This window comes from Cupriavidus sp. 22TCCZM04-2 (assembly GCF_057798895.1).
Map to the genome: position 1 here is coordinate 1 of NZ_JBYOJS010000008.1, position 224,382 is coordinate 224,382.

Genomic DNA, 224,382 nt, shown 5'->3' on the forward strand with positions numbered 1-224,382 from the left:
GCAGCCTGTTCCTGAACAATGGCGTCAACGCGATCCTCGGCGGCGCCGGCGTGTCCTTCGCCAGCCCCAACATCATCGTGGCCCCGGTCACGCAGGTCGATGCCTCGCCCCGCACCAACGTCGACCTCACGAGCATCAGCAACCTGCTCAACAACGTCGGCGGCATCGTGCAGGCCGCGCAGCACTAAATCCAGTCCCTCTCATCTCGTCGATTCCAGCCTTCTCCAGGAGACCATCATGTCCTTGACCATCCAGAACCTCTCGCTCGAACAAGACCTTGACCACGCCAAGATGGGCGCCGTGCGCGGCGGCAGCATCTTCGTGAATTCCGGCGTCAATGCCATCACCGGTGGCAGCGGCGTGTCGTTCGCCAGCCCCAATACGATCTTCGCACCTGTCACGCAGGTCGATGCATCGAGCCGCACCAGCGTCGATATGAAGAGCGTGACGAACACCATCAACAACCTGGGCGGCATGGTCGCGGCCCTGCAGCACTAATCCACACCCAATCAGCGCAATCTCAGCCTACCCAGGAGACCATCATGTCCTTGACCATCCAGAACCTCTCGCTCGAACAAGACCTCGACCACGCCAAGATGGGCGCCGTGCGCGGCGGCAGCATCTTCGTGAACTCCGGCGTGAACGCCATCACTGGTGGCAGCGGCGTGTCGTTCGCCAGCCCGAATACGATCTACGCGCCGGTTACGCAGGTCGATGCATCGACACGCACCAATGTCGATCTGAAGACGATGACGAACACCCTCAACAATGTGGGTGGCATCGTGCAGGCCCTGCAGTACTGAAGCTTCGGCCTGTTTGCTCCCCTCTCCTGCTTGCGGGAGAGGGGCTGGGGGTTAGGGCCGGCGCTGGGCAAGCACTGTAGCGCCACATTTCGTGGCCACCCTACTGCACCTTCTTATCCTCGCGTTTCGCCTCCGCCATGGCCTCCGGCTCCAGCTCCTCCGCGGACCGGTTCAGGTGAACGAACAGTCCCCAGGACGCAAGCAGCAAGGCGGTCGATGCAATCAGCCCAGCCGCATAGCGAAGCTGCGATGGATCGTGGTGCAGCGCCTTGAAGGTCGCCACCAGCCCTTCGATGGCAAGCGCGACGACGACAACCACCAGGAATCGCGACATGAAACGCCGTACCCGTGTCGGCGCGCTCACGTCGGCCTCCCGGATGACCTCTTCCTCAACGATGGTCTCGGCGATCTGCAATGCGACAACGGCGCCTGCCAGCAATCCCAGAGCTTCAATGACGGATAGCGCGCTTGCCTGGTCCCATTGACCGGCAAACACGGTCAATCCAATGCGAGCAGCAATCGCAATCAACATCAGCGCCGCGCAGGTGAAGAGCACTGCCATCAGCCCATGGACGACCGTAAAGAAGCGCATAAGAGTCTTCATTTTTCTTGTTCCGGTGGCTTGCGGGCAACTGATCGATATCTGCAACGGCGCCTATCCCCGCTCATCACGATTCTCACCGTCGCTCCAGGCTTGATTCTGGCAGGAAATACGCCCCCGACGCCTACACCAATCGCAGATCCCGCAACATATCCAATACGTGCTGCGTAGCGCGCTCGACATACCCCGCGCGATGGGCAACACCGAGCCGCCGCCACAACGCCGGGCGCAGCGGACGCATGACAATGCGCGGGTCGGGTAATGGGGCCGTCGCCTCATGCGGCAACAGCGAGGCGCCGTAACCGGCCGCGACCAGACTCTTGATCGCGTCGTTGTAGTTGAGCTGGATACGCGGCGCTGGATGATACCCTCCGGTCGCGAACCACTCCGCAGTCAGACGGGAAAGACGCGTGGTCGCATCATTGAGAATGAGCGGTTGAGCAGCGAGCCATTCAGGCGTGACGCGGGCCGGGCATCGCCAATGCGCCGGCACAAAGGCCATCACGGGGTCTCGCCGCCAAGGCTTGATCACGAGTCCTGCCACCGGCGGCTGAGGCAGTGCGACCAGCCCCACGTCCAGCGTCCCATCCGCCAGTCGGGACAACGTTTCCTGGGAGGTCAACACAGCAATCTGAATGTCGATAGCGGGATGGTGCTGGCGCAGCACCTCGAGCGCTTGCGGCAACAGGTGCGCAATCGCGCCAGTCGACGCACCGATCCGCACGCGCCCTTCGAGTCCCTGCACCTGGCGTTGAATATCGTCCAACGCCTGCTCCGCATCGGCCAGCAGTCGACGCGCGCGCTCCACCAGCACCTCTCCTATTGCCGACGGCCTGACCTGCCCGCGCTTGCGCGACAGGAGCGGAGCACCAATGCGGTCTTCAAGATCGGCGATATGGAGGCTCACCGTTGGCGGGGCCAGATGCAAGGCACGCGCCGCTTCGGCAAATGAGCCCCGGTCCGCAATCGCGACCAGGGTACGCAAGCGGTCCAGGCTGATCTCTCGCATAGGGGCGTCCTGATTCAGAAAAGCTGAATGTAGAGGTCATGAAATTCAACTTTATCTATTGTAGCCTGCCATCCAATATAGGACTCGTTCTTCGCTCTGCTTCCTGCAACCCAACATCATCGGAGTCTTTCACGCATGAACTCTCCCGTTGTTTTCATCGACGGCGACCAAGGCACCACCGGGCTGCTGATCCACGAACGCCTGCGTAAGCGGACCGACATCAGGCTGGTGACGCTGGCTGCCGCGGAGCGCAAAGATCTGCGGCGTCGCACGGAAGCCCTCAACGCCTGCGACATCGCCATCCTCTGCCTGCCGGATGCGGCCGCGCGGGAGGCTGTGGCCGCTATTGTCAATCCTGCGGTGCGCGTCATCGACGCAAGCTCCGCCCACCGTACGCATCCGGACTGGACTTACGGATTTCCGGAGATGACGCCGGAGCAGGCCGAGCGCATTGCGAACGCACGTCGGGTCACCAACCCCGGCTGCTATCCGACCGGTGCGATTGGCCTGCTGCGCCCGCTGGTGCAGGCTGGGCTCATACCGGGCGATTACCCCATCAGCATTCATGCGGTATCCGGCTACTCGGGACGCGGACGAGCCGGCGTGGAGGAATATGAGGGGCCCGGGGCCGCTGACGCGCCTTCATACCAGGTCTATGGCCTGGAACTCGCGCACAAGCACACGCCGGAAATCCGGCAGCACGCCGGGCTTGGGCAGCCTCCCATTTTCGTCCCGGCATACGGCGCGTTCCGCCAGGGCATCGTGCTGACGGTCCCGCTGGCGTTGCGGCTGCTGGCACCTGGCGTGAATGGCGCCACGTTGCACGCCTGCCTCGCGCAGCACTATGCCGGAGCGGACCACGTGCACGTCTCGTCGCTGCCGGAATCATGCGCCATGAAGCATCTGGATCCGCAACTGCTGAACGGGACGGACGAGATGCGCCTGAGCGTTTTTTCTGGCAGCGAGCACGGCCACATCCTTCTGTCCGCGGTGTTCGACAATCTTGGAAAGGGCGCGTCGGGCGCCGCGATTCAGAACCTGAACCTGATGCTCGCGTAGCAATCAGTCCGGCCGAACCAGGGAATCAGGTCCTCTACCTCCCCCTCGAACGTTGGCGACGACAAAGAAAAAGCCCGAGCAGAGCACGGGCATAAGGGCTTGATGCCTTGAGTGGAGTCTCTCAGTGCCGGATGCCCACGAGTCGCCGTGCGCAAAGACACCCCCCGGACGGGTGATACCTGGATACCAGATCGCAGCGCTCCGGGAAAAAAACAAGCATAAAAGTGCGCCATACGCAGCGCTTCCCGGGGCTGATGCCGGGTACGCATCCCATTGGGGCGTTGGGCCGGCCGGACCTCGGCTGCGTCGGGGCAATCTCGGGCGGGGGCAGCGTTTCCGCGCAACACCTCCGTGGCCATGCCCTAAAAATTCCTTGAAAGAATCTGAAATATGGAAAGCCGATAATCGGCCGGAACGTTTCCGCAAGTCGGGATAGACTTCTCGGCTACGCAGGGCCGCGGCGGGGCCTGCTGTATCCGGATGGCCTTCCCGGCCGGTTCCGGAAACGGTCCCGCGCATGACGCTCGCCCCCCTGCCCGGCTCCGGCACGCCGACACCATGACTCGCAGGATTTTTTCGCAGGAAATCGCAATGCAACGATCACGCGGCTGCCAGGCCTGGGTTCCGGTTACGCTGGCCATCGCCCTTTCGACGCTCGCCGGATGCGGGGGCAAGAAGGAGGCCGCTGCCCCACCCCCGCCGCAAGTCAGCGTGGTCACCCTCAAGACCGAACCAGTCACGCTGGACACGCAGTTGCCGGGCCGTACCTCGGCCTTCCGCATTGCCGAAGTCCGGCCACAGGTGGATGGCATCATCCTGCGCCGGCTGTTCAAGGAAGGCAGTGACGTGACTCAGGGCCAGCAGCTCTACCAGATCGACCCTTCCACCTACGACGCGACCTACAAGAGCGCCAAGGCCTCGCTGGAATCGGCGAAGCTGCTGGCCGAGCGCTACGGGCGCCTGGTGGGCGACGAGGCCGTCAGCAAGCAGCAGTATGACGAGGCCAGGGCCGCCTGGCTGCAGGCGCAGGCGACCGTGGACCGCGCCCAGATCAACCTGCGCTATACCAGGGTGCTGGCGCCGATTTCGGGGCGCATCGGACGCTCCAACGTGACCGAAGGCGCGCTGGTGACCAATGGCCAGGCGGGGGCCCTGTCGGTGGTGCAGCAGATCGACCCGATCTACGTCGACGTGACCCAGCCCTCGGCATCGCTCCTGCGCCTGCGGCGCGAGCTCGCCAACGGCACTCTGCAAAGCGCCGGCGCCAACGCGGCGCAGGTCAACCTGGTGCTGGAGGACGGCACCAAATATCCGGAAGTCGGCCGGCTGGAGTTCTCGGAGGTCGCGGTTGACCAGGGCACGGGCTCGGTCACGCTGCGCGCCGTGTTCCCGAATCCGCGCCATGAACTGCTGCCTGGCATGTTCGTCCACGCGCGCCTGCGCGACGGCGTGAAGGCCGATGGCCTGCTCGTGCCGCAACAAGGCGTGACGCGCGACATGAAGGGCCAGGCCACGGCGCTGGTGGTCAACGCCAAGGACGAGGTGGAGCTGCGCCAGATCCGCACCGACCGTGTGATCGGCGACAAATGGCTGGTCGCGGATGGTCTCAAGGCCGGCGACCGCGTCATCGTCGAGGGCCTGCAGTTCGTCAAGCCCGGCGCGAAGGTCCGCGTGGTCCAGGCCGGCGGCGGGCCAGGCAACCCGCCCGCCGCTGCGTCGGCTGCGTCGCCTGGCTCCGGCTCATCCGCTGCGGTCGCGGCCAAGCCCTGAGGGCACCACCAGGGCGAGGGAGCATTCATGTCCAATTTCTTTATCGATCGGCCCATCTTCGCGTGGGTGATCGCGCTGGTCATCATGCTGGCCGGCGTGCTGTCGATCCGCTCGCTGCCGATCAGCCAGTATCCGGCAATTGCGCCGCCGACCATCGCCATCTCGGTCAACTACCCGGGCGCCTCGGCCGAAACCGTGCAGGACACGGTGGTGCAGGTGATCGAGCAGCAGCTCAACGGCCTGGACCGCCTGCGCTACATCTCGTCGGAAAGCAACGCCGACGGCAGCATGACCATCACGGTCACGTTCGAGCAAGGCACCAACCCCGATATCGCCCAGGTGCAGGTGCAGAACAAGCTTGCGCTCGCGCAGCCGCTGCTGCCGCAGGAAGTGCAGCAGCAAGGCATCCGCGTGACGAAGTCGGTGCGCAACTTCCTGCTGATCGTCGGCCTGATCTCCACCGATCCCAAGATCACGCGGGAAGACTTGTCGAACTACATCGTCTCGAATATCCAGGACCCGCTGTCGCGCACCTATGGCGTCGGCGACTTCCAGGTGTTCGGCTCGCAGTACGCCATGCGGGTCTGGATCGACCCGGCCCGGCTCAACAGCTACCAGCTCACGCCACTGGACGTGAGCAACGCCATCAAGGCGCAGAATGTCCAGGTCGCCTCGGGCCAGCTTGGCGGCCTGCCCGCGGTCAAGGGCCAGCAGCTCAACGCCAGCGTGATCGGCAAGACGCGCCTGCAGACCAGCGAGCAGTTCGGCAACATCCTGCTCAAGGTCAATCCGGACGGCTCGCAGGTGCGCCTGAAGGATGTGGCCGATGTCGGCCTGGGCGGCCAGGACTACAACATCAACGCGCAGTACAACGGCCAGCCGGCCTCGGGCATTGCCGTGCGGCTGGCCGCCGGCGCCAACGCGCTTGAGACGGTACGCGCCATCCGCAAGACGCTCGACGGCCTGGAGCCATTCTTCCCCGCCGGCATGAAGGTGGTCTACCCCTACGACACCTCGCCGGTGATTTCCGGCTCGATCAAGGAGGTGGTGAAGACGCTGATGGAAGCGATCGCGCTGGTGTTCCTGGTGATGTACCTGTTCCTGCAGAACGTCCGTGCCACGCTGATCCCGACCATCGCCGTGCCGGTGGTGCTGCTGGGCACGTTCGGCGTACTGGCCGCGTTCGGGTACACCATCAACACCTTGACGATGTTCGGCATGGTGCTGGCGATCGGCCTGCTGGTGGACGACGCGATCGTGGTCGTGGAAAACGTCGAGCGGGTGATGGCCGAGGACGGCCTGCCACCCAGGGAGGCGGCGCGGCGGTCCATGGGACAGATCCAGGGCGCGCTGGTCGGCATTGCCATGGTGCTGTCGGCGGTGTTCCTGCCGATGGCGTTCTTCGGCGGCTCGACCGGCGTGATCTACCGGCAGTTCTCCATCACCATCGTCTCGTCCATGGTGCTGTCGGTGCTGGTCGCGCTGGTGCTGACGCCGGCGCTGTGCGCCACCATGCTGCAGCCGATCGAGAAAGGCGACCATGGCGAGAACAAGGGCGGTTTCTATGGCTGGTTCAACCGCAAGTTCATCGCGACCACGCAAGGGTATGAGCGCGGGGTATCGGCCATCCTGAAGCGCCGCCTGCCGTTCGTGCTGATCTACCTGGCGATCCTCGCGGCAATGGCCTTCCTCTTCACGCGCATTCCCACGTCGTTCCTGCCCGATGAAGACCAGGGCGTGCTTTACGCGCAGGTGCAGACGCCGCCGGGGGCCACTGCCGAACGCACGCAGAAGGTACTCAACGAAATGCGCGACTACCTGCTCAAGGACGAAGGCGGCGTGGTGGACTCGCTCTTCACCGTGAGCGGCTTCAACTTCGCGGGCCGCGGCCAGAACTCCGGCCTTGCCTTCATCCTGCTCAAGCCGTGGGAGGAGCGCAGTGGCGACCACACCAGCGTCTTCGACCTGGCGGCGCGGGCGCAGCGCAAGTTCGCAACTTTCCGCGACTCCATGTCGTTCGCGTTCGCCCCGCCGGCCGTGCAGGAGCTGGGCAATGCCACCGGCTTCGACCTGTACCTGCAGGACCAGGCCGGCCTGGGCCACCAGGCCCTGATGAACGCGCGCGACAAGTTCCTCGGGCTGGCCGCGAAAGACCCGATGCTGCAGCGCGTGCGTCCCAACGGCCTCAATGACCAGCCGCAGTACCAGCTCGTCATCGACGATGAAAAGGCGCGCGCGCTGGGGCTCTCGCTGGCCGACATCAACAGCACGGTGACGATCGCCTGGGGCTCCAGCTATGTGAACGACTTTATCGACCGCGGCCGGGTCAAGCGCGTCTACGTGCAGGGTCGTCCGGATTCGCGCATGAACCCCGACGATGTCGACAAATGGTTCGTGCGCAACGACAAGGGCGAGATGGTGCCGTTCTCCGCGTTTGCCGAAGGCAAGTGGGATTACGGGTCGCCGAAGCTGCAGCGCTATAACGGCGTGCCGGCGGTGGAAGTGCTGGGCGAGCCGGCCGCTGGCCGAAGCTCGGGCGAGGCGATGAAGGCGATCGAGGAAATCATGAAGCAGATGCCACCGGGCGTGGGCTACGCCTGGACCGGGCTGTCCTATGAAGAACGGCTGTCGGGCTCGCAGGCACCGGCGCTCTATGGGTTGTCGCTGCTGGTGGTGTTCCTGTGTCTCGCGGCCTTGTATGAAAGCTGGACGATCCCGTTCTCGGTGATGCTGGTGGTGCCGCTCGGCGTGATCGGCGCGCTGCTCGCCACCATGGGCCGCGGCTTGTCCAACGACGTGTTCTTCCAGGTCGGCCTGCTGACCACCATCGGCCTGTCGGCCAAGAACGCCATCCTGATCGTGGAGTTCGCCAAGAGCCTGCACGAGCACGGCAAGAGCCTGGTGGATGCCGCGATCGAAGCCTGCCGCATGCGTTTGCGCCCGATCGTGATGACCTCGCTGGCCTTCATGCTCGGCGTGTTCCCGCTGGCGGTCTCGACCGGGGCCGGCGCGGGCAGCCAGCACGCCATCGGCACCGGCGTGATCGGCGGCATGATTACCGCCACGGTGCTCGCGATCTTCTGGGTGCCGTTGTTCTTTGTGCTGGTCAATGCGCTGGTCGAACGCAAGCGCAAGCCGACCCGGCCCGATGGCCCGGCGGAGAAAGGCGCGCTGCCATGAACAAGACCCTGACCTGCGCTGCTGCAGCCGCCCTGCTGGCCGGCTGCAGCCTGATCCCCGCCTACCATCAACCGGACCTGCCGGTCGCGCAAACGTATCCGCAAGGCATGGCCTATCCGGCGGCTGACGCCACGGCGCAGGCGCAGCAGGTGCGCGCCGTGGATCTCGGCTGGCACGACTTCTTTGCCGATGCGCGGCTGCGCCGCCTGATCGAGGTCGCGCTGGAGAACAACCGCGACCTGCGCGTGGCCGCGCTGAACGTGGAAGCGTACCGCGCGCAATACCGGATCGAACGCGCCGACCTGTTCCCCGCCATCGGCGTCGCCGCGCAGGAAACGCGCCAGCGCATTCCCGCCGACCTGTCCACCACCGGCCGGCGCGTGATCACGAGCCAGTACGGGATATCGCTGGGCACGACCGCATGGGAACTCGACCTGTTCGGCCGCATCCGCAGCCTCAGCGAAGCGGCGCTGGAACAGTACTTCGCCAGCGACGAGACGCGCCGCAGCGCGCAGATCGCGCTGGTGGCCAGCGTGGCCAATGCCTACCTGGCGCAGCGCGCCGACGAGGCGCTGCTGGCGCTGACGCGCGATACCCTGGCCAACTATGAGCGCAGCTATGGCCTGACGCGGCGCAGCTACGAGGAAGGCATTGCCTCGCGCCTGGACCTGCGGCAGTCCCAGACCGCCGTAGAGAATGCGCGTGCGAGCCTGGCGCGCTACACCCGGCTGGTGGCGCAGGACGAGAATGCCATCGTGCTGCTGCTGGGCACCGGCATGCCGGCGGACCTGCCGCCGCCGCTTGGTCTGCAGGAGAAGCTCACGGCCGATGTCCCCCCCGGGTTGCCGTCCGACCTGCTCCAGAACCGGCCCGACGTGCTCGCTGCCGAGCACCGCCTGCGCTCGGCCAACGCCAATATCGGCGCGGCGCGCGCGGCGTTCTTCCCGCGCATTGCGCTGACGGCTTCGGCCGGCACCGCCAGCAACCAGCTGTCGGGCCTGTTCGCGGGCGGCTCGGGCACCTGGCTGTTCCAGCCACAGATCAGCCTGCCGCTGTTCACGGCGGGCAGCCTCAAGGCCAGCCTGGACTACGCCAGCATCCAGAAGGACATCAACATCGCACAGTACGAACGCACCGTGCAGACGGCCTTCCGCGAGGTTGCAGACGGCCTGGCCGCGCGCGGCACGTACATGAGCCAGCTGGAAGCGCAGGTGCGCTTTGTCGAAGCGGCGCAGGACGCCTACAACCTCGCCGACCGCCGCTATCGCACCGGCGTGGACAGCTACCTGGCGGTGCTTGACGCCCAGCGCTCGCTCTACAACGCGCAGCAGTTGCTGATCGTCGCGCGGCAGGAGCAGCTGACCGGCGAGGTCAACCTGTACAAGGCTCTCGGGGGTGGCTGGCATGACGAGACCCGCAGCGCAGCCGACGCGGCGCCACCTGCCGCGCCGGGGCCGTCGTCCTGAACGCCGCTGGCCGGCCCACGCAATGTTGGCGGGCCGGCGTTGCCCAAAGCTGGCGGCGCGATGCGGGCTCCTACAATGACCTGAGGCCTTTCACAAACGCCACACCGCCACGAGGAGCCCCGCCATGTCCCTGCCCCACCTGTCTTCCGGTGAAGTCGCCAGCGTGCTGCCGCTGGGCAAGCAGCTCGCGCAGACGCCAAGCGCCGCGCTGTTCAAGGAACCGCAGCTGGAAGTGATGCGCATGGTGCTGCCGGCGGGCAAGCATGTCGGCACGCATGCGGTCGCCGGACCGTCGACCATCCAGTGCCTGGAAGGCGAAGCGGAAATCGGCATCGACGGCAGCCAGCGCCGGCTGCATCCGGGCGACTTGCTGTACCTTGGCGCTTCGGCCGCCCACGATGTCACGGCGATCACCAATACGTCCTTGCTCGTCACCGTTGTGCTGGTTGGCCGCGGCGCTTCCTGAGCCGCTTTCTCGCGCCGCAGCAGTGGGCCGGGCGGGCATCGGTGCGGCCTTCATACGCGCTACGCGTCGCAATTTTGTGCATTTTTGCGCATAATTGAGCGCGAATCGGCTGCAATGAGCGTCGTGCGCGCCATGTCGGCGCACGCTTCATTGTGCGCCGCACCGTTTGGCACATAGAATCGAATCCACCACCAAGCGTTGAACCCGGCAGCCAGCCGATCCGGACCAAGGCGCGACCCGGCCATTGCGCCGGTACAGCTGCATGACAGCGCTGTCCGGCCGCCAGCGGCCATGGCAGGTTGGGTCCCGCCATGCTCGCCACCAACAGGGAGGAAGCCATGCGCCAGATCGAATTGAACGATGCCTGCGCCCATGCCGATGCCATGGCGCGAGCCGTGGCGTGCGAGCTGGAGCGCACGCTGGCCAGCCAGGAACAGGCTTGCCTGGCCATCGCGGGCGACCGCCTGCCGCTGCCGCTGTTCAAGGCGCTGCAGCAACGGGCGCTGCCGTGGGATCGCATCAGCGTGATGCTCGTCGACGAGCGCATGGTGCCCCTTGACCACGACGACAGCAATGCGCGCCTGGTCTGCGACGCGCTGTTGCGGGAAGACGCGTCGCGCGCCTCCTTCCATCCGCCGGTGCCGTCGTTCTGCATGGAAATCGACGACATCGATCCGTCGGCCGTGGTTTCCGAGCTGAACCGCAATTACCGCCAGCCCGATGTGGTCGTCCTTGCCATGGGCGACGACGGGCACACGGCTTCGCTGTTCGCGGATGCCCCGGAACTGCCTGTTGGCCTGTCACTGACCGAGCCGGCGGGATATCTGGCGCTGAACCCGCGCGCCGCGCCGCACCGCCGCGTCAGCCTGAACCTGAGCGCCCTGCTGGGCGCACGCCGCGTCTTGCTGAGCTTCAGTGGCCCGTGGAAGAAGCAGGTATTCGATGCCGCCACCATGGAGCCCACGCCGATGCTGCCGGTCAGCTACCTGCTCCACCAGGACAGCACGCCGGTGGATGTCTACTGGACGCAATAGCCCGGCCGCTGTGCCGGCGAAGGCTGTTGCGGCGTAGGACAGAGCCTGACAACAATTGGCTACGGCGCGCGCTACAGTGGCATCGCCCGTTCCGGGATGCTTCCGAATGCATTGCGCCCCATGCCCTTCCCTGGTCACCCAGTCGTCAAGCCGCTGGCCATCAGCCTGCTGGCCCTCTTTATCGGCGCAGCATCTTCACCTGGCATGGCCGCCCCGCCGCTGTCCGGATTGGCCAGCCTGCTGCTGGGCACCGTACGCGGCAAGCCAAGCGGCATGTCGGGCGTGACCCGGCTGACCGCCCGCGACGCCGAGCGGCAACTCGGCATGGCCTGCGCGGAACTGGCACGGATGGCACCGATGGTGCTCGACGATTCCACGCGCCTGGCCGGCTGCACCGTGCGGGCCGGCAAGGTCGTCGAGTTTCACCTGCAAGTGACGGGGGTGGATCCGCGGCGCGAGGACACCCGGAACTTCATGGTCTCGGCCAGGCCCATCCTTGAACGCGGCATCTGCCGGAACCCGGATGTGCCGGTGCTCGGCAAGCTTGGCGTGACGCTGGACTACCGCTACATGGCGGGCCAGGAGCCGCTGGTGACCTTGCACGTCCCGCCTGGCCGGTGTACGGAAGGCGTCGGCCCCTGAAGGCCTCCAGGCGCTTTTTCAGGATCCGCCGAACCAGTTGTAGCCCTGGTCCTCCCAGTAGCCGCCGGGGTAGGTGTTGGTGACGAACAGTTCCATGATGTGCTTGGGATTCTTGTAGCCGAGCTTGGTCGGCATCCGAAGCTTCATCGGATAGCCATATTTGGGCGGCAGGCGTTCGCCGTCATACGTAAACGTCAGCAAGGTCTGCGGATGCAGCGCCGTCGCCATGTCGATGCTCTCGTAATAGTCGTCCGCACACCGGAACGCCACATACTTCGCGCTGGTATCGGCGCCGATCCGCTTCAGGAAACCGGCAAAAGGCGTGCCGCCCCACCGTCCGATGGCACTCCAGCCTTCCACGCAGATGTGCCGCGTGATCTGCTCGGCCAGGGGAAGCGCGTAGAGTTCCGTCAGGGTCCAGCTCTTCTTTTCCCGCACCAGCCCGCCGACCTTGAGCCGGAAGTCGTCGCCGTTGACCACGGTGACCTCATCGATGCCGTAGAACGCGTTGAACGGAAACGGGCGTGTGATCTGCGCTTCGGTATAGGTCGGCGCGAGGCGGTTCGGGTCGAACAGCCAGGCCTGCACCTTGTCGTTGATGCGCGACACACGGGAGAGGAAGGTCTCCACGGAGGCATCGTCGCTCAGGCTGCAGCCGGTGAGCATGGCCAGGCCGCCCAGCGTGAGCACGCGCTTGCCGAACAGCCGGCGCGACGGCGCGTCGAGCTCCCGACGCACATCGATGATCAGCGACGCGCGGTCGACGGCCGTTCGTCGGGAAGGTCTCGGATTCACGATTCAGGCTCCGGTTATGTCAGCGTCCGCGAATCATTGTCAGCAGGCTGCGCGGCACGAGCGCCACCATCACGATATGCACGACGATAAAGGCGGCAAGCAACGACATGGCGCAGAAATGGACCACGCGCGCGAAGTCGTAGCCGCCCATCAGTTCGCGCAGCAGCGGGAATTGCACGGGCTTCCAGATAGCGATGCCGGATAGCACCAGTACCAGCAGCACGATCATCACCAGCAGGTAGGCGAGTTTCTGCACGGCGTTGTAGTGGCTCAGGTCCGCGTGAGAAAGACGTCCCCGCAGCGCGGCAACCAGATCGTCGCGCACGGCGCGCGGGCTCAGCGGAAAGAACTTGCGGGCAAACCGACCCGTGGCGACGTTCATCGCCAGGTAGAACAGCCCATTGAAAAACAGCAGCCACATGGCCGCGAAATGCCAGAGCAGCGCGCCACCCAGCCATCCGCCCAGCGTGATGTCGGCCGGGAAGCGAAACCCGGCGAACACGGGTGAAGCGTTGTAGATGCGCCAGCCCGAAAGCATCATCACCACGGCGGCCAGCGCGTTGAGCCAGTGCGAGAGTCGCAGCCACCCGGGCTGGATCCTGCGCGGGGCCGCGCGGGCATCGACAACGTCATGCGAGAGTTCCATGTCGGCCTCCTCAGGAATCCTGCCACCGTGCACGACAAGTTGCCGCGCACGGCGCCTGGCCAAGCTTGCCCGGTCCAGTGCTATTTGTTCATGCCGCCGGACATGGCATCGCCTTCCTTGCCCATCTTGTCGTGCGACTTCGATTTGCCCGCCTTGTCCTTGTGCATGCCGTCCTTGTGCATGCCGTCCTTGGACATGCTGTCCTTGGACATCGTGTCCTTCGACATGCTGTCCTTCGACATGCTGTCCTTCGACATGCTGTCCTTCGACATGCTGTCCTTCGACATCGAATCCTTGGCCATCGACCCGCCGGTCTGGGCGTACGCGGTGGTGCCGCCAATCAGGAACGCTGCGGAAACCACGGCGATAGCGATCTTGTTCATCTTGACTCCTCGTTGCCTAGCGTTTGGACCGGGGCGTCCCGGTGGATGGAACATCGCGCCACGCCGTGTCGGCGGGTGCCAGATTCACACGGTATGTGTGCGTCTGATGGGAAATTCGCGGCAGGAGCGGGTCCGGTTACAGCGGTTGGAGATTTTTTGGTTCTTGGGCGTGCGGCCAGTGCCGCCACTGCGCGGAACCACCCCATCGTCCGTGCGCCTTGCAACACGCATAACCGCCACCGCGGCGTAGAATTCGCGCCATCCATGTGGCCAGGTGTAACCAAAGCGATCGATGGAGCGAACTGTCGAACAGGATGCGCTGAAAAGGCGGGAGACTCGCCTGCTCGATCTGTTTACGGGCGGCTTGGCCGGCGACCAGATGGCGTACGCGCAATGTCTTACCGAACTGGCCACCATGTTGCGGGGCTACTTCCGCAACCGGCTCCCGCAGCAAGCGGGCGACGTCGAGGACCTGACGCAGGAAGTCCTGCTGGCCGTGCATAACGCGCGCCATACCTACCTGCCGGGACAACCGCTCACGGCGTGGGTGCATGCCATCGCCCGGTACAAGCTCGCGGACCATTTTCGCGCGTATGCGCGACACGATGCACTGAGCGATCCGCTGGATTCGGCGCAGGACGTGCTGGCAGCGCCTGACCTGGAGCCCGCACAGGCGAAGCGGGACCTGAGCCTGCTGCTCGAGCAGCTACCGGATCGTCAGCGCCTGCCGATCGTGCACGTCAAGCTGGAGGGACTGTCCGTCAGCGAGACCGCGAAGATGACCGGGATGTCGGAATCGGCGGTGAAGGTAGGCGTGCATCGCGGGCTGAAGGCGCTCGCGGCGAAGATTCGAGGAACGCGATGAAGACAGACGACTTGATTGCCATGCTGGCCACGGGCGTCGCCCCCGTGGACCGCCACGCGGTCGGACGACGCTTTGGCCTGGCCGTGGCGGCGGGCGCGGCATTGGCGACCGTGCTGGTGGCCACCACGTTGCATTTTCGCGCCGACCTGGCAGAGGTTGCCGCCACCCCGCTGTTCTGGGCCAAGGTGACGCTGCCGCTCTCGCTGGCATTGGGCGCCTTGTGGATGGCGACGCGGCTGGCGCGTCCCGGCATGGCAACCGGCGCCTGCTGGCCGGGCGTTACCGTGCCCTTCGCGGCCGTCTGGCTGGCAGCACTCTATGTGCTGGCCCGGACACCGGCCGGCGAACGCGCCGCGGCGGTGCTTGGAGAAACCTGGCGCGTCTGCCCGTTCAATATCGCCATGCTGTCCGTGCCGGTATTCATTGCCGTGTTCTGGGCCTTGCGCGGACTGGCGCCGACGCGGTTGCGGCTGGCAGGTGCCGCGGGCGGCCTGCTGTCCGGGGCGATAGCGACGCTGGCTTACTGCCTGCACTGCCCGGAGATGGGCGTGGCGTTCTGGGGCGTTTGGTACGTCCTCGGCATGCTGGTGCCTGCCGCAACCGGTGCACTGCTGGCGCCGCGCCTGCTTCGGTGGTGAGCCTCCGTCCTGCATGACTCGCGAGACAGATCGCGGCACTGGCCCCGTCCGGACACGCCGGCGGAGATGCTCAGTACGACACCCCGTTTCCGCCGAGCACCTCCTTGCACACCGCCAGCCAGGCCCTGGCGGCATGCGACAGATACCGCCCCGGCAGCCACGCATGCGCCAGCGCCCAGTCCATATCCGGCTCGGTCAGCCGCGCCACGGCCAGGTTGTCGCGGTCCTGCAGCCGGGCCAGGAACGGCTCCGGCAGGAACGTAGTCCCCAGCCCCGCCGCCGCCATCGAAGCCAGGAAATCCCAGTGGCCGCTCTGCGCCACCACGCGCGGCTCGATGCGTGCCTCCAGGAACGCCTGCCGCAACTTGTGCGTCAGCGAAAATTCCTCGGTCAGCAACACCAGCGGCTCGTCACTCAGCGCCGCCAGGCTCACCGTCTTCCCGCGCGCCCACGGTGCCTTGCGCGGCCCCACCGCCCAGATCGGGTACTTGGCGAACGTCTGCGTGGCCAGTTCCAGCCCGCTGTCCACCGGTAGCACCGTGGCGCCCACTTCCAGCGCCCCGCTGGCCACCATCTGTTCCACCAGATGGCCGCCATGCTCGGCCAGGCTCAGCTCCAGGTTCGGATAGCGCTTGCGGAAGGCGCTCACCGCCGGCGAGAAGAACAGGTTGACCATCGGTGGGATGCCCACGGTCAACTGGCCACGACCCAGCGAAGACAGATCCGCTACCTCCAGTGTCAACCGGTGCACGACACCAAGCGCCTCCTGGCCACGGTCGTATACCACGCGGCCCACGTCGGTCAGCCGCACCGTCTTCCCTTCCCGGATCAGCAAGGGCTGCCCGACTTCGTCTTCGAGCTGCCGCACCATCTTGCTGATGGTCGACTGCGTCACGAACAGCGAGGTCGCCGCTTGCGTGAAGCTCCTCAGGCGCGCGGTTTCCACAAAGTAGCGCAGGGCACGGATATCGATGGGCATGGCGAATTCGGCACTTCCATGAAAATATCGAATGAAGTCCGGAATTTTAAATCATGATTGGAATGCGCGCCATTTGACTACACTTCGCTTCCACGCTTCGCTTGCGCCTGCAGCCGGCAACCAGACCGGCCAGGCGGCACGCGATGCGCCCCCAAACTCGAACTGTGCGATTCCCACCCATGGCTATGCGGCCAATTGCCCGACAGTGGCTGTTTTCGCTGAAGGCATTCCTGGCCGCCATGCTCGCGCTCTATATCGCGCTGGCCCTCGGCCTGCCGCGGCCCTACTGGGCCATGGCGACGGTGTATTTCGTCTCGCATCCGCTGACCGGCGCGACGCGCTCCAAGGCCGCCTATCGCGTGGCCGGGACGGTGCTGGGCGCGGCGGCGGCCGTGGCCACCGTGCCGTTGCTGGTCAATATGCCGATTGTGCTGATGGCCGCCATTTCGCTGTGGATCGTCGCTCTGGTCTACCTGTCCACGCTGCAGCGCTCGCCGCGCGCCTATGTGTTCCTGCTGGCGGCCTATACGCTGCCGATCGTGGCGCTGCCGGCGGTGGACCAGCCCGCGCAGATCTTCGATGTCGCCGTGGCGCGCATCGAAGAGATCGTGATCGGCATTGTCTGCGCGGGGCTGGTCGGGTCGATCCTCCTGCCCGCCAAGGTGGCGCCGGCCTTGCGCGCCCGTGCGGCGAGCTGGCTGGCCGACGCCGCCGCGTGGGCGGACGACATCCTGTGCGCGAACCCGCGCGCCGATGCCGGCCGCCACCGGCTCGCGGCCGACATCCTGGCGCTGGACCAGTTGATCGCGCAGCTTTCCTACGACACCGAGAGCGCCACGTCGCTGCGCCATGCCCGTGCGCTGCGCACGCGCATGACCGCGCTGATGCCGCTGCTGTCCGCGCTGTCGGCGGTGCTGCAAACGCTGCGCAGGCATCCGGCCGGCGTACCGGACTCGCTCTCGCGCGTACTGGCCGGGCTGTCGCAGTGGCTGCGCTCGGGGATGACGGGGCCTGCACCGCAGGTCGACCGAATCGAACTGGCTGATGCCGCCACGGATGGCTGGCATGGACGCCTGCTGACGGCGGCAAGCAGCCAGCTCGCCCGGCTGGCCGCGCTATGCAGCGACTGCGCAGCGTTGCAGCACGGTATCGGCGACCGGCCCGACCGGCCGTTCCCGACGCTCAGCGCGATGGCGGCCGCCGACGCCGTGCCAGCCAGGAACACCCACCATCATGACCACGGCATGCTGTTGTTCGGTGCCGTCTCCACGGGCCTGGCCGTGTTCTGTGCCGGGTTGCTCTGGATCCTTTCCGGATGGACCGACGGCGCTGGCGCGGTCGCGGTGGCGTCCATTGCCTGCTGCTTTTTCGCCACCATCGACGAGCCGCGGCCGGTGGCGCGCTCCTTCCTGCGCTGGAGCGCCGTCTGCCTGGTGGTGGCCTCGTTCTACCTGTTCCTGGTGGTGCCGCACGCGCAGAGCTTCGAGACGCTGGCGGGGATGCTGGCCGTGCCTTACCTCGGCATCGGCATGTTGATCGCCCGTCCGGGCTTCAACCTGATCGCGATGCTGCTGTCGGTGAACACCGCTTCGTTCGCCAATATCCAGAGCGTCTACGACGCCAATTTCCTCGGCACCTTCAACGGCAGCCTGGCCAATGCCGCGGCCATGCTGTTCGCGCCGCTGTGGGCCCTGGCGACGCGTCCGTTCGGCGCCAGCGTGGCCGCGCACCGGCTGATCCGCGCCAGCTGGCAGGACCTGGCCGGCGCCGCCGCCTGGCCCGGCGCGGACCATGACGCCAAGCTTGGCGCGCGCATGCTGGACCGCCTCGGCCAACTGGTTCGGCGGCTCGGCGCCAGCCGCGCGGGCCCCGATGGCTTCAGCGAACTGCACGTGGGCTTTTGCGCGCTGGCGCTGCGGCGCGCGCTGCCGTCCATGCCGTCGGCCGCGCGACGTCCGGTGCGGCGCGTGCTGGCGCTGGTGGCGCGCCACTACCGCGCGCGCCTTCGCCACGCGGACGCCGTAGCGACGTCCGCCGCGCTGCCGGGCAGCATCGATGCGGCCATGGCGCAGGTCGGCGCGCTGCCCGGCAATCATGACGACGCCATTGCCGCGCTGGTGGTCCTGCGCGTCACGCTGCATGAGCCCGCCATCCCCGCCATCCCCGCCATCCCCGCCACGACCGCTTCAGGAGCCGGCGTTGAACACTGAGATCGACCTGTACGGCGTATTCGTGCCGGCCCTGCTGGTGGTGATGCTCGCCGCCTTCGCGCTCACGACCTGCGTGCGCCTGCTGCTGGCGCGCGTGGGCTTCTACCGGCACGTGTGGCATCGCTCCCTCTTCAATCTCTGCCTCTATGTGATCGTCCTGGGCGGCGTGGTCGCCCTCGGTCTCAAGCTGCCGACATGACACCAAGAACTCGCTCCCTCCTCAAGCTGCTGCCCACGCTGGTGGCCGTCGTAGCCGCCGTCCTGGTGCTGCGGCACCTGTGGGACTACTACACGGCCGCACCCTGGACGCGCGATGGCCACGTGCGCGCCGATATCGTCCAGATCGCCCCCGATGTCTCGGGACTGGTGACGCGCGTGCTGGTACGCGACAACCAGCCGGTGCGGCGCGGCGACGTGCTGTTCGAGATCGACCGCGACCGCTACGCGCTGGCGCTGCAGCAGGCCACGGCCAATGCCGCCGCCCTGCGCGCGACGCTGGCGCAGGCGTGGCGCGAATCCGCGCGCAACCGGTCGCTCGATGGCCTGGTCGCCGGCGAAGTCGCCGAGCAGGGCCGCGCCCGCGTCGAGCAGGCCGAAGCCGCGCTCGCCCAGGCCGACGCCAGCGTGCGCCTGGCCCGCCTGAACCTGGAGCGCACCCGCGTGCTGAGCCCCGCCGACGGCTACCTCAATGACCGACTGCCGCGTCTGGGCGACTATGTCTCGACCGGACGGCCGGTCTTGTCCATGGTCGATGCGGCGTCGTTCCATGTTGAAGGCTATTTCGAGGAAACCAAGCTGCACCGCATCCGCATCGGCAGCCCGGTGGATGTGCACATCATGGGCGAGCCGCGCCACTTGCGCGGGCATGTGCAGAGCATTGCTGCCGGTATCGAGGACCGCGACCGCAGTGCCGGTTCGAACCTGCTGCCCAACGTGAACCCGACGTTCAACTGGGTCAGGCTGGCGCAGCGCGTGCCGGTGCGCATCACGCTGGAGGCGGTCCCCGCCGACGTGCGCCTGGTGTCGGGACGCACGGCCACGGTGTCCGTGCAGCAACCGTCCGTGGAGCGCCGGCCGTGAAGACCTGGCATTGCGCCTGGCTGGCGCCGCTGGTCCCGCTGCTGTTCGCCTGCACCACGGTCGGACCCGACTACCACGTCCCCGACCATGCTGTGGTCCGCACGGCCGACGCCAACGGTCCCCTGACGGGCGGATCCAGCCCGTCAGTATCGGTCGGCCCCGTTCCCGACGCGTGGTGGCAGCTCTACGACGACCCGCGCCTCGACCGCCTGGTGCGCGAAGCGCTGGCGGCCAATACCGACCTCCGCGTGGCGTCGGCCAACCTGCGCCGGGCCACGGCCGCGTTCCATGAGGTCGAGGCCGAGAACCTGCCGCAGGGCGGCATCGGCGCGAGCATGGCGCGCGCCCAGCTCTCGGGGGAGAGTTATCTGCAGACCACCAAGCCGCCGGTCTTCAATCTGGGCGATATCGGCCCGGGCGTGTCCTACCTGATCGATTTCTTCGGCAAGCTCGCGCGGGCCGACGAAGCCGCGCATGCGAACGTGCAGGCCAGCGAGGCGGCCCTGGACCTGGCCCGCGTCGGCGTGGTCGCGCAGACGGTCCGGGCGTACGTGCAGGGTTGCGCGGCCAGCCACGAACTGGACGTTGCACGCGAGCAGATCGCGCTGCAGGCGCGCGCGGCCGACGCCACGCAAAGGCTGGCGGCCGCCGGCCGGGCCGAGCCCACCGACGCCATCCGCGCCCGGGCGCGCGCCGATGCGTTGCGCGCCGCCCTGCCCCCGCTGGAGGCCGCTCGCGAAGCGGCCAGGTTCAAGCTGGCGCTGGTGCTCGGCAAGGCGCCGGCGGCGCTGGCGCCACAGGACATCGCATGCCAGGAGGAACCGGTACTGAAGCAGCCGCTGCCAGTAGGCGATGGCGCCGCGCTGCTCAAGCGCCGGCCCGACATCCGCCAGGCCGAACGCGAACTGGCCGCCGCCACGGCAAGGATCGGCGTAGCCACGGCCGACCTGTATCCGAGCATCCGGATCGGTGCGTCGGCTGGCCTGACCGGGCTCCTGAGCGACCTCGGCAGCGGGCCTACGGCACGCTGGAGCCTGGGTCCGATGCTGAGCTGGAATTTCCCGACCAATGGCGTGCGGCCGCGCATTGCGCGCATGGAAGCCGGCGCGGATGCGGCGCTGGCGCACTTTGATGGCGTGGTGCTGCGGGCCCTGCAGGAGACGGAAACCGCGCTCAGCGCCTACACGCGCGCGCTGGAGCGCCAGCAGGCGCTGCGCCTTGCGCGCGACCAGGCTGCGGATGCGGCGCGGCAGGAACGGCGGCGCCATGAGGCCGGCCGTACCCCTTATCTGGCACGGCTGGATGCGGAACGGACGCTGGCCGATGCCGAGGCCGCCGTGGCGGAATCGGACAGCGTGGTGGCCATGCGGCAAATCGATCTGTTCCTGGCGCTTGGCGGGGGGTGGCAGCACGCAAGTCTTCCCGATCCGCATGCCGTCAGCGGGGCAGCGCCGGGCTGACGCCGCGCACCCGTTGCCAAAAACGGATAGTCCGCCAGACGCCGCCATGCCTGCGCACGGTGCAGCAATGCCCTCAGTCACCCCTCCAGCCCTGCCTGAAGGCGAATCCTGCGCCTTTCCGGCGCATGGAACCCCTTTCCGCGGCGCCACTCCCACGGCCCGCCTCAGTAATTCCCCCGGTATGCCGATTGCCGATCCCGGCTAACGCCTGACCGGCCGCCGTTCATAGACTGGCTCCATTCCAGCCCAGACAGGAGCCAGTCGTGATTGACGCCAGCAGCACGCCAGCGCGTGCGCCGCGGGAAGCCGGGCGCAAGGCCCGGTGCCTGATTCCCCTCTTGCTTGCCGCGACCCTTGGCGCCGGCGCCGCGGTGGCCGAAGACCTCCCGCCCGAGACCCTGACGGTGGCGCCGCTGCCGCCCGCCGACGAGAACCGCCTGTATATCTCCGACGTGGCCTTCCGCCATATGGTGGACGGCCGGCTGCACGTGGTCGATGGCAGCAAGATGAAGTATCTCGGCCTGCTGCCCACTGGCTTCGGCGGCCAGTCCGTGCTGTCGCCCGACAAGCGTTCCCTCTACGTCGTCTCGACCTACTACCCGCGCCTGACGCGCGGCGAGCGCACCGATGTCGTCAGCATCTATGACGCCGACACGCTCGCCTACCGCAGCGAGATCGTCATTCCGCCGCGCCATGCGCAGTCGCTGAATTACCGCGGCATTATCGCGGTGTCGGCCGACGGGCACTTCCTGTACGTGCAGAATGCCACGCCGGCCACTTCGGTCAGCATCGTCGACCTGCAGGCGGGCAAGTTCGTCGCGGAAACGCAGACGCCGGGCTGCTGGGGCATCTTCGCCACGGCGGCATCGAGCCAGCGCTTCCGCACGCTGTGCAGCGACGGCGGCATGCTGACCGTCTCGCACGACGCGCAAGGCCAGCCCACCGGCCAGAAGCGCAGCGCGCGCATGTTCGATCCCGATGCCGACCCGGTCTTCCTGCATGCAGAACGCATCGGCGACACGCTGTACTTCGTCTCCTTCAACGGCAACGTCTACACGGCCGACCTGTCGGGCGAGGCACCCGCCTTCGGCAAGCCGTGGCCAATCGTGTCCGACGCCGATGCCAAGGGTGGCTGGAAGCCGGGCGGCTACCAGCTCTTCACGCTGCACGCGGCCTCGCAGCGGCTCTATGTCGGCATGCACCCACGCAGCCGCGAAGGCTCGCACAAGAGTCCGGCAACCGAGATCTGGACCGTCGACCTGGCCCGGCAGAAACGCGTGGCGCGCGCGCCGGGGCAGAACGCGCTGGCAATGACCATCACGCAAGGCAGCCAGCCGGTCGTCTACGCGCTCGATGCCGCCAAGGCCGGCGTGGTCGCGCTGGATCCCGCGCGCAACCTGAAGCCCGTGGCGCGCATGGACAACGTGAGCGAGAACTCGGTGCAACTGGAGGCGCACCAATGACCGCCCAGGACCTGATCGGCGACCCGGTCGTCATCGCGGCCTGCAGCGCGGCCGCCGCGCTCGTGCTGCTGCTTTCGGTGGTGCCCAAGCTGCGCGAGCCGGACCGCTTCCATGCCGCGGTCGATGCATACCGCCTTGTGCCGGCCGCATGGTCGCGCGCGGTGGCATTCGCCTATCTCGGCCTCGAAGCCATAGCCGTGCTGCTGCTGGCGCTGATGCCGCTGCAGGCAGCTTCGGCACTGGTCGCCATGGCAGTGTCCGGCGTGGCAACCGGCGCCGTGGTCATCAACCTGCTGCGCGGCCGGCGCGATATCCGCTGTGGCTGCGGCGGCGCGGACGACAACATGCCGCTGTCCGGCGGCTTGCTGTGGCGCAACGCCGCGCTGCTGGCGGTACTGGTCATCGCCGCTGCGTCGGCAAGCGCCGGCAACGGCCGCTCCATGGCTGCGCTCGACTTCGCCGCCGCGGGCTTTGTCGCGCTGGCGCTGCTGCTCATGTGGCTGGGCGCCACGCAACTCCTGGTCAACGCCGGCCGCGCCCGTGGTGCGGTGCGCGCCTGATTCTTTTCCCCTTCATTCTTCGTGAGACTGTCATGACTGCACTTGTCATTGCCAATATCGTGCTGTGGATCGCCGTGCTGGCGCTGCTGTTCGGGCTCTACGCGCTCGCGCGCCAGGTCGGCATCCTGTATGAACGCGTGGCCCCGATGGGCGCGCTGATGATCGACGCCGGTCCCCGCGTGGGCCAGCCGCTGTCGCCGTTTGCCTTGCAGGACGTGCGCGGCACGGCCGTCACCGTGGGCGGCACGCAGCCGGCCAGCACGCTGCTGTTCTTCCTGTCGCCGACCTGCCCCGTCTGCAAGAAGCTGGTTCCCGTCCTGAAGTCGATCCGCGCCAGCGAAGGCAGGTGGCTGCGCGTGGTGCTGGCATCCGACGGCGAGCAGCCCGAGCACCTGGCCTTCCTGCGCCAGGCCGGACTGGGCGAATTCGACTACGTGCTGTCGCGCGAGCTGGGCATGCACCTGCAGATCGGCAAGCTGCCCTATGCGGTGCTGCTGGACCAGCAGGGAACGCTGCGCGCCAAGGGGCTGGTCAATTCCCGCGAACAGCTCGAAAGCCTGTTCACGGCCATGGACATGAACGTGGCGTCCGTCCAGCAGTTCCTGGAAACGCATGCCTGAGCGGCAAGGAGACACGACGATGTGGTTTGACAAGCTTTTCGAACGCCAGACCCGCCGGGCCGCGCAGCGCACCGGGCGCCGCAGCGTGCTGGCCACGCTCGGCAAGGCCATGGTGGGCACGGTGGCACTGCCGGTACTGCCGTTCGACCGCAGCGCCCATGCCGCCGCGGCGCATGGCGCCAGCACTGGCAAGGCCGCGGACGAGACCTCCTGTGATTACTGGAAGTACTGCGCCGTGGATGGCTTCCTGTGCTCGTGCTGCGGCGGCAGTTCGACCACATGTCCGCCGGGCACCGAGCCGTCACGCGTGTCATGGGTCGGCACCTGCCGCAACCCGGCCGACGGCAAGGACTACATGGTCAGCTACAACGACTGCTGCGGCAAAACCACGTGTGGCCGCTGCGAGTGCAACACCAACGAACGCGAACGCCCTGGCTACAAGCTCGGCGTGCACAACGACGTCAACTGGTGCATGAGCAACGCCAGCACCATGTTCCATTGCACCACCTCGATCATCCTTGGAGTTCAGGAATGAAGTCCCCATTGCATCGCCTGTGCGTGGCCTTCGCGCTTGCCGGCGCGGCGGCCACCGCAAGCGCCGCGGATCTGGCGGCGCAGGGCAAGGACGTGTTTGCCGCCAACTGCGCCGCCTGCCACAACAACGATGCCAGCGGCATCCCGGGCGTGGCGCCGCCGCTGGCCAACGCGCTGCGCGAGCGCCTTGGCTCGCCTGCGGGCCAGGCTTACCTGGCGAACGTGCTGGTGCATGGCATGGCCGGCCCGATCGAATCGCAGGGCCAGTCGTTCAACGGCGTCATGCCGTCGTTCGGCACGTTGCCCGATGATTCGCTTGCCGCCGTGCTCGCCTGGCTCGGCACGCAGAACGGCCTGGACGCGGCCACCGTGGGCGCCGACGCGTTCACCCAGGCGCGCACGGCCCGCAAGACACCGGGCGCCGTGCGCAAGCTGCGCGACGCGGCGCACTGACATGCGGCACGCCGTCCTTCGCCTGGTCCTTGCCTGCGTGGCCACCGCGCTGATGGCTGGGGCCGCGCGCGCCGAAGGCCGGTTGCAGCGCGGCCACGCCGACTATGTGCTGCATTGCTCCGGCTGCCACCTGCCGGACGGCTCCGGCAAGCCCGCGGCCGGCATTCCGGACCTGCGCGCCACCGTGCCGCAACTGATAGCCACGGCCGCGGGGCGCGCGTTCCTGATCCAGGTGCCCGGCACCTCCGGCTCGTCGCTGACGGATGCCGAAATTGCCGGACTGATGAACTGGATGCTGCCCGCACTGACCGGCCGCCAGGACATCGCCCCGTTCACCACGGATGAAGTGACCCGCGACCGCAACCAGCGGCTTGACGACGTGGCCGCACACCGTGCCGCCATCTTGGGCACCAGCCGCTGAAACCCGACACCAACGAAGACACCAGAGGAGACCCATGGACACCCGCACCGAACTGCTTTGCGCCGCCGCGCGCGATTTCCTGCAACGCCCGAAGCGCATGCTGATTGACGGCCAGTGGTGCGCCGCTGCCGACGGCGCGGTCTTTACGACAGAGGACCCCGCTACCGAGACCGCGCTTGCCGAAGTGCCCGCCGCAGGTGCCGCCGATGTCGACGCCGCCGTGCAGGCCGCGCGCAAGGCCTTCGAGCAAGGTCCGTGGCACGCCATGCGCCCGTCGGACCGCGAACGCCTGCTGCTGCGCCTGGCTGACCTGGTCGAGTCCAACGCCGAGGAACTGTCGCAGATCGAGGCGCTGGACAACGGCAAGCCCGCGACCATGGCGCGCGCCATCGACGTGGCCGGTGCGGCCGGCTTCCTGCGCTATATGGCCGGCTGGGCCACCAAGCTGCATGGCGAAAGCCTGGACGTGTCCGTGCCGCTGGTGCGCGAGCGCGAGTTCGTCGCGTTCACGCGGCAGGAAGCCGTGGGCGTGGTCGCCGCCATCATTCCGTGGAATTTCCCTTTGCTGATGGCCGCATGGAAGCTCGGGCCAGCGCTGGCCTGCGGCTGCACCGTGGTGCTCAAGCCGGCCGAGGAAACGCCGCTGTCGGCGCTGCGCCTGGGCGAACTGGTGATCGAAGCCGGCTATCCGGCGGGCGTGGTCAATATCGTCACCGGCGACGGCGCGCACTGCGGTGCGGCGCTGGCCGGTCATCCGGATGTCGACAAGATTGCCTTCACCGGCTCGACGGAAGTCGGCAAGCTGGTCGGCGGCGCAGCCATGCAGCGCCTGGCGCGGGTGACGCTGGAGCTTGGCGGCAAGTCGCCCGTCATCATGCTCGACGATATGTCGCCCGAATCCGCCGCCGCCGGCGCCGCACAGGCCATCTTCTTCAACCAGGGCCAGGTCTGCACCGCCGGGTCGCGCCTGTACCTGCCGCGCGCGAAGTTCGATGCGACGGTGCAGGCACTGGCCGACATTGCCAACAGCCTGCGTCTGGGGCCGGGCCTGGAGCCCGACACCGGCATGGGTCCGCTGGTGTCACGCCGCCAGCGCAAACGCGTGGCGGGCTATGTGCAGGCCGGCGTCGATGCCGGCGCCCAACTGGTTTGCGGCGGCAATGCAGAACTGCCGCGCGGGCACTTCTTCAAGCCTACGGTGCTGGCGCATGCCCCCGAGACTTCGTCCGTGGTGCAGGAGGAAATCTTCGGTCCCGTGGTCGTTGCACTGCCCTACGACGACATCGACGAAGTCGTGGGTCGCGCCAACGGCACGCCGTTCGGGCTGGCCGCGTCGGTCTGGTCCAACGACCTGTCGCGCGTGCACCGGCTGGTGCCGCGCATCAAGGCCGGCACGGTCTGGGTCAATTGCCACAACCTGCTCGACAACGCCATGCCGTTCGGCGGCTTCAAGCAATCGGGGCTGGGCCGCGAGATGGGCCGCGCCGTATTCGACCACTACACCGAAACCAAATCGGTCATGATCGCGGTGTAAGCGCCGCGCGCCTGCCAACCGGTTCTGATCCATGCCAGCACACACCATGAACGATACTGCCCCCGCCACGTCTTCCCCGCTGACCGGCCGGCGCCAGTGGCTGAGCCACCTTGCCGGCGCCGCGGTTTCCACGGTTGCCGTGGCCGCCATGGCCAGCCGAACGGCCAGTGCAGCGCCCGACGGGGCGTCACCTGCCACGGCCGGCCCGACCACAGGAGGCGGCACGCCCGACCCCATCGTGCTGATGCCGGCGTGGCAGCTTTCGCGCGAGATCCGCGGCGGCCGCCTGTCCTGCCGGCAGGTCATGACGGCCTACCTGGCCCATATCGACCACGTCAACCCGGTGACCAACGCCATCGTGGCGCTGCGCGGGCGCGACGTGCTGATGCAGGAAGCCGCCGCCGCCGATGAAGCGCTCGCGGCCGGCAAGGTGGCCGGCTGGATGCACGGCATGCCGCAGGCGCCCAAGGACCTCGCGCTCACACGGGGCATCCGCACCACGTTCGGCTCGCCGATCTTCAAGGACAACGTGCCGGCGACGGACGCCATCATCGTCGAACGTGCGCGCAAGGCCGGCGCGATCCTGCTTGGCAAGACCAATACGCCGGAGTTCGGCCTGGGCTCGCAGACCTTCAACCCGGTCTATGGCGCCACGCGCAATCCGTATGACAGCACGCGCACGGCCGGCGGCAGCAGCGGCGGCGCGGCGGCCGCGCTGGCCATGCGGCTGCTGCCGGTGGCCGACGGCAGCGATTTCGGCGGCTCGCTGCGCAATCCGGCCGGGTTCTGCAATGTCTATGGCTTCCGCCCGTCCGTGGGCCGCGTTCCTTATGGCCCCACGCCCGAGGTCTTCCTCCAGCAACTCGGCTACGAAGGTCCGATGGGCCGCACCGTGGCCGACGTGGCGCTGCTGCTGGCCACGCAGGCCGGCCCCGATCCGCGCACGCCACAGGCGCTTGCGGCGGACCCGGTGCTTGCGACGCTGACGCCGGAGAACGTCATGGCGGCGCTGTCGACCGACCTCAAGGGCAAGCGCGTGGCCTGGCTTGGCGACTGGGACGGCTATCTGCCGATGGAAGGCGGCATTCTGCCGCTGTGCGAGCAGGCACTGCAGGCGTTTGCGGCGTTCGGCGTCAGTGTCGAAAAGATCAAGCCGCCGTTTTCGCCGGAGCGCCTGTGGAAGACGTGGCTGGTGCACCGCCACTTCCTGGTCGGCAACGGCATGCTGCCGTTCTACAAGGACCCGGCCAGGCGCGCCATGCTCAAGCCGGAAGCCATCTGGGAAATCGAAGGCGCACTGAGGCTCAGCGCCGAGGACATCTACGCCGCGAGCGCCGATCGCAGCGCGTGGTACCAGGCACTGGAGCATGTCTTTGCAAGCTTCGACTACATCGCCGTACCCACCGCGCAGGTGTTCCCGTTCCACGTGCGCCAGCCGTGGCCGAAAGAGATCGCGGGCCGCCAGATGGACACTTACCACCGCTGGATGGAAGTCGTGTTTCCCTGGACGCTGTCAGGCTGCCCGGCGATCAGCGTGCCGGTCGGCTTCGGCCAGAACGGCCTGCCGATGGGCATGCAGCTGATTGGCCGCCCGCGAGACGACCTCGGCGTGCTGCGTGTGGCACGGGCTTACGAGCAGGAACGGGACTGGGTGGGCCGCCATCTGCCACGGGCGGTCGTCGCCTGAACGGCAGGACGCTCGTGCGAGACGCCGTTCAGCGACGCGCCAGCGTGGCTGACGGCAATTCGCCGAAGAACGCGCGGTACTGCGCGGCAAATCGCGGCAGATGCTGGAAGCCGAAGCTTGCCGCGGCCGCGCCGACCGAGTCCGCCACGCCGGCGCGAAGCACCTGGCGCACGCCATTCATCCGCACCGCGCGCACGAAATCGAGTGGCGACAGGCCGGTGACCTCGTTGAAGCTGTATTGCAGCGTCCGCCGCGACACGCCCAGCCGTTCGCACAGCGACAGGATGCTCCACGGCTGCTCCGGCGCGCTGCGGATCATCTGGTAGGCGTCGGCCACCAGCCGGCGCCGCGCAGGAGCGGTTGGCAAGCGGTCGATCCCGGCATTCCCTTCCCCGACCAGGACCACCGCTGCGGCGAGCAGCAAGGCATCGCGCATCGCGCTTTCGACAAAGCGGTTGCTGAACACCTCGGCATCCATCGCTGCGGTGGCCAGGACGGACAGCAGCACGGCCCGGAACTCCCGGCCCGCGCGCTTCGAGACCGGCCGCACGGGCGGCATGCGAGCGAGCCGCTCCGGCTCGCCCCCGGCCTGTGCCACGGCGCGCTGGAGTGCCGGCAAGGGTACGGTCAGGCCGGCCAGGTCCAGTTGCTGCGGCGTGCGCATGGCCATCGACGGCCCCCACAGCAAGGTCTGCCCATCCATGGCGTAGCCGGAAAACCAGCCGCCCTGGCATTGCATATCGGGCAAGGCGAGTGCGACATAGCCCTTTGCGGCTTCGCCTTCTTCCAGCAGGCTCTGTGAAGTCTGCTCGCGGAAGACATGGACGTCGCCATAGGTCACCTGCGACATTTCGGCGCGAAAGGCGCCCGGCGTGAGCTGCTGGTAGCGCTGCTGCCAGCCGTCCAGCTCGACGGCGGCCGCGTGCGCGTCGTCAGCCACGACGTGGCGCAAGGCACGCACGGCAGCGGCTTCGGGCAAGGACTGGGATGTGAGCGTCGGAGGATTCATGGGGGCGGCCTGGAACGCTGTACCGGCACGCGGTGGCTCGGGCCACGTGGTTCCGCGCGGGTGCAACACTGCACTGTAGCGAACGGCACGCCCGGCAACGAAGCGGGGTAACCCTGATGGCGCGGAGCGGGCCAGACATCGACGATGAAAAAAACGACTTGTATATCGCCATTTAAATCATCATCGGAATAGCTGTGCGTGGCTACACTTGCTTCCGTGCCGCACAAAAAACACTACGGCACCGCTCACAAGGCGACCCGGACGGCATGCAGGGCGGCAGATCCGCCGCCCCGCGCCCCCACCAGCCCCACGGGGAATGCCGCCTGAAATCAGTCAGAAGAAGCAGCAACCATGCACAACAAGACTCTCAACGCCCTCCTCCTTACGGCCATCACCCTTGGTGCCAGCGCGATCGCCGGCCAGGCCGCCGCCCAAGGCCTGCAGGACCGTGGCATCTCCGGTGACCGCTACGGCTACGTCATGCGCCAGGGCAAGCCCGACCCGTTCACGGACGGCGCCAACGCCATCGGCAAGCGCGACCCGTTCACCGACGGCGGCCACGTCACCGACAAGCGCGACGCCTTCACCGACGGCGGCCACAGCGCCGGTGCCAGCCTGAACATCGCTGGCATGGACCACTCCGGCGTGTCGGCGCCGCCCGCACATGGCGCAGCGCTCGCGGACGCCAACGCCAACGCGTAAGCAGAACGCATCATTGGCGCAGGCCTCGTCTGCCACGACGCCTGCGCGCACAATTCCTTCCAGAGATCGCAATGAAGACCATCCTGCTGGCGCTGCTTGGCGCCGCGGCTGTCACGGCGGCGTGGCCCGCCATGGCCGGCCCCGACTGGGCCGTCATCGAGCGCGGCCGCGCGGCGGCGCGCGCGGCGCACCCGTGCACCGACACCCACCAGCGTTCGACCGGTGCCACGGCGGCGAGCATGCCTGGCGCCCCGCACCACGGTTGATCAGCGCGGTGGCTGCACGGCCCTACTGATGCCGCTGCGGTCACCCCGCCGGACTGCGCCATTGCGGCTCGTTGGCCCCGGATCCACCAAGGCGCGTCCCTAGTCTTCTCCGTCAGCCAGAATCTCCACCGCCCCGTCGAAGTCATAGTTCTCCACCGCCTCGCACAGCGGCGCAAGCGATCGGCATCCAACGCCTCCGCCAGCCGCTGGCGGTGGGCCGCAAGTGTCAGGCTTGCCTCGCTGGCGCCATCGGCCAGCTGGCGGCGCAGACGGTCAAGTACGTCCGCGATGCCGACGGATGGGCTGGAAACCGGGGCGGCCGGTTCCGGTGTATCTGGCGGCAGGTGCTCGCGCAGGGCTTCGCACAGGCTGGCATGCGCCTGTTCCAGCGCTTGTAGCAAGGTGGACGGATCTTCCGACGACATTCCCATCAGCGCGCACTCCAGCGATGCCGAGGCCCCGGCCACGTGCCTGGCGCCAAGGTTGCCGGCCAGTCCGGCCAGCGTGTGCGCCAGGCGCGCGGCCTCGGTACGCTCGCCGGCCCGCAGCAGCACGGCGATCCGCTCCGGTGTGCGGGCATAGCCCGAAAGCAGGCGTTCCAGCAACTGGCGGAACGTGTCGACGCGCCCGCCTGCCCGGGCAACGGCACCATCGACATCGACCAGGCCCGTGGCAGCCAATGCTAGGGTCCAGTCCGGCGCGGCATTCCGCGCGTCAGGTTCGGGGCCTGCCACCACGGCGTCCTGCATGCCCAGCGGATCGTCACGCCAGCCTGCGGCTCCCTGCGTGCCGGCGCCAGTCCTTGACGGCGTGCCGGTCAGCCAGCGGTGCAGGGTCGTGAAAAAGGTGGCGGGACTGATGGGCTTGGGAATATGGTCGTCCATGCCCGCGGCCAGGCAGCGGCTGCGGTCTTCGGGCAATGCGTTGGCCGTCATCGCCACCACCGGCATCGACGCCAGCCGCGGATTGGCGCGGATGTGGCGCGTGGCTTCGAAGCCGTCCATGATCGGCATCTGCATGTCCATCAGCACCAGGTCGTAGTCCTGGCCGGCCAGCAGTTCGAGTGCGATCGCACCATTCGCCGCCGTATCGGGGGTGATGCCGGCCTGCTGTAGCAGGTGGGTGGCGACTTCGCGGTTGATCTCGTTGTCTTCGACCAGCAGCACGCGCGCATGCGGCAGCGTCCAGCTTGGCCCCGTCACGGACCTCGGCGCACCCCGGTCTGGCAGGCGCCCCGGCTCCGACGCCAGCACGCGCATGGTCGCGTCGAACAGGACCGACGGGCTGACCGGCTTGTGCAGCGTGGTCTCGAAGCCATTGCGCTGGCCTTCGCGCACGACCTCTTCGCGGCCGTTGGCGGTAATCATCAGCGGGCGCGGACGCTGGCCCTGCAAGGACATCGCGGCCAGCCGGCGCACGGTTTCGATGCCGTCCAGCCCGGGCATGCGCCAGTCGATGTAGACCGCATGGTAGGGATCGGACACGGCATCCGCATGCTGGATGGCGGCCAGCGCCTTTTCGCCTGATTCGACTTCGTCCGCGCGGAAGCCAAAGCCGCGCAGCATGGACGCGATCACCTGGCGCGCGTAGCCATGGTCATCGACCACCAGCAGGCGGCGCCCCGCGAGTTCAGGTTGCACCAGCAGTGCCGGCGCCCGCCGGGTGCCCGGCAGCAGCGACAGCTCGAACCAGAACGTGCTGCCCTTGCCTGCCTCGCTCTGCACGCCGATCGCGCCGCCCATGAGCGTGACCAGGCGCTGGCTGATGGCCAGCCCCAGGCCGCTGCCGCCATATTGCCGCGTGGTGGAGCTGTCGGCCTGTTCGAAGCTGCGGAACAGCCGCGGCATGGCATCGGCATCGATACCGATGCCCGTATCGCGCACCTCGAAATGCAGCCGGACCCGCGTCTCGGCGTGTTCGCCGGCGCAGCGCGCGACGCGGATGGCAATCTCGCCGCGCTCGGTGAACTTGACCGCATTGGTGGTGAAGTTGATCAGCACCTGGCGGATGCGCAGCGGATCGCCGCGCAGTGAATCGGGCACGTCCGGCTGTACATCGACCACCAGTTCCAGTTGCTTGGCGGCGGCGCGTTCGCTGACCAGGTCGCCCACCGTGCGCAGCAGGCGCTCCAGCGAGAAATCGACCTGCTCGATCTCCAGCTTGCCGGCCTCGATCTTCGACAGGTCCAGGATGTCGTTCAGGATGCCGAGCAAGTGCTGGCCCGCACGCTGGATCTTCTCGATGTAGTCGCGCTGCTGTGGGTCCAGATGGGTGCTGAGCGCCAGGTGCGCCATGCCGATCACCGCGTTCATCGGCGTCCGGATCTCGTGGCTCATATTGGCCAGGAAGCTGGCCTTGGCCTGGGCGGCGGACTCGGCTTCGTTCTTGGCCTTGGCCAGCTCCGCGTTGGCCACGGCCAGCTCGCGGGTGCGCTCCCACACCTTGTGCTCGAGCGTCTGCGACAACTCCTTCAGTTCGCGGTTGGCACGCTCCTGCTCGGTAATATCGATGCCTACCGCGCCCACGCCCACCACGGCCTTGCTGGTCGGGTCCTGCACCGGGAAACGCATCATCCGCAGCTGTCGGGTGCCTTCCGGCGAGGCCAGCGCGTAGATCTGCTCTTCGGCCTGGCCGGTGGCCATCACCCGTTCTTCGATCTCCCAGCGCTCTTGCGTGCCGCCGGGCATGACCGCGAGCTCGCGGTCGGTCTTGCCCAGAAGCGCATCCCGCTCCTGTCCGAGCAATGCCTCCAGGGACGGATTGAGCTGCAGGAAGGCATGGTTACGGTCCTTCAGGTGCATGATGGCCGGCGAATGGTCCAGCAAGGCGCGCAGCCGCTCTTCGCTCTGCGCCAGCTTGTGCTGGCTCTTGCGCAGGGCCCAGGCCGCCACGGCGATCAGCAGCATGATCACGCCCGCCATGCTGGCCACCACGGTGCGCGTGGACAGGTAGGAGCTGAGCGTCTCCTCCATGTCCTGCTCCAGGATCAGCCCGCATCCCAGTGCTGGTATCCATAGCCCCGCCCCGGCCGCGCGCTGGCCGCGGTAGCCGCGGTAGCCAAAGGCCAGCTGCAGGGCTTCCGACTGCAGCACCTGCTGCGCCAGGTTCGTGAGCGGCGCATCGTCCGCGGTGCGCCAGCGGCCGTTGCCCAGGTCGGTCGGCACGCGCACGCGCAGGTTGAACATGGAAGCATCGCCGGGCTGGAGCAGCCCCTGTCCGGCCAGCGTCTCGTCGAAGCGGCTCGGCGAACTGAGGCGGCCGTCGCGGTCGATCACATACAGCTCGCCCGAGTTGCCGAAGCGCGCGGCCTTGAGGATCTGCAGCATCACGGCATACGGATCGATGCGCAGGCATAGCGCGCCGACCACGCGATCATGGTCCCACAGGCGCGAACACACGATCTGGAACGGACTGTGGCCCGCCGGCCCGCCCAGTCCGTCCTGGAGCAGCGGCCCGCGGTACGGCGCCGACACCGACGCGCCGTTCTCTCGCGCACGCGTCGCGGTGGCGGCGGCTTCGGGCTGCAGCGTCTTGCCGTTGCGCTCGACCAGGTCGGACACCAGTATGCGGTTATCCATCGTGATCAGGCCGTAGCCGATATAACCGTTGGAGCGGTACAGCGGCGTGATCCAGTTGACGAAGTCGCGCAATTGTTCGGGACCGGGCTGCGCGCCCTTGGCCAGCAGCGGCCGCGCCAGCCGGACTGTCTCGTCCAGCGTGCTCATGGAGACGGCGCGGCGACGCTGGTCGGCGGCCCAGGTCTCAAGCTGTCGCGCGGTGGTGTTCACGGTGGCACCCAGGCGCGCACCGACGCTGGCCTGCTCGTTCTGGCGCACCATGGACATGGCGGCGAACGCCACCAGCCAGACCGCCAGGATCAGCAGCGCACCGTAGGCCGGCAGCGAGCCGCGCAGCCAGAAGCCTGCGTGGGAATCGGGCCTGGACATCGTTCAGGTGGCAGGCGCGGCCTGGCGCTGCGGCGCGTGCGCGGGATCGGCAAAGCGCAGTGCAATCGCGTGGAATTCGCCGGCGATGCCCTCGAATGCGTCGACCATGCCGGGGTCGAAATGCCGGCCGCGGCCTTCCAGGATGATGCGCACGGCTTCCTGGTGCGAGAAGGCCGGCTTATAGACGCGCCGTGAAATCAGCGCGTCATAGACATCGGCCAGCGCCATCAGGCGGGCCGACACGGGAATGGCATCGCCGGCAAGTCCCTCCGGATAACCCGTGCCATCCCATTTCTCGTGGTGGTACTGGGCGATTTCGCGCGCATAGCGCAGGAAGGAATCGCCCGTGCCGCACTGGGCCTCGGCATCGGCAATAGCATCGCGTCCCAGCAGCGTGTGGGACTTCATGGTCTCGAATTCTTCCGCGGTCAGCTTGCCCGGCTTGAGCAGGATCCGATCCGGAATGCCGACCTTGCCGATATCGTGCAGCGGCGCGGACTTGAACAGCAGGTCGATGGTGCGGTCGTCCAGTTGCGCGCTGAAGCGCGGGTCGTGGCGCAGCGCGCGGGCCAGGGCCCTGACGTAGTGCTGGGTCCTGCGGATATGGTTGCCGGTCTCGTTGTCGCGGGTTTCGGCCAGCGCGGCCAGCGCAATGATGGTGGCGTCTTCGATCTGCGTGATTTCACGCGTGCGCCGCTGAACCTCGGCCTCCAGGTACGCCGATCGGTCGCGCAGGAAATCGTGCGCCTGCTTGAGCGTGAGCTGGCTGGCAATGCGGGCGCGGGCCACGGGCGGGCTCACCGGCTTCATGATGTAGTCGACCGCGCCGACCTCGAACCCGCGCGCTTCATCGCGTTCGTCCGTGCGGGCGGTCAGGAAGATCACCGGGACATGCGCGGTGGCCGGGTTGGACTTGAGATGGCGGCAGGTTTCATAGCCATCCATCTCCGGCATCGATACGTCCATCAGGATCAGGTCCGGCGCCGACGACGCGGCCAGTTGCAGCGCCTTGGCGCCACGGTTGGCCACGCGCACGCGGTACTGGTCCTGCAGCATTGCCACCATGGCGGCAATGTTCTCCGGAATGTCGTCGACGATTAGGACGGCGGGTCGCTGCTCGGGGCTGTCGGCGCTCATGTTCAAGGCTTAGGATTGGCCGGCCGCGTCGCTGATCTGCGAAGCAGCCACGTGCCGGATTCGGGGACCAGGCGCCCACGGGGAGTGCTGCCCCCCGCAGGGTTCGCCAATTGAAGAATCGGCCGGAACGAGCGAAACCTGTTCCCTCCTGAAGCGGGGATTGCAAGCAGGCTTATCTTTCCTGCGGGGGTTGCCCGGCAAGCCGGGCGGGCTCAGGCAATGGCCGCCATGGCCTCCAGAATGGGCGCGGCATCGGCGGGCCTGACCAGGCGCGATACCTCCCGGCCATCGCGCAGGAACACCAGCGTGGGCCACAGCTTGACCCGGAACGAGCGCCCGAGCGGGCGGCCGCTGCCGTCTTCCACCTTGATGTGCCGCAGGCCGGGGTAGCTGGCAAAGGCCTGGGCCAGCGCCGGCTGGGCACGCTGGCAATAGCCGCACCAGTCGGTGCCGAATTCAATCACCGTGGCACCTGGCAGGGCATCGATCTCCGCACGCGCGGGCGCGTCGGAAAGGTATTGGTCGGTCATTGGCATCGCAGCGTCTCCTCCGGAAGCGGGGCTATGTCCTTCTATGCAGGCGGCTGGTTGCCTGCTGCGAAGCAACTACCGTACCGGCGGCGGAGTTTGCCATGCCACCGCCCTTCAGGCCAGCTTCCTCGCCCAGCGCATGGCGGGATCGGCGCCCCCGATGCGCAATTTCAGCAACGCCAGTCGCCAGCGTGCCGCTTCATGCATAAGGAAAGAGGAAATCGTTATTTCACATCCCGGTAATCCCCGCCTTATAGTTCGCGATTACGCGAACGAGACGGGCGTACGGGCACGCTCGCCCGAGCCCCTGGAGCACAAATTTGACTGACGGCCTGACGCTTGGCGACACCCTTTCCTGGCCCGCGCGCTACCTGCCGCGCAAGACCGCGCTGGTCGCCGGCACCGGTGCGGCGCGGCGCGCGTGGACCTATGCCGGGCTGGATGCCGAAGTCAATCGCCACGCCAATGCCCTGATCTCGATCGGCCTTGGCAAGGGCGACGTCGTAGCGGCCTTCCTCTACAACACGCCGGCGTTCGTCTTCACGCTGCTGGCCTGCGCCCGCATCGGCGCGGTGTTCAACCCCGTCAACTATCGCCTGGCCGCACAGGAACTGGCCTACATCCTCAACGACGGCAAGGCCCGGGCGCTGGTGTTCGAGCACGAAGTCGCGACGGTCGCGGAAAAGGCCGCGGCGCAGGCCACCGGCACGCCGCTGCGGATCTTTGCGGACGACGGCGAGGCGCCGTCGTTTGCCACGCACCACCTGTCCACGCTGGCCGCCGGCCAGCCCGCCACGGCACCGGAGGTCATCGTGCACGAGGAGGATCCATGCATCCTCATGTACACCAGCGGCACCACGGGCCGGCCCAAGGGCGTGGTCCATACCCATCGCAGCAAGCTGTTCCACAACGCGATGATGCATCAGGCCATGGGCCTGACGCGCGAAGACGTGGGCCTGTCGGTGGCCCCGCTCAACCACACCGCCGAGCTGCACACGAGCTTCCTGCCTCGCCTGCAACTCGGCGCCACGCAGGTGCTGCAGCGGCGTTTTGATGCGGGCGAGGCCTGGGCGCTGGTCGAGGCCGAGCGCGTCACGCACTTCTTCGCGGCGCCGACCATGGTTGGCATGCTGCTGAACCATCCCGACGCGGAGCGGCGCGACCTGTCTTCGCTGCGGCTCGTGGAGTATGGCGGCGCCTCGATGGCCCCGCACCTGATCCGCGAATGGGATCGGAAGATCGGCGCCGGCCTGGTGCAGGTCTACGGCACGACCGAGATGGGCCCCTGCATGTCCGTGCTTTATCCGCACGAGCAACTGAGCCACGCGGGCTCGGCAGGCCTGCCGTCGCTGGGCCACGACCTGGTGGTGGCCCGCCTGCGCGACGATGGCGAGCCGACCGATCCATCCCTGCGATGCGAAGCCGGCGAGGTGGGCGAAGTCCTGGTGCGCGGTCCGTGCATGATGCGCGGCTACCTGAACCGGCCCGATGCCAACGCACGGGCGCTGGCCCATGGCTGGTACCACACCGGCGACCTGGCCAGCCTGGACCGCGACGGCTACCTCTGGATCCGCGATCGTATCGACTACATGATCAATTCGGGCGCCGAGAACGTTTACCCGCGCGAAGTGGAAGACGCGCTGATCGAGCATCCCGCCGTGCTGGAGGTTGCGGTCCTCGGCGAATCGGATGCGACCTGGGGCCAGGTGGTCGGCGCCTATGTCGTCAAGCGCCCGGACGCGCAGGTCAGCGCCGAACAGCTTGATGCGTACCTGCTGCAAGGGGACCGGCTGGCCGCCTACAAGCGGCCGCGCCGCTACCATTTCCTGGACGCGCTGCCCAAGACGACGAGCGGCAAGATCCAGAAGCATATGCTCCGCGCCGGCTGACGCGGCCCGCGGTGTCACGGGCCTAAGGACTTCAAGGGCTGCCCGCGCAATTGGGCAGCCCTCTTCACAACCGGTCTGAGAAAAAAGCGTGCCGATGCGCCGTGAATGACAGAAGTCCGTGGGCCATGGGAAAAATCTGCTGAACAAACCCGCACCGCTCATGGGGTCATGCAGACCGCCCACTTATATCGTATAGTTTCGATATACAGTTTGTCGTTTCCCGATATATGGTTCGCGAATCACCGAAACAACCCTCGCCGGACAACGCCCCTGGCAAGCCCGGGATCGACGTGGATGCCATCCACAAGGCCCTGGCCAATCCCGTACGGCGGAACATCCTGGCCTGCCTGCGCACGCCGGAAGCTTACTTCCCCGCGCAGGAGCATCCGCTCGACATGGGCGTCTGCGCGGGGCTGATCGACGCGCACTGCGGGCTGTCGCAATCGACGGTCTCGGCGCACCTCGCGACGCTGCAGCGTGCCGGGCTGATCCGTGGCCGGCGCATCGGCCAGTGGGTCTTCTTCAAGCGTGACGAAGAGACGATCCAGGCCTTTCTCGACCATATCCATCAGGACCTCTGACTCTCTGACGCTCTGATTCGTACCGGCCCGACGCTACCCGCGTCTTGCCATCGCACAGACCCGTGCGCTCCTCCCTCCCGACGAAAACCAGGACCTTATGCCTACCCTCTTCGATCCTATCCGCATCGGCGACCTCGACCTTCCCAACCGCGTCATCATGGCGCCGCTGACGCGCTCGCGTGCCGTTGGCGGCGAGCGCGTGCCGAACGCATTGATGACCGAGTACTACGTGCAGCGCGCTTCGGCCGGCCTGATCATTTCCGAAGCCACCGCGGTGACCCCGCAGGGCGTGGGCTATGCCGACACGCCGGGCATCTGGACCGATGCGCAGGTCGCGGGCTGGAAGCAGGTGACCGACGCCGTCCACGCCGCCGGCGGCCGCATCTTCCTGCAGCTCTGGCACGTCGGCCGGATCTCCGACCCGATCTTCCTGGACGGCGAACTGCCGGTGGCGCCAAGCGCCATCGCGGCGGGCGGCCATGTGAGCCTGGTGCGCCCGCAGCGCGCCTACGTCACGCCGCGCGCGCTGGAAACCGAAGAAATCGCGGGCGTGGTCGCCGCCTACCGCCACGGTGCGGAAAACGCCAAGAAAGCAGGCTTCGACGGCGTTGAAGTCCACGGCGCCAACGGCTACCTGCTCGACCAGTTCCTGCAGGATTCCACCAACAAGCGGACCGACGCCTACGGCGGCCCGATCGAAAACCGCGCGCGGCTGCTGCTGGAAGTGACCGACGCCTGCATCGAGGTGTGGGGCGCCAAGCGGGTCGGCGTGCACCTGTCGCCGCGCGGCGACGTGCACACCATGGGCGATTCCGACCTGGCCGCTACGTTCGGCTACGTCGCGCGCGAACTCGGCAAGCGTGGCATCGCGTTTATCTGCTCGCGCGAGGCACTGGGCGACAATCGCCACGGTCCGGCGCTGAAGGCAGCGTTCGGCGGCGTCTACATCGCCAACGAAAAGATGACCAAGCAGACCGCCGAGCGCGTGCTGGCCGCCGGCGAAGCCGATGCCGTCGCATTCGGTCAGTTGTTCATCGCCAACCCGGACCTGCCGCGCCGCCTCAAGCTCGACGCATCGCTCAATGCGCCGCGCCCCGAGACGTTCTATCACCCGGGTGCAGAAGGCTATACGGATTACCCTGCGCTCGCCTGACCACGAACCGGCAAGCCCGGTCGCGGCTGCCCTTCGGGCGGCCGCCAGTCAGAACAGCCAAGGGATCCCCTCCCCTTGGCGAGCGCCCCTGCGCTACTCGACGCCCCGCCTAAAATTCGCTTTCGCCGATTGCCTGGGTTCGCGCATTGCCGCTGCGCGCGGTGTTCAGGGTGAGCGACATCCGGCTGTATCGCGTGCCATTGCCTTCGGCGATTTCTTCCAGCTCGAAGGGCTCCGACCTGGAGAGCTTTCCGGTATCCAGGTCCATGAAGCGAACATCAAAGTTCCCCGAAGCCATATTGGAAAACTCGAAGGACGCGCCCGCCTTGATCAGCGCGAAGCGCACCGGGACCGGGCTGCCCCCTTCCAGTGAAAACACCTTCAGAAAGACGTCGGACGGGTTGCGCGAGTTGTCGACCGTCAGCGACGACAATCCACCCGTCTTGCGGATGGGATAGCCTGGAACGTAGCTGGACCATGCCGGCCACGACTGGCCGTTCGGCGCCGCGGGCTGGCGTGCATAGCGAGGCAGCGCTTCTAGCGGCTTTCCCGGCGTGGCGGAAAGCGTGCGCGACTCGGCAGGCGTTAACGGCACCGTCGCGGCCAATGGCGTCCACGTCGCGGACTGCCCGGAATTCTCCACCGGCGTGCGCGAGGTCGGAATGATCAGGTAGATCGCGACCCCCGCCACCACCAGTACGAACAGCGACTTTGAAAACGTGCGGTTCCCTGCCGGCCTGGTCGTGCCCTTGGAATTTCCGGAGGCCCGGTCGGCTGTCGAAGCCCGGGTCGCGGCAGAGGCCTGGCGCGCCGCCGAAACCGGCCTGGACGCCGGCCCATTGGATGCCCCGGGGGCTGAGGAAGCCGGCCGTGCGCGCTGCGCGGCACGAACGGACGCCGACGCGGCGGCCTTTTCCTGCGCCAGAATCCAGGCATCGTGCTGGGCGCGCCTGGCGGGGTCCATCAGGACCTCGTAAGCCGAGTTGATAATCGTCATGACCCGATGGGATTCGGATGAATCCCGGTTCCGGTCCGGATGGTGCTTTTGACTTAATGCCTTGTATGCCGCGCGAATAACCTCGGGCGGGGCGTCACGAGAAATCTTCAGATTATCGTAATGGGTATGCATTCTCGCAGCCGGCGCATAAAGGTCGCGTCGATTTTACCGCCGGCGACGTGACAAGGGAATCTCGCTCTCATGCGCCAAGTTAATAAAAAATCACGCGCTGCTTGCCGCGGACACCCTTAGCGTCGCCTCGCCTTGCCGCACTGCCACAAGGCGCGCATTCCGGACACCCTGAATGTCCATAACCCTCGCTAAGATCAACCTCCTTGATCTCACCGGAAATTTTTACAAGAGAGCACTCAGCGGTACCGTCAGGGCCGTTATTTGGCCGCCTCGCGGGCCACGTAGAGGCCAGCACACTCGCCGCGCAGGGGTATCACCGTTGTCGGTCCATTCACGTCGGCCTGCGAGCTTCGCGGGCCCGGGGTCTTTTAGCTCTCAGAGGAGAAATCAGCATGACGAAGAAAATCGCAGTCGTTACAGGCGGCATGGGTGGCCTGGGAGAGGCAATTTCCATTCGCTTGCATGACGCGGGCCATAAGGTTGTGGTGACGCATTCGCCGGGCAATACCAAGGTCCGGGAATGGCTCGCCACCATGGCAGCGAACGGTCGCGAAATGAGTGCATACGAAGTCGATGTGGCCGACTTCGAAAGCTGCCAGGCGTGCATGGCGAAAATCCTCGGTGACATGGGCCACGTCGACATCCTCGTGAACAATGCCGGCATCACGCGCGACATGGCCTTCAAGAAAATGGGCAAGCCCGACTGGGACGCGGTGATGAGGACCAACCTCGATTCCGTGTTCAATGTCACCAAGCCACTTTGCGAGGGCATGGTCGAGCGCGGCTGGGGTCGCATTATCAACATCTCGTCGGTCAACGGCTCCAAAGGCGCCTTCGGCCAGACCAACTATTCCGCCGCAAAGGCCGGTATGCACGGATTCACCAAGGCACTGGCCCTCGAAGTCGCCAGGAAGGGCGTGACGGTCAATACGGTGTCTCCGGGTTATCTGGCCACCAAGATGGTGATGGCCGTGCCGAAAGACGTCATGGACAGCAAGATCCTGCCGCAGATTCCAATTGGGCGCCTTGGCAAGCCCGAAGAGGTGGCAGGACTTGTGGCTTTCCTGTGCTCGGACGATGCGGCCTATCTCACCGGGGCCAATCTCGCCATGAACGGCGGACAGCATATGGACTGAAGCATCCTGGTCGTCCCGTCCCGTACGGGTCGGCCTGCCCATGCTGCGCGCCGCATAGGATCGCCGTCAATCGCCATGTACCTGCAATACAGGTAAATCTTGAATACGCGCAATTCAGGTAACTTGCTTTTACCTGAAACGCAGCTAAGATAGATTTATCTGTATTGCAGGTATTACCCTATGACGCAAGTGCTTTCAACGACTCCCCAACTGGGCCAGATTTTGCGCTCGGCGCGTCGGGCCAGGAAACTCACGCAAGGCCAGGCCGCAACCAGGCTGGGGCTGAGCCAAAGCCGGCTGTCCGCCCTGGAACTGGTACCTAAAGCGATTTCAGCTGAACAACTGCTGGCTTTGGTGAACCTTTATGGGCTGGAACTGATCATCCAGTCCAAGGACGCCGCCCCCGCATCCGAAAAGACGGACTGGTAAGCGCAGTGGGAAGAAAGTCACACACGCGGGCGCTGTCAGTCTGGGCCAACGGTCTTCGGGTCGGCACCTGGCGCATCCCGGCGCACAGTCCGATGGAGCTCCAGTACGACAAAGACTGGATGGAATCGGCCGCGGGCCGTCCCTTGTCCCTGTCGCTACCGTTTGGCGTTGATGACTCGCCTTTGAAGGGGGAGCGGGTCCGAAACTACTTTGACAACCTCCTGCCAGATAACGACAACATCCGCAGGCGGCTGGCCACCCGGTTTCAGACCGGCTCCACCGATGCCTTCGACTTGTTGGAAGCGATCGGGCGCGATTGCGTGGGCGCCGTTCAGCTGCTCAAGGAAGATGAGGCGCCGCAGCATGTCGACCGGATCGAAGGCACCCCGCTTTCCGATGACGACATCGAAAGACTGCTACAGAACACGGTCACGACGACGGGGCCCGGCACGCTGAAGGAGGACGAGGATTTCCGCATCTCCATTGCCGGCGCCCAGGAAAAAACCGCCCTGCTCCGCCATGAGGGCCGGTGGCTGCTTCCGCATGGCGCCACGCCGACCACGCATATTGTCAAGCTGCCGCTCGGCCTGGTCGGCAACCGCAAGGCGGACTTGACGACTTCGGTAGAGAACGAATGGCTCTGCATGCAGCTGGTCAGGGCGTTCGGGCTTCCGGTGCCCGATTGCGAGATAGTGTCTTTCGGCAAGCAAAAGGTGCTGGTCGTAGAGCGGTTCGACCGGCAGCTACATCGCAGCGGCGACTGGATCATGCGATTGCCACAGGAGGACTTCTGCCAGGCGCTCGGCGTGCCTGCGCATCTGAAATACGAAGCAGAAGGCGGCCCCGGGATGGTAGACATCACGGGAATCCTGCGGCAATCGCAGACGCCTGACCAGGATCTCGAAACGTTCCTGTCCGCGCAAATCCTGTTCTGGTTGCTGGCCGCAACCGACGGACACGCCAAGAACTTCAGCATCCATATGCTGCCAGGCGGGCGCTACACCCTCACGCCACTCTACGATGTCTTGTCTGCCTGGCCGATTATCGGCGACGGGCCGAATCACATCTCCTACCACAAGGCCAAGCTGGCCATGGCAGTGGATGGCAAGAACCGCCACTACCACCTGAAAGATATCCGGCGCCGCCATTTCAATGCCATGGCCGCCAGGTGTTATGCCGGCGAAACCGCGGAGCCGATCCTTCGGGATATGCTTGCCAAAGTTCCTTCGGTGATTTCGAGCGTGGCAGAAAGCCTCCCTGCCGGATTCCCGGCCCGCGTTTCCGACCGGATTTTCGAGGGCCTTCAGGCATCGGCGAAGCGTCTGGAAGAGACGGAATCCGCTTAGGCCCCCCGGGCGCCCGCATCGACACTATCGCGAAGCCGCCCGGCGCGCCGCACGTTGCGGGATCAGCAGGATGCAGCCCGCGATGAAGGCGATCAACACGCCAGACGCGTAGAACCGGCTGAACTGCAGTCCGCCTTGCGCAACGGGCTTGTCGAGCAGGTCGCCCAGTGTTGCGCCGAGCGGGCGCGTGAGCACGAACGCGACCCAGAACAACGCGGTACGCGAAACACGGGGCCAGAGCCAAAGCGCGGCCACGATGACGAGCCCGCCCCCGAAGATTGCCGCGCCGACCTCATAGCCGAGCCCAAGGCCGCCCCTATCCTCGCCGGCCACCCAGTCGCCGAGCGCGGTGCCGAGCGTCTGCGAGAACAGGATGGTGATCCAGTAGAACCATTCGGCACGCGCGCTCACGACGCTATCCATCGAAACCGTGCCCTCCACGCGGTACCAGCTGGCAAGGCTGGCCAGCAGGCACGCAGCGACGATCGCCACGCCGCCTGCATAACCCACGCCCAGCGAACGATCGCAGAAATCCGCGAGCGTCGTCCCAAGCGTCGTCGTGGCGACGATCGTGGTCCAGAACAACCACGGATAAAACCGGCGCGCACGGATCTGCGCCGAGACCAACACCACGAAGGCGGCAAGAAAGATCAGGGAACCGATGAGATAGCCGAGTTTGAGCGACATCGTCAGCCAGTCGCCCCCGGTTTCGCCGAGCGTCGTTGCGGCGATCTTGATGACCCAGAAGCCGAGCGTTACTGCCGGAATCTTGCTGATGGCGTCGTCGATCGGATGCCGGGAGATTGAATGCATGGTAAGACTCCGTAAGCCGCGCAACATGGCGCGAGCGCAGCGGAGGTTGGCTGCTCGTCTCCTTGTTGGATTCCACGACGATCGAAGGTTCAGCAAGCCTTGTGAAGGTTTGTAACGGGCCTGGCCCTGCTCGTGTGTCTACTTTGATCCGGCAGAAAGCCGTCCCGCGATCGCGGCTTAAAGCAATAGCCGGTACATCAGCTGGCTCGCGGCCTGCATGAGCCGGCTGCCGATGTCGGAAATCGTGGATTCAAAGCCCAACACGGTGATCAGGCCATAGAAGATCGCCCCCAGCAGGGCGAAGGACAGCACGCTGGTCTTGACGTTTTCGCTCACGACGCCCCTCGCAAATTGCCGTATCGGGTCAGAATTCCCCGGCATAGCCGCAGCGAGCAGCAGCGTTTCTTATTATCTGGACCCGTCAGGTTCTTTATATAACGGCTGGCCGGCGAGCATGGGGCCATTGCGTGTGGCATCGCGCACACAATGCGATGGGACGTGTGCGGGGCCGCGCAGAGATCTGCCGGGGTAGCGAAGCGTGGGCCGTCAGAGCACCGCCTGGATCGACTTCCTGGATCGCGAAAGGTCTCAGGCCACCCGGCCGAAGCCATCCGCTGCCCAGCGGGCGGCGCGCTCGCGTGTCAGCCTGAAGTCAGGCGCAACCTTGACGGTGGCGACCATCTCGCCAAAGGCGTCGACGGCCGTGAGCGTGCCGTAAGGCTCGAACTCGTCAGGCGTGACAACCAGCCTGACCGTCAGCGGCCCCGATTCAGTTTCGATATGGCACTGCTTGTTGAGCTGCGCGTGCAGCTGCTGCTCGTGCCGGCGGATGACTTCCGCCGCGGTCTTCACCAGTGTCTGGTGGGCGGTGGCATCGAGCGGCTTCGGATCGACCTTGTTGCGTCCCATGGTCCACGGACCGACCAGGGCTGGTTCGACGCTGCCATCACGGATCATCTCGACCGCCCAGCCATCGCCATCCTCGTTCTTGATCACCCGGGCCGTCCAACCCTTGTCTCGCCAGAGTCGAGGCTCGTGAATGGCGGAGGATTCGCCCTCGGGAAGCGTGTCGTCGGTATCTTGCATCCGTCTTGTCGCGCGGGACGCGGAAAGATTTTTTCAGTCTTGCATCGCCCGGCTGCGTGGGAAACGCGTTTGGGCGATACAGCGTAAAGCAGATTGAGCCAGAGGGTTCAATGCACGGTCCCGCGGCACAGGGACCTGGACGGTGACCGTGCGCCCTTCTGGCGTCAATGGGCCGGCAGGTGAATGACTAGCCGGCCCAGGCAAGCATCAGGCCGAAGCCTGGGGCGTCGCGGCGGCGGCCTTCGGCGCTGCCTTCTTCACCGCGGCACGCTTCGGTGCAGCAGGCTTTGCAGCGGCCTTCTTCGGCGCGGCTTTCACGGCAGCCTTGGCGGGCGCGGCCTTCTTCGGCGCAGCCTTGGTGGCGGCGGTCTTGCGCGTTGCCTTGGCGGCGCCGGCGGTCTTTGCCTTCTTCGCCGCGAGCTTGTCCTTGGCGGCCTGCTTCTCGAAACGCAGCGCCGACTTGGCGGCTTCGGCAGCCTGGGCGACTTCGCGCTTGGCCGCTTCAATCGCCTTCTTCGTGTCGGCGCGCAGCTTCAGCAGGCGCTTCTTTGCCGCCACGGCTTCGCGTGCCAGCACGCTGGCCTTTTGCTTCGGTGCGGCGATTTTCTTCGCGGCAGGCTTGCTCTTGGCGACTGCGGCCTTCGGAGCGGCGGCTTTGGTTGCTACGACCATATTTAATACCCGTTGGTTGTGGAGCGCGGAGTATAACCGCTCGAACGCTCTACCCTGAATCGGCTTTAACGGATAACGGATTTCCGAATGGCTCGCACACGCTCCGCAACCGGATTTCCATCACCCGCCCCCGGTGCAAATTTTTTCGACGGCGGACAACGCGACACGCTGGCGCAATGGCGGCCGCGTCCCCAAGGAGCCGGGCGAAAAACAGGGAACGTGTTACGTTACACGTAACACCCTGGCAGCGTGCCGCCATTCGCACCAGTTGCCGTTTTCGCGGAAGTTCGGCGAAGATCCCCCTGCCTCGGAGCACAAACGGCTCCTTCGACAGGCTGGCACGTCCGTTGCTGTTTCTCTTGTGCGCCAGCAGTGCTTTAAGAACGAAACAGGAAAAGACCATGGACAAGACGAAGGCATGTGCCGCCACGCCCGCGCTACTCGCCGAGCAGACGGAACCGCAAGCATGGCCGTGTCGCGATATCGGCCTGGCGGTGGTCATCGACGACACTGCATTGTTCCGGCAGGGCATGCTCCAGATGCTGCGAAACGTCAAAACGCTCGACGTGGTGGAGTCGCTCGATCCGGAGGACCTGCTCATGTTGGGCGCCTCCATGAGGGGATAAGCGCCTGGCGCCCGGGGCCCGTGGCAAGAGACAATACTCGCGCTACCGACTATTACCCGAGAATAGGCTACGTAATACCGTGGCCGGGATCTGATACGTCGAGGCCTTCAACCCCACAAGCATCCAGGACAAGCCATGCCCCTTGCACGTTGGAAGCACAACGCCTCCCGCATCCTGAAGTCGTCCGGCTTCATCGCTGTTGCCGCGTCGATACTCCCCCATGCCGCACTGGCCGCCGACAACGTTCACCATGACGCCTTCTACTGGCTTGGCGAGATCAACAAGGCGTCCGCCGTCATCAACGCCGACGAAGGCCTGCTGGACAAGTCGCTGGCGCCGAAAGTCGCCGGCGGGGTTGCAACCGTGCTGGCCAACGGCGACAAGCCCGGCGGCAAGCGCCCGTCCACCGTGATCACGTTCGAGCCGCTGATGATCCAGGCGGCCGGCCAGGAAGTCACGCTGTTGCACGCCGGACGCTCCAGCCAGGACATGCTTGCCACGGTGCGCGCGGCGATGCTCCGCGAGAAAATGCTGGCGCTGGCGGACCAGCTGAACAAGACTTCCGCCACCATCGTCGGACTGGCCAGGAAGCATGCCGGCACCATCGTGCCCAACTACACCAATGGCGTGGCGGCGCAGCCGAACAGCTACGGGCATTACCTGCTGGGTATGACGGCGGGGCTGGACCGCGATGCCGAGCGCATCCGCGAGGCCTATCGCCGCATCGACCGCTCGCCGATGGGCACCACGGTGCTGAACGGCACCGGCTGGCCGCTGAATCGAACCAGGATGGCGAGCTACCTCGGATTTTCCGCGCTGGTCGACAATGCCTATGACGCATCGCAGATCAGCGCCGTGGACCTGCCGGTCGAGGCGGCATCGATAGTGACCAGCATCGCGCTGCACGCCGGCAGCTTCGTCGAGGACGTCATGACGCAGTATGCCCAGCCGCGCCCCTGGATTCTCCTGCGCGAAGGTGGCGGCAATACCTATGTGTCGAGCGCGATGCCGCAGAAGCAGAATCCCGGGCTGCTGAATTCCACGCGGGAGCGCGCCTCGACCGCGCTGACACTGGCGATGGGGCCGGTCATGCGCGCGCACAACCTGCCGCCGGGCATGTCGGATGCCAAGGACGCCGTGGTCAACGGCGAAATGGTCGACAGCGCGATCCGCGTATTGCAGGGCTGGGACAGGATCATGCAGGCCCTCGTCATCGACCCGAAGCGCGCGCTGGAGGAACTCGACAGCGACTGGACCGCATCGCAGGAACTGGCCGACGAACTCATGCGCAAGTACAAGCTGCCATTTCGTATCGGCCACCATTTCGCCTCGGAACTCGTCGAGTACGCAAAGGCGCATGACATCCGGCCGAGCGCGTTCCCCTACGCCGAGGCACGGCGCATCTACGCCGAGTCCGTGCGCGACTACAGCAGCAATACCGACTTCCCGATGAGCGAGACGGAATTTCGCGCGGCGCTGGATCCGGTCGCGATCGTCAACCACCGCGTCACGCGCGGCGGACCGCAACCTGCGGAGATGGCACGCATGCTGAAGGAGGCAGACCAGCGGCTTGCACAGCAGGATGCCTGGATCCAGGCCAAGCGCGGCGCCATCGACGCATCGCTGGCCCGGCTGGACCTGGACTTCAGCAAGCTGTTGAAGTAGGCCCGGCCCCATTACCCGAGATACCGCTCGCCATGCTGGCGCGAGCGGGCCACCTTGGCCGGCACGCCATACGCGGCCGCCCGGCCTTAGAATTGCTATCGGTCTCCGAAGGTTGACGCCCTGACGGGATGTGCTTCCGACTGCAGGAAGCCGTCCGCGTCGAACCGGTATCGCTGCTGCGCCCACCCCGAGGCAAACAGCAGGAGATTCCTGTCGTAATAGCCAAGCGACGGCCACTGGCTCTCGATATCGCTTTCCATTTTCAGCCGCACCCGGTCGGCGAGTGGCGCCTGTCCCGCGGCAACCAGGAACGGATAGACGGCGGCAGAGAATCCGGCGGGGCCCTCGCCGAACACCTCGCCCGTCTGCACGTTCACGTAGTGCGGCACCCGGCCGCTCGCGGCAAACGTCTTCGCCATGCCGCCCAGCGCGTTCAGCAGTTGCGCGGCGGACGGATCCGCCGGATTCAGCATGCCTGCCCAAAGGTACGTCCTGATGGCGTCATAGCCGCCGGTCGGACCTTTGGATGGCTCGATCGAAAAGCCGGCGCCCTCACTGAAACGGCACCAGTCCGGCGCGTAGCCGGCAGGAGCGCTTTGGGCCAGCAGCTTGACCTGATTCGCTGCGACCGACTGCCAGGGCCCCTCCGGCTGGTGCGAGGCAAGACGGCGCAACAGCTGCACCGGAGCGTAGCTCGGATTCATCAGGTAGGTCCGCTCGGCCAGGCGAAATCCGCTTTTGCCGGGGATCAGGATAAAGCTGCCGTCAGCCAGGCGCGCCATGTCGCTGGACCGGATGGCGGCAAGCATTTCCGTGCCCAGTTGCCGGCATGCCGGGCGCTCCCAAACGCGTGCCGCCTCCAGCAAGGTGTAAGCCATCCAGAGTTCGGCATCGGTCGCGGTATTGCTGTCGAGGGTGCCCCAGCTGCCGTCCTTGCGCTGCCCCCACAGCCATGCCGGCGGTTGTGCGCGGTCAGTCCAGAGGTGGCTCAGCGTCCAGTCCAGCAGCAGGTCGAAGCGAGCCTTGTCATTGGCGACCAGGGCAAAGAACAAGGCATAGGCCTGGCCCTCGGATGTCGTGCGGGCCTCGCGGGCGTGCTCGATGACGCGCCCGTCCGAACTGATGGCATCGCTGGCATAGCGATCCCACAGCGTCCACGAGGGCTGGGAGATGGCCCGCGCGAATCGTATGCGGCACCCGATGCCCGCGGAAAATGCCAGGGTGCTCGCGATCCAGTGCCGCCGGCTGCGGTTCATGCACGGCCCTCCCCGGTGAGGTTGCCAGAATGTGGTGATACGATTCTGGCGGGGCGCGCGGCCGCTGGCAACACAACTTGCCTGGCAAGCCGGCGCAAGCACCACACCAGCCCCCCTGGAACGGTCCTATTGTTGCCGTGGTTGCTGTGGTTCCCGCGCCAGCGTGGCGGGCGCGGCGTTGTAGAGATGGATCGCGCCGGTCGGGGTCTCCAGCATTCCCGCCGGACTCAGGCTGATGTGCTGCTCGGACTGCCGCCCGGCGATGCGCTGGCGCAGCACTGTATCGGCGCGCACGTCGAAGGCCATGCTGCTCGCGATCATCGACAGCGCATGCCCGGCCTCGCCCTTCGCGTAGGCCACGGCAATCGGCGAGGCGGCATTGCTGCCTTGCTGCGACAGCAGGCCGGGCTCCCAGATCTCGTCGTTGGCCGGCAGGCTGGCATCGCGCCGCAGCGCGCTCGCCAGCCGCGCCAGTGGCGGCGCCTGCCGTTCGCGCAGCCGGCCCATTTCGAACTGGAGGCCGCTGCCGAACAGGAACGTGTCAAGCATCCGTCGCGCCTCGGGGGACGCCCACTGCAGGTGCAGCTCGATCAGGCAATCCTCCTGACCCGAGACGCCTTGCCGGGACGTGAAGGTGGCCGCCGCATCACAGCGGACCACGGCATTGGGGAGGTGCACCTCCACATCGACCTTGGCCTCGCGCGGCAGTGCCGGCACGACTTCGCCACGGTAGAGCGCGCTGCTTGCCGACAGGTCCACGGTCAGGCCGAAGAACGACTGGTTCTGCATGGTCAGCGTCAGCGGAATGCGCAGCGGAAAGCGGTAATCCCCGCCGGCCCGCCGGCCGACCCGCAGACTGAAGCGCGCCAGCAGGATCGCTGTCCAGACCGTCACGCTCGCCCAGAAAATCGAGATGATCCCCGCGCCCAGCGGAATCTCGTCCTGCACCATGCGGGCAATGCCAGCCGGAATGCAGGCGGCGTTCAGCACGCCGACGCCGAGCGACGGGGCCAGCCACAGCCAGGTCCTGCCGCGCTTGTTGAAGTCCTTGCAGGTCACGGCGAACGACACCCGCCTGCGGAACAGGCCCGTGATCGTCAGCATGAACGCGAAAAAGCGCGCCATGCCGTATTGCTCGTTGAGCAGGAAGGAGACATAGCCCCTGCCCAGCTCCAGGAAGACCAGCAGGGAAGCCAGGTAGTAGACCGAGAAGATCGCGAAGAAGGTCCACGTCGAGCCGATGATCGGCAGCATGCCGAAGCCCAGCACCGCCGGCGGCGTCAGGAAGAAGACCAGCTTCTGCCAGCCCTCGAAATAGATCAGCATGGACGCCAGGTAATTCAGCCGCTGCCCAAGGCTCAGGCCGCGGCTGAAGACCACGCCCTCGCGCCGCAGCACCTGCATGGCGCCCGTGCCCCAGCGTATGCGCTGGCTCAGGTAGGTATCGATGTTGTGGGGCGCCAGGCCATAGGCGAGCGATTCGGCGTGGTAGACCGAGCGGAACCCCTTCTTGTGGAGCCGGATCGACGTATGGATATCCTCGGTCACCGTGTCGACCGCAAAGCCGCCGACGGCTTCGAGCGCGGACCTGCGCAGCAGCACGCAGCTGCCGCAGAGGAAGCTGGCGTTCCAGGTGTCCTTGCCGCGCTGGATCACCTTGTAGAACACCGACTGCTCGCTCCAGACCGCCTCGCCGGCAACACGATGGCTGAAGGCGTCGACGTTGTAGAAGTCCTGCGGCGTCTGCACGAACGCCACCTCCGGATCGGAGAAGTATCCGAGCGTCTTGGACAGGAAGTCCTTGCGCGGGGCGTGGTCGGTATCGAAGATAGCGACAAATTCGCCGCCGCTGTACAGCAATGCGTGATTGAGGTTGCCGGCCTTGCCGTTTGCATTCATGCCGCGCGAGAGATACTTGCAGTCGAGTTGCGCCGCCAGCTTGCGCATTTCGTCCCGATTGCCGTCATCGAGCAGCCACGTCACATGGGGGTACTGGATGTTCTTGGCGGCCAGCAGCGTCCTGCGCACGAGCTCGGCGGACTCGTCGTAGGTCGGCACGAAGACATCGACGCTGACGCCGCTCAGCGCCGGCGGCGCCTCCCGGTCGCTCATCCGGAAGGTCATCATCACGTAGCACAGGCCGTTCACGAAGCCGAACAGCTCGGCGGCGTACAGGGCCAGCGACAACCCCATCGCTTCCGGGTTGAAGGTCCCGCTACGCCAGATGAAGTAGATGATGCCGCTGAGTATATAGGCGACCACCAGGATCCGGACCGATAGTGCTGGCCTTTCCAGTGCAAAGCGGGGACCGAGTCCCAGAGCATTTGTCGACGCCTGCCCATCCGTCTGTGCGGCCATCACCTTTCCTCTCCAGCCTTGCGCGGCACGGGACCCTGGTCTCGCGTCGACGCGGGTTGTTCGAGCATTGAGTCTTGTTATGGCGTGGACGGGGATCGGTCTGCGTGACGGCACGTGTCAGGCAAGCCAGTGCACAGATACCGGCATTGCCGGGAAATATGGCGACATCGATCAGCCCATCTTCCCGATGGCGTGGCCCGATGGCCTGCGCTCACCCTCGACGACACGGTGGACAGGGGCCGGACTCATCAGCAATGAGGATAGGGAAGGACGGAACCGCGCGGGGACCCGCGATGTGGCCTACCGAACATTGCGCGGACCCGGCACGGCGCTGCCTTGGCGCTTTGGCAAGCTGCTCAAGCAGGGACCTGCACTGCGCGGCCGTGCGGTATATTCCGCTCTTCGACAATACGCGTTAGCAACCGGCATGGCCAAGAAATCGATTCGGGTATCGCATATCGGGATACCCGGTGACCTGAGTGTCCTGAAACTGAAAAGCTACCTGAGATCCGCACTCGCTGAGGCGGCGCAAGGAACTGGTGACAACGAGATCCTGCTGGTCAAGGTGCTGGTGCCGCAGCCACTGGGCCTGCGTGCCGGAGAAAAGCTGTTCGACAAGGTCTTGCAAGGGATCGTCGACAAGGACCCGCGCGTGAAACGGGTGTCGGTCGAATTTATCGAAGGCGAAGTGACGCCCGGGAAGATCGCGGAAAGCCAGGCGCGAACGCAAAAGGAAATCGATGCATATGGGCACTTGCTCGAGGCATCGATCGATGACGAGCAGCCTGGCCAGACCACTTAGTGCTGCCTGCTATGCCGGTGGGGCGAGGTCGGCGTTCAGAATGAATACGTTCTGAACGAACGCCCCGCTAATCCAGGCGAATATTATTCAGGCATGCCCGAGTGCTAGACGCAGGCCATCCGCCCTGTTGATGTGCCCGCTTCCTCCCCGGACCGACGCAGGCTCTTTCGGCCCTGGCACCGGAAGCCTCCCTCAATACAAGACGCGCCGATAAAGCGGGCCATTTTCGCTTGACCCCGGCGATCGCCAGCGCCGCCGCCGACATGCAGGCCCCGCTGAGGCTGAGGTGTACTCGCCCGCCTTATCCGACTTGCTCCCGGATCTGCTGATTCGCCGGCGGCGCAATGATGAGGAGCCGCCATGCTCTGTTCGATGACGAACGTTTTGTGTCCATCAAAGCATGGCTTGCCGGGCACGGGGCATTACATTTAGCGAAAGCCGAATAAGGCCAAACAATCGCTTGAATCTGGGTTACGGCAATTGTGCGGACTTTTGCTTGTCGACCCAGCCCGGACCGGCGTTTCCCCGGCGTCGGTCCGCCTTTTTTGTTCAAAGTTGATGTCAGAAACGGAAGCACCAGCATCTGCGCCGTTGATGTCCTCGCGCCTGCCGACTTGTGAGCCGCGCAGCAGCCGAAGGCGATGATGCGATAGCGGTGGCGGTCGCCGGCTACGCCGGCGAAACAGCGGCATCTGCCAAGACCGACACCCTGCAATTCGCCGAAGAACGAACCCTCTTTTATCCACCCCCAATCACTCCACCGTCACCGATTTCGCCAGGTTACGCGGCTTGTCGACATCGGTGCCGCGGATGCAGGCGGTGTGGTAGGCGAGCAGCTGCATCGGCACCGCGTGCAGGATCGGTGACAGCTCGCCACCGTGCTCGGGCAGCCGGATGACGTGGATACCGTCGCCCGAGCCGATCCCCGAGTCGCTGTCCGCAAACACATAGAGGCGGCCGCCGCGCGCGCGCACTTCCTGCATGTTCGACTTGAGCTTTTCAAGCAGCGCGTCGTTCGGCGCTACGGTGACCACCGGCATCGCCTCGGTGACCAGCGCCAGCGGGCCATGCTTCAGTTCTCCCGCCGGATAGGCCTCGGCATGGATATACGAAATTTCCTTGAGCTTGAGCGCGCCTTCCAGGGCGATCGGATAGTGCAGGCCCCGGCCCAGGAACAGCGCGTTCTCTCGCCTTGCAAAGTCCTCGGCCCAGGCGATGATCTGAGGCTCCAGCGCCAGCACGCCGCCCAGCGCGGCCGGCAGGCGGCGCAGGTTGGCCAGTGCGGACGCTTCCGCTGCTTCGTCGAGCAGCCCGCGCGCCTTCGCCAGTGCCAGCGTCAGGATGTACAGTGCGGCGAGCTGCGTCGTGAACGCCTTGGTCGAAGCCACGCCTATCTCGACGCCGGCCCGCGTCAGGAAGCGCATCGCGGTCTCGCGCACCATCGCGCTGGTCGCCACGTTGCAGACCGCAAGCGTGTGCGCGTGCCCCAGCTCCCGGGCGTGGCGCAATGCGGCCAGCGTATCGGCGGTCTCGCCGGATTGGGAGATCACCACTACCAGGGCGTTCGGATTGGGCACGGTCTGGCGATAGCGATACTCGCTGGCCACTTCCACCTGGGTCGGGATCCGGGCGATCGATTCCAGCCAGTACTTGGCGGTGCAGCCCGAGTAGTAGCTCGTGCCGCAGGCCAGCACCAGCACGCTGTCGATCCGCGCGAACGCCTGCGCCGCACAGTCACCGAACAGCTCCGGGTGGATGGCCTCGACGCCATGGATCGTATCGCCGAGCGCGCGTGGCTGCTCGAAGATCTCTTTCTGCATGAAATGGCGGTATGCCCCAAGCTCCACCGCCGTGGCGCTCGCCCTCACCTCGCGCACTTCGCGCTCGACGGCGTGGTCGGCCGCATCATGAACCTTCACGCCGTCGAGCGTGAGTTCCATGACATCGCCCTCTTCCAGGTAGATCACGCGGTTGGCGGTACCGGCAACTGCCATGGCATCTGACGCGAGGAAGGCCTCGTTCTCGCCGAGCGCCACCACCAGTGGCGAGCCCGACCGCGCGCCGACCAGGCGGTCAGGCTGGTCCTTCGAGACCACCGCAATGGCGTAGGCGCCGTGCAGGCGCCGGGTGATCGCGCGCACCGATGCAAACAGGTCGCCGCGCGTGGGGTTGTCCGGACACGTGTAGGCCTGGTGGACCAGGTGCGCCACCACTTCCGTGTCGGTCTGCGATTCAAATCCGTAGCCCGCTGCGCGCAACTCTTCGCGCAAGGACTCGTAGTTCTCGATGATGCCGTTGTGCACCAGCGCAATGGTCCCGCACGATATGTGCGGGTGGGCGTTGACGGTGTCAGGCTTGCCGTGCGTGGCCCAGCGGGTATGCGCCACGCCGACTTGCCCGACCAGCCCCGAGGCCTGACTCTGCGCATCCAGCTCCGCCACGCGCAATACGGTGCGGGCGCGCTGGAGCGCGCCTTCGAGCACTACGGCCAGGCCGCAAGAATCGTAGCCGCGGTACTCCAGCCGGCGCAGGCCTTCCACCAGGACCGGGACGATATTGCGCGACGAGATCGCGCCGACGATGCCACACATGACGGGTGCTCCCTGCGACGCGAGACACGCACTTCGATGCCGCGGGTGCCCGCCGCCATGCACCCTGCCCCGCTTCCACTGCCTGTCCCTATCGTCCCCTTAGTCGCTGCCAGCTCATCCCCCACCCGTACAACGCGATACAGGAAAAGATGACAAGTGTCGGACCAAACAGGAACGACAACACGGGCAGCCACAACATCGAGAACTTCTGCACGATGTAGACATGCAGCATCAGCTGCAATGGGACCGCGACAGCCACAAAGACCAGCGTGATAACGGTCAGGGCAATCTTCTTCGCCCATGAATAATCGAAGATGTAGTAGACCAGCGCATGCGCCCAGGGCAGGACTACCAGGAAGCCGACCGCGGCCTTCATCCCGTTGTCGATAAAGCTGCCCACGGTGTAGGGAAACTTCTCTGGCATGAAGGCAAAGAAGGCGAGCGCCGTGAACTGGATCAGGATGCCGAACAGCAGGAAATAGCGCAGCGGCAGCATCCGGTCAGGCATGCGCAAGGCAAGCAGGCCGCCAAGGACCGTCAGCGCCGCCGACATGCGCCACGTCACCGCGTCAGGCAGCCCGGCCACCACGTCGAGGTGTGGCAGCGACAAGTCGAGCCCTGCCACGCTGGTCAGGCGCTCCGTGACGGCACCCTGGATCTCGAGCTTATCGAGCCAGAAGGCGAAGACGCCGGCCCAGATGGCACTGAGATCGTTGTGCAGGCTCCATTCGATCGCGTTGAACAGCAATGGAACCAGCACGATACCCGCTATAGTCGGCGCCGAAAGACTCAGGCGATCCAGCGATCGGTGCCGTGCGACACTGATCACCGTACGGCCCAGGGACTCCCCCTTGTCGGGCGCGGCGGAAAGTGGCGTGGATGCATGCATCATGGCTAGAACTCCACGAAGATCCCCGCCTCCGCTTGCTTGCGCTTGTAAGACGGGTTTTCATAGTAGATCGCGCGCAAATTGAACCCCCACGTCTTGGTGATCCATTTGCGCCACGTTAACGTGAACTCCTGGCTGTTGAAATCATTCAGCAAGGTTTGCTGGCCAGTCAATTGATACGCTTCATTGCCACCTTCGTACTTGAAGGTGAGGAACTGATCCTTGTCGCGGCCATAAGTCAGCGCAATGACACCGCGATTGGACCGGACATTGCCAGGGTCACTGCGGTTGAACCGCCCGAGGACCTGGACGATGAAGGGCTGGTCGAAGTAGTAGGTCAGGCCCACCAGCAAGGTCTTGTCGTCATAGATTTCCTTGGCCTTGTAGTAAGTAAAGCCCAGGCCCGCCACCAGGTTCTTCTTGGGCAGAAGCTTGCGAAACAGCATCCCGTCAAACCGGTAATCCGGCAGGAAGAAGCCACCCGCACTGGTGCCGCCGCTGAGGAAGGCGTACCAGTCCTCATTGAACGTCCGCGTGTAGCCCAGGCCAAAGAACGTACCCTGATCGCCGAAGTGACTCTGATGGCTGATCTCGCCGGTCACGTAATCGTTGGGCGTCAGGTTTACACCGCCCCGGAGGTACTGGTCGTTCCAGTTCGGGTTATCGCCGGTCAGATTGGCGTGCCCGAGGCCCCCCTCGATAAAACCGGTCAGCAGCGGCGCGAAGGTGCGCGGCCCGGTGCCTTCCACCTGGGCAAAGGCATTGGTCGAAGTCACTGCCATCAGCATGCCCAGCAGGGGAAGCCAGTTTCGGCTTCCGTGGGCGGCATGGATTCCCCGCAGCTTTCCGTGGCGCATATTGTCATCACCCTCCAGTGGTCATGGCCCCAATGCCTACGGCGCAACTCTGGGGAGCCCTGCTTGATCGTTACGAATCCGCCCGTCTTAAGGGAGGGCTACCGACATCGCAAGCCGGCCGGTACCGGCGCGATGGCCTGCTCCGGGGTCAATCGCGCTACGAAAGCCTGGAATAGCGCCTCCTCCAGGACGTTCCAGTGCGTCCCGTGCCGGAACTGGGTCGCGCGTACGCGCCAGCAGGTGATGGCATCCTGGTCCCCCATCTTGTCGGCCACCTGGGCCACCAGGCCCCAGGGATAATCGGTCTCCGGCAACTGCAGCCAGGCAAAGCGGTGTTGCGCCATCCAGGCCGCGTAGCGCACCTTGGCCGGCTGGTCAGCGGGCGCTACCCCAGCAAGGATAGGAAATATCTGGGCAACTGTGTCTGGATAGAATTCGACCTTGTCGCGCTCCTGGGTGCTGACCTGATAGCCAAAGCCCGGCCGCCAGAACACCTTCAGGATGTTCTGCTCGAGCTGGTCGGCCCTCACCGTCCACTTCTGCGCAGCTTCGGTGTCCTCGGCGTCTTCCCAGTATTTGCCCACGGCCCTGAATGCGCTGTAGATCTCGACGTTGTCCATCATGAGGGAAACAGGCAGGTCCGCGGCGATATGGAAAACGCCGAGTTGCGGATCTCGCAAACTGTCGAGATGGCGGCTCGCCTTGTCAAAGCTCCGTTTCCACGCCGGAGGCATGCCCTCGGGCGGTGAAAACCGGACCAGCAGCTCCATCCAGGTGGCAAGCAGGGCATCGTCCGCGTCCGCCCGGCGGCACGACGCAAAGCGGCCGCGGGTCAGGCAGTAGCGCTCGAACTGTCCGCTCTTCAGCTGTCGCGGCATCAGCCAGTTGATCCACCGGCGCGCGGCGGCGTTGGCGTCCAGGCCGATGTCCGACGCGACCAGCAGCGCTTTCATGGCAAAGTACGGATCGACCGAGTCGCCACCGTAGTAGGTCGTGATCGCGCCGTCGGGCCGCTGGTATCCGGTCAGGCGCAGTTCCGCAGCGGAGCCATCCAGGCAGAGCATGGAAGCGCAGAGGAGAAGGAGCCCGCAGAATCTATTCATGCTCGTCGCTCGGCGAAGCCGTGGTGGCCGGCATTACCCTTCCTCCGACAATCGCGCTCACCGCGCCATGCACCGTCGTCCCACTCCAGACATAGACCTCGGGGGCGGCCAGCGAGGTGGGCCTGGACAAGAGACCTATCAGGCAGTTCTCGGCAATGCTGGCCGACTCTTCCGCGGCAACGGGGCCCATGATGGCACAGCAAGGCGCGACATAAAGCGCGGTACCGCACACCAGCGTGCCGTCGATGCGGACACGCGTCCCAACCCGGATGGAACCGGTTGCCTTGACACTCCCCGCAATCCGCGTCCCGCTTCCGATCTTCAGGTTGCCGTGGACGATCAGGTCTCCGTCGTAGCGGATGCCGGGCGGAAGATAATAGTCATGCTCCATGATGCGGCGGCCGAGATGCGGGGATGGTCCCGCGCCCGTTCGCTCCCGGGGCTCCAGCACAGGCCGGCGCTGGCCATTGACGGTGGCATCCTTGCGATGATCCGGATTGCCGAAACGGATCGTGCTTCCCGCCAGCGAGGTGAACTTGCACCCCTCTTCCACGACAACGCCCTGCAAGGCCGCCAACGGACCAATCAAGCTGCAGTTCGCCGCGACGTGCGCCGAGCGCGCATGCGCCCAATGGTCCAGCACGCTGCCCTCGCGAAGGACCAGGCCGCCTTCGGCCACGACCACGCGCAGGCGGTTCCATTCCCCGCTGTGGACATTGCGCTTCGCATAGAGGTCGCGCGTAAAGGTGAAGTTGTCCGGCAACTCCAGGTCGCCCTGGGCCAGCAGCACGCGATCGCAGCGCTTGCGCGCCATCTCCGAGGATGTCGGTACCCAGTCGACGCCGACTTCCAGCACGTCGTCGCGCAACGCCCCTGCCCTGGCCATATCGCCCGGATTGGCATCCAGCATGGCGCGGAACTCGGTCGCTACGGCGCGCACGTCCAGCGTCAGCTCACCATCGATCGCCAGCGGCGAGATGTCGCGGCGCCGCCGCCATTCCACGTAGGCCGGCGCCAGGGGCAGACCGAAAGCCAGGAAGGTCAGGACGACCAGCAGGATTGGCCACATTTTTTCAGCTCCGTTTCAGCCGCCCTGGCGGTAGCGTTTCGTCTTGTCCCAATACAGCTTGCGTTGAAACAGGACATCGACGATCACCTGGTCGAACATGGCTCTCGCGATCGTGAAGGCACTCACGATGAATCCGAAATAGTTGAATGGCAGCAAGCGGATGCGTTCGCGGCCGCCGTCGAGGTGAACGGCCGCTGCAATCTCGAAGAATGCCGCGAAGTTGCCCAGCGTGCCGTAAGACATCAGCGCGAGCAGGATGAGCGTGCTATGCAGCGCGAACCCGCTCGTGTAGAACAGGAAGATCGTCAGCGCCCAGCCCAGCAGCATGACCGGTGCCATGGTGTAGATGGCGAGCAGCGCCACGCCATCCAGGCGTTCCAGCAGTCCGTGCCCCGGACATGCAGCCACCCGGCGGACGTGACGGTAGAACGACTGGTTATGGCCCTTGGTCCAGCGCATGATCTGCCGGATGCGGACCGGCCACGCCTCGGGGACTTCTTCGTAGCACTCGGCCCAGTTCTGGTAGATCGTCTTCCAGTTTCCCAGCAGCAGCCGGTACGTCAGGTCGGTGTCTTCGGCCAGCACGTCATCGTGCCAGCCACCCACGCTGCGCAGCGCGCGCACGCGGACACCGCCGACCGTACCGCCGTACTGGGGCACGAGCCAGAGGTTCATGCGCGCCTGCTGGTCCACCTGGTAACCACCGGAGCGCTCCATGTCGAGCAACCTCGTCAGCAGGTTGCTGCCGAGATTCAGTGGCACGACCCGGCCCATGGTAGCGCCGACCTCGGGATCGAAGAACGGGGCCACCAGTTGCTTGAGCAAGCCGACCGGGGGCAGGTAGTCGGCATCGAAGACGACGATGATGTCGGTCTTGACGGTCTCGCTCGCATCCTTGAGCGCGGCAGCCTTGCCGGGTTTCCCGGCGATCCGGTGAAACGGGTGGATGCGGCCGGGATGCCGCGCCGCGAATTCTTCGATGATCTCGCGCGTGCGGTCGTTCGAGCGGTCATTGACGGGCATGATCGTCAGCCGGTCCGCCGGATAGTCCGTCCGCAGCAGGCACTGCAAGGAGCCGGCGATCACCGCTTCCTCGTTGTGCGCGGCGATCATGACGGTCAACGACGGCCATTCCGCGACATCGATATCGAGATAGGGATGCCGCTGCCTGCCGAACAGCCGGTTCAGCGTGAAGATGTAGTGCCTGACTGCGTAAAGCACGATGAGGGTCATGATCAGGGTCAGCAGCCCCGTCATGGTCGAGACAGCGATGTGACCCGCTTTCGTACCGGTCGCCGGCGCTTCAAAGACCGGGGCAGGCGGCCGCTCGAGGGTATCGTCGGGCTCGTCCTTGTAGCTGCCCGCAGGCTGTCGCACAGCGACCATCGCTGCTGTGTCCTTCACCTGGCCTGCCTCGGCCCTGTCGCTTTGCGAGAGGTCGGCTGGTGCCACCCTTCTCGCGACGACCGCGTGCGCAACGCGCGGCTCGGCGGCGCTCGGCGAAGCATGGGCCATCGCGGAGAACACCGCGCCCAGCAGCAGGATAGTGCCAAGTGATCGAAGCATGAGTGATCCACTGTGTGCGGGGTCATCGCCGGACGGCGTTACATTGCCGTCCGGCAAACGGATGGTGCGACGTGGCCAGCTGTCATTGCTTGCCGCTGGTGAACGCCACGGCATTGCCGGCACCTGCCGTAACCAGCCAGTTGGTCGAGTCCCACGTCACGGTCGCGGCACCCTGGGTCACGACCGGCTGCGTGTAGGCAATCTTCGGCAGCACCCAGGTGATGTCGGTCAACCCGGCCGGGTTGCTTGCCTGGAAGTTCCAGCTATTGCCCATATCGGTCGATTGCCAGGTGGTTTGCTGGCGCCGCTGCCCGAAGACGGCGAGTTCGTTGATGGTGTACCACTTGAACACGCCCTGCCCCTTGAGGGTGCTGGCATAGGAGAAGATGCCATTGAGCACGCTCCGGTAGTCCACCGCGCCGAGTGGATGCATGTAGATCAGCCGGCTGGTGCGGTTCTTCACCACGAAGTCTGTCAACTGGCTGTACCAGGCGCTGATGCTGGAGGCCGGAACGTTGAAGTCCTCGAACTCCTCGAACGTCGCGTTCGATCCGAACGGCACGACCGGGAACGCGCGAATGGTCTGGTTCAGCAAGGCGCCATTGCGGTAGCTGCGCGTGGGCGCCATACCGGTATGGCCGACGAAGTAGTAGCCGGTGTCACCGTTCTGTTCCAGCCAGTTGAGCGACCACTGCGGCGTGTTGCCTTGTGGCGCCGCATACTCGACGGTATTCATCCCTGTCACGGCAGAAACGCTCTGCTTGTTTAGCACCAGGTACTGCTGGAACGTCGACTGGTTGGTCTCGCTGGCGTTGTCTCCGTAATAGTCGTGGATCCAGCCGCCATGGTCGCCAATATGGTGCCCCTTGCTCATCAGGTAAGCGACCAGTTGTTTCGCCGAGGTGTTGTTGGAAAGGTTCACCCCCTTGCCGTCGCCGAAGTTGATCTGGTCCGGTCCGGCGGTGATCACGATGGAGAACGGGCCATTGTTGAAGATGCCCCAGTTCTTGAGCTGGTAGGCTGGCGCGATCTGGTCGCCCGCGCAGAAGTGCCAGTTCAGCACCAGACCGGCCAGGCCTTTTGGCTGTGCCGAGAGCCGTGGCATGTCCATCATGGTTTCGCCGAAGTAGCGCACGAACCCGTGCATCAGCATGCCGTCGGTCTGTCCCTTCAGGTACGTGAGCGGCAGATTGACGAAAAGCACCTGGCCGGAACCGAACGAACGCAGCCCGGCAACCAGTCCGAAGTTTGGCGAAGTCAGGAAAGCCTTGCCCGTGTAAGCCCCCTGCGTGACGTAGCTTGGATAGGTCAGGAAGCCATAGACATAGCCCGAGACACCTTCCACCGGGTCACTGGACGATGTGGTCGTCCAGGCCATGGACTTGCCGGGGGGAACCTGGATGGCGCGCAAGGTGCTGCTCAGCCCGGTAATCGGGCCGAGACCGATCATGTTGCCGCCGTACTGGTCGTAGAGAACGTAGTTCACGCCAGCCAGGTTGCTGAAGCGGCTGCGTTGCGACGCATAGAAGCCGGTCGTGGTCAGCGCGCCGAAATCGTAGACGAGCATCACATTGCCGCCTTGATTCGCATACGTCTCGATCGCCGTCACCATGGCATCGCTGGCATTGGGATGCACCTGGTCCGGCAGGATCATGCCCGGGTACTGGGCGGGCGTGACGCCCTGAAGCACCTGCGTGTCGGTGATCAGCTTGATCTGCAGTCCCTCCTCCAGTGCGGCGTCGAGCCACGCGGTGATGCGCGGATCGGTCGGCGAATAGTTATCGGGTACCACCATGGCAATCAGGTTGGTGGCGGCTCGGGCGGGTCCCGTGGCGGCCACCAGCAGCACCATGAACACCACGGTGCTGAGTCGCAGCAACATCAAACGCAGTTTATGGAACACGATTCGTCTCCAAAGCGCGAAGGGGAAACCGAGGCCGGACATGCCAGGGCGGAATCCAGCCACGGCGGACGTCCTCGAACATCTGTGCCAAGCCGGGCGCCACAGGCCCATTACCGTTTGGACTGCCCCGGGGCAATCGACAGCGCGTAATTGCCGGCGTTGACTTTCGGGCCCGCCACCGCCTTCTGCGGCTTCTTGATCAGGCTGGCGCGCTTTGCCCGGTTCGTGCCATGGTCGTCTGCTTCGACACCGACGAACTGCCGGTCGTGGTCGTAGCCATTCACCCCGCCCGGATCGGACGGGCTTGCGGGAAGATAGAGAATCGGCCCGGACATCACCGCGGCCGCCTCCGGCGACAATTGGGCGTGCGCCGGCCCCGCGGCCCACACGCCAGCAACAAGGATGGCCGCCAAGGTCGCTGCAGATTTCATGATGTTTTCCTCCAGGTTGCGGTGTTGCCGTCCAGCTGGATGACGCGCGGGTCCGTTACCGGCTCCGCGTGCATCGAGCGAGAGAAGGCGGCGGTACACATCGCCTTAACGGGTTGTTGCAGGGCACTGATAATTCGCTCGCTGGCACGCCCGTCTCCAAATGGATTGTGGGCACGCGACATGCGGGAATACACCTCGTGATCGCGCAGCAGCAATTCGACAGCCAGGACGATCCGGTCGGTATCCGTTCCCACCAGGCGCGCCGTACCGGCCACCACCGCTTCGGGGCGCTCCGTGGTCTCACGCGTCACGACAACCGGCTTGCCCAGCGCCGGCGCCTCTTCCTGGATCCCGCCCGAGTCCGTCACGATCAGGTAAGCGGCCGACATCAGGAACACGAACGGCTGATAGTCCTGCGGATCGATCAGGTGAATCCGCGGATGCTGGCTCAGGATGGCATTGACCGGCTCGCGTACCCGGGGATTCAGATGGACCGGATAGACGACCTGGATGTCCTTGTTCCGATCGGCGAGCATGCGCAGCGCGGTACAGAAGCGCTCGAACGGCGCGCCAAAGTTTTCGCGCCGATGCCCTGTCACCAGCACCAGCCGTAGCGATTCATCCAGGAACGGAAAGCTGTCGGCCAGGCGCGCGCGCGTTTGCGAATCGGCGTCGATCTGCTGCTTGACCTCGAGCAGGGCGTCAATGCCTGTATTGCCCGTCAACCGGACGCGGATCGGGTTGACCCCCTCGCGCAACAGCGTGTCATGCGCCTGCTGCGTCGGCGCGAAATGCCACGATGCGATGATGTCCGTCACGCGCCGGTTCATTTCCTCGGGCCAGGGCGCGGTCAGGTCGCCGGTTCGCAATCCGGCCTCGACATGGCCGACCGGGACGCTCCGATAGAACGCCGCCAGCGTCGCCGCCAATGTCGTGGTGGTATCTCCGTGAACCAGCATCGTGTCAGGCGTGAATTCCTCAAGAACCGTTTGGACGCCAGCCAGCACGCGTGTGGTGATGTCGGAAAGGCTTTGGCTTTTGCAGATCACGTTGAGGTCAAAGTCCGGCACGATCTTGAAGAGCTGAAGCACCTGGTCCAGCAGCTGCCGATGCTGGCCAGTCACGCATACCCGCAAGTCGAAGTCAGGCGAACGCTGCAGCCGGTGAATGAGCGGTGCCATCTTGATGGCTTCGGGACGCGTCCCAAACACTGCGAGAACCTTCTGCATGACAAGATTCCTCCTCCATCGACTACGCCGAGGTATGTTGATCTTCGGTTCGTGAGCATGGGATGCATTTAATGCCCTTCGATGCACCGCACTCGCGCCGCCTACATAACCGCGGATATCCAGAATGGAGGGCAGCATGCCGAGGCAGTTAGCGAAGCTTGTGCCATGCACAGAAATCTGGGTGCCACCGGGCGATTCCAGTTCTCGAATGCCTGGCTCATAGGCGACTTCCGGTTCGTTCCGTATCACGCGTGGAACATCAAAATGTTCCTGGCCAATACCACCACATTGACCATGAAACGACGGGACTGGCGAAGGCGTTCCCCGATCGACACGAAAAGAGGACAACTTGCTCTTGATTCTGATGTAAGAGCAAGAGCTTGTTCCATGAACCGTCTCCAGCCGGAGTGCAAACATCGGGGTCCCAATCATTTTCGTCAAGAATGGCTTGACGGTCGATTCCGTATCACAGTTGATACGGCCTTTCATGTGCGCGCATATTCGACCCGACTATCCTGCATGTAAATACTTCACCAACCTCTTATCCACATATACAAACACGTAAAAAATATTAGTGTTTTTTTCAAAACTAAAACTTCAATGTTCTCGCAGAACCACTAATGAATGACTGGAAAAGAATGTAAAGGTATTCAGAAATAGTCCCTTATTAAATTACGCATGAGTGGATTGCGATCAGGGATTTCCGTGGACCGCGGGGTCGTGGATGCGTCTCTTGGAATGCCCAAACGAGTGCCCTTGCGGTGTTTCAGGCGCCTGTAGTGGAGTCTGCATAAGGCGAGCAGCGATTCTGCCGTGACGACGTCCTCTTTATGTCGAGAAGCGGTATTCGCCTTAAAAAAAGCTATGTTCCGTCACCCGCGTCGGCTGACTCTGCCCGCGAAAGAGGAAAAAAGAGCCCCTGCAGCAGGTTCTTATGTGCGCCCGAACTGCTTTCCGCGACCTCCCAACGATGGTCGTAATAAGCATAGATCCGGCATATCGAGGGATCACGGCCAGAACAGCTCCATTCCGGACAGCCCGGTTAATGGGGAAGGCCATGCCCCGCCTCCTGTGCCGAATCCTGATCAGGCACCTGCGACCGCGGGTCACTGTGCTTTAAAGAGCCGAATCGGCGCGCGAAGTGCCATGTAAATTCCGCCCCAAGAAGAAATATCTGCGCAGCGTAATACACCCACACCAGCAGGACCACCAGTGACCCCGCCGCGCCATAACCGCTGGCTACGGCGGTTTTCCCGATATACAAGCCGATCAGAAACTTTCCCAGCGTAAACAACACGGCGGTCACCGCCGCACCGAGCCACACGTCGAACCATCGTATCTTCGTGCGCGGCATGATCTTGTAGATCATCGCGAACACCACGGTGAGCAGAACCAGGCTGACGATGCTGTCCAGGACATGTCCGACCGCTTCGTTGATGCCGAGCAGCGGCCCCCATTCCCTCCCCAGGGCAGAAAGGGCAGCGCTGAACAGCAACGACACCACCAGCAGGAACCCGATGCCCAGGATCATGCCGAAGGAAAGCAGTCGCGTGCGGATCAGCGAGAACAGTCCCGATGTCTTCTGTCGCTGCGGGACCCGCCAGATGCGGTCGAGCGCTGACTGCAGCTCGGCAAAGACGGTCGTCGCGCCAACCAACAGGGCCAGTACGCCGAGGACGGCCGTCAGCGTACTGGCGGCTGGCTTGCTGACCGCCACCAGCATCTCTTGTATCGCCTCTGCCCCTTGATCGCCGATCAGGCCGGTCAATTCACCGACCACCTGATTACGTGCCGCATCCGCGCCAAATATGACGCCGGCGACGGTGATGACAATCACCAGCAAGGGCGCAATCGAAAACACCGTGTAGTAAGCGAGGGCTGCGCCCATGCTCGGCGCGTAGTCATCGATCCATGAATTGACGCTGTCACGGATCAGTTCCGCGGCAGCTCGAAGTGAAAGGTGTCCAGGGAAAATCACGCGGGCATTCGCCAAACGGACGAAACTGACAATGGGCAATGGCCATGCTCAAGCAACAACCGTTCCCTGAGCAGGCGCGCCGGGCACCGGACATTTACCTGCGCCTTTCCCTCAGGCGCCCTTCGTTCCGGCCCGCCAGTTGCGTTTGCCGGGCGTCACTTGCCTCGGCGTGGTCTTCGACACCGATAGCGGCCGGAGCATTTATCGCCATTTATTTGGCAGCGATAATTTATCGGGATTGGGTAAATGCCGATTGACCGCCCCCTTTCGCAGCCCGGCGCCTGGCCGCCCGTTCACCGCCGGAACCACAGCAGCGACAAACCGCACGCTACCACCAGCAGCAAGGCGGAAGCTGCCGCCAGCAAGGCACTGATCTCGATTTCCTTGCGCTCCAGCACAAAGCGCGCGCTCAACTGGCGATACACCTGCTTCAGGTCCGCGGCAGACCCCGCCGCGAAGTATTCGCCCTCCGTGAGCATCGCGACGGAGCGCAAGGTGGTTTCGTCCGGCTGCATGGTGAAGTCCATGCCCGATGCCGCCTCACGGCTATCCGGCGGCGCACCGAAGCCCACGGTAAAGACGCGCACGCCGCGCTGGGCGGCCATGCGCGCGGCGTCCAGCGGGTCGGGGCCGGTAGTACGGCGGCCATCGCTGAGCAGGATCACCGCACCGTGCCGGTAAGCGCCCGGCCGGGTGGTCCGCCCTTCCTGTTCGCGCTTGCGGACGGCATCCGCGGCGGCGGCCTCCGTCAGCGATCTTCCCGCGGCGCCGGGCGCGAGCGACTCGCCACTGAACAGAATCGCTTCCAGATCGATGCCATCGTCGGGTAACAACACGGCCAGCGCCTGGATCAGTCCGCTGCCTGTGGCCGTGCCCTGCTGCAGTTGAAAGCGATCGACCGCGTCGACCATGTCCTGCCGGTTCTCGGTGGGCGGCAGGATGACGATCGCCGTCGCGGCAAACGAGACAATACCCAGGCGCACGCTGGCCGGCAGCCCGACGATCAACTCCCGGGCAGCTTGCTGGGCGGCGCCGATCCGCGTGGGCGGGACATCCGTCGCCGCCATGCTGCGCGAGACGTCCATGGCCAGTACCAGCGTGATGGTGTCGGACGGCAGCGTGAGGGCCGCCATGGGCCGGGCGCAAGCCAGCAGGGCTGCGCCCAGCGAGACCAGCAGGAGCAGCGGCGGGATGTGGCGCCGCAGCCGTTGCCTGCGGCCCAGCGCGGCACGCGGCAGCGCAAGGCTGGCGTACACCAGCGCGTACTTCTTGCGTCGCGAAATCAGGTACAGGTAGGCCGCCGACAGTAGGGGAAGCGAGACCAGCAGCCAGAGCATGTGTGGCCAGAGAAACCGCATCCGATGCTCCTTGGCGCGTGTTTCAGACGATCTTACCGCCCTGCGCCCTCAACCGCAGCAGCGGAATCCGACAAAGAGATCGCTGCGGCGCGGCAGGTAGAAATTCCGGTAGCGAGGATGCTGCATGCGGGCATCCGTGGCGAACGATCCTCCACGAACGCAGCGATGCGTGTGGAACCAGGGGGCGGAATACTCCTGGTAGGGGTCGGGCGAGAAGTCTGCATAGGGCGCGAACGGATCCGCCATCCATTCCCACACGGCGCCGCCCCACTGGATCAGGTCATGCGTGGCCGCATATTCCCATTCGGACTCCGCAGGCAAGCGCTTGCCGGCCCAGCGGCAATAGGCTTCCGCCTCGTGGGCATTGACGTGACACACCGGCTGTTCCGGCGGCAGCGGCACCCATTGCCCGAACCAGCGCAGCGCCCATTGCCGCGGGGTGCCGCCGTCCGTCTCGCGCCAGCGCACCGGATGCGTCAGGCCGCTCTGCCGCAGCCATGCGCGTCCGTCGTCGGACCACCACCGAGGGTCGCGGTAGCCGCCAGCGGCCACGAATTCCGCAAAGGCGGCATTGCTCACACAATGTCGATCGATACGGAAAGGCGCAATGCGGACCGGGTGGGCCCACTTCTCGTTGTCGAAGGCAAAGCCGTCGCCATCGGGCGTCCCCATCAGGAACGCGTCGCCGCCTGCGGCGACCGGCCCCGAGTCCGGCGCCATGGCAGGCATGGCCAGCGGGGCATGCACCGGATAGTCCAGCGTCTGGCGCATATAGGTCAGCGCCTCCGCATGCATGTCTTCGTGGAACAAGGCGAGGCGGTAAAAATAGAGCGCCGCGTCGGTATCGTCCGATGCGGCCAGCCTGGCGCGAACGTGCGCCAGCACGGCGGCAGCGTAGTCGCGAATCTCGGGGAGCGGGGGCAGCGCCAGATGCCATCGATCCTGGTGGGCGACCCGCATGGAATCGAACAGGCGGTCGGCGTCCGGCAGCATGGACGGGAGGCTGGCGATCCAGCGGCCGTCCTGCCCTGCACGCGGCTCGCGCAGCACCCATCGCTCCGTGAACCAGGCGATATGGGCATATTCCCACAAGGGCGGATTGATTCCCGCATCGTAGGGAACCTGCCACTGCGACGGCGACAGGCCCTGAAGCACGGCCCAGGTGCGCCGGTGCGCCCCGGCAAACGCCGCATCGAGCCCGAACTTGTTTATCCTTCTTGCTACCGCCCCCTCGGAACCTGTCGTCATGCGTCCTCCCAAGGCCAACGTCGCGATTATCAGTCCGGCGCTGCGCAAAGCCAACAACGGCAACTGGCAAACCGCCCATCGCTGGTCACGGTTCCTGCAGGAAGACTATGCGGTCACACTGGCCGCGGAATGGTTGGCGGCCAGCTCCGGCGGCGCCTTGCCCGACTGCCTGATCGCCCTGCACGCGCGCCGCTCGGCCGAGTCCATCGCCAGCTTCGCCGGGGCCTGTCCCGACCGTCCGCGGATCGTCGTGCTGACCGGCACCGATCTGTACCGCGATATCCGCACCGATGCCTGTGCCCGGCGCTCGCTTGAACTCGCCACGCACCTGGTGGTGCTGCAGCAAGAAGGGTTGGCCGAGTTAACGGACGCGCAGCGCACCAAGTGCCGGGTGATCTACCAATCCGCGCCGGCATGCACACCCACCGCGCCCAGCGAGGATCACTTCGATGTCGTGGTGGTCGGCCATATGCGGGCGGAAAAGGATCCCCTGACGCCCATGCGCGCCCTGGCGCTGCTCCCCGACGATTCGCGCGTGCGCCTGGTCCAGATCGGTGGCGCGCTGGACCAGGCGTATGAGCAGGCCGCCCTGGCGCTGCAGACCCGAGCCTGGCCCGGCCCGCGTCGCTATGCCTGGCTCGGGAACCTGCCCCATGACCAAACCCGCCAGCACATCCGGCAAGCCCGCGTCATGGTGGTCTCCAGTGTCATGGAAGGCGGCGCAAACGTGATCATCGAGGCCGTCGCCAGCGGCGTGCCGGTGGTGGCCAGCCGTATTCCGGGCAATATCGGCATGCTCGGCCGTGACTACGAAGGCTATTTTCCGGTCGGTGACGCCGCGCAACTGGCGCGGGTGCTGGAGCGCGCCAGCCGCGATGCCGGGTTCCTGACCCGCCTGCGCCAGCAATGCGCACAGCGGGCGCCGCTGTTCGCGCCGGCCCGCGAACGCGCGGAAGTGAGTAAACTTGTCGCCGACGCCTTGAAACCAGAATCACCCGGAGCCCTGCAGTGACCCAGCCAGACAACACCAAGATCAAGCTCACCGCCTTCTCCCACGGCGGCGGATGCGGATGCAAGATCGCGCCCGGCGTGCTTTCTGAAATCCTCAGGAATTCGGTTGGCTTCCCGGCGCCGGCAGCCCTGCTGGTCGGCAAGGAAACCAGCGACGACGCCGCGGTCTACAAGCTCAATGACAGCCAGGCCCTGATCGCCACCACCGATTTCTTCATGCCGGTGGTGGACGATCCGTACGACTTCGGGCGCATCGCCGCCACCAACGCCATCTCCGACGTCTACGCCATGGGCGGGACGCCGATCATGGCGCTGGCGCTGGTCGGCATGCCCATCGAGAAACTGCCGCCCGAGGTCATTGGCAAGATCCTCGAAGGGGGCGAATCGGTCTGCGCCCAGGCGGGCATCCCGGTCGCGGGCGGCCACACCATCGATTCCCTTGAGCCGATCTACGGGCTGGTGGTACTGGGACTGGTGCATCCGGATCGGGTCAAGAAGAACAGCGGCGCCCGCTCGGGCGACAAGCTGATCCTTGGCAAGCCATTGGGCGTGGGCGTGCTGTCCGCCGCGGTGAAGAAGGACAAGCTCGATGCCGACGGCTATCAGGAACTGATTGCCTGCACCACCCGGCTCAACACGCCCGGCCGGTTGCTGGCCGAAGTCCGGGGCGTCCACGCGCTGACCGACGTGACGGGCTTCGGCCTGCTCGGCCACTTGCTCGAGCTATGCCGTGGCGCTGGTATCGGCGCCCGGCTCGACATGGCGCGCATTCCCTTGCTGCCGCGCGTGGAACGCATGGCCGCCGAGGGGCTGGTGACCGGCGCCTCGGGGCGCAACTGGGCCAGCTACGGCGGCGAGGTGGACTTGTCCACCTCTGTCACGCCCAGCCAGCAGGCGCTGCTGACCGATCCCCAGACCAGCGGCGGCTTGCTGGTGTCGTGCGCACCGGATGCCGTGGACGAGGTCCTGGAAATCTTTCGCCGCGAAGGCTTCGCGGACGCTGCAGTGATCGGAGAGATGACTCATGGAGATGCCCGTGTTGCCGTTGCTTAAGCGCCTTGCCGCGCTCGCCCTGCTGGGCTTTGCCGGTCTCGCCAGTGCCCAGTCGGTTCTGCGGGTCTCGGCCATCCCCGACGAATCCCCGACCGAACTGCAGCGCAAGTTCGCGCCGCTCGGCCACTACCTGGAGAAGGAAACCGGCATGAAGGTGCAGTTCGTGCCCGTCACGGACTACGCCGCGGTGGTCGAATCGCTGGCCACCGGGAAGATCGACATGGCCTGGCTGGGTGGCTTCACCTACGTCCAGAGCAAGATCCGGACGAAGGGGGCCACCATCCCCATCGTCCAGCGCCAGGAAGATGCCGCGTTCACCAGCAAGTTCATCACCGCCAACAGCGCGATCAAGTCGCTGGCCGACCTCAAGGGGCACACCTTCGCCTTCGGCGCGCCGTCCTCGACATCCGGCCACCTGATGCCGCGGCACTTCCTGCTGGAGGCCGGCATCAATCCGGACAAGGACTTCAAGACCGTCGCCTATTCGGGCGCCCACGACGCGACGGTGGCGTTCGTGCAGGCCGGCAAGGCCGACGCGGGCGTGCTCAACGCCTCGGTATGGGACAAGCTGGTGGAGCAGCACAAGGTGGACCCGGCCAAGGTCCGGGTCTTTGCCGTGACGCCGCCCTACTTCGACTACAACTGGACCGTGCGCGGCGGGCTCGATCCGGCCCTGCGCAAGAAGCTGACCGACGCGTTCCTGCAGCTTGACCCCGCCAATCCCGAGCAGCGCGAGATCATGGCCTTGCAGCGGACCGTCAAGTACATCCCCACCCGCGCGGAAAACTACGCCGGCATCGAGACCGCAGCCCGCGCCGCCGGCCTCATCCAGTAATGCGGCCCTGATGAGTTTCCGCCTGGATGCCGCCAGCATCCGCTACGCCAACGGACAACGTGCGCTGAGCCAGATTACGCTGGCGGCCAGCCGCGGCGAGCCGATCGCGGTCATCGGTCCGTCCGGCGCCGGCAAGACTTCCTTGCTGCGCTTGCTGGCCACGTCGCTGCGACCCGGCGAGGGCCGGGTCGAGGTGCTGGAGCAAAGCCCCTGGGCGCTGTCCGCCGCGCGCCTGCGGCAACTGCGCTGCCGCATCGGCATGGTGCACCAGGCCCCGCCGATGCCCCCGCGCCAGCGCGTGATCACCGCCATCCTGGCCGGTCGCCTGGGCCTTTGGCCCGCCTGGAAATCGTTGTTGTCGCTGGTCTATCCGGCCGACATCGATGGCGCCGCCGAACAGCTGGCCCGCCTTGAGCTGGCTGATCGCCTGTTCGACCGGTGCGACCAGCTCTCGGGTGGCCAGTTGCAGCGCGTGGGGGTGGCCCGCGTGCTTTACCAGCGGCCCGAACTGATCCTGGCGGACGAGCCGGTCTCGGCCATGGACCCGGTGCTGGCCAACCTCACGCTGGGCGAACTGCGCAAGGAAGCGGATACGCGCGCCGTGGCGCTGGTGGCCAGCCTGCATGCCGTGGACCTGGCGCTGCGCTGGTTTCCCCGCATCGTCGGCCTGAAGGCGGGCGAGATCGCCTTCGACCTGCCGGCCGCACGCGTGACCGATGCACTGCTGCGCGAACTCTATGCCTCCGAAAGCACGACGCCGCCGGTGCAAGGCGGCCAGCCGCCGCTCAGCGTCGCCACAGGCGCGCGCGGCGACGGCGCCCCATCCAGGCCGGCGTGCCGATGACCGCCCACCCGCGCGATCCCCATGCGCTGCGGCGCGCCAGCGGACTCGTCCTCGCGCTGCTCCTGCTGTGGCCATTGCTGCGGCTGTCCCAGTTCAGCCCTTCCACCTTGTTCGACGCCGGCAACCTCAAGGTGGCAGGCGCTTTCGTGCGCAATTTCCTGCCGCCCGAGGTGTCGGGCGAATTTCTCGGTCTTTTGGTCAGGGCCACGCTGGAAACACTGGCGATTGCCACCGCGGGGATTGCACTCGCCTTTGTCGTGGCAACACCGCTTGCCGTGGCACTGACGAGCAGCCTTTCCGTGTCGCGCATCGGCCCTGGAACCGGACACAAACCGCGCATGGCTGTGCGCGCCGGCGTGCGCGCCCTGGTGCTGCTGCTGCGCGGCGTGCCGGAACTGGTATGGGCGTTGGTCTTCGTGCGCGCCCTCGGCCTGGGCGCGGCGGCGGGCGTCCTCGCCCTGGCCATCACCTATGGCGGCATGCTGGCAAAGGTCTATGCCGAGATCCTGGAATCCAGCGACAAGCACGCCGTGCATGCCTTGCTTGCCAGCGGGAGCGGGCGCCTGCCGGCCCTGTTCTACGGCCTGATTCCCCATGCCGCGCAAGAACTGGTCTCGTACACCGTCTACCGCTGGGAATGTGCCATCCGCGCTTCCGTGGTCATGGGCTTCGTGGGTGCCGGCGGGCTGGGGCAGTTGATGGACCAGGCCATGAAGCTGCTTAACGGCGGCGAAGCCGCGACCATCCTGCTGGTGTTCCTGCTGCTGGTGCTGCTGGCGGACGCGCTCAGCGCGCGGCTGCGCAAGCTGCTCGACTGAATCATGGCGAACAAGGCCCGGGCCGCCCAATTCTGCATGCGCTGCCTGCTCACCCTGATCGCGGTGGCCGCCGCGGTGTCGGGCAGCTTCGCGTACCTGTCGCTCGATCTGGGCCAGCTCCTTTCGGCGGACGCCGCGGCCGAGATGGCGCACTTCCTCCTGACGTTCTTCCCGCCGGACGTGTCGTCCGCCTACCTCGCAAAGACCGCGGTCAGCATGCTCGAAACGCTCGCCGTGTCCGCCGTAGGCACGCTGTGCGCGGCGGTGCTGGGCTTTGGCCTGGCACTGCCGGCTTGCGGCCTTTACGGCGATGCGCTGCGCGCGTTGTCGCGCTTGCTGCTGAACCTGTTGCGCTCGATTCCGGAACTGGTATGGGCCGCCTTGGCCGTGCTGGCAGTCGGCCTTGGACCGTTTGCCGGCACCCTCGCCCTCGCCATGCACACGGCGGGCGTGCTCGGCCGCCTGTTCGCCGAGGCGCTCGAGAATGCGCCGCCGGCGCCCGCGCGTGCGCTGAAGGAAGGCGGCACCCCGGCCGCGCTGGTGTTCGTGTATGGGACGCTGCCCGGCGTATGGCCCCAGTTCCTGGCCTACATCCTGTACCGCTGGGAAACGAATATCCGCATGGCGGCGATCCTTGGCTTTGTCGGCGCCGGCGGGCTCGGGCAGATGCTGTATTTCGAGCTGTCGCTGTTCCGCCTGCCCCAGGCTTGCACGGTGATCATCGCCATGCTTGCGCTGGCGGCTGTGGTCGACGCCGCCAGCGCGGTCATGCGGGTAGACCGGCACGCATGACGCGGGGCGGGCCAGGGTCGTTGGCCAGCAGGCATGCAGATTGCTGCGCCAGTGCACCTGCAACAGCTTGGAGACCTGTCATGAATCGCTATCTCACCTCGGACCTGGGCGCCGCGATCGTGGGCAGCGGCGTTGGCAAGGGTCCCGGACCGGAAGTCATGGCGGCATCAAGCTTCGACGCGACCCGGGTCTACTCGACCGACAACGAATACGTTGGCGATATCAAGGAGATCATGATCGACGTCCCACACGGCAGCGTCGCCTATGTGGTCCTGGCGACCGGCGGCTTCCTCGGCATGGGCGAGACGCTGCATGCCATTCCGTGGAGCGCGCTGGTCATGGACACGGACGCCAAATGCTTGCGCGTGGGCCTTAGCGCCAACCGCATCAAGTACGGACCGGGCTTTCACAAGGACAACTGGCCCAGCATGGTCGATGAACAATGGGCCATCGATGTGCATCGCTACTATGAGCGCGAGCCGTACTGGTTGGTCCAGCCGGCGCCCTGATCCTCGACGTTCGGCCCCGTCATGGTGTCGACGGGGTCCATCGCGTCCACCAGCTGCCTGCCGTCGGCCAGGCCGCCATCCTGCATGTCATGGGGCTGAGATCTGCCTCTAGGATAGGGCGGGCTCGGCAGCGCTTCACTGCCCGAATGGCGTCATTCCGGACACGCCGTGCATCGTGCTGGACGCTCCGGCATGCCACGCCCAGGTAAAGAACCGGCGTTGCACCCGACGCTGCGACCGCGGGTGAGATAGGACCTGGAGCAGGCAGGTGCATTGGCCACCGGATGCATCGATTGGCTCGTGTGGCGCAAGAGCGTGACCATGGCCGCGGCGGTGCCGCTCAGCCTTGGGTGCGAAGGCTGCCCGGGAGAACGTCGTGTCCTCCGACGATCAGGAGCCGCATGATGCCTGCGCGGAATCCGTCCTGTCTACTGTTACAAATGCAGTGACGCGTTCCCTGCATCTGGCTCGCGAGTACGAAGCTGAAGGCATTTTCGACAAGAAAGCTCCGGCGGGAACGCCTTCAGGCGCCGGCTGTCCATACCGGTATATCGCCTATTGGGGATATGCAAATGGATCCCGCGCAAGCCGGGGCGATGCCCCTCACTGAATCGGAGGCACGGCGCCAGTTGCGTCGCGCCGTGATCGCCAGCACAGTCGGCACCACGATCGAGTGGTATGACTTCTTCCTGTACAGCACAGTCACCGGCCTGGTGTTCGCCAAGCTGTACTTTCCAGAATCCGATCCGCTCGTCGGGACGCTGCAGGCGTTCCTGATCTATGCCGTCGGCTTTATCGCGCGGCCAATCGGCGCTGCCATCTTCGGCCACTACGGCGACCGCATCGGTCGCAAGGCCACGCTGGTGGCCACGCTGCTGCTGATGGGGGTGGCGACGTTTGCCGTCGCGTTCGTGCCTTCCTATGCACGGATCGGTATCTGGGGCGCGGTGGCGCTGACGGTGTTGCGCTTTATCCAGGGCGTAGGCGTGGGCGGCGAATGGGGTGGCTCGGTCCTGATGTCGATGGAATGGGCGCGTTCCGATGCGCATCGCGGCCTGATCGCCTCCTGGCCGCAATTCGGCGTGCCGGCGGGATTGTTCCTGGCCAACCTGGCGGTGCTGGCGATGAGCTGGCTGGCCGGTGACCAGTTCCTGAGCTGGGGCTGGCGCGTACCATTCCTGCTCAGCATCGTGCTGGTCGCGATCGGGCTCTATATCCGGCTCACCGTGCTCGAAACACCAGTCTTCGCGCGCCTGCTGGCCGAGCACCGGATCGAGAAGACGCCGATGCTGGAAGTGATTCGCCGCCAGCCGAAGGACATCATCCTGTCGGCCCTGGTCCGCATGGCCGAGCAAGCGCCCTTCTATATTTTCACCGCTTTTGTGTTCACCTATGGCGTCATGACACTGGGCATGTCGCGCAACCTGCTGTTGACCGCCGTGCTGGCCGCGGCCGTACTGGAGTTCTTCACGATACCGTTCTTCGGGCACCTGTCGGACGTGTGGGGACGGCGCCGCATGTATATTGCGGGCGCGTTGGCGGTGGGCGTGTTCGGCTTCGTGTTCTTCGCGATGGTCGACACCCGCAATCCGATGTGGGTATTCGCCGCGATCGTGCTCTCGCTGGTCCCGCACGCGATGATGTACGGCCCGCAGGCGGCATTGATCGCCGAGACGTTCACCGGACGATTGCGTTACAGCGGTGCATCGATGGGCTACCAGCTCGCTTCAGTCATCGCAGGCGGCCCCGCCCCGTTGATCGCGACGGCCCTGTTCGCGCGCTACCACACCGGGTATGCGATTGCCGTCTACGTGCTGGTGTGTGCGGGACTCAGCGTGTTTGCCGCCTCGCAATTGCGTGACTACACCAGGAAGGACATCTCGCGCGAGTACGATGATCCGGGCTTCGCGCACGACAGTGGAACAACGCGGCACGTGACATGACCAGCGGGGCTGGGCCCCAGGCCCGATGCAAAGACAGATGCTACGGGAACCCGTAGCATCTGTATCGGCGACGAAGCGGCCTCAGGCCGTGAACGTGATCAAGGGATCGAGGCGCTGGATCAGCCAGTCGCCCTGTTCGCTGCAGGTCAACTCGCATTCCACCTCGGCCAGCATGGCCGGTACCGTGCCGGCTACGGGCAGCGCTGGCGCTTCGCCCTTGTCGGAGCGATAGACAGCCAGGTTGAAGGCAACCTTGGCGCGGGATCCGCTATGTTCAAGGACCAGGAAATTGCTGACATAGTGTCGCGTCAGCAGCGTCGCGGGCCGCTTGTTCAGGGAAGCGAGGATCTGCTCGTGTCCATGGAGCGCATTACCACTGCGCTCCCAGATGCCGTCGCGCACGAAGCAACGGGAGGCACCAGCATAGTCACTGCGGTCGAGGGTGTAGTACAAGCGCGTCACGGTTTGCTCGGCAGCCATGACGTGGTGCAGACGCTCAGCGTTATTCATTGTTTCCATTACCCGGTTGTGTGGCCGCTAAAGCCCGTCCGGGCCGGAGAAGGGATCCGGCCCGGACAAGCCCTGGCATGCGGGAATGCGCGCCCGATCAGGCGGCCTTCTGCAGATAGCCCTGACGGCCACCGTTCCGGTTGGGCGCGAAGCCGTTGGCCTGCAGCGATTCCTCGACCGTGTCATAGAACACGCCGATCTTGGACATTTCGCGCGCTTCCTTGGCGGTCGCGATCGGGCGGCTCAGTTCACGCGAGATGCGCACCAGTTGCTCGACCTGTGCCGCCGTGCCAATCTTTTGCGTACGCGTCTGGTTCCAGAGATTGTCTTCCGTGCCACAGCGAACGTGCAGCCCCATCGCAATGCCCATGGTATTGACCGGCAGCACGTTGAGCACCGAGCTTTCCACCGTCACCACGGCCCCGTCCGGCACGCCGCGCATGAAGTTGGCCAGGCTGTAGACCGTCGGCGAGTCCATGCCGCCGCCGATCGCCACCCAGTTCATGACCAGCGGGCCCTTGTAGATGCCGCGGCGCATCAGCCGTTCCACGGACTCGAAGCTGTTGACGTTGTAGCACTGGAACGCGCTCTGGATCCCCGCGGCGGTGAGGCGGCGGACGTGTTCCTCGACCCAGCCCGGCTGCGCCGGCACCGTCATTTCCTTGTAGGCATTGAAGACCGCGGGATCTTCCATCGAGCTGCCTGCGATGTCGCGGTGGTCGAACTGCTCAAGGACGTTCATCTGCGACGTATTGACCGTTACCGTCACCTGGTCCGGCTTCGGATCGAGTTCGGCCAGCATGTGGCGGGTGTCGTCCGAGAGCCACTTTGCAGCCGCGCCTTCGGTTTCCGGAGCGAAGCTGATGGAACCGCCGACCTGGATGATCATCTCGGGAACGCGCGCACGAACGCCGGCGATGAGCTCGTTGAACTTGGACAGGCGCTTGGAGCCCTTGCCATCCAGTTCGCGCACATGCAGGTGCAGCACGGTGGCGCCAGCGTTGTAGCAATCCACCGCCTTCTGGATTTGCTCTTCCATGGTGACGGGGATCTCGCCGGGGAAGTCCGACGGCATCCACGACGGAGCATAGGGCGCGGCCGTGATGATCAGGGGTTGCTGGTTTTCGGGGAACAGGTGTCCGTCAAGGAAGTTCATGGCAAGTCCGGGAAGGGAGATTTCGGAACCGGACCGACCCGGCTCCCACGCACTCATTATTTGCGAAGACGAGCCATGTCATTTGACATATAGGGACATCGATTTAACTAACCGGGACACCCCGGCGGCCACGGCTCAAGAAGCGGGGAGAAATGCCTTCCCCCCGAGTCGATACCCCCGCCCGCTCTGTTCCAGGGCAAAGGCGCCAAGGCCGCACGATCCGGCCTGGCCACAGGCCTGTGCGAAGGGCAAATCAGCGTGGGGCGAGATGTTCGACGATGCGTCGCGCGGCGGCGAAGCAGTGGTCCTCGTGCCACGGCGCGGCGATCACCTTCACGCCGCGCGGCAGCGGCGATGCCGCATCGGCCACCGGCATCGTGACCACCGGCTATCCCGCGAACGAGATCGGCTGCGTGAGCATGCCGAGCGTCTTCGCCGGGTCAAGCGCATGGCCGTTCACGTGGATCGAAAGGGTGTCGAAGCGCGGCGCGGCATAAGGCGCCTGGCGCACCGCGTCGACGGTGGCAATGTCGAAGGAAATGTCGCGCACGTCACGGAACGCGGCTGCCGCCAGCTGTACCGAGCGCTGCGCCTGCGCGTCGGCATAGGCCGCGAAGTAGCCGCCAAGGATGCCCACGCCTAAGAGGTGGAGCACGTGTCGTGCCTGATGGCGCTGGTCGAGGCTGGCCTGGCTGTGCGATCGTGCCATCGCTGGCGCTCTCCGCGCTGCCGGGCGCCCATGTGCGGGCCATGCCGATCGTCGAGCCCGAGATCCGCCGGCGCATCGGGCTCATCCGGCACAAGACGATGTCGATTTCTCCATTGTCGGGGAATTCTGCGAGATGCTGTTGGCGGCCTGTGCTGGCGAATCCGGGGCATTGAATGCTTCTTGAAGGCGCCCTTCCCCACATCAGGTGTTCTGGGCGTAATAATGCGGCTCCACGCACCAAAGCCGCAGGCATTATCAGTGGAACCCTCCGCTGTCATTCCCGCCGATTAGCCTCCCAGTTCGTCCACTGGCAACTCCGGCCTCCCTTGCCACACCCGACACCCGGTCTTCCGGATCAACCGATCGGATGATTGTGTTCGGACGGAAGCTACCTATACTCCGGCCAACAAAACATGCGTGGGCACATGGCCCACTTGACAATAACAGGGAGGCGTCATGGGGACGTATTTGCGGTTGGCCGCGGGCCTGCTGCTCGCGGTGCGCATCGGCGCGGCCGACGCGCGGGACGATCAACTCTTCGCGCGCGGCAAGTACCTGATGGAGGGTGTGGTGGCGTGCGGCAATTGCCACGCTGCCAGAGGTGAGAAAGGCGAACCGCTGGCCGCCCGAGGCCTGTCCGGAGGCATGGTCTTCGACGAACCGCCATTCAAGGCCTACGCGGCCAATATCACGCCCGACCCTGAGACCGGCATCGGCAAATGGACCGATGCACAACTCGCCAAGGCGATCCGCGAAGGCATCCGGCCGGACGGGAGCGTCATCGGGCCGCCCATGCCCATCGAGTTCTACCGGCGCATGTCGGATGCGGACCTCGCCGCAATCATCGCCTACCTGCGAGCCCAACCGCCGGTGAAGAACGCCGTTGCCAAGTCCAGCTACAACATCCCGTTACCGCCGAATTACGGCCCCGCCGTACAGAGCCTTCAGGCGCCCTCTCCCAAGCAGACGATCAGGTACGGGCAATACCTCGCCGACATCGGTCACTGCATGGATTGTCATACGCCTCGCGACGAAAAAGGCATGCTGGTGCACGCGCGCCTCGGTGCCGGCGGCCAGGTATTCAAGGGCCCCTGGGGAGAAAGCGTCTCTCGCAACCTGACGCCGCATGAAAGCGGGCTCAAGGGCTGGACCAAGGCGCAGATCGCGCGGGCCATCCGCGGGACCGGCAAGGACGGCGTGCACTACAAGCCGCCAATGGCGTTCGACTGGTACAAGAACATCAACGATGCCGACATGGACGCGTTGGTCGCCTACCTGGGGACGCTCAAGCCGCAGCCGTTTGCGGGCAAGCCGTGAGCCAGCACACCGAAGCGCGTTCGTTGACCGGACGCGCCAAACGAGACGCGCCTGGGGTTCTTGCCAGGCAACCCACACGCCGAACAATACTTTTGCGCAGGAACATTTTTTGCCTGTTTTCCCGACGACCTGCCCGCGCCTCTTCGTGAAGCGCCACCTTTATCAAGTGGCGAACCGTTACATGTATAACTACGTAATACGTAGTGTTTCATAATTTCCATGTCATTTTTTAGACATAACTGCGCTTATGTCTAGTAAATACACAGCCCTCCGCCGCGAACGACAATCTGGCCCTCCGCCCGAAGCGTGCTAGCAGCCGGCCGTCATCGCATCTGCACCGCGGCGTCCCGTAGCCCGGACTTTCGGCGTCCGTCAGGCAGACGAGCAATGCCGTACAGCAACTCAGCAACGGTCACGGCAGTAATGGTCAGGGACTCTGGGGTCTGTTGATCGAGCCATTCGCTCGACGAGGAATTCGCTGACCGGGTGCTGCCATTCGACGAGAACGCCACCGTGCACTACGCCGCCCTCGTGTCCCAGCGTGAACGAGCAGGTCGTCCGATCAGCATGGCCGATGCGCAAATTGCCGCCATTTGCCGGCACCACGCCGCCACTTTGGCCACGTGCAACGGCAAGGACTTCGAAGGGACCGGCGGATGCTGGCCAATCCCTGGGGGATTTGATCGGCGCAGCTGAAGTCATCGGCAAGCGCGACAAGCCCCGCCTCTTGATCGGTTCGCACACAAGCGACCGCCAGGTGGCTCCCCCACCATGTGCGCACAAAACTCGCTTGACAGCCCGTTAGCCATTGCGGCTGAGTATGGGCAAGCTGGGCGTCCGTCGCCACCCTATGCGTTGGGTGCAGTCGTTCTGCGAACGGTCCGGCATGACTTTGGGTGGAGGGCTCGCCATGGCGTTGCCGCTGCTGTTCGCGCTGTTCACCAAGCATCTCCTCTGCGACTACCTGTGGCAGCCGAGCTGGATGCTGGCTGGCAAGGGCGATTTCCGGAGCCCAGGTGGTTATGCCCACGCGGGCTTGCATGGCCTGTGTACCGCGGTGCTGCTCGTCGGCTTCGGTATGGCCTACTGGCTCTGGCTAGGGATCTTCGACACTGTCGTTCACTACATGATCGATCGCTGGAAGGTGCGCCTCGGCCGACGCGCCAAGTTGACACCGAATCTGCCGCAGTTCTGGTGGGCATTTGGCCTGGACCAGTACGCGCACGTGCTGACCTATCTTGCCATCGTCTGGCTGGTTGGGAGGCTGGACTGAAAGCGCTAGACCCACTGCCAGCGACGCGCAGGGGGACAGTGCTGCTGGCTGGAAATCGTCGGTCGTAGGCGACAAGCCAAGGCCCTGGTGCCTGTGATGGACTCGGTCATTGCCGAGCTCGCCCGCGACTGACGTGCACATAAGATGGCGCCGACGCCCGGACAGCGAAGTGCCCAAAATCAACGCTTCGGCCAGTCGTCGCGCTGACTTCCGCTGGAGGTATTTCAGCGGCCTGCTCTAAACCACCCACCGACACTGCCGCTATTTGCGCAACTGTCATGTGGCAGGAGTAAGTCAGAATTTATAATCATTCATGCACAATAATTTCAAAATTACGAACTAAAGTTCGCACAGCAGTCGAAATGTTTATTGGATAAACTCATATCAGTGGGACACGCCGATACTTCTCTGACTGAGTGACAAATTTTTGACGAATTCGTGTCGGTCTGTCCCGCTTTCCACCCCCGTCAATGCGCCTCGTCTCCGACAGGATGGCTTGCAATAGCTGGCGCACCCTGCCACCCGCCGCCGAGCGCGAGGAACAGGTTGATCTGGTCCATCGCTAGCTGCGCATCCGATGCGGCCAGCGCGGCATCGGTATTGGCCAGGGTACGATCCGCGTCCAGGCTTTGCAGATAGGGCGAACGTCCCGCCTGCCACAGCAGCCGGTTCTGCCGTGCTGCCTCGTTGGCCTTGTCACGCGCCGCATGCAGGGACTGATTGCGTTCAAGCTCGTGCGTGTAGGCCGACAGCGCGCTCTGCGTTTCGCGCAGCGCCTTCAGCACCACCCCGTCGAAGTGCGCGAGCGCGCCTTCGGCGCCAGCCTCCATGCCGTGGATGCGCGCGCGCGTGCCGCTGGTCGGGATGGTCCATGATATCAGCGGTCCCCACCCCCAGTGCGCAGTGGGCGCCTGCCCGAGGTGATCGAGGATACCGGTGAAGCCTGCCGAAGCGCCGATACGAATCTGCGGATACAGGTCGGCCGTAGCCACGCCGATCTTCCCTGTCGCCGACGCCAGCTCTCGCTCAGCCTGGCGGACATCGGGCCGGCGCTTGAGCAATGCGGCACCATCGCCAACGGGCAATGGTTGCTGCAACGCCGGCACGCGTTCGCAGGCCATGCTACTGAGATCAAGCGCCCCAGGCGGCTTGCCCAGCATCACGGCAAGCCTGTATGCGGCAGCTTCGCGCTCGGCGCGATATCGCGGGAGTGCCGATCGCAACGTATCGGCCTGTGCCTGTGCACGAAGCAAGTCTGTCGGCTGGCCGCGGCCGGCATCCACGAGTTTCTGCGCCAGCTGGACGCCGCGCTCCTGCAGCTCAAGCTGGTGTTCCGCGACGTGCAATTCATGCGTGGCCGTGCAACCCTGCACATAAGCTCGAACCGTTTCCGCCACGACGCCCACGCGGGCCTGGTCCAACGCCGCGTGGCTGGCCTGTGCGGCGGCAAGTGCGGCTTCGTCGGCGCGCGCAAGCTTGCCCCAGAAATCGAGCAGGTACGAGACCTCGAATCCGATGTCGCCGAAGTTCATCGCAGGAATCTTCTCTTCATGGAGCAGCGGCTCCCCGGCGATCTGCCCGCGTTGCACGCCCGCCTTGAACCTGGCTTCCGGCAGGTTTTCCGCTTCGACCTCGTGATAGACGGCGATGGCACGCTTCAGGTTGGCCGCCGCCACGCGCAGGTCGGTGTTGGCGACCAGCGCCTGTTTCACCAGCGCGTCGATTTGCGGATCGTCGTACAGACGCCACCAGTTAGCCGGAACCTCGCCGATCGAGACCGCGGCATTGTCCGTGCCTGCGAAGGGGCCATTCGCAGCCGATGATCTTATGACTGCATCGTCGGGCACCTTGTGATCGAGGCCGACAGTCATGCAGGCAGCCAGCGCCAGCGGCAACATCGCCACCAGCGTGGCGCGGGAAAAGCGGTTCACTGCACGGCTCCGGTGATCGACGTCTCCTTGCCGGCCCGCGCGACCTGGTCATGCGGGAGATCCTTGCCAGCCTCCGCGGCCGCGCCAGATCGGCCGTCCGCCTTGCCGATGTCGCCCTTCACCGACACCGTGGCAGTTCGTCCCGCCACCAGCCGCACAGCCTCGGGCGTCTCGTCAAACTGGATCCGTACCGGGATGCGCTGGGCCAGGCGGACCCAGTTGAACGTCGGATTCACATTTGGCAGCAGGTTCGACCCATTGGTGCGGTCCCGGTCTTCAATGCCGGCCGCGATGCTCTGCACATGGCCGTGCAGCACACGCTGCTCGCCCATGATCCGGATATCGACCGGGCTCCCGACATGGATGCCTGGCAGCTTGGTCTCCTCGAAATAGCCTTCCACGTGGAAGGATTTCGAATCGACCATCGACAGCACCGGCTTGCCGGTCACGACATAGTCGCCCAGCCGGGGCAGCCGGTCATTGACGTAGCCTTCCACCGGACTCAGTACGCGCGTGCGCGACAGGTTGAGCTTTGCCACGTCGACGGCGGCTTCTGTCTGCGCAAGCTGGGCTTCGCCCTGCTGCACCTTGGCGTGGCCTTCTTCGACGATCTCCTTCGACACTACCTCGGAGAGCGTCTGGCTGCGCGAGGCCTCACGCCGTGCCTGCGCAAGATTTGCACGTACCGCCGCCGCGGTGGCCTCTGCCTGGCGCAGCGCCAGTGCATAGCGTTCGCGATCAATCTCGAACAGAACATCGCCCGCCTTCACATGCTCGTTGTCCTTGACCGCAATGCGGGTGACGAGCCCCGAAACATCCGGTGCCACCTGCACCACGTCGGCACGGATATGCCCATCGCGGGTCCATGGCGCCACCGTGTAATAGTCCCAAAGGTGCTTGACGACGACCACGCCCACGGCAGTGACGGTCAGTGTAAGCAGGACCGGCCAAAGAGAAGAGAGTTTGAATTTCATGACTGCAGCCAAGGCACGATGCCAACCACCCCACCGAGGACGATTGCGTAGAGCGCCAGATTGAAGAGGGAACGATGCCAGACGTGCCTGTAGAAGCCCACCCGGGCCAGTACGGCACGCGCGGCGCTCGTGATGATGAAGGCGGCGAGCATCCACACCAGCAGGCTGGGAATGAATACGCCATAGATGCTGATTTCACCGGGCATCAAGCTTCTCCGGAAACGGATTCCGGCAGCGCCGGAGGAAACAGGGCCACCTGCATTTCGACAAGCGCGGCCAGTGCGATGCGCGAGCGCACCTTCTGTTGCGCATTGGCCAGGCGCTTGCGCAACGCCAGCGGTGGTGCATCCAGCGTGCCGTCAAGGCGTGCCTTGTAGTAGGCGGAGATGCTGCGCAGCACACGTCTTACCGCATGCTGCTCGTCTGGCCGCATGTCTGCCAACTCCCGCTGCAGCGCCAGCGTGGTCAGTTCCACACGCACTTCGCTGAAGCCGTCGTTCGACACCTCGCTCTCCGTTGCGGCTAGTCGTGGCACCAGTTGCGCCAGGCGGTCCAGCATGCGCGCGCGCAATCTGGCATGGGAGTCGCCCCGCGTGCCCATGGCGTTCTCGGCGATATCGCCCCAGCCGGCGCGCACGAGGCGCCGCGTGGCAGCACGCGTACCGAACGGACGCACGACAAGCGTCCATGCCAGCGCAAACGCTATGCCCGCGATGCCAGCCACGTTGCTGTTGAAGAACGACTGGAAGTTGGCACTGTAGGCGCCCTGGATGCCGATGTCGTTGGCCGTGACCACGGCCAGCGGCATGCCGATCATGGCCAGGCGCGGCTGGGCCACGAGGAGCCCGATAATCAGGTATGGCACCGCGAACATCAGCACGAGCATCTCGAAGTCATGCGCAACCGGCAGCACCGCGAACAGCATCACGAGCGAGATCAAGAGGCAAACCACGTTCCAGTGAAAGAACGATCTGATCATCGGCGCGGGCTCATCGAGCGCAGCGAAGAAGCAGCACGAGATCGCACCAAGCGCCACCGCGCCTGCCCCGTCGGCCCAACCCATCTGGACCCACAACATGCCCATCGCGAAGATCGCAAGCGCCACCGTGACGGTCGAGAACAGCAGCATGCCGTGGTCATAATGGCGTGCACGGCCCACCTCCCAGCGCACGAACCTGGGCGTCCATTGGCTGGCAATATGCTTCTCGCCCAGGCGGCGGCACAGCGTCCCGCAGTCGTCCCAGAGCGCCGCCAGCTGTTGCAGCCGGTCTTCCGCGGCCGCGGCGAGCGTGGCATCACGGCCAGGTTCAGGCAGCATCGGACTGTGAGCAAGAGGCAGTGCATCGGTCCCGCCACCCTCAATCCAGTCCTTCAGCGTGCGCATCCGCAAGGCTAGCGGCGCTGGGACACCGCCGACAACCCGCATCGCTTCGACGATCGACGCAAGCGACGACAGCACTGGAAGCAGCATCGTCATCCGCCCGCGCAATTCACGAGCGGCATGCACGTGCGCGGCGCTCTCGGAGTCATAGCTCAGTTGGCTGATCAACTGGTCCAATGCCAGGATGTCTGCGGCCAGGCGATGTCGGCTGTGATGACGGGTCACCTGTGCACTGGGGCTTGGCGAGAGCATGTCGCTGGCCCACAGCGCGGCATCTGCCATCCACTGCCGCGATTTGTTGTGCAACACTCCAGCCACGCTGGCCGGCATGATCACTGCACCCACCACGCTTGCGCAGAGAATTCCGAGACAAATCTCTTCGGAACGCGCCACGGCGAAGTCAAAGATGCCAACAGGATTATCGACAGACGGCAACGCCACCAGCGGCAAGGTGTAGGCTGCCAGCATGAACAAATAGCTGCGCGGCGTACGGTGCAGCAAGGCCACATAGAGCAGGCAGGCCACCCAGATCGCTACGGCCGCGATCAGTAACGGCGGGGAACTGACCAGCGGCGGCACCATCGCCACGCCAGCCGCCGCGCCCAGCAGCGTGCCGAGCACGCGGTACAGCGCCTTCGAGCGCGTGGCACCGGTGAGCGGATGCGCCACGATGTAAACGGACCCCATCGCCCAGTACGGGCGCGGCAAGCCAAGGTACATCGCAATCCACAATGCCAGCATTGCGGCGACGAAGGCCTTGAAGGAAAAAATCCAGTCTCGTGCGGATGGCCAACTACCCATGTTACTCACCCCCCCGATTCCCCAGTAATAAGACAGCCACCGCCACTGCGACCGATATACCTTGTTTGATCACGACCAGACTCCCTCGGCCCGTCGCTCTCGCGTGGTCGTTTCGTGACGGAAACATGGATCCCAAATTTGTCGATCTTCGACTCTTCTGCAAGGGAAATTCGTTGCATTGGCGGCAGGCTGTGTGGCGATGACACAGCCGTGCGTGCACTTTGATGTCTTGGACAGCGCAAGCGTCATTGGTAAAAGCCGCTTGGCGAGAGAAGCGAATGGACAAGGCGGGGGACCCTGGTAACGATGGCGCAGTCTATCTGAGTATGAGCAAAGGAAAAACTTCTTGAGACCGACAGACTGTTCGGATTGCCAGACAATGCCTTGGGGAAGATTGCCACAAGAGTGCACTGTTCCTGGGGAAGGACCCAACCTGACACATTTCTGACGCCCACGTTTTTCGTTTCGTATTGTCCACCCCATCGGACAATCCATCTACGATTCAGTGTTCCATACACATGCAAGAATCGTTAGTATCCATATCGATACGTCTTATCAGCAAGCGCCGTTCCAATGAACAGAAAGTAGCCGGCATACAAGGAAACGTAGTCACGTGTCACCTATCTGGGCTGGAACCATCAGCTCATATTGCCTGCTCAATAGCCGATTACCTTTGAGGTCGATCCGCTTCCCCTAGCCCTCTCCAGAAGCTGTCCAAATGAGTACGGGTACCTTGCCATCGCGTAAAGCGTCGTTGCCCGAACTGCTTGCAGCGACCGCTCAACTCAAGCGCGCCTTGCACAACCGGCTAATTCCACCGTTGCGCGATGCGAATCTCACCGCGTCCCAGTGGCTAATGCTTTGTTATTTGCGTCGGCACGGTTCCGACACGCTGACTGGTGTCGCCGAGCAGATCGGCCATGACACCGGTGCAATGTCTCGGGTCTTGCATGCGCTGTGTCAGCGAGGCTTAGTCAAGGCGGAGCGACCGAGCACGGACCGCCGCAGTGTAAGGCTCTCGATCACGCAGAATGGGGCGGCGCTTTGTGCCGCAGTCGAATGCACGATTTCGCCCAGCAACGAGTCACCTACTGAACGCCAGTTTGCCCAACACCTTCACCGCCTCACTGATTTGATGGCAACGTGCACCAACGCGCTTCGCACCGACGAGCACTGCCATAACTAGGGCACCTATCGCTTGCTCATGGAGCCTTCCAGCGGTACGGCGGCGTGGCGATGCGCGATAAATATTTAGGTAGGCATGTGATAGCTCCGCTATTCCAAGGTCACCAACTGTTCTTCGGTACCGTGCCGTCCGTAATCCCCTTTGGTGGGGTGGGTAAATGAGAAGACCTTCGCCCCCATAACGCAGGCTCGACCGTGCCCCCACCTTTGGCAGACCGATTCGTCATCGGGACAGCCCGCATAGACTGCGAACCGGTACTTCTCCTCGCCCTTCGGATTCCACCTCACAATCGCCCTAAAAGCGGGGGTAATGTCTCACTGACCAGAGAAGCAAGAAGTCGTGCGCCCTACCTGGCGCATAAAAAAAAGCCGACATTACTGCCGGCCAACGTCCTTGAACCCAGTGACAAGCCAAGGTCGATATGAACTATCATCGGCACGCGATAATGCGCGTGCTCAAGCTGTATCAGAAACGATGGCGAACGCCAACCATCGCGCCAGTCTGGTTTTGACCTGGCAGCGTATTGGCCGTGCCGGTTACGCCGTAGGTTGCATTGCCTTTGTTGTTCACATAGCCAAGCAGCAGGTATGCGTCGGTGCGCTTGGAGAATGCGTAGTCGGCATTCAACACGAACATCCACGAATCCTTGCTGTCAGTGCGGGCGTCCGTATAGTAGGCAGCGCCGGTCAGCGTGAAAGCCGGGGTGAACCTGTAGTTCGCGCCAAGCCAGTACAGGTTATCGTGACGGGCCGTACCCGTGGTGACCTCGTCGCGCATCCAACGGTAACCAGCGAACACCTTGGCAGCGCCGAAGGCATACGAACTGCCAATCGCGGCGCGCTTCGCGGTCAGGTCCGCTGAAGCCAGGGTGCTGCCCTGAAACTGGTCATAGGCAGCGCCCACCGAGAATGGACCGTTCGCGTAGGCCAGACCACCGCCAAAGTTGGTGCCGACCTTGAAGTGGCCCGGCACTTCACCGCCAAGGCCAGTGTTCACGTCACGGCCAAAGCTGTAGAAGCCGGTTGCCGTCAGGCCACCGAACTTGCCGGTGTACTTGACAGCGTTATCCGCGCGGCCGTTGAACTGGTTGTCGACAGAATTCAGGGAGTAGCTCGGTCCAAGCGCCATCGGGTCATAGGCCCCGAACAGGTCGTACAGCGAGTTCTGCTGTCGGCCCAGAGTCACGGCGCCGAAATCGCCCTGCAGGCCAACATAGGCCTGGCGACCAAACAGCCGGCCGCCCTGGGCGGACTTGCCGGTGTCGATGTCGAAGCCGCTTTCCAGTACGAAGATGCCCTTCAGGTTGTTGCCGAGGTCCTCGATCCCACGCAGGCCCCAGCGCGAGCCGGACAGGCCACCCGATGTCACACCAGTGACTGAGCCACTGCCGTTGGTGCCACCATTGACGTGGCTTTGGAAACTGATGCCGGCATCGGCGATGCCATAGAGCGTCACGTTGGACGACTGGGCAAAGGCCGCGCCGGACATGGCGCTGGCTGCGGCTGTCACTGCAAGGAGAGCTTTCTTCATTGTCAATTCGAATTTTGTTTGGACGAGTTGGTTTCCTACCGTCAGTCCACATTGAGGCCGGGCGCCGAACCAAGCGGCCCCTCCTGACGCATCGGGGATATTAAGGCGCTTGTGTGACAGCTTGAGTAAGCAATGCCTTGATTCATAGAAACATTGTTCACCTTGCCGAACAATGAACCAGCTCGAAATGGAGTTCGCTTTCCCGAGGTGCATGACAGAATCACCGCGAATGTTGGATCGATGCCCCCGCTGCAATCCGCCTCAGGCGTGACATCGTAGAACCAGTCAAAGGACGCGTTCCGGTCGACATGGGCTTCCCCCGCTTCGCCACAATGAGCGACGGCGGCCTTCTCGTCCTACTCAACACTTCAAGCGGCACGAAGCCCGGCTAGCGCCGCGTGCGATGAGATGAGCCGTAAAAATGAAGCTCAGCAATAACTGGAAGAAGAGCAAGGTCAGAATCCAACGCATCCACGCCCGCATCGGCAACGCCCGCCTGGGAACTAGCCAAATCCGGGCTGAATGAATCCATTCTTTACCTTGGCTGGCTCGAACTCCGGCGTCAGTTAGGTTGTAAGCTGGCGTTGGACGGAGGTTGGCTTAACGCCGTGCCGCCGCAGGCTGCGAGCAGGAGGTGCCCGGCGTGCGAGCGTCAGCGCAGGCAACCGAGTCACGCAGGCGCAGTGCTGCCTTCCTGCAGATCCGGCGGACCGGGACGTCAGCGTCAGCGTCGAGGAGGGGTTGAGTCCTGAGATCGTACGCAGGACAAGCCTGCAACTTTACTTGGACCTTGAGTCCGTACTGTAGATGAGGACCTCTGCGGCAAAATCCATCGGGGCCGGCGGACTTAGTTCCGCGATCGAGTCCGAATATAAGTCCGCAACCACCCTACTGGCTATAGACAAATATCCCTTGCAAAAGGGAGGCGACCATATAAGTAAAGATGGGTCTTCCGCAATTTGTGTGAGGACGACGAACAGGGCGCGAGAATCTTCGAGCGTCGAAGGCCTTCGTCTCCACCACCATCACCAACATTCTTCCGCCTGTTGACGAACCTGGGCGAGCCCTGCAGTCGCCCTCGCCGCACGAGATCATTCCCCTGCGATGGCGAACAGGCATGCTGCATTAGCGTTTTTCCCCGCTTTCGGATCGCACCGGGTTACGCAGCACGCCTAGCTTGCTGACCTCGATTTCCACCACATCACCGTCCTTCATGAACACAGGCGGCTGGCGCCGCGCGCCCACTCCCCCGGGGGTGCCGGTGACGATGACATCGCCTGGAGACAGCGTGACGAAGCTTGAGCAATATGCGATCAACTCCGGGATGGAGAAGATCAGCATGTCGGTCGTGGCTCGCTGCATGACCTGTCCGTTCAGGCGCGTTTCCAGCGTGAGGATCTCGTTCTCGCCGATCTCGTCGCTTGTCACCAGTGCCGGACCGAAGCCCCCCGTATGCTGGAAGTTCTTGCCCGGCCCCCATTGCGAGGTATGCGTCTGCCAGTCGCGGATGCTGCCGTCGTTGTAGCAGGCGAAGCCGGCGATATGGGAGAACGCCCGGTCTTCGGGAATGCGGCGGCCGCGCTTGCCGATGATCACGGCAATCTCTCCCTCGTAGTCCAGCCGCGCCGATTCCGGCGGCAGCAGGATCGGCTGCCCGTGTCCCACCTGCGACTCGGCCACGCGCAGGAAGATGGTGGGCCGCTCGGTGCGCTCCTTCTGCGTTTCGCGGACATGCTCGGCATAGTTGAGGCCGGCGCAGAGAATCTTCTCCGGGTCGGCCACCACCGGCCGGCAAGCATCGAGCGCTTCAGCAACCGGCAAGTCGGCGGCATGCCTGCCGGCCTCGTCAATCAGTGCCTCGACTGGCCGCTGTCGCAACGCCTGGCCCAGGTCGCTCTGCCCGAGCCTGGCGCCGAGGTCGATCACGCCGTCAGCGGCGATGGCGCCGAAGCTGTTTCGGCCCTGGTGGGTGAAGCTGATGAATCGCATAGGGTGTATCCCAATTCTGGCTGTTTCAGTTAGGCGAGATGGCACGCCGTGGCCGAAGCGACGACGCAGGCGCCCGACCGCGTGATTTCATGGCCGCACCTCGACAAGCCGCCCCGCCGCCGAGGAAGCCGTGGGGGGGACATCAAGACGACCTTGCCGTATGCTCCGGCCGGACCAGCATGCAGGTGGCTGTCGCGGTGGCGACTACCTGTCCGCCCTGGCGCAGTTCGCCGGCCACGTTGCAGACGTTGCGGCCGCGCCGCTCCAGCCGCGCGTGCCCTTGCAGCGGGCCGGCCTGCGCGGGACGCAGGAACGAGAGATTCAGGTTCAGCGTCGAACAGAACTCGCCATCGGCAAGCGTCGCGGTGACGAGCATTGCGGTCACGTCGTCCAGCATGGCGCCCAGCATGCCACCCTGTACCTGGCCCGCCGGATTGAGGAATGCTTCGGTAGCCATGTAGTCGGACTCCAGCGAACCGGCCTCCAGGTCGACCCCGCGGACGACACCGCCCAGCAGGCTGGCGACAGCCGGCAACGGGGCCTGGCCGTTCAGCATACGCGTGAAAAGATTGGCTTCGGCCATCGTGTGTACGTCCCCGGTCAATGGCCGGCAAAGCGCGGCGTGCGCTTTTCCCGCCAGGCAAGCGCGCCTTCGCGCAGATCGTCGGAAGCATCGGCCACGGCAATATCGTGTACGAGCGCGGTGATATCGAGTTCGCCGCGGGCGATGCGGTTCAGGTGCTTCTTCATGCCAAGCAGTGCCAGCGGCGCCATGCCGGCCAGTTCTTCGCTCCATCGTGCCGCCAGCGAGCGCAGCGCCTCCGGGCTGTCTTCCAGCTGGTCCAGGTAGCCGCACGCCAGCATCCCCGCCGCGTCGAACTTGTCCGCCATCAGCAGGATGCGCTTGGCCGTGGCCAGGCCCAGCCGCGTGACGTAGCGCTCCATGCCGCCGCGGTAGAACAGCAGCCCGAGGCGCGCCGCCGGTACCGACATCTCGGCAGCGGTTGCGCCAAAGCGGAAGTCGCACGCAAGCGCCAGGTCGGTCGCGCCGCCGTACACGCCGCCGTGCAACACAGCAACGGTGACTGGCCGCGCCTGTTCCAGCGCATTGGCAAGCGCCTCGAAGCGCGCTCCGGCGTCGGCACCGCCGAGGCGGCCGATATTGAACCCGCTGCAGAAGTAGCGGCCCTGTGCTTCAATGCGCAGCACGCGTACCCGGCCGTCCGCATTCACGGTCTCCAGGTACTCGCGCAACAGGTCGAGGTCCTCCGGCTCCAGCCGGTTCGCCACGTCGGGGCGGCACAGCGTGATGACCGCGATATGGCCATCGATGGCCAGTTGTGGTGACCGTCCTTGCGGGGTCTCGCTCATGGCGTCGGACCTCGCTCAGTGAAAGCCGTAGATTCGCATGGTGGTCTCGCCTGCCTCCACCCGCTTGAGAATGGCGGCTTCGGTGGCCTCGCGGTCCCGTGCCTTGCCCACGACCTCCGCCGCGCGGCCGCGCGGCACCACCACCACGCCGTCACGGTCGCCCGCGACCAGGTCACCGGCTTCGACACGGGTGCCGCCGATCAGCACCGGCGCGTTGAGCCAGCCGATCGCGCCGTAGTCCTTGCCGGTACCGCGGATGCACAGCCCGCGCGCGAACACCGGGAAGCCGATCTCCTCGAGGAGCACGCCATCGCGCACGTAGCCGTCGATGACCAGCCCGCCCAGATGCTTCACCTTTGCGGCAGTGGTCATGATCTCGCCCCAGTAGCCGTGCTCGTAGGCACCGCTCACATGCACCACGAGCACGTCGCCCGGTTGCGCGATGTCGAGGGCGCGATGCAGCCACAGGTTGTCCCCGCCGGGCGAATGGACCGTCAGCGCCGGGCCGCAGATGCGGAACTCCGGTGCCACAGGCTTGATGGCCGGCGAGACCACGCCGATCTTGCCGCCCGCTTCATGCAGCGTGGCGGTAGGTAAAGCGCGCGCGTCGTTGACGATATCGGCGCCGACCCGCTCGAATTCGCGGATCGTTGTGCTCGTTGCGTCGTGTTCCGCCATGGTCAGGCTCCCTTGGTCTGCAGCTGGTGGTAACGGAACTGGCGGCGCGCCTCGTCCAGGCGCATGCCGCCGCGCACGGCTTCGCGGATGGCGTTCTCGGCGTGCTCGATCTGCTCGGCTGTGTCGAGCACCGCCGCTTCGTGCTCGCGCGGGATGACCAACACGCCGTCGGCGTCACCGCGCAGGATGTCGCCGGGCTGCACGCGCGCATCGCCGATATTGACGACCACGTTGGTCGCTTCCACCTGGACTCGGTCCTTGCCCGTTCGCATCCAGTGGTCCTTGCTGAACACCGGGTAGCCGAGCTGGCGGCACAGCGCGACGTCACGGCACACGCCGTCGATCACGGTGCCGGCAATGCCGCGGCGGTGCGCGATCTCGGTCAGGATGTCGCCCCAGACCGTGGCATTGTCACGGCCGCCGTTGTCGAGCACGAGGATGCTGCCCGGCGGCACCTCGTCGATGTAGTCTCCCACGGTGCCGGGCGGATTCGATGCCGGGCCGTACAGCAGCGTGTAGGCGCGCCCTGCCGTGGAAAAGCCTTCGCCACGGGCCTTGATGCGGTAGCACTGGCCCGCGATGCCGAGCTTGTCCAGCGCGTCGCTCAGCGTGGCCGTGTCCAGCTTCGCGGCGCGCGCGACGTTGATGTCCTGTTGTTCGCTCATCTCTCTCAACCCTTCAGCATGTGTTCGTAGTTGCCGCCCATGACTTCCCCGATGGGCGTGCCACCCAGGATGGCCTTCGCCATCACGGACTCCTTGCGCACGATCGCTTCGGCCGTCTCGAGCACGCGGGCGATGTCGCGCGCGGCGATGAAAATCACGGCGCTGCGGTCCGCGACCACGTAGTCGCCCGCTTCTACCGTCACAGTGCCGATCTGCACCGTGACATTGGTGCCCTGCTCCACCACGCGGCTGCGCGCGGTGAACGCAGTCAGTGCGCGGCTGAACACGGGGAAGTCGAAATCGAGCGCTTCATCGATATCGCGCACCGGGCCGTCCGCCACGACGCCCGCGACGCCGCGCACCTTGGCTCCGAGCGACAGCAGCCCGCCCCAGCTGCCGGCCTCCACGCCGGTGCGCTGCTCGACGACGATGATGTTGTCCGGGCCGGCCTGCTCGATCGCCGTGCAGCCGAGATGGCGCGTCGGTCCGGGCGGCGGCGCGCCGGTGCCGAGCTTGACGGTGATGGCCCGGCCGGCAATGCGCCCGGCGCCGGAGCGCTGCGGCAGGCCCGTCACGGTGCCCGGCAGCTGCAGCTTGTCGAGCGCGTCGGATACCGCGCAGCAATCGAGTCGGCGCAGGCGTTGTACGTTGGATTCGGTTTCACTCATGGTCATTGGTATGGCTTTTGTTCGGTTATTCAATCCAGCGTCTTCCAGGCGGCGAAGCACAGGCCCGTGCCGGTCAGCGCGGGCGTGCGGTAACCCGGGACATAGGAAACCCATTCAAGATCGAGGTCGCGCACGGCCTCGACGGCGATCAGCCAGTTGCGGATTTCGGAGCTGCCTGCCTGGAGCTGGCGCGGATCCAGCGAGGCGAGGAAGCCGGTGTCCTTCTGGCGGATGGCGTCGATGATCGCGTTGTCGAGCTCGGCATCGACCACGAAGTGGCTCAGGCCGCCCGAGGCCAGCACGCCTACGCGCAGGTCTTCGGGATAGGCTGCAATCAGCTCGCGCAGCGCGGCGCCAAGCTGGATGCAGCGGCGCGGCGTGGGCTGGTTGGGCGGGTCAAAAGTATTGACGATGACCGGCACCACTGGCAGATCCAGTCCCTGCAGGTAGCGGCGGTGGATGAACGAGAATGCATGGCCTTCGAACTGGCCGCGTTCGAGGCCGTCCATCGCAGTGATGTCGAAATCGCGGTCGCACAGTTCGCGGATCATCCATCGGCCCATGTCGGCGTTGACCGGATAGTCGCGGTCGGCGTCGGGCTCTTGACGTGCCATGCGGGCCTTCTTGTACCAGCCGTCGGAGGCGCTTTCCTCGCGCTTCGCATTGCGGATGGTGTCGCCGTAGTAGATCGCGAATGCAGGGTTGTTGGTCGTGCGGAACAGCTCGGTCTGGTCATCGCCAACCACCAGCAGCACGTCGAGCCGTGCGGCGCGGATGCGGTCGCGCAACTCGTCCATGGCCGCTTCGGCCTGGTCGTAGCGCTCGCCCATGCGCTCGGGCGTCACCATGGACTCGGCATCGTCCGGGGCGATCGCGAGCAGCGCTTCATAGGTTGTCGGGTTGCCGGCGCGGTCGAAGTAGTGCGGGTTCTTCGGATCGACCTGGCGGAAGCCGTGTTGCCAGTCTTCACGCTGGCAAACCAGCATGATGCTGTGGGAGGAGCCGAAAGCGGCGACGAGTCTTGCCATGGAAGTGTCCTTCGTTCAAACGATGTAGGCGGCGCGCAGCTCGCCGACCTGTGCCGCGTTGTAGCCAAGCTCGCGCAGGATGTCGTCGGTATTGGCGCCCTGCTCCGGCGCGGGCTGCGGCGGCAGGTCGCGCGGATAACGCGACAGTCGCATCGGTTGACCGACCAGCGCCACATCGCCAAGCTCGGTGTGCTGCATCGGCCAGGCAACGCCAAGGTGCTTCACCTGCGGATCGGCGAATACCTGGTCCACGCGGTGGATCGGTCCGCACGGCACGCCGGCCTTCAGCAGCCGCTCGGTCCATTCGGCGGTGGTGCGCGTGCGCAGCGCCGCCCCGATCGCGGCATTGACCTTGTCGCGGTTGCGCACGCGCTCCGGGTCCGAACCCAGGCCGGGCTCGTCGACGAGGTGCGGCACATCCAGGGCCTCGCACAGGCGCTTCCACATGGTTTGGCCGATCGCGGCGATGTTCAGGTAGCCGTCGCTGGTGGCGAACACGCCCGTGGGCACGGTCAGCGGATGTTCGTTGCCGGTCTGTTCGGGAATCTTGCGGTCGACCAGCCACTGCGCGGCCTGGAAGTCCAGCATGGCGATCTGCGCTTCAAGCAGCGAGGTCTGCACCCACTGCCCTTCGCCCGACGCCTCGCGCTCCAGCAGCGCCGTGAGGATGCCCATCGCGCAGAAGTGGCCGGCGCACAGGTCCGCGAGCGGGATGCCGACGCGCATCGGGCCTCCGCCCGGCTTGCCGGTCACGCTCATCAGCCCGCCCATGCCCTGCGCAATCGAATCGAACCCGGGCCAGCCCGCGTAGGGGCCGTCCTGGCCGAAGCCGGAAATGCTCGCGTAGATTAGCCGCGGATTGATAGCGCGTAGCGCGTCCGGCCCGATGCCGAGGCGGTGCTTCACATCGGGGCGGTAGTTCTCGATGAAGACGTCGGCGCGGCGGACCAGTTCATGCAGGATCTTCACGCCTTCCGGTGCCTTCATGTTGAGCGTGAGGCTTTCCTTGTTGCGGTGCAGGTTCTCGTAGTCCGCGCGGTTGTGGTCGCGTCCGCCGATCATGTCGTCGCCGCCAGGTGCGCCCGGCGGGATCTCCAGCTTGATCACGCGCGCGCCCATGTCGGCGAACAGCCGCACCGCGGTAGGACCGGCGCGCACGCGCGAGGCGTCGAGAATGGTGAAGCGGGACAGCGGGCCCTTGCGCTCGCCGGTGCCGTGTGGGTTGTGTCGGGTATCAGCCATGGTCGTTGCCTCAGGTCTTTATGCCGGGGTGAACATCGGCACGGCGTAGCCGCCATCGCTCGGCTTGAACACGACCTTCACGCGCTGGCCGATCTCGATCCCGCGCGGGTCGCAGTCCACCAGGTTGGTCATCATCGTCACGCCTTCGTCCAGCCGGACGTAGGCAAGCGTCCACGCGGCCTCGCCCTTGCCCATGGTGCTGAACGAGTAGACCGTGCCGAAGCCGCTGGCATCGCGCCATTCGGTGCGGTCGGACTGGCAATGCGGGCAGATGTCGCGCGGGTAGTAGTGCAGTGCGCGGCAGTCCAGACAGGCCTTGATCACCAGGTGTCCGGCGTTGGCGGCTTCCCAGAACGGCTGGCTTTCCGGCAGCGTGCGCGGCGCGGGAATCTTGCGCGGACCGGCGGGCGGCGCCTTGGCGGCCGCGCTGGCAGGGTTAGCCGGAGTAGCGGGTGTGCTCATGGTGTTCATTCCCTTTCAAGAATCAGCGTCGCCGCGGTATGGCGCGAAGCGAGCGCGCCGCCGATGCCGCTGGCCAGCGCCAGGTCGCAGTTGGGGACCTGCACCGCGGGATGCGCCTCGCCGCGCAGCTGGCGCACGGCCTCGATCACCTTGGTGACGCCGCCGCGGTTGGCCGGATGGTTGTTGCACAGGCCGCCGCCGTCGGTATTGAACGGCAGGCGTCCCACGCCGGAAATCAGGCCGCCGTCTGCGACGAACTTGCCGCCCTCGCCCTTCTTGCAGAAGCCCAGGTCTTCGAGCTGCATCAGCACGGTGATGGTGAAGCTGTCGTACAGCGATGCGTACTTGATGTCGGCGGGCGTGACACCGGCTTCCGCAAACGCCGCCGGGCCCGACCACGCGGCGGCCGACCACGTCAGATCGATATTGCCGCCCATGGCGTGCTTGGGTGCTTCGCCGGTGCCGCGTACCTTCACCAGCGGACGCTTGAGCTGGCGGGCGATCTCGGGGCGCGCCACGATCAGCGCGCCGCCACCGTCGCTCATCACGCAGCAGTCCAGGCGGTGCAGCGGATCGGCCACCATCGGCGAATTGACCACGTCCTCCACCGTCACCACGTTGCGCAGCATGGCGTGCGGGTTGTGCTGGGCGTGATGCGACGCGGCCACCTTGATCCATGCGAGCTGCTCGCTGGTGGTGCCGAACTCGTACATATGACGCTTCGCCACCATGCCGTAGAGGTTCTGCGTGGCCGGGCCGAACGGCAGTTCGAAGGCAACGTCGGGCGCGTCCGGGTCCGGGGCCCGCAGCGCCAGCGCGGCACCGGCCGCGCGGGGGCGCCCCGCCAGCGTGATCAGCGCGACGTTGCAGCGCCCCGCGGCAATGGCCTCGGCGGCGTGGGCCACGTGCAGGATCGGCGCGGAGCCGCCGCACTCGGTCGAATCCACGTGGCGCGGCTTCAGGCCAAGGTATTCCACGATCGTGGTAGTGCCAAGGCCTGGCGCATCGCCGGCGCAGAAGTAGCCGTCGACATCGGCGGCGGTGAGGCCGGCGTCGGCCAGCGCGCCGCGCGCCACATCGGCATGCAGGCGCGCTACCGACAGGTCATCGGCTTTGCGTATGGGATGCTCGTAGGCCCCCACGATGTAGGCGGATCCGTTCAGGGTCATGATGAAAAGCAGGGACTAGGTGGAGATGGCTGGTGTCACGCGCGGCATCACTGGTCCGGCGTAAAACCGCTGGCCTTGATGACGGGGCCCCAGTAGGCAAGTTCCTTGCGTTGCAAACGATCCAAATCTGCGGCCGGCCGGAAGTCGGGGTTCAGCGTGGCCCGTTGCTGCAGCGTGGTGCGCACCTCGGGCATGGCGAGTACCTTGCCCAGTGCCGCCTGCATGCGATCGAGCTCCGCCTTCGGCGTGCGCGCGGGTGCCCAGATGCCGGCCCACGCTTCGCCGCTGTCAACTGCCACGCCCTGCTCGGTCGCGGTCGGCACGCCCGGCAGCAGCGGCGAGCGCGCCGCGCCGAACACGGCGATGATGCGGACCTTGCCGCTCCTGGCATGCGGCAGGATGTCGCCGGCGGTCATCACGGCGGCAGCGAGCTGCCCGCCGAGCAGGTCGGTGACAAGCGGGCCGTTGCCCTTGTATGGCACGACGCTCATCGGTACGCCGATAGACTTGCCGAACTGCAGGCCGGTGAAGTGGGTCTGGCCGCCGAGCCCGGCCGTGCCGAACATGGCCTTGCCGGGATGCGCCTTCACCCATTCCACGAAGCCCTTTACATCGGTGACGCCGGTCTGGGTACTCACCACCAGCGCCAGCGGATACGAGATCACCACCGCGACCGGCGTCAGGTCCGTCAGCAAGTCGTACTTGAGCGTGGCCGGCGGATACAGCAGCGTCGGGAAGATCGCGGTGGCATTCGGCGCGACCATGTAGGTCAGTCCGTCGGGCGCGCTGTGCTTGAGCATGCCGGTCGCCAAGCGGCCACCGGCGCCGGGGCGGTTGTCGACGATCACGGTCTGCCCGAGTTCGCCTTGCAGCTTCTCGGCCAGCACGCGCGCGACAGTGTCGGTCGAGCCGCCGGGCGGGAAGCCGACCAGGAACCTGATCGGCTGCTTTTCCTGCGCCTGCGCGCCGCAGGCAAATGCCAGTCCCAGCGCCAGCACGCCGCAAGCGGATCTGAGGGTACGGATGAGGGCCATGTCTTTTGTCTCCTGTGTATTTCTTGCGTGAACCAGCCAGCCGTTGCTCAGGCCTGCCGGGCAAAACAAGCCAGGTGGTGTCCGGCATCGCCGAACAACTGGTTGATGACCATCAGGCGCTTGGCGTAATGGCCGACGCGGCATTCGTCGGTCATGCCCATGGCGCCGTGCATCTGGATGGCCCACTGGCCAACCTGCCGCCCCGCCTGCCCGATCACCGTCTTGGCTGCGGACACCAGCCGGCGACGCTGCACCGGGTCGCCGTCGGCCACCGCCATGGCGGCCACGCAGGCCATCGACTTGCACTGCTCGAGCGCGATCAGCATGTCCGCCACGCGGTGCTGCAGCACCTGGAACTTCGCCAGCGGCGTGCCGAACTGCTTGCGCGTCTTCAGTTGTTCCGCGGTCAGGTCGAGCAGTGCTTCCAGCGCGCCGACGGCTTCCGCGCACAGCGCCGCGTTGGCCCGGTCGGTCGCGGCGACGATCGCTGGCAATGCGGCGCCGGGCTCCCCCAGCACCGCGTCCGCATCCGCGCTGACTTCACGCAACGTGAGATGCGCGGCGCTGCGGCCATCCAGCGTGCGGAACTCACGCACGGACAGCCCGGGCGCACCGGCGGGAATCACGAACAGCGTCACGCCTTGCGCGTCGACGGTGTCTCCCGCGGTACGCGCAGCCACGATAAAGGCATCGGCCCGGGCGCCATCGAGTACCAGTGTCTTTTCGCCGTGGAGCAGCCAGCCGTCGCCCTCGGCGCGTGCCAGCGTGCTCACGCGTGCCAGGTCATAGCGTGCGTCGGCCTCGTTGATGGCAAGCGCCAGCCGCGCCTGCCCCGCTGCCAATGCCGGCAGCCACTGCTGCCGTTGCGCGGGCGTGCCGGCCTGATCGAGCAGTTGCCCCGCCAGCACGACGCTCGACAGCCAGGCACCGCCGCCAAGCGCACGGCCCAGTTCCTGCGCCACCAGCATCATTTCTGTCGGGCCCTGCTCGCTGCCGCCCACATCCGCCGCAAGCGGCAGGCCGAGCAGCCCGAGGTTCGCCATGGCGGCCCAGCGCGCGCTGGCCTCGTCGTCGGTCTCGGCATCGCCGCGGCGATGCGCAGGGTATTCGCCATCGCAGAAGCGGCGCACCGCATCGCGCAGCGCGATATGTTCGTCGTTGAGTGAAAAATCCATGGTCTCGGTACGGTGTCAGGCCGCGAGGAAGGCCTTGCTGATCAGGTTGCGCTGCACTTCGTTGACGCCGCCGTAGATCGACAGCTTGCGCGCGTCGAGGTAGTTGGCGGCCAGCGCCGACAGTTCCGGCGGGCTGGCAGGGTCGCCCAGTTCGCCGCGCAGCGCGGCTTCTTCGAACGGCACCGCATGCGGGCCCGCGATTTCCACCAGCAACTCGTAGATGGCCTGGCGCAATTCGGTGCCGCGCACCTTGAGCATCGACGCTTCCACCGCCGGCACCCGGCTCTGCTGGTTGGCGCTGAGCAGGCGCAGCGCGGTGAATTCGAGCGCCAGCAGTTCGATTTCGAACTGCGCCAGGCGCGACTGCAGCACCGGATCGCCGTCCAGCCCCTGGCTGGCTGCCAGTTCGCGGGCCCGCTGCAATTGCTGCTTGCATGAGCCGATGCCCGCGATGCCGGTCCGTTCATGGCCGAGCAGGTACTTGCCGTAGGACCAGCCCTTGTGCAGCTCGCCGACCAGGTTTTCCACCGGCACCCGCACGTTGTCGAGATAGCACTCGTTCAGGTCGGTGCCGCCTTCGAGCATACGGATGGGCCGCACCTGCACGCCCGGCGTGTTCATGTCGATGAGCAGGAACGAGATACCCTCCTGCGGCTTGGCCGCGTCCGGGTCGGTGCGCACCAGCGCGAACATCATCGAGCACCAGTGCGCATAGGAAGTCCACACCTTGTGGCCATTGACGACGAAGTGCTTGCCATCGGGTTCCAGCACCGCGGTGGTCCGCACTGCGGCCAGGTCCGAACCAGCACCCGGCTCGGAGAAGCCCTGCGCCCACCACGTATTGCTCTGGCGGATGTCGGGCAGGTACTTCGCCTTCTGCTCGGGCGTGCCGAACGCGATCAGCACCGGCCCCAGCATCTGGATGCCGCTGGCGATGATGCGCGGCGCGCCGCCAAGCATGGTTTCCTCGTCGAAGATATAGCGCTGCACGTGGTTCCAGCCCGGACCGCCGTGTTCGACGGGCCAGCCCGGCGTGAGCCAGCCGCGCGCTTCAAGGATGCGGAACCACGTCACGTAATCGGCATGCTCCAGGCGCAGGCCGAGTTCGACCTTGCGCCGGATATCGGCGGGGAGGTTCGCCTTGACGAACGCGCGCACCTCCTGGCGGAACGCCTCGTCGGCGGGAGAGAAAGTCAGCTTCATGATTGGTATGCCGTGGGATCAGGCTTGCGGTGCACAGACGACCAGTGCGTCAAGCGCGAGCACGCGGTCGGGATAGGCCACCAGCGGATTGACGTCGATCTCGGTGATGGCAGGGTTGGCGCGCATCTGGCCGCCGATCAGGGTCACGGCCCGCGCAATCGCCGCCACGTCGACTGCAGCCGCACCGCGGATGCCGCGCAGCAGCGATGCCGCCTTGAGCCGGCTCAGTTCCTGCACGACATCGGCTTCGGAAAGATCCGCCGGGATCAGCCGCACATCCTTGAGCGCCTCGATCCACACGCCACCGAGGCCAACCAGCACAACCGGTCCCCAGCCGGCGTCGCGCTTCGCGCCAACCACGAGTTCCAGACCGCGCGGCCCCATGGCCTCGACCAGCACGCCGTCGAGCGTGAGGCCTGGACGATGCGTAGCGATATTCTGTTGCAGGCGATGCCAGCCGGCACGCAACGCGGCTTCATCGGCGAGGCCGACCATCACACCACCAACATCGCTTTTGTGCGGCAATTCGCTGGCCTGCGCCTTGATCACTACCGGGTAGCCGATGCGCGCCGCAATGGCGGCCGCCTCATCCGCGCTGGCTGCCAACGCGCCCTCCGGCACGACCAGTCCGGCAGCCGCCAGCCACGCCTTGCCCTGGTACTCCGCGAACACACCTGAAGGCGGAACTGCACCCGGCAGCGGCACCGCCGCCGGTACGGACTGGCTCGCGCGGCCGGCGCGCTGCAGCGCCTCGCCGTAGGCTGAAACCCGGGCAAGCGCGCGCAGGGCACGATCGGGCGAGCGGAAGAACGGCACACCGCTCGCGCGGATCGCATCGACGAAGAACGGCTCGATCGGACCGCTGTCGCCGGTCACGACGAGGACCGCCGGCTTGCCGGCGCGGGCGAGCGCGGGGACGATGTGCTCGGCCTTGTCGCGCTGTGCCACTTCGGGGCCCGCCGGAATGCTGAGGACGATGCTTCCTACGGCGGGATCGGACAGCATGGTCAGCAGAACCTCGCCGACCAGCCCCGGCTGCCGTACGCCGATCGTGGTGTAGTCGAGTGGATTTTCGGCGACGGCGTAGTCGGGCAGCATGGCTTTGAGACTTGCCGTTGTCTGCGCGCCGAGCGGGGGCAGTTCCAGCCCGAGCCCGTCGCAGAAGTCCAGCGCGACGTTCTTCATCGCGCCGGACCCCGTCATAAAAGCCGGGCCGCCAGCAGGCGGCACCGGGAAACGCAGCAGGATTGCTGCAGCGTCGACAAGCTCGTCAGGGGTATCGACCAGCACCACGGCCTCGCGCGCCAGCGCCACGCAGGCCGTGGCGTGATCGCCGGCCAGTGCGCCGGTGTGGGACTGGGCCGCTTCGCGGGCGCGCTCGCTGCGGCCCGGCATCAGCATCACGACCGGCTTGCCGGCCTCGCGCGCCTTGCGCGCCAGCGCCAGGAACGTGCGCGGACGGCGCACCTGTTCGGCGTACACGGCCAGCACGCGGGTCTGCGGGTCGTCGATGTAGTGGGCAACGAAATCCTCCGCGCCGAGCGATGCCTCATTTCCCGTGGAGACGACCGCCGTCAGCGGCAGGCCACGGCCGACGAAGGCATCGCGCATGTTCGCCGCCATCGCACCGCTTTGCGCGACCACGCCGATACCGGGGCGGCCACCGCACGGATAGGGCTGCACCGCTTCGAAGGTCACGGGCACGTTGCCCTCGAAATTCGTGAAACCCATGCAGTTCGGTCCGAGCAGCAGCATGCCGGCCTCGCGCGCGGCTGCGGCGAGCTGGTCCTGCCGTTTGCGGCCGGCCTCGCCGGTCTCTGCATAGCCGGATGCGAACAGGACCGCCGCACGGGTGCCCTTCGCGGCCAGGCTGCGCACCGCATCGAGCACGCCTGCCTCGGGAATCGCCAGCACGGCCAGGTCGATGCCGGCGGGCAGCTCGTCCACCGCCTTCACACAGGCGCGGCCATTGATCTCGGTGCTGCTGCGGCTGACCAGGTGAATCGCACCGGCGTAGCCGAAGCGCTCCAGGTTCGCCAGCACGAAGCCGCCGAACGAGCGCGGGTCCGCCGAAGCGCCGACGATCGCCACGGAAGCCGGACGGAGGACGCAGGTCACGTCAGCCACCGCGGCTGCCGCCGCCGGTTCGGGCTGTCCGGCCTGCGCGCCGGGAAAGTCAGAGGTCTTCATGGGTTGGGGGTCTCTTCCAGGAAACGGTGGTTGTCTCGTGTTTGACGAATTCTGGCATACCACAACCATCGTTTCAATACACCAGAAAACGGATAATTGAAAAATTCGTAGGGAATTTCCCTAGCTGCGCGGCGCTGCCCGTTGGACTGCAAGGCATGCAAGCGGCTAACAGGTCACTGAAACGCCGCATTCTCCGGACTTCGGAGCGCGACTCCTGGAAGGGCAGAAATCCATATGCATGAAGGGCTTGCGGGCAAACTCCCTCGTCAATCCGGGCCGTCTTTTCTCTCAGAATAGAAGACGAACGCTCAGGATTCCCGAGCGTGCCCAACGCGATCTTAGAATGCCGTCTTTGCATACCACTATTTTTTTGTTGTATATTTTCGATCAACAAAGCGATGCTTGCTGGCGTCGAACCGTATGCAAACGACCGACCATACCCTGAACCCACCACGTCCCGCCGGGCGCCACAGCCGGGCCGAAGACATTCGCGCCACGCTGGAGGCCGAAATCGAGGCTGGCGTACTGTGCCCCGGAGCACCGCTCGACGAGCGCGAGCTGGCGCAGCGCTTTGGCGTATCGCGCACACCGGTGCGGGAAGCCTTGCAGCAACTGGCCGCGCATGGGCTGGTCAGCATCGCCCCGCGCCAGGGCGCAGCGGTCGCGCGCCTGTCAGTGGGCAAGGTGCGGGCGATGCTCGAATACGTGGGGGAACTGGAATCACTGGCTGCGCGCCTGGCGGCACGCCGCGGCGACGAAGCGTTGCACGCCGCACTCGACGCAGGCCTGTCTCTGGGCCGCCGGGTCGCGGCGACACCGGGCGCCGTAGGCTACGCCGCCGCGAACGCGGCCTTTCACGAAGCGATCTACCAGGGCTGCCGCAACGAGATTCTCGCCGGCCATATCCGCGCCGCGCGGCGGTGCCTGCAGCGCTACCGCATGCGCGACTTCGCGACTGCCGTGCAGATCGCGAAGTCGCTGGCAGAACACCAGCGCATTGCCGACGCCATCCGCGCCGGCGACGAACAGCTGGCCGCCGCGGCCATGACGCTCCATGTGCCCGCGGGCACCACGGGCTTCGCCGAATTTCTCGCGACGGTGCCGGCCCATTTCTTCGACAGCGGCCATGCCGCCGTCTCCTGACCCCGCTCCCCGCAACCCATTACCTCAGGCATCCCATGACCAGACCTCTCCGTTCGATCGACGTGCCCGGCCTTGCGCACAACGCCCCCATTCCCGCCGGCGCACGCGTAGGCAATGTCATCTGCACCTCCGCCATCTCGGGCAAGGACGCAGCCACCGGCGCACTGCCGGCCGGTGCCGACGCACAGGCTGCTCACGCGTTCCGCAATCTGGCGAGCGTACTCGGGGCTGGCGGCGCCAGCGTAGCGGATGTGGTGAAGCTGACCATCTATGTGAAAGACAACAGCGTGCGCGACGCCATCAATGCCGAGTGGCTGCAGTGCTTCCCGAACCCTGAAGACCGCCCCGCGCGGCACATCGTCGTGCATGACCTGCAGCACGGCATGCTCCTGCAACTCGAATGCCTGGCCGTCCTGGCCGGCGCCAACCAAGGCTGAACCATGATCATCGATTCCCACGCCCACGTCGTCATGCCCCCGGAGAGCTTCCGCTACATGGCGGAACTGATCGGCGGCCGCGCCAATCCGTCCACCACGCCGAAGATTCCGGACGCTTCGGTGCGCAAGGCAGCGGAAGAGCTGGTGCGCAGCATGGACGCCGTCGGCACCGACGTGCAGTTCATCTCGCCGCGCCCTTACCTGCAGATGCATTCGGTCAAGCCGGGCCGCGTGACCGAGCTGTGGTCGCGCCACTGCAATGACATCATCGCGCGCTTCGTCACCATGTTCCCGGACCGCTTCCGCGGCGTGGCCGGCCTGCCGCAGCACATGCTGGAATCCCCGGCCGAGCGCGCCGTGCCCGAGCTGGAGCGCTGCGTCAATGAACTCGGCTTTGTCGGATGCCTGATCAACCCGGACCCGACCGAGAGCGAAGGCCCGACGCCGCCGGGCCTGGGCGATGCGTTCTGGTATCCGCTGTACGAAGCCATGACACGCCTGGACGTGCCGGGCCTGATCCACTCCGCCGGCAGCTGCAGCGCGCGCGAGTCGTACACGCTCAAGTTCATCAATGAGGAAAGCATCGCCGTGATCTCGCTGCTGAACTCGAAGGTGTTCCAGGACTTCCCGAACCTGAAGATCGTCGTGGCGCACGGTGGCGGCGCAATTCCTTACCAGATGGGCCGCTTCCGCTCGTGGTCGGTGCGCAAGGGCGAGACCGTCACATTCGACGAGCAACTGCGCAAGCTCTACTTCGATACCTGCAACTACTCGACCGAGGCGATCGACCTGTTGCTGAAAGTGGCTGGCACCGACAACGTGCTGTTCGGCACCGAGAAGCCCGGCACCGGCAGCGCGCGCGACCCGCTGACCGACCGCGACTACGACGACATGAAGCCGGTCATCGAAGGCATCTCGTGGCTGACGGACGAGCAGCGCAGGAACATCTTCGAATGCAACTGCAGGCGCCTGTACTCGCGCGCCTTCCGCACCGACGAGGAGTGCTGAGATGCCGCTGACCCGCGAAGACAATGACCTGCTCACACGCGTCGAGAACGGCGCGCCGATGGGGGAGATGATCCGCCAGCATTACTGGCTCCCGGCGGTGCCGTCGGCGAAGCTGGTGGCCGATGGCGCGCCCGTGCGCGTGCGGCTGCTTGGCAGCAACTACGTGGCGTTCCGCCGCACCGACGGCCAGGTCGGCGTGCTCGACGAGCTGTGCCCGCACCGCAAGACCTCGCTGCTGATGGCACGCAACGAGGACAACGGCCTGCGCTGCATCTTCCACGGCTGGAAGCTCGGGACTACTGGCGAAGTCCTCGAAGCCCCGAACCATGTCGGCGACCAGGCCCAGTTCTGCAAGCATGTGCGCGTGAACCGCTACGGCGTGCAGGAACGTGGCGGCATTGTGTGGGTGTGGCTCGGCAAGGGCGAACAGGCACCGAAGTTCCCCGACCTGCCGTTCACGTCGCTGCCCGAAGACCAGCGCTCGGTCACCAGCCAGGAAGTGCCGACCAACTGGGTGCAGGGCGTGGAAGCGTCGATGGATTCGTCGCACGTTGGCGTGCTGCATGAATCGACTACGCAGATCACCGCGGGCTCGGGCAACCAGCGCATGCACATGACGCAGGCGCTGGCACCGCGCCTGGAATTCGAGGACCGTCCTTACGGCTACCGCTACGCGGCTCTGCGCCCGCTGCCGGACGACAAGCTCTATGCGCGCGTGAACAACTTCGTCATGCCGTGGTACGGGATCATCTGCGCGCCCGATGAAAAGGGCCCGAGCACGGTGTTCTTCTCCACGCCGGTGGACGACGTCACGCACCGCGCCTGGTTCGTGCATTTCAACCCGCACCGCCCGCTCGGCATGACCATCATGTCGGCCACGCCCGACGTCTGGGACTTCCCGCCGCTGCCGCCGGGCACGCCCGCCAACAACTGGGGCCAGAACCGCGACCTGATGCGCCGCGGCCATGCCACCGGATTTCCGCAACACCTTGGCACCGAAGACTTCGCCATGTTCATCGGCCAGGGCCCGATTGCAGACCGCACCACCGAGCAGTTGTGCTCGGCCGATGGCGCGGTGCTGCGCGTGCGGCAGGCGCTGCTGAAGTCGGTGCGCGAGTTCCAGGCCGGCAAGACCCCGACGCTTGCCGACAACCCCGAGCTCGACTACAGCCGGATCGTCTCGGTCGGCGGCGTGCTGCCCGCCGGCGAAGACTGGCGGTCGCTGACCACGGCTGCCTGAGGCAACCGTCACACGACTGACAAGATGACGGAGACAACGATGACCAGCCCCCGCTTCCGCTCGCGCCGCCGGCTGATGCTGGCGGCGTGCGCCGGCCTCGCCGCGCCAGCGGTTTCGTTCGCGCAGCTGCGCGGCAAACCCGCCATCCGCATTCTGGTGGGACTGCCGCCCGGCGGCGGCACCGACGCCATCGCGCGGTACTTTTCCGATTCCCTGCCTGCGCTGCTGGGCCAGCCGGTGATCGTGGAGAACCACGTGGGCGCCGGTGGCCGCCTTGCCGCCGACGTGCTCAAGTCCGCGGATCCGGATGGCCTGACCTACATGATTGCGCCCAATGCCACGCCCACGTTCCAGACGCTGGTGTTCGGCAAGCAGCTCAAGTGGGACCTGTGGCGCGATTTCGCGCCCGTGGCCGGACTGGTGTCCTACCCGACCGGCATGGCCGCGGGCATGGCAAGCGGCGCCACCAGCGCGGAATCGTTCGTGCGATGGGCACGCGCCAATCCGCAGCAGGCCAGCTTTGGCACGCCGGGGCTTGGCGGCCAGAACCACTTCCTGGGCCTGCAGTTCGCCAAGGCGGCGGGCATTTCGCTGGCTGTCACGCCCTACAAGGGCACGCCGCCGATGATCAACGACCTGCTGGGCGGCCATATCCCGTCGGCGGTCACGCTGCTGCAGGACCTGCTGCGCCACCACCGTGCCGGCAAGGTACGCCTGCTGGGCATCTTCGCCGACAAGCGCTCGGCGCTGGCGCCGGACATCCCGACCATGGCAGAGCAGGGCATTCCGGTGCGCCTCGGCGACGCGTGGACGGCCATGTGGGCACCGGTGCAAACCCCGAAGACCGAGATCGCCCGCGTGCAGGCGGCGCTAAAGACCATCCTGGCCGCACCGCAGGCACGCCGGACGCTGATGAGCCAGCTCGCGGTGGTGCCCGACTACCTCGACGGCGAACAGATGGCGCGCCGCCAGCGCGCCGAACTGGAAACCTGGGACCCCATCATCCGCGCCTCGGGCTTCCGCGCAGAACTGTAGAAGCGGGAACGGCAGATCCTTTGCGGCCCTGGCGTCCACCTAGGCCGCTCTGGCGCGTCCGCCCCCACTTCGACCGGAGACATCCATGAGCATCACCGACACCCTGCAAGTCCGGGTCAAATCCATCAGCTGGGAGGCCGACGGCATCCTGGCGTTCGACCTGAGGCCGGAGCCGCCCCTGCGCACCCTGCCCGCGTTCACCGCCGGCGCACATATCGACCTGCATCTGCCGAATGGCCTGATCCGCAGCTACTCGCTGCTGAACCCCCAGTCCGAGCCGCATCGCTATGTGATTGGCGTCAACCGTGATACGCAGAGCCGCGGCGGCTCGCGCTACCTGCACGAAACGCTGCGGCCCGGCGACGTGCTGACCATCGGCGCGCCGCGCAACAATTTTCCGCTCGACGATTCGGCATCGATCGCAGTGTTGGTGGCCGGCGGCATCGGCATCACGCCGATCCTAGGCATGATCCATCGGCTGCGCGAGCTGGGCCGTCCGTGGCGGCTGCACTATGCCGCACGCACACGCAAGCAGGCGGCGTTCATCGAGACGCTGGAGGCCATGGGCGCGGAGCCCGGTGGCGAAGTCCGGCTGACGTTCGACCGCGAAGCCGGCGCCGATCGCCTCGATGTCGCGGCCATTGCCGCGAGCCTGCCGGCAGGCGCGCATATCTATTGCTGCGGCCCGGTGCCGATGCTGGAGGCCTTCGAGCAGGCCACCGCATCGCTGCCGCCCGAGCGCGTGCATCGCGAGTACTTTGCCGCGCGCGAGGCCGCCGCCACCGATGGCGGTTTCACCGTGGAGCTCGCGCGCAGCGGCCGCAGCCTCGAGATCCAGCCTGGCCAGACCATCCTGGAATGCCTGATCGCCGAAGGCGTGGAGCCCATGTACTCGTGCCAGGAAGGCGTGTGCGGAACGTGCGAGGTGCGCGTGCTGGACGGCGAACCGGATCACCGCGACCTCGTGCTAAACGCCGCCGAACGTGCCGCCAACAACCGGATGATGGTGTGCTGCTCAGGCGCGAAGACCCGCAAGCTGGTGCTGGACCTGTAGCCGCCACACCGTCGAACCACGCAATGAACAAGGAGCATGAAATGAGCACTGAACTGGTGACGTATGAACTCGACGGCAACGTAGCACTGATCGGCCTGAACCGGCCCGATAAGCGTAATGCCATCAACGAAGAGGTGGTCTGGGCCCTGCACGACGCCGTCGTGCGTGCCGGCGAGGAAGCCGATGTCGGCGTGCTATTTGGCCACGGCAGCAATTTCTGCGCGGGGCTGGACCTGAAGGAAGCGCTGGCTCGCGCCTCCGGCGAGCAGCCGCGGCCACGCAAGCGTACGCGCCACTCGTGGCACACGGTGTTCGACGGCATCGCGCGCGGGCCCATTCCGTTCGTCGCGGCGCTGCACGGCGCGGTGGTTGGCGGCGGGCTGGAACTGGCCACAGCCGCTCACATCCGCGTGGCAGATGAATCGGCGCTGTTCGGCCTGCCCGAAGGACAGCGCGGCATCTTTGTCGGTGGCGGCGGCACGGTGCGCATCCAGCGCGTGGTCGGCTACACCGTGATGGCCGACATGATGCTGACCGGACGCCTGCTTACTGCCCAGGAAGGAGAGCGCGAACACATCGTGCGCTATGTGGTGCCGCAAGGCCAGGCGCTGAGCAAGGCGCGCGAGCTCGCTGCGCTGATCGCCCGTAACACCGCGGATACGAACTGGCGCATCACCAATGTACTGCCACGCATCAATGACCTGTCGCATGACGATGGCCTGTTCGTCGAGTACCTGACCTCCAACATCCCGCGCCCTCCCGAGGCCGCCGAACGCCTGCGCGATTTCGTCGAAGGCCGTGCCAAACCCCTCGCCGCCCCCGGCGCGAAATCAGAATGAGCCGAGCAACGCCATGACGACCACCACCACGATTCCATCGAGCGCCGATGCAGCGGCACAGGCCACGGCAGACTACGTCCGCTTCGCCCAGGCGGAAGCGGCCCATATCCCGGACTTCCCGCAGGACCTGCCGCTGCGCCCGGTCAACCATGTTGCCGTGATTGGCGCAGGCACCATGGGCGGCGGCATTGCGATGGCGCTGGCCAATATCGGCACTCCGGTCACGCTGATCGACAGCAGCCAGCAAGGGCTGGATACCGGCCTGCGCCGCGTGCGCGACAATTACGCCGGCAGTGTCTCGCGCGGCAAGCTGGAACCGTCAGCGATGGAAGCGAGGCTGTCGCTCATCAAAGGCTCCGTGAGCCTGGCTGACGTCGGGTCCGCCGACATGGTGATCGAAGCCGTCTTCGAGGACATGTCGCTGAAGCAGCAGGTGTTCCGCGAACTCGATGCGCGGTGCAAGCCCGGCGCCATCCTGGCGACCAATACCTCCGGGCTGGACGTCGATGCCATCGCGGCGGTCACGCGCCGCCCCCAAGACGTTGTCGGCGCCCACTTCTTCAGCCCGGCGCACGTGATGCGCCTGCTCGAAGTGGTGCGAGCCCGCGACACCGCGCCGGACGTGATCGCCACGCTGATGGATCTGGGACGGCGCATGGGAAAGACAGCGGTGCTCGCACGCGTCTACCCCGGCTTCATCGGCAATGCACTGTTCCGCAACTACACGCGCGAAGCGCATTTCCTGGTCGAGGAAGGCGCGCTCCCTCATGAGGTCGACCAGGCCCTCACGGGCTTCGGCTATGCCATGGGCATCTTCGCCGTGCACGACATGGCCGGCAATGACGTGGGCTACCAGACCCGCAAGGCGCAGATGGCGACGCGGCCGCAGGACCGGCGCTGGAACGACCTGATCCTCAAGCTGACCGAACTTGGGCGCCTGGGACAGAAAAGCGGCAAAGGCTGGTACCGCTATGAACCCGGGAGCCGCCAGCCGCTGCGCGATCCGGAGGTCGAAGCCTTCATCGAACAGGAATCCGCACGACTCGGCATCGCACGGCGCCCCATCGGCGCCGAGGAAATCATCAGGCGCTGCGTCTACGGCATGGTCAATGAGGGCGCGAAGCTGCTCGAAGCCGGTGTGGCGCTGCGGCCCAGCGACATCGACACCGTCTACCTGACCGGCTACGGCTTTCCCGCGCGCCATGGCGGCCCGATGTACTACGCCGACCGCATCGGGCTGCGCGAGGTGTACGCCGACATCGAGCGCTTCCACGCGCAGCACGGCTTCTGGTGGGAACCGGCACCGCTGCTGGCCCGGCTGGCGCGCGAAGGAAAGACCTTCGCCGACTACCAGCGCGGCCGCGCGTGAGGCCGCGAGCCTCATTTTCACGACGTGCCCCCCACTCTCGTTGCATTCCTGATACGCACTAACGTATACCACTATTTGTTATACACATACCAATAAGCGATAGTTCCGGCACTTTCCGAATCCCGGAAATGACAGCCAAGACATTGGAGGAGAACAGCATGAAAAGAAACCTGGTCGGCCTTGCCTGCGTCGTCGCCAGCGCCACCGCGGCCGCGCAGACATCGGGCGTCACGCTGTACGGTGTGGCCGATGCCAACATCGAATACACCAACAACAATCTGGGAACGGGCCCGGACGGGCATTCCAGGGTCGGCGTGAATTCGGGCGGCCTGTCCCCGAGCCGCTGGGGCCTGCGAGGCACGGAAGACCTGGGAGGCGGCAAGCAGGCACTCTTCGCGCTGGAAAGCGGCTTCACCCTGGATAACGGCGTTTCCACGCAAGGCGGCCGCCTGTTCGGCCGCCAGGCATGGGTCGGCCTGCGCAGCGGCGCGCAGCAAGTGACGCTGGGCCGGCAATATACTTCGCTGTTCCTGATGATGGCCAACTACTCGCCCACGGCGTATGCGACCACGTATGAACCCGTGGTTGGCATTGCCGGCTCGAACCTGCGCGAAGACAACATGGTGAAATACCATGTCGACCTGGGCCCGCTGACGGCCGAAGCACACTGGGCCTTTGGCGAGCAGGCCGGAACCGTCACGGGTTCGTCGGCCTTCGGTGGCGGTTTCGATTACCGCTTCGGCTCGTTCGGCGTCGCCGGTGCCTATGACAGCATCAACAGCGCCAAGACCGCCGATTACACCCGCACGCAGAAGGCAGCGCTGGGCCTGCGCTTCCAGATCACGCCGGAGCTGCTGGCCCAGGCGGCGTACCGGTACAACAACAACGGCACGCGCGCGGCCAACACCGCTGCGCGCGACGACCTGTGGTGGTTTGCGCTGAACTACCAGGCAACCGGGGCATTGCAGCTCATAGGTGCGTTCTACTACGACAATGTCAAGGCGCAGTACACCGCAACCAGCCAGACCAATCCGAGCAACCCGTGGCAGGTCACCTTCATCGCCGATTACTCATTGTCCAAGCGCACTGATGTCTACCTCAGCACGGCGTACACCAAGAATGCATCGCTGAACTTTGAAAGCCTGAATGGCGCTACGGCCGCTTACCAGATCGCGCCGAACGAGAAGAGCCAGTTTGGCATCGCGATGGGCATGCGGCACAAGTTCTGAGTTTTCGCCTGAACGGGCGCCGCGAAGGGCTCACCCCTCCCATGAGAACCCATGAGAAAGGGGGAGCATTCGGGCCGCCCGCCTGCCGGATCAGGCTGCCCGCGGGGCGGCGGGCTTGCGGCCACGCCTGGCGCCGCCGCGGGGTGCGGCGCTCCTGGTGGCCGTCGGCTCGCCGCCGCTCTCGCCCTCGAGGTAGCTGGCCGGCAAGGTGGAAAGGAATTCGGAGAATCCGGTCGTGCCCACGGGCGCGTGTTCGAGCATGGCCTCGTGCGCGGCGGTTTCATCGCCGCTGAGGATGGCCTCGGCCAGCCGCTGGTGGTCTTCCAGCACACGCTGCCGGCGCGCCGGGGTCTGGAAGATGCGCGGGCGGTAGCGCTGCATCAGCCGGCGGATACCCTGGATCTGTGCCACCAGGTATTCGTTGTGGCTACCCGCATAGACCGTGTCATGGAACTCCGCATTGGCCCTGGCAAAGCGCTTGCCATCGTCTTCGGCATGCGCCTGCTCGCATTCGGCGCGGGCCGCCTTCAGGCTGACGCGCTGATCGTCGTCCATGCGGCGCGCGGCAAGCTTCGCCGCTACGGCCTCCAGCTCGCCAAGCAGCTCCAGGGTTTCACGCAACTGCGTGATCGACAGGCGCGACACAAACACGCCCACCCGCGGCACGATGCGGACCATATTCTGCACCGACAACTGCTGCAGCGCCTCCCGCACCGGCGTGCGCGAGACACCGAAGCGCTCGGCCAGCATGCGTTCGTCCAGCGGCGTGCCGGGCGGCATGTCGCCATTCTCAATTTCTCGCTGAATCGTGGCCTTGATTTCGCCGGCCATGCTCTTCTTCTCTGACTGTGCCATTGGGTATGAGGGGGAGCGGTCTTTAGTTCTCAGTATACCGAACCGATGTACTGGCATGCGGCTGCCGCACTGGGAAAGTAGCTGTTCGCGCCGGGAGGTACCCTGTCTCCGTATCCGTCCGATCCGGCATAATGCCCGGTGAACCATTGTGCCCCGGAATTGAACTTCCTAATGCAAACGAAGCCGGACATCTCTTGCGAAGAGACCTCACCAAGCACGGACGGGGGCGACGACTGCCCTTTGCGCTGGTTCGACGCCGATCGCGGCGCTTTCGAATCGCTGGAGCGATGGATCGCCGAGCATCCGGCGGACTACTTCGCGGGCGAGCGTTTTGATCCCGTTGGCGCGTGCGCCACACGCGAGGCTGTATTCGCGTCGGTTGAGCTGCCCGAGACGCCGACATCGCCGCAAGCGCATGCCGATCACCTGCTCAACGACGTTTTTCGGCACGTGACGCCCGTGGCGGCGCCCACTTTCGTCGGACACATGACGTCGTCGCTGCCGTCGTTCATGCCCTCGCTGGCCAAGGTGGTGGCAGCGCTGAACCAGAACGTCGTGAAGATCGAGACATCCGGCGCGCTGACGGGGCTCGAGCGCCAGGTCATCGGTATGCTGCACAAGCTGGTGTTTGCGCAGGACAGCGCGTTCTATGCGACATGGCTGCACGATGCCGACCATGCGCTCGGCGCGATCTGCTCTGGCGGCACGATTGCCAACCTCACCGCGCTATGGGCGAGCCGCAACAACCTGCTGCGCGCGCGTGATGGCTTCTCCGGCATCCATCGTGCCGGACTGGGCGCCGCGCTACGCCATTACGGCTATGACGGGCTTGCCATCGTGGTCTCGGAGCGCGGGCACTACTCGTTGGGAAAGGCAGCCGACGTCCTTGGCATCGGACGCGACAATCTGGTGCCGGTCGGGGTCGATGCAGACGGTCGCATGCGCATCGACCTGCTGCGCGACACCCTGCGTGACCTGCAGCAGCGCAACATCCGGCCGATGGCGATCGTCGGCATAGCGGGGACGACGGAGACGGGCGCGGTCGATCCGCTCGACGCGATTGCCGATGTTGCTCAGGAGGCCGGCTGCCATTTCCACGTGGATGCCGCGTGGGGTGGCGCAACGCTGCTGTCGGAGCGCGAGCGCTGGCGCTTCAAGGGCATCGGGCGTGCCGATTCCGTCGTCATCGATGCGCACAAGCAGTTCTACGTGCCCATCGGGGCCGGCATGGTGCTGTTCCGGAGCCCGGCTTGGACGCAGGAAATCATCCAGCATGCGAACTACATCGTGCGCAAGGGCTCGGTGGACCTGGGGCGCCATACGCTCGAAGGATCGCGCGGCGCGGCGGTAGTCATGCTCTATACGAACCTTCATCTGCTGGGTCGCAAGGGGTTGGCGCAGTTGATCGATCGCAGCATCGATAACGCCCGTTACTTTGCGTCGCTGATTGCGCAGCAGCCGGATTTCGAGCTCGACAGCAACCCGCAGCTTTGCATCCTGACCTATCGCCATGTGCCCGAGGCCGTGGGTCGCGCCCTGGCAACGGCTTCGGCCGACAGGCGCGAGAAGATCCTGGACGCGCTGGATGCGCTGACCATCAGCATCCAGGAAATGCAACGTGACGCCGGCCGCTCGTTCGTATCGCGCACGCAGTTGACGTCGACCCAGTGGGGTGGGCGCCCGATTGCCGTTTTCCGCGTGGTGCTGGCCAACCCGGATACGACCCATGCCATCCTGCAGGACATCCTCGACGAACAGCGCGCGCTGGCGGCGGCCAGTCCATGCATGGCGCCGCTGATGACCTTGGTGGGGGCGCCGGACGCCGCGTGAGGCACCTGCAACCGGCGTGCGCCATTTGTCGACCGTGTGTCGCTGGCAACGGTGCGCCGAGTATCCCCAATGACAGACTTTTATTTTCTGTGGGCTCTTCCGCAGTTGGGCGAACGTAGTGTCATCGGACGGCAGTTCTGGAGCGAACGGCCAAGGCAAGAGTACGTCGATCCTGTGGGGGCGGGGCAGGCACTCCCTGCTCCGCACCGGGAATTGCCAGCAAGCAAGCACCCCTCAGCGCTTGTGGGATTCTGCAGGACAGTGGAGCCTGCCTTTGCTCGTCACTGACGTCGACGCAGAGCCTGGCATACGGACCATCGTCGTCGGCTCCACTGACTATCATGCCCTCTTCGCAGCGCCGGGCATGCCGATCACCGATGTCGCCGAAGACACCCTTGACTGGCTGTTCTATACCAGCGGCACGACCGGCAAGCCCAAAGGGGTCATGCTCGCGCACCAACCTGCGTAATTGGGCGTTGCGAGTGCATAGACAGTCACTACACACACATCCAGAAAGTGTTGGCTGCACCCACTCGACAGGCCCACACCTCGATACAGCTGCCATTGCGCATTCCAGGCAGCTCACGGCCTCACAAGGGACTCCGAGAATCCCCCCGTTTTAGCACGGTCGCCAAATTGCCTTGCGGGTTTTCCCGTGCTTGAGTTCTTCCCGCCCCTGTTCTTTAATTCAACATGAATTAATTAATAGCGCTCCCCAGCTGGAGCCGATCGGACGGAGACAAGATGACCGCATCCAAGGCAGGCCGTGGCGTGAACTCTGCCAGCCTGCGCCTTTACAACGAGCGTGCCTTGCTGCTGGCCCTGCGCCGGGCCGGGGAAGCATCCAAGGCAGACCTGGCTCGCATGGCGCAACTCACCAATACAGCGGTCGGCAGCATCGTGCAGAGCCTGACCGACGAAGGCCTGATCCAGCTTTCCGGGCGGCGCGTGGAAGGCCAGCGCGGACAGCCTGCCAGCCTGATCCGCCTGCAGCCCAAGGGGGCCTTTGGCATAGGCGTGCGGCTTGACCGCGGCAGCATCGAGGCCGTCATGGTCGACTTTGCCGGGCATATCCTGGCCAGCCGCGCCCACCAGATGGTGCTGCCCCACCCCGACCAGGCGCTTGAGCTGGTGCGCCGCGACATCGACGACATGCGCGCCCTGCTCACCCCGGCCGAGCAGAAGCGCCTGCTTGGCATCGGTGTCGCGCAACCCTACAACCTGGGCGCGTGGCTGCGTGAACTGGACGTGCAGGGCAAAGCCTTCCAGGCTACCTTCTGCGCCTGGGACCAGGCGGATTTCCCCGCCATGCTGGCGGCGGCCACCGGACTGCCGGTGTTCGGCGAGAACGACGGCACCGCAGCCTCGGTGGCCGAACTCTTCTACGGCCGGCACCACGCCCAGCATTTCCTCTATGTCTTCCTTGGCCCGGCGATCGGCGGCGGCGTGGTGCTCAACGGCGACTGCGTGCGCGGGGTCTCCGGCAATGCCGGAGACATCGCGATGATGCCGGTGCCGCCCAGCACGCTGGCCTCCGCCCCGGCAATGCCGGGCCGGCAGCGGGACATCCTGATCTCGCGCGCCTCGCTCAACGCGCTGACGCGCCACCTGCGCCACCACGGCGTGACCGTGCACGGCCATGCCGACCTGCAGCAGCAGGTGGAACTGAAGCACCCGGCCGTGGCGGAATGGGTGGATGACTGTGTCGATGCGCTGGCGCCTGCGCTGCAATCGGCACTGGCCGTGCTGGACGTGCCGCTGGTGATTTTTGATGCCGATATCGACGGCGGCCTGGTGGCCACGCTGATCGAGCGCCTGCAGCAGGCGCTGGACGACAGCGCCCCAGAGGCACGCCCCGCCGCGCGCATCGTGCGCGGCTGCTTTGGCGCCAATGCCGGAGCGGTCGGGGCTGCGTCCCTGCCGATGTTCATGAACTTCTCGCCGCGCGCAGAACTGCTCAAGGGCGCGTCCGCCATCGTTCCGGAGGCCAGCTATGCAACCGTCTGACGCAATCACCGCCCCCCGGCACGCCGCTGCGGCGCCGCTGCTGGAGATGCGCAACATCTCCAAGACCTTCCCCGGCGTCAAGGCGCTCAGCAACGTCCAGCTTACGATCTATCCCGGCGAAGTCCATGCGCTGATGGGCGAGAACGGCGCAGGCAAGTCGACGCTGATGAAAATCCTCTCGGGCGCCTATATCGCCGATGACGGTGCCGAGTGCCGCATCGCCAGCCATCCGGTGGTCATCGACGGCCCGCTCGCCGCCCGCGCCCACGGCGTCGCGGTGATCTACCAGGAACTGAGCCTGGCGCCCAACCTGAGCGTCGCCGAGAACATCTACCTGGGACGCCACCTGCACCGCCACGGCATGGTGGATCGCGCCGCGATGGCGCGGGCCTGCGAGGCCACGCTGGCCCGGCTCGGTGCCGACTTCACGCCGCAGACCCTGGTCGACCGCCTGTCGATCGCCCAGCGCCAGTTGGTGGAAATTGCCCGCGCCGTACATTTCGAGACCCGCATCCTGGTGATGGATGAACCCACCACACCGCTGTCTACCCGCGAGACCGACCGCCTGTTTGCGCTGATCCGGCAGCTGCGCGCCGACGGCATGGCCATCATCTACATCAGCCACCGCATGGCCGAGATCGACGAACTGGCCGATCGCGTTACCGTGCTGCGCGACGGCTGCTACGTCGGCACGCTGGAAAAGGCCGAGCTGACCCAGGCGGCACTGGTCAAGATGATGGTCGGCCGCGACCTGTCGGGCTTCTACACCAAGACGCACGGCGAGACGCACGGGGGCGACATCGTGCTGTCGGTGCGCAATATGTCCGACGGACGGCGCGTGCGGGATTGCAGCTTCGACCTGCATGCCGGAGAGGTCCTTGGCCTTGCCGGCCTGGTCGGGGCAGGCCGCACGGAACTGGCGCGGCTGGTCTTTGGTGCCGATACGCCCACCAGCGGCGCGGTGTACCTCGCCGGCTCGCCTCTGGCCGTCAATCATCCCCGCCAAGCCATTGACGCTGGCATTGCCTACCTGACCGAAGACCGCAAGCTGCAGGGCCTGTTCCTTGACCAGAGCGTGCACGAGAACATCAACCTGATCGTCGCCGCACGCGATGCGCTGCGCGGCGGTCGGCTCAATCGTGCGAGCGCGCGTCGGCGCACGGCCGACGCCGTCAGCTCCCTGGGCATACGCGTGGCGCATCCGCGCGTCAATGTCGGCTCGCTGTCGGGCGGCAACCAGCAGAAGGTGATGCTGTCGCGCCTGCTGGAAACGAAGCCGCGCGTGCTGATCCTTGACGAGCCCACACGTGGCGTGGATATCGGCGCCAAGGCCGAGATCTACCGCCTTATCGACGAGCTGGCCCGCTCCGGCGTGGCGGTCCTGCTGATCTCCAGCGAACTGCCAGAGGTGGTAGGTCTGTGCGACCGCGTGCTGGTGATGCGCGAAAGCCGGCTGGTCGGCGAGGTGCACGCCTGCCCGGATGCCGCCGCCACGCAGGAGCGCATCATCGCCCTCGCCACCGGTGCGGACGACCCGGCACCGGCCACCGTGCTGCACTGAACCGACAACTCCCCCCGAGACCGCGCAGACGGTCGGCGGCAAGCACACCACACAGATTCTGGAGACACCATGCGTAATTCGATCCAACCGACAGCACACGCCGTTTCTTCACACGGCGCGGCGCGCACGCTTGCCAGCCGCCGCGGCGCCACCACGCAAGAGCGCCTGCGTGCGCTGGGCATGCTGCCTGTGCTGGTGCTGCTGTGCGCCGGCTTCACGCTGCTGACCGACAACTTCGCCAGCCTGCAGAACCTGTCGATCATCGCGCAGCAGGCGTCGATCAACCTGGTGCTGGCGGCCGGCATGACCTTCGTCATCCTGACGGGAGGGATCGACCTGTCGGTCGGCTCCATCCTCTCGATCTCGGCCGTGGCGGCGATGCTGACCTCGCTGACGCCGGAACTGTCCGCGCTCAGCGTGCCCGCCGCCCTGCTGTGCGGCCTGCTGTTCGGTCTGGTGAACGGCGCGCTGATCGCCTTCATGAAGCTGCCGCCCTTCATCGTCACGCTGGGCAGCCTGACCGCGGTGCGCGGGCTGGCGCGGCTGGTCGGACATGACAGCACCATCTACAACCCCGACATCGGCTTTGCCTTCATCGGCAATGGTGACGTGCTGGGTGTGCCCTGGCTGGTGATCATCGCCTGTGCCGTGATCGCGGTGTCCTGGGTCGTGCTGCGCCGGACCGTGCTGGGGCTGCAGATCTATGCCGTGGGCGGCAACGCCGAGGCGGCCCGGTTGTCGGGCATCAAGGTGTGGGGGGTGCTGCTGTTCGTCTATGCCGTGTCCGGCCTGCTGGCGGGGCTTGGCGGCGTGATGTCTGCCTCGCGCCTGTACGCGGCCAACGGCCTGCAGCTCGGGCAATCCTATGAGCTGGATGCGATCGCCGCGGTGATCCTCGGCGGCACCAGCTTTGTCGGCGGCGTCGGCTCCATCGGCGGCACGCTGATCGGCGCGCTGATCATTGCCGCGCTGTCAAACGGCCTGGTGTTGCTGGGGGTGTCGGACATCTGGCAGTACATCATCAAGGGCCTGGTGATCATCGGCGCGGTCGCGCTGGACCGCTATCGCCAGAAAGGCTCGGCACGCACCTGAACACGCGCAGGAGACGGAAGTGATCAAGCAATTCCTGATGGCAGTCGCGCTTGGCGCATGCGGCATCGCCGGCGCCATGGCACAAGCGCCGGCCTCTGAGCCCACCACGGCGGCCGCGCCACGGCAGTTGAAGAAGGTGGGCGTCACGCTGGGCTCGCTCGGCAACCCCTACTTCGTGGCGCTGGCCCGCGGCGCCGAAGCCGCGGCGAAGCAGGTGAACCCGCAGGCCAAGGTCACCGTGCTGTCGGCCGACTATGACCTCAACAAGCAGTTCTCGCACATCGACAGCTTCATCGTCGCCGGCGTGGACCTGATCCTGATCAACGCCGCCGACGCGCGTGCGATCGAGCCGGCCGTGCGCAAGGCGAAGAAGGCGGGCATCGTGGTGGTGGCGGTGGATGTGGCCGCAGCCGGTGCCGACGCCACCGTGCAGACCGACAACCTCCAGGCCGGCGAGCTGGCCTGCGGCTTCCTTGCCGAACGGCTCAAGGGCCGCGGCAACCTCATCATCCAGAACGGGCCGCCGGTGTCAGCCGTGCTGGACCGCGTCAGGGGCTGCAAGGCGGTGCTGGCGAAACACCCCGACATCCGCATCCTGTCCGACGACCAGGACGCCAAGGGATCGCGCGAAGGCGGGCTCAACGTGATGCAGCTCTACCTGACGCGCTTTCCCAAGGTGGACGCAGTCTTCGCCATCAATGACCCGCAGGCGGTCGGGGCCGACCTGGCCGCCCGGCAACTCAACCGGCGCGGCATCCTGATCGCATCGGTCGACGGCGCGCCCGACATCGAGGCGGCGCTGAAGGCCGACACGCTGGTGCAGGCCTCGGCCAGCCAGGACCCGTGGGCCATTGCCCGCACCGCGGTGCGGCTGGGCGTCGGCATGATGAACGGCCAGCGTCCCGCCAAGCCGGTGGTGCTGCTCCCATCCACGTTGGTCACGCGCGCCAATGTCCGCGACTACAAGGGCTGGGCGGCGCCGAGATAGCGCCCGGCCAAACCCGAACACCTTTCAGACCTTTCCAGGTGACTTGATGATGGATAGCACCAAGACCGGCACACAGGCCCCGGATTTCGATTTCGTACTGTTCGGCGCCACCGGCGACCTGGCCCGCCGCAAGCTCTTGCCGGCCCTGTTCGACGCGCATGCGGCAGGTGCACTGCACCCGGAGGGGCGCATACTCGCGCTGGGCAGCCAGCCGCTGGCCCACGAGGCCTACCTTGCCATGCTCAACGACGAGGTATTGCCCGCACTGGCGGGCAATACCGTGGCCTCATCCTGGCCGGGCTTCCTGGAACGCATCGTCTACCTGCAGGTCGACGCCAACACGGAGCCAGGCTTCGATGCATTGGCCGAACTGGTGAATGCCCGTGCCGCGCCGGTGGTGGTGTGCTACCTGGCCACCGCGCCACACCTCTTCGTCAGGATCTGCGAGCAGCTGGCGCGGGTCGGGCTCACCGGCCAACGCAGCCGTATCGTGCTGGAAAAACCGCTGGGCCATGACCTGGAGTCGTCCGAGGCGATCAATTCGGCGGTGGCAAAGTTCTTTGCCGAGGACCAGATCTATCGCATCGACCACTACCTGGGCAAGGAATCCGTGCAGAACCTGATGGCGGTGCGCTTCGGTAACGTCCTGTTCGAGCCGCTATGGCGGCGCGAGTGGGTGAAGGAAGTGCAGATCACCATCGCCGAGGAACTGGGCGTGGAGCGGCGCGGCAACTTCTACGACGGCATCGGTGCGATGCGTGACATGGTGCAGAACCATCTGCTCCAGTTGCTGTGCATGGTAGCCATGGAGCCGCCTGCCAGCCTGTCCGAAGACGCTATCCGCGACGAGAAGCTGAAGATCCTCAAGGCGCTCAAGCCGATCCGGCCCGAGGACGTCGCCGAGAAGGTCGTGCGTGGCCAGTACTGCCGCGGTGCTGCCGGGGGCAACCCGGTGCCTGGCTATGTCAGCGAGCCGGGTATCCCGTCCGAGAGCCGGACCGAAACCTTCGTTGCCATCAAGGCGGAGATCGCCAACTGGCGCTGGGCCGGCGTGCCCTTCTACCTGCGCACGGGCAAGCGCATGCAATCGCGCGTGGCGGAGATCGTCATCCACTTCCATGACGTGCCCTGCGCCCTGTTCGCGCGCCCGCTGGGCACGCCAGCGGGAAACCGGCTGGTCATCACGCTGCAGCCGGAAGAGAGCATCCGGCTCTATTTCCTGGCCAAGCAGCCCGGTGACACGCAAGCGCTGGTGCCGGCTTCGCTGGACCTGCAGCGCCCGGGGGCAGGTCCGCGCGTACGCCGCATGGGCGCATACGAGCGCCTGCTGCTGGATGTCATCCGCGGCAGGCTGGGCTTGTTCGTGCGCAGAGATGAACAGGCCCAGGCCTGGCGCTGGGTCGCGCCCATTCTCAAGACCTGGGAGAACACCAACTCCGCGCCCAAGCTGTACACCGCCGGCACATGGGGGCCGGCCGCATCCAGCGCCCTGCTGTCGCGCGACGGCATGGCCTGGCATGAAGAGATGTAGTTGGAATTCCCGAGCCCCGCATTTGCCTATCCCCCATTGGAGCAGCCCCATGTCGACGTCCCTCCCCGCCTGGCAGGCCTTGCGTGAACATGCTGCCAGGATTCGTCCTGCCCATATGCGCGACTGGTTCGCGGGCCCGCACGGCCAGGCCCGCTCCGAGCGCATGGCGGCCGAGGCCTGCGGCCTGACCCTTGACTACGCGAAGAACCGCGTCACCGAGGAAACCCTGACCCTGCTTTTCCAGCTGGCCCGCGACGCGCGCGTGTGCGAGCATCGCGATGCCATGTTTGCCGGCGAGCCGGTCAACACCACCGAGCGCCGTGCCGCACTCCACATGGCGCTGCGTGCCCGCCCCGGCGATGGCTACCGGGCACTCGGCGTGCCGGTAGAACCCGATGTGTCGGCAGTACTCGCACAGATGGAACGCTTCGCGCATGAAGTGCGCAGCGGCGCATGGACAGGCTTTGACGGCCGTGCCATGACGGACGTGGTCAACATCGGCATCGGCGGTTCCGACCTCGGGCCGCGCATGGTATGCCGCGCCCTGGTGCAAGATGCCGAACCCGCGCCGCGCATGCACTTTGTCGCCAACGTGGACGGCTGTGACCTGGCCCGCAAGCTGGCTCGCCTGGATGCCGCCACCACGCTGGTGATCGTCTGCTCCAAGACTTTCAGCACGCTGGAAACCATGGCCAACGCCCGCACCGCGCGCGACTGGTTCCTGTGCCACGGGGCCACGCAGGCGGACCTGGCGCGCCACTTCGTGGCCGTGTCGACCAACCGCGACGCCGTGGAAGCATTCGGCATCGACCCGGTCAACATGTTCCCGTTCTGGGACTGGGTCGGCGGGCGCTTCTCATTGTGGTCGGCCGTCGGCCTGTCGATCGCCGTGGCAATCGGCTTCGACAGGTTCCGTCTGCTGCTGGACGGAGCAAGGGCCATGGACCGGCATTTCGCCAGTGCGCCGCCCGAACAGAACCTGCCGATGATTCTCGGCCTGCTCGATGTCTGGTACCGCAGCTTCCTGGGCGCGGGCAGCCGCTGCGTAGCACCCTATTGCGAATCCATGGAACTGCTCCCGGCCTTCCTCCAGCAACTGGAGATGGAGAGCAACGGCAAGTCGGTGCAGCACGACGGCGCGGCGCTGGAGACCGGCTCGGCCGCGGTGGTATGGGGCACCACCGGTACCAACGGCCAGCATGCCTATTTCCAGATGGTGCACCAGGGCTCGCAACTGGTACCGGTGGACTTCATCGCCTGCCTGCGACCTCACAGCGACCTCCCCGGCCACCATACCAAGCTGCTGGCCAACTGCTTTGCACAGGGCGAAGCACTGTTGCGGGGACGCACCGCCGACGAGGTACGCGCCGACGGGCAGCATGACGAGAGGCTGGTGTCGCATCTGGTGTTCGAAGGGAACCGTCCCAGCAATACCCTGCTGCTGCAGCAGCTGGATGCCTTCCACCTGGGCGCCCTGCTCGCCATGTGCGAGCACCGCACATTCGTGCAGGGCGCACTTTGGAACATAAACTCCTTCGATCAATGGGGCGTGGAACTTGGCAAGAAGCTGGCCGGCCCCATCGAGCGCGAACTGGAAGGTGCGCCGGCGCAGCCGCATGACGCGTCGACAGCCGCGCTGATCCGCCGCGCGTGCGACGCCAGAACCTCGGCGCAACACTGAATCGCGCGATGACAGGGACCTGCAGGGGGAGCCATGCGGCAGATCGAACTCAATGATGCCACCACCCATGTCGAAGCCATGGCACGAGCCGTGGCCGGCGAACTGGTGCGTACCTTGGCCGAAAAGGGCCAGGCTTGCCTGGCGGTCTCCGGCGGTCGTTCGCCGCTGCCGCTGTTCGAGGCCCTCCGGCAGCGCCCCCTGCCCTGGGAGCGCGTGAGCGTGGTGCTCGTCGACGAGCGCATGGTGCCCCTCGACCACACCGACAGCAATGCGCGCCTGGTGTGCGACCGGTTGCTGCGCCAAGCCGCGTCGCGCGCATCGTTCCAGCCGCCGGTCCCGCCGTTCTGCACGGCGATCGACGAGATCGACACCTCGGCGGTCGTAGCCGGACTGAACCGCAACTATCGCCAGCCCGATCTCGTCATCCTCGGCATGGGCGACGACGGCCATACTGCGTCGCTGTTCCCCGATGCGCCAGAGCTGCCCGAGGGCCTGTCCCTGAACGAGCCGCCGGGCTACCTGGGGCTGAGCCCCAGGGCCGCGCCACATCGCCGCGTCAGCCTCAACCTGAGTGCCCTGCTGGGCGCGGACCGGGTCTTGCTGGGCTTCAGTGGGCCGTGGAAGAAGCAGGTATTCGATGCGGCAACGCGCAAGCCCACGCCAATGCTGCCGGTCAGCTACCTGCTGCATCAGCAAAGGACTCCTGTGGATGTCTACTGGACGCCGTAGCCCGGCCTTCAGCCTTCCCCATATCAACCCAGCCGCACAGTTCGCGCAAGCACAGATCCAGGAGTCATCGATGTCCAAGCCCTTGCCCCGCTATGTCGTCTTCGGCGAAGCCCTCACCGACATGGTTCGACAGGCCGACGGAAGCTGGCTCGGCCTGCCAGGCGGTTCCTGCTGGAACGTGGCTCGCGTCGGCGCGCGCCTTGGCATCGACACGGCCTTTGCCGGTGCCGTCAGCCAGGACCTGTTCGGCGACGAGCTGGCCCAGGCCAGCGAGCAGGCCGGCCTGGACATGCGCTTCCTGCAACGGGTCGATCGCTCGCCCTTCCTGGCCTTTGTTGCTTCGCGCCATCCTCCGCAGTATTTCTTCGTGGGGGACGACAGTGCTGACCTGCATTTCGATCCGTCCCGGCTGCCGCATGGCTGGCGTCAGGCGGCGGAAGTCATTCACTTTGGCTCTATCAGCCTGGCGCGTCAGCCGCTTGCCGCAGGCCTGTGCGAGGAAGCCACGCAGGCAGCCGGCGCCGGCAAGCGCATTGCCTTCGACCCGAACTACCGCAAGCTGATGAACGCGCCGGGCTATGGCGAAGCGCTTGCACACATGCTTCGGCTGGCGTCCTACGTCAAGATCTCGGATGAAGACCTGACGGGCCTGTTTCCGGCGCTGGCCCTGGACGCAGCGCTCGCGCAGGTGCGGGCCATGGCACCGGACGCCACCATCATGCTCACGCGCGGGGCCGAGGGCCTGACCCTGCTCTGGTCCGACAGCGTGGTGGAACAACCGGCGTTCCGGGTGAACGTTGCCGACACCGTAGGTTGCGGGGATGCCGCCATGGGTGGGTGGATAGCAGCGGTGCTGGCCGAGCCCCGGGCGGACCTTGCGGCCCAGGCGCGGATGGCCGCTGCCGCCGCGGCAGTGGCTGCAGGCCATGCCGGTGCATACGCCCCCTCGCGGCAAGAACTGGAAGGCCTGGCGGGCTGACCGCAAGCAGCATGGTCAGGAATGTTCGGGAAACTCTTTGGCTAGATACAACTATTCGACGTGAATCTTGGCGTCCGAGACGATCCTGGCGGAGCGCGCCATATCCTCGTTCTCGAAACGCGAGAAATCTTCTGGAGTACCGGGCGACAGCAGGTAGCCCTGCTCAACCAGTCGGGCACGCAAATCTGAATTCACGTGAACTGTAGTAATCCCGGTACCAATTCGTAGAAATGTTCCTCCGCGCGCTTAATCACGCGGAAAGTATCATCTTTACTACTGCGATTCGGAGAAATCGTGTCCCCTGCTCGACTACTCTCACTCTGCGGCAAGGCCACCTTGTATTCGGTTCTCGGCGGTGATTGCAGCCCTATTTTAGGCGTGTTTCGCGCGAACACCTCCTTTTGATCAACCAGAGCGAAGCCGCGTAGTCAGAGCGAAAAGTACTAAAGATGAAACGATGTGACTGACCAGCGATCGTTCCAACATTACTACTTGCCCACCGGGAGTATCAACATTACTACTCGCAGAATCGTCGCAATGTTAGTACGCGTGGGACTAATCCCTTGATTTTATTAATCTTGCGCCGTGCTACTCTTACTACACTTCACGAACGCCGATAAGAGCACGCGGCATGCTTATTGGTGCCTCGGATTCCTGAGCACCGCAACATCCGCGTACCCGGCCGCAATATTCAGCGATAATCACTGCCGCACCGGACGCGGGCATTCGAATCACATGCCAGCATCCGATACTCGAATCCGGAGAACCACATGCGTGACATCATCGACGGCTTCCTGCGCTTTCAGCGCGAGGTCTATCCGCAACGTGTCGAGCTCTTCAAACAGCTTGCAACCAGCCAAAACCCCAAGGCCCTGTTCGTTACCTGCTCGGACAGCCGCGTCGTGCCCGAGTTGCTCACCCAGCGTGAGCCCGGCGAACTGTTCGTCATTCGAAACGCGGGAAACATCGTCCCATCGTACGGGCCGGAACCCGGTGGCGTATCGGCAACCGTCGAATATGCGGTTGCAGTCCTCGGCGTGCATGACATCGTGATCTGCGGGCACTCCGACTGCGGCGCCATGGGCGCGATCTCGCGTTGCACTTGCCTTGACCATATGCCGGCGGTCGCAAACTGGTTGCGTCATTCCGATGCGGCCAAAGCCATCAATTCCGCGCATCAATTCGATACGCCTCGCGCCAAGCTTGACGGCCTGGTACGTGAGAACGTCATTGCACAACTGGCGAATCTGCGCACACATCCGTCCGTGGCACTTGCGCTCGAACAGGGACGCATGAATTTGCACGGCTGGGTCTACGACATTGAGACGGGTAGCATCGACGCACTCGACGGCGCGACACGGCGCTTTGTGCCCCTTGCCGAGTCACCCACCACCGTCGCCGTCGCTTCGCGAACTTGCTGAGAAGGCAATGGCGAGTGATTGGACCCTGACACCTGAAGTTTGATACCGGGCGCGGGCACATGTCCCAACCCGGCAGCGATGGATGAATCCGCTTCAGATATTCGTGAACACTGCCTCTTTCGGCAGGCGCGACTTCGGCAGTCCGGCATTGAAGTCCTGTTCGCTGCGGCGGCCCAGCGACACCAGTACGACGCTGGTCAGGCCACGCTCGCGCAGGTTCAGTGCCGCATCCAGCGCCGACGCGTCGAAGCCCTCCATCGGCGTCGCATCGATCCCCAGCATGCCAGCGCCCAGCAGCAGACCGCCAAGGGCAAGGTAGACCTGCTTCTCCATCCATTGCGGCACATCGCGCAGCGCGTAGCGATGCAGGTCCACATACGAACGCCGGCTCCTGTCCTGGCCTTCGCGAGCGCCTTCGGTCTTGAACCGGCCATCGCTTTCCTCCTGCGCCAGGATGGCGCGCAGATGCGCCTCGTCCAGGTCGGCACGCATGCACAGGGCGATCACGTGCGAGGCATCGACGATCTTCGGGTGGTTGTAGGAAAACGTCCCCGTGGCCGCCCTGGCGATCGTCTCGCGCCCCTCGGGCGTCGACGCCACCACAAAGTGCCACGGCTGCGAGTTCACCGACGACGGACTGTTGTGCAGCCACGCCAGCAGCATGTCGACCTGTTCCTGGGGCAAGGTCCGACCGCCTTCGTAAGCCTTGACGGTATGGCGGGAAAGGACGGCGTCAGTGAAGTTCATGTTCTGCTCCAGTTCGTGGTTCGGGAAATACGGGGAAATCGTTGCGACTGCGTGTCTGGCCAGGGTGGCCCCGACATGTTTGGCATTTTCGTCGCTGCGGCATTGTCGAAAAACTGGGAAAATGCGCCAAGACTTTCACGATCAGAGTGAAAATGATCAGACTCGACGATCTCCAGCTTTTTGTGCGAACCGCAGCGCTGGGCAGCTTCTCGAACGCCGCGCGCGAGGCCGACCTGCTGCCCGGACAGGTCAGCGCTGCCATCCAGCGCCTGGAGAAGGAACTCGACATCCGCCTGTTTGCACGGTCCACGCGCAGCCTGCGGCTCACTGCCGAGGGCGAGCAGTACCTGCCGTATGCGGACGAGGTGCTGGCCAAGCTTAAGGAAGGCCGGGACCGCCTGCACGGCGAGCAGCGCGCATTGCAAGGCGCGCTGAAGATCGCCGCTCCGTCAGACCTTGGTCGCAATATCCTGCTGCCGCTGCTGACCGCGTTCCGGGAATCCCACCCCAAGCTTGTGCTCAGGCTGTCGCTGTCCGACCAGGTCTCCGACGTTTTCCGCGATCCGGTGGACGTCGCCTTCCGGTATGGCATGAACGAAGGCGCTACCTATGTCGCCCTGCCCCTCGCGCCCGACAATCGCCGCGTGCTGGTGGCGTCTCCGGACTATCTTCGGCGCCACGGCCGGCCCGCGACGCTCGATGACTTGCTCGCGCACCAGTGCTTGCCATATGTGCTGGGCGGCCGGGTCCATGACCGTTGGAGCTTTCCCGTCGCCGGCGCCCGGCGGCAGATCACCATCAAGGGCGCGCTGATGTGCGACGACGCGGAAATCGCGCGGCGCTGGGCGCTCGATGGACGCGGCATCGCTTACAAGTCCTGGCTCGATGTCTGCGATGACGTCGAAGAAGGCCGGCTGGAACTGCTGCTGCCTGGCCAGCCAGGCGAGCTGGCACCCCTGAACCTGGTCTGCCCGCATCGCCGCCAGTTCTCGCCCGCGGTCAGGTACCTGCACGCCGCGCTGCTCGTCCCACTGAAGGCCATGAGCGAACGGATGCCAGCCTATGCGCCACCGACGGGCGGCTAGGCGAACAGCCGGTTGCCCGGTTTGCGGGGGAAAAGCAGCAGGCCTTGCGCGATGCCATCGAGGTTGCGCCTGCCGACGCCGCGCGCGGCCTTTATTGCGATGACCCGCTCTACAGCCGTGGCGCAATCCGGGCGCTGCTCGACCTGGTCGGCGATGCGCACATGAAATAAGACGCCGGTCAGGGGATGCAGAGGCTCTCGCTCCCATGTGCGAAGCGGATGCGCTCCTGCGTGCGGCCAGGCAGCGCAGCATCGCTCAGGTCAGGTGGTAATGGCGATCCGGAGCCCTCGGCGCGGGAACCTCGCCACCACAAAGCTCGAGCACGGAGCGCTCGATGTTGCAGGCGATGGCATCCAGCGCCAGCGCATTGGGAGCCGTGCTGAATGGCTCGGAGACTTCATCCGCGATGGCCTCCAGCGCAATCAATGTATAGGCAACAAAGACACACACGATTGGCGTAAACAATTCCGTGGAATCGACAAGCCCGAACGGCAGCATGATGCAGTATGCATATACCGTACGGTGCAAGAGGACACCGTACGCGAAAGGAATCGGCGTCGACGCGATCCGTTCGCAACCGCCCACGGCCTTCTCGAGCTCATTGATCTGCGTATCGAACAGCCACAGGCTTGCATCGGAAGCGACTCCGGCAAACCGGAGCCGGCCGATCTCCGACCTGATGTCATTGAGGAGCGCGACCGGTCGATAATGCTTCAGCCGCAAGCGCTCGGCGGCATCCTTCCCAAGGAGTCTGGTGAAATCCGAACCCGGATCGGTCTTTCGCAACTCATGCTTCAAGGCATACACAAAGGCAATCAGGCTACGGATCAGCTGGATACGATCGACGCTACCGTTTTCAGGGATGTAACTCAGCAACTGCGAAGTCAGCGACCGTGCGGAGATCAGCATGTTGCCCCACATCAGCCGCGCTTCCTTGAAGCGCTCATAGCTCGCGTTGTTCCGGAAGACCAGGAAAATGGTCAGCGCGATGCCAAAGAGTGTGAACGGGGCGGTATTGAGCGGTATCTTCTCGCCCAGAATACGCCCGTGCGTCAGCACGGCGAAGCTACTGACAAGTGCCAGGAAGACAAGCTGTGGAATGATCGCCTGCAGGACTGAACCGTTCCACACGAACAACATGCTGAACCAGTTCTTCTTTGGTCGCACAATCATGATTGTTCTCCAGCCACCTGCATACAGGTTTGGACCTTTGCCCGCCGAAGGTCCAATCACAGAGGCTCGCTTGCCGCGGCTCGGCGCCTTGCCCGCGAGCCAGGGGGGCCCTATCCGGGCGCCGCTCCTTGTGGCAAGAAGCGAGTCATATCACCTCCGAACGCACCACGCGCACGAGGATCGACTTGTACGACGGCGTGCCACTTTCCTGGTCGATGAAGTCGAGCGGAACCAGGACGTTCGCTTCCGGATAGTACGCCGCCACCGTGCCCTCCACGATATTGGCATAGGCGATAGCGGTGAGGCCTTTCAGGCGCAGATCCTGCCGGGCGCGATGGTCTCGATGTCAACCAGATGGACATGCCTCGGTAATCTGCGTTTGACCGCCGCCCTGACGCAATCGGTTATCATTCCGCTTCCGCGAATTACGACCAGTCGAGTCGTTTAGAGGTGAATCGGGCACTTTGTGGCGAATTCGCCTCGAAATAGCGTTTTCGGACTTTCGCTCGCCTGTTATCTACGCGCAACGCGCGTTTCCGTGGTCCGTCCGTTCGTCAATCTGGTCAATCCCAGCATTTGATAATCTGTCTTCCAGACGGAAAGGGATATTATCGCTCTAAATTTAAATCATTAAATTAAATCTGGCATGGATGTGAAAGAAACAAAGTTTTTCGGTGAGCAGTTTTATTTAAAAAATATGGTATTGATGGCAGCCGTTCCATTGGCATTGGCTGCTTGTGGCGGTGGCGGAGAAAGCTCGACCCCGGCAGCGCGCACTGAAAATTCTCAAATCACTTCTCCGCAAAGTAATTCGACGACAGGATTCAAAATCCTCGATCACCTGGATGCACTGAGGATTACCACCGGACCATTCGCCGGCACTTATCAGGTCGGCATCGGCAGCAATTACTTGAACTGGTATTTCGCAAATCTCGGATTACTCCCGTTCATCAGGGAACGGCCCAGTGAAGTCCGGAATTACATGAACGTCTACATCCGGAACGTAGACAAATCGAATTACACCATCAATGACGTAAAATTTGCCGGCGACACCAATTTACCCGTTGCATGTCCGGCAGACTCAAATGATTCGTATGCCTCGAGCTTCCTTTCGCTGGCGTCCGAATACCTGAAGGTCACTGGTGATGTCGCATGGTTCCGCGATAACCTGCCAATCCTCAAATCCATTGCTTACTCAAACCTCGCCGCGACGCAAAAGCCGAACGGGTTGATTCCGGTATTTCGGCGAGACTACGCACCGCCCACGGATCCCAGCTATTGTCCGGTCTTCAGGCAATCGGATATTGCGTACACCGAAGACAATACCGAGAACTACCGTGGCCTGGTCGACTTTGCCGGCGCCCTCGACTCGATTGGCGAAACGGATGCCGGTTACTACAGGCAAGTGGCCGCGTCGGTCTCGGCTGGCATGCAACAGTTGTCCAATGGAACCAACTTCTATGCCGCCGATGTCGAACAAACCGTCAGTCCGGCCTTCTATCCCGGCACAGTCACCCAGGTCTTTCCGCAGTTGTACGACGTTCCGCTATCCGCGGATTCCACGGCAACGCAAAGCCGGTATGACATTGGTTATGCCTATTTGAACGCGCATGCGCCAACCTGGTCCACGCAGATCGAACCGAGCGCGAATTATCCGTGGATGCTGCTGGGTTATGTGGCGGCGAAGCGGGGAGACAAAGCGCGGGCGCAACAGCAGATGGCTTTGCTCAGGGCCAACACCGGCGTGGCGATCATCAATGAAATCGGCTTCTACAAGCGCATTCTCGATACGGGCGTAAGCGAGAGCTGATTCCGTCCGCGTGCGGACCTCCTCATCTGCCGCATCCTCTGCCGCGATCTTGGGGCATCGGCGTCACGCCCTCTCACTCCAATGGCAACGCCGGCGTCGCTCCGCCCTGTTCCGCCGCCGTGGATGCATCCGCGTCGATCCAGACGCGCGTGGAGCCGCCCACGCGCGACAGCCGCATCTGGTAGGTGTACCGCTCCGGGTGATATAGGCCGACCAGGTACTGAACGCGGCGGCCGTGCCGGTCCGTGGCGATGCGCGCCACGCGCAGCAGCGGCACCCCGGGCGTGATGCGCAGGATGCGCGCGACATCCAGGTCGGCCACGGCGGCGCCCAGGGTCTGGTCGGCGGACACGACATGCACGCCATGCTGTTCCAGTGCCACCAGCATCGGCGTGTCCTGCAGCGTATGGCGATCGAGCGCACCGGCAAGGTCGTCAGGAACGAAGACCTCGGTGTAGGCGATCGGCTGCGCCTTGAATTTGCGCACACGCACGACCTTCAGCACGGGCGCGCCTGGCGGCAGGCCCAGCGCGGCGCTGACCGCCGGCGGCGCCGGCATGCGCTTCCATTGCAACACGGTCACGCGCGTGCGCATGCTGACGCTGACGATGTTGTCGAGCAGGCCGCCCTGCACCGCGGCGGCCGGCGCCTCATGCCGGAAAGTCGGCACCGTACCCTTGCCGCGCAGCCGGGCGACCATGCCCTCTTCCTGCAGCCGCGCCAGCGCGGAGCGCACGGTCACGCGCGCCACGCCGAATTCCTCGGCCAGCTGGCGCTCGCCTGGCAGCGGCATGCCGGTCTCGTAATAGCCGCCGCGTATGCGGTCGCGCAGGATCAGGCGGACTTGCTGGAAGCGCGGCAGGTCGGGACTGGCGTCGAAGGTCATCAGCGGCATGGAAGACTGCGGTGGCAAAACATGGCGCCACGGTACGCCCGTGGCACCGCCAGGGCAAGCCGACCCCGCGCCCTACTCGTACCGCTTGCCCAGCGCCAGCATCTCGGGCGTGCCGATCAGTTCGTTGAGCGCCTGGAACGACAGCATCCGGTCCAGGTAAGGCGTGGTGGTATGGTGCGCTCCCAGGCTCTGAAGGTAGTCGCGCAGCGCAAAGGCAAGCGCGCGCACGGTGCCGCCGGGAAAGATCACGACCCGGAAGCCGATCTCTTCCAGCTCCGGCGCGGGCAGCACCGGCGTCTTGCCGCCTTCGACCATATTGGCAAGCAGCGGCGCGCGCGGCCCCAGCCGCGCGATCGCCGCCGACATGTCGTCGCGGCCGCGTAGCGCTTCCACGAACAACAGGTCCGCGCCGGCCTCGGCATAGCGCTCGGCGCGTTCCAGCGCCGCTGCCATGCCCTCCACCGCCACCGCATCGGTACGCGCGATGATGAGCGTATTGGCGTCGCGGCGTGCGTCGCAGGCGGCGCGGATCTTGCCCGCCATCTCCGCTGCGGGAATCACCGTCTTGCCGTCGAGGTGGCCGCAGCGCTTGGGGCTCGCCTGGTCCTCGAGCTGGATCGCAGAAGCCCCGGCACGCTCCAGCGTGCGCACGGTCTGCACGACATTGAGCGCGTTGCCGAAGCCGGTGTCGGCATCGACGATCAGCGGCAACGCCACGCGTTCGCGGATATTGCGCGTGACCGAGGCAACGTCGTCAAGCGACAGCAAGCCGATGTCCGGCCGGCCGAAGCGCGTATAGGCGATGCTGGCGCCCGACAGGTAGGCCGCCTCGAAGCCGGCCTGTTCCACCAGCAAGGCGGAAAAGGCATCGTAGACGCCCGGGGCTGTGACGATGCGGGGCTGTTGCAGGCGCTGCTTGAAGGTCATGGTGTGGTTCTGGTCAGGGAAAGTTGGCCCGCCGCGATCTTGCGCGCCAGGTGCGGCACCAGCCCGCCATCGCGGATCATGGCAACCAGGTGGGGCGGAATCGCCTCGCATTGCACCGGCGGCGCCCCTTCGATGACGACCCGGGCGTTGTCGATATCGCAGGCCACTCGCCGTCCTGGCTCGATCCGCGGCAGCGTCGGGCAAGTGAACAAGGGCAGCCCAAGGTTGAAGCCGTTGCGGTAGAACAGGCCCGCGAACGACTGCGCCACCACCGCGACCACGCCCAGGTGGCGCAGCACTTCGACCGCCTGCTCGCGCGAGGACCCCGCACCGAAATTGCGCCCGCCGAACACGATGTCGCCCGGGCGAACCGTGGCGGCGAACGCCGGGTCGACATGCTCCATGCAATGGCGTGCCAGTTCCCCGATGCCGAACTTCATGTAGGCGCCAGGTGCCAGCAGGTCAGTATTGATATCGTCGCCGAAGACCCAGGCGCGACCCGTTTCATGCGATGTAGCCAGGTTCACGCCAGCATCTCCCGTGGATCGGCAATGCGCCCGGCGATCGCCGAGGCGGCGACCGTGTAAGGCGAACCAAGATAGACCTGCGACGAGGCTGCCCCCATGCGTCCCTTGAAATTACGCGCCGTGGCGCTGATCACCACGGTGTCTGCGCCAAAGCGGTGCTCGCCGTAGCCGGCGCACGCGCCACAGGCGTTCGGCAGCAATTCGGCGCCTGCGCCGACCAGCGCGGCAAGCGTACCTTCGCGCGCCGCCTGGGCCTGGTCGGCGGCGCTGGCGGGCGCCACCAGCAGCCGCGTATCGCGTGCCACGCGCTGGCCCCGCAGCACCTGCGCGGCCATGCGCAGGTCGTCGAGCTTGGCACCGGTGCAAGCGCCGATATAGGCGATGTCGATGGCCACATTGCCCAGGGTGTCGACGTCCCCGGCGTCGGCCGGCGTATGCGGCCGCGACACCTGCGGCGCGAGCGCGGCGGCGTCGAAGTCATGCGTGGCCAGGTATTCGGCGCCGGCATCGGAAGTCCATCGCGCCAGGTCGATGGCTTCGGCCTCGACCCCGGCGGCGCACAGCCAGTCGCGCGTGACCGCGTCCGGCGCGACCAGGCCGACCTGGCCGCCAAGCTCGGCGGTCATGTTGGACAGTGTCATGCGCTCCTGCATGGACAGCGCCGCCACGGCAGCGCCCGTGTATTCCACGGCCTGGTACTGGCCGCCGTCCATGCCGAACTGCGTGCACATGCGCAGCATCATGTCCTTGGCCGACACGCCCGCGGCCAGCCTGCCGTGCCACTGCATGCGGAGGGTCTCGGGCACGCGCACCCAGATCTCCCCGGTCACCAGCACGCCAAGCATCTCGGTGGCGCCGATGCCGAACATATAGGCCCCGAACGCGCCGCCAGTCGACGAATGGCTGTCGCCGCCCACCGCGAACATGCCGGGGCGAAGATAGCCTTTCTGCGGCACCACCACGTGGCAGATGCCTTCCATGTCATGGAAGCGCGCCACGCCCGTTTCCCTGACCCAGTCGCGCGCGATCTGCACGATCCTCTGGCTGTCGAGGTCATGGGCCGGCACGTAGTGATCGGTGACGACCACCACCCTGGACGGGTCCCAGACGCGGGCGCCGATCTTCTCCAGCAGCGGCTGCACCCGGCGCGGACCGCCCGAGTCGTGCATCATCGCCAGATCCACGCGGCAGGTGGCAATCTCTCCCGGCGTGACGTGCGTGCGGCCGGCCGCGCGCGCCAGCAGCTTCTGCGCCAGGGTCTGCGGCGCGCCCTGTACTGAATCCTGCGCCATCATTCCACCCGCGTGCCCGACGCCTGGATCACCTTGGCCCAATGCTGGATATCGCTGCGCACAAACTGCGCGAACGCCTGGGGCGTCATGCTGACGGCGCTGGCCGCCTCGGCCTCCATGCGCTGCTTGTAGGCAGGATCTTCCACCGCGATCTTGACCGCGCGATAAAGCTGGTCGGTAGTGGCCTGCGGCAGCTTGGCGGGCCCGAACAGTCCGAACCACGCCGATGACTCGAAGCCCTTCACGGTGCCGCCAATTGCCGGCACGCCCGGGAACTGCGCCAGCGGCTGCTTGCTGCTGACGCCCAGGATCTTTAGCGTGCCGGATTTGACGTGCGGCAGCACATTGACGGTGCTGGCGAACATCAGGTCCACGGTGCCGGCCAGCAGGTCGGTCAGCGCGGGATTGGTGCCCTTGTACGGGATATTGAGAATATCCGTGCCGGTCTGCTGCTTGAACTGCTCGCTGGCCAAATGCAGCGACGAACCTTGCGCGCCGATGGCAAAGCTGAGCTTACCTGGATTGCGCTTCGCGTAATCGATCAGGCCCGCGGTATTGTCGAACGGCGCGCTCTTGCGCGCCACCAGCACGCTGGGCACGCGCGCGACCATCGAGATCGGCGTGAAGTCCCTGACCGCGTCGAACGGCAGGTTCTTGTACAGCGACGCGTTGATGGTATGGCCGGTGAAACTCATCAGCAGCGTGAAACCGTCCGGGGCACTGCGCGCCACGTACTGCGCGGCGATATTGCCACCGGCGCCGGGCTTGTTGTCGACCACCACGCTGCGATGCAGCGTGTCGCCCATCGACCGGGCAATCAAACGCGCCAGCGCATCGGTGGTACCACCCGCCGGGCTGCCGACCACGATCGTGATCGGCTTGTCCGCGGCGGCCTGCGCGGCGGGTGCGATCGTGGCGAGGGTTGCCAGCGCAGCGCCGGCCAGTAATTGTCTTCTGCTCAGGGGCATATCAGTCTCCACCCCTGTCTTGTCTGCTTCAGGGGCAGTCCGACTGTATGCCCGGCCGCCAGGCCGTTCAATGGAACCGGGTGGTCCTGTCTACCAGACCAGTGCGGCCAGGGCAGAGCGAGATGTGCACCGGATGAGGTCCGCTGGCCGCGACCGGCACCTCAGGCTCGCGGCCAGTACCATACCCACGGCTGCAGGCAGTGCACGATGTGAAACTTCTGATCAACCGCCCACCAGCGCCTTGGTGGCCAGGTACAGCACCGACGGCCCGAGCAGGCACCCGAGCCCCGTGTGGAACGTGGCCACCAGCGCGCCATAGGGCACCAGCCGGCGATCGGTGGCCGCCAGGCCGGCTGATACGCCGCTGACCGTACCGGCCAGCCCGCCGAACACCATCGCGGCGCGCGGGTTGTTCAGTCCGAGGAAGCCGGCCGCAAACGGCGTGCCGACCATCACGATAATGGCCTTGATGAGCCCGGTGGCAATCGACAGCGCAATCACGTCGGAACTGGCGCCCAGCGCCGCGCCGGTCACGGGGCCGACGATATAGGTCACCGCGCCGGCGCCGATGGTCGTCATGCTGACGGCATCGCTGTAGCCGAATGCCCGTGCCACCAGCGCGCCGACGATGAACGGCACCACGGTCCCCAGCAACAGCGACACGGCACCCACCATGCCCGCCTTGCGGGCCTCGCGCACCTGCACCTCGAAGGCTGTGGCGACAATGGCAAAGTCACGCAGCATGGCACCGCCCATCAGGCCGATGCCCGAGAACAGCGCGAAATCGGCCAGCCCTTTTTCCTTGCCGGTCACCACGCCGCCGTAGTACGCCAGCGCCAGGCCGATCATGATGGCGATGGCCGAGGCATGCAGGCGCCCTTTCGTCAGCCGCTTCGATATCTGGGAAGACACCCACATCACGATGCCTACGGTGGCGAATGCCGTTACCAGGCCGTTGTGAAGCAGGACGTTGTCGAACATCGTGGCCGGGGAAGCGATAGTCATGGCGATCTCCTGGCTTATCGGGAAACGGCTTCGACCGGCAGCGGCGGCAGCGGCTCGTGGTCGCCGGAGCGGCTGAGCAGCGCAATCAGGCAGGCGCAGGCCGCCACCGACAGGATGGCCGCCAGCAATGCGACCGGACCGCCACGCAGCGCCGCCACCACATTCTGCTGTGCGGCCATCGCCACGACCACGGGGATATACATCGCGCCCCAGAAGCCCACACCGGCCTCCGTCTCTTTCGGCATCAGGCCCCGGTCATGCAGGTAGAGCCGCAGGAATATCAGCAGCAGCATGGCGATGCCCACGCCGCCGACGTTGGACTTGACGCCGATGGCGGCGCCCAGCAGGTCGCCGAGATACAGGCCCACGAGATGGCAGATGGCCAGTAATGCGGTGCCGTAGATGATCATGGTTGTCTCCAGTTGGCGTTCTAGGCACCGCATGTCGCGGAGCCGGTCATTTGCAGACAACTCTAGGAACCGCGCGGGCCAGCATCAATCAACGAGCAACGCCCGATCATTACGGTACGGTTAAGCATTCCGATCGGCGGCCCCCTCCGGAAGCACATTTTTCCCATCTACTTGCGCGCCAACGGTATCCCCAAAAGACGTGCTGCCTCCCTATCAGGCGACATGCCTGTCCCCTCCTTAATACAACTATCGCCGCCTTACATTCAATACAGGGGATTACACCGAGGCCACCCTCTCCCGCGCCAGATACATCACGTCATGATGTATTTCGTAAGGTTCCCGCAAGCCGCCTGAAAGCCCGTTGCAAGACATCGCTTGTAGATTTGCCTGACCCGCATGCGCGGGCACCGAAGGAGACAGACGATGTTCGATCACACTATGCAGCGCCCACCGCAGGGCTGCCGGGGGGCCGACCAATGAACCGGGCCCCAAGCTTCAAGAAGGACTATTACGGCGGCGCCCTGATGGTGCTGACAGGGCTGGCAGCGGTATTTGCCGGTCTGCAGTACCGCACGGGCACGCTCAGCCATATGGGTCCGGGCTTCTTCCCCGTGGCCATTGGCACGCTGCTGACATTGGTTGGCGTGCTGATCGCCATGTCCGCCCGCAATGAGCCGGCGCCATCGGCGCAAGCCGAACAGGCGTCGGGACATGGGCACAGCCATGCGGCGCCCGACCTGCGCGGCACGGTCTGCATCGTGCTGGGCACGCTCGCGTTCCTGCTGTTCGGCGTTTATGGCGGCATGATTCCGGCGACGTTTGCCATCGTCTTCATCTCGGCGCTCGGCGACCGCACCAACAACATCAAGCAGGCTGCCGGCCTGGCGGTGGCGATGTGCGTGATCGCGGCCGTGGTGTTCTCTTGGCTGCTGCAGATCCAGCTGCCGCTGTTTATCTGGGGAAGGTGAAGCCATGGTATCGAATGCACTGCATGACCTCTGGTTCGGCTTCGGCGTGGCGTTCCAGGGCAGCAACCTGATGTGGTCGTTCTTTGGCGTGCTGGTCGGCAACCTGATCGGCGTGCTGCCCGGCATGGGCGCGCTCTCCGCCATTTCGATCCTGTTGCCGCTGACCTACGCGATGCATCCCGTGCCCGCCATCCTGATGCTGGCCGGCATCTTCTATGGTTCGCAATATGGGGGCGCCATTGGCGCCATCCTGCTCAACCTGCCCTCGCATCCACCGCACGCCGTGACGTGCCTCGACGGGTATCCGATGACGCGTGCCGGCAAGGGCGGCACGGCGCTGGGCATCACCATGATCTGCTCGTTTTTTGCCGCGTCGGTGGGCATCCTGGTGATGATCTTCGCATCGCCATTGCTGACCGCCATCGCATTCAAGTTCGGCCCCGCGGAGATCTTCTCGATCATGCTGCTCGGGCTGCTGGCGGGATCGACGATGTCGCGCGGGTCGCCGCTCAAGGGCGTGGCGATGACACTGTTTGGCTTGCTCTGCGGCGTGGTGGGGACGGACGTCAATACCGGCACGTTCCGCTTTGCGATGGGCATTCCTGAACTGAGCGACGGACTCGAACTGGTGGCCATCGCCATGGGCCTGTTCGGCGTGGCGGACTTCATCCTAAACGTCAACCGCATGAAGACGGTGACCAGCAACGCCAAGCTGCGCATCCGCGACATGCGTCCGAGCCTGGCCGAGCTGAAGCAGGCGTTCTGGCCGATGGTGCGCGGCACCGGCGTGGGTACGCTGTTCGGCGCCATGCCCGGCACCGGCCCGACGATCACGACCTTCGTGGCCTATGCGCTGGAGCGCAAGATCTCGAAGTCGCCCGAGAAATTCGGCACCGGCATGATCGCCGGCGTGGCTGCGCCGGAGGCATCGTCGCACTCGAAGACGCAGGTGGACTTCATCCCGACGATGAGCCTCGGCATTCCAGGCGATGCGGTGATGGCGCTGATCCTGGGCGCGCTGATGATCCAGGGGATCGCACCGGGTCCGCAGCTGATCAGCGACCACCCGGACATCTTCTGGGGTCTGATTGCCAGCTTCTGGATCGGCAACGTCATCCTGATGATCCTCAACGTGCCGATGATCGGCGTGTGGGTGAAGCTGCTGCAGGTGCCCTACCGCTATCTGTTCCCGTCGGCCATGTTCTTTATCGCCGTGGGCGTGTTCAGCACGCAAAGCAGCCTGTTCCAGATCTGGGAAGTCCTGGCCTTCGGCCTGATTGGGGCGTTGCTGATGGTCCTGAACTTCTCGGTGGCGCCGATCCTGCTGGGCTTCGTGCTCGGGCCGATGGTCGAGGAGAATTTCCGCCGCGCGTTGCTGCTGTCGCGCGGCGACCTGGCGGTGTTCGTGGAACGGCCGATCAGCTGCGTGTTCGTGGTGATCTCCGCGCTGCTGGTGATCGCGGTCACGTGGTCCGCATGGCGCGCGCGCGGTGGCAAGAAGGCGCCGGTGGTCGAGGTGCCGGATGCCGGGCTGGCGGTGAACGAGTAATGGCGGCCGGCTGAACGGAAGCGCCGACGTGCAAAGCCCCGGAAGACCATGTCTTTCCGGGGCTTTGCATTGTTGGTGTACCACCCGGGGTTATGCCCCGCTCTCCCCCGAAACCCCGGCCTGCCGGCGCGCCGCGCCGCTTGCGGCCCGGCTTTCCTTCGGGCTGCATCCGAACTGCGTGTGATACCAGCGCGAGAACCCACTAGGTGCGGAAAAACCGAGCAACGTCGCCACCTCGGTCAGCGGTCGATCGCTCTCGACAACATGGCGCGTCGCAAGCTCTATGCGGATGTCGTTGACGATCGACGAGAAACTCTGGCCCTGTTCCGCCAGCCGGCGCTGGACCGTGCGGCATACCACGCCCATGTGTTCGGCCACCTGCTCGATGCTGCAGCGCCCGCTCGGCAATAGCAGCGGGATCGTGCGGCGTACGTCTTCCAGCATGGTCGACTGTTGCGGCACGCCGGAATCGTCGATCAGCCGCTGCGCGTAGCGCACCATGGCCGGATCGGCCCAGGGGTTGCGCGCGTCCAGATCGGCCTTGGCGCAGACGATGCCGTTGAAGTCACAATCGAACTGGACGTAAGGGCCGAAAAACCGCTGATGGGCACTGAGATCGGCCGGCGCGGCGTGCTCGAAACACACGCGTTGCGGCTGCCAGTCCGGACGGATGAGCTGGCGTATCAACCGCACCATGACACCAAGCGCCAGCTCCACCCGCTGGCGGGTCGGCTGATTAGGGTTGCCGGCGATCAGCGCCTCGCGAATGATGACCAGTTCGCCACATTCCTCGACCCCGAGCGACTGCGCCCCATTGAGCATCGGCTGGTAGCGCATCAGCATGCCAAGCGCGTCGCGCAGCGTGGCCTGATCGCGGACCAGCATGCCGACTGCGCCGAGATTGGACAACAGGCGGGATTCGGCCATGCACAGCCCGAAACTCTCATTGCCCGACAGGGTCGCGGACGCCTGGAGCAGCCGCCCGAAGCGCTCGACCGGAATCATCAGGTCCGGCTCGTGCAGCACGCTCGGACTGATTCCTGCATCCATCATCATCCGCTCCGGATTCAACCCGGCGGCACGAGCCACCTCGCTGTAGTTGGTGAGGGCCGCGGCGCGGACAAGTAACGACATCGGGGACCACGCAGAAAGTTGACGGCTCATGATAAATGGCTGTCACGTATTGTCAACTGACAATAACCCGTGCGCTTCAGGCGTCATCCCTGTCGTAGAAAGCCAAGTTCGCGGCGTGCAAGGCCAAGCGGAAAATGTCGCCGCGACGGATGATCCGGGAGTGCAAATCAAGAACCGGTCGAGCGCGATGCAACCTCCCTTGCATGCATCGGCACCGTAGGAGACTTGGAAATGAAGATCAGGCAAATCACCCCCGCCATCGGGGCCGAGATTTCTGGCGTCAACCTCGGCGACGCGGCGCGCGATCCGGCGCTCTTCGCCGAGATCAAGGCGGCGCTGCTCAAACACCGGGTCCTGTTCTTACGCAAGCAGGAAATCACGCGCGCTGAACACGTGGCGTTCGCGCGCTGCTTCGGCGAACTGGAAGACCACCCTGTCGCCGGCAGTGTTCCCGAGCACCCGGGTCTGGTGAAGGTCTACCGCAGCGACAACCCGCACAGCTACGAGAACAGCTATCACTGCGACGGCCTCTGGCGTCCCAATCCCGCCATGGGAGCCGTGCTGCGCTGCATCGAATGCCCCGAGATCGGCGGCGACACCATCTGGGTCAACATGGTGAAGGCGTACGAGGAACTGCCGGAAGACATCAAGAAGAAGATCGACGGCCTGCGCGCCAGGGCCAGCATCGAGCACAGCTTCGGTGCAGTCATGACGCCGGAGAACCGCGCCAAGCTGGCCAAGGATCACCCGCCGGTGGAGCATCCGGTGGTACGCACCCATCCGGAAACCGGGGAGAAGATCCTCTTCGTCGGCGCTTCGTTCACGACGCACTTCACCAACTACAGCACCCCGGAAAACGTGCGCTACGGCATCGACAAGTCGCCCGGCGGCCCGCTGCTGCTGCAATACCTGAACAGCCGCGCCACCATCCCCGAGTACCAGGTGCGCTGGTCCTGGCAGGAAGGCGACGTTGCGATCTGGGACAACCGCTGCACGCAGCACTATGCCCTCAACGATTACTTCCCGGCACCGCGCAAGCTGGAGCGCGCCGGCATCATCGGCGATATTCCCTACTGATTCGCAAGCGGGCCGCGGCCTGGCGGCCGTCTTGCGTCATGCGACAGGCGCATCGTGAAGGCGATCTGGTATGAGAAACAGGGGCTGGCGGCCGAGGTACTGACCTACGGCGACCTGCCCACGCCGCAACCGGCGCCGGGCGAAGTCCGCGTGCAACTCCACGCGTCGGGCGTCAACCCGGCCGACGCGAACCGGCGGGCCGGCCGCATGCATGGCGGCATGGAATTCCCGCTCATTATTCCGAACAGCGATGGCGCGGGCGTGATCGACGCGGTTGGAGATGGTGTCGACCCCAAGCTGCTGGGCTCGCGTGTCTGGCTGCATTTCGGACAGCGCGGGCGCGCCTTTGGCACGGCTGCCGAATTCATCTGCGTGCCGCACGCCTTGACGTCACCGCTGCCCGCGCATCTGGACTTTATCCAGGGTGCCTGCCTGGGCATTCCGGCAATGACCGCCTACATCAGCCTGTTCCAGCGCGGCACGATCCGGGGCAAGTTCGTCCTCGTGACTGGCGGTGCCGGGGCTGTCGGGCACTATGCGGTGCAGCTCGCCAGGTGGGGCGGTGCCCATGTCATTGCCACCACCAGCTCCGGGCCCAAGGCGGCCCATGCCACACGCGGTGGCGCCGATGTCGTGGTCGACTACACGGCGCCAGGCGCCGCGCAGCGGATTCTGGAAGCCACACAGGGACACGGTGTCGATCACATCGTCGATGTCGATGCGGTCGACAATGCAAGGCTTTGCCTGGAGGTCGCCGCCAATCAGGCGCAGTGGATCTCGTATGCCAGCGGCGCGCAGCTCCCCGAACTTCCATTGGTCACGCTGATTCGCAAGAATCTCTGCCTGCAGGGCCTGTACCTGCCGGGCTTGCCCTACGAGTTGCGCCGGATTGCCCAGGAAGGATTAGGGCGCTGGATGAAAGACGTCCCCGATGCCGTTCATGCTGTCGACAGCGTCTTCGACTTGCGCGACACCGCAAAAGCGCATCTGGCTGTCGAAGCCGGCACCAAGCTGGGCACGGTCGTGGTCCGGTGCGATACGGAATAGCGGTACGGCAACGCGGGCGACAAGCGCAAACATGGGCGGACACTTGTCCGCCCATGTCGTCCTGCAGCCCGGTGAGTCCACACGGGCCCGGCACGGCGGATCAATCGAGCCTGATTCCGGTATCCGCCGCGATTTTCGACCAGACCTGCAGGTCGCGGCCGACGATCTCGCCGAACTGCACCGTGGTCTTCACAGGCGGCGGCGCAAAGTTCATGGTGTGCATCATGGTGGCGAGCTCAGGGGATTTCTGAACCTTGTTGACTTCATCGGCCAGCCTCTTCACGATCGCCGGGTCGGTTCCCGCTGGCGCGAACATGCCGAACCAGCCCACGGCATCGAATTTATAGCCCTGTTCCGTCATGGTCTTGACGTCGGGGAACTGCGGTGCGCGCGAGTTGCCTGCAATGGCGATGGCGCGGACCTTCCCCGAGCGAAGGAAGGGGACGGGCGCGCCGGGGTCGGTCCAGCCGATCGTCAATACGCCCGCGGAAAGGTCGGTCAACAGCTGATTCGAAGTCCGGTACGCAACGTGTGCGGTTTCCATGCCGGTCTGCTTCTTGAGCCACTCCATCATCAGCTGTCCCGAAGATCCCGCCGACCAGGTACCGTAGCTGTACTTGTCCGGATTCGCCTTCAGCAGCTTGACGAGTTCCGGCAGGCTGTGGACCGGCAGGTCACTGTTGACGAGCAGCATTACGCCACCCTCGGCCGTCTCGGCAATGGGTACCAGGCTCTTCTTCGGATCATAAGGAATGGTCTTCAGTACCGCCGGGGCGATGACCATGTTCGTTGCCGTGGTGTAGAGGATCGTGTATCCGTCGGCCGGCGCCTTGATCACCGCGCTGGTGCCGATCACGCCACCGGCGCCAGGCCGGTTGTCCACCACGACCGGCTGCTTCAGTGCTACCGACAGGCGTTGCGCCATCACGCGTGCGAGGGCATCGGTCCCCGATCCTGCCGACGACGCGACGATCATCTGAATCGGGCGCGAGGGCCAGGCGCCGCCCTGCGCCTGCGCGCAAGCGCACACCGCCAGCAACACACCCGTGCCCAGCGTGGCCGCAACCAGCTTCTTCAATCGAAATGCCATTGTCATCCTCCATATACCTGGTCTGTTGCCAATCGACCTGGCCCGCGCGCGTTCCCTGCTCGTCGCCTGGCAAATCGGCAGAGCCGACGACAACGGCCACGCGGCCCGATGCGCAAGACGCAGCGCATCGGGCGACGTGAACTAGCCATGCATGGCATGAACGCGGGCAAGTCAGTCTCGCGGCTTGGCTGGCGTGGCCAACCTCAGGCCGCCATGTTTTCCTGCTTGCGCAGGAAACCCTGGTGGCCACCATTACGATTGGGCGCGAAGCCGTTGGCCTGAAGCGTTTCTTCCACGGTGTCGTAGAACACCCCCAGCTTCAGGATTTCCCGCGTCTGCTGCGCGGTCGCGATGGGCCGGCCGAACTCGCCGGCGATGCGCACCAGTTGCTTGATCTGCTCGACCGTGCTCATCTTTCCCGTGCGCGTCTGGTTCCACAGCACGTCTTCGATGCCGCACCGTACATGCAGGCCCAGGGCCATGCCAATCATATTGATGGGCAGCACATTCAGCACCGAACTCTCCACCGTCAGCACGGCGCCGTCCGGCACGGCACGCAGCATGTTGGCCAGGTTGTAGATGTTCGCCTGGTCCATGCCACCGCTGATCGCTACCCAGTTCATCACCAGCGGCCCCTTGTAGACGCCGCGGCGAATCATCCGCTCGATCGTTTCAAAGCTGTTGATGTTGTAGCACTGGAATTCGCTCTGGATTCCGGCGGCGGTCAGGCGCCGGATATGCTCCTCGGCCCAGCTGGGGTTCGAGGGCACGACCATATCCTTGTAGGTGTCGTAGAGGTGCGGGAAGCCACGCGATACCCCCTTGAAGTCGTCGACGCCGGCGTGCTCGGTCACGTTCATCTGCGCCGTGTTGACGGTCACCGTCACCTGGTCGGGTTTCGGATCGAGTTCGGCCAGCATATGGCGCGTGTCATCGTCCAGCCACTTGGCGGCCTGGCCCTCTTCGGGAGCGAAGCTGATCGAGCCGCCCACCTGGATGACCATTTCCGGACAGGCCTTGCGCACGCCGGCGATCAGCTCGTTGAACGTGGACAGGCGCTTGCTGCCCTTGCCATCGGGTTCGCGCACATGCAGGTGCAGCACGCGCGCACCGGCTTCGTAGCAATCCACCGCCTTCTGGATCTGGTCTTCCATCGTGACGGGAATATCTTCCGGAAAGTCGGAAGGAATCCAGCCCGGCGCATAGGGCGCGGCGGTGATGATCAGGGGCTGCTGGTTCTCGGGATACAGGTGGCCGTCAAGGAAGTTCATGGTGATGGATATCCAGGTTGCTATGCAAAGGCGAAAAAAGTCGAGACAGACAACAGCGTGCTGTCAGATGACGAAGATGGAGGAGCCCGTGGTCTTGCGGGCCTCGAGATCGCGATGTGCCTGCGCGGCGTCCTCCAGCGCATAGCGCTGGTTGATCCCGATGCGGATGCGGCCTGCCGCCACATGTCCGAACAGCTCGTCGACCAGTTCCGCCTTTTCGGCAGGGTCGGCGATATAGTCGGCCAGGCCCGGGCGCGTCAGGAATGCCGAGCCCTTGCGGGCCAGGATGGCCGGATCGAACCCCGTGACCGGGCCCGAGGCAAACCCCACGCACACCAGCAGGCCGCGGCGCTTGAGCGAGTCCAGCGAGGACATGAAGGTGTCCTTGCCCACGCTGTCGAAGACCACGTTCACGCCCACGCCGTCCGTCAGTTCGCGCACGCGCTTCGCCACGTCCTCATGGCTGTAGTTGATGGTGTGGTCGCAGCCATGGGCGCGCGCCACTTCGGCCTTGGCGTCGGTGGAAACCGTGCCGATCACCGTCAGTCCCTGGAGCTTGGCCCATTGCGAAATGATCAGCCCGGCGCCGCCTGCCGCGGCATGCAGCAGGATGGCGTCGCCCGCCTTGAACGGGTAGATCCGGCGCATCAGGTACGCCGCCGACAAGCCCCGCATGGTCATGGCCGCCGCGACTTCGCAGCTGATGGATTGCGGCAGCTTGATCAGCGGCGCCGCAGCGATAATCCGCTCCGTGCTGTAGGCACCGAGCGTGTTGGTAAAGCCCGTATAGGTCACGCGGTCGCCGACCGCCAGGTGCGTGACACCGGCGCCAACGGCTTCGATCACGCCGGAGGCCTCGTTGCCAAGCCCACTGGGCAGCGGAACCTGGTAAGTGCCGCTGCGAAAGTACGTGTCGGCAAAGTTCAGCCCTACGGCCACATGACGGACGCGGACTTCCCCCGGCCCCGGCTCGCCCACGCTGACGTCCTCGAAGCGAAGGACATCGGGGCCGCCTGTTTCGTAGAATTTCACGGCTTTCGCCATGTCGTCTCCTGTTCTTTATCTGATCTGATCGTTCACCCGCGGCTTGCCGTTCAGGCGCGCCAAAGCGACAACCAATCTTCTGGCCTGGCGCGACTTTTCGCTTTGCCGATGACGTCTCGAGCTTTTCCTTTTGTGACACGCCGGCGCGTGCGCTGGGCATCGCCCCGGACGGAAATGTCGACCCCCTGGCTTTTGCGGACGCCCAAGAAAAAAACGCCAGCGCGCCCTGCCCTCATAACCCCGGCAGTGCGCGCTGGCGCTCGTATGTGATGCGGGAGCCCTGCTTGGCTCCCTGCAGGCTCAGAAGATGTGGCGGATACCCACGGCAGCGCCGAACATCGACGTCTTGCCATTCGGCAGGGCGTAGCTGTTCAGCGTGAGGCTGGTGGCATAGTTGCTCGCGGCCGATTCCATGGCCAGGCCACCGTTCCTGGAGTAGGCCGTGGTCAGGTAGACATCCGTACGCTTCGAGAACGAATAGTCGGCGATCAGGGCGATCTGCCACGGATTGGCCATCCCGGTGTTGCCGCCGATGTTCTTTACGTTCTGGTAGTCGTACTCGAGCGTGAAGTCCAGCGTGGAAGACAAGCGGTACTGACCGCCGATCCAGTAGAAGTCGTCGCGCAGAATCAGCGTACCGTTTTGATTCTTGTTCTGGCCCCAGCGGTAGCCACCCATGATCTTGGCCGTGTCATTGAAGGCAAAGCTGCCCATGACCGCCGCCTTCTTGAAAGCACCGTTGCCGGTCGCCATCGTCGGATTCCACTGGTCATAGCCGACACCTACGCCGAAGGGGCCCGAAAGGTAGCTCACCCCGGCGCCATAGGCCGAGTCGCGACGGAACTGGCCCGGCACCTCGCCATTGCCGCCCGCACCTGGAACCGTCCCGATGACTTGCGGCAGTGCCGTGCCGACGCCGAACGACCAGTTTGCCATGACGGTCAGACCGCCGAACGTGCCCGTGTACTTCGCGGTGTTGTCCTCGCGGAAGTTGCCGCCGGCGATCACGCCAACGGGCTCATACTGCGTGGCGTAGCGCGCCGGCACAAAGTTGGCCAGCGTGGAGAACATGGAATGGTACTGCCGGCCAAAGGTGAACTGGCCATATGGGGCAGTCAGGCCAACGAAGGCCTGGCGACCAAACAGCCGTCCGCCCTGCTGCAGGGTGCCGGTATCGGAATTGAAGCCACTCTCCAGGACGAAGATCGACTTCAACCCGCCCCCCAGGTCTTCCGTGCCACGCAGGCCCCAGCGAGAACCCGAGTAGCCACCGGCGTCCTCGCGAATCACCTTGCCGCCCTGGCCCGGGTTAAAGTTATTACTCGCCGACGGGATCGCTCCGACGTGGTTGACGTACTCGACGTTCACGTCGACCACGCCATACAACGTCACGCTGGATTGCGCCTGCACCGCTCCGCAGGTGCATGCCGCCGCCAGGCCAATAATCGTCTTCCTCATTACCTTGTCTCCTCTGCCCTTATCTGTTTGATTTGTCCAGCCGTCCTCGCTACGACGGGGCAATCCTACGGAACACCCTCGCCGCTTGATGCGGCCGCGGCCCGGAAGTCGCGAATTGGCAAGTCGGTGTCCTTATCCGGCAAACCCAGAAGCCAGCGATGCCAAATATCGTCTGAAAAAAGCGACATACCGGGTTTCCACCAGTGCAATGCAGGCCAGGAGGAGCTGCTTGATTGGGGCGGCGCCGGACGGCAGACGTCCATGTGGTGCGCTTCGCGGCCGGGCACGCCAGGCCGGAAAAGAAAATGGGGCAATCGCGAGATTGCCCCATTCCACTCAACGCCAATGACGATCGACCGGCGCGAACGCCGGCCAATCACCGAACCTCAATCCGTGCCTTTCAGTTCGATCAGCAACTCCTTCGCCGCCACACGATCGCCTTGCTTCACGTGCACGGCGGCAATCTCGCAGTCGCGATCGGCCGCAATGTGGGTTTCCATCTTCATCGCTTCCAGCGCCAGCAGCGTCGTGCCAGCCGCGACCTTCTGCCCCGGCTGAACCGCCACCGTCACGATCGAGCCCGGCATCGGCGCGGCGATATGCAGTGGATTGTCGGGGTCCGCAACGTTCTTGCTGTGGCGCGCCGGACCGGCTTGCGCGGCGCTGCGCTGTTCGATCAGCGCCGTGCGCGACTGTCCGTTCAGCTCGAACTGGACCTTGATGTTGCCCTCTTCGGCATCGGGATGCGTTCCCTGCAGCGAGACCAGCAAGGTCTTGCCCGCCGCGATATCGATGGCGACCTCTTCCTGGGGCTGCAGTCCATACAGGAAAGCCGGTGTCGGCACGACCGACGTATCGCTGAAGGTCCGCACGTGCGCGTGGTAGGCGACCGCCTGCTTGGGGTACATCAGGTAAGACGCAAGCTGCCGGTCGTCAATCGATTGTTCGCACGCCGCTTCCGCCTCGGCGCGTGCGGCATCGAGGTCCACTGCCGGGATCTGGTCGCCTGGCCGGTAGGGCGCGGGCGGCTCGCCGCGCAGGACTTTGCGCGAGAGTTCCGCGGGGAAGCCGTCGGGCGGGAAGCCCAGCTCGCCCTTGAACAGCGACACCACCGACTCGGGGAACGCAATCTCCTTGGCCGGATCGCAGACATCGGCGGCGCTCATGTCGTTGGCCACCATCATCAGCGCCATGTCGCCCACGACCTTGGACGTCGGCGTCACCTTCACGATGTCGCCGAACATCTGGTTGACCTCGGCATACGCGCGCGACACCTCGGTCCAGCGATGCTCGATGCCGAGCGAGCGGGCCTGCTCGCGCAGGTTGGTGTACTGGCCACCTGGCATTTCGTGGCGGTAGACATCAGCCGTGCCGGCCCGGATCTCCGATTCGAACGGTGCGTAGTAACGACGCACGCCCTCCCAGTACATCGATGCCTCGTGCAGGCGCTCGAGGTCGAGTCCGGGGTCGCGCTCGCTGCCGGCCAGCGCCGCGGCGATGCTCGACAGGTTCGGTTGCGAGGTGAGCCCGCTCATGGCATCGAGCGCGCCATCGACTGCATCACAGCCGGCGTCGATGGCCGCAAGCGCCGAGGCAGCCGAAATACCGCTCGTATCGTGCGTGTGGAAATGCACGGGAAGGCCCGTCTCTTCCTTGAGCGCCTTCACCAGCGCTGCCGCAGCCTGCGGACGGCAGATGCCTGCCATGTCCTTGATGCCCAGCACGTGCACGCCGGCCGCCTGTAGTTCGCGCGCGATGCCGACGTAGTACTTCAGGTCGTACTTGGGGCGCGAGCCGTCGAAAATGTCACCGGTGTAGCAGATTGCGCCTTCGCACAGCGCCCCGCTCTCGCCCACGGCGTCGATGGCCACGCGCATGTTTCGCACCCAGTTCAACGAGTCGAACACGCGGAACACGTCCACGCCGGCGCTGGCGGCCTGGCGGACGAAGAACTTCACCACGTTGTCCGCGTAGTTGGTGTAGCCGACGGCGTTCGAGCCGCGCAGCAGCATCTGGAACAGGATGTTGGGCACGCGCTCGCGCAGTTGCTCGAGGCGCTGCCACGGGTCTTCCTTCAGGAAGCGCAGCGCCACGTCGAAGGTGGCCCCGCCCCAGCACTCCATCGAGAACAGCTGCGGCAGTTCTCGCGCGTAGAAGGGCGCGATCGGGAGCATGTCCGCGGTGCGCATGCGCGTGGCGAACAGCGACTGGTGCGCGTCGCGCATGGTCGTGTCCGTCAGCAGCACACGCTTTTGCTCAAGCATCCAGCGCGAGAACTTCTCCGCGCCAAGCTCGCGCAGCAGGTCGCGCGTGCCGGTCGGAATGGCGCCAGCGGTATCCAGCTTGGGCAGCACCGGGCTGGGCAATGGCAGCGAAGGTAGCGTGCGGCCATTGATTTCCGGATGCCCGTTGACGCACACATCGCCCAGATAGCGCAGCAACTTTGTCGCACGGTCCTGCCGCTTGGCGAAGGCCAGCAGTTCCGGCGTCTTGTCGATAAAGCGCGTCGTGACCTCGCCCGAGCGGAAAGCCTGATGGTTGATGACGTTCTCGAGGAACTGCAGGTTGCACGCGACGCCGCGGATACGGAATTCGCGCAACGCGCGGTCCATGCGCCGGATCGACTCGGGCGCCGTCGGCGCCCAGGTGGTGACCTTGACCAGCAGCGAATCGTAGTACGGCGTGATCACGGCACCGCCATAGGCCGTTCCGGCGTCCAGGCGCACGCCGAAGCCCGCCGCGCTGCGGTAGGCGGAGAGCCGGCCATAGTCCGGCAGGAAGCCGTTTTCGGGGTCTTCGGTCGTGATCCGGCATTGCAGGGCATGCCCGTTCAGCGAGATGCCCGCCTGTTCCGGCACGCCGGCAGCGCGCACGACGATCTTGCCGTCGGCATCGCGCGTGTTCTCGGTCATGCCGATATGGCCGCCCTCGGTAATGCGGATCTGCGCCTTGACGATATCGACCCCCGTGACCATCTCGGTGACCGTGTGCTCGACCTGGATGCGCGGGTTGACTTCGATGAAATAGAACTGGCCGGAGTCGGCATCCATCAGGAATTCGATCGTGCCCGCGTGCGTGTAGCCAACCGCGCGCATCAGCCGCATGGCCGCGTCGCACAGTTCGGCCCGGCCGGCGTCGTCGAGGTACGGCGCCGGCGCGCGCTCCACCACCTTCTGGTTGCGGCGCTGCACGGTGCAGTCGCGCTCGTACAGGTGCACCAGGTTGCCGTGCGTATCGCCCAGCGCCTGCACTTCGACGTGGCGCGCGTTGCGCACCAGCTTCTCGACATAGACCTCGTCATTGCCGAACGCCGACAAGGCCTCGCGCCGCGCGGCCGGCAGCGCGGTTTCGAGGTCCTGCTCGTTTTCCAGCATGCGCATGCCGCGCCCGCCACCGCCCCAGCTCGCCTTGAGCATCAGCGGGTAGCCGATGCCGGCCGCCAGGCGCTTGCACGCGTCCAGGTCATGCGGCAACGGATCGGTCGCCGGCATCACCGGCACGCCCGCCTCGATCGCCGCGTTGCGGGCCGCCACCTTGTTCCCCAGCTTGCGCATGACGTCCGGCGACGGGCCGATCCAGCGGATCCCGGCGTCCATCACCGCTTGCGCGAAATCCGGGTTCTCCGAGAGGAAGCCATAGCCCGGGTGGATGGCGTCCACCTTCGCCTGCCGGGCGATGCGCAGGATGTCATCGATGTCGAGGTAGGCCGCCAGCGGCTTCTTGCCCTCGCCAACCAGATAGCTTTCGTCCGCCTTGAAGCGATGGAGCGCGAGGCGGTCTTCCTTCGAATAGATCGCCACGGTGCGGATATTCATCTCGGCCGCGGCGCGCATCACGCGGATCGCGATCTCGGAACGGTTGGCAATCAGCAGGGATTTGATTGGGGTGTAGTTCATGGGGCGAATAGAAAGCGGTTAGGAAGACGCAGCCTCCACCTGTCGGCGCGCCAAGGCGAAGGGAGCTTTATTCGTGACGGGCAAAGGGCGTGTGCGAATCCATCCAGTCGTGGTGTCCCTTGGCGACGGCCCACGCCCAATGGGAACGCCGCGGAAGCGCCTCGGCGCGATGTCCGCCTTCGCCGCGTGACTGACCTTGCAGCGTGCTTCCCTCGGCGGCGGCCTCGCGCTCCCCGCCTGCTTCGATCTTTCCGTAATACGTCACCGTGCACTCCTCCTCAAACGCTTGTCGCCGTTGCAATGGCGATTTCAATACGAGATTGCGGGCGCGATTTCCTTCGCCCCAGTTGTACGCCGACATCGCAAGAAGCGCACCAACGCCGTGCGGCATGTCTAAACCGTTGTTTTTATTTGGGATTGGGGTGCCGACGCGCGATGGCGATTTCACCATCGGATTTCATAATTTCAACTATGAACTCCGATGAAACGACTGGTCGACGGCATTCGTGTGACATAACCGGCACGAGTCGGCCATTACCACCAACGAAGAGAAGGCTTCTAATCCTCCAGGTTAGGGCAGGAACGGAAGAGAGCGAAACGACACCAGCGACTACAATCGCAGGCACGTTTTCCCTATGCCGCACCTTTAATTCGCCACGCCCCATGCACGCAAATCAGCACGCCGAATTTCTCGCCTTCGCCGGCCGCCTGGCCGATGCAGCAAGCACTGTCACGCTCGCCCATTTTCGTGCAGCCCTGGAAGTGGTGGACAAGGGCGCCGCACGCTTCGATCCCGTTACCGTCGCGGACCGGGAAGCCGAGCGCGCCATGCGCGACCTGATCCGAAGTACCTATCCCAACCACGGCATCCTTGGCGAAGAGGAACAGCGAATCGCCGGGACCGAGCCGTTCACGTGGGTACTCGATCCGATCGACGGGACCCGCGCATTCATTACCGGCCTGCCACTCTGGGGAACGCTGATCGCACTCAATGATGGCCAGCATCCGGTACTTGGCACCATGGACCAGCCGTTCACGCGCGAGCGCTTCTCGGGCAACGGCAACCAGGCCTGGCTGAATGGCAAGCCATTGCGGGTGCGGCCCTGCCAGTCGTTGTCGGAGGCCAAGCTGCTCTGCACCACGCCCGACATGTTCGAGGCCGGCGAGCAATGGGATGCTTTCCAGCGCGTGGCGCGGGCAGCCAGGATGCAGCGATACGGCGGGGATTGCTACGGATACTGCATGGTTGCCGCGGGCCAGGTCGACGCCGTGGTCGAGGCGGGACTGCAGCCTTATGACGTGCAGGCCCTGATCCCGATCATCGAAGGCGCCGGCGGGATCATGACGAGCTGGACCGGCGGCGACCCGCAACATGGCGGAGCCGTGGTCGCTTGTGGCGACGCCCGCGTGCATGAGGAAATCCTTCGGCTGCTCAACGGGTAAGGCTGGGGAACGCGCGTTACCGCCTGTCGGTGGCTCCTTCGGCGTCGGGCTTGCGGAAGTGTTCCTGAACAAGCCTGGCAGCGGCTTCCCAGAGCGCCGGCGCACCGCGTTCGATCGGCGGCTGGCAGCGCGCAATGACCTGTTCTTCGGTGACTTCGCACTCGACCCAGGTACCGCCTTCCGTCGCCGCGTTGTGGAGCATCGGCTGAAACCTGTCCAAGGCCTTGGCGAACTTTGCGTCGTCGCTTTCGCCGGCTTCGAACTCGAACCAGACATCGCGAAACTCCGCCGCCTGCGCTTGCGGCAACAAGGCAAAGATACGCTCGGCCGCCACTTGCTCGCGTTCGGCCTGGCCCGCATGGGTCGAGGGGACGTGGAACGGCACATCGCCGGCATCGATCTCGACGATGTCGTGGATAAGCAGCATCTTCACGACGCGAGACACATCGACGGGCGCTGCCGCATGCTCCGACAGGACCAGGGCGTACATGGCGAGATGCCAGGAATGCTCGGCGCTGTTCTCGCGGCGCGACTGGTCAATCAGCGGCGACAACCGTACGACGCTCTTCAGCTTGTCGATCTCGCGGAGAAAGGACAGCTGGCGTACCAGATTGGACGGGTTCACGGTGGGATACAGGGGCGGGGGTGATGGGGCAAGTCTAGCAGGCGACCGGCCCAGCCACCCGCCACCGTCGACCCGGCTCAGGTCAGCTGCCGCGCCATGTAATGGGTTCGCTCTCCGAAGCTGCGCAGCACGGCCAGCGGCAATTGCGTTTCCCGTACCAGGCTGTCGACCGCGGTCAGGGTGAAGCCGTGGCGCGCGAAGAAGCCCGGGTGCTGGTTCGTCAGCACGGCGGCATTGAGGCAGCCACCGGCTCTCGCTCGCATCAGCAATGCGCTGACGATATACGTGGCCAGCCGTCGTCCGCGAAATTCGGGCAGGACCGCAACGGTATGCACGGCCAGCGTGCGGCCGTATTGTTCGCCGTACGCACAGCCGATGACCTGGCCATTGAGTTCCGCCACATGGAACAGCCGGGGCATGTCACTTGCCTCGGCGAGCGTCAGACCGCATTGGGTCAGTACATGCGCAATGATCGCCAGGTCATTGGCCAAAGCAGCCCGCAGGCGAACGTCTCTTGTCATCATGCATGCTGCGTGGTAGTAGCTCGCCCCCTGCCCTTGCGCCGTTCCGGCGACCGACTTGAGGGGGAACCGCGAAATGATAAAACTATGCCGCCGGGCGGACCGGACTGTCATCACCCAAGTGAGTCGACTAGCGCTTCCGTTGGCTGGCGCCGCCGCATGGCGCCACGCGCACCTGGCGCATTCAATGTGCGAATTTAAGGGTTATCCCTAGCGCATCATTCCCATTCCTTGGGATTCATGGTTTTGATTTTTGGGAATGAAGTCCTATTCTTCGTCCCTATGCTGAATGCTGTCGACAACCCGGGCGCCGCGACGCCCCCGACCTCCATCCCTGGCGAATCCGGCCAGCCCGCGGGCGGCGCCGATCGCGTGCTGTTCGTGCTGGCGGCGCTGGCCCAACATGGCGCGCCGATCTCGGTGCGCGAGCTCGTTGCCAAGACCGGACTGCCCAAGAGCACGCTCTACCGCCAGTTGCTGATGCTCAAGCGCTGGGGCTTTGTTCTGGAGTCCGACGGGGAATACGCGCCGGGGCCGATCAGCCTGCAACTTGCGCTCGGCTTCGACATGGCCTCGCACCTGGCCCGCGAAGCCCTGCCCGATATGCGGCTGCTGGCTCAGCAGTCCGATGAAAGCGTGGGGCTGATCGTCGCCGTCAAGGATCACGCCGTGTGCCTGGAGATGGTGGAAAGCCGCCAGTCGTTGCGCTGCTCGTTCGAAAAGGGCCGCGGCGTGCCGCTGCGCGCCGGTGCATCAGCCAAGTCGCTGCTGGCATTCATGCGCGACGAGGCGCGCGAGCGGCTCGTCCACGCCCTGTGCGAGCCGGACGAAGCCCAACGGCTGTTGACCGAACTGAGCGCGATTCGCGAGACCGGCTACGCCGTCAGCGAAGGCGCGGTGGACCCCGGCGTGTGGGGCGTGAGCGCGCCGCTTTTCTCGCGGCGCGGCAAGGCCGATGCGCTAGGCTCCATCACCCTAATGGTGCCGGCGACACGCCGGCAAGGGCGCGAATCAGAGCTGATCGAAATGACCGTGGCAGCAGCGATGCGGATTTCCGCCCGGCTGCAGTCCTACTGAACACCAAGCAGACCATTACCGCCGCCGTCGACAACCCCCCTGCGATGGCTGACCCCTCGTTCCCGAGAAAAAGGAGACCTCCATGAACCTTCGTCGCAAATGCCTGATGGCCGGCCTGACGGCCCTGATCAGCCTGACGTTCGGCACCGCCGCCCACGCCGAGGACAGCGCCGTGCTGCGCGTTGCCACCGACGCCACCTTCCCCCCGATGGAATTCGTGGAGAACGGCAAGCGCACCGGCTTTGACGTGGAACTCGTCGAGGCCATGGCCAAGGTCATGGGCAAGAAGGTGGAGTGGACCGACATCGACTTCAAGGGCCTGGTCCCGGGGCTGGTCTCGCGCCGCTTCGACATGGCCGTGTCCGGCATCTACATCACCCCCGAGCGCCGCAAGGTGGTGGACTTTACCGAGCCCTACTACACCGGCGGCCTGGTGGCGCTGGTCAAGAGCAGCAACACCTCCATCCATACCCCGGCCGACCTGAACGGCAAGAAAGTCAGCGTGCAGGTGGGCACCAAGTCGGTCAGCTTCCTGCGCGACACGTATCCGAAGGTGGAGCGCGTGGAAGTGGAGAAGAACCAGGAAATGTTCAACCTGGTCGAGATCGGCCGTGCCGACGCCGCCGTGACCGGCAAGCCGGCCGCGATGCAGTACGTCAAGACCCGCGGCGGCCTGCGCATGGTCGAGCAGCCGCTGACCACCGAGGAATACGGCATGGCCGTGCGCAAGGACACCCCGGAACTGACCCGCGCCCTGAATGCCGCGCTGGCCAAGGTGAAGGCCGATGGCACCTACGCGAAGCTGACCCAGAAGTGGTTCGGCAACACCGCCAACCCAGCCGCCAAGTAAGCCGCGCGGAACATCATCATGGAACTGGATTTTTCTCCTGTCTTCGCCGGTTGGCCTGACATCCTCCACGGCGCCATCGTCACCGTGGAGGTGACCGCGTGCGCGCTCGTGCTCGGCTGCATCATGGGCCTGCTGGTCGGCATCGGCCGGCTCGACCCGAAGCGTCGCTTCATCTATGGCATCTGTACGGCCTATGTGACGTTCATCCGCGGCACGCCGCTGCTGGTGCAGCTGTTCCTGCTGTTCTTCGGGCTGCCGCAGTTCAACATCCTGCTGCCGGCCTTTGTGTGCGGCGTGATCGGGCTGGGCATCTATTCCGGCGCCTATGTGTCGGAAATCGTGCGCGGCGCGATCCAGTCCGTGGACAAGGGCCAGATGGAAGCGGCCCGCTCGATTGGCATGTCTTCCGGCCAGGCCATGCGCGCGGTGATCCTGCCGCAGGCCATCGTGCGGATGATTCCGCCGCTGGGCAACGAGTTCATCGCGCTCATCAAGAACTCGGCGCTGGTGTCGCTGCTGACCATTGCCGACCTGATGCACGAAGGCCAGAAGATCATCAGCGTGTCGTACCGGTCGCTGGAAGTTTATCTTGCGATCGCACTGGTTTATCTGATCCTGACAAGCGCGGCCGGACTGATCCTGCAACGCGCAGAACAACGGCTGCGCATGGGAGGCATGGTGCAATGAGCGATTCCGCAATCATCCGGATCCGCAACCTGGGTAAATCGTTCGGCGGCCATACGGTCTTGCGCGGCATCGACTTCGATGTGGAGCCATCGCAAGTCGTGGTCGTGATCGGTCCCAGCGGCTCGGGCAAGAGCACGTTCCTGCGTTGCTGCAACGGCCTGGAACAACCCGAGGCCGGCACCATCGACATCGTCGGCAAGCGTCTCGTGACCGAAGGCCAGCTGATTGGCGAGCACGAGCTGAACCAGCTGCGCACGGAAGTGGGCATGGTGTTCCAGTCGTTCAACTTGTTCCCGCACCTGTCGGTGCTGCACAACGTCACGGTGGGGCCGCGCATGCTGCGCGGCGTCTCGCGCGATGAATCCGAGCGCAAGGCCATGAGCCTGCTTGAGAAGGTCGGCCTTGCGCACAAGGCCCACGCCATGCCAGCCAGCCTGTCGGGCGGCCAGAAGCAGCGCGTGGCCATTGCCCGCGCACTGGCGATGGAACCGCGCGTGATGCTGTTCGACGAGCCGACCTCGGCATTGGACCCGGAACTGGTCGGCGAAGTGCTGCAGGTGATGAAGGTGCTGGCCGCCGAAGGCATGACCATGGTGGTGGTCACGCATGAAATGGGCTTTGCCCGCGAAGTGGCCGATGTGGTGGTGGTCATGGATGGCGGCGGCATCATCGAGGCCGGCCCGCCATCGGTCATCTTCTCGGCGCCGACGCAGGAACGCACACGCGGCTTCCTGCAGGCCGTGCTGACGCGGGCGTGAGGATGGCTTTGTCCCCGAACCTCTGGCAGGGCCGCGTCGATAGCGGCGAGCGTGGCGACACCACGCGCCTGTTCCGCATCGTGCAGGCATTGCAAACGGCAGACCCGACACCGCTGGGCGGCGCGCCGGTGCTGCTGGGCTTCAGTTGCGACGCCGGCGTGCTGCGCAACCAGGGCCGCCCCGGTGCCGCGCAAGGCCCGGACGCCATCCGCCGTGCGCTGGCCAACGTCCCGGCACACGGACTGCCGGCCTTGTACGACGCCGGCAATGTCGGATGTGAAGACGGCGACCTGGAATCGGCCCAGCTCGCGCTGGCGCAAACCGTGCGCGCCGTGCTGGCGCGCGGCGGCCTTCCGCTGGTGCTGGGCGGTGGCCACGAAGTGGCCTGGGGCACGTGGCAAGGGCTGCGCGCGCATCTGGACGCACAGGACGACGACGGGCGTGTGCTCATCATCAATATCGACGCCCACTTCGACCTGCGCACCAGCCGGCCTGCAAGCTCCGGCACGCCGTTCGACCAGATCGCCAACGCGTGCGCAGAACGCGCACAGCCGTTCGACTACGTCTGCCTGGGCGTCAGCCGCCTCAGCAACACGCCGGCGCTTTTCGGCCGCGCCGATGCATTGGGCGTCTGCTATGTGGAAGACGTCGACATGCAGGAGCGTCACCTGCCATCGCGCCTGGCGCAGCTGGAAGCGCGCATCTCTGCCACGGACCACGTGTACCTGACCATCGACCTCGACGCATTGCCGGCGGCCGTGATGCCGGGCGTGTCGGCACCGGCCCCCTATGGCGTGCCGCTATCCGTGGTGGAGGAAGTGGCCTTGCTCGCTCGCCGCAGCGGCAAGCTGCGCGTGGCCGACCTGGCGGAATACAACCCGCAGTATGACCGCGACCAACAGAGCGCCCGCGTGGCCGCACGCCTGGCCTGGCGGCTGTTGGCTGACAACGCCGGCGGGGGGGCGGAATCCGCACTGCAATAGGTACAAAGGCGGCCGGCGATCAAGGCCGGCGGTCGTGCGATGGCCGCTTTGTTTGCACTGCAATCCGGGTATATCGCTAGCGCGGCGGGCTGACCGGCCTGCCTATACTGGCAGGCAAACCGGGCACCGACAGGGAACTGTCCGCGCTGCGCTCTGAATTCTCTGCAGGCATCGGCGGCTTTCGCTTCGGATGCACTCCGCTTGCCTGCCCACGGGCCATGAACATGGAGAAGGGCATGCCCAACGAACAATTTTTAGCGACCCAGGAAACACGCCGCTCGGGCTTGCAGGCCCTGCGCGCGGCGCTGCTGCAGGTCCACAAGGAAGTCATCGGCTACGACCGCGGCCAGTACGAGCGCCTGAACGGCCCCATCCCCGCAGGCTTGTTCGTGCAGCGGGTGACAGAAGACAGTTTCTTTCGCTGGCTTGACCCGCTGTCGCGCCTGATCATCGAGATCGACGAAGAACTGGAGTCAGCCGAACACCACGATGAAACCTGCCGCGCCGTCGCGCGTGCCGCCGAAAGGCTGTTCAGTGAAAAAGGGGATGGCGCGTTCCGCAAGCGATATCAGGAGGCGCTGCAGGATGAATCCGGCGTCATCGTGGCGCATGGCCGTTTGATGTCCGTCATCGGACAGTTGCGGCAGTTGCCTTAGGCCTTGCTCCGCGACGGCTTCTTCTGCTGTCGCAACACCTCGGGATCCACTGCAACCGGATCACTGGCCGGAAAGGTTTCTTTGAGGGCCTCGTCCAGGTCACGCTCGATCTGGTCGTCAGGCGTCGCGGGCGCGCGCTTGCCATGCGCGCGGCCGGGCTTCGGCGCATTGTCCGGTACACGTGTGCTCATGGCAACACTCCTTTTCTGGCGGGGTAAGCATACTTTTCGGCGGTCCGCGTTGGGCTCAGCGCCCGTGTCCGCCGTGTGAGCCGCCGCCTCGGCCGCCCCCACGGCCACCGCCATGCCAGCCGCCGCCACCGCCGCCATTCCAGCCTCCACCGTGACCGTGCCAGCCGCCGCCGTGGCCGCCATACCAGCAGCATCGCCCCCCGCCGTAGATGTACGCAAAGCTGCCATAGTAGCCACCGTAGCCCGGACCGTAATAAGGGTAGCCAGGCGTCACGGGATATCCGCTGTAGTACGCCGGGCCAGCCGCATAAGCCGGATAAGCGGGATAGGTGCTGTCGTAATAGTCCGGATACACCGCGCATCCCGCCAATAGCGCGGCCACGGTTGCTGCTGTAAAAATCCTGTTGACCATGTATCGCATGATCCATCCAAAGCCTGCTTGCGGGCCGGATTGTCCGCTTGTCCCTGTTAGACAGGCTGCGCCCCGGGTCGATTCCCCCAAGCTTCCTTCCCGCCCGCGAATTCCCCGACATGGTGTCCAAAGACACAATTCCTGAACCAATTTAGGACTTATCCGATTTTCGAATGAGAACTAACGGAATAGATTTGCCTGGCACCCATCCCGCGGGTGCCCCGACGAGCCAGGGCCCCCCTTCCTGGTTCCTTGCCCTGCCACGATGGTTCCCGCCGTCGTGGCAGTTTTTTTGAGCCAGTTGGTCTCAGCCCGGCGTCTGGAGTCCCTGCTCCACCATATCGATCAAACGCTGCCCTAGCACCTCGGCTTGCGCCGGCTCCCTCCCGCGCAAGGGCCCATCGAGCAACAACATGGACAGGCCGTGCACCGCTGACCAGGCCAGGTATTCGGCGCCGGGACGGCGCCGGGCAGGCAGGACTCCGGCATCGACCATCTGATCCAGCGCAGCCGACAACAATTCAAAGGGATTTAGCCCGCTGTCGCCCGCTTTCGCCGGGTCGGCATCGGTCTCGACATCGTCCGGTACGGAAAACGCTGTTCGGAACAACCCGGGTTCGGCAAGGGCAAAACGCAGATAGCCGGTGCCGACCGCTCGCAGCTTGGCGCGAGCCAGCGCCGCCGAGCCGCTGCCGGGGCGGATATCGCCCATTTCGGCTTCCATGGCCACGGCCAGTGCGGATAGCGCCGCCGCGCGCACGGCCTGCAACAAATCCTGCCGGCTGGAAAAATGCCGGTAGGCCGCGTTGGGCACCACGCCGACGCGACGCGTGGCTTCGCGCAGGACGATGGCGTCTGGTCCCCCTTCGCGCGCCAGGGCGATGCCGGCCTCCAGCAGCGCGCGGCGCAGGTCGCCGTGGCGATACGTCGCGCGGGCCGGCGTAGGTGAAGCAATCCGGCTCATGATTTCCCCCAGTACATGCTGTTCTTATCTTGCCCTGCCAATAGTGAACAGTGTACACAATAGGTGCAACGGCGCGGTTCCGGTGGTGTGGCTAGAGGATCGGCGCAAACAGCTTCGCCACATGCATCGCGACGCGCAATGGCGCCGGGGCCCTGAGAAACTCTTCGACGCCGATCCGCCGCGCCTGGGCGAAATCTGCCTCCAGCATCTCGGCGACCTGGCCGGCAAACGACCGATCGGCGGTCATGACCATCAGCTCGAAGTTCAGCCGGAATGAGCGGTTGTCCAGGTTCGCCGTGCCAATTGCTGCGGCTTCGTCGTCGATCAGGATGACTTTCTGGTGGAGAAAGCCCGGCTGGTAGCGGTACAGCTTGATGCCGGCAATCACCGCCTGGTGCGCGTAAAGTGTGGACGCGGCAAAGACTACGAGATGATCCGGCCGCGCCGGGATCAGGATGCGGACATCCACTCCGCGCAGAACCGCCAGCCGCAGCACGGCGAAGACCGCCTCGTCCGGGACGAAGTACGGCGACGTGATCCAGACCCTGTGCTTCGCCGCCTGGATCGCCTCGACAAAGAACAGCGAGCACGTTTCCTGCGCATCGGCGGGACCGGTCGGCACCACCTGGCAGGTCATGCGGCCGACCTCGTCCGGCGGCGGCATCAGCAGGTACGGCACTTCGCGCGCGGCCCAGTACCAGTCTTCGGCGAACGCCATCTGCAGGTCCAGCACGGCACTGCCACGCACGCTGATATGGGTGTCGCGCCACGGCGCCAGCGGCGGGCGCAGTCCAAGATATTCCACGCCCACGTTGTGCCCGCCGACGAACGCCTGCGCGCCATCGACGATGACAAGCTTGCGGTGGTTGCGGAAATTGAGCTGGAAGCGGTTGACAAAGCCACGGTGAGTGGAGAACGCACGCGCCTCGACGCCGGCGGCCAGCAACGTTTTCACGTAGCCGCGCGGCAGGGCGTGGCATCCGATGCTGTCATAGAGAAAGTAGACCTTGACGCCCGCCTGCGCGCGCTCGCACAGCAGCGCCTGGAGGCGCCGGCCAAGCACGTCGTCGTGGACGATGAAGAACTGGACAATCACCACCTGCGTGGCGGCCGCCACCGCCTTGAAAATGGCTTCGAACGTAGCCGTGCCATTGACCAGCAGCCGCACATCGTTATTGGCCAGGCAAGGCATGCCGGTCAGCCGCGGCAGCGCGCGCATGCAGACCTGCTCCGGCGCATGCACCACGCAGGCGCTGCGCGCCTCGCGGTCCGCGGGCGTCATGCCATGGCGGATCTCCCGCAGCCGGTCGTCGTTGAACCGGCGCGCGTTGACGTAGCCGGCGAACCGGCTCCTGCCGAAGATCAGGTAGGGCACCAGCGCGAAATACGGCATCATCACCAGCGACCCTGCCCAGGCGATCGCGCCCGGCGCCGTACGCACCGTCATGACGGCGTGCAAGGCGGCCAGTACGCCGATGATGTGGAATATCAGGATGACCGTCGCGACAACGCTCGCGCTTAGCATCTGCAGGCTTCCCAGGTTCTCACCATGCGGAACCGGATCACGATAAGCCCTATTTTGGCACAGCAAAGTGCCGGCTGCGGCGCCGACGCCCCCACCGAGTGCCCGCCCCCACGTGAAAAGCGCGCAACGCAATCCGGCGCCGCTTCTGCGCTACCTCAATTTTCCGGCTGGAATCGGATTTGTCCGATTGTTATGCGCCGTTTGCCTTTATACGCTTTCGAATCAGTGCCTTTCGGCAATCCCGACCTCCAGACACCTGCCTCCACCGTATGCCTGACCTTATGAACATCGCGCTGCTGAGCGGCCAGTCAGCGCAGCTGAAATCCGTGCCGGACCTGCTGGCCCGCTCAGGCTTCCGATGCAATGTTTTTGCCTCGCCGCGCGCGCTCATCCAGGGCGTCAGCCTGGCTTCTTACGACATGCTGCTGATCCACGACGAACTGCCGGACACCGTTGCCATCGATGTCATCCGCACCGTGCGCTGCGCACGCTCGCGGGATCTGCCGATCATGATGCTGGGTGGCGGCGGCAGCGGCAGCGAGGAGGCACTGGTCGAGGCCCTGGACGCCGGCGCCGATGACTACCTTTGTGGGCCGCTGAGCACGCGCGTGCTGCTGGCGCGCATGGCCGCGCTGCGCCGGCGCGCGACAGGCGACCGCCAGAGACAGGGTCTGGTGGTGCGCGCGGGCCCGTACCAGCTCAACAGCGTAGGCCGCTTCGCGACGCTGAACGGCGAACGCATCACCCTCACGCCCAAGGAATTCGACCTGGCCATGCTGCTGTTCTCCAACGCCGGGCGCGTGCTGGCCAACCGCCGCATCGAACAGGCCATCTGGCACCATGAACTGCCGCCTTTGTCGCGCGCACTGGCCGGCCTGATGTCGCGCCTGCGCAAGACCTTGCGGCTCAGTCCCGAGACTGGCATTTCGATCACGGTGGTCTACGCGCATGGCTATCGCCTGGACGTCCATGACGATGGCGGCTCCATGCGGCTCCCCAATCCGCAATCGGGCAACCCGCCCCTCGAACTGGCCCTGACCTGACGACTATGCTGGCAGGCGGTCTGCCAGCGTCCTGAAGTCGAGTACGGCAATGCCGTTGGCCGCCCGCTTGGCCTCATGCTTGGCCGCCGCCGCAGCAGCGCCTATCTGCTGGCTGCCCACGCGCTGGCATCCACTCATCGCCTCTGCTTGCACGCGCACAACACCGGCCGCCATCGATACGGGCGGGAAGAAAACCGGCTGACCGTTGCGATCCTGGGCGTGGATCCCGCCGGCGGCGCGGTCTGCCGGCGTGTACATGTCTCGCGCCGCATCATTGAAGCGGCGAATGGCCGCACCCACGCGCACCGCCCAGTCCGCACTCTGGTAAAGCACCAGGAAATCGTCGCCGCCGACATGCCCCAGAAAATCGCGTGCCGGGTCGCAAGCCTCGGTGAGGATGGCTGCGGCGCCCTTGAGCATCTCGTCGCCTTCCCAGTAACCGTACTTGTCGTTGTAGGACTTGAAGTGGTTCAGGTCGACATAGCAAGCGTAGAACGCATTGCCGGCTTCGATCAGCCGATCGATATGCTGGTTCAGCGGAATATTGCCTGGCAGGAAGGTCAGTGGGTTGGCGTAGCGCGCCGCCTCCATGCGGATCTCGGTGATGGCACGGACCAGGTCCGCCCCGGTGCCCAGGCCCATATAGCGTCCCTGGCTGGTGATGACAAAGCCGTCGGCCAGCGAGCGCGGGTTCTCGCCGGCCAGTATCTGCGTCATGGTTTCCAGCCCCGCATGCAGGTCGAAACAGGCTGGCTCGCAATTCGCCAGCGTAATGCAGGCCTTCCTACCGTACAGCTCGCGATGGAATGGCGCCGCGTAGCGATCCATGAAATTCTGCCGGTTGATAATGGCCAGCGGCTTCTGGTCTTCACTGACGATCGCCACGGCCGGCAGTTCCGGCTGCGACTGGAACACGCGCAGCACGTCATCATTGGCCGTCCCGGGCAAGACCGCGGGGGCCGCGCGCAACAGACGACCTGCCGTGATGCCCGACCAGCCGGAACGGACCATCTGGGGAAACACCGCGATCTGACGCGACGTCAGCACCCGTCTGACTTGCGTGCCGACGTGGATGGGCGGTTCGGCCTCCGGCCGGCCAAGGTAGTAGCCCTGCGCACCCGCCACGCCCAGGTCGCGGACCACGGCCAGTTCGTCTTCGTCCTCGATGCCTTCAGCGATCACGCGGCCGCCAAACGCCCCCATCATCCGCAATACGCCGCGCAGGATCTCCAGCCGCCGCGAACAGGAGGCGACGCCGCGGACCAGCGACTTGTCGATCTTCACGAACTGCGGAGACAGGTGGGCCAGCAGGTCCAGGTTTGCATGGCCGGTGCCGAAGTCATCCAGCGCGTATTGCATGCCAAGTTCGCGCAGCACGGCCATGGCCTGCCCGAAGCTGGCCGCATCGCCGATCGGCGTCTGTTCCGTGACCTCGATCACGATGCGTGCCGGCGCGATACCGGCACCGATCAGCATGGAAAAGCCGCTGCCGCGTCCCGCGAGCAAATGGCGCAGGGTAAGCGGGCTGAAATTGAGAAAGAGCTTGCCCGGCAGATCGAGCACGCTCCAGGCCGCCAGCGCTGTCCGCGCGGCCTGCGTCTCCAGCGCAATGGTGCCCGCCGGGCTTTGCGCCAGCCTGAACAGTGCCTCCGGACTGGCATAGGAGGAGCCGGCCGGCCCGCGGATCAGTGCTTCGTAGCCCAGTATTTCCGCCGATTCAGTCTGCACGATGGGCTGAAATACGGCGTGCAAGGGTGGCAGCGACGGCCACTGCAATGGCATGGAACAGCCCGCCTCGGGGCGGCTATCGGAAGGCATGGCGGCAGGCGAGCCTGGCATAAAGTGACCGGAAAAATTACTGGGCAAGCGCCCGGCGCGTATTTCATGACAGTAATGTGACCGCAATATGACATCGGGGCACACCGCCAGACTGTCACGCCAGCGTCACATTCCTGTCCGACTATCCGTGCCGGCCGAGGCTCGCGCACTCCACGCCTCCCATAAGCGCGATTGCCCGGCCTGGGTCAGCAATGTCCGGGATTCCGGTGTCAGCGGCAGTGCCAGCAGCACCTGCGCGATCCGACGGACAGGTCATGCGGGCACCATGCCCGCCGGAGTCGTATTCGTGTTGCAATCACTCAAGTTGTTCCGTCCGACGGGCCGTGTCCACCGGGCATCGCGATTTGCGCGCCTGCCATTGCTGGCGCGACTGTGCGCAGCGTTCGCGCTGGTGTACTTGTTCGGCGCCGCGGTCGGCGTGACCGGCATTGTGAATCTCATTGACTTGCGCCAGCGCAGTGACGCCCTGTATCGACAGGACATGCACGGCGCGATCTCCGCCGAGCGCGCGCAATCGGCACTGGCCCGGCTCGGCCGCGCCCAGTTGTCGATAACCATGGCGACCAGTGGCACAGAGCGCGATGAAGCCGCCGCCGACATCGATGCCGCGCTGGGCCGGCTCGATGCGGCGCTCGACGGCATCCGGCACGCCGCACCGGCACAGGCCGAGCGCTTGCAGCCCGAACGCGTTCAGGCGGGCAAGCTGCTGCAGGCCTACGTTGCACTGGTACGGCAGCAACCGCTGGACCCGTTGCAGTTCGACAGCGCGGTTTCCGTAGATGGCCATTTTGTTGGCGAACAACTCACAAAGCTCAGCGGCATGATGGAAGATGCGCGCGCGCGCCAGGAGCGGCAGGCTGCCGACACCATGGCCAGCGTGGGCTCGCGCCAGGCCGCGGCGCAGGCGCTGATGATCGGCCTGCTGGCCGCGAGCCTCTTCGCTGCCGCCGGTCTGGCATGGTTTGCCGCGCGCAGCCTCACCACCGAGCTTGGCGGCGAACCCGCGGACGCGGCGGGGGCCGCCACGCGCATTGCGGCCGGCGACCTGACCGGCGACATCCGTCTGCGCAACGGTGACGCGCACAGCGTGCTGGGCCTGCTGTCGCGCATGCGCGACCAATTGGCCGGCGTGCTGGCGCGCATCCGCGATTCCGCCGCGGACATCACCGCAGCGAGCGCCGGCATTGCCGCCGGCAACCACGACCTCGCGGCACGCACCAACCAGCAGGCCACCGCGCTGGCTGAGGCGGCCGGGAGCGTGCGCCGCCTGGCCGGACTGGTCGAACAGGCCCATGCGCAGGCCACTGAATCCAGCGGCGTCGCGCAGCAAGCGCGTGAAGCAGCGAACTCCGGCTCGGCTGTCGTGCGCGAGATGAGCGGCGCCATGGAAGCCGTGCACGTGCATTCACGGCAAATCGCCGAGGTTGTCACGCTGATCGAGAGCATTGCGTTCCAGACCAACATCCTTGCGCTGAATGCTGCCGTCGAAGCTGCCCGCGCCGGCCCGGCCGGGCGCGGCTTCGCGGTGGTGGCACAGGAAGTCCGGGCATTGGCGCAGCGCAGCGCCAGCTCGGCCCGCGAAATCGGCGGCATCGTCGGCAACGCCACGCGCGAGATCGAGCGCGGTACGCAGCTGACCGCGGAAGTGGTCAACGCCATGGGGCGCATCGACGCCGCCGTGAGCCATAGCCACGAACTGGCCAGCCAACTGTGCGGACTGGCCGACGAACAGGCAATCGGCGTACGCACGGCCGGACACTCGGTCAGCCAGCTCGAACAAACCGCGCAACGGAACGCAGAGCTGGTAGATACCGTTGCCGCGCAGGCGGAACGCCTGGACGCCCTCGCAGCCGGGTTGGAACAGGACGTGGCGCGCTTCCGCTTTTAGCCGGGTGGACGCCGCAGACCTAAAGATGTGTCAGCCGGAAACATTTGACATTGAGAGGTAACCGGCATTTACGACTTCCGCGACGAAGTTACAGATATGTTTCATTTGGGGCCGGCCGAGTTACGCGCAGGCCGCGGGTTGCCGAGTAATCTTTGCTCACACCAACCCGATGGGTAACCCCCCAAGGAAATCATGTCCGAACGACTCATCATGCTGGACGTACCTGGCGTACTGTATTCCGACCGGTCCCAGGCCCGGCTCGGCGGGGTTCCCGACTCGGGCACCTTGCGCGATGTCCACTTCTTCGATCCCATCGCGCTGGGCTATATCCGTCGGCTCTTCGGCCTGGCCGGGGCCCGGGTGGTGGTGTCGGACGCCTGGCGACGCGGCACGCCGGCCGCCATCTTTCAACAGCTGGACCTGCAGGTAGAAGGCATGACGCCGCCGGTAGCGGGCGGTCACGGCGCGGAGATCGACGCCTACTTTGCTCGCCGCGCGCTGCCGTCTTCGTATGCGATCGTGTCCTGCGCACCGGCCGAATCGATGACCGAAGCGCAGCGCGAGCATCTGGTCAGCGTCGACCCGGCCCAGGGCCTTACGGTCGCGAACTTCCGGCAGGCGCTGGATATTCTTGGCGTGGCCTGCCCGTCCACGCTGATGCCGCCGCCGCGGCTCGACGCAGGCCTGCGTGCCAAGCTGGCCCAGCTGCAGCGGCTGGCGCGCGAAGAACCAGCCCGCTTCGATCCCCCTGTGCAGCCGGCCGCCGCCGCGGCACTGCACGCCTGAGCGCAACAACCGCCTGATGAAAAAAGGGTGCCGCGGCACCCTTCTTGTTGCATCGCCGCGAGGCGCCGTCAGCGTGCCCGCAGCAGCGTTGACTTGCCGAACAGGCTTTCCAGGAAGTCCACCACCAGCCTTGCCGTCTCGTTGCGCACATCGCAGGCAGGGTTGAGCTCCATCACGTCCAGCGAGGACAACCGTCCCGTATCGGCGATCATCTCCATGCACAGCTGCGTCTCGCGATAGGTCGGCCCGCCCAGCACCATCGTGCCGACGCCCGGCGCAATGGCGGAGTCGATGAAATCCACGTCGAAACTCACATGGAGGTGCGTGTCGTCGTCCACGCCGGCCAGCGCCTGCTCCATGGTCTGGCGCATGCCGTACTCGTCGATATAGCGCATGTCGAACACCTTCAGGCCGAGCCCATGCAGCCGCAGCTTTTCCTGCGCGTCGACGCTGCGGATGCCTACTTGCCGGATTTCCTGCGGCAAGACCGCCGGAGCGTGGCCGCCAAGCATGGTCAACGGCGCAGGGCCGTCGCCGCACAGGCAGGCCACCGGCATGCCGTGCATATTGCCAGTCGGCGTGCTGGATCCGATGTTGGCATCCGCGTGCGCGTCGAGCCAGAGCACCACGAGCTTGCGGCCCGCCTGGCGACAGTGGCGCGCCACGGCGCTCACCGACCCCACCGCCAGGCAGTGGTCCCCGCCCAGCAGCACCGGCACCCTGCCCGTTTCGAGTACGCGCGTGCTGGCTTCAAAGACGCCGCGGTTCCATGCCACCACTTCATCGAGGTGGCGCAAGCCTTGCACCGGCGCTGCCAGGGGATTGACCGGACCGGCAATATTGCCGTCATCGCGCACATCCAACCCCATCCGGGCCAGGGCCGGGACGATGTCGGCGATGCGCAGTGCCTCCGGACCCATGGTGCAGCCTCGGGTGCTCGCGCCGACATCCGTCGGCGCGCCAAACAGCGTAATCGGCTTCATGGGGCTCCTGTGGTCGTTTGACTGGAAACGGTGCCCCGGGAAGAGCGCCGTCCCTGTCGGGTCTGGCAACTTGCCGCGGCGCAAGGTTCCCGATCCCTCAATGCTTCAAGGAAAGAGATCGTCTTCGTGATTGCCGCGGTCGTCGGTACTGCGCTGCTTGCCCGCGTCGTTGTCGCGAACACCATGCTGGTCGCCATTGATCGGATCCAGCACGCGATGCAGCCGCGTTTCCAGGCGTCCGCCCATCCATAGCAGCGCCATGCCGAGCACGAGCGACAGGCCACCGACCACGTAGTAACCCGCACCCGACGCCGCGCCAAGGATGGCAGACAACCAGATTGCCGCCGCAGTGGTCAGCCCCTGCGGGCGCTGGTGCGTGCCATGCCGTGCAATCACGCCCACGCCCAGGAAGCCGATGCCGGTCAGCAGGCCCTGCAGCACACGCGAGACGGCGTCCATCGGGTGTCCGGACTGCGTTACCAGGCATACCGCCGTTGCCGCGCCCAGCGATACCAGCCCCAGCGTGCGCATGCCGGCGGCCTTGCCGCGCAGGTTGCGGTCCAGGCCGATCACGGCGCCAGCGAGCAACCCCAAAAACAGGCGCAGAAAGATTTCGAAGCTGATGGTTTCCATAGGTGTACTTGTGTCCGATCCGACGCCGCAGGCGCTGATGCAAGCTTACCTCAGGCAACCGTGCATGTCGGCCGAATGCCCTTATCATGGCAACTCGCCCCGGGTTCTCCAGCGGCCCGGCCTGTACCGCCTACCCTACCTTGCCATGCCTCATCTCGTCATCGAAATCACCGAAAACACGCGCCTCAACTGTTCGCCCGAAGAACTGCTCGACGAGGCCAACGCCGCGCTGCTGGCGTCCGGCGAATTCGGCGAGGCCGATATCAAGTCACGCTGCATCACGCTGTCCACGTTCCGCCAGGGCGTGCAGGCCGCCGAGCGCGCATTCGTGCACGCACGGCTGTCCATCCTGGATGGCCGCGAACTGGCGGTCAGGCGCGCACTGGGCCAGGCCGTCTGCGACGTCATCGCCGAAGCGGTGCGCCCCGCCAACGCCGAAGTACAGAGCGTGCAGATCAGCGTCGAAGTCTGCGAGATGGAACGCGCCAGCTATGCCAAGCAGATCGTGGGCGGCTGACGCGTGCCGTGGTCAGATCTCGGCGCAGAAAAAAGAAAGCCCGCGGCCATCGCTGGCAGCGGGCAGGGCTTCCGGGAAGACACCGGGAGCCAGTTGCCATGGGGAGCGCCCCCGCACCCATGACGCTTTGGATTCTAGTCAATCACTCCCGCCGCCAGTTTGACCTGGGTTAAGTCGAAGCGAGTCTGGCGGACCGGCCGTGCCGGGCGATGCCTATCCGGCAAAATAAAAAAAGGAGCCGGCGAGCGGCTCCTTTTTCATGCGGATCAACTGGCCGATCAGGCGGCAGCGTCCTTCAGCTTCTTCAGCGGGCGAACCTTCACCTTGACGCTGGCCGGCTTGGCCGGGAACCAACGCTCTTCACCGGTGAACGGATCCTTGCCGAAGCGCTTCTTCTTGGCCGGCACTTGCTGCGCGGTCACCTTCAGCAGGCCCGGCAGCGTGAATTCGCCTGCGCCCTTCTTGTTCAGCGCGCTGACGATGGTGTTTTCCAGATGGGCCAGCACCGTCTTCACGGTCTTGGGTTCCAACTCGGTCTGGGCTACCAGGTGAGCGACCAGGCTCGACTTGTTGAAGGTGTCCTTCAGCGGGCGCGGGGTCACCGCGGCAGCCGGAGCAGCCTTCTTGGCCGGCGCGGCCTTCTTGGCGGCAGCCTTCACGGGTGCCTTCGTTGCCGCGGCCTTCTTGGCAGCGGGCTTGGTTGCAGTCGTCTTCGCGGTCGGTTTCGCTTTGGTCGCCATGTCGATTTACGAGAGTTGAACAGATCAGAGCCGGACATTCGACGGCTTCGCATCGCGTTGCCAATACCCCATGCCGGCGCCACTGAATCATAGCGGAAACATCCGTGTGTCAAAGGGTTTTCATGCGCGCAACGCCAAAAACCCCGTGAAAACCCGGTGTTTTGTCGCGGCTTAACCTCAGCGCGAACGCGCCGGAGCACTACGTCCCCCCACTTTCGCGCGGTCAGGCGTCTTCGGCGGCAAGAAATTTGCGGCGTCAGCAATCCCCGGCAACGCCCGTTACCCCTGTTTTTCAGGGACTATTCGCCAAGCCACGCTGCAATCAGCGGGCCGGCAACCATGGTGCCGAGGGCGATCAGCGACAAGCATGCATCGGCGCGCGACCACTCGCGCAGCATCGCCACGAGGTCGGCGTGCATCCAGAACAGGCTCGAAACGCAGAGCAGCGAGAACAGCGCGCCGGCCGCCAGAAGTGCCACGCGCCGGTCCGCGGAGCGCTTTGGTGTCGACGGTGACAGGGATGCGAAAAACGGTTGGCGCGACATGGGGTGGACTCCTCGAACGGTTGGCGAGCATTGTCGCGAGCGGCACCTGAACGCCGGCTGAGGCATCCGTTCAGCCGGCGTTCAGCCGTTTTGAGGCAAACTTCAGGCCATGAACAGCATTCGCGCATCCCGCCCTGCCCGCTCCCGCCACGCGCGCCGCCCTGTGTTCGTGCTGGCCGCGGCCACCGTTGCGCTGGTGCTCGGGATCGCCGGCCCCGCGCATGCCGACAAGGATGCCGACCGCGCCCGTGCAGCGGTGCAGTCCGGCGAAATCCTGCCGCTGTCGCGCATTCTGGAGGCGGTATCGCAGCAGTACGCCGGGGATGTCATCGGCGTCGAACTCGATCGCGACGACGGCGTCTGGCAGTACGAGGTCAAGCTGCTGCTGCCGGGCGGCTCGGTGGCCAAGCTGGAATACGATGCGCGCACCGGCGCGCTGCTCAAGGCGAAAGGCCGCAACCTCGAGCAGGCGCGCAAGCAGCCCTGACGCATCCGGAGCCCCACATCATGCGCATCCTGCTGGTGGAAGACGAACCGACGCTCGCCGGCCAGGTCCAGGCGAGCCTGGCCGCGGCCGGCTATGCCGTCGACATGGCGGCCGACGGCCTCGACGCCTGGCACCTGGGCGCGAACGAGCCCTACGACGCGGTGGTCCTTGACCTGGGCCTGCCGCGCCTGGACGGCCTGAGCGTGCTGCGCCGCTGGCGCGCGGAACAGGTCAACGTTCCCGTGCTGATCCTCACCGCGCGCGACAGCTGGACGGAGAAGGTCGAGGGCATCGATGCGGGCGCCGACGACTACCTGGCCAAGCCCTTCCGCATGGAAGAACTGCAGGCCCGCATCCGCGCGCTGATCCGGCGCGCGCACGGCATGCCGGCTCCGGAGCTCAGCTGCGGACCTGTCCTGCTCAATCCGCGCGCCGGCACCGTGACCGTGGACGGCGCCGCCGTGGTGCTGACCGCGCACGAGTTCAAGGTGCTGGACTACCTGATGCACCATCCGGGCTCGATCGTCAGCAAGACCACGCTGACCGAGCACATCTACGCGCAGGACTTCGACCGCGACAGCAACACCATTGAAGTCTTCATCGGCCGGCTGCGCCGCAAGCTCGGCGTCGACGTGATCGAAACCGTGCGCGGGCAAGGCTACCGGCTGCGCCCGCCCGCTGCCGGCGGCGTGTAAAGGACAGGATGCGCAACTCGCTGGCGCTACGCCTGCTCGCCGTGGCCGCCGTCTGGCTGGCCGCAGCGCTCGGGGCCAGCTGGTGGATGCTGTCGACGCTGTTCGAGCGGCATGTCAACGACACCTATGTCCGGCAGCTCGAGCACCAGCTCACCAGCCTGACGGCCGCTCTCGACTGGAGCCCCGATGGCCGGCTGCAACTGACGCGCGCGCCTGCCGATCCCCGCTATGAACTCCCCTATTCCGGCGCCTACTGGCAGGCGCGCGCCTCCGGCGCGCTGCTGCGTTCGCGCTCGCTGTGGGATACCGAGATGCCGGAAAAGGCCGCGCACCAAGTCGCCGGAACCCCTGCGGAAGTGCGTGCCGGGCCAAACCGGCAGTCCCTGCTGGTCGTGTCGCGCCGCATCGTGCTGGCCTCGTCCGACACGCCTGTCGACGTATCCGTTGCGCTGGACCGCACCGAGTTGCGCGCGGCACGGCGCGCCTTCAACACCATGCTGGCCTGGTCGCTGGGCGCGCTCGGCATGGGGCTGATGCTGGCGGTGGCTGCCCAGGTGCGCTTCGGGCTGGCGCCGCTCAAGCGCCTGCGGCAAGCGCTCGCGGCCATGCAGGCGCGGCGCGAGCGCCGCCTGGGCGGCAAATGGCCAACCGAGGTGCAACCGCTGGTCAGCGAGATCAACACGCTGCTCGATGACAACACGCAGGCGCTGGAACGGTCGCGGCGGCAGGCGGCAGACCTGGCCCATGCCGTCAAGACGCCACTGGCGGTGCTTGCCAACGAAGCCATCAGCCTGCCGGACCCTGCCGCCGCGGCCATATCGCGCCAGGTGGATGCCATGCGTCGGCAAGTCGATCACCACCTGGCCCGCGCGCGCGCGGCGGGCGCCGCGGCCGCACGCGGCGAGCGCATCGAGGCAGGCCCCGCCGTGCGCGAACTGACACGCGCGCTGATGCGCCTGCATGATGCGCGCCAGCTCGACATGGACGTGCAGGGCGAAGGACACTTCGCCGGCGACCGTCAGGATCTGGTGGAGATGCTGGGGAACCTGCTCGACAACGCCTGCCAGTGGGCGCGTTCGCAGGTGCGCATCCGCCTGCGTGAGGATACCGGCGCGGCGGCCCTCGAAATCCTGGTAGAGGACGATGGCCCCGGCATGCCGCCCGACGCGCGCGGATTGGCCGCGGCCCGCTTCGGGCGCCTGGACGAAAGCGCTGCCGGCAGCGGGCTTGGCCTGGCCATCGTCACCGAGATAGCGGCCATGTATGAAGGATCGCTGGAGCTCGGCACCAGCACACTGGGCGGGCTGGCCGCGCGCCTGCGGCTGCCGGCCGGCATGGCCTGACCGGCGCCGCTGCAAGCCGCCGCGTCAGGACGCGCGCGCCAGCATGGCATCGCGCGTATCCGCCGCGAGACCGCACGCGAACGCGGTCTCCGCCACCAGAAACAATGGGCCGACCAGCAGCCCGACCAGGTCATCGACAAAGGCAGGCTTGCGGCCTTCATAGTAGTGACCAATGAACTGGATGATCCAGCCGGCGACGAACAACCCCACGCCGGCGGCAAGCCATGGCCCCGTGGGCAGCGCCGCCAGATGCGCGCCGGCGTACACGAACAGCGCCAGAACGATCGTCATGGCGATGCCGAAGCCCGCCGACAGGCGCAGGTAAAACAGGCATGACAGCGCGTACACAACCATGGCGGGCGTCAAATAGGCCGAACCTTCCCCCAGCGGCATGGCGGGCCGCCCGAGCAACGTGGTGACGGCAAGCACGATCATCGGGATACCGATGAAATGCGTGGCGACGTTGCGCGCGTCGCGGTGATAAGCGGCGTAGTTGGCCAGGTGTTCGACCAGGGTTTTCATGAAGGGTCTCCTTTGCTCCGGTCCGGTGGCTGCGGCAACCCCGGCGCCCCGGCTGTGTTGCGGGTTCGGATTTATAGTAGTGGGCGGGTCCGGCTGCGTCTGTCCGATTTTTGACAGTCGGACGCGCCGCGCGGTACGTGACAACCCGAACAGAACAAGACAGGAGACAACATGGGCATGGCTCAGCCCCCCGGCGACACGCGCGGCCCGTCAGGCCTCCCTCGCGCCACACCTGGAGGCAGTGCGGCACTTTCGCGCCCGGACGCCGCTGCCGCGCTGCACGCCAGCCCGTGGTTTGCCCAGTTGCCGGAGGCGTTGCGGCAAGCGCTTCTTGACGATGGCAGCTGGCGCCGGCTGGCCGCGGGCGAAGCCCTGTTTGCGCGCGGCGACGCGTTCGACGGGCTCTATTGCGTGGCCGGCGGCACCATGCAGGTCGATGCCGCCGGAGAATCCGGCAAGGCAGCGCTGCTTGGCCTGCTGGAATCGGGCGCCTGGTTCGGCGAGATCTGCCTGTTCGACGGTCTGCCGCGCACCCACGACGCGCGCGCCGTACACGCCGCGCTGCTGTGGCATGTCCCACGCGCGAGCCTGGAGCGCCGGCTCGCGCAGCATCCAGCCTGGTGGCGCGAGTTCGGCTTGTTGCTGGCCGCCAAGACGCGCATGGTGTTCGACTATGTCGAGGAAATGCAGTTGCTGCCGCCAGCCGCGCGCATCGCCCGCCGGCTGGCCGCCATTGCGCGCGGCTATGGCAACCCGCCTCACCCTGCGGACGGCGCAGCCTCCACTACGCTACCCGCCACCCAGACCGTGAAGATTCCGCAAGAACAGCTGGCGCAGATGCTCGGCCTGTCGCGGCAGACGGTCAACCAGGCGCTGCGCGAGCTGGAATCGCGCGGCCTGCTGCGCCTGCGGTACGGCAGCGTCGACTTGCTGGACCTTGCGGCACTCGAAGCGCTCAACTGAAACCGGTACGCGAAATGATCATGCTCGACCCCACCCGCCTCGATGCCTACCTTGACCGCCTGGGCATCGGCGCCCCGCCCTCGCCCACACTGGAAGGACTCAACGCGCTGATTGCCGCGCAGCTCGCGCACATCCCGTTCGAGAACATCGACCCGCTGCTGGGCAGCCCGGTGCGAATCGATATCGACACCGTATTCGACAAGCTCGTGACGCGCCGGCGCGGCGGCTATTGCTTCGAGCTCAACACGCTGCTCGCCGCCGCACTGACTTCCCTGGGCTACGCCGTGACGCCGCTGGCCGCACGCGTGCGCTGGGGCGTGGCCGACACGGTGCAAACCCCGGCCTCGCACATGCTGCTGCGCGTGGAAGTGGCGCATCGCAGCTATCTCGCCGATGTAGGCTTTGGCGGCCCCACGCCTTACCAGGCGCTTCCCCTGTCCGCGCCGGCCCTCAGGTCGTTCCCGTACCGCCTGGTCGCGGCGCCGGAAGACGCCATGCCCGGCGCGTTCCACTGCCAGGATCTGGAAGTGCGCGGCACGGACGGCTGGCTCAAGGTCTATCGCTTCGACTTGTCGCCGCAGCCGTGGATCGATTTCATTCCGCGAAACTGGTACATCAGCACGCATCCGGACAGCATCTTTACACAGCGGCTGATGCTGGCGCGCACCGCCGGCGACTTGCGCCTGACCCTAGCCAATGGCGAACTGGCCGAACGCGGAGCCAGGGGCAACCTGCGGCGACAGACGATGACTTCGGCCGACGAGGTCATCGATGCGCTCGTCAATCGCTTCCAGGTGGAACTCGACGCCGACTCGCGCGACCGGCTCGAACGTGTGCTGCCCACGCTGCTGCACGGCTGAACCCCGGCGCTGTGCGGACGCGCTCATGCATGCCGCGCATTGCCCGCAGAAAGAATACTGATATGGGCCCGCAGGCGGCCGCTTGCCTGTGGACTGGGCCAGAGGCCCCAACCATAATGTGCCGGCAGGCCCCAAGGGGCGCTGTCCAACAGAACACAGGCAGGCCCCGAACGGGCCGCACCGATATCAGGAGACTCCATGTCATTGTTCGATTTGTCGGGCAAGGTCGCGATCGTGACGGGCTCATCGCGCGGCATCGGCCGCGCCATTGCGGAGCAGATGGCGGTCCAGGGCGCCAAGGTGGTCATATCGTCGCGCAAGCTCGAGGCGTGCCAGGAAGTGGCCGACGCGATCAATGCGCGCCACGGCGCCGGCACCGCGATCGCCATCCCGGCCAATATCTCCTCGAAGGACGACCTGCAGCGCCTCGTCGATGAAACCAACCGCACGTTCGGCAAGATCGATGTCCTGGTCTGCAATGCGGCGTCGAACCCGTACTACGGTCCGATGAGCGGCGTGTCCGACGACCAGTTCCGCAAGGTGCTGGACAACAATGTCATCTCCAACCACTGGCTGATCCAGATGGTCGCGCCGCAGATGATCGAACGCAAGGACGGATCGATCATCATCGTCTCGTCCATCGGCGGCCTGCGCGGCTCGCCGACCATCGGCGTGTACAACATCTCGAAGGCCGCCGACTTCCAGCTCGCGCGCAACCTCGCCGTGGAATTCGGCCCGTACAATGTGCGCGTGAACTGCATTGCGCCCGGACTGATCAAGACCGACTTCGCACGCGCGCTGTGGGAAGACCCCGAGCGCTACAAGCAATCGACCCAGGGTGCGCCGCTGCGCCGTATCGGCGAACCGGTCGAGATCGCCGGCGCGGCCGTTTTCCTGGCCTCGGCCGCGAGCACCTTCATGACGGGCCAGGCCATGGTCGTTGACGGCGGCGTCACGATCTGAGGCCCTGACGCAAGGCGGCGCGGCCGTATTGCGCGCTAGCCCCGTGACTCTGCATTTCCTGCATTTCCTGCATTTCCCCTGAAGGACGGCGTGTTGCGCCGTCCCCTACCTGCATTGCAGTCCGGGAGGCAGTCATGTCCAGCAATTTCGAGCCGTCCGCCAGCTGGCCCGCCATGTCACTGGCCGCGGCCCACGCCCGGCTTACCGCGCCGGGCGCTCCGTTCGAAACGGAAACGCGCGTCATTCGCGGCATTCCCACTACGGTCTGGAAAAACGCGCCGCCCACGCTGCGCGACCTGTTCCAGGCCACACAAGCCTTCAGCGAACGCACCTTCTTGGTGTATGAAGACGAGCGCGTCACCTATGCAGCCTTCCGGCGCGCGGCATTGCATGTCGCGCAGGCACTCGCGCGTGACGGCGTCCGACCCGGCGACCGCGTGGCAGTCGCCATGCGCAACCTGCCCGAGTGGCCGGTGGCGTTCTACGGCGCGCTGCTGACGGGCGCCATCGTCACGCCGCTGAATGCATGGTGGACCGGCGCCGAGCTTGAATATGGACTGGCCGATTCAGGCAGCCGCGTGGCCATCGTCGACGCGGAACGGCTGGATCGGCTGGCAGGGCATCTTTCCAGCTGCCCCGGACTGGAGCGCATTTACGTATCGCGCGCGGGCTCGCTCGAGGCAGATCCGAAGGTCGTGCCGCTGGAATCCGTGACCGGCCACTCCGCGACCTGGGCAACGCTGCCCGAGCTACCGCTTCCGGACGTGGACATCACGCCGGAAGACGACGCAACGATCTTCTATACCTCGGGGACCACCGGCAAACCCAAGGGCGCGCTGGGCACGCATCGCAATGCCACCAGCGTCGCCGTGGCCGGCCTGTTCAGCCCGCTGCGCAACTTGTTGCGCCGCGGCGAGCCGATTCCCGCACCCGACCCCGCGGCACCACAGAAGGCCGCGCTGCTGTCCGTGCCGTTCTTCCACGTGACCGGCTGCATGGCCGTGCTGAACAATGCGCTGGCGAGCGGCGGCAAGATCGTGCTGATGCATCGCTGGGATGCCTTGCGCGCGCTCGAGTTGATCGAACGCGAGCATTGCACCACGGCTGGCGGCGTGCCCACCATCGCCTGGCAGCTGCTGGAGCACCCGGAGCGCGCCCGCTTCGACCTGTCGTCGCTGGAGAGCATCAGCTACGGCGGCGCGCCGGCCTCGCCGGAACTCGTTCGTCGCATCGGCGAAACCGTTCCGCAGTCGGCGCCGGGGATCGGCTGGGGCATGACCGAAACTTCCGCCACGTTCACGAGCCACAGCGCGGAAGAATACGTGGTGCGTCCGGACAGCAGTGGTCCGGCCCTGCCGATTGGCGAAATGAAGGTCGTGGATGGGCGCGGACACGCGCTGCCAACCGGTGAAGCCGGCGAGCTGATGGTGCGTGGCGCGAACGTGGTGCGAGGCTACTGGAACAAGCCCGAGGCCACCGCACAGACCTTTGCAGATGGCTGGCTGCGCACCGGCGATATCGCCAGGATCGACGACGAGGGCTTTCTCTACATCGTCGACCGGATGAAGGACATGCTGATCCGTGGCGGCGAGAACATCTACTGCATCGAGGTGGAAAGTACGCTGTACGAGCACCCGGCGGTCATGGATGCCGCCCTGGTCGGCATTCCGCACAAGGTGCTGGGCGAGGAACCGGGGGCAGTGGTCAGCCTGAAGCCCGGCCTGCACGCGACCGAAACCGAGCTGCAGGCGTTTGTCGCGGAACGGCTGGCGGCGTTCAAGGTGCCGGTACGGATCCTCGTGCTGCCCGACCTGCTGCCGCGCAACGCGAATGGCAAGATCCTGAAGTCGAACCTGCGCAAGCTGTTCGGGCCAGAAGCATGAGCGGGGCCCGGCAACCCGGATAGCCGGGCGTTCGCGCGCTTACTTGACCGGAATGGCGGTCGCGGCGGGCACCGGCACGGCCGTCACGCTGTTCTGCGGGCTGCCGCTGACGATGCGGTCGGAATACGTCAGGTAGACCAACGTATTGCGCTTGCGGTCGACGGCGCGGATCACATGCAGGGTCTTGAACAGGATCGACATGCGCTCCGAAAACACGTTGTCCTGCTGGCGCAGCGGCGCCTTGAACGAGATCGGCCCCACCTGGCGGCACGCGATCGACGCCTCGGGCGGGTCTTCCGCCATGCCCAGCGTACCCTTGATGCCACCGGTGCGCGCGCGTGACACGTAACAGGTCACGCCTTGCACCATCGGGTCGTCATACGCCTCGATGACCACCTTGTCCGAGCCGGTCATGCGGAAATTGGTATTGACGCTGCCGATTTCCTCGGCCAGCGCATGGGCGCCGCCCGCCGTCAGGCAGGCACCGGCAAGCAGGGAAAGCATGCACGCCATGGCCAAATCAGCTCCCGGTCACCTTGATGGCGTCGCGGCGCTTTTCCATTTCCTGGCGCAGTTCGCGGCGCTGCTGGGCCGCCGCAAAGCGCTGGCGCTCGACTTCGTCGCGCGGCTCCAGCGGCGGCACTTCGGCGGGCGCGCCGTTGTCGTCGACCGCCACCATCGTGAAATAGCAGCTGTTGGTGTGGCGCACCAGCTTGCTGCGGATATTCTCGGTCACCACCTTGATGCCGATTTCCATGGAGCTGCGCCCGGTGAAGTTCACCGCGGCCAGGAAGGTCACCAGCTCGCCGACGTGGATGGGCTGGCGGAACACCACCTGATCCACCGACAGCGTGACCACGTACCGGCCGGCGTAGCGGCTGGCGCAGGCATAGGCCACCATGTCCAGGTACTTCAGGATGGTGCCGCCGTGCACGTTGCCGGAGAAATTGGCCATGTCCGGCGTCATCAGCACGGTCATGGAAAGCTGGTGGGACTGGTCGTTCATGATGGTGGTGCAAGTTGCGGGGGCCGAGGCGCGGCAGTGTAACCCGTAAACCGGCGCTCGGGGGCGCCGGGGCTGATGTGGCCTGGGCAGGCGCCTGATATGGCCGGAGCGCCACGCGCGCGGCCAATAAAAAAGCGGCCCGACAGGCCGCTCTCTCGCTACTCCGGACGCAAACCGCTTACTTCTTCTTGTTCACGGCGTCCTTGAAACCTTGTCCAGCAGAAAACTTGACGGTCTTCGCGGCCGGAATCTTGATCGTTTCGCCCGTGCGCGGGTTGCGGCCCGTGCGTGCGGCGCGTTTACCCGAGCTGAAGCTGCCAAAACCCACCAGCGTTACCGAATCACCCTTTGCCACTGCCTTCTTGATACTGTCCAGCGCTGCGTTGAGCGCACGCTCGGCTGCGGCGTTGCTCAGTTCTGCTTCCGCGGCGATGGCCGATACCAGTTCACCTTTATTCATGGCTGATTTCCCTTGTTGGTCGTCGTCACCGATGTATCTGCCAGCAGGCATTGCATCGATCGGCGCAGTCTAATCTGCCCTTCGCGCCTTGGGCAATCCCCAGTGGCACCAATGCAACGAAAAAACCCGGAAATCCTTGCTTGAGGCCGGTTAGCGGGCGATTTCCCGCTCTGTTCCGGCGTCTTTCTCTGCGTTATTTCGGACTGGAGCGCAAGCGGGCGGTTCCGGCCTGTCGCCCCCTAGCAAGGCATCGTGGTGCAGCACCCATCATTCACCGCTATGGTGCAATGCACCGTCAAGGTTCATAAAAGCCCCTGCCGGCTGCATCATTCTGGCGCGCACGGACGATCTGGCTCCTTTCGTTATCGAAGATCTGCACCACCTCGCCCCCTGGAATCCGGGCCGCCCCTGCGGATATCCGGTGCGGATTCCACCATGGCGGTGCAAATGGCACCAGTATGCGGCCAGTTCTGGAATGGTTTTTGCATACCCATGCTCCCATTTTGAGCATGAGGGACCTATGGACAATTGGAAGACTGGCACCGACGCCATGTTTATCCTGCTTGGCGCAATCATGGTGCTGGCCATGCACGCCGGCTTCGCTTTCCTGGAATTGGGCACGGTGCGCAAGAAGAACCAGGTCAACGCGCTGGTGAAGATCCTGGTGGACTTCGCGGTTTCCACCATTGCCTATTTCTTTATCGGCTATACCGTCGCCTACGGCGTGCAGTTCATGGCAGGCGCCGATACGCTGGCGCAAAAGAGCGGCTACGAACTGGTCAAGTTCTTTTTCCTGGCGACCTTTGCCGCGGCCATTCCCGCGATTATCTCGGGCGGCATTGCGGAACGTTCGCGTTTCAATCCGCAACTGGTCGCGACCTTTGTCCTGGTGGGCTTTGTCTACCCGTTCTTCGAAGGCATTGCCTGGAACCATCGTTTCGGCATCCAGGACTGGATCACCAGCCTGACCGGCGCCCCGTTCCATGATTTCGCCGGCTCGGTCGTGGTCCATGCGGTCGGCGGCTGGATCGCCCTGCCCGCGGTACTGCTGCTCGGCGCGCGCCGCGGCCGTTACCAGAAGGATGGCCGCATCAGCGCGCACCCGCCGTCGAACATTCCGTTCCTGGCACTCGGTGCATGGGTGCTCGCGGTAGGCTGGTTCGGCTTCAATGTCATGAGCGCCCAGACCGTGGACAAGATCAGCGGGCTGGTCGCCATCAATTCATTGATGGCCATGGCCGGCGGCACGCTGGCCGCCTGGTGGGCCGGCCGCAACGACCCGGGCTTTGCCTACAACGGCCCGCTGGCAGGCCTGGTCGCCGTCTGCGCGGGTTCCGACCTGATGCATCCGCTCGGCGCGCTGATCACCGGCGCAGTGGCCGGTGTGCTGTTCGTCCACCTGTTCACGCTCGCGCAAAACAAATGGCACATCGATGATGTCCTCGGCGTGTGGCCGCTGCATGGGCTGTGCGGCGCCTGGGGCGGCATTGCGGCCGGCATCTTCGGCCAGCACGCGCTGGGCGGGATCGGTGGTGTTTCGCTGGGCGCGCAGCTGATCGGTACGCTGCTCGGCATCGTGATCGCCCTGGCGGGCGGCACTATCGTCTATGGCACCCTGAGGAAGCTGGTCGGCATCCGCCTCGATGCGGAAGCCGAATTCAACGGCGCCGACCTGACGCTGCATCGCATCTCGGCCACGCCAGAGCGCGAAACCAACTGGTAAGCCCGCCGCAGGAACGCGCGCGCAGGCGCCGTTCCTGACAATTCTTTTCTTGAACTTCCCCGGACGGCATGGCAATAATTGCCGTGCCCGTCATCTTGCGACGCGCCAGCGTGCAAGATTTGCCAGCCAGTCTTCGCAGTTCTTCGTTTGGTGCCGGCCCTTTGCCGGCCAATCGACCAGGGGAATGCCGATGGATGCGTCAACGTTGGAAAAGTTGAGGATCGTGGTGATTGCCTATGCCACGGAGTTCGGGGTCAAGATCCTGGCCGCGCTGGCCTTCTGGATCATCGGCCGCTGGCTGATCCACGTGGTGGTGCGCATGGTCCAGGGCGGGCTGGGCAAGCAGCAGGTGGATCCGACCCTGCTGCGCTACGTCGGCTCGATCGTAACGGTCGCGCTGAATGTGGTCCTGGTGATCGGCATCCTGGGCTACTTCGGCATCCAGACCACGACCTTCGCGGCATTGATTGCCGCAGCCGGCGTGGCCATCGGCATGGCCTGGTCGGGCCTGATGGCCAACTTCGCGGCCGGCGCGTTCCTGGTCGTGCTGCGACCGTTCAAGGTCGGGGATTTCGTGACCATCGGCGGGGTCACCGGCACGGTGCGCGAGATCGGCCTGTTCGCCACGACGCTAGACACGCCGGACAACGTGCTGACGGTGATCGGCAATAACAAGATCTTCTCGGACACCATCCAGAATTTCAGCATCAACCCGTTCCGCCGCGTCGAACTGAAGGCCCAGCTCGCCGGCAGTACCGACGCCGCCGCGGCGATGACGCTGCTCAAGGAGCGTATCGGCGCGATTCCGAACGTCCTGGCCGATCCTCCGGTCGACGTCGAGATCCTGGAATTCACGCTGGTGGGGCCGGTCCTGGCGGTACGTCCCTACTGCCACAACGACCACTACTGGCAGGTGTATTTCGACACCAATCGCATCATCCGCGAAAGCTTTGGCCAGGCGGGCTACGCCGCGCCCATGCCGGCGCAGATGGTGGTCGTGAAAAACGCCGCGGCCTGACGCTCAGGCTACCGCCGTTGCAGACGGCCGCGCGCTCCCCCAGGCGCGCAGCGCTACCGCACCGATACCGCACGCGGCCATCACCACTGCCAGCGGCAGGGCCGTGCCATCGTGCCACAGGCTGACGGCGGCGCCGGCCACGGTGCCGAGCGAGAACTGCAGCGTGCCCATCAGCGCGGAGGCCGTGCCGGCGCGATGCCCCTGATGCGTCAGCGCCAGCGCCGACGCATTGGGCGTGATGCAGCCCAGCGATCCGATAAAGACGAAGAACCCGGCCAGCAGCACGGGCAGCACCAGTACGCCGGCCAGCGCCGCGGCCGCCAGCATCAGGCCCGCGGCACACGGTGCCAGCACCGCGCGGCCGAGCACCCGGTCAAGCGTGCGCCCTTGCACCAGGCGCGCGTTCAGTTGCGACATGGCGATCAGCCCGAACGCATTGGCACCGAAGACAAAGCCATAGTGCGAGGGGTCGATGCCGTGGAGTTCGATCAGCACGAACGGCGACCCGGCGATATAGGCGAACATGCCGGCCTGCCCGAATCCGGCTGCCAGCGAATAGCCCAGGAACTCGCGGTCGCGCAGTAACTCGAAATAGCTGGCTGCGACCGTACCGGGATGCAGCCGCGCGGCGCGTTCCCGCGGCAGCGACTCTTCCATGCGGAAGTGCACCAGCGCCAGGATCAGCAGGCCCGCAAGCGTCAGCAGCCAGAAGATGGCGCGCCAGCCCAGCGTCGTCAGGATGGCTCCGCCGATGATCGGCGCGAGGATCGGCGCCAACCCCATCACCAGCATCAGCGACGAGAAGGCCCGGGCCGATTCGTGGGCCTCGAGCCGGTCGCGGATCACCGCGCGGGCCATCACCATGCCGGCGCAGCCGCCCAGCGCCTGCAGGAAACGCCAGAGCATCAGCGACTCGACGCTGCGCGCCATGGCGCAGCCCGCCGCGGCCAGCGCGTACAGGGCCAGTCCGACGTACAACGGCGGCTTGCGCCCGAAGCGGTCGCTGATCGGTCCGTAGAATGCCTGCCCGAGTGCCAGCCCGACCAGGAAAGTGCCCAGCGTCAGCTGTACCTGGCCGATATCCACGTGCAGGTCCGCGGACAGCGCCGGGAAGCTGGGCAGGTACATATCGATCGACAACGGCGCAATGGCCGTCAGCGAAGCACAGATCAGCAGCCAGACGGGAAAGCGCGCAGCCTTGTGGCTGCTGGAGGATTGAGGCATCAGTGTGAATTCCGGAAGTCCGTGCCGGCGGCGGCGTGCCAGCCAGCCGCCAGACCGCGAATTGTTGCACAGCATGACAAAACTGGCTGGAATGACAAATTTCGCTGCCGGTAACATCTGCCGCCCCGCCGCGGCGGCGCCTTGCCATGCCCCGCCAACATCGGGTTCGACAAATATCCTAATCTTGGCAGTATTGGACTGACTGGCAATTTTGCGAAGCCGCGCACGAGTTAACGTGTGGCGCTGCTTTCACGCGAATGGGGGTGGAGGGTACAATGCGAGCCTGTTGGCCCTGTCCATGCGACAGACCGGCGGCCGCGCAGAGAGGGGCGACAGGCTTGCCCCGGCAACGTTATCCTGCATGAGACTACGACACACGCCGTTCACCGCTACGCTAGGCACAGCCGCTCTCGCGGCTGTACTGCTGCGGCCCGGGCCGGCGCAAAGCGCGCCGACACCGCTGCGCACGCCCGCCTCGGCCACGGCGCCCGCCCCCGTATTCGATGAAGCCGACGCACTGTCCCGCATGCTCAAGGGCGCCGCCACCGGGCAGAATACCGGCGCCGCGGGCGTACCCGAACTGCTGCGCAATACCAATCGGCCCGACAGCGTGCTCGCGCGCGCGTGCCGTCAGCTCAACGATGCACTGCCGATAGAAATCGATGGGGAAACCCGGCTGCGCCGCTGCCAGTCGACGCCGGGCAAACACGTCCTGTTCCAGCTCGAGCTGACCAACTACCGTGGGCCGATGCTGGATCTTGCAAGCTTCGAGGTCAACTACGCGGCGCCGCTGCAGCGCAATATCTGCGCCAACCGCGACGTGGAAATCCTGACCAAGCTTGGCGTCAGCATGATGTTCCGCTACATGACACGGAACGATCGCGGCGAACGCCGCGTGGGCGACGTCTACATCAACGCGCCGATCTGCACCGCGGCCCTGCGCTGAGGACCGCGGCGCAACTTCGTTGCGCCGCGCGGGCGTACCGCGCCCCGGCTCCGTATCACGCGGCGCGCGGACGCAGCGGCAGCACGTTCGGGGCGCGCCGGGCCAGCAGGCGGATATCCTTCCACCCGGCATCGGCCAGCGGCGATCCCCAGACCAGTTCATGCAGCCTTGACAGCGCAAACGGATCACCCAGCAGGATATGCCGCTGCGACGCCGTCAGCGCGCGCGGGCCGCTCGTCAGTGCGTGCTGCACCAGTGCGGCGTGACGCTCCTTCACGGATGCCGGCTGCACGACACGGGCCGATGCCGTGGCACACATCAGCGCATTGGTCACCGGATCCACCACGGCATCCACGAAGTCGGGCGTCTCGGCCGCTTGCTCCACGTGTTGCTGGGTCTCGACGATTTCCCTGGGCGGCATGGCTTCTTCGGGAATCATGAACAGCCCGGCCTCGCGCGATGCGCGGCCGAACGACACCCGCGACAACATGACCGACAGCGGAATCGACAACGCCAGCGAACCTACGATCGGCAACAGCCACAGCACGAACGACGGATTCAGCCAGTACACCAGCGCACCCCACGCGAGCCCGAGCATCGTGTGCCATCCATGCCGGCGCAGCGCTTCGCCCCAGGAGGTCTCCGCGTCCTCGCGCGGCGGCGATTTCCAGGAAATCCCCCAGCCGCTGTAGGCCGCCACGACGAACTTGGTGTGGAACAGCATCCGGGTCGGCGCCAGCAACGCGGACAGCACGACCTCGATCAGCATGCTAAGCACCAGGCGCGACAAGCCACCATACTGGCGGGCCTGCCGCACCAGCAGCAGCACACTGGCCAGCTTGGGCAGGAACAGCAGCGTGGCAGTGGCCGAGAACAGCGCTAGCGCCTTCTCCGGATGCCATTCGGGCCAGGTCGGAAACAACTGGTAAGGCTGCGTGAAGTATTCGGGCGGCACCAGTGCATGGCGGGCCAGCATCGCCGTGGACAACAACAGGAACAGGAACCACAGCGGCGCCGACAGGTAGGCCATGATCCCGGTCAGGAACACGGCGCGGTGCACCACGTGAAAGCCCTGCTTCAGCCACAACCGGAAATTCATCAGGTTGCCCTGGCACCAGCGGCGGTCGCGCTTGACCTCGTCCAGCAGGTTCGGCGGCAGTTCCTCGTACGAACCCGGGAGGTCGTACGCAATCCACACGCCCCAGCCCGCGCGACGCATCAATGCGGCTTCGACAAAGTCGTGCGACAGGATCTCGCCCGACAGCGGCCCGCGCCCGGGCAGCGGCGCCAGCGCGCAGTGCTCCATGAAGGGCTTGACGCGGATGATCGCGTTGTGGCCCCAGTAGTGCGATTCGCCCAGTTGCCAGTAATGCAGCCCCGCCGTGAACAGCGGACCGTACACGCGCGTGGAGAATTGCTGTACGCGCGCATAGAGCGTTTCGCGCCCCACTGCCAGCGGTGCGGTCTGGATGATGCCTGCACCCGGATTCGCCTCCATCAGGCGCACCAGCGTGGCCAGGCAATCGCCGCTCATCACGCTGTCGGCGTCGAGCACCACCATATAGCGGTACTTGCGGCCCCAGCGACGGCAGAAGTCGGCCACGTTGCCGGTCTTGCGCTTGACTCGGTGACGGCGCCAGCGATAGAAGATGCGACCGAAACCGCCGACCGCGCGGCACACTTCCATCCACGCGTCGACCTCGGCCGTGCGCAGGTCCGGATTGCCGCTGTCGGACAGGACGATGAAATCGAAATTGGCCAGATGGCCCGTGCGCTCGAGCGATTCGTAGGTCGCGCGCAGGCCGGCAAAGACGCGGGTCACATCCTCATTGCAGATCGGCATGATGACGGCCGTACGCGCATCGGGCGCAAGCGGTGCATCGGGTGCGGCCGAGCGCGAGATCAGGTGCCGGTCGCCACCTTTCGCCAGCACCAGGAAACCCATCATGGCCGTCCAGAAGCCGGCCGAAACCCACGAGAACAGCACCGCGAACAAGACCAGGATCGCGATCTCCAGTGGGTCGGCGCCATGGTAGGGCAGCACCTTGGTCATGAAGTACGTGGCCAGCACCGTCTGCGCGATCACCAGCCCCAGCAGGAACCAGCGCCGGTGCGAGCCGGCGGGATGCCACTTGCCTTCGGCATCGGGGCCATCGTGCAGGGTGTCCCAGGTTTCGGGAACCTGCGGGCGGCCCAGCATGCGGCGCCAGGTGTTGCGCAGCCAGCCCGTGACGATATGCGGCGGCCACTGGCGCGGCACCATCGAGCTGCGTTCCGGCTCCGGTCCGGTATCGACATGGACGGTGCCGTCGGGTCTGCGCTTGAGCAAGGGCTCGCCGGCGGCTTGCGGATTGCCGTAGGCCAGCGAGAAACGACGCGCTACGGAAGCGTAGGTCGGCCCGCCTGGCGCGGGGGATTCACCCTTGGCGGGTTCGCGCGCCGATAGCCTGGATTGCAGTTGCTCGATCGCAGCCTGGGCATCGCGTGGATCGATGGCGATTCCGGTGGTTGCGGCGGTTACGGTCGCAGGCGGATCGGCCAGCAATTCCGTGCGCAATTCAGAGGATACGGGCAGGCGGTCGACATAGCGCTCGCATGCCGCCGCCTGGGCCGGTCGCTGCTTTAGCCTGGGGGTAAGATGTAGCTCCACGTCTCGGATAAGGTTGTATTGCCGTTGCGAAGATAGCCGCGCAACTCAACCGGCTTGTTGACATCCTTGCGGCGCATCACCATGGTCATGCGCCAGCCGCCGGTGGCGTCATTGCGCTGCACCGACGTCTTGATCAATTCGGCATTGGCATCGGCCGACACCACCGGGTCGATGCGCACATCGGCCGGCAGCTTGCGGAAGGCGGGGCCTTCGAAATCCACCACCAGCGAGAAGCTGGTGTCGTCCTGCTTGCGGGTGAGGCCCTGCCCCAGGCGCGTCTGCGTGACCCACGACAGCGGCGGCATCTGCTCGCCATCTTTCTGCCACATCAGGCGGTATTCGTAGTCAAACGGCTGCCTGGGCTTGGGCGGGTTGTCGGGCACCCAGTAGGCGACGATGTTGTCGTTGGTCTCGTCGGGCGTCGGGATCTGCACCAGCTCTACCCTGCCCGAGCCCCAGTTCCCGCGCGGCTCGACCCAGCCGCTCGGCCGCCGCTCATACCACGCGCCGATCTCCTGGTAGCTGGCAAAGCTGCGGTCGCGCTGCATCAGCCCGAAGCCCTGCGGATTGGTCGCGGAAAACGACGTCACCAGCAGGCGCTTCGGATTGACCAGCGGCCGCCAGACCCATTCCCCGGTGCCGAGATGAATCGAAAGCCCGTCGGAGTCGTGGACTTCCGGACGGAAGTCGGACTGCGACGAAGGCTGGTTCTCGCCGTACAGGTACATGCTGGTGAGCGGCGCCAGGCCAAGCTTGGTCACGTTCTCGCGCAGGAACAGGCGGGACTTGACCTCCATCGCGGTCTCTTCGCCGGGCTTGATGACGAAGCGGTAGGCACCGCTGATGCGGCGCGAATCCATTAGCGCGTAGATCGTCAGCTGCTTGTCCGAAGCCGAGGGCCGCTCGATCCAGTACTCGACGAAACGCGGGAACTCCTCGCCCGAATTGAGCCCGGTGTCCACTGCAAGTCCGCGCGCGGAGAGCCCATACCACTGATCCTTGCCGAGCGCACGGAAGTAGCTCGCGCCGAGGAACGAAGCCAGTTCGTCCTTGCGCTTGCCCTGGTTGAGCGGATACAGCACGCGGAAACCGGCGAAGCCCAAACCCCTGAGCCGCGCGGCATCGACTTTGTGCGGCCCGTAATTGAACGCGGCCGGATCGAAGCGGAACTCGCGCACGCTGCCGCTGACCACTTCGTGGATGCGCACGGGCTGGTCGAACACCATGCCCTCATGGAAAAAAGACAGCTCGAACGGCAGGCGCGTATTGCGCCACGCAAAGCGCTCGGGCTTGTATTCGATCTCGCGGTATTGATCGTAGGACAGCTCGCGCAGTTCACGCGGCAGGTTCTGTGCGGGGGCCTTGTACGGAGACGCCGCCAGCTGGCGTGCCCGCGCCGCGACCGTATCGAAATCGAAGGCATGCGCCGCCATGGCAAGCATAGCCAGGGCGCCGCCACCCAGCCACCGAGCCACGCGCGCACGCGTGCCGGCCGATGCACCGCGACAGCGGACACTGTCGGAAGGCCGTGCAGGCGAAGGGTCGGACAGGCGTAGCGTGGCGTTTGATGACATGAATGCCCAGATTGGAAATGTGGACGGTGCAACCGGCTCTTGCGGCCGGAATGGCGGACAGCCTGGCGGGCGACTCATGGGTCCGCCAAGCAAGAGACAGACCTGACACGACGGTCACGGCCGGCCCGGGCACGAAAAAAACCGAGCCAGCCGGCCCGGTCTCGCTTTGGGTGCGAAGTGCAATAAACCTTAACAATTCGAGACGAAAAAGTCACGTTTCGATCACGCAAGGTTTGCAACAAAATGAAACCCCTGCCGCGGCAAAGGCGCATCGCGCCATCGTCGCGGACGTCCGCGTCACACCGTGCGGACAGCAGCAACTACCGCGCGGCGTGGGCCCCGGCCAGCTACGAGGCGCTACTGCTACTGCTTCGCACCGTCGGTGTAGGTGTCGAACTTGCCGGCCTTGGCGCCGTCCGTGTACGGGTCAGCCTTGCCGACCCGCTTGGCATCGTCGATCGGCTGAAGCTGGTCGGTACGCGCGCCGGGGGCCAACGATGTCACGTTGTCGGACTTCGCGCCTTCGGTGTAGACATCGAATTTGCCGGTCTTGGCGCCGTCGGTGTAGGGGTCGAACTTGCCAGCCTTGGCGCCGTCCGTGTACGGGTCGAACTTTCCGCTCTTGGCAGCCGGGGATTGGGCATGCACGACGCCGAACGCGGCGGCGAAGGCCAGGCCGAGGGTAAGGTGGCGCAGCTTCATGGGGACTCCTCTCGCGGTGATTGCGCGTTGTGCCCCGTTTGCCTGTCGATGCGGATGGCGTCGTGCAAGCATCCGTGGCAACAATCAACGCTAGGCCAGTGAAAATCCCCTGTCAACCACGCCCCTGCGCAAGCGTCGCAAGAGGCGCCGCCAGTCGTCATCGGCGCGCTGGTTGGGCTTACAATGCACTGGCCCGCGCGACGGCACGCCGCGCCAACGAACCGAAAAGGAACGACCATGCTGTCTCGGCAAGCCCGACGCCTCCCCACCGTTGCCCTGGTCAGCGCCCTGGGCGCCACGCTGATGTTCGCCGTGTCCGCTCCCGCCCAGGCTTACTTCGACAACTACCTGTCGGGCACCATCATCGGCAAGCTGAACAAGGATGAAGCGGCATCGTTCGCCAAGTCGATTGGCAAGGCTTTGAACGACACCGCTGACGGTCAGTCGATCACCTGGCAGTTTCCGGCCAGCGGCAAGCGCCTGCCCGTGGACGGCACGCTGACGCCGGTCATGAGCAAGACCGACCAGGGCCAGTCATGCCGGCGGCTCAAGACCGACCTCAAGCGCGGCACCGCCGAAGAGCACTGGAGCGGCTGGTTCTGCAAGCAGAAGGACGGCCAGTGGAAGTCACGCCAGGTCGCAGAATAAAGTCCGGCAGGTCGTCAACGGCACAGCCGGCGCATCAGCTCCGAGGCCACCGACCCGGTGGCCGCCGGCTGGAACCGCGTAGCTTGCGGCGAGCGGATCGTGTAGAGCGCCTCGCCGCGTGCGAAGCGCTTGCTGTAGAGCGTCTGCTCCACCACGGCCACCATCGACGATGCGCAGTTGAGCACCATGCGCTTGAGCGACGACCGGATAGGTTCGCCATTCGTGGTGCGGATCACCCCGGTCGGCGCATTGCGCATCACCACCACGCCGACCTCCGGCCCGGCACGCTTGACGGCAACCTGGTCGAAGTACGAAATCACGCCGTTGGCGCCCATCAGCGGAAGCCAGCGCTGCGGATCCGGTGCCGCCGCTTCCGGCGCAGCGGCAACGGTACAGCCTTCCCGTGGCGTGGCGCGGAAGACCATGTCTCCGGACGCCTGCGGGCACTGGTACAGGCCGGCGGCAGCGGCGGGACGGCTCTCGTAGCCCATCCCGGATTCAGCGTGGGCGCTCAGGCCCATGGCGCAGCCGCACAGCACGGCAGCGCATCGGACAATGCGGAAAATCATTGAATCACCCTCGAATTGACGGGAAAAACGAGCCGCATTGTCGCATATGCCACCGCGCTTGCCGACCCGCGCGGCGCGAATTCAAGCGCGCATCGTCCGCAATCAACCGTGAATCTCGCGCCAGGCAACCAGATCGGCGATCGTGAGCACCGGCAGCCGGTACATTTCAGCGAACGCCAGCGCCTCGGGCCGGCGCGCCATGGTGCCGTCGGGATTCATGAGTTCGCATAGGACCGCGGCGGGGGACAGGCCGGCCATCCGGGCCAGTTCCACCGAGCCTTCGGTATGCCCGCGCCGCACCAGGACCCCGCCATCCACGGCGACCAGCGGGAACACATGGCCCGGGCTGACCACGGCATCGCGCCCGGCATCGTCCGCGATTGCCGCGCGAATGGTCGTGATGCGGTCCACTGCGCTCACGCCGGTAGTAACGCCTTCGCGCGCCTCGATCGACACGGTAAACGCCGTTCCGTACTGGCTGCGATTGTTTTCCACCATGGGGCGCAGCCCAAGCTCTCGCACCTTGCCGGCAGTCAGGCACAGGCACACGATGCCGCTGCATTCGCGGATCATCATGGCCATGTTGGAGGGCGTCAGGCACTCGGCGGCCAGGATGAGATCGGCTTCGTTCTCCCGATCGTCGTCGTCGAGCAGCACAACCGGGCGGCCTTCGCGCATGGCGTCGAGCGCCTGCGCAATGCGCAGGGCCAAAGGACGCTCGTCCGCGTCGGACGCAAGCGTGATGGAATCGGATTCGTTGGAAAGGTTTGACATGAAACGCTCCTTGCTACCTGATCAGTGGGCGTTCCAGGGGAGGATCAACGGAAGCGCGCTGGCAACCCCGGCGAGCATGCGGCACGACGGCACGCACCCGTGCGCGGACCCATGCGTCCGGCCGCGGCAAGCGTGACCTCGATGCCCTTGCGCCCGAGACGGCAGGCAGGCTTGCGCCCATCTTCTTTCATCCGGACTATGACCGTCGGCCCTGGCCTCGCACCAGGTCTGCTGACCCTGCACGCAATATGCAGGCGCTCGCGGGCTCGCCGCATCGTACGGAAACGTACGCTGCGGCATACCGCCGGTGGGGACTTTCACCCCGCCCTGAAGACGTAACGGTGCCGGCGTCCGCGCCCGAGCCTCGATAGCAAGGCGCGAAAAGTGCCGGCGGGGTGATGGTAGCACGACTGTTCTTTTTTTCTTCGGCGTGCAACGTGGCCCGCCGTGTACTACAACTACCTTAGGTGTGATGAAAAAGTGACTGTGCGCGTCACCGCCCGGTCCCGGACGCGCTTATGCGGTACGGTCCGGGGCCGTCCCCCGACAATAACGAGCCAGACAATAACGAGCCAACCTATGCGATCGCTGCCCGATGCCCGGCCCGGCTGTTCCGCGACTGCACCCCTGCGCCACCAGTCTTCGCGCACACGATGTTTGAGGCGGGCGGCCCTGATCGCGGCCGTCTCGGGCATAGCCCTGGGGAGCGGCCTGGCCCAGGCGACCCCACCGATCCCTGCGGTCCAGATCGGCTATGGCGTCGATACCAACCATGACGTCCAGAAAATCGAAGCCGCCTTCCAGTGGGACTCCGGCTTTGCCTGGGGCAACCCGCAAGGCCTGCTGGCCGACGTGCTCTGGGAGGTCAATGTCGCGCGCTGGCATAGCACCAGCAGCAACAACCCCCGCAACCCCTGGGAATTCGGCTTCTCGCCCGTGGCCAGGCTGCAGTGGAAGCGCTATAGCTGGGTGCCGTTCCTGGAACTGTCGCTTGGCGTGCGCCTGTTGACCGAGACCCGAACTTCCGACGATCACGTGTACTCCACCGCCTTCCAGTTCTCGGAATACGCAGGTGTCGGCGTGGCGTTCGGCAAGGCGCAGCAGTTCGCGGTCGGCTACCGCTACCAGCACATCTCGAATGCCGGGATCAAGGAGCCCAACCCTGGCACCAGCTTCAGCACGGTGTACCTGCGCTACCGCTTCTGACGCCGCGGAGGCGAATCGTGCGCCAGCGTCTCGAACACCTCGCGCGTGGCCTCGTCGGCCGGAAAAAAACACTCGATGCGCATTTCCTGCAGCGTGACGTCCTGCGGAATGCCAAGCGTCGTGATGGTGGAAAACAACGAGGCGCGGAACGCTCCGGCACACAGCGTGACCGGCAGCACTGGCGGTGGCGGTCCCTCGGCCGCGTCCTCATCAGGCAGCAGCGCACCGGCCGGGCTCACCATGTCCGGATGCCAGGCTGCGATGCGCGCGAAGGTTTCGCGCGCGGACTGGTCATTCGCCTGGACCTGGAGCTCCTGCCAGACCCGCCGCAGCAGGTAGCGGCCTACCTGCCGGGCGTTCTCGATCGCCGGCCACAAGCCCTGCGGATCGAACACGGTCAGCATCAGGTTGATGCGCTCGCCGCCCTCCTCCAGCGCCGCAGGCACTCGGCCGTCGAGCAGCACATCGAACATGCGGCGATAGGCCGGGTTCGCGTCGACCAGGTTCCAGAAGCGGTCGAGCACCACGGCCGGGAACGGCTCCTGCTTCGCAAGAATCAGCGAAATGGCCTGCTGGACCATCTGCAGAGGCGCAGAGGCGAGCGCGTGTTCGCTATATCCCGGAGCAAAACCGCCCGCCAGCAACATGCGGTTGCGCTGGCGCAGCGGCACGCCGAGCCGTTCGGCCAGCGCCAGCACCATCGCGCGGCTAGGCCTGGAGCGGCCGGACTCGAGGAAACTGATGTGGCGCTGCGACACCCCCGCCGCCAGCGAAAGTGCAAGCTGGCTATAGCCGCGCCTGCTGCGCCAGTATCGCAGCAGGCCGGGAAAATCGAGGGCGGTTTCGGAACCGGGCGTGAGCGTCTCCATGTGACGTATTACAGCATGAGACACGTTGCCCGGCGACTACCTTGAAGGTAATCAGCAAGACTCACGGACGCCCGATGCGAATGCGGAACAACCTCATCAGCCGACACCATGGATCTGGCGGCATGTTCGTGGCGCCCCAGCGCCCGAGCGCAGGGGGACAACCGCGCGTCAGCAGTTGCCCTTCTTGGCTTGCCCCGGAGGACAGAAGCTCTGGTTACCGTACTGATCCACCCTGCAGTTTCCCTTCTTGGCCTGGCCAGGCGGGCAGCCACCGTGCCCGGCACCGTAACCGTCGTCGTATGGCGCGACCACACAGCCGGCCAGCAATGCCGTGCTCGCCAATAGCAGCGCAAGTCCTCGGAACATTATGTTTTTCCTTTTGTGGAGATTATTGTCAGACAGAGGATAACGGACCGGCTTGCTTGCGCCAGTAACAAATCGCAAATAGCCACGATCTTTGCCACACCTGCATGGGCGCAGTCCACATCACCCCCAAAACAGGTTGTAACAGGCGAATGGTATGCTAGACCTTTTGATTCCCGCGCGCGAAGGGCGCGCCCCCTGATGGAAATTGCCATACTGCTGGCGCTGATTCTGCTCAACGGTCTGTTCGCCATGTCCGAAATCGCTCTGGTCACCGCCCGCAAGGCGCGTCTGCAGCGCCGGATTGAAGAAGGCGACCGCGGAGCGATCGAGGCTGTCAAGCTTGGCGAAGACCCGACCCGCTTCCTGTCCACCGTCCAGATCGGCATTACGTCGATTGGCGTGCTCAACGGCGTGGTGGGCGAATCCACGCTGGCGCAGCCGCTGGGCGTATGGTTGCAGGGCTTCGGGCTGACACAGCCCACTGCGGGCTACGTGGCAACGGCCATCGTCGTGGCTGGCCTGACCTATTTCTCGATCGTGCTGGGTGAACTGGTGCCCAAGCGCCTGGGACAGCTGGCCCCCGAGGCCATCGCCCGGCTGGCGGCACGGCCGATTGCCTGGCTCGCCGTGGCAAGCACGCCGTTCGTCAAGCTGCTGTCCGGGTCGACACGCCTGGTCTTGCGTGCGCTTGGCGTCAATACCAATCGCGGCCCGGGCGTGACCGAGGAAGAAATCCATGCACTGCTGGTCGAGGGCTCGGAGGCCGGCGTCATCGAGCATCACGAGCACACCATGGTGCGCAATGTGTTCCGCCTCGACGACCGCCAGCTGGCTTCGCTGATGGTGCCGCGCGGGGACGTGGTGTACCTGGACGTCGAAGTGCCGCTGGAAGACAACCTCAAGCGCATCGAGGAATCGGACCATTCCCGCTTTCCGGTCGTGCGCGGCGGCATGCACGACATCGTTGGCGTGGTGAGTGCGCGCCAGTTGCTGGCCCGCCGCCTGCGCGGCGAGGAAGCCGACCTGATGACCGTGGTGCAGCCGGCGGTCTTCGTGCCCGAGAGCGTCACGGGCATGGAACTGCTGGAGAACTTCCGCGGCTCCGGCGGCCAGATTGCGTTCGTGATCGACGAGTACGGCGAGGTGCTCGGGCTGGTCACGCTGCAGGACCTGATCGAAGCCATCACCGGCGAATTCAAGCCCGATAGCGTGGACGAGGAATGGGCGATCCAGCGTGAAGACGGCTCCTGGCTGCTCGATGGCCTGATCCCCATCCCCGAACTGAAGGACCGCATCGGCTTGCGCCAGGTGCCCGAGGAAGAGAAAGAGCGCTACCACACGCTCTCCGGGATGCTCCTGCTGCTGCTCGGCCGGTTGCCGCAAACCGCGGACAGCGTCCAGTGGCAAGACTGGCGCTTTGAAATCCTGGACATGGACGGCAAGCGCATCGACAAGGTCCTGGCCTCGCGCGTGCCGCCGTCCGAAGGCCCCGAAGAGGAAACCACCGGCTGACGCCGGCATATTGACCGCATGCGCCAAGACGACGCCGACAACAGCGCCGGTCAACGTGCCGGCAATGCGTACGACATGGTCCAGCCGGCCGCATTCGTGGCTGCGCTGGCGGATTGCCGCGCATCTTCCGGCGGCGCGCAACTAGTCATTCTCGCCATTCGACTGGATCGATTTGCCAGCGCGTGCGAATCGCTCGGGCCCAAAGGGGCGGCCCGGCTGCGCCAGCTCGTGCTGGCGCGACTGACGCGCTGGCTTCATCCCCAAGCCCGCGTGTACTGGCTGGGTTCGGCCGATCTTGCCGTGCTTACCTTGCTGCCGGCCTCAACGCCGGACCCGGTCCGATTGGGACAGCGCCTGGCCGATGAACTGGCCCGCCCTTTCACGCTCGACGGCGCCGAGCCGTTCCTGTCCTGCAGCGTTGGCGTGTCGCTCGACCACCCCGACGTAGCCGCCGAACGCAGCCTGCAGCATGCCATCGACGCCATGCTGCGGATCTGCCGCCAGGGGGGAGACGGGCTGGCCAGTGCCGCGCGGGCCGGGCCGCCCGCGGAGGATCAGGTGCTCACCGCCTTGCCGCACGCGCTGGAACGCGGCGAACTGGGCCTGCACCTGCAGCCCCGCGCCGATTTCGAGGGCGCACGGATCAGCGGTTACTCGGTGCGGCTGCGCTGGCGCCATCCCGCACTCGGCAGGGTCGCGCCGCAGGACTTCCTGCCAGCGCTGGATAGTCTCGGGCTGATGGGACCGGTGGGCAACTGGCTGCTTCGCAGCCTGGCGCCGCTGGCCCGCGCGGCGGCGGATATTGGCCCGCTGCAGTTCACCTTGCTGGCCTCCAGTGCGCAACTGCATCAACTGGACATGGTCGATGCGCTCGCGCGCACGCTCGATACCGGGGCCATCGCACCGCAACGGCTTTGCATCGAAGTGCCATCCACGAACGTGCCGGATGACGCGGAACTGATCGGCCGGTTCGAAGCGCTGCGCCGGCGCGGCCTGCAACTTGCGCTCGGCGACTTCAACGACCGCCCGGAAAGCCTTGAGACCTTTGGCCGGCTGCGGCCAGACCGTGTCACGCTCGATGTGCGCAGCCTCGGCCACGCCCACCAGCCCGCCAATGCAGCGGCGGGCTTGCATGCTGCCTGCACCCTGGCGCGCAAGGCAGGCGCCATGGTTTGCGCCAAGGGCGTGGAAACGCGCAAGCAACTGGAACAGGTGCACGGCTGGGGTTGCCACAGCGTCCAGGGCTATTTGCTCGCCCAGCCGTTTCCTGCCAACTGGCTGGCACAGACACACTGGGCCATCCAGCAGCGCGCCCGCGAATTGCTCGGGCCGGCCGCGTGATGCGCGTAATGCGCGACGGTTGGGTACGATTTACAAATTGCCACACATCAATGTGATGCCAAGCGGCACCGGCGGGTAAAATCTGCCCGGAAATGTCCATGAACTCAAAGGAGCCCGGCGTGAAAAAAGGTTGGATCTGGTGCGTACTGTTCGCGACCTTGCTGGCTGGCTGCAATACCATGGCCGGACTCGGCCAGGATCTCCAGCGCGGCGGCCAGAAACTGGAAGGCGCTGCAGACAGCCACAAGTAAGAGGCCAAGGCCTTTTGGAAAGGCTCGGCGCAAAGGACAAAACGGCACGCAATGCGTGCCGTTTTGCTTTCATGCCGGAAGCTGTGGTGTCCGAATCTCAGGGCAGCCGCAGCGACGCGGCGTGTTCGGCCAGCTTGCGGATGCGGTCCCAGTCGCCGGCGGCGACGGCGTCCTTGGGCACCACCCAGGAACCGCCCACGCACGCCACGTTCGGCAAGGCGAGGTAGCTCGGCGCCAGCGCCGCGTCAATGCCGCCTGTCGGGCAGAAACGCAGTTGCGACAGCGGCCCGTACAGCGACTTGAGCATCGGCACGCCGCCCGCGGCCTGCGCCGGGAAGAACTTCAGGAAGGTGAAGCCGGCTTCCAGCGCGGCCATCGCCTCGCTGGCCGTGGCCACGCCGGGGAGCAGCGAAATGCCGGCTCCCTGCGCCCCTGCCGCCAGCGCGGGCGTCAGGCCAGGCGACACGGCAAACTGCGCGCCGGCATCGCGCACTGCATGGAGCTGCTCCACGGTCAGTACCGTGCCGGCACCCACGCACGCACCCGGGATCTTCGCCGCCACGGCACGCATGGCGTCCATGGCCACCGGCGTGCGCAGCGTAATTTCAAGCAGCGGCAGCCCGCCGGCCACCAGCGCTTCGCTGACGTGCAGGGCCTCGTCTACGGAGCCGAACTCCAGTACAGGAATGACCGGCACATTGGCCAGCCGCGCGAGCAGCGGGGAAGGTTGAACTTGCATGGCAGTCTGGATGGTTGCAGAGAAGAAAGAATATCCGTGGATCAGTCGATCCATGCATCAATCAGGCAATCACGGACACCGACTGCGCCAGCCTGGCTAGCACGGTTTCCGCGGATGGAATCGGCGCCACTGCGCCATAGCCCGTGGTGGACAGCGCGGCAGCCGCGTTGGCAAAGCGGGCAGCCTCGAACGGATCGGCACCCGCTGCAAGCCGCGCAATGAAGCTGCCGCCAAAGCAATCGCCGGCCCCGGTGGCATCGACCGGCTTGACGGCAAACGGCTCCACCAGCGTGCGTGATTCGGTCGTGGCCACGTAGGCCCCCTCTTCGCCGAGCTTGAGCGCCACCAGGCCAACGCCGCAGCCGAGCAGGTAGTCGACGATGGCGTCGCGGTCATCGAGACCGGTCAGCACGGTGATGTCGTCCCAGCTCGGCAGGCACACGTCCGTGAGCGAGAACGCCTCGCGCATGATGCCGCGCGCCCGCGCCAGCGACCACAGGCGCAGCCGCAGGTTGGTATCGAGCGACACCTTCACGCCGGCCTTGCGCGCATGCTCCATCGCGGCCAGTCCCGCATCGCAGGCGCTGGTGCTGATGGCCAGGCTGATGCCAGACAGGTGCAGGAATCTGGCCTGCGCGATCGCGGCCAGCGGCAGCTGTTCGTGATGGTAACGGGCCGCGGCGGAACCCTCGCGCAGGTAGTCGAAGCGGTGGCCATGGCTGTCATGGCTGACGAAATACACGCCGGTCGGCGCAACCGGGTCCACCCGGACGTAACGCGTGTCCACGCGCTCGTGCGTCCACAGCGCCATCAGGCGTTCGCCGAAGCTGTCGGCACCCACCGCCGTGATGTAGCCCGTGGTCGCCCCCTGCCGGGCGGCAGCAATGCAGAAGTTCGAAGTGTCGCCGCCAAAGCCCTGCAGGTAGCGGGTCGGATCGTCGGGCTGCTGGTTGAACTCCACCAGCGGCTCGCCATAGGCCAGGATATCGATGCTCATGGCGCGCTCGCCTCAGAAGAAGGTCTGGACAATGTCGATGACGCGCATGTCGCCGTTCAGCACGGGAATATGGCGCCACTTGTCGAAAGTCAGGCACGGGTGCGAGATGTCGAAGGCGATCATGTCGCCGACCCGGATATCGTCGCCCGCGCGGATCTGCAGGTATGCGTGCTGGTCCATCATGCCCGTGACTTCCCAGTGCGCGGGCACGGCCACCGGCGCGGCGCTGCCCGGGCGGTAGATCACCGCCGGAATCGGCATGCCGGCATCGAACGCGGCGTCGCGCTTGCCCATGCCGATAATGGCCCGGTCGGGCTCGGGCACCGATTGCACATAGGCCCACAGTTGCAGCGCGGGCAGCAGGCCTTCGCGCATTTTCTGCGCCACCGGGTTGCTTGCCAGGATGCGTTCCTGCGCAGCCTTGTAGACGCCCACGTCGTGGGTCAGGTAGCAGCCGGGGCGCAGCACCACCTCGATCGGCGTGCCGATATCGGTGCGGGCAAATTCTTCCGCCACCACGTCGTACCAGGCCGAGCCGGCTCCCGACATCACCACCGGGCTGCGGCCAAAGCGGCCCTGCTGCGCAATCTCGCGCGTGACCGCCACGGTGCGCTGCAGGAAGCGGCGGATCTCCGCCTCCTCCTTCAGCACGCCTTCATAGATCTCCACGCCCGCCAGCGACAGCGCGTCCGGCCAGCGCGCCAGCGCCGCCAGCACGTCGGCCTGCTGCGCGGCGTCGCGCACGCCGGTGCGTCCGCCCTCCACGCCCAGCTCCAGCAGCACCTGCAGCGTCTGGCCGCGTTCGCGGAAATATGCGCCGAGCTGGTCCACCAGGTCAGCCGAATCGACCAGCGAGAAAAACTCGAAGCCAGGATCGCGCAACAGGTCGGCAATGATCTCCATGTTGCGGCGGCCCACCAGCTGATTGGCCATCAGCACGCGGCGCACGCCGTGGGCATGGGCCGCGGCGGTCTGGTGCGCCGTCGCCAGCGTAATGCCCCAGGCGCCCGCCCCAAGCTGGCGCGCAAACAGCTTGGGCGCCATGGTCGTCTTGCCATGCGGTGCAAGCTGCACACCGTATTCATCCATGAAGCGGCGCATCCATTGCAGGTTATGAGACAGGCGCTCCTCGTAAAGCACCGCCGCAGGAAGGCTTAGCTCTTCCTGCAGCAGGCCCCAGCCGGTCTGGCCGGCGTCTTCGGGCGCAAGCGGGGCCTCCAGCCGGCCCAGCGCCTTGTTGAGCGGATCGATCGTGCCGGCTTGGTACTTTGTTTCACGCATGCCTGTCATCACCCTGAAAAAATCTGATTGACGTAATGATATCCCTGAAATTACGATATTTCATCCTTGTTATAAAGTAACACACCGTTCCCGGATGGCGAGCCTGGTGGCTCGCAACCGGACGGGCACTATCAGTTATAGCCCTTCGCCGGCCCCAAGACCTTTCCGAGCCATGACCGCGCCCTTCGACATCCTGACCCGCATTGCCGAGCGCGGCCCCGCGTTGCGGCTGGCCGAGCAGAAAGTGGCGCAAATCGTGCTGGAAGACCTTGCCGGCGCGGCGGCGGCCAGCATCAACGAGCTGGCGCGCAAGGCCGGCGTGAGCGAAGCCAGCGTAACCCGCTTTGCCAAGGCGATCGGCTGTCGCGATGTGCGCGACCTCAAGCTGCGGCTGGCCCAGGCTACCGCGGTCGGCATGCGTTTCCTGCAGCCTGATGGCGCGCCGGCGCCGGCCGACACCCCCGCCACCCTGGCCGACCGCATCCATGCCGACGTGCTGGGCGCGCTCGAAGTCAACCGCAAGCTGATCGATGCCGACCGCATCGATCAGGCCGCGCGCCTGTTGCTGGGCGCACGCATGGTCTACGCTTTTGGCATGGGCGGCGGCTCGTCCTTCATGGCCGACGAGGCGCGCCACCGCCTGGCGCGGCTTGGCCAGCCGGTGGCCAGCTACCAGGATGCGCTGCTGCAGAAGATGGTGGCGGCAACGCTCAGCCGCGACGACGTGGTGCTTGCGTTTTCCGCCAGCGGCAGCGTCCCGGAAATGCTGGCGAGCTGCGATATCGCGCGCGAGTACGGCGCCACGCTGGTGGCCGTGACCGCGCTGGGCTCGCCGCTGGCCGCGCGTGCGGACGTGCTGCTGCCCGTGCGAACGCTGGAGACCGATTTCATCTTCAAGCCGTCGGCCTCGCGCTACGCGATGCTGCTGGTGCTGGACGTGCTGGCCACGCAGTGCGCGCTGCTGCAGCCGGACCAGAGCAAGGAACGGCTGCGCCGCCTGAAATACGTGCTCGACGCTCACCGCGGCCCCGGCGGCGAGCGCGGCCAGGACACAGGCGCCGGCCCGGACGGCCGCCAGCCGCTGGGAGACTGAACCTATGCCACACCTGTTCGACACCCTGATCCGCTGCGTCACGCTGCTCGACGGCTCGGGGGCCGCGGCCCGCATGGCCGACGTGGCCCTGCGCGACGGCCTGATTGCGCGCATCGACGAGGCCGGCGCCATCGAGCCCGACACCGCCGCGCACGTGGTCGAAGGCCACGGCCTGGTCCTGTCGCCCGGCTTTATCGACGTGCACACGCATGACGACACCAACGTGGTCCGCCAGCCCGAGATGACGCCCAAGCTGTCGCAAGGCGTGACCACGGTGATCGTCGGCAACTGCGGCATCAGCGCGGCACCGGTGGTGCTGTCGGGCGATCCGCCCGATCCGATGAACCTGCTCGGGCATGCCGACGCCTTCCGCTATCCGGACTTCCGCTCGTATGTGGAAGCCGTAGATGCCGCGCGGCCGGCCGTCAACGTCGCGGCACTGGTCGGCCATACCGCGCTGCGCAGCAACCAGATGGACAAGCTGGACCGCGCCGCCACGCCCGCCGAAATTGCCGCCATGCGCGCACAGCTGGAAGAAGCCCTGCAGCATGGCGCGCTGGGCCTGTCCACCGGGCTGGCCTATGCCAACGCCTTCTCGGCGACCACGGAGGAAGTGCTGGCCCTGGCCGAGCCGCTCGCCAATGCCGGCGCGCTCTACGCCACGCACCTGCGCAGCGAGTTTGCCGAGATCCTCGACGCAATGGACGAAGCGTTCCGCATTGGCCGCCATGCGCGCGTGCCGGTGGTGATCTCGCACCTGAAATGCGCCGGCGTGCCCAACTGGGGCCGCAGCTCGGAAGTTCTTGGCGCGCTGGACGCCGCCCAGCGCTGGCAGCCCGTGGGCTGCGACTGCTACCCCTACACCGCGAGTTCGTCGACGCTGGACCTGAAGCAGGTGACCAGCGATTTCGACATCATGGTGACGTGGTCCGAAGGCGCGCCGGAAATGGGCGGCCGCCTGCTGGCCGATATCGCGGCCGAATGGCAGGTCGACCTGCACGAGGCCGCGCGCCGCCTGATGCCGGCCGGCGCCGTCTACCACTGCATGGAGGACGCCGACGTCGACCGCATCCTGAGCCATCCGGCCACCGTGGTGGGCTCCGACGGCCTGCCCAACGACCCGCTGCCGCATCCGCGCCTGTGGGGCGCGTTCCCGCGCGTGCTTGGCCACTATGCGCGCGACCGCGAACTGTTCCCGCTCGCGGTGGCCGTCAACAAGATGAGCGGCATGTCCGCCGAGCGCTTCGGCCTGACCGGCCGCGGCTTCGTGCGCGAAGGCTACTGGGCCGACCTGGTGCTGTTCGACGCCAACACGATCCGCGACGCGGCCAGCTTTACCGATCCGATGCAACCGGCCGAAGGCATTGCCGCGGTCTGGGTGAACGGCGAGCTGTCCTGGCAGCAGCGCCAGCCCACCGGCGTGCGCGCCGGCCGGTTCCTGCCGCGCGGCTCCCGGCCGGCGGTTTGATCTCCCCTTTTTTGTTTCACCGATTTCAGGAGTTTTCATGGATATCAAGCGATTTGGCGTAGAAGGCGGCACCGGCCAGGGCGGCCAGCATATGCCGTTTGCCCGTGCGGTGGCGGCCGACGGCTGGCTCTATGTTTCCGGCCAGGTGCCGATGGTCAATGGCGAACTGATCGACGGCGGCATCATTGCGCAGACCCACCAGGCCATCAAGAACGTGCTGGCCATCCTGGCCGAGGCCGGCTACGGCCCCGAGCACGTGGTGCGTTGCGGCGTCTGGCTGGACGACGCGCGCGACTTCGCCGCGTTCAACAAGATCTTCAAGGAATACTTCGGCGCCAACCCGCCCGCCCGGGCCTGCGTGCAGTCCAGCATGGTGGTGGATTGCAAGGTCGAAGTGGACTGCATCGCGTACAAGAAGCCGGCGGCCTGAGCCGATCGCCCGCTGATTGCCCGCTGATTGCCTGATTGCGTTTTCCCCGCCCGCAATCCGGGCGGGACATGAACTGAACTACAAATACTGCCGCCACAAGCGGCCATTTTCCACACAAAGGAGACAACATGGGTGCCGTCACCGGAACCACACTGTTGGTGTACGCGCTGATCGCAGTGATCGCCCTGGTCATACTGATCGCGCGCTTCAAGCTGAATCCCTTCATCACCCTGGTTGTCGTCTCGGTCCTGCTCGGCTTCGCCGTCGGCATGCCGATGGGCGACATCATCAAGTCGTTCGAAGCCGGCGTGGGCGGCACGCTGGGCCATATTGCCCTGGTGATCGGCCTGGGCACCATGCTCGGCAAGATGATGGCCGAGTCCGGCGGCGCCGAACGCATCGCGCGCACGCTGATTGACTTCTTCGGCGAGAAGAACGTCCACTGGGCAATGGTGACCATCGCCTTTATCGTCGGTTTGCCGGTTTTCTTCGAGGTCGGCTTTGTGCTGCTGATCCCGATTGCCTTCAACGTGGCCAAGCGCACCGGCACGTCGATGGTGCTGGTCGGCATCCCGATGGTGGCCGGCCTGTCCGTCGTGCACGGCCTGATCCCGCCGCACCCCGCTGCCCTCCTGGCCGTAACGGCATACGGCGCGGATATCGGCAAGACCATCATGTACGCGCTGATCGTGGGGGTCCCGACCGCGGCCATTGCCGGCCCGCTGTTCGCCAAGCTGATGGACCGCTACGTCAAGCTGCCCGACGTCAATCCGCTGGCCGCGCAGTTCACCGAGGAAGACGAAGGCGTCAAGGCTTCGCACCAGTTGCCCGGCTTCGGCATTACGGTGTTCACCATCCTGCTGCCCGTGATCCTGATGCTGATCGGCAGCTGGGCCGACCTGTTCACCACGCCCAAGACTTTCGCCAACGACTTCCTCAAGCTGATCGGCAACTCGGTCATGGCGCTGCTGATCGCCGCGCTGGTGAGCTTCTACACCTTCGGCAAGGCACGCGGCTTCAACCGCGAGGCGATCCTTAAGTTCACCAACGAGTGCGTGGCGCCTACGGCCATCATCACGCTGGTGGTTGGCGCGGGTGGTGGCTTCGGCCGCATCCTGCGCGACTCGGGCGTGTCCAATGCAATCGTCGACGTGGCCACCAACGCCCACGTTTCCGTGCTGCTGCTGGGCTGGCTGGTGGCCGTCATGATCCGGATCGCCACCGGTTCGGCCACCGTCGCCATGACCACCGCCGCCGGCATCGTCGCACCCATCGCGGCCAGCGTGCCGGGCACCCGACCCGAACTGCTGGTGCTGACCACCGGCGCCGGCTCGCTGATCCTGTCGCACGTGAACGATGGCGGCTTCTGGCTGGTCAAGGAGTACTTCAACATGACCGTGACCCAGACCTTCAAGACCTGGTCGGTCTGCGAAACGCTGATCTCGGTCATCGCCCTGCTGCTGACGCTGGCGCTCGCCACCGTCGTCTGAACCGCCTGAATCGGGCCAGGGCACCCGTATCAATCGGGATTGCCTTGGCCCGGGCACCCTCCTACACTGCCTCCTCGATGCGGCCGCAAGTGCCGCACACGCCCTGATTCGAGGAGAGAATCCATGAGCTTCCCGCTATTGCAGCGCGCCATTGCGGCCTGCGGCGCCGTCGCCCTGCTGTCGGCCCCGGCCCTTGCCGCCGAGCCGGTCAGGATCGGCCTGATCGCCCCCTTCTCAGGCAGCTTCGCCGACTACGGCAAGCAGATGGAAGCCGGCGTGAAGGCCTACCAGTCGCTCCATGGCGATACCGTGGCGGGCCGCAAGGTGCAGGTCATCATGAAGGACACCACGGGCCCGGTGCCCGACGTCGCCAAGCGTCTCGCACAGGAACTGGTGGTGCGCGACAAGGTCGACATCCTGGCCGGTTTCGGCCTGACGCCGGAAGCCCTGGCGGTGGCGCCCGTCGCCGAACAGGCAAGGAAGGCGATGGTGATCTTCAATGCGGCGTCGTCCGTCATCACCACCAAGTCGAACTACATTGCGCGCGTGTCGATGACGCTGCCGCAGATCTCCGCGCCGATGGCAAAGTGGGCCGTGAAGAACAATGTGCGCAAGGTGGTCACGCTGGTAGCCGACTATGCGCCGGGCATCGATGCGGAAACCGCGTTCAAGACCAACTTCATCGGCGGCGGCGGGCAGGTCGTGGAATCGATCCGCGTGCCGCTGCGCAACCCGGAGTTCGCGCCGTTCATCCAGCGCATCAAGGACGCCAGGCCCGAGGCGGTCTTCCTGTTCCTGCCGGCCGGCGAACAGGGCGTGGCCTTCATGAAGGGCTTTCGCGAGCGCGGGCTGGCGGAGGCCGGCATCCGCGTGATCGCCACCGGCGACCTGACCGACGACCACGTGCTGCCCGCCATGGGCGATTCGACGCTCGGCGTCATCACCTCGTTCCACTATTCGATGGCGCACGACTCGCGCGAGAACAAGGCGTTCCTGAGCGCCTATTCCGCTGCCAATCCCGGCGCGGGCCGCCCGAATTTCATGACCGTCGCGGCCTATGACGGCATGGCCGCCATCTACGAGGCACTGAAGAAAACCAGCGGCGCGGCCGATGGCGACAAGATCATCGGCGCGCTCAAGGGCATGAAGATCATGAGCCCGCGCGGGCCGATCCTGATCGATCCGGCCACGCGCGACGTCGTCCAGACCGTCTACATCCGCAAGGTGGAGAAGCGCGGCAGCGAGCTGTACAACATCGAGTTCGACAAGTTCGCCGACGTCAAGGACTCGGGAAAGTAAACCCCTCGCCGCCCCATGGTCCCACCTTCGCGCCGCTCAGGGCACCCACCAGTAGCGCGTGACATGGAAGAACACCGGGGCGGCGAACACCACCGAGTCCAGGCGGTCGAGCATGCCACCGTGGCCTTCGATCATGTGGCCCCAGTCCTTGATGCCGCGGTCGCGCTTGATCGCCGACATGACCAGGCCGCCGAGGAAGCCCATCAGCGCGATGACCAGCGCGATTGCGCCGGCCGTCAGCGGCGAGCCGTATGGCGTGATCCACCACAGCGAGGCCCCCAGCGCCGTCGCGCTGGCCACGCCACCGACAAAGCCTTCGACCGTCTTCGACGGCGACAGCAGCGGTGCGATCTTGCGCTTGCCGAGCAGCTTGCCCCAGACGTACTGGAGCACGTCGCTGCCCTGCACCACGATGACGAGGAACGCGATCAGCAGCAGGTTGCGATCCTCGTAGCCCGGAATCGGCAGCGTGAGCAGCGCGGGGACGTGCGAGATGCAGAACACGCAGATCATCACCGCCCACTGCACGCCCGCGCACCGTTCGAGAAAGCGCGTCGTCTCCGATGACAGCGCCGAGAGGATCGGCAGGATCAGGAAGGCATAGACCGGGATGAAGATCGAGAACAGCCCGTACCAGCCGGTATAGACCAGCAGGTACTGTCCCGGCAGGAAGACGAAGAATGCGGCCACCATGGCCCGATGGTCGCCGCGCCGGGTCGTCGTGATCGTGATGAATTCGCGCAGCGCGTAGAACGACAACAAGCCGAAGAGTACGATGATCGCCGTGCGCCCCATGGCGAAGGCAATGCCGAGGATCGCCACCATCCACCACCACGCCGAGACCCGTGCCGCAAGGTTGTCGATCACCGTATGAGGCGCGCCGCCCGCCACGCGCCAGCGCAGCAGCGCGGTCACCAGCGAGGCCAGCAGCAATACGCACAGCACCCCGCCAAACAGCATGCGGGTGTCGTGGATAACCTGGATATTGGACATGGTCTTACTCCAGCACCGGTGCCAGCGCGAGCAGTTGCTGCCGGCAGCGGGACAGGAACGATTCTTTCGGTTCTTCGGGCTGCAGCCGCAGCGGCGCGCCAAAGGTCACGGTGCATAGCAGCGGCACGGGGATGATCTCGCCCTTCGGCATCACGCGGTTGAGGTTGTCGATCCATACCGGCACGAACTCGATGTCCGGGCATGCCCTGGCCAGGTGGAACACGCCGCTCTTGAACGGCAGGAGGCGGTCGTCGGTGGTGTTGCGCGTGCCCTCGGGAAACAGGATCAGCGAGGCGCCCGCGCGTAGCGCCTGCTCCATCTGCGCCACCGGGTCGGGGCCGGCGCCATCGCGCCCGCCGGTGCGGTCGATCAGCAGGGCACGGAAGACATCGCGCCCGATAAAGCGCCGCACCGGCGAGGCTTCCCAGTAGTCCGCGCCTGCCACGGGCCGGGTCACCGCACGCAGGTCCGGCGGCAGGCAGCCCCAGATCAGCACGAAGTCACCATGGCTGCTGTGGTTGGCAAAATAGACCCGCTGCACGGCTGCGGGCAGGCAGCCGTTCCAGCGCGCCTGCATGCCGGTCAGCATCTGTGCAAACAGGATGATGGCGCGTGCCACCAGTCGTGAAAGCCACGTCATGGCGAAGTCATCTCAATAGCAACAAAAGAAGCGCGAGCAGCAACTGGGTCGCCGCCAGTGCGCCGGCGAACTTCAGGAAACGCAGCGTCGCGCGCGAGCGCTCCGCCAGCGAGCGGCCCGCGCGTCCAGGCGCCTGCCAGCCGAGGGCGGACAGTGCCTGGTCGAGCGCGCCCAGTTCGGCGGTGTCGGCCGCGACGGCAAGCGCCTCGAACAGGCGGCGGTCCAGCTCGATACGGACCAGCAGCCAGAGTTGCCCGGCACCCATGAGCGCCACCACCAGCCCGAGGATCAGGTAGACCAGCGCGGCGGGCGCGAACAGACCGGCAAGCAGCAGGTTGGCCATCGCCAGGACCAGCCCGGCGCCATTCAGCCGGGCGGCGGCGTGCATGGCGGCAGCGGTGATACGCGCCACCCAGGCCGCTGTACCGGGATCGGGCTCGGGACGGGAATCTTCAGACAGCATGGTCGGCTCCTTGCGAGTCGGAAACCTGGGGGCCGGCTACGGTGGTTTGCAGGAAGCGCGTCAAGGCCGCCGCGCTCTGCGGGCCCAGCACCACTGCGGGCCGGCGTTGGCGCAACAGGGCCAGCACCTGCTGCGCATCACGCAGCTGCGCATGCGCGCCCAGCCATGCGGCAGCCACCAGCGCGCTGCGCGAGTAGCCAAGCGCGCAACTGACCAGCACCGTGCGCCCTGCCTGCCGCCAGGCCTCGATGGTCTCGACGCCGGCATGCAATTGCGCCTGCGATGGCACGGTCAGGTCCAGCACCGGCACGCAGCGGTACAAGACGCCTGTCACCAGCCGAGGCAATTCCGCCGTCAGGTCGAGCACGGCATCGGCGCCCGATTCGCGCAGCTCTGCCTCACCGGGCAGGCGGCCGATCCAGACGCCGTCGGTCAACCGGCTGACGGCGGGCTCGCGCCTTGTCCACCAGCGCGAGTTGGCGAAGGCCCCGAGCACATAGGGCCACAGTACCCACCAGGCCGACATCGGGAGCGTGCCATCGACGCGCTTCTGGAATGCTCCCGGCCTGCCGGCACGGTAAATCACGGCCACGCAGCCCAGCGCAATGGCCGCCCACGCCAGCATGAAAGCAGCCACAACCGACACGCTCAAGGCCGCGACGGCGGTGAGCCCCGGCAGCATCGCAGCCATCCCGTAGCGGCGCGCAAGCCGGGCATCCGGTGAGCCGGCAGTCTCTGCCGGCTCAAGCGGAAACGCAAATACGCATAACCACCCGACCAGCCAGCCAGTCGGGACATCGATGAAATGGTGCTGGTAGGTCGTCAGCACCGACGCACCGATCAGCGCAAACCACAGGTGCATCAGCCAGCGCCAGCCGCCCCGCAGGTGCGCGGCGTAGGCCACCCAAAGAATCACGAGCAGGCTGATATGCAGCGACGGCGCCTGGTTGAACGGCTTGTCAAATCCGCCGAGCAGCGTGAACAGCTGCCCCGGCAGCCCGTCCGCTTCGGGACGTGCAAAGGCGAAGCGCAGTGGAAATACGATAAAGCAGGCCACCGAGACAAGCTGCGCCGCCAGCAGCCGCTTCACGTGGGTCAGCAGGTCCGCGCGCGTCGACCAGAGGAAGAACGAGAGTCCGTAGAGCAGGTCGATCGACCAGTACGGCACGATGCTCCACGGCACGAACGGAATCCCGCGTTCCCAGCCGAAGTGGAAGTACGGCACGTCCGCATGCTGGCTGGCCAGCCAGTTGGCCAGGCCGTAGCTGGAGAAGAACAGCACACCCATGCCGGCGAGCAAACCCACGGCCAGGCCCCAGGGCCGGCCCGGCGCGGGCGCCGGACTCCGATCCTGCGCCGCGGGGCCAAGGTGTGCGCCGTCGCCCCGCATCAGCGCCCCTCGCCCTTCCTTCGCGCCAGGCTGACCGTGAAGATGCCCCACGGGTCGATGCGCTGGGCGAGCTTTTCGAAGCCGGCGTCGCGGACGAGTTCGTCCATCTCGGCCTGCGAGCGACGGCGCATCACCCATGCCGATCCGGCACGGTGGCTGGTCAGCGCCCGCGCAATGAACTCGAGTTGCGGGTGCCACGGCTGGCCCGTATAGACGAGATAGCCACCCGGCCGCACCGCCTGCGCCAGCCCGCGCAGCGAACGCCCGACCATCGCGTTGTCGCCGAACAGCTCATACAGGCCCGATACGATGGCCAGGGTCGGTGCCGGGTCCAGCGCGGCAAGGCTGTCGGCATCGAAGGCATCGCCCTTCTCGAAGCGCGCAATCGGATCAAGCCCTTTGCGGCGGATGAGGCTTCGTCCCTGTTCGATGTTGATATCGCTGTAGTCGCGCAGCAGGATGCTCTCCACCGCATTGCAGTCGATGCTGCCGCGCTGCGACGTCAGCGCCTCCAGCACATAGCGGCCATGGCCCGCCGCGATGTCGACGATGCGCACCGGCGCATCCGCGGCCTGCAGGCGGCGAATGGCCTCGCCGATCAGTTCCTCCACATGCAGCTTGCGCTGCCGGATGCCGCGCCAGCCGATGGCATCCAGGTAGTTGCGGTCCACGAGCTGACCGATGCCGAAGCGGCCCGTCGCCTTGTTGCGGTAGACGTAGTCGAGCGTCGAACCCGAATCGAAGCCGGTCTGGTGGCCCAGCCGGACACCCTCGGAGAGCATGCCGCCCAGGCGCAGGCCGGCGCGCACCGTGCCCCAGTAGATGCCCGCGGGGCTTGCCGCCATCAGCGGCACGGCGAGCCGGTCCGACTCATCCTTGAAGGGCCCGCGGCGGTCGGCCCCAAGCAGCGACACGGGCGCCGAGGGCGTATCGAATTCGCGCACGATGAACTTGCGCGCCGCGGCCACGGCGGATGCCCGGTCGCGCTCGCCGAGCGTATCGTGGTAGAAGCCGTCGAGGACGATGCGCTCCTTCACGCGCGAGCCCAGGCGGTCGAAGAACGCGTCCTGCGGACCGCGATGCACGACCCAGTCCGCCCCGGAAATCAGCAACTGCGTGGGGACGGTGATGGCGCCGGCATCGGCCACGACGCGTTCGCCCGCATCGTAGAGCTCGAGCAGCATGTTGACGGCGATCGGCCGCGTGATCAGCGGATCGGCGTCGTAGCTGGCCACGCGCTGCGGATCATGCGTCAGGAACTTTGCCTTGACGTAGCTGTTGACGAAAAACTTGCCGCGCAGCCGATGCATCAGCTTCAGGCCGGGACGCGCGAATGGTACGTAGAGCTTGACCTTGAACGCCGGCGAGGCGGCGACCAGGCAGCGGATGCGCGGCGCGTAGTCATGCACCCAGGTCGCGGCCAGAACCGCGCCGACGCTCTGGGCGACCACCGCCAGGCGTTCCACGCCAATGCCGTGCGCGGCTTCGATATGGTCGACAAAGGTCTGGATGTCGCGCACCGAACAGGCAAGCCCCGGGCTGCCGCGCTCGCCGGGCGAGCGTCCGTGGCCACGCGCGTCCCAGGCAAAGAAGTCGTGGTCCGGCAGGTTCAGTTCCTCGACGAGGTGCGCGACGCGGCCGGAATGTTCGTGGCCGCGATGGAACAGCAGCACGGCCCCGCGCGGCGTTCCGCTCGCGGCTGGCCAGTGCCGGTAGAACAGTTCCTGCCCGTCATGGGTGGCAAAGCGCGATTCGATCGGGGTACGTTCCACGCGGCGCGTCTCCACAGGTCAGGAAGCCGACTGGCGGGCCTGGCTCTCGCGAGCCTCCTGCACGCCGCGCCGAACGCGGTTGATGATGGTCGCCACGGACAGCAGCGACAGCAGGATCCAGAACCAATGGCCGTATGTCGCCAGGCCCAGGCCGCAGCCGACCCAGAGGCCGAGCGCGCCGAGAACCAGCGCGCGGTCGCTCTTGCCAAGCGGGCCGTCATAGCGCCGGGTGGCGCCTGCCAGCGGACCGACCAGGCCCGCGCACTCGGACACCACGGCCAGGATGGCGAACAGCATGACCTCGCCGCCCGATGACGGCATGGCCCAGGCGAACGGGATGGTCAGCGCCAGGTCCGAAACGATGTCGCCGAGTTCGTTCAGGTACGCGCCCAGCACGCTTTGCTGCCCGTGTTCGCGCGCCAGCATGCCGTCGATCGCGTTCAGCGCCATCCGCGCAAACAGCCACAGCGGCATCAGCAGGAATACGCCGGGCAGCCACGCCAGTCCGCCGGCCAGCGCGCCGACGACCAGCGAGCCGGCCGCTGCCGCCAGCGTCACCTGGTTGGCCGTCACGCCTGCGGCGGCAAGCCGCTCCACGGTGGGCCGCAGCCAGGCCTGGAACTTCGGTTTGATCTGGTAAAGCGTCATATCGGGTCTCGGGATCGGATCTGCTGCCGCGTCACGGTCCTGCGGGGGCGCCGAACGGAACTGGCCGGCACAGATTGCGCAGCATAGCGGCAGTTCGGGTTTCCGCAAACCATCGTGAACGCCCTTGATACATTTGCGCCGGCCGCCCGGCCACCCGCAAGGCCGCTACCCAACGCCCATCAACCGGTCCAGGCGTTCCTTGTCCGCCAGCAGGCCGGTGCTGTCCGACGCATGCGCCACCCTGCCCCGGTCGAGCACCATGGCCCGCCGTGTCATGGCCAGCGCCAGCCGCGCATGCTGCTCGACCACGATCACCGCCATCCCGCCCTGCCCGATCAGCGTGCCGATTACGCGCTGCAGCTCCTGCACGATGATGGGGGCCAGGCCCTCCATCGGTTCATCGAGCAGCAGCAAGGCAGGATTGAGCATCAGCGCGCGCGCAATCGCCAGCATCTGTTGTTCGCCGCCCGACAACTGGTTGCCCAGGTTGCGCCGGCGCTCCTGCAGGCGTGGAAACAGATCGTAGATGCGCGCAAGCGTCCAGTGTCCGGGCCGCGACACGGCACTCAGGTTCTCTTCCACCGTCAGGGACGGGAACACCCATCGCTCCTGCGGTACCCAGCCAATGCCGGCCTGGGCGCGCTGGTGCGGCGGCAGCCGTGCCAGGTCGCGCCCCTGCCAGCGCAGCGTGCCGCGGCGCACGCGCGTGAAGCCCATCAGCGTCGCGAGCAGCGTGGTCTTGCCCACGCCATTGCGGCCCAGCAGCGCCAGGCTGTCCCCGGCATCCAGGGCCAGGTCGATGCCGTCGATGACCACGGCGTCGCCGTAGCCCGCGCTCAGCGCTTCCACCCGCAGCAACTCAGCCATGTGCCGACTCCCCAAGGTAGACCTCTTTCACGCGCGGATCGGCGGCGATTTCGGCCGGCGTGCCTTCGGTGAGCACCTTGCCGCCCACCAGCACCGTGATGCGCTCGGCAAAGCGGAACACCAGGTCCATGTCGTGCTCGATGAACACGATCGTGATCTCGCGCGGCAGCGCGGCGATGACGGCGAACAGCTCGGCGCTTTCCGCTGACGGAATACCCGCCGCGGGTTCATCGAGCAGCAGGATCGATGGCCGCGTGGCCAGTGCCAGTGCGATCTCCAGCAGCCGCTGCTTGCCATACGGCAGGCGGCGCGTCTCGACATCCGCTTCGTTCTCGAGCCTCAGGTTGGCCAGCACCGCCATGGCTTCGTCCACCAGCGCGCGCTGCGACGCCACCGTGCGCGACCACTCGCGCGCCGCGCCGGTGCGCTCGGCCACGGCCAGCACCACCGATTCGAGTACGGTCAACCCCGGGAACAGCGTGTTGATCTGGAAGGTCCGGGTCATGCCCAGGCGCGCGCGCGCATGCTGGGGCAAGCGGGTGATGTCCTGCCCGCCGAGCCAGATGCGCCCGGACGTGGGCGCCAGCGCTCCGGTCAGCAGGTTGATGAAGGTGGTCTTGCCCGCGCCGTTCGGGCCGATCAGCGCATGGCGCGCGCCGGGCGCGAAGCTGAGCGAGATGTCGCTGTTCGCCACGAACCCGCCCCACTGGCGCGACAAGCCTTCGGTCCGCAAGAGCCCGCTCATTGCGCACCGCTTTCGGGCTGCTGCCCCGCGCGCGCGGCCAGCCACGCACGCGCCGCATCGACCGCCCCCATGATGCCTCCCTTCGCGAACAGCACCATCACCACCAGCATCAGGCCGATCCAGAACTGCCAGTACACCGGATTGATGCCGGCGAGCACATCCTGGGCAATCATGAACAGCGCCGCGCCCGCCAACGCGCCATACAAGCGTCCGGCGCCGCCGAGCACCAGCATGACCAGCAGCTCGGCCGAACGTGGAAAACCCAGTACGTCCATGCCGACAAACTGCGTGGTCTGGGCCAGCAGCGCACCGGCCACGCCGGCAATCGCCGCCGACAGCGTGAACACCGCGCGCAGCCGGCGCGGCACGTCCGCACCGAGAGCCGGCATGCGCCGCACGCCTTCGCGCACGCCGCGCAGCGACAGGCCGAACGGCGATTGCGTCAGGCGCCGCAACAGCAGGAACAGCACGAACATCACCGCCAGGCTGTACAGGTAGGCGGTCTTGCCGAACAGGTCGAATTCGAATACCCCGAACAGGTGATCCACGGCCACGCCGGACAAGCCATCCACGCCGCCCGTGACGAAGGCGGCCTTGTTGGCCGCCTCGAACAGCATCAGGCCGATGCCCAGCGTCACCATCAGCCGCGTCAGGTCGCCGCCGCGCACCACCAGGAAGCTGCAGAGCCAGCCGCCCGCGCCCGCCACGGCGGCGGCCGCCAGCAGGCCGCTGAGTGGCTCGCCCCAGCCATGCGCGGCCAGCAGCCCGGCCGTATAGGCACCGAGGCCGAAGAATGCCGCGTGCCCCAGCGAAACGATGCCCGCATAGCCCAGGATCAGGTCCAGCGACAAGGCGAAGAGCCCGGTGATCAGGATCTGGCTGCCGAGGATCAGGTAGTCCGGCAACGCAAAGAAGGCCGACACTGGCAGCAGCCAGAACACGAACTCGGCCGGATGCCAGCGCCCGTCCGGCAATTTGCGCCCGGCGGGCGCCGGGGTGCCGGCCTCGCGCGGGGCAGCGGGTGGCCGCAGTGACCGCATCAGCGTCTTCATGCGCGTCTCCCGTACAGTCCGGCCGGGAACAGGACCAGCAGCAGCACCATCATCGCGTAGATGACGAAGGCGCCGACGGCCGGCACGTAGTACTTGCCGGCCACGTCCGCGACGCCGAGCACCAGCGCCGCGAGCAGCGAACCGCGGATCGACCCGGCACCGCCCACGGCGACCACGAGCAGGAAATACACCATGTACTTGAGCGGGAACGCCGGGTCCAGACCCAGCACGTCCACGCCTAGCCCGCCGCCCAGCCCCGCCAACCCGGAGCCCAGCGCGAAGGTCAGGCTGAACACGCGCCCCACGTTGATGCCGAGGCCGCGCGCGGCCTGCTGGTGATCGACGGCGGCCCGCACTTGCGCGCCAAAACGCGTGCGCGCAACCAGCCAGCCAAGCGCCGCGGTAATCGCCAACACCACGCCAATCAGGAACAGGCGGTATGCGCCGAGTTCCAGTCCACCCACGCGCACCTGGCCGCGCAGCATCTCAGGTAGTTCCACGGGTTGCTGGCCCGGGCCGAACAGGTAAGTAGCGCCGGCCATCGCCATAAAGGTCAGGCCGATGGAAAACAGCACCTGGTCGAGATGGCTGGCCTGGTAGAGGCGGCGATACAGCGTGCGTTCCAGCACCCAGCCCACCGCCGCCGCGCCCGCGAAGGCGGCCGGCAGCGCCAGCAGGAACGGCACGCCGGCACGGTTCATCAGCAGCACGGCCACATAGCCGCCCAGCATGGCAAAGGCGCCATGCGCGAGGTTGACGAAGTTCATCAGCCCCATCGTCACCGACAGGCCGACGCTGATCAGGAACAGCAGGCTGCCGTAGGCCAGGCCGTCAAACAGCACGCCCAGAAGACTTGTCATCGTGGTCGATACCCCGCACAGGGAAGCCAACGTTGAAGGAAAGGACTGGCCATGTTCACGCGGCCAGCGGCCCGAACGGCAGGCCGACATAGTTTTCCGCAAGCATGCGCGACGCCGCCTGCGATGCGCACACATAGGCCAGTTCGGCATGCTGCAGCAGATGGCCAGGCAGCAGCACGGCCGGGCCCGCGCCGGTGATTGCGCCCCGGGTATGCATGTTGCCTGTCTTCCGTTTGATTCTGGGTGAGGGGCCAAACCCAGCCGCGCCTGGCCACGCCTGGCCACGCCTGGCCACGGCGGGCCATTGCGGGCCATTGCGGGCCATTGCGGGCCATTGCGGGCCATTGCGGGCCATTGCGGCCGACTCCCCTTATCGGCCGGATTGTTCGGGCAGCAGGTAGTTTTTGCAATCCGGCCCCACCCGGAGTGGGGTGCGTACGCAGGCCTGATACTTTACAAGGCAAACCCGGAGGATTATGGTCAGTGAGTGCCTTTTGCGTGGAAATCCATCCATGTCGATCGACCGCTGCTCATTTCTCGCGATAGCCGCCGGGCTGGCCGCCGTGCCCGGTTTTGCGGCCAGCGCCGGCACCGCCGCGGCATCCACGGTAGCGGCGCCGATGCGGCGGACCATCCCCGGCAGCACCGAGGCGCTCCCCGTGATCGGCATGGGCACGGCCGACACCTTCAACGTCGGCACCGGCGCCGATGAGCGCGCGCCGCTTGCCGAAGTCATGGGCCTGCTGCTGCAGAACCAGGGCTCGATCATCGACACCGCGCCGAGCTACGGCAGCGCGGAAACCGTGACGGGCGACCTGCTGCGCAGCGCCGGCGCGCGCGGCAAGGTCTTCCTGGCGACCAAGGTGTCGGCCCCCGCCGGCGCACCGGCCCAGGCGCAGTGGGCGCGTTCGCTGGCCGACCTGCATACCGACAAGGTCGACCTGCTGCAGGTCCACAACCTGATCGACTGGCGCGAGAACCTGCGCTGGCTGCGGCAACTCAAGGAACAGGGAAAGATCCGCTACCTCGGCATCACGCACTATCGCGAGGACGCCCACGAGACGCTCGCGCAGATCGTGCGCAGTGAACGCGTCGACTTCGTGCAGGTCAACTATTCGCTCGCCGAGCGCGGCGCTGAGCGTACGCTGCTGCCGCTGTGCCAGTCGCGCGGCGTGGCGGTGCTGATCAACCGGCCGTTCCAGGACGGCCGCATGTTCCGCGCGGTCAAGGACAGGCCGCTGCCACCGTGGGCCGGGGAAATCGACTGCCACTCCTGGGGCCAGCTCTTCCTGAAGTTCGTGGTCAGCCATCCGGCCGTGACCGCGGCCATTCCCGCCACATCCAAGCCCCGGAACATGGCGGACAATTTGGGCGCCGCGCTCGGACGCATGCCGGATGCCGGCCTGCGCGAGCGTATCGCGGCGTTGCTCGCCTAGCCCATGGACCACCATCCGGGCCAGGCCGCCACCGGGACGCTTGCCCGGCTGCGCCATGGCCTTGGCCTCCACCCCGGCGAAACGGGTGCCGTCGTCGCCGGCTTCCTGTTCTTCTTCTGCCTGTTTGCCAGCTATTTCATGCTGCGCCCGGTGCGCGAGACCATGGGCATTGCCGGCGGCGTCAAGAACCTGCAATGGCTGTTCACGGCTACGTTCGTGGTCATGCTGGCCGCCATTCCGCTCTATGGCGCATGCTGCGCGTGGTTGCCGCGCCGGCGCTTCGTGCCTTGGGTCTATGGCTTCTTCATTGCCAACCTGGTCGGCTTTGCCGTGGCCACGCGCGCGGTGCCGGACAGCGTCTGGCTGGCACGCGTGTTCTATGTCTGGCTGTCGGTCTTCAACCTGTTCGTAGTGTCCGTGGCATGGAGCCTGATGGCCGATGTGTTCCGGCCCGAGCAGGCCCGGCGGCTGTTCGCGCTGCTGGCCGCCGGCGCCAGCGCGGGCGGCCTGGCCGGCCCGGTGATGGGCGGCTGGCTGGTGGTGCATATCGGGCTTACCGGGCTGATGCTGCTGTCCGCTGCCCTGCTGGCCGCCACGCTGCCGGGCGTGGGGTGGCTGTTCGGCTGGCGCCGCCGCGCCGGCGCTGGCGTGGCCAAACCCGGCGACGCCGTGGCCGCGGATCCGGCACACCCTGTCGGCGGCGGACTGTGGGCCGGCCTGTCGCTGGTGATGCGATCGCGCTACCTGCTGGGCATCAGCCTGTTCGTGATCCTGCTGGCCACGGCCAGCACCTTCCTGTATTTCGAGCAGGCACGCCTGGTGGCGGAGTCGTTTCCGGAGCGCGCGCGGCAGACGCAGGTTTTCAGCGCGCTCGACGCCGTCGTGCAGGCGCTGACGATCATCGTCCAACTGTTCTTTTCGGGCCGCGTAGCGCGGCGCTACGGGGTTTCTGCGCTGCTGACGATGGTGCCGCTCGCGGTCGTAGCCGGGTTCCTGATGCTGGCGATGTTACCGACCTTCAGCGTGCTGGCGAGCGTGATGATCCTGCGCCGCGTCGGCGAGTACGCGCTGCTACGGCCAGGCCGGGAAATGCTGTTCACCGTAGTGGACCCGGAAACCAAGTACAAGGCCAAGAACGTCATCGACACCGCGGTGTACCGCGCGGGCGATGCAGTGAGCGCGTGGGTGAAGACAGCGATCGACGCGATCTCCGGCCATGCCGCCACGGTGGCGCTGGCCGGTGCCGCGCTGGCCCTGGCGTGGGCCTTGCTGGGTTGGTGGCTGGGGCGCCGGCATGACCTTCAGCTCGCGCAGACGGGCGCGGGCTCGGCCGGCTCGACCCGCAATGCCACATCGTCGGCCGCCCAGCCGCGTTAATCTGCAGCGTTCAGAATTTTTCCCAGTCTTCGCCGCCGGCACTGTCAGCGCGCGCCGCGCGCAGTGGCTGCGCCTTCTGCGCGACTGGCTGGCGCAGAGCCGCAGCGGGCCTGCGCGGCGCGCCGGCATTGCCGCCGTCATGCCGTGCAATCCGGAACGCCGCGACGGCCTGGCGCAATGCTGCCGCCTGCTCTTCCAGCGAGTGGGCCGCCGCCGTGGCTTCTTCGACCAGCGCGGCATTCTGCTGGGTCACCTGGTCCATCTGCGCGACCGACTGGTTGACCTGCTCGATGCCCGTGCGTTGTTCCACGGACGCCGCCGCAATCTCGCCCATGATGTCCGTCACGCGGCGGATCGACTGCGTGATCTCCGTCATGGTCGCGCCCGCGCGCGTCACCAGGTCCGAACCGCTGCGCACGCGATCGACCGACGTGCTGATCAGCGTGCGGATTTCCTTGGCCGCGCCAGCCGAACGCTGCGCCAGGCTGCGCACCTCGCCCGCCACCACGGCAAAGCCGCGCCCCTGCTCGCCCGCGCGCGCCGCTTCCACCGCGGCATTGAGCGCCAGGATATTGGTCTGGAATGCGATGCCTTCGATCACGCCGATGATGTCGGCAATCTGGCCAGAGCTGTCCGCAATCTGCGTCATGGTGGCGATGACCTGCTCCATCACCTCGCCGCCGCGATTGGCGATCTCCGACGCATTGTCGGCCAGTCCGCTCGCCTGGCGCGCGCTGTCCGCGTTGTGCTGCACGGTGGTGGTCAGCTCTTCCATGCTGGCTGCCGTCTCCTGCAGCGAGGCCGCCTGCTGCTCGGTACGCGAGGACAGGTCCGAATTGCCCGCGGCGATCTGCGCGGTGGCCGTGGCCACCGAATCGACCGAGGCACGGATGCCGCTCACGGTGCCGGCCAGTTTGCCTTGCATGCGCTGCATGGCATAGAGCAGGCTGGAGGTGTCGTCCTGGCGCAGGTCGATCTGGCGCGTGAAGTCGCCATCCGCGATGCTGTTGGCGACCGATGCGGCATAGGCGGGCTCGCCGCCGAGGTCGCGGCGCACGCCGCGCAGCAGCCAGGCGGCCAGCAGGGTCGCCGCGCCGCCCACGATCACGAGCATCAGTAAGGAGTGGAATAGTGCCTGCCGGAATGCCGCCTCGATGTCATCGACATAGGCGCCGGTGGTGACGGCCCACTCCCACGTCTTGAAGGCCTTGATATAGCTGACCTTGGGCAGCGGCGCGCTCGCGCCCGGCTTCGGCCACATGTAGTTGAGGAAGCCCGAGCCCTGGCCGCTGGCGATCTTCGCGATTTCCACGTAGATGGCCACGCCGTTGGGATCCTTCATCCCGGTCAGGTTCTTGCCTTCGTTCTCGGGCTTGAACGGGTGCATCAGCGAGCGGCCCGAGAAGTCCGTGACCGAGACATAGCCGTCGGTTCCGAAGCGCAGCGGGCGCAGGCGCTCTTTGGCCAGCTTCTGCGCGTCTTCAAGGGACATGCCCTGGCTGGCAGCCTCTTTCTCGACGGACGCGATCAAGCTGACCGAGGCCTCGGCGACGCTCTGGATCTCGCGTTGGCGGCCGGCGAACATCTCCGCGCGCGTCGCGAACGCCTCGAACGTGCAGATGCCGAGCATGGCGATCCAGATCAGGCCGAAGGGAATCCAGAGCCGTTGGTTAAGGGTCAGAGTCTTCATTACTATTTGCGATGTGGGGGCAACGGGTGGGTCATTGGGACGGGATGCAACCGCGAGCGCCAATGTCTCCAGCAAGCAAGCAACGGAACGATCCGGCGATTGCTCACCCCACTTTCGTAGGGCATCTCGCACGATGCGGCCGATCAGCGGCCAGGCACATCGAAGAAGTGATGCCTGTGTCTCCCCGTAAGGCCGTATAGTCATGCCTCCGGCCCAGGCGGGCCGACCACTTTCTCTTTCCCAGGAGGATTCCATGAAGACCAAAGCCGCTATCGCCTGGAAAGCCGGCGCCCCGCTGACCATCGAAGAGGTGGACCTGGAAGGCCCCCGCGCCGGTGAAGTGCTGGTGGAAATCAAGGCCACCGGCATCTGCCACACCGACTACTACACGCTGTCCGGCGCCGATCCGGAAGGCATCTTCCCGGCGATCCTGGGCCATGAGGGCGCCGGCATCGTTACCGACGTCGGCCCGGGCGTGACTTCGCTCAAGCCGGGCGACCACGTGATCCCCCTGTACACGCCGGAATGCCGCCAGTGCAAGTTCTGCCTGTCGCGCAAGACCAACCTGTGCCAGGCCATCCGCTCGACGCAAGGCAAGGGCCTGATGCCGGACGGCACTTCGCGCTTCTCGATCGACGGCAAGCCGATCTTCCATTACATGGGCACGTCGACGTTCGCGAACCACATCGTGGTACCGGAGATCGCGCTCGCGAAGATCCGCCCTGACGCGCCGTTCGACAAGGTCTGCTACATCGGCTGCGGCGTGACGACCGGCGTGGGCGCGGTCATCTTCACGGCCAAGGTGGAAGCCGGTGCCAACGTGGTGGTGTTCGGCCTCGGCGGCATCGGCCTGAACGTGATCCAGGGCGCGAAGATGGTCGGTGCCGACAAGATCATCGGCGTCGACCTGAACCCCGCGCGCGAAGCCATGGCGCGCAAGTTCGGCATGACGCATTTCGTCAACCCGAAGGACGTGGGCAACGTCGTCGACCATATCATCCAGCTGACCGACGGCGGCGCCGATTATTCCTTCGAATGCATCGGCAACACGCAGGTCATGCGCCAGGCGCTGGAGTGCTGCCACAAGGGCTGGGGCAAATCGATCATCATCGGCGTGGCCGAGGCCGGCGCGGAGATCTCCACGCGCCCGTTCCAGCTCGTGACCGGACGCGAATGGAAAGGCTCGGCCTTCGGCGGCGCGCGCGGCCGCACCGACGTGCCGAAGATCGTCGACTGGTATATGGATGGCAAGCTCAATATCGACGACCTGATCACGCACACGCTGCCGCTGGACCGCATCAACGAAGGCTTCGACCTGATGAAGCGCGGCGAGTCGATTCGTTCGGTGGTGCTGTACTGAGGAGCCGGCCGTGACTCTGGAACTGTTGTCCGAACACGGCTGCCATGGCGGCGTGCAGCGCTTCTACCGGCACGCCTCGACCACCATCGGCCTGCCGATGCGCTTCTCGGT

The 224,382-nt window shown here is 65.7% G+C and carries 216 protein-coding genes, 1 pseudogene and 1 riboswitch (1 of these 218 only partly in view); of the genes and pseudogenes, 108 read left to right on the forward strand and 109 right to left on the reverse strand.

Annotated features, from left to right (window positions below):
* The 3 genes from AC3FKG_RS13695 to AC3FKG_RS13705 all read left to right on the forward strand — a co-directional run.
* The coding region (locus tag AC3FKG_RS13695) for a hypothetical protein (protein WP_488743349.1) at positions 1-188 on the forward strand (188 nt) is incomplete at its 5' end.
* Positions 189-237: 49 nt separating this feature from the next.
* A complete protein-coding gene (locus AC3FKG_RS13700) occupies positions 238-498 on the forward strand; it encodes a hypothetical protein (protein ID WP_483714141.1) in 261 nt (86 codons plus the stop codon).
* A gap of 44 nt (positions 499-542) precedes the next feature.
* Entirely contained in the window at positions 543-803 is a 261-nt protein-coding gene (locus AC3FKG_RS13705; protein ID WP_488743350.1) for a hypothetical protein, read from the forward strand.
* Positions 804-903: 100 nt separating this feature from the next.
* On the opposite strand, the gene AC3FKG_RS13710 is transcribed toward AC3FKG_RS13705, so the two are convergent.
* Positions 904-1,407: a hypothetical protein gene (locus tag AC3FKG_RS13710; protein WP_483714508.1), complete on the reverse strand. Its 504-nt coding sequence runs from the start codon at positions 1,405-1,407 to the stop codon at positions 904-906.
* Positions 1,408-1,528: 121 nt separating this feature from the next.
* The gene (locus tag AC3FKG_RS13715) at positions 1,529-2,413 is read right to left on the reverse strand and encodes a LysR family transcriptional regulator (protein ID WP_483714352.1); all 885 of its coding nucleotides are present in this window, start codon (positions 2,411-2,413) and stop codon (positions 1,529-1,531) included.
* A 135-nt stretch (positions 2,414-2,548) separates the two neighbouring features.
* Here AC3FKG_RS13715 and argC point away from each other — a divergent pair, with 135 nt between their 5' ends.
* From argC to AC3FKG_RS13750, 7 genes are all read left to right on the forward strand, one after another.
* The gene (argC, locus tag AC3FKG_RS13720) at positions 2,549-3,472 is read left to right on the forward strand and encodes an N-acetyl-gamma-glutamyl-phosphate reductase (protein ID WP_488743351.1); all 924 of its coding nucleotides are present in this window, start codon (positions 2,549-2,551) and stop codon (positions 3,470-3,472) included.
* Between the two features lie 591 nt (positions 3,473-4,063).
* On the forward strand, positions 4,064-5,242 hold the full coding sequence (locus AC3FKG_RS13725) for an efflux RND transporter periplasmic adaptor subunit (protein ID WP_483714354.1): 1,179 nt from the start codon (positions 4,064-4,066) through the stop codon (positions 5,240-5,242).
* Positions 5,243-5,269: 27 nt separating this feature from the next.
* Entirely contained in the window at positions 5,270-8,422 is a 3,153-nt protein-coding gene (locus AC3FKG_RS13730) for an efflux RND transporter permease subunit (RefSeq protein WP_483714356.1), read from the forward strand.
* Positions 8,419-9,888, forward strand: a complete 1,470-nt coding sequence (adeC, locus tag AC3FKG_RS13735) for an AdeC/AdeK/OprM family multidrug efflux complex outer membrane factor (RefSeq protein WP_488743352.1) — start codon at positions 8,419-8,421, stop codon at positions 9,886-9,888. Before AC3FKG_RS13730 ends, adeC begins: the two co-directional genes overlap by 4 nt.
* 124 nt (positions 9,889-10,012) lie before the next feature.
* Positions 10,013-10,354, forward strand: coding sequence for a cupin domain-containing protein (locus tag AC3FKG_RS13740; protein WP_483714358.1), 342 nt, complete (start codon positions 10,013-10,015; stop codon positions 10,352-10,354).
* Between the two features lie 311 nt (positions 10,355-10,665).
* The gene (pgl, locus tag AC3FKG_RS13745; RefSeq protein ID WP_483714359.1) at positions 10,666-11,388 is read left to right on the forward strand and encodes a 6-phosphogluconolactonase; all 723 of its coding nucleotides are present in this window, start codon (positions 10,666-10,668) and stop codon (positions 11,386-11,388) included.
* Between the two features lie 120 nt (positions 11,389-11,508).
* Positions 11,509-12,030 (forward strand): hypothetical protein, encoded by a 522-nt coding sequence (locus tag AC3FKG_RS13750; RefSeq protein ID WP_483711588.1) that lies wholly within the window; start codon positions 11,509-11,511, stop codon positions 12,028-12,030.
* A gap of 18 nt (positions 12,031-12,048) precedes the next feature.
* Here the strand turns inward: AC3FKG_RS13750 and AC3FKG_RS13755 are convergent, their stop codons facing one another.
* The 3 genes from AC3FKG_RS13755 to AC3FKG_RS13765 all read right to left on the reverse strand — a co-directional run bounded on the left by AC3FKG_RS13755 (position 12,049) and on the right by AC3FKG_RS13765 (position 13,854).
* Complete coding sequence (locus AC3FKG_RS13755) at positions 12,049-12,825, reverse strand: molybdopterin-dependent oxidoreductase (protein ID WP_488743353.1); 777 nt, start codon at positions 12,823-12,825, stop codon at positions 12,049-12,051.
* A gap of 19 nt (positions 12,826-12,844) precedes the next feature.
* Positions 12,845-13,471: a cytochrome b/b6 domain-containing protein gene (locus AC3FKG_RS13760; protein ID WP_483711590.1), complete on the reverse strand. Its 627-nt coding sequence runs from the start codon at positions 13,469-13,471 to the stop codon at positions 12,845-12,847.
* Positions 13,472-13,551: 80 nt separating this feature from the next.
* The gene (locus AC3FKG_RS13765; RefSeq protein WP_488743354.1) at positions 13,552-13,854 is read right to left on the reverse strand and encodes a pentapeptide MXKDX repeat protein; all 303 of its coding nucleotides are present in this window, start codon (positions 13,852-13,854) and stop codon (positions 13,552-13,554) included.
* Positions 13,855-14,146: 292 nt separating this feature from the next.
* On the opposite strand from AC3FKG_RS13765, the gene AC3FKG_RS13770 reads away from it, so the two are divergent.
* Positions 14,147-14,719: a sigma-70 family RNA polymerase sigma factor gene (locus AC3FKG_RS13770; protein ID WP_488743355.1), complete on the forward strand. Its 573-nt coding sequence runs from the start codon at positions 14,147-14,149 to the stop codon at positions 14,717-14,719.
* Positions 14,716-15,357 (forward strand): DUF1109 domain-containing protein, encoded by a 642-nt coding sequence (locus AC3FKG_RS13775; protein WP_488743356.1) that lies wholly within the window; start codon positions 14,716-14,718, stop codon positions 15,355-15,357. Before AC3FKG_RS13770 ends, AC3FKG_RS13775 begins: the two co-directional genes overlap by 4 nt.
* Before the next feature lie 70 nt (positions 15,358-15,427).
* Here the strand turns inward: AC3FKG_RS13775 and AC3FKG_RS13780 are convergent, their stop codons facing one another.
* Positions 15,428-16,336, reverse strand: coding sequence for a LysR family transcriptional regulator (locus AC3FKG_RS13780; RefSeq protein WP_483711594.1), 909 nt, complete (start codon positions 16,334-16,336; stop codon positions 15,428-15,430).
* Between the two features lie 179 nt (positions 16,337-16,515).
* Here AC3FKG_RS13780 and AC3FKG_RS13785 point away from each other — a divergent pair, with 179 nt between their 5' ends.
* The 12 genes from AC3FKG_RS13785 (at position 16,516) to AC3FKG_RS13840 (ending at position 28,358) form a co-directional block, all read left to right on the forward strand.
* On the forward strand, positions 16,516-18,546 hold the full coding sequence (locus tag AC3FKG_RS13785; protein ID WP_488743357.1) for an FUSC family protein: 2,031 nt from the start codon (positions 16,516-16,518) through the stop codon (positions 18,544-18,546).
* Positions 18,536-18,745 carry a DUF1656 domain-containing protein gene (locus AC3FKG_RS13790; RefSeq protein WP_483711596.1) on the forward strand — a complete coding sequence of 70 codons (210 nt, stop codon included), beginning with the start codon at positions 18,536-18,538 and terminating at the stop codon, positions 18,743-18,745. Before AC3FKG_RS13785 ends, AC3FKG_RS13790 begins: the two co-directional genes overlap by 11 nt.
* Complete coding sequence (locus tag AC3FKG_RS13795; protein WP_488743358.1) at positions 18,742-19,626, forward strand: efflux RND transporter periplasmic adaptor subunit; 885 nt, start codon at positions 18,742-18,744, stop codon at positions 19,624-19,626. The genes AC3FKG_RS13790 and AC3FKG_RS13795 overlap by 4 nt, the downstream gene beginning before the upstream one ends.
* The gene (locus AC3FKG_RS13800) at positions 19,623-21,086 is read left to right on the forward strand and encodes an efflux transporter outer membrane subunit (RefSeq protein ID WP_488743359.1); all 1,464 of its coding nucleotides are present in this window, start codon (positions 19,623-19,625) and stop codon (positions 21,084-21,086) included. The genes AC3FKG_RS13795 and AC3FKG_RS13800 overlap by 4 nt, the downstream gene beginning before the upstream one ends.
* A gap of 263 nt (positions 21,087-21,349) precedes the next feature.
* Positions 21,350-22,549, forward strand: a complete 1,200-nt coding sequence (locus tag AC3FKG_RS13805) for an amine dehydrogenase large subunit (protein ID WP_488743360.1) — start codon at positions 21,350-21,352, stop codon at positions 22,547-22,549.
* Positions 22,546-23,109, forward strand: coding sequence for a MauE/DoxX family redox-associated membrane protein (locus AC3FKG_RS13810; protein ID WP_488743361.1), 564 nt, complete (start codon positions 22,546-22,548; stop codon positions 23,107-23,109). Before AC3FKG_RS13805 ends, AC3FKG_RS13810 begins: the two co-directional genes overlap by 4 nt.
* 32 nt (positions 23,110-23,141) lie before the next feature.
* A complete protein-coding gene (gene mauD / locus AC3FKG_RS13815; protein ID WP_483711601.1) occupies positions 23,142-23,729 on the forward strand; it encodes a methylamine dehydrogenase accessory protein MauD in 588 nt (195 codons plus the stop codon).
* A 19-nt stretch (positions 23,730-23,748) separates the two neighbouring features.
* The gene (locus tag AC3FKG_RS13820; RefSeq protein ID WP_488743362.1) at positions 23,749-24,264 is read left to right on the forward strand and encodes a methylamine dehydrogenase light chain; all 516 of its coding nucleotides are present in this window, start codon (positions 23,749-23,751) and stop codon (positions 24,262-24,264) included.
* A complete protein-coding gene (locus AC3FKG_RS13825) occupies positions 24,261-24,716 on the forward strand; it encodes a c-type cytochrome (protein WP_488743363.1) in 456 nt (151 codons plus the stop codon). Before AC3FKG_RS13820 ends, AC3FKG_RS13825 begins: the two co-directional genes overlap by 4 nt.
* 1 nt (position 24,717) lies before the next feature.
* A complete protein-coding gene (locus AC3FKG_RS13830; RefSeq protein WP_488743364.1) occupies positions 24,718-25,137 on the forward strand; it encodes a c-type cytochrome in 420 nt (139 codons plus the stop codon).
* A gap of 34 nt (positions 25,138-25,171) precedes the next feature.
* Positions 25,172-26,671 (forward strand): aldehyde dehydrogenase family protein, encoded by a 1,500-nt coding sequence (locus AC3FKG_RS13835; protein WP_488743365.1) that lies wholly within the window; start codon positions 25,172-25,174, stop codon positions 26,669-26,671.
* A 46-nt stretch (positions 26,672-26,717) separates the two neighbouring features.
* The gene (locus tag AC3FKG_RS13840; RefSeq protein WP_488743366.1) at positions 26,718-28,358 is read left to right on the forward strand and encodes an amidase; all 1,641 of its coding nucleotides are present in this window, start codon (positions 26,718-26,720) and stop codon (positions 28,356-28,358) included.
* A gap of 28 nt (positions 28,359-28,386) precedes the next feature.
* Here AC3FKG_RS13840 and AC3FKG_RS13845 read toward each other — a convergent pair whose 3' ends face one another.
* Positions 28,387-29,367: a helix-turn-helix domain-containing protein gene (locus AC3FKG_RS13845; RefSeq protein ID WP_488743367.1), complete on the reverse strand. Its 981-nt coding sequence runs from the start codon at positions 29,365-29,367 to the stop codon at positions 28,387-28,389.
* A 351-nt stretch (positions 29,368-29,718) separates the two neighbouring features.
* On the opposite strand from AC3FKG_RS13845, the gene AC3FKG_RS13850 reads away from it, so the two are divergent.
* Positions 29,719-30,069, forward strand: coding sequence for a hypothetical protein (locus tag AC3FKG_RS13850; protein ID WP_483711607.1), 351 nt, complete (start codon positions 29,719-29,721; stop codon positions 30,067-30,069).
* A 10-nt stretch (positions 30,070-30,079) separates the two neighbouring features.
* Here AC3FKG_RS13850 and AC3FKG_RS13855 read toward each other — a convergent pair whose 3' ends face one another.
* The 3 genes from AC3FKG_RS13855 to AC3FKG_RS13865 all read right to left on the reverse strand — a co-directional run bounded on the left by AC3FKG_RS13855 (position 30,080) and on the right by AC3FKG_RS13865 (position 35,955).
* Positions 30,080-34,282 (reverse strand): response regulator, encoded by a 4,203-nt coding sequence (locus tag AC3FKG_RS13855; protein WP_488743368.1) that lies wholly within the window; start codon positions 34,280-34,282, stop codon positions 30,080-30,082.
* A 3-nt stretch (positions 34,283-34,285) separates the two neighbouring features.
* Entirely contained in the window at positions 34,286-35,419 is a 1,134-nt protein-coding gene (locus AC3FKG_RS13860) for a response regulator (protein ID WP_483711610.1), read from the reverse strand.
* 212 nt (positions 35,420-35,631) lie between these two features.
* Positions 35,632-35,955, reverse strand: coding sequence for a thioredoxin family protein (locus tag AC3FKG_RS13865; protein ID WP_483711611.1), 324 nt, complete (start codon positions 35,953-35,955; stop codon positions 35,632-35,634).
* A gap of 314 nt (positions 35,956-36,269) precedes the next feature.
* Between AC3FKG_RS13865 and AC3FKG_RS13870 the strand changes: the two genes are divergently transcribed.
* From AC3FKG_RS13870 to AC3FKG_RS13880, 3 genes are all read left to right on the forward strand, one after another.
* Positions 36,270-37,838, forward strand: coding sequence for a fatty acid--CoA ligase (locus AC3FKG_RS13870; protein ID WP_488743369.1), 1,569 nt, complete (start codon positions 36,270-36,272; stop codon positions 37,836-37,838).
* A gap of 227 nt (positions 37,839-38,065) precedes the next feature.
* Entirely contained in the window at positions 38,066-38,419 is a 354-nt protein-coding gene (locus AC3FKG_RS13875) for an ArsR/SmtB family transcription factor (protein WP_488743370.1), read from the forward strand.
* Positions 38,420-38,516: 97 nt separating this feature from the next.
* Positions 38,517-39,572 (forward strand): alkene reductase, encoded by a 1,056-nt coding sequence (locus tag AC3FKG_RS13880; RefSeq protein ID WP_488743371.1) that lies wholly within the window; start codon positions 38,517-38,519, stop codon positions 39,570-39,572.
* Between the two features lie 109 nt (positions 39,573-39,681).
* Here AC3FKG_RS13880 and AC3FKG_RS13885 read toward each other — a convergent pair whose 3' ends face one another.
* Complete coding sequence (locus AC3FKG_RS13885; RefSeq protein WP_483711614.1) at positions 39,682-40,701, reverse strand: J domain-containing protein; 1,020 nt, start codon at positions 40,699-40,701, stop codon at positions 39,682-39,684.
* 392 nt (positions 40,702-41,093) lie between these two features.
* On the opposite strand from AC3FKG_RS13885, the gene phbB reads away from it, so the two are divergent.
* The 3 genes from phbB (at position 41,094) to AC3FKG_RS13900 (ending at position 43,612) form a co-directional block, all read left to right on the forward strand.
* Positions 41,094-41,837: an acetoacetyl-CoA reductase gene (gene phbB, locus AC3FKG_RS13890; protein ID WP_483714511.1), complete on the forward strand. Its 744-nt coding sequence runs from the start codon at positions 41,094-41,096 to the stop codon at positions 41,835-41,837.
* 180 nt (positions 41,838-42,017) lie between these two features.
* Positions 42,018-42,266: a helix-turn-helix domain-containing protein gene (locus tag AC3FKG_RS13895; RefSeq protein WP_483711615.1), complete on the forward strand. Its 249-nt coding sequence runs from the start codon at positions 42,018-42,020 to the stop codon at positions 42,264-42,266.
* Between the two features lie 5 nt (positions 42,267-42,271).
* Entirely contained in the window at positions 42,272-43,612 is a 1,341-nt protein-coding gene (locus AC3FKG_RS13900; RefSeq protein ID WP_483711616.1) for a type II toxin-antitoxin system HipA family toxin, read from the forward strand.
* Between the two features lie 24 nt (positions 43,613-43,636).
* On the opposite strand, the gene AC3FKG_RS13905 is transcribed toward AC3FKG_RS13900, so the two are convergent.
* The 4 genes from AC3FKG_RS13905 to AC3FKG_RS13920 form a co-directional block, all read right to left on the reverse strand.
* Positions 43,637-44,425, reverse strand: a complete 789-nt coding sequence (locus AC3FKG_RS13905) for a COG4705 family protein (RefSeq protein WP_483711617.1) — start codon at positions 44,423-44,425, stop codon at positions 43,637-43,639.
* A 177-nt stretch (positions 44,426-44,602) separates the two neighbouring features.
* Positions 44,603-44,761, reverse strand: a complete 159-nt coding sequence (locus tag AC3FKG_RS13910; RefSeq protein ID WP_483711618.1) for a hypothetical protein — start codon at positions 44,759-44,761, stop codon at positions 44,603-44,605.
* A gap of 252 nt (positions 44,762-45,013) precedes the next feature.
* Positions 45,014-45,511, reverse strand: a complete 498-nt coding sequence (locus tag AC3FKG_RS13915; RefSeq protein WP_483711619.1) for a hypothetical protein — start codon at positions 45,509-45,511, stop codon at positions 45,014-45,016.
* Between the two features lie 207 nt (positions 45,512-45,718).
* On the reverse strand, positions 45,719-46,183 hold the full coding sequence (locus AC3FKG_RS13920; protein WP_483711620.1) for a fumarate hydratase: 465 nt from the start codon (positions 46,181-46,183) through the stop codon (positions 45,719-45,721).
* Positions 46,184-46,584: 401 nt separating this feature from the next.
* Here AC3FKG_RS13920 and AC3FKG_RS13925 point away from each other — a divergent pair, with 401 nt between their 5' ends.
* Complete coding sequence (locus AC3FKG_RS13925) at positions 46,585-46,809, forward strand: hypothetical protein (RefSeq protein WP_483711621.1); 225 nt, start codon at positions 46,585-46,587, stop codon at positions 46,807-46,809.
* Positions 46,810-46,944: 135 nt separating this feature from the next.
* Positions 46,945-48,474 carry an argininosuccinate lyase gene (locus tag AC3FKG_RS13930; protein ID WP_483711622.1) on the forward strand — a complete coding sequence of 510 codons (1,530 nt, stop codon included), beginning with the start codon at positions 46,945-46,947 and terminating at the stop codon, positions 48,472-48,474.
* Between the two features lie 95 nt (positions 48,475-48,569).
* Here the strand turns inward: AC3FKG_RS13930 and bcsZ are convergent, their stop codons facing one another.
* The gene (gene bcsZ, locus AC3FKG_RS13935; protein ID WP_483711623.1) at positions 48,570-49,730 is read right to left on the reverse strand and encodes a cellulose synthase complex periplasmic endoglucanase BcsZ; all 1,161 of its coding nucleotides are present in this window, start codon (positions 49,728-49,730) and stop codon (positions 48,570-48,572) included.
* A 126-nt stretch (positions 49,731-49,856) separates the two neighbouring features.
* A complete protein-coding gene (locus AC3FKG_RS13940; protein ID WP_483711624.1) occupies positions 49,857-52,088 on the reverse strand; it encodes a glycosyltransferase in 2,232 nt (743 codons plus the stop codon).
* Positions 52,089-52,167: 79 nt separating this feature from the next.
* Between AC3FKG_RS13940 and AC3FKG_RS13945 the strand changes: the two genes are divergently transcribed.
* A complete protein-coding gene (locus AC3FKG_RS13945; RefSeq protein ID WP_483711625.1) occupies positions 52,168-52,890 on the forward strand; it encodes a hypothetical protein in 723 nt (240 codons plus the stop codon).
* Between the two features lie 752 nt (positions 52,891-53,642).
* On the opposite strand, the gene glmS is transcribed toward AC3FKG_RS13945, so the two are convergent.
* The 12 genes from glmS to senA form a co-directional block, all read right to left on the reverse strand.
* Entirely contained in the window at positions 53,643-55,481 is a 1,839-nt protein-coding gene (gene glmS / locus AC3FKG_RS13950; RefSeq protein WP_483711626.1) for a glutamine--fructose-6-phosphate transaminase (isomerizing), read from the reverse strand.
* Positions 55,482-55,569: 88 nt separating this feature from the next.
* The gene (locus AC3FKG_RS13955) at positions 55,570-56,373 is read right to left on the reverse strand and encodes a hypothetical protein (RefSeq protein WP_483711627.1); all 804 of its coding nucleotides are present in this window, start codon (positions 56,371-56,373) and stop codon (positions 55,570-55,572) included.
* Positions 56,374-56,375: 2 nt separating this feature from the next.
* A complete protein-coding gene (locus tag AC3FKG_RS13960; protein WP_483711628.1) occupies positions 56,376-57,227 on the reverse strand; it encodes a YaiO family outer membrane beta-barrel protein in 852 nt (283 codons plus the stop codon).
* Positions 57,228-57,325: 98 nt separating this feature from the next.
* The gene (locus tag AC3FKG_RS13965) at positions 57,326-58,291 is read right to left on the reverse strand and encodes a hypothetical protein (protein ID WP_483711629.1); all 966 of its coding nucleotides are present in this window, start codon (positions 58,289-58,291) and stop codon (positions 57,326-57,328) included.
* A 31-nt stretch (positions 58,292-58,322) separates the two neighbouring features.
* On the reverse strand, positions 58,323-59,399 hold the full coding sequence (locus AC3FKG_RS13970; protein ID WP_483711630.1) for a bactofilin family protein: 1,077 nt from the start codon (positions 59,397-59,399) through the stop codon (positions 58,323-58,325).
* 15 nt (positions 59,400-59,414) lie between these two features.
* Positions 59,415-60,965, reverse strand: coding sequence for a glycosyltransferase family 2 protein (locus AC3FKG_RS13975; RefSeq protein WP_483711631.1), 1,551 nt, complete (start codon positions 60,963-60,965; stop codon positions 59,415-59,417).
* Between the two features lie 82 nt (positions 60,966-61,047).
* Entirely contained in the window at positions 61,048-62,817 is a 1,770-nt protein-coding gene (locus AC3FKG_RS13980; protein WP_483714512.1) for a polysaccharide deacetylase family protein, read from the reverse strand.
* Positions 62,818-62,978: 161 nt separating this feature from the next.
* Positions 62,979-63,299 carry a hypothetical protein gene (locus tag AC3FKG_RS13985; protein WP_483711632.1) on the reverse strand — a complete coding sequence of 107 codons (321 nt, stop codon included), beginning with the start codon at positions 63,297-63,299 and terminating at the stop codon, positions 62,979-62,981.
* Positions 63,296-64,528 carry a non-hydrolyzing UDP-N-acetylglucosamine 2-epimerase gene (wecB, locus tag AC3FKG_RS13990; RefSeq protein ID WP_483714513.1) on the reverse strand — a complete coding sequence of 411 codons (1,233 nt, stop codon included), beginning with the start codon at positions 64,526-64,528 and terminating at the stop codon, positions 63,296-63,298. The genes AC3FKG_RS13985 and wecB overlap by 4 nt, the downstream gene beginning before the upstream one ends.
* A gap of 1,042 nt (positions 64,529-65,570) precedes the next feature.
* Positions 65,571-66,545 carry a YihY/virulence factor BrkB family protein gene (locus AC3FKG_RS13995; protein ID WP_483711633.1) on the reverse strand — a complete coding sequence of 325 codons (975 nt, stop codon included), beginning with the start codon at positions 66,543-66,545 and terminating at the stop codon, positions 65,571-65,573.
* 254 nt (positions 66,546-66,799) lie between these two features.
* Positions 66,800-67,864, reverse strand: a complete 1,065-nt coding sequence (locus AC3FKG_RS14000; protein WP_483711634.1) for a VWA domain-containing protein — start codon at positions 67,862-67,864, stop codon at positions 66,800-66,802.
* A gap of 48 nt (positions 67,865-67,912) precedes the next feature.
* A complete protein-coding gene (gene senA / locus AC3FKG_RS14005) occupies positions 67,913-69,112 on the reverse strand; it encodes a selenoneine synthase SenA (RefSeq protein WP_488743372.1) in 1,200 nt (399 codons plus the stop codon).
* On the opposite strand from senA, the gene senB reads away from it, so the two are divergent.
* The 8 genes from senB (at position 69,111) to AC3FKG_RS14045 (ending at position 76,917) form a co-directional block, all read left to right on the forward strand.
* Positions 69,111-70,124 carry a selenoneine biosynthesis selenosugar synthase SenB gene (gene senB / locus AC3FKG_RS14010; RefSeq protein WP_483711636.1) on the forward strand — a complete coding sequence of 338 codons (1,014 nt, stop codon included), beginning with the start codon at positions 69,111-69,113 and terminating at the stop codon, positions 70,122-70,124. The two genes, senA and senB, sit on opposite strands and share 2 nt — an antisense overlap.
* Complete coding sequence (gene selD, locus AC3FKG_RS14015) at positions 70,121-71,176, forward strand: selenide, water dikinase SelD (RefSeq protein ID WP_488743373.1); 1,056 nt, start codon at positions 70,121-70,123, stop codon at positions 71,174-71,176. Before senB ends, selD begins: the two co-directional genes overlap by 4 nt.
* Complete coding sequence (locus AC3FKG_RS14020; RefSeq protein ID WP_488743374.1) at positions 71,148-72,011, forward strand: putative selenate ABC transporter substrate-binding protein; 864 nt, start codon at positions 71,148-71,150, stop codon at positions 72,009-72,011. The genes selD and AC3FKG_RS14020 overlap by 29 nt, the downstream gene beginning before the upstream one ends.
* A 10-nt stretch (positions 72,012-72,021) precedes the next feature.
* The gene (locus AC3FKG_RS14025; protein ID WP_483711639.1) at positions 72,022-72,855 is read left to right on the forward strand and encodes a phosphonate ABC transporter ATP-binding protein; all 834 of its coding nucleotides are present in this window, start codon (positions 72,022-72,024) and stop codon (positions 72,853-72,855) included.
* Complete coding sequence (locus tag AC3FKG_RS14030; RefSeq protein ID WP_483711640.1) at positions 72,852-73,673, forward strand: PhnE/PtxC family ABC transporter permease; 822 nt, start codon at positions 72,852-72,854, stop codon at positions 73,671-73,673. Before AC3FKG_RS14025 ends, AC3FKG_RS14030 begins: the two co-directional genes overlap by 4 nt.
* A 3-nt stretch (positions 73,674-73,676) precedes the next feature.
* Positions 73,677-74,465, forward strand: a complete 789-nt coding sequence (gene phnE / locus AC3FKG_RS14035) for a phosphonate ABC transporter, permease protein PhnE (RefSeq protein ID WP_483711641.1) — start codon at positions 73,677-73,679, stop codon at positions 74,463-74,465.
* Between the two features lie 80 nt (positions 74,466-74,545).
* Positions 74,546-74,974 carry a PRC-barrel domain-containing protein gene (locus AC3FKG_RS14040; protein WP_483711642.1) on the forward strand — a complete coding sequence of 143 codons (429 nt, stop codon included), beginning with the start codon at positions 74,546-74,548 and terminating at the stop codon, positions 74,972-74,974.
* A 572-nt stretch (positions 74,975-75,546) separates the two neighbouring features.
* Complete coding sequence (locus AC3FKG_RS14045) at positions 75,547-76,917, forward strand: MFS transporter (RefSeq protein ID WP_483711643.1); 1,371 nt, start codon at positions 75,547-75,549, stop codon at positions 76,915-76,917.
* An 81-nt stretch (positions 76,918-76,998) separates the two neighbouring features.
* Here the strand turns inward: AC3FKG_RS14045 and AC3FKG_RS14050 are convergent, their stop codons facing one another.
* The 4 genes from AC3FKG_RS14050 to AC3FKG_RS14065 form a co-directional block, all read right to left on the reverse strand.
* Complete coding sequence (locus tag AC3FKG_RS14050) at positions 76,999-77,427, reverse strand: nuclear transport factor 2 family protein (RefSeq protein ID WP_483711644.1); 429 nt, start codon at positions 77,425-77,427, stop codon at positions 76,999-77,001.
* A 97-nt stretch (positions 77,428-77,524) separates the two neighbouring features.
* Positions 77,525-78,583, reverse strand: a complete 1,059-nt coding sequence (locus AC3FKG_RS14055) for a beta-keto acid cleavage family enzyme (RefSeq protein ID WP_483711645.1) — start codon at positions 78,581-78,583, stop codon at positions 77,525-77,527.
* Between the two features lie 253 nt (positions 78,584-78,836).
* Positions 78,837-78,968 (reverse strand): hypothetical protein, encoded by a 132-nt coding sequence (locus AC3FKG_RS14060; protein ID WP_483711646.1) that lies wholly within the window; start codon positions 78,966-78,968, stop codon positions 78,837-78,839.
* A gap of 3 nt (positions 78,969-78,971) precedes the next feature.
* Positions 78,972-79,292 (reverse strand): hypothetical protein, encoded by a 321-nt coding sequence (locus AC3FKG_RS14065; protein ID WP_483711647.1) that lies wholly within the window; start codon positions 79,290-79,292, stop codon positions 78,972-78,974.
* A gap of 474 nt (positions 79,293-79,766) precedes the next feature.
* On the opposite strand from AC3FKG_RS14065, the gene AC3FKG_RS14070 reads away from it, so the two are divergent.
* The 3 genes from AC3FKG_RS14070 to AC3FKG_RS14080 all read left to right on the forward strand — a co-directional run bounded on the left by AC3FKG_RS14070 (position 79,767) and on the right by AC3FKG_RS14080 (position 81,882).
* Positions 79,767-80,609 carry a c-type cytochrome gene (locus AC3FKG_RS14070; protein WP_483711648.1) on the forward strand — a complete coding sequence of 281 codons (843 nt, stop codon included), beginning with the start codon at positions 79,767-79,769 and terminating at the stop codon, positions 80,607-80,609.
* A 531-nt stretch (positions 80,610-81,140) separates the two neighbouring features.
* The gene (locus AC3FKG_RS14075) at positions 81,141-81,305 is read left to right on the forward strand and encodes a hypothetical protein (RefSeq protein ID WP_488743418.1); all 165 of its coding nucleotides are present in this window, start codon (positions 81,141-81,143) and stop codon (positions 81,303-81,305) included.
* 214 nt (positions 81,306-81,519) lie between these two features.
* Complete coding sequence (locus tag AC3FKG_RS14080; protein ID WP_488743375.1) at positions 81,520-81,882, forward strand: DUF3307 domain-containing protein; 363 nt, start codon at positions 81,520-81,522, stop codon at positions 81,880-81,882.
* A gap of 467 nt (positions 81,883-82,349) precedes the next feature.
* Here AC3FKG_RS14080 and AC3FKG_RS14085 read toward each other — a convergent pair whose 3' ends face one another.
* The 4 genes from AC3FKG_RS14085 to AC3FKG_RS14100 are packed head-to-tail and all read right to left on the reverse strand — an operon-like array spanning position 82,350 to position 86,969.
* Complete coding sequence (locus AC3FKG_RS14085) at positions 82,350-83,813, reverse strand: efflux transporter outer membrane subunit (protein ID WP_488743376.1); 1,464 nt, start codon at positions 83,811-83,813, stop codon at positions 82,350-82,352.
* Positions 83,810-84,787 carry an efflux RND transporter periplasmic adaptor subunit gene (locus AC3FKG_RS14090; RefSeq protein ID WP_488743377.1) on the reverse strand — a complete coding sequence of 326 codons (978 nt, stop codon included), beginning with the start codon at positions 84,785-84,787 and terminating at the stop codon, positions 83,810-83,812. Before AC3FKG_RS14090 ends, AC3FKG_RS14085 begins: the two co-directional genes overlap by 4 nt.
* Positions 84,784-84,993 carry a DUF1656 domain-containing protein gene (locus tag AC3FKG_RS14095; protein WP_483711652.1) on the reverse strand — a complete coding sequence of 70 codons (210 nt, stop codon included), beginning with the start codon at positions 84,991-84,993 and terminating at the stop codon, positions 84,784-84,786. Before AC3FKG_RS14095 ends, AC3FKG_RS14090 begins: the two co-directional genes overlap by 4 nt.
* Positions 84,993-86,969, reverse strand: a complete 1,977-nt coding sequence (locus tag AC3FKG_RS14100; RefSeq protein WP_488743378.1) for an FUSC family protein — start codon at positions 86,967-86,969, stop codon at positions 84,993-84,995. Before AC3FKG_RS14100 ends, AC3FKG_RS14095 begins: the two co-directional genes overlap by 1 nt.
* Before the next feature lie 718 nt (positions 86,970-87,687).
* On the opposite strand from AC3FKG_RS14100, the gene AC3FKG_RS14105 reads away from it, so the two are divergent.
* A complete protein-coding gene (locus AC3FKG_RS14105; protein WP_488743379.1) occupies positions 87,688-88,155 on the forward strand; it encodes a MarR family winged helix-turn-helix transcriptional regulator in 468 nt (155 codons plus the stop codon).
* Between the two features lie 465 nt (positions 88,156-88,620).
* Here AC3FKG_RS14105 and AC3FKG_RS14110 read toward each other — a convergent pair whose 3' ends face one another.
* The 15 genes from AC3FKG_RS14110 to AC3FKG_RS14180 form a co-directional block, all read right to left on the reverse strand.
* Positions 88,621-89,685 (reverse strand): porin, encoded by a 1,065-nt coding sequence (locus AC3FKG_RS14110; RefSeq protein WP_483714516.1) that lies wholly within the window; start codon positions 89,683-89,685, stop codon positions 88,621-88,623.
* 1,125 nt (positions 89,686-90,810) lie between these two features.
* Complete coding sequence (locus AC3FKG_RS14115) at positions 90,811-91,674, reverse strand: fumarylacetoacetate hydrolase family protein (protein ID WP_488743380.1); 864 nt, start codon at positions 91,672-91,674, stop codon at positions 90,811-90,813.
* 142 nt (positions 91,675-91,816) lie between these two features.
* Positions 91,817-92,257 (reverse strand): PaaI family thioesterase, encoded by a 441-nt coding sequence (locus AC3FKG_RS14120; protein ID WP_488743381.1) that lies wholly within the window; start codon positions 92,255-92,257, stop codon positions 91,817-91,819.
* A gap of 17 nt (positions 92,258-92,274) precedes the next feature.
* Complete coding sequence (locus tag AC3FKG_RS14125) at positions 92,275-93,045, reverse strand: enoyl-CoA hydratase/isomerase family protein (protein ID WP_488743382.1); 771 nt, start codon at positions 93,043-93,045, stop codon at positions 92,275-92,277.
* Positions 93,046-93,060: 15 nt separating this feature from the next.
* Positions 93,061-93,723, reverse strand: coding sequence for a 4-carboxy-4-hydroxy-2-oxoadipate aldolase/oxaloacetate decarboxylase (locus AC3FKG_RS14130; RefSeq protein WP_488743383.1), 663 nt, complete (start codon positions 93,721-93,723; stop codon positions 93,061-93,063).
* 2 nt (positions 93,724-93,725) lie between these two features.
* The gene (locus tag AC3FKG_RS14135) at positions 93,726-94,388 is read right to left on the reverse strand and encodes an RraA family protein (protein WP_488743384.1); all 663 of its coding nucleotides are present in this window, start codon (positions 94,386-94,388) and stop codon (positions 93,726-93,728) included.
* A gap of 5 nt (positions 94,389-94,393) precedes the next feature.
* Positions 94,394-95,056 (reverse strand): RraA family protein, encoded by a 663-nt coding sequence (locus AC3FKG_RS14140; RefSeq protein WP_483711659.1) that lies wholly within the window; start codon positions 95,054-95,056, stop codon positions 94,394-94,396.
* A gap of 29 nt (positions 95,057-95,085) precedes the next feature.
* On the reverse strand, positions 95,086-96,084 hold the full coding sequence (locus AC3FKG_RS14145) for a DODA-type extradiol aromatic ring-opening family dioxygenase (protein ID WP_488743385.1): 999 nt from the start codon (positions 96,082-96,084) through the stop codon (positions 95,086-95,088).
* 15 nt (positions 96,085-96,099) lie between these two features.
* Positions 96,100-97,326 carry a CaiB/BaiF CoA transferase family protein gene (locus tag AC3FKG_RS14150; protein WP_488743386.1) on the reverse strand — a complete coding sequence of 409 codons (1,227 nt, stop codon included), beginning with the start codon at positions 97,324-97,326 and terminating at the stop codon, positions 96,100-96,102.
* Positions 97,327-97,344: 18 nt separating this feature from the next.
* A complete protein-coding gene (locus AC3FKG_RS14155) occupies positions 97,345-97,788 on the reverse strand; it encodes a Zn-ribbon domain-containing OB-fold protein (RefSeq protein ID WP_488743387.1) in 444 nt (147 codons plus the stop codon).
* A 5-nt stretch (positions 97,789-97,793) separates the two neighbouring features.
* The gene (locus AC3FKG_RS14160) at positions 97,794-98,957 is read right to left on the reverse strand and encodes a thiolase domain-containing protein (protein ID WP_488743388.1); all 1,164 of its coding nucleotides are present in this window, start codon (positions 98,955-98,957) and stop codon (positions 97,794-97,796) included.
* A 47-nt stretch (positions 98,958-99,004) separates the two neighbouring features.
* Positions 99,005-99,991 carry a Bug family tripartite tricarboxylate transporter substrate binding protein gene (locus AC3FKG_RS14165; protein WP_488743389.1) on the reverse strand — a complete coding sequence of 329 codons (987 nt, stop codon included), beginning with the start codon at positions 99,989-99,991 and terminating at the stop codon, positions 99,005-99,007.
* 47 nt (positions 99,992-100,038) lie between these two features.
* The gene (locus AC3FKG_RS14170) at positions 100,039-101,166 is read right to left on the reverse strand and encodes an acyl-CoA dehydrogenase family protein (RefSeq protein WP_483711665.1); all 1,128 of its coding nucleotides are present in this window, start codon (positions 101,164-101,166) and stop codon (positions 100,039-100,041) included.
* A 15-nt stretch (positions 101,167-101,181) separates the two neighbouring features.
* Positions 101,182-102,369, reverse strand: coding sequence for an acyl-CoA dehydrogenase family protein (locus AC3FKG_RS14175; RefSeq protein WP_483711666.1), 1,188 nt, complete (start codon positions 102,367-102,369; stop codon positions 101,182-101,184).
* Between the two features lie 18 nt (positions 102,370-102,387).
* On the reverse strand, positions 102,388-104,559 hold the full coding sequence (locus AC3FKG_RS14180; protein ID WP_483711667.1) for an acetate--CoA ligase family protein: 2,172 nt from the start codon (positions 104,557-104,559) through the stop codon (positions 102,388-102,390).
* A gap of 420 nt (positions 104,560-104,979) precedes the next feature.
* Here AC3FKG_RS14180 and AC3FKG_RS14185 point away from each other — a divergent pair, with 420 nt between their 5' ends.
* The 9 genes from AC3FKG_RS14185 to AC3FKG_RS14225 all read left to right on the forward strand — a co-directional run bounded on the left by AC3FKG_RS14185 (position 104,980) and on the right by AC3FKG_RS14225 (position 113,913).
* Positions 104,980-105,702: a GntR family transcriptional regulator gene (locus AC3FKG_RS14185; RefSeq protein ID WP_483711668.1), complete on the forward strand. Its 723-nt coding sequence runs from the start codon at positions 104,980-104,982 to the stop codon at positions 105,700-105,702.
* 35 nt (positions 105,703-105,737) lie between these two features.
* Positions 105,738-106,139 carry a RidA family protein gene (locus AC3FKG_RS14190; RefSeq protein WP_483711669.1) on the forward strand — a complete coding sequence of 134 codons (402 nt, stop codon included), beginning with the start codon at positions 105,738-105,740 and terminating at the stop codon, positions 106,137-106,139.
* Between the two features lie 3 nt (positions 106,140-106,142).
* Positions 106,143-107,147, forward strand: coding sequence for an amidohydrolase family protein (locus tag AC3FKG_RS14195; protein ID WP_483711670.1), 1,005 nt, complete (start codon positions 106,143-106,145; stop codon positions 107,145-107,147).
* Position 107,148: 1 nt separating this feature from the next.
* Entirely contained in the window at positions 107,149-108,387 is a 1,239-nt protein-coding gene (locus tag AC3FKG_RS14200) for a Rieske 2Fe-2S domain-containing protein (protein ID WP_483711671.1), read from the forward strand.
* Positions 108,388-108,426: 39 nt separating this feature from the next.
* Complete coding sequence (locus AC3FKG_RS14205; RefSeq protein WP_483711672.1) at positions 108,427-109,422, forward strand: tripartite tricarboxylate transporter substrate-binding protein; 996 nt, start codon at positions 108,427-108,429, stop codon at positions 109,420-109,422.
* 85 nt (positions 109,423-109,507) lie between these two features.
* Positions 109,508-110,476, forward strand: a complete 969-nt coding sequence (locus AC3FKG_RS14210; protein WP_483711673.1) for a PDR/VanB family oxidoreductase — start codon at positions 109,508-109,510, stop codon at positions 110,474-110,476.
* 41 nt (positions 110,477-110,517) lie between these two features.
* Positions 110,518-111,315, forward strand: a complete 798-nt coding sequence (locus tag AC3FKG_RS14215; RefSeq protein WP_483711674.1) for a crotonase/enoyl-CoA hydratase family protein — start codon at positions 110,518-110,520, stop codon at positions 111,313-111,315.
* A gap of 13 nt (positions 111,316-111,328) precedes the next feature.
* A complete protein-coding gene (locus AC3FKG_RS14220; RefSeq protein WP_483711675.1) occupies positions 111,329-112,684 on the forward strand; it encodes a 3-hydroxyacyl-CoA dehydrogenase in 1,356 nt (451 codons plus the stop codon).
* A 158-nt stretch (positions 112,685-112,842) separates the two neighbouring features.
* Positions 112,843-113,913 carry a porin gene (locus tag AC3FKG_RS14225; protein ID WP_483711676.1) on the forward strand — a complete coding sequence of 357 codons (1,071 nt, stop codon included), beginning with the start codon at positions 112,843-112,845 and terminating at the stop codon, positions 113,911-113,913.
* Positions 113,914-114,003: 90 nt separating this feature from the next.
* On the opposite strand, the gene AC3FKG_RS14230 is transcribed toward AC3FKG_RS14225, so the two are convergent.
* Positions 114,004-114,744, reverse strand: a complete 741-nt coding sequence (locus AC3FKG_RS14230; RefSeq protein WP_483711677.1) for a GntR family transcriptional regulator — start codon at positions 114,742-114,744, stop codon at positions 114,004-114,006.
* A 195-nt stretch (positions 114,745-114,939) separates the two neighbouring features.
* Between AC3FKG_RS14230 and panP the strand changes: the two genes are divergently transcribed.
* From panP to AC3FKG_RS14280, 10 genes are all read left to right on the forward strand, one after another.
* Positions 114,940-116,598 carry a pyridoxal-dependent aspartate 1-decarboxylase PanP gene (panP, locus tag AC3FKG_RS14235; RefSeq protein WP_488743390.1) on the forward strand — a complete coding sequence of 553 codons (1,659 nt, stop codon included), beginning with the start codon at positions 114,940-114,942 and terminating at the stop codon, positions 116,596-116,598.
* A 274-nt stretch (positions 116,599-116,872) separates the two neighbouring features.
* Positions 116,873-117,067, forward strand: a complete 195-nt coding sequence (locus AC3FKG_RS14240) for an AMP-binding protein (RefSeq protein WP_483711679.1) — start codon at positions 116,873-116,875, stop codon at positions 117,065-117,067.
* 275 nt (positions 117,068-117,342) lie between these two features.
* Positions 117,343-118,605, forward strand: coding sequence for an ROK family protein (locus tag AC3FKG_RS14245; RefSeq protein ID WP_488743391.1), 1,263 nt, complete (start codon positions 117,343-117,345; stop codon positions 118,603-118,605).
* Entirely contained in the window at positions 118,592-120,166 is a 1,575-nt protein-coding gene (locus tag AC3FKG_RS14250) for a sugar ABC transporter ATP-binding protein (protein ID WP_483711681.1), read from the forward strand. Before AC3FKG_RS14245 ends, AC3FKG_RS14250 begins: the two co-directional genes overlap by 14 nt.
* A 69-nt stretch (positions 120,167-120,235) precedes the next feature.
* Positions 120,236-121,258: an ABC transporter permease subunit gene (locus AC3FKG_RS14255; RefSeq protein ID WP_483711682.1), complete on the forward strand. Its 1,023-nt coding sequence runs from the start codon at positions 120,236-120,238 to the stop codon at positions 121,256-121,258.
* Positions 121,259-121,295: 37 nt separating this feature from the next.
* Complete coding sequence (locus AC3FKG_RS14260; RefSeq protein WP_483714517.1) at positions 121,296-122,246, forward strand: ABC transporter substrate-binding protein; 951 nt, start codon at positions 121,296-121,298, stop codon at positions 122,244-122,246.
* A 49-nt stretch (positions 122,247-122,295) separates the two neighbouring features.
* Positions 122,296-123,777, forward strand: coding sequence for a glucose-6-phosphate dehydrogenase (zwf, locus tag AC3FKG_RS14265; protein WP_483714518.1), 1,482 nt, complete (start codon positions 122,296-122,298; stop codon positions 123,775-123,777).
* 49 nt (positions 123,778-123,826) lie between these two features.
* Positions 123,827-125,458: a glucose-6-phosphate isomerase gene (pgi, locus tag AC3FKG_RS14270; RefSeq protein ID WP_483711683.1), complete on the forward strand. Its 1,632-nt coding sequence runs from the start codon at positions 123,827-123,829 to the stop codon at positions 125,456-125,458.
* 33 nt (positions 125,459-125,491) lie between these two features.
* Complete coding sequence (pgl, locus tag AC3FKG_RS14275) at positions 125,492-126,187, forward strand: 6-phosphogluconolactonase (protein WP_483711684.1); 696 nt, start codon at positions 125,492-125,494, stop codon at positions 126,185-126,187.
* Positions 126,188-126,257: 70 nt separating this feature from the next.
* Entirely contained in the window at positions 126,258-127,166 is a 909-nt protein-coding gene (locus tag AC3FKG_RS14280; protein ID WP_483711685.1) for a carbohydrate kinase family protein, read from the forward strand.
* Between the two features lie 51 nt (positions 127,167-127,217).
* Here AC3FKG_RS14280 and AC3FKG_RS14285 read toward each other — a convergent pair whose 3' ends face one another.
* A complete protein-coding gene (locus AC3FKG_RS14285; protein WP_483711686.1) occupies positions 127,218-127,361 on the reverse strand; it encodes a hypothetical protein in 144 nt (47 codons plus the stop codon).
* Between the two features lie 575 nt (positions 127,362-127,936).
* Here AC3FKG_RS14285 and AC3FKG_RS14290 point away from each other — a divergent pair.
* Positions 127,937-128,587, forward strand: a complete 651-nt coding sequence (locus AC3FKG_RS14290; protein ID WP_483711687.1) for a carbonic anhydrase — start codon at positions 127,937-127,939, stop codon at positions 128,585-128,587.
* 93 nt (positions 128,588-128,680) lie between these two features.
* Here AC3FKG_RS14290 and nfsB read toward each other — a convergent pair whose 3' ends face one another.
* Positions 128,681-129,334: an oxygen-insensitive NAD(P)H nitroreductase gene (gene nfsB / locus AC3FKG_RS14295; protein WP_483711688.1), complete on the reverse strand. Its 654-nt coding sequence runs from the start codon at positions 129,332-129,334 to the stop codon at positions 128,681-128,683.
* Between the two features lie 152 nt (positions 129,335-129,486).
* Between nfsB and AC3FKG_RS14300 the strand changes: the two genes are divergently transcribed.
* Positions 129,487-130,419 carry a LysR family transcriptional regulator gene (locus tag AC3FKG_RS14300; protein ID WP_483711689.1) on the forward strand — a complete coding sequence of 311 codons (933 nt, stop codon included), beginning with the start codon at positions 129,487-129,489 and terminating at the stop codon, positions 130,417-130,419.
* Between the two features lie 44 nt (positions 130,420-130,463).
* The gene (locus tag AC3FKG_RS14305; RefSeq protein ID WP_483711690.1) at positions 130,464-130,589 is read left to right on the forward strand and encodes a hypothetical protein; all 126 of its coding nucleotides are present in this window, start codon (positions 130,464-130,466) and stop codon (positions 130,587-130,589) included.
* Between the two features lie 85 nt (positions 130,590-130,674).
* On the opposite strand, the gene AC3FKG_RS14310 is transcribed toward AC3FKG_RS14305, so the two are convergent.
* Together AC3FKG_RS14310 and AC3FKG_RS14315 are read right to left on the reverse strand one after the other, a co-directional pair.
* Positions 130,675-131,592 (reverse strand): bestrophin family protein, encoded by a 918-nt coding sequence (locus tag AC3FKG_RS14310; RefSeq protein ID WP_483711691.1) that lies wholly within the window; start codon positions 131,590-131,592, stop codon positions 130,675-130,677.
* A gap of 145 nt (positions 131,593-131,737) precedes the next feature.
* Positions 131,738-131,955 (reverse strand): annotated as a pseudogene (locus AC3FKG_RS14315) (hypothetical protein); the annotation flags it as partial.
* Positions 131,956-132,238: 283 nt separating this feature from the next.
* On the opposite strand from AC3FKG_RS14315, the gene AC3FKG_RS14320 reads away from it, so the two are divergent.
* A complete protein-coding gene (locus AC3FKG_RS14320; protein ID WP_483711692.1) occupies positions 132,239-133,402 on the forward strand; it encodes a hypothetical protein in 1,164 nt (387 codons plus the stop codon).
* Between the two features lie 73 nt (positions 133,403-133,475).
* On the opposite strand, the gene AC3FKG_RS14325 is transcribed toward AC3FKG_RS14320, so the two are convergent.
* The 7 genes from AC3FKG_RS14325 to madL all read right to left on the reverse strand — a co-directional run bounded on the left by AC3FKG_RS14325 (position 133,476) and on the right by madL (position 139,426).
* Positions 133,476-134,297, reverse strand: a complete 822-nt coding sequence (locus tag AC3FKG_RS14325; RefSeq protein WP_483711693.1) for a GntR family transcriptional regulator — start codon at positions 134,295-134,297, stop codon at positions 133,476-133,478.
* A gap of 72 nt (positions 134,298-134,369) precedes the next feature.
* Positions 134,370-135,224 carry an isocitrate lyase/PEP mutase family protein gene (locus tag AC3FKG_RS14330; RefSeq protein WP_483711694.1) on the reverse strand — a complete coding sequence of 285 codons (855 nt, stop codon included), beginning with the start codon at positions 135,222-135,224 and terminating at the stop codon, positions 134,370-134,372.
* Complete coding sequence (locus tag AC3FKG_RS14335) at positions 135,221-135,751, reverse strand: LeuD/DmdB family oxidoreductase small subunit (protein WP_483711695.1); 531 nt, start codon at positions 135,749-135,751, stop codon at positions 135,221-135,223. The genes AC3FKG_RS14330 and AC3FKG_RS14335 overlap by 4 nt, the downstream gene beginning before the upstream one ends.
* Positions 135,748-137,043, reverse strand: a complete 1,296-nt coding sequence (locus AC3FKG_RS14340) for a 3-isopropylmalate dehydratase large subunit (RefSeq protein WP_483714520.1) — start codon at positions 137,041-137,043, stop codon at positions 135,748-135,750. The genes AC3FKG_RS14335 and AC3FKG_RS14340 overlap by 4 nt, the downstream gene beginning before the upstream one ends.
* A complete protein-coding gene (locus AC3FKG_RS14345; RefSeq protein ID WP_483711696.1) occupies positions 137,043-138,011 on the reverse strand; it encodes a tripartite tricarboxylate transporter substrate binding protein in 969 nt (322 codons plus the stop codon). Before AC3FKG_RS14345 ends, AC3FKG_RS14340 begins: the two co-directional genes overlap by 1 nt.
* A gap of 222 nt (positions 138,012-138,233) precedes the next feature.
* The gene (gene madM / locus AC3FKG_RS14350; RefSeq protein ID WP_483711697.1) at positions 138,234-139,016 is read right to left on the reverse strand and encodes a malonate transporter subunit MadM; all 783 of its coding nucleotides are present in this window, start codon (positions 139,014-139,016) and stop codon (positions 138,234-138,236) included.
* A 14-nt stretch (positions 139,017-139,030) separates the two neighbouring features.
* A complete protein-coding gene (gene madL, locus AC3FKG_RS14355) occupies positions 139,031-139,426 on the reverse strand; it encodes a malonate transporter subunit MadL (protein ID WP_483711698.1) in 396 nt (131 codons plus the stop codon).
* A gap of 476 nt (positions 139,427-139,902) precedes the next feature.
* Between madL and AC3FKG_RS14360 the strand changes: the two genes are divergently transcribed.
* Positions 139,903-140,394 (forward strand): tripartite tricarboxylate transporter TctB family protein, encoded by a 492-nt coding sequence (locus AC3FKG_RS14360; RefSeq protein WP_483711699.1) that lies wholly within the window; start codon positions 139,903-139,905, stop codon positions 140,392-140,394.
* 4 nt (positions 140,395-140,398) lie between these two features.
* Positions 140,399-141,943, forward strand: coding sequence for a tripartite tricarboxylate transporter permease (locus AC3FKG_RS14365; protein WP_483711700.1), 1,545 nt, complete (start codon positions 140,399-140,401; stop codon positions 141,941-141,943).
* 90 nt (positions 141,944-142,033) lie between these two features.
* On the opposite strand, the gene AC3FKG_RS14370 is transcribed toward AC3FKG_RS14365, so the two are convergent.
* The gene (locus AC3FKG_RS14370) at positions 142,034-143,077 is read right to left on the reverse strand and encodes an AraC family transcriptional regulator (RefSeq protein ID WP_483711701.1); all 1,044 of its coding nucleotides are present in this window, start codon (positions 143,075-143,077) and stop codon (positions 142,034-142,036) included.
* A 231-nt stretch (positions 143,078-143,308) separates the two neighbouring features.
* Between AC3FKG_RS14370 and AC3FKG_RS14375 the strand changes: the two genes are divergently transcribed.
* Positions 143,309-144,154, forward strand: coding sequence for a TauD/TfdA dioxygenase family protein (locus AC3FKG_RS14375; protein WP_483711702.1), 846 nt, complete (start codon positions 143,309-143,311; stop codon positions 144,152-144,154).
* A 54-nt stretch (positions 144,155-144,208) separates the two neighbouring features.
* Entirely contained in the window at positions 144,209-145,201 is a 993-nt protein-coding gene (locus AC3FKG_RS14380) for an NADPH:quinone reductase (RefSeq protein ID WP_488743392.1), read from the forward strand.
* A 100-nt stretch (positions 145,202-145,301) separates the two neighbouring features.
* On the opposite strand, the gene AC3FKG_RS14385 is transcribed toward AC3FKG_RS14380, so the two are convergent.
* The 6 genes from AC3FKG_RS14385 to AC3FKG_RS14410 all read right to left on the reverse strand — a co-directional run bounded on the left by AC3FKG_RS14385 (position 145,302) and on the right by AC3FKG_RS14410 (position 154,411).
* Positions 145,302-146,291 carry a Bug family tripartite tricarboxylate transporter substrate binding protein gene (locus AC3FKG_RS14385; protein WP_483711704.1) on the reverse strand — a complete coding sequence of 330 codons (990 nt, stop codon included), beginning with the start codon at positions 146,289-146,291 and terminating at the stop codon, positions 145,302-145,304.
* Positions 146,292-146,494: 203 nt separating this feature from the next.
* The gene (locus AC3FKG_RS14390; RefSeq protein ID WP_483711705.1) at positions 146,495-147,562 is read right to left on the reverse strand and encodes a beta-keto acid cleavage family enzyme; all 1,068 of its coding nucleotides are present in this window, start codon (positions 147,560-147,562) and stop codon (positions 146,495-146,497) included.
* A 63-nt stretch (positions 147,563-147,625) separates the two neighbouring features.
* The gene (locus tag AC3FKG_RS14395) at positions 147,626-148,606 is read right to left on the reverse strand and encodes a quinone oxidoreductase family protein (protein ID WP_483711706.1); all 981 of its coding nucleotides are present in this window, start codon (positions 148,604-148,606) and stop codon (positions 147,626-147,628) included.
* Positions 148,607-148,906: 300 nt separating this feature from the next.
* On the reverse strand, positions 148,907-150,064 hold the full coding sequence (locus tag AC3FKG_RS14400) for a porin (protein WP_483711707.1): 1,158 nt from the start codon (positions 150,062-150,064) through the stop codon (positions 148,907-148,909).
* 386 nt (positions 150,065-150,450) lie between these two features.
* Positions 150,451-153,960 carry a pyruvate carboxylase gene (locus AC3FKG_RS14405; RefSeq protein WP_488743393.1) on the reverse strand — a complete coding sequence of 1,170 codons (3,510 nt, stop codon included), beginning with the start codon at positions 153,958-153,960 and terminating at the stop codon, positions 150,451-150,453.
* 67 nt (positions 153,961-154,027) lie between these two features.
* Positions 154,028-154,411, reverse strand: coding sequence for a hypothetical protein (locus AC3FKG_RS14410; protein WP_488743394.1), 384 nt, complete (start codon positions 154,409-154,411; stop codon positions 154,028-154,030).
* A 212-nt stretch (positions 154,412-154,623) separates the two neighbouring features.
* Here AC3FKG_RS14410 and hisN point away from each other — a divergent pair, with 212 nt between their 5' ends.
* Positions 154,624-155,403: a histidinol-phosphatase gene (gene hisN, locus AC3FKG_RS14415; protein WP_488743395.1), complete on the forward strand. Its 780-nt coding sequence runs from the start codon at positions 154,624-154,626 to the stop codon at positions 155,401-155,403.
* Between the two features lie 16 nt (positions 155,404-155,419).
* Here the strand turns inward: hisN and AC3FKG_RS14420 are convergent, their stop codons facing one another.
* A complete protein-coding gene (locus AC3FKG_RS14420) occupies positions 155,420-156,028 on the reverse strand; it encodes an HD domain-containing protein (protein ID WP_488743396.1) in 609 nt (202 codons plus the stop codon).
* 77 nt (positions 156,029-156,105) lie between these two features.
* Entirely contained in the window at positions 156,106-156,552 is a 447-nt protein-coding gene (locus tag AC3FKG_RS14425) for a GNAT family N-acetyltransferase (protein WP_483711712.1), read from the reverse strand.
* 279 nt (positions 156,553-156,831) lie between these two features.
* Between AC3FKG_RS14425 and AC3FKG_RS14430 the strand changes: the two genes are divergently transcribed.
* From AC3FKG_RS14430 to AC3FKG_RS14455, 6 genes are all read left to right on the forward strand, one after another.
* Positions 156,832-157,626 carry an IclR family transcriptional regulator gene (locus AC3FKG_RS14430; RefSeq protein WP_488743397.1) on the forward strand — a complete coding sequence of 265 codons (795 nt, stop codon included), beginning with the start codon at positions 156,832-156,834 and terminating at the stop codon, positions 157,624-157,626.
* An 82-nt stretch (positions 157,627-157,708) separates the two neighbouring features.
* A complete protein-coding gene (locus AC3FKG_RS14435) occupies positions 157,709-158,476 on the forward strand; it encodes a glutamine ABC transporter substrate-binding protein (RefSeq protein WP_483711714.1) in 768 nt (255 codons plus the stop codon).
* Positions 158,477-158,494: 18 nt separating this feature from the next.
* On the forward strand, positions 158,495-159,163 hold the full coding sequence (locus AC3FKG_RS14440; RefSeq protein WP_483711715.1) for an amino acid ABC transporter permease: 669 nt from the start codon (positions 158,495-158,497) through the stop codon (positions 159,161-159,163).
* Positions 159,160-159,921: an amino acid ABC transporter ATP-binding protein gene (locus AC3FKG_RS14445; RefSeq protein ID WP_483711716.1), complete on the forward strand. Its 762-nt coding sequence runs from the start codon at positions 159,160-159,162 to the stop codon at positions 159,919-159,921. The genes AC3FKG_RS14440 and AC3FKG_RS14445 overlap by 4 nt, the downstream gene beginning before the upstream one ends.
* 2 nt (positions 159,922-159,923) lie before the next feature.
* On the forward strand, positions 159,924-160,904 hold the full coding sequence (hutG, locus tag AC3FKG_RS14450; protein WP_488743398.1) for a formimidoylglutamase: 981 nt from the start codon (positions 159,924-159,926) through the stop codon (positions 160,902-160,904).
* A gap of 236 nt (positions 160,905-161,140) precedes the next feature.
* Positions 161,141-161,560: a hypothetical protein gene (locus AC3FKG_RS14455; protein WP_483714521.1), complete on the forward strand. Its 420-nt coding sequence runs from the start codon at positions 161,141-161,143 to the stop codon at positions 161,558-161,560.
* On the opposite strand, the gene AC3FKG_RS14460 is transcribed toward AC3FKG_RS14455, so the two are convergent.
* From AC3FKG_RS14460 to cls, 4 genes are all read right to left on the reverse strand, one after another.
* Positions 161,557-161,751, reverse strand: a complete 195-nt coding sequence (locus AC3FKG_RS14460) for a hypothetical protein (RefSeq protein WP_483711718.1) — start codon at positions 161,749-161,751, stop codon at positions 161,557-161,559. The genes AC3FKG_RS14455 and AC3FKG_RS14460 overlap by 4 nt on opposite strands.
* 55 nt (positions 161,752-161,806) lie before the next feature.
* A complete protein-coding gene (locus tag AC3FKG_RS14465; RefSeq protein WP_483711719.1) occupies positions 161,807-162,163 on the reverse strand; it encodes a hypothetical protein in 357 nt (118 codons plus the stop codon).
* A 307-nt stretch (positions 162,164-162,470) separates the two neighbouring features.
* A complete protein-coding gene (locus tag AC3FKG_RS14470; RefSeq protein WP_483711720.1) occupies positions 162,471-163,127 on the reverse strand; it encodes a TetR/AcrR family transcriptional regulator in 657 nt (218 codons plus the stop codon).
* 91 nt (positions 163,128-163,218) lie between these two features.
* Positions 163,219-164,652, reverse strand: coding sequence for a cardiolipin synthase (gene cls / locus AC3FKG_RS14475; protein ID WP_488743399.1), 1,434 nt, complete (start codon positions 164,650-164,652; stop codon positions 163,219-163,221).
* 269 nt (positions 164,653-164,921) lie between these two features.
* On the opposite strand from cls, the gene AC3FKG_RS14480 reads away from it, so the two are divergent.
* The gene (locus AC3FKG_RS14480) at positions 164,922-165,695 is read left to right on the forward strand and encodes a response regulator transcription factor (RefSeq protein ID WP_483711722.1); all 774 of its coding nucleotides are present in this window, start codon (positions 164,922-164,924) and stop codon (positions 165,693-165,695) included.
* A gap of 3 nt (positions 165,696-165,698) precedes the next feature.
* On the opposite strand, the gene AC3FKG_RS14485 is transcribed toward AC3FKG_RS14480, so the two are convergent.
* On the reverse strand, positions 165,699-167,534 hold the full coding sequence (locus AC3FKG_RS14485) for a phosphodiesterase (RefSeq protein ID WP_488743400.1): 1,836 nt from the start codon (positions 167,532-167,534) through the stop codon (positions 165,699-165,701).
* A gap of 286 nt (positions 167,535-167,820) precedes the next feature.
* Here AC3FKG_RS14485 and AC3FKG_RS14490 point away from each other — a divergent pair, with 286 nt between their 5' ends.
* On the forward strand, positions 167,821-169,422 hold the full coding sequence (locus AC3FKG_RS14490) for a methyl-accepting chemotaxis protein (RefSeq protein WP_483711724.1): 1,602 nt from the start codon (positions 167,821-167,823) through the stop codon (positions 169,420-169,422).
* Positions 169,423-169,614: 192 nt separating this feature from the next.
* Positions 169,615-170,208: an HAD domain-containing protein gene (locus AC3FKG_RS14495; protein ID WP_483711725.1), complete on the forward strand. Its 594-nt coding sequence runs from the start codon at positions 169,615-169,617 to the stop codon at positions 170,206-170,208.
* 68 nt (positions 170,209-170,276) lie between these two features.
* On the opposite strand, the gene rocF is transcribed toward AC3FKG_RS14495, so the two are convergent.
* Together rocF and AC3FKG_RS14505 are read right to left on the reverse strand one after the other, a co-directional pair.
* Positions 170,277-171,191, reverse strand: coding sequence for an arginase (gene rocF, locus AC3FKG_RS14500; RefSeq protein WP_483711726.1), 915 nt, complete (start codon positions 171,189-171,191; stop codon positions 170,277-170,279).
* A 105-nt stretch (positions 171,192-171,296) separates the two neighbouring features.
* Positions 171,297-171,824, reverse strand: coding sequence for an MgtC/SapB family protein (locus AC3FKG_RS14505; RefSeq protein WP_488743401.1), 528 nt, complete (start codon positions 171,822-171,824; stop codon positions 171,297-171,299).
* A 145-nt stretch (positions 171,825-171,969) separates the two neighbouring features.
* Between AC3FKG_RS14505 and AC3FKG_RS14510 the strand changes: the two genes are divergently transcribed.
* Complete coding sequence (locus AC3FKG_RS14510) at positions 171,970-172,341, forward strand: 5-carboxymethyl-2-hydroxymuconate Delta-isomerase (RefSeq protein ID WP_483711728.1); 372 nt, start codon at positions 171,970-171,972, stop codon at positions 172,339-172,341.
* Between the two features lie 278 nt (positions 172,342-172,619).
* Here the strand turns inward: AC3FKG_RS14510 and AC3FKG_RS14515 are convergent, their stop codons facing one another.
* Positions 172,620-173,081, reverse strand: a complete 462-nt coding sequence (locus AC3FKG_RS14515) for an HU family DNA-binding protein (protein WP_483711729.1) — start codon at positions 173,079-173,081, stop codon at positions 172,620-172,622.
* 299 nt (positions 173,082-173,380) lie between these two features.
* On the reverse strand, positions 173,381-173,560 hold the full coding sequence (locus AC3FKG_RS14520; RefSeq protein ID WP_488743402.1) for a hypothetical protein: 180 nt from the start codon (positions 173,558-173,560) through the stop codon (positions 173,381-173,383).
* A 175-nt stretch (positions 173,561-173,735) separates the two neighbouring features.
* Here AC3FKG_RS14520 and AC3FKG_RS14525 point away from each other — a divergent pair, with 175 nt between their 5' ends.
* The 3 genes from AC3FKG_RS14525 to AC3FKG_RS14535 are packed head-to-tail and all read left to right on the forward strand — an operon-like array spanning position 173,736 to position 176,151.
* Positions 173,736-174,113: a PepSY domain-containing protein gene (locus AC3FKG_RS14525; RefSeq protein WP_483711731.1), complete on the forward strand. Its 378-nt coding sequence runs from the start codon at positions 173,736-173,738 to the stop codon at positions 174,111-174,113.
* Positions 174,114-174,133: 20 nt separating this feature from the next.
* Positions 174,134-174,808 carry a response regulator transcription factor gene (locus AC3FKG_RS14530; protein ID WP_488679237.1) on the forward strand — a complete coding sequence of 225 codons (675 nt, stop codon included), beginning with the start codon at positions 174,134-174,136 and terminating at the stop codon, positions 174,806-174,808.
* A gap of 8 nt (positions 174,809-174,816) precedes the next feature.
* A complete protein-coding gene (locus AC3FKG_RS14535; protein ID WP_483711733.1) occupies positions 174,817-176,151 on the forward strand; it encodes a sensor histidine kinase in 1,335 nt (444 codons plus the stop codon).
* A 24-nt stretch (positions 176,152-176,175) separates the two neighbouring features.
* On the opposite strand, the gene AC3FKG_RS14540 is transcribed toward AC3FKG_RS14535, so the two are convergent.
* Entirely contained in the window at positions 176,176-176,673 is a 498-nt protein-coding gene (locus AC3FKG_RS14540; RefSeq protein WP_483711734.1) for an Mpo1 family 2-hydroxy fatty acid dioxygenase, read from the reverse strand.
* A gap of 171 nt (positions 176,674-176,844) precedes the next feature.
* On the opposite strand from AC3FKG_RS14540, the gene AC3FKG_RS14545 reads away from it, so the two are divergent.
* The 4 genes from AC3FKG_RS14545 to AC3FKG_RS14560 all read left to right on the forward strand — a co-directional run bounded on the left by AC3FKG_RS14545 (position 176,845) and on the right by AC3FKG_RS14560 (position 181,342).
* Positions 176,845-177,636 carry a Crp/Fnr family transcriptional regulator gene (locus tag AC3FKG_RS14545; protein WP_483711735.1) on the forward strand — a complete coding sequence of 264 codons (792 nt, stop codon included), beginning with the start codon at positions 176,845-176,847 and terminating at the stop codon, positions 177,634-177,636.
* 14 nt (positions 177,637-177,650) lie between these two features.
* Positions 177,651-178,496 carry an arylamine N-acetyltransferase family protein gene (locus AC3FKG_RS14550; RefSeq protein WP_488743403.1) on the forward strand — a complete coding sequence of 282 codons (846 nt, stop codon included), beginning with the start codon at positions 177,651-177,653 and terminating at the stop codon, positions 178,494-178,496.
* Positions 178,497-178,694: 198 nt separating this feature from the next.
* Positions 178,695-179,459, forward strand: a complete 765-nt coding sequence (locus AC3FKG_RS14555; RefSeq protein ID WP_483711737.1) for an SDR family oxidoreductase — start codon at positions 178,695-178,697, stop codon at positions 179,457-179,459.
* Between the two features lie 134 nt (positions 179,460-179,593).
* A complete protein-coding gene (locus AC3FKG_RS14560; RefSeq protein ID WP_488743404.1) occupies positions 179,594-181,342 on the forward strand; it encodes a class I adenylate-forming enzyme family protein in 1,749 nt (582 codons plus the stop codon).
* A 39-nt stretch (positions 181,343-181,381) separates the two neighbouring features.
* Here the strand turns inward: AC3FKG_RS14560 and AC3FKG_RS14565 are convergent, their stop codons facing one another.
* From AC3FKG_RS14565 to AC3FKG_RS14575, 3 genes are all read right to left on the reverse strand, one after another.
* Positions 181,382-181,855: a CreA family protein gene (locus tag AC3FKG_RS14565; RefSeq protein ID WP_488743405.1), complete on the reverse strand. Its 474-nt coding sequence runs from the start codon at positions 181,853-181,855 to the stop codon at positions 181,382-181,384.
* A gap of 7 nt (positions 181,856-181,862) precedes the next feature.
* Entirely contained in the window at positions 181,863-182,348 is a 486-nt protein-coding gene (locus AC3FKG_RS14570; protein ID WP_483711740.1) for an acyl-CoA thioesterase, read from the reverse strand.
* Positions 182,349-182,526: 178 nt separating this feature from the next.
* Positions 182,527-182,808 carry an HU family DNA-binding protein gene (locus AC3FKG_RS14575; RefSeq protein WP_008651272.1) on the reverse strand — a complete coding sequence of 94 codons (282 nt, stop codon included), beginning with the start codon at positions 182,806-182,808 and terminating at the stop codon, positions 182,527-182,529.
* A 520-nt stretch (positions 182,809-183,328) separates the two neighbouring features.
* On the opposite strand from AC3FKG_RS14575, the gene AC3FKG_RS14580 reads away from it, so the two are divergent.
* Both AC3FKG_RS14580 and AC3FKG_RS14585 read left to right on the forward strand, forming a co-directional pair.
* Complete coding sequence (locus AC3FKG_RS14580; RefSeq protein WP_483711741.1) at positions 183,329-184,531, forward strand: ammonium transporter; 1,203 nt, start codon at positions 183,329-183,331, stop codon at positions 184,529-184,531.
* Positions 184,532-184,721: 190 nt separating this feature from the next.
* Positions 184,722-185,549: a mechanosensitive ion channel family protein gene (locus tag AC3FKG_RS14585; protein ID WP_483711742.1), complete on the forward strand. Its 828-nt coding sequence runs from the start codon at positions 184,722-184,724 to the stop codon at positions 185,547-185,549.
* 3 nt (positions 185,550-185,552) lie between these two features.
* On the opposite strand, the gene AC3FKG_RS14590 is transcribed toward AC3FKG_RS14585, so the two are convergent.
* Positions 185,553-186,773, reverse strand: coding sequence for a Bcr/CflA family multidrug efflux MFS transporter (locus AC3FKG_RS14590; RefSeq protein WP_483711743.1), 1,221 nt, complete (start codon positions 186,771-186,773; stop codon positions 185,553-185,555).
* Positions 186,774-187,134: 361 nt separating this feature from the next.
* Here AC3FKG_RS14590 and AC3FKG_RS14595 point away from each other — a divergent pair, with 361 nt between their 5' ends.
* Positions 187,135-187,719, forward strand: coding sequence for a hypothetical protein (locus AC3FKG_RS14595; RefSeq protein ID WP_483711744.1), 585 nt, complete (start codon positions 187,135-187,137; stop codon positions 187,717-187,719).
* A gap of 55 nt (positions 187,720-187,774) precedes the next feature.
* Here AC3FKG_RS14595 and mdoH read toward each other — a convergent pair whose 3' ends face one another.
* The 3 genes from mdoH to AC3FKG_RS14610 all read right to left on the reverse strand — a co-directional run bounded on the left by mdoH (position 187,775) and on the right by AC3FKG_RS14610 (position 192,645).
* Positions 187,775-190,369 (reverse strand): glucans biosynthesis glucosyltransferase MdoH, encoded by a 2,595-nt coding sequence (gene mdoH / locus AC3FKG_RS14600; RefSeq protein ID WP_488743406.1) that lies wholly within the window; start codon positions 190,367-190,369, stop codon positions 187,775-187,777.
* Positions 190,342-191,943 (reverse strand): glucan biosynthesis protein G, encoded by a 1,602-nt coding sequence (locus AC3FKG_RS14605; protein ID WP_488743407.1) that lies wholly within the window; start codon positions 191,941-191,943, stop codon positions 190,342-190,344. Before AC3FKG_RS14605 ends, mdoH begins: the two co-directional genes overlap by 28 nt.
* A 363-nt stretch (positions 191,944-192,306) precedes the next feature.
* Positions 192,307-192,645 (reverse strand): hypothetical protein, encoded by a 339-nt coding sequence (locus AC3FKG_RS14610; protein WP_483711747.1) that lies wholly within the window; start codon positions 192,643-192,645, stop codon positions 192,307-192,309.
* 237 nt (positions 192,646-192,882) lie between these two features.
* Here AC3FKG_RS14610 and AC3FKG_RS14615 point away from each other — a divergent pair, with 237 nt between their 5' ends.
* Positions 192,883-193,293, forward strand: coding sequence for an RT0821/Lpp0805 family surface protein (locus tag AC3FKG_RS14615; RefSeq protein ID WP_483711748.1), 411 nt, complete (start codon positions 192,883-192,885; stop codon positions 193,291-193,293).
* A 14-nt stretch (positions 193,294-193,307) separates the two neighbouring features.
* On the opposite strand, the gene AC3FKG_RS14620 is transcribed toward AC3FKG_RS14615, so the two are convergent.
* Together AC3FKG_RS14620 and ribB are read right to left on the reverse strand one after the other, a co-directional pair.
* Positions 193,308-193,862 (reverse strand): surface-adhesin E family protein, encoded by a 555-nt coding sequence (locus AC3FKG_RS14620; protein WP_488743408.1) that lies wholly within the window; start codon positions 193,860-193,862, stop codon positions 193,308-193,310.
* A gap of 102 nt (positions 193,863-193,964) precedes the next feature.
* The gene (gene ribB / locus AC3FKG_RS14625) at positions 193,965-194,636 is read right to left on the reverse strand and encodes a 3,4-dihydroxy-2-butanone-4-phosphate synthase (RefSeq protein WP_488743409.1); all 672 of its coding nucleotides are present in this window, start codon (positions 194,634-194,636) and stop codon (positions 193,965-193,967) included.
* A 175-nt stretch (positions 194,637-194,811) separates the two neighbouring features.
* A riboswitch (FMN riboswitch) is annotated at positions 194,812-194,975 on the reverse strand.
* A 318-nt stretch (positions 194,976-195,293) separates the two neighbouring features.
* Between ribB and AC3FKG_RS14630 the strand changes: the two genes are divergently transcribed.
* Positions 195,294-195,842, forward strand: coding sequence for an acyloxyacyl hydrolase (locus AC3FKG_RS14630; RefSeq protein WP_488743410.1), 549 nt, complete (start codon positions 195,294-195,296; stop codon positions 195,840-195,842).
* Here the strand turns inward: AC3FKG_RS14630 and AC3FKG_RS14635 are convergent.
* The gene (locus AC3FKG_RS14635; protein ID WP_488743411.1) at positions 195,830-196,711 is read right to left on the reverse strand and encodes a helix-turn-helix domain-containing protein; all 882 of its coding nucleotides are present in this window, start codon (positions 196,709-196,711) and stop codon (positions 195,830-195,832) included. The genes AC3FKG_RS14630 and AC3FKG_RS14635 overlap by 13 nt on opposite strands.
* Before the next feature lie 168 nt (positions 196,712-196,879).
* Positions 196,880-197,077, reverse strand: coding sequence for a hypothetical protein (locus AC3FKG_RS14640; protein WP_483711753.1), 198 nt, complete (start codon positions 197,075-197,077; stop codon positions 196,880-196,882).
* A gap of 198 nt (positions 197,078-197,275) precedes the next feature.
* Between AC3FKG_RS14640 and AC3FKG_RS14645 the strand changes: the two genes are divergently transcribed.
* The 3 genes from AC3FKG_RS14645 (at position 197,276) to AC3FKG_RS14655 (ending at position 200,181) form a co-directional block, all read left to right on the forward strand.
* Positions 197,276-198,589 carry a hemolysin family protein gene (locus AC3FKG_RS14645; protein WP_483711754.1) on the forward strand — a complete coding sequence of 438 codons (1,314 nt, stop codon included), beginning with the start codon at positions 197,276-197,278 and terminating at the stop codon, positions 198,587-198,589.
* 18 nt (positions 198,590-198,607) lie between these two features.
* Entirely contained in the window at positions 198,608-199,930 is a 1,323-nt protein-coding gene (locus AC3FKG_RS14650; protein WP_488743412.1) for a GGDEF domain-containing protein, read from the forward strand.
* Positions 199,931-200,049: 119 nt separating this feature from the next.
* A complete protein-coding gene (locus AC3FKG_RS14655; RefSeq protein ID WP_483714360.1) occupies positions 200,050-200,181 on the forward strand; it encodes an entericidin A/B family lipoprotein in 132 nt (43 codons plus the stop codon).
* A gap of 97 nt (positions 200,182-200,278) precedes the next feature.
* On the opposite strand, the gene eda is transcribed toward AC3FKG_RS14655, so the two are convergent.
* The 3 genes from eda to AC3FKG_RS14670 form a co-directional block, all read right to left on the reverse strand.
* On the reverse strand, positions 200,279-200,920 hold the full coding sequence (eda, locus tag AC3FKG_RS14660) for a bifunctional 4-hydroxy-2-oxoglutarate aldolase/2-dehydro-3-deoxy-phosphogluconate aldolase (protein ID WP_483711756.1): 642 nt from the start codon (positions 200,918-200,920) through the stop codon (positions 200,279-200,281).
* Between the two features lie 61 nt (positions 200,921-200,981).
* Positions 200,982-201,917, reverse strand: coding sequence for a sugar kinase (locus AC3FKG_RS14665; RefSeq protein ID WP_483711757.1), 936 nt, complete (start codon positions 201,915-201,917; stop codon positions 200,982-200,984).
* A 12-nt stretch (positions 201,918-201,929) separates the two neighbouring features.
* Complete coding sequence (locus AC3FKG_RS14670; RefSeq protein WP_483711758.1) at positions 201,930-203,198, reverse strand: amino acid deaminase; 1,269 nt, start codon at positions 203,196-203,198, stop codon at positions 201,930-201,932.
* A gap of 172 nt (positions 203,199-203,370) precedes the next feature.
* Here AC3FKG_RS14670 and AC3FKG_RS14675 point away from each other — a divergent pair, with 172 nt between their 5' ends.
* The 5 genes from AC3FKG_RS14675 (at position 203,371) to AC3FKG_RS14695 (ending at position 208,978) form a co-directional block, all read left to right on the forward strand.
* On the forward strand, positions 203,371-204,291 hold the full coding sequence (locus AC3FKG_RS14675; protein WP_488743413.1) for a MurR/RpiR family transcriptional regulator: 921 nt from the start codon (positions 203,371-203,373) through the stop codon (positions 204,289-204,291).
* 4 nt (positions 204,292-204,295) lie between these two features.
* On the forward strand, positions 204,296-205,759 hold the full coding sequence (locus tag AC3FKG_RS14680) for an N-acyl-D-amino-acid deacylase family protein (RefSeq protein WP_483711760.1): 1,464 nt from the start codon (positions 204,296-204,298) through the stop codon (positions 205,757-205,759).
* A 37-nt stretch (positions 205,760-205,796) separates the two neighbouring features.
* Positions 205,797-206,189, forward strand: coding sequence for a RidA family protein (locus AC3FKG_RS14685; protein WP_483711761.1), 393 nt, complete (start codon positions 205,797-205,799; stop codon positions 206,187-206,189).
* Positions 206,190-206,317: 128 nt separating this feature from the next.
* On the forward strand, positions 206,318-207,679 hold the full coding sequence (locus tag AC3FKG_RS14690) for a GntP family permease (RefSeq protein WP_483711762.1): 1,362 nt from the start codon (positions 206,318-206,320) through the stop codon (positions 207,677-207,679).
* A 123-nt stretch (positions 207,680-207,802) separates the two neighbouring features.
* Positions 207,803-208,978 (forward strand): ABC transporter substrate-binding protein, encoded by a 1,176-nt coding sequence (locus AC3FKG_RS14695; RefSeq protein WP_483711763.1) that lies wholly within the window; start codon positions 207,803-207,805, stop codon positions 208,976-208,978.
* A 36-nt stretch (positions 208,979-209,014) separates the two neighbouring features.
* On the opposite strand, the gene AC3FKG_RS14700 is transcribed toward AC3FKG_RS14695, so the two are convergent.
* From AC3FKG_RS14700 to AC3FKG_RS14750, 11 genes are all read right to left on the reverse strand, one after another.
* Positions 209,015-209,971 carry a phosphatidate cytidylyltransferase gene (locus AC3FKG_RS14700; protein WP_483711764.1) on the reverse strand — a complete coding sequence of 319 codons (957 nt, stop codon included), beginning with the start codon at positions 209,969-209,971 and terminating at the stop codon, positions 209,015-209,017.
* 4 nt (positions 209,972-209,975) lie between these two features.
* Positions 209,976-210,611 carry a lysophospholipid acyltransferase family protein gene (locus AC3FKG_RS14705; protein WP_483711765.1) on the reverse strand — a complete coding sequence of 212 codons (636 nt, stop codon included), beginning with the start codon at positions 210,609-210,611 and terminating at the stop codon, positions 209,976-209,978.
* Between the two features lie 7 nt (positions 210,612-210,618).
* On the reverse strand, positions 210,619-211,074 hold the full coding sequence (locus tag AC3FKG_RS14710; protein WP_483711766.1) for a hypothetical protein: 456 nt from the start codon (positions 211,072-211,074) through the stop codon (positions 210,619-210,621).
* Complete coding sequence (locus AC3FKG_RS14715; RefSeq protein WP_483711767.1) at positions 211,064-212,464, reverse strand: phosphatase PAP2/dual specificity phosphatase family protein; 1,401 nt, start codon at positions 212,462-212,464, stop codon at positions 211,064-211,066. The genes AC3FKG_RS14710 and AC3FKG_RS14715 overlap by 11 nt, the downstream gene beginning before the upstream one ends.
* A complete protein-coding gene (locus tag AC3FKG_RS14720; protein WP_488743414.1) occupies positions 212,464-214,236 on the reverse strand; it encodes a bifunctional alpha/beta hydrolase/class I SAM-dependent methyltransferase in 1,773 nt (590 codons plus the stop codon). The genes AC3FKG_RS14715 and AC3FKG_RS14720 overlap by 1 nt, the downstream gene beginning before the upstream one ends.
* 18 nt (positions 214,237-214,254) lie before the next feature.
* Positions 214,255-214,884, reverse strand: coding sequence for a CDP-alcohol phosphatidyltransferase family protein (locus AC3FKG_RS14725; protein WP_483711769.1), 630 nt, complete (start codon positions 214,882-214,884; stop codon positions 214,255-214,257).
* A gap of 165 nt (positions 214,885-215,049) precedes the next feature.
* Positions 215,050-215,751, reverse strand: coding sequence for an ABC transporter ATP-binding protein (locus AC3FKG_RS14730; protein ID WP_483711770.1), 702 nt, complete (start codon positions 215,749-215,751; stop codon positions 215,050-215,052).
* Positions 215,744-216,496 carry an ABC transporter ATP-binding protein gene (locus AC3FKG_RS14735; RefSeq protein WP_483711771.1) on the reverse strand — a complete coding sequence of 251 codons (753 nt, stop codon included), beginning with the start codon at positions 216,494-216,496 and terminating at the stop codon, positions 215,744-215,746. Before AC3FKG_RS14735 ends, AC3FKG_RS14730 begins: the two co-directional genes overlap by 8 nt.
* Positions 216,493-217,548, reverse strand: coding sequence for a branched-chain amino acid ABC transporter permease (locus AC3FKG_RS14740; RefSeq protein WP_483711772.1), 1,056 nt, complete (start codon positions 217,546-217,548; stop codon positions 216,493-216,495). Before AC3FKG_RS14740 ends, AC3FKG_RS14735 begins: the two co-directional genes overlap by 4 nt.
* Positions 217,545-218,408, reverse strand: coding sequence for a branched-chain amino acid ABC transporter permease (locus tag AC3FKG_RS14745; protein WP_483711773.1), 864 nt, complete (start codon positions 218,406-218,408; stop codon positions 217,545-217,547). The genes AC3FKG_RS14740 and AC3FKG_RS14745 overlap by 4 nt, the downstream gene beginning before the upstream one ends.
* 55 nt (positions 218,409-218,463) lie before the next feature.
* Complete coding sequence (locus AC3FKG_RS14750; RefSeq protein WP_488743421.1) at positions 218,464-218,625, reverse strand: hypothetical protein; 162 nt, start codon at positions 218,623-218,625, stop codon at positions 218,464-218,466.
* A 295-nt stretch (positions 218,626-218,920) separates the two neighbouring features.
* Between AC3FKG_RS14750 and AC3FKG_RS14755 the strand changes: the two genes are divergently transcribed.
* Positions 218,921-219,844, forward strand: a complete 924-nt coding sequence (locus tag AC3FKG_RS14755; RefSeq protein WP_488743415.1) for an aldo/keto reductase — start codon at positions 218,921-218,923, stop codon at positions 219,842-219,844.
* Between the two features lie 3 nt (positions 219,845-219,847).
* Positions 219,848-221,221, forward strand: coding sequence for an NTP/NDP exchange transporter (locus AC3FKG_RS14760; RefSeq protein ID WP_483711775.1), 1,374 nt, complete (start codon positions 219,848-219,850; stop codon positions 221,219-221,221).
* Positions 221,222-221,231: 10 nt separating this feature from the next.
* On the opposite strand, the gene AC3FKG_RS14765 is transcribed toward AC3FKG_RS14760, so the two are convergent.
* Positions 221,232-222,911 (reverse strand): methyl-accepting chemotaxis protein, encoded by a 1,680-nt coding sequence (locus tag AC3FKG_RS14765; protein WP_483711776.1) that lies wholly within the window; start codon positions 222,909-222,911, stop codon positions 221,232-221,234.
* A gap of 253 nt (positions 222,912-223,164) precedes the next feature.
* Here AC3FKG_RS14765 and AC3FKG_RS14770 point away from each other — a divergent pair, with 253 nt between their 5' ends.
* Positions 223,165-224,271, forward strand: coding sequence for an S-(hydroxymethyl)glutathione dehydrogenase/class III alcohol dehydrogenase (locus AC3FKG_RS14770; protein WP_483711777.1), 1,107 nt, complete (start codon positions 223,165-223,167; stop codon positions 224,269-224,271).
* Between the two features lie 16 nt (positions 224,272-224,287).
* Positions 224,288-224,382 carry the 5' end (the start) of an S-formylglutathione hydrolase gene (fghA, locus tag AC3FKG_RS14775; RefSeq protein WP_483714361.1) on the forward strand. It continues 748 nt past the right edge of the window, so only the first 95 of its 843 coding nucleotides appear in the window; the start codon lies at positions 224,288-224,290; the stop codon falls past the right edge of the window.

What these genes read in the sequence shown, in the direction of transcription:
- AC3FKG_RS13880 (WP_488743371.1), top strand. Translation starts at nt 38,517, where the DNA reads ATGCCTACCCTCTTCGATCCTATCCGCATCGGCGACCTCGACCTTCCC.
- AC3FKG_RS14525 (WP_483711731.1), top strand. Translation starts at nt 173,736, where the DNA reads ATGAACAGCATTCGCGCATCCCGCCCTGCCCGCTCCCGCCACGCGCGC.
- AC3FKG_RS13965 (WP_483711629.1), bottom strand. Translation starts at nt 58,291, where the DNA reads ATGCTCTGCCTGGATGGCTCCGCTGCGGAACTGCGCCTGACCGGATAC.
- AC3FKG_RS14400 (WP_483711707.1), bottom strand. Translation starts at nt 150,064, where the DNA reads ATGAGGAAGACGATTATTGGCCTGGCGGCGGCATGCACCTGCGGAGCG.
- AC3FKG_RS13825 (WP_488743363.1), top strand. Translation starts at nt 24,261, where the DNA reads ATGAAGTCCCCATTGCATCGCCTGTGCGTGGCCTTCGCGCTTGCCGGC.
- AC3FKG_RS14160 (WP_488743388.1), bottom strand. Translation starts at nt 98,957, where the DNA reads ATGACCCTGAACGGATCCGCCTACATCGTGGGGGCCTACGAGCATCCC.
- AC3FKG_RS13840 (WP_488743366.1), top strand. Translation starts at nt 26,718, where the DNA reads ATGAACGATACTGCCCCCGCCACGTCTTCCCCGCTGACCGGCCGGCGC.
- AC3FKG_RS14725 (WP_483711769.1), bottom strand. Translation starts at nt 214,884, where the DNA reads ATGACGCTTTACCAGATCAAACCGAAGTTCCAGGCCTGGCTGCGGCCC.
- AC3FKG_RS14325 (WP_483711693.1), bottom strand. Translation starts at nt 134,297, where the DNA reads ATGCCGCTGATGACCTTCGACGCCAGTCCCGACCTGCCGCGCTTCCAG.
- pgl (WP_483711684.1), top strand. Translation starts at nt 125,492, where the DNA reads ATGCGGCAGATCGAACTCAATGATGCCACCACCCATGTCGAAGCCATG.
- AC3FKG_RS14090 (WP_488743377.1), bottom strand. Translation starts at nt 84,787, where the DNA reads ATGAAATTCAAACTCTCTTCTCTTTGGCCGGTCCTGCTTACACTGACC.
- AC3FKG_RS14460 (WP_483711718.1), bottom strand. Translation starts at nt 161,751, where the DNA reads ATGAGCACACGTGTACCGGACAATGCGCCGAAGCCCGGCCGCGCGCAT.
- ribB (WP_488743409.1), bottom strand. Translation starts at nt 194,636, where the DNA reads ATGTCAAACCTTTCCAACGAATCCGATTCCATCACGCTTGCGTCCGAC.
- AC3FKG_RS14640 (WP_483711753.1), bottom strand. Translation starts at nt 197,077, where the DNA reads ATGTTCCGAGGACTTGCGCTGCTATTGGCGAGCACGGCATTGCTGGCC.
- AC3FKG_RS14485 (WP_488743400.1), bottom strand. Translation starts at nt 167,534, where the DNA reads ATGCCAGGCTCGCCTGCCGCCATGCCTTCCGATAGCCGCCCCGAGGCG.
- AC3FKG_RS14695 (WP_483711763.1), top strand. Translation starts at nt 207,803, where the DNA reads ATGAGCTTCCCGCTATTGCAGCGCGCCATTGCGGCCTGCGGCGCCGTC.
- AC3FKG_RS14580 (WP_483711741.1), top strand. Translation starts at nt 183,329, where the DNA reads ATGGACAATTGGAAGACTGGCACCGACGCCATGTTTATCCTGCTTGGC.
- AC3FKG_RS14105 (WP_488743379.1), top strand. Translation starts at nt 87,688, where the DNA reads ATGAGTACGGGTACCTTGCCATCGCGTAAAGCGTCGTTGCCCGAACTG.
- AC3FKG_RS14610 (WP_483711747.1), bottom strand. Translation starts at nt 192,645, where the DNA reads ATGAAGCTGCGCCACCTTACCCTCGGCCTGGCCTTCGCCGCCGCGTTC.
- AC3FKG_RS13860 (WP_483711610.1), bottom strand. Translation starts at nt 35,419, where the DNA reads ATGAGCGCCGACAGCCCCGAGCAGCGACCCGCCGTCCTAATCGTCGAC.
- madL (WP_483711698.1), bottom strand. Translation starts at nt 139,426, where the DNA reads ATGATCATCTACGGCACCGCATTACTGGCCATCTGCCATCTCGTGGGC.
- AC3FKG_RS14755 (WP_488743415.1), top strand. Translation starts at nt 218,921, where the DNA reads ATGTCGATCGACCGCTGCTCATTTCTCGCGATAGCCGCCGGGCTGGCC.
- AC3FKG_RS14390 (WP_483711705.1), bottom strand. Translation starts at nt 147,562, where the DNA reads ATGAACTTCCTTGACGGCCACCTGTATCCCGAGAACCAGCAGCCCCTG.
- AC3FKG_RS14205 (WP_483711672.1), top strand. Translation starts at nt 108,427, where the DNA reads ATGACCAGCCCCCGCTTCCGCTCGCGCCGCCGGCTGATGCTGGCGGCG.
- AC3FKG_RS14260 (WP_483714517.1), top strand. Translation starts at nt 121,296, where the DNA reads ATGGCAGTCGCGCTTGGCGCATGCGGCATCGCCGGCGCCATGGCACAA.
- eda (WP_483711756.1), bottom strand. Translation starts at nt 200,920, where the DNA reads ATGCAAGTTCAACCTTCCCCGCTGCTCGCGCGGCTGGCCAATGTGCCG.
- AC3FKG_RS14590 (WP_483711743.1), bottom strand. Translation starts at nt 186,773, where the DNA reads ATGCCTCAATCCTCCAGCAGCCACAAGGCTGCGCGCTTTCCCGTCTGG.
- AC3FKG_RS13855 (WP_488743368.1), bottom strand. Translation starts at nt 34,282, where the DNA reads ATGTCCAGGCCCGATTCCCACGCAGGCTTCTGGCTGCGCGGCTCGCTG.
- AC3FKG_RS13705 (WP_488743350.1), top strand. Translation starts at nt 543, where the DNA reads ATGTCCTTGACCATCCAGAACCTCTCGCTCGAACAAGACCTCGACCAC.
- AC3FKG_RS14185 (WP_483711668.1), top strand. Translation starts at nt 104,980, where the DNA reads ATGCAAACGACCGACCATACCCTGAACCCACCACGTCCCGCCGGGCGC.
- AC3FKG_RS13810 (WP_488743361.1), top strand. Translation starts at nt 22,546, where the DNA reads ATGACCGCCCAGGACCTGATCGGCGACCCGGTCGTCATCGCGGCCTGC.
- AC3FKG_RS14370 (WP_483711701.1), bottom strand. Translation starts at nt 143,077, where the DNA reads ATGTCGTTACTTGTCCGCGCCGCGGCCCTCACCAACTACAGCGAGGTG.
- argC (WP_488743351.1), top strand. Translation starts at nt 2,549, where the DNA reads ATGAACTCTCCCGTTGTTTTCATCGACGGCGACCAAGGCACCACCGGG.
- AC3FKG_RS14165 (WP_488743389.1), bottom strand. Translation starts at nt 99,991, where the DNA reads ATGGCCCTCATCCGTACCCTCAGATCCGCTTGCGGCGTGCTGGCGCTG.
- AC3FKG_RS13955 (WP_483711627.1), bottom strand. Translation starts at nt 56,373, where the DNA reads ATGATGCATGCATCCACGCCACTTTCCGCCGCGCCCGACAAGGGGGAG.
- AC3FKG_RS14050 (WP_483711644.1), bottom strand. Translation starts at nt 77,427, where the DNA reads ATGAATAACGCTGAGCGTCTGCACCACGTCATGGCTGCCGAGCAAACC.
- glmS (WP_483711626.1), bottom strand. Translation starts at nt 55,481, where the DNA reads ATGTGTGGCATCGTCGGCGCGATCTCGTCGCGCAATATCGTCCCGGTC.
- AC3FKG_RS13715 (WP_483714352.1), bottom strand. Translation starts at nt 2,413, where the DNA reads ATGCGAGAGATCAGCCTGGACCGCTTGCGTACCCTGGTCGCGATTGCG.
- AC3FKG_RS14000 (WP_483711634.1), bottom strand. Translation starts at nt 67,864, where the DNA reads ATGCGGTTTCTCTGGCCACACATGCTCTGGCTGCTGGTCTCGCTTCCC.
- AC3FKG_RS14225 (WP_483711676.1), top strand. Translation starts at nt 112,843, where the DNA reads ATGAAAAGAAACCTGGTCGGCCTTGCCTGCGTCGTCGCCAGCGCCACC.
- AC3FKG_RS13820 (WP_488743362.1), top strand. Translation starts at nt 23,749, where the DNA reads ATGTGGTTTGACAAGCTTTTCGAACGCCAGACCCGCCGGGCCGCGCAG.
- phbB (WP_483714511.1), top strand. Translation starts at nt 41,094, where the DNA reads ATGACGAAGAAAATCGCAGTCGTTACAGGCGGCATGGGTGGCCTGGGA.
- AC3FKG_RS13980 (WP_483714512.1), bottom strand. Translation starts at nt 62,817, where the DNA reads ATGGTGCTGCTGGTGGCCGCCACGGGACCCGCCCGAGCCGCCACCAAC.
- AC3FKG_RS13845 (WP_488743367.1), bottom strand. Translation starts at nt 29,367, where the DNA reads ATGAATCCTCCGACGCTCACATCCCAGTCCTTGCCCGAAGCCGCTGCC.
- AC3FKG_RS14220 (WP_483711675.1), top strand. Translation starts at nt 111,329, where the DNA reads ATGACGACCACCACCACGATTCCATCGAGCGCCGATGCAGCGGCACAG.
- AC3FKG_RS14470 (WP_483711720.1), bottom strand. Translation starts at nt 163,127, where the DNA reads ATGAGCCGGATTGCTTCACCTACGCCGGCCCGCGCGACGTATCGCCAC.
- AC3FKG_RS14145 (WP_488743385.1), bottom strand. Translation starts at nt 96,084, where the DNA reads ATGGCAAGACTCGTCGCCGCTTTCGGCTCCTCCCACAGCATCATGCTG.
- AC3FKG_RS14190 (WP_483711669.1), top strand. Translation starts at nt 105,738, where the DNA reads ATGACCAGACCTCTCCGTTCGATCGACGTGCCCGGCCTTGCGCACAAC.
- AC3FKG_RS13700 (WP_483714141.1), top strand. Translation starts at nt 238, where the DNA reads ATGTCCTTGACCATCCAGAACCTCTCGCTCGAACAAGACCTTGACCAC.
- AC3FKG_RS14560 (WP_488743404.1), top strand. Translation starts at nt 179,594, where the DNA reads ATGTCCAGCAATTTCGAGCCGTCCGCCAGCTGGCCCGCCATGTCACTG.
- AC3FKG_RS14715 (WP_483711767.1), bottom strand. Translation starts at nt 212,464, where the DNA reads ATGCGGGGCGACGGCGCACACCTTGGCCCCGCGGCGCAGGATCGGAGT.
- AC3FKG_RS14020 (WP_488743374.1), top strand. Translation starts at nt 71,148, where the DNA reads ATGGAGATGCCCGTGTTGCCGTTGCTTAAGCGCCTTGCCGCGCTCGCC.
- AC3FKG_RS14170 (WP_483711665.1), bottom strand. Translation starts at nt 101,166, where the DNA reads ATGGATTTTTCACTCAACGACGAACATATCGCGCTGCGCGATGCGGTG.
- AC3FKG_RS14730 (WP_483711770.1), bottom strand. Translation starts at nt 215,751, where the DNA reads ATGGCTGAGTTGCTGCGGGTGGAAGCGCTGAGCGCGGGCTACGGCGAC.
- AC3FKG_RS14670 (WP_483711758.1), bottom strand. Translation starts at nt 203,198, where the DNA reads ATGCGTGAAACAAAGTACCAAGCCGGCACGATCGATCCGCTCAACAAG.
- AC3FKG_RS14570 (WP_483711740.1), bottom strand. Translation starts at nt 182,348, where the DNA reads ATGAACGACCAGTCCCACCAGCTTTCCATGACCGTGCTGATGACGCCG.
- AC3FKG_RS14535 (WP_483711733.1), top strand. Translation starts at nt 174,817, where the DNA reads ATGCGCAACTCGCTGGCGCTACGCCTGCTCGCCGTGGCCGCCGTCTGG.
- AC3FKG_RS13925 (WP_483711621.1), top strand. Translation starts at nt 46,585, where the DNA reads ATGGACAAGACGAAGGCATGTGCCGCCACGCCCGCGCTACTCGCCGAG.
- senB (WP_483711636.1), top strand. Translation starts at nt 69,111, where the DNA reads ATGCGTCCTCCCAAGGCCAACGTCGCGATTATCAGTCCGGCGCTGCGC.
- AC3FKG_RS13945 (WP_483711625.1), top strand. Translation starts at nt 52,168, where the DNA reads ATGGCGTGGACGGGGATCGGTCTGCGTGACGGCACGTGTCAGGCAAGC.
- AC3FKG_RS14425 (WP_483711712.1), bottom strand. Translation starts at nt 156,552, where the DNA reads ATGATGACAAGAGACGTTCGCCTGCGGGCTGCTTTGGCCAATGACCTG.
- AC3FKG_RS13920 (WP_483711620.1), bottom strand. Translation starts at nt 46,183, where the DNA reads ATGGTCGTAGCAACCAAAGCCGCCGCTCCGAAGGCCGCAGTCGCCAAG.
- AC3FKG_RS14575 (WP_008651272.1), bottom strand. Translation starts at nt 182,808, where the DNA reads ATGAATAAAGGTGAACTGGTATCGGCCATCGCCGCGGAAGCAGAACTG.
- AC3FKG_RS14635 (WP_488743411.1), bottom strand. Translation starts at nt 196,711, where the DNA reads ATGGAGACGCTCACGCCCGGTTCCGAAACCGCCCTCGATTTTCCCGGC.
- AC3FKG_RS14440 (WP_483711715.1), top strand. Translation starts at nt 158,495, where the DNA reads ATGGAACTGGATTTTTCTCCTGTCTTCGCCGGTTGGCCTGACATCCTC.
- AC3FKG_RS13725 (WP_483714354.1), top strand. Translation starts at nt 4,064, where the DNA reads ATGCAACGATCACGCGGCTGCCAGGCCTGGGTTCCGGTTACGCTGGCC.
- nfsB (WP_483711688.1), bottom strand. Translation starts at nt 129,334, where the DNA reads ATGAACTTCACTGACGCCGTCCTTTCCCGCCATACCGTCAAGGCTTAC.
- AC3FKG_RS14200 (WP_483711671.1), top strand. Translation starts at nt 107,149, where the DNA reads ATGCCGCTGACCCGCGAAGACAATGACCTGCTCACACGCGTCGAGAAC.
- AC3FKG_RS13830 (WP_488743364.1), top strand. Translation starts at nt 24,718, where the DNA reads ATGCGGCACGCCGTCCTTCGCCTGGTCCTTGCCTGCGTGGCCACCGCG.
- AC3FKG_RS14055 (WP_483711645.1), bottom strand. Translation starts at nt 78,583, where the DNA reads ATGAACTTCCTTGACGGACACCTGTTCCCCGAAAACCAGCAACCCCTG.
- AC3FKG_RS14300 (WP_483711689.1), top strand. Translation starts at nt 129,487, where the DNA reads ATGATCAGACTCGACGATCTCCAGCTTTTTGTGCGAACCGCAGCGCTG.
- panP (WP_488743390.1), top strand. Translation starts at nt 114,940, where the DNA reads ATGCAAACGAAGCCGGACATCTCTTGCGAAGAGACCTCACCAAGCACG.
- AC3FKG_RS14045 (WP_483711643.1), top strand. Translation starts at nt 75,547, where the DNA reads ATGGATCCCGCGCAAGCCGGGGCGATGCCCCTCACTGAATCGGAGGCA.
- AC3FKG_RS14250 (WP_483711681.1), top strand. Translation starts at nt 118,592, where the DNA reads ATGCAACCGTCTGACGCAATCACCGCCCCCCGGCACGCCGCTGCGGCG.
- AC3FKG_RS14545 (WP_483711735.1), top strand. Translation starts at nt 176,845, where the DNA reads ATGGGCATGGCTCAGCCCCCCGGCGACACGCGCGGCCCGTCAGGCCTC.
- AC3FKG_RS14675 (WP_488743413.1), top strand. Translation starts at nt 203,371, where the DNA reads ATGACCGCGCCCTTCGACATCCTGACCCGCATTGCCGAGCGCGGCCCC.
- AC3FKG_RS14665 (WP_483711757.1), bottom strand. Translation starts at nt 201,917, where the DNA reads ATGAGCATCGATATCCTGGCCTATGGCGAGCCGCTGGTGGAGTTCAAC.
- AC3FKG_RS14445 (WP_483711716.1), top strand. Translation starts at nt 159,160, where the DNA reads ATGAGCGATTCCGCAATCATCCGGATCCGCAACCTGGGTAAATCGTTC.
- AC3FKG_RS14455 (WP_483714521.1), top strand. Translation starts at nt 161,141, where the DNA reads ATGCCCAACGAACAATTTTTAGCGACCCAGGAAACACGCCGCTCGGGC.
- AC3FKG_RS14605 (WP_488743407.1), bottom strand. Translation starts at nt 191,943, where the DNA reads ATGTCATCAAACGCCACGCTACGCCTGTCCGACCCTTCGCCTGCACGG.
- AC3FKG_RS14565 (WP_488743405.1), bottom strand. Translation starts at nt 181,855, where the DNA reads ATGGCGTGCATGCTTTCCCTGCTTGCCGGTGCCTGCCTGACGGCGGGC.
- AC3FKG_RS13850 (WP_483711607.1), top strand. Translation starts at nt 29,719, where the DNA reads ATGCACAACAAGACTCTCAACGCCCTCCTCCTTACGGCCATCACCCTT.
- pgi (WP_483711683.1), top strand. Translation starts at nt 123,827, where the DNA reads ATGTCGACGTCCCTCCCCGCCTGGCAGGCCTTGCGTGAACATGCTGCC.
- AC3FKG_RS14320 (WP_483711692.1), top strand. Translation starts at nt 132,239, where the DNA reads ATGGATGTGAAAGAAACAAAGTTTTTCGGTGAGCAGTTTTATTTAAAA.
- AC3FKG_RS14330 (WP_483711694.1), bottom strand. Translation starts at nt 135,224, where the DNA reads ATGACCTTCAAGCAGCGCCTGCAACAGCCCCGCATCGTCACAGCCCCG.
- AC3FKG_RS14120 (WP_488743381.1), bottom strand. Translation starts at nt 92,257, where the DNA reads ATGGCCGAAGCCAATCTTTTCACGCGTATGCTGAACGGCCAGGCCCCG.
- AC3FKG_RS14410 (WP_488743394.1), bottom strand. Translation starts at nt 154,411, where the DNA reads ATGGTGAAATCGCCATCGCGCGTCGGCACCCCAATCCCAAATAAAAAC.
- AC3FKG_RS14340 (WP_483714520.1), bottom strand. Translation starts at nt 137,043, where the DNA reads ATGGCGCAGGATTCAGTACAGGGCGCGCCGCAGACCCTGGCGCAGAAG.
- AC3FKG_RS14770 (WP_483711777.1), top strand. Translation starts at nt 223,165, where the DNA reads ATGAAGACCAAAGCCGCTATCGCCTGGAAAGCCGGCGCCCCGCTGACC.
- AC3FKG_RS14140 (WP_483711659.1), bottom strand. Translation starts at nt 95,056, where the DNA reads ATGAGTGAAACCGAATCCAACGTACAACGCCTGCGCCGACTCGATTGC.
- AC3FKG_RS13915 (WP_483711619.1), bottom strand. Translation starts at nt 45,511, where the DNA reads ATGCAAGATACCGACGACACGCTTCCCGAGGGCGAATCCTCCGCCATT.
- AC3FKG_RS14510 (WP_483711728.1), top strand. Translation starts at nt 171,970, where the DNA reads ATGCCTCATCTCGTCATCGAAATCACCGAAAACACGCGCCTCAACTGT.
- AC3FKG_RS13760 (WP_483711590.1), bottom strand. Translation starts at nt 13,471, where the DNA reads ATGGAACTCTCGCATGACGTTGTCGATGCCCGCGCGGCCCCGCGCAGG.
- AC3FKG_RS13795 (WP_488743358.1), top strand. Translation starts at nt 18,742, where the DNA reads ATGACACCAAGAACTCGCTCCCTCCTCAAGCTGCTGCCCACGCTGGTG.
- rocF (WP_483711726.1), bottom strand. Translation starts at nt 171,191, where the DNA reads ATGAAGCCGATTACGCTGTTTGGCGCGCCGACGGATGTCGGCGCGAGC.
- AC3FKG_RS13835 (WP_488743365.1), top strand. Translation starts at nt 25,172, where the DNA reads ATGGACACCCGCACCGAACTGCTTTGCGCCGCCGCGCGCGATTTCCTG.
- AC3FKG_RS14095 (WP_483711652.1), bottom strand. Translation starts at nt 84,993, where the DNA reads ATGCCCGGTGAAATCAGCATCTATGGCGTATTCATTCCCAGCCTGCTG.
- AC3FKG_RS14155 (WP_488743387.1), bottom strand. Translation starts at nt 97,788, where the DNA reads ATGAGCACACCCGCTACTCCGGCTAACCCTGCCAGCGCGGCCGCCAAG.
- hutG (WP_488743398.1), top strand. Translation starts at nt 159,924, where the DNA reads ATGGCTTTGTCCCCGAACCTCTGGCAGGGCCGCGTCGATAGCGGCGAG.
- AC3FKG_RS13875 (WP_488743370.1), top strand. Translation starts at nt 38,066, where the DNA reads ATGGTTCGCGAATCACCGAAACAACCCTCGCCGGACAACGCCCCTGGC.
- AC3FKG_RS14515 (WP_483711729.1), bottom strand. Translation starts at nt 173,081, where the DNA reads ATGGCGACCAAAGCGAAACCGACCGCGAAGACGACTGCAACCAAGCCC.
- AC3FKG_RS14710 (WP_483711766.1), bottom strand. Translation starts at nt 211,074, where the DNA reads ATGCTGTCTGAAGATTCCCGTCCCGAGCCCGATCCCGGTACAGCGGCC.
- AC3FKG_RS13905 (WP_483711617.1), bottom strand. Translation starts at nt 44,425, where the DNA reads ATGCATTCAATCTCCCGGCATCCGATCGACGACGCCATCAGCAAGATT.
- AC3FKG_RS14360 (WP_483711699.1), top strand. Translation starts at nt 139,903, where the DNA reads ATGAACCGGGCCCCAAGCTTCAAGAAGGACTATTACGGCGGCGCCCTG.
- AC3FKG_RS14750 (WP_488743421.1), bottom strand. Translation starts at nt 218,625, where the DNA reads ATGCATACCCGGGGCGCAATCACCGGCGCGGGCCCGGCCGTGCTGCTG.
- AC3FKG_RS14195 (WP_483711670.1), top strand. Translation starts at nt 106,143, where the DNA reads ATGATCATCGATTCCCACGCCCACGTCGTCATGCCCCCGGAGAGCTTC.
- AC3FKG_RS13710 (WP_483714508.1), bottom strand. Translation starts at nt 1,407, where the DNA reads ATGAAGACTCTTATGCGCTTCTTTACGGTCGTCCATGGGCTGATGGCA.
- AC3FKG_RS14255 (WP_483711682.1), top strand. Translation starts at nt 120,236, where the DNA reads ATGCGTAATTCGATCCAACCGACAGCACACGCCGTTTCTTCACACGGC.
- AC3FKG_RS14480 (WP_483711722.1), top strand. Translation starts at nt 164,922, where the DNA reads ATGCCTGACCTTATGAACATCGCGCTGCTGAGCGGCCAGTCAGCGCAG.
- AC3FKG_RS13775 (WP_488743356.1), top strand. Translation starts at nt 14,716, where the DNA reads ATGAAGACAGACGACTTGATTGCCATGCTGGCCACGGGCGTCGCCCCC.
- zwf (WP_483714518.1), top strand. Translation starts at nt 122,296, where the DNA reads ATGGATAGCACCAAGACCGGCACACAGGCCCCGGATTTCGATTTCGTA.
- AC3FKG_RS13750 (WP_483711588.1), top strand. Translation starts at nt 11,509, where the DNA reads ATGCCCTTCCCTGGTCACCCAGTCGTCAAGCCGCTGGCCATCAGCCTG.
- bcsZ (WP_483711623.1), bottom strand. Translation starts at nt 49,730, where the DNA reads ATGAACCGCAGCCGGCGGCACTGGATCGCGAGCACCCTGGCATTTTCC.
- AC3FKG_RS14555 (WP_483711737.1), top strand. Translation starts at nt 178,695, where the DNA reads ATGTCATTGTTCGATTTGTCGGGCAAGGTCGCGATCGTGACGGGCTCA.
- AC3FKG_RS14595 (WP_483711744.1), top strand. Translation starts at nt 187,135, where the DNA reads ATGAGACTACGACACACGCCGTTCACCGCTACGCTAGGCACAGCCGCT.
- AC3FKG_RS14650 (WP_488743412.1), top strand. Translation starts at nt 198,608, where the DNA reads ATGCGCCAAGACGACGCCGACAACAGCGCCGGTCAACGTGCCGGCAAT.
- AC3FKG_RS14345 (WP_483711696.1), bottom strand. Translation starts at nt 138,011, where the DNA reads ATGCCCCTGAGCAGAAGACAATTACTGGCCGGCGCTGCGCTGGCAACC.
- AC3FKG_RS14620 (WP_488743408.1), bottom strand. Translation starts at nt 193,862, where the DNA reads ATGATTTTCCGCATTGTCCGATGCGCTGCCGTGCTGTGCGGCTGCGCC.
- AC3FKG_RS14530 (WP_488679237.1), top strand. Translation starts at nt 174,134, where the DNA reads ATGCGCATCCTGCTGGTGGAAGACGAACCGACGCTCGCCGGCCAGGTC.
- AC3FKG_RS14735 (WP_483711771.1), bottom strand. Translation starts at nt 216,496, where the DNA reads ATGAGCGGGCTCTTGCGGACCGAAGGCTTGTCGCGCCAGTGGGGCGGG.
- hisN (WP_488743395.1), top strand. Translation starts at nt 154,624, where the DNA reads ATGCACGCAAATCAGCACGCCGAATTTCTCGCCTTCGCCGGCCGCCTG.
- AC3FKG_RS14245 (WP_488743391.1), top strand. Translation starts at nt 117,343, where the DNA reads ATGACCGCATCCAAGGCAGGCCGTGGCGTGAACTCTGCCAGCCTGCGC.
- AC3FKG_RS13970 (WP_483711630.1), bottom strand. Translation starts at nt 59,399, where the DNA reads ATGTGGCCAATCCTGCTGGTCGTCCTGACCTTCCTGGCTTTCGGTCTG.
- AC3FKG_RS14040 (WP_483711642.1), top strand. Translation starts at nt 74,546, where the DNA reads ATGAATCGCTATCTCACCTCGGACCTGGGCGCCGCGATCGTGGGCAGC.
- AC3FKG_RS14690 (WP_483711762.1), top strand. Translation starts at nt 206,318, where the DNA reads ATGGGTGCCGTCACCGGAACCACACTGTTGGTGTACGCGCTGATCGCA.
- AC3FKG_RS14310 (WP_483711691.1), bottom strand. Translation starts at nt 131,592, where the DNA reads ATGATTGTGCGACCAAAGAAGAACTGGTTCAGCATGTTGTTCGTGTGG.
- AC3FKG_RS14645 (WP_483711754.1), top strand. Translation starts at nt 197,276, where the DNA reads ATGGAAATTGCCATACTGCTGGCGCTGATTCTGCTCAACGGTCTGTTC.
- AC3FKG_RS14080 (WP_488743375.1), top strand. Translation starts at nt 81,520, where the DNA reads ATGGCGTTGCCGCTGCTGTTCGCGCTGTTCACCAAGCATCTCCTCTGC.
- wecB (WP_483714513.1), bottom strand. Translation starts at nt 64,528, where the DNA reads ATGCAGAAGGTTCTCGCAGTGTTTGGGACGCGTCCCGAAGCCATCAAG.
- AC3FKG_RS13940 (WP_483711624.1), bottom strand. Translation starts at nt 52,088, where the DNA reads ATGGCCGCACAGACGGATGGGCAGGCGTCGACAAATGCTCTGGGACTC.
- AC3FKG_RS14210 (WP_483711673.1), top strand. Translation starts at nt 109,508, where the DNA reads ATGAGCATCACCGACACCCTGCAAGTCCGGGTCAAATCCATCAGCTGG.
- AC3FKG_RS14680 (WP_483711760.1), top strand. Translation starts at nt 204,296, where the DNA reads ATGCCACACCTGTTCGACACCCTGATCCGCTGCGTCACGCTGCTCGAC.
- AC3FKG_RS14495 (WP_483711725.1), top strand. Translation starts at nt 169,615, where the DNA reads ATGTCCGAACGACTCATCATGCTGGACGTACCTGGCGTACTGTATTCC.
- AC3FKG_RS14430 (WP_488743397.1), top strand. Translation starts at nt 156,832, where the DNA reads ATGCTGAATGCTGTCGACAACCCGGGCGCCGCGACGCCCCCGACCTCC.
- AC3FKG_RS14130 (WP_488743383.1), bottom strand. Translation starts at nt 93,723, where the DNA reads ATGGCGGAACACGACGCAACGAGCACAACGATCCGCGAATTCGAGCGG.
- AC3FKG_RS14540 (WP_483711734.1), bottom strand. Translation starts at nt 176,673, where the DNA reads ATGAAAACCCTGGTCGAACACCTGGCCAACTACGCCGCTTATCACCGC.
- AC3FKG_RS14175 (WP_483711666.1), bottom strand. Translation starts at nt 102,369, where the DNA reads ATGAAGCTGACTTTCTCTCCCGCCGACGAGGCGTTCCGCCAGGAGGTG.
- AC3FKG_RS14405 (WP_488743393.1), bottom strand. Translation starts at nt 153,960, where the DNA reads ATGAACTACACCCCAATCAAATCCCTGCTGATTGCCAACCGTTCCGAG.
- AC3FKG_RS13740 (WP_483714358.1), top strand. Translation starts at nt 10,013, where the DNA reads ATGTCCCTGCCCCACCTGTCTTCCGGTGAAGTCGCCAGCGTGCTGCCG.
- AC3FKG_RS14765 (WP_483711776.1), bottom strand. Translation starts at nt 222,911, where the DNA reads ATGAAGACTCTGACCCTTAACCAACGGCTCTGGATTCCCTTCGGCCTG.
- AC3FKG_RS14280 (WP_483711685.1), top strand. Translation starts at nt 126,258, where the DNA reads ATGTCCAAGCCCTTGCCCCGCTATGTCGTCTTCGGCGAAGCCCTCACC.
- AC3FKG_RS14025 (WP_483711639.1), top strand. Translation starts at nt 72,022, where the DNA reads ATGAGTTTCCGCCTGGATGCCGCCAGCATCCGCTACGCCAACGGACAA.
- AC3FKG_RS13770 (WP_488743355.1), top strand. Translation starts at nt 14,147, where the DNA reads ATGGAGCGAACTGTCGAACAGGATGCGCTGAAAAGGCGGGAGACTCGC.
- AC3FKG_RS14685 (WP_483711761.1), top strand. Translation starts at nt 205,797, where the DNA reads ATGGATATCAAGCGATTTGGCGTAGAAGGCGGCACCGGCCAGGGCGGC.
- AC3FKG_RS14150 (WP_488743386.1), bottom strand. Translation starts at nt 97,326, where the DNA reads ATGGCTGATACCCGACACAACCCACACGGCACCGGCGAGCGCAAGGGC.
- pgl (WP_483714359.1), top strand. Translation starts at nt 10,666, where the DNA reads ATGCTCGCCACCAACAGGGAGGAAGCCATGCGCCAGATCGAATTGAAC.
- AC3FKG_RS13960 (WP_483711628.1), bottom strand. Translation starts at nt 57,227, where the DNA reads ATGCGCCACGGAAAGCTGCGGGGAATCCATGCCGCCCACGGAAGCCGA.
- AC3FKG_RS14465 (WP_483711719.1), bottom strand. Translation starts at nt 162,163, where the DNA reads ATGGTCAACAGGATTTTTACAGCAGCAACCGTGGCCGCGCTATTGGCG.
- AC3FKG_RS13930 (WP_483711622.1), top strand. Translation starts at nt 46,945, where the DNA reads ATGCCCCTTGCACGTTGGAAGCACAACGCCTCCCGCATCCTGAAGTCG.
- AC3FKG_RS13780 (WP_483711594.1), bottom strand. Translation starts at nt 16,336, where the DNA reads ATGCCCATCGATATCCGTGCCCTGCGCTACTTTGTGGAAACCGCGCGC.
- AC3FKG_RS14550 (WP_488743403.1), top strand. Translation starts at nt 177,651, where the DNA reads ATGATCATGCTCGACCCCACCCGCCTCGATGCCTACCTTGACCGCCTG.
- mauD (WP_483711601.1), top strand. Translation starts at nt 23,142, where the DNA reads ATGACTGCACTTGTCATTGCCAATATCGTGCTGTGGATCGCCGTGCTG.
- AC3FKG_RS13765 (WP_488743354.1), bottom strand. Translation starts at nt 13,854, where the DNA reads ATGAACAAGATCGCTATCGCCGTGGTTTCCGCAGCGTTCCTGATTGGC.
- phnE (WP_483711641.1), top strand. Translation starts at nt 73,677, where the DNA reads ATGGCGAACAAGGCCCGGGCCGCCCAATTCTGCATGCGCTGCCTGCTC.
- AC3FKG_RS14115 (WP_488743380.1), bottom strand. Translation starts at nt 91,674, where the DNA reads ATGCGATTCATCAGCTTCACCCACCAGGGCCGAAACAGCTTCGGCGCC.
- AC3FKG_RS13865 (WP_483711611.1), bottom strand. Translation starts at nt 35,955, where the DNA reads ATGCCAATGACCGACCAATACCTTTCCGACGCGCCCGCGCGTGCGGAG.
- AC3FKG_RS13885 (WP_483711614.1), bottom strand. Translation starts at nt 40,701, where the DNA reads ATGCATACCCATTACGATAATCTGAAGATTTCTCGTGACGCCCCGCCC.
- AC3FKG_RS14290 (WP_483711687.1), top strand. Translation starts at nt 127,937, where the DNA reads ATGCGTGACATCATCGACGGCTTCCTGCGCTTTCAGCGCGAGGTCTAT.
- AC3FKG_RS14030 (WP_483711640.1), top strand. Translation starts at nt 72,852, where the DNA reads ATGACCGCCCACCCGCGCGATCCCCATGCGCTGCGGCGCGCCAGCGGA.
- AC3FKG_RS14760 (WP_483711775.1), top strand. Translation starts at nt 219,848, where the DNA reads ATGGACCACCATCCGGGCCAGGCCGCCACCGGGACGCTTGCCCGGCTG.
- AC3FKG_RS14395 (WP_483711706.1), bottom strand. Translation starts at nt 148,606, where the DNA reads ATGGCGAAAGCCGTGAAATTCTACGAAACAGGCGGCCCCGATGTCCTT.
- AC3FKG_RS14125 (WP_488743382.1), bottom strand. Translation starts at nt 93,045, where the DNA reads ATGAGCGAGACCCCGCAAGGACGGTCACCACAACTGGCCATCGATGGC.
- AC3FKG_RS14110 (WP_483714516.1), bottom strand. Translation starts at nt 89,685, where the DNA reads ATGAAGAAAGCTCTCCTTGCAGTGACAGCCGCAGCCAGCGCCATGTCC.
- AC3FKG_RS13985 (WP_483711632.1), bottom strand. Translation starts at nt 63,299, where the DNA reads ATGAAATCTGCAGCGACCTTGGCGGCCATCCTTGTTGCTGGCGTGTGG.
- adeC (WP_488743352.1), top strand. Translation starts at nt 8,419, where the DNA reads ATGAACAAGACCCTGACCTGCGCTGCTGCAGCCGCCCTGCTGGCCGGC.
- AC3FKG_RS14135 (WP_488743384.1), bottom strand. Translation starts at nt 94,388, where the DNA reads ATGAGCGAACAACAGGACATCAACGTCGCGCGCGCCGCGAAGCTGGAC.
- AC3FKG_RS13730 (WP_483714356.1), top strand. Translation starts at nt 5,270, where the DNA reads ATGTCCAATTTCTTTATCGATCGGCCCATCTTCGCGTGGGTGATCGCG.
- AC3FKG_RS14385 (WP_483711704.1), bottom strand. Translation starts at nt 146,291, where the DNA reads ATGGCATTTCGATTGAAGAAGCTGGTTGCGGCCACGCTGGGCACGGGT.
- cls (WP_488743399.1), bottom strand. Translation starts at nt 164,652, where the DNA reads ATGCTAAGCGCGAGCGTTGTCGCGACGGTCATCCTGATATTCCACATC.
- AC3FKG_RS14365 (WP_483711700.1), top strand. Translation starts at nt 140,399, where the DNA reads ATGGTATCGAATGCACTGCATGACCTCTGGTTCGGCTTCGGCGTGGCG.
- AC3FKG_RS14100 (WP_488743378.1), bottom strand. Translation starts at nt 86,969, where the DNA reads ATGGGTAGTTGGCCATCCGCACGAGACTGGATTTTTTCCTTCAAGGCC.
- AC3FKG_RS14740 (WP_483711772.1), bottom strand. Translation starts at nt 217,548, where the DNA reads ATGAAGACGCTGATGCGGTCACTGCGGCCACCCGCTGCCCCGCGCGAG.
- AC3FKG_RS14705 (WP_483711765.1), bottom strand. Translation starts at nt 210,611, where the DNA reads ATGACGTGGCTTTCACGACTGGTGGCACGCGCCATCATCCTGTTTGCA.
- AC3FKG_RS14435 (WP_483711714.1), top strand. Translation starts at nt 157,709, where the DNA reads ATGAACCTTCGTCGCAAATGCCTGATGGCCGGCCTGACGGCCCTGATC.
- AC3FKG_RS14375 (WP_483711702.1), top strand. Translation starts at nt 143,309, where the DNA reads ATGAAGATCAGGCAAATCACCCCCGCCATCGGGGCCGAGATTTCTGGC.
- AC3FKG_RS14230 (WP_483711677.1), bottom strand. Translation starts at nt 114,744, where the DNA reads ATGGCCGGCGAAATCAAGGCCACGATTCAGCGAGAAATTGAGAATGGC.
- AC3FKG_RS13895 (WP_483711615.1), top strand. Translation starts at nt 42,018, where the DNA reads ATGACGCAAGTGCTTTCAACGACTCCCCAACTGGGCCAGATTTTGCGC.
- AC3FKG_RS14180 (WP_483711667.1), bottom strand. Translation starts at nt 104,559, where the DNA reads ATGAAGACCTCTGACTTTCCCGGCGCGCAGGCCGGACAGCCCGAACCG.
- AC3FKG_RS14065 (WP_483711647.1), bottom strand. Translation starts at nt 79,292, where the DNA reads ATGGCACGATCGCACAGCCAGGCCAGCCTCGACCAGCGCCATCAGGCA.
- AC3FKG_RS14585 (WP_483711742.1), top strand. Translation starts at nt 184,722, where the DNA reads ATGGATGCGTCAACGTTGGAAAAGTTGAGGATCGTGGTGATTGCCTAT.
- AC3FKG_RS14700 (WP_483711764.1), bottom strand. Translation starts at nt 209,971, where the DNA reads ATGTCCAATATCCAGGTTATCCACGACACCCGCATGCTGTTTGGCGGG.
- AC3FKG_RS14505 (WP_488743401.1), bottom strand. Translation starts at nt 171,824, where the DNA reads ATGGAAACCATCAGCTTCGAAATCTTTCTGCGCCTGTTTTTGGGGTTG.
- AC3FKG_RS13785 (WP_488743357.1), top strand. Translation starts at nt 16,516, where the DNA reads ATGGCTATGCGGCCAATTGCCCGACAGTGGCTGTTTTCGCTGAAGGCA.
- senA (WP_488743372.1), bottom strand. Translation starts at nt 69,112, where the DNA reads ATGACGACAGGTTCCGAGGGGGCGGTAGCAAGAAGGATAAACAAGTTC.
- AC3FKG_RS13975 (WP_483711631.1), bottom strand. Translation starts at nt 60,965, where the DNA reads ATGCTTCGATCACTTGGCACTATCCTGCTGCTGGGCGCGGTGTTCTCC.
- AC3FKG_RS14615 (WP_483711748.1), top strand. Translation starts at nt 192,883, where the DNA reads ATGCTGTCTCGGCAAGCCCGACGCCTCCCCACCGTTGCCCTGGTCAGC.
- AC3FKG_RS14215 (WP_483711674.1), top strand. Translation starts at nt 110,518, where the DNA reads ATGAGCACTGAACTGGTGACGTATGAACTCGACGGCAACGTAGCACTG.
- madM (WP_483711697.1), bottom strand. Translation starts at nt 139,016, where the DNA reads ATGACTATCGCTTCCCCGGCCACGATGTTCGACAACGTCCTGCTTCAC.
- AC3FKG_RS14745 (WP_483711773.1), bottom strand. Translation starts at nt 218,408, where the DNA reads ATGACAAGTCTTCTGGGCGTGCTGTTTGACGGCCTGGCCTACGGCAGC.